The following is a 230,686-nucleotide window of genomic DNA, read 5'->3' as shown; positions in this document are numbered from 1 at the left end:
TTAAGGCTGTCGAAAATGTAAATACAATAATTGCTGAAGAGTTATTAGGATATTCTGTGTTTGATCAAAATTTATTAGATCAGACTATGATCCAGTTAGATGGCACTTCTAACAAATCAAAACTTGGTGCTAATGCAATATTAGGAGTTTCGTTAGCAGCAGCAAAAGCAGCAGCAAACGAACTGGGAATGCCACTATATCGTTATGTTGGAGGAGTAAGTGCTAATACGCTACCAGTGCCAATGATGAATATTATCAATGGAGGTTCGCATAGTGATGCTCCAATAGCATTTCAGGAATTTATGGTTATGCCGGTAAAAGCCAAAAACTTTACACATGCCATGCAAATGGGAACCGAGATCTTTCATAATCTTAAAAAAGTATTACATGACCGAGGCCTGAGTACTGCTGTAGGTGATGAAGGAGGATTTGCTCCAGCATTAGATGGAACAGAAGATGCTTTAGATTCAATTGCCCTTGCAGTAGAGAAAGCTGGATACAAATTTGGAGATGAAATAATGGTTGCACTAGATTGTGCAGCAGCAGAATTTTTTGTTGATGGTAAATATGACTATACAAAATTTGAAGGCGATAAAGGAGTAATACGCACAAGTGAAGAACAAGCAGATTATCTTGCAGAGCTAGCTTCAAAATACCCAATTATTTCTATAGAAGATGGTATGGATGAGAACGATTGGGAAGGATGGAAATATCTTACAGATAAAGTAGGGGATAAAGTTCAATTGGTTGGTGACGATTTGTTTGTTACTAATGTAGAACGACTTTCAAAAGGAATTGAAAATGGTATTGCCAATTCAATACTAATTAAAGTTAATCAAATAGGAACTCTTACTGAAACTATTGCAGCTGTAAACATGGCACATAATGCAGGGTATACTTCTGTTATGTCACACCGTTCTGGTGAAACAGAAGATAATACTATTGCTGATCTGGCTGTTGCTTTAAATACAGGGCAAATCAAAACAGGATCAGCTTCTCGTAGTGATAGAATGGCAAAATATAATCAATTACTTCGTATTGAAGAAGAGTTGGGAACCATTGCTTATTTTCCAAAAGAAAATGCGTTTAAGGTAAAGTAATAGAAATTATAAATAGAATATAAAGCGACTATCTAATTAGGTAGTCGTTTTGTTTTTTATATAATTTTGAAAATGAGTTGTAAGGGTAAAAATGATCTTACGATTAATACTATGTTAACACTATATTTCGTAATTTAGCGAACCTACAATAACAGCAAAATTCTAAAATAATCAAATGTCAAAAATAGCTACGTTAGAAATCGACGGTAATAAATATGAGTTTCCGATAATAGAAGGAACAGAGAAAGAATTAGGAATTAATATTAAAACACTAAGAGGGGTAACCGGAGGGATTACAACCATCGATCCCGGGTATAAAAATACCGGAAGTTGTGAGAGTGGTATTACATTTCTTGATGGAGAAAAAGGAATTTTAAGATACCGAGGATATTCTATAGAAGAATTGGCAGAAAAGGCAGATTTTTTAGAAGTCGCTTATTTATTGATTTTTGGAGAATTACCAACAAAAGTAGAGCTAGAAAAATTTGATAGAGATATAAAAGAAGAATCTCATGTCGACGAAGATATGAAGAAGATCCTTGATGGGTTTCCTAAAAGTGCACACCCAATGGGAGTACTGTCTTCTTTAACCAATGCATTAATTGCTTTTAATCCAGGATCGGTAGATGTGGACTCAGAAGAAGAAATGTATAATGCTATTGTGAAAATACTGGCAAAATTCCCAGTACTTGCAGCTTGGACAATGAGGAAAAGAAAAAGTCTTCCGCTAGATTATGGAGATAACTCTTTGGGATATGTAGAAAATTTACATAAGATGATGTTTGGAAGGCCTAATAAAGCTTATGAACCTAATAAACTTGTATATGATGCATTGGATAAGTTATTGATACTTCATGCAGATCATGAGCAAAACTGTTCTACTTCTACTGTTAGAATTGTTGGATCTTCTCATGCAGGATTGTTTGCGTCATTATCAGCTGGGATATCTGCATTATGGGGCCCACTTCATGGAGGGGCAAATCAGGCAGTTATAGAAATGCTAGAGGCAATTAAAGCAGATGGAGGAGATACCGCTAAGTATATTGCTAAAGCCAAAGATAAAAGTGACCCTTTCCGTTTAATGGGATTTGGTCATAGAGTATATAAAAACTTTGATCCAAGAGCTAAGATTATCAAAAAATCAGCAGAAGAAGTATTAGGTGATTTAGGAATTGAAGATCCAGTTCTTGATATTGCTAAAGGACTAGCTAAAGTAGCCCTTGAAGATGAATACTTTGTACAAAGAAAACTATATCCGAATGTAGATTTTTACTCAGGTATTATTTATAGAGCTTTAGGTATACCAACAGAAATGTTTACTGTGATGTTTGCTTTAGGGAGGTTACCAGGATGGATAGCTCAATGGAAAGAGATGAGACTTCGTAAAGAACCGATTGGAAGACCAAGACAAATATATGTTGGTGAAAACTCCAGACCTTTTGTGGAAGTAGAAAATAGATAAAAGTTTGATATTTTAAAATACAAAGGCCTTACATTATAATTAATAGTAGTAAGGCTTTTTTATTTTATCTTTATACCCCTCTAAAGAGAGATAGATTATTAAAATTAGTTACGAATTCATGACGAATTCAATAAATATATTGGATAAAGATGTTTTAATTGTAGCATATTTCTAAAAGCAATTAAAAACAGTAGCATAAGTAATGAAAGAAATTAAATTAGTTAAAAATAGATCGGATATTGGCGCAGGAACAAGAGGTTCTGATCTGGGAGTTGATGCAATAGAAATTGCAGCTATTAATAAAGATGATGATTATTTTAATCTGTATCCCTATGAAAATGTAGAAACAGAAAATGAAACTATATACAATAAAGTAAACAATTCATTTGCTAAGCGAATAGGGAGTGTGCTTAATGTATGTACCCGACTAAGTAATAGCGTATCAAGAAACCTAAAAGAAGATATATACCCAATTGTATTATCAGGAGATCATTCATCAGCCTTAGGTACAATTAGTGGGATAAAGGCAGCTTTTCCAACCAAAACATTGGGAGTGGTATGGATAGATGCTCATGCCGATGTGCATTCGCCATATACATCACCTTCTGGAAATATTCATGGAATGCCTTTGGCAGCAGCACTTTCTAATGATAATTTGAGTTTTAAGATCAATGAAGTGTCAGAAGAGACAGTTGATTTGTGGAACAAGATGAAAAACATTGGTATCGAAGGGCAAAAGATAGAACACCAAAATGTCGTGTATTTTGGAGTGAGAGATACAGAAGAACCGGAAGAAGGAGTAATCGCAGAAAATGGGATTAAAAATTATATGGTAGAAGAAATGCGCTACCGCGGTTTTGAACAATGTTTAGAAGAAGCAATTCAAAGATTAGAATCCTGTGATATGATATATGTCTCTTTTGATGTTGATAGCATGGATTGTGATTTGATTTCTAAAGGAACAGGAACACCTGTTTCTAGAGGATTTGATATTGATGAAGCGATTCGTATTATTCAAGCATTCGTAAAAACAAAGAAAACTGTTTGTTTTGAGGTAGTAGAGGTGAATCCTACGCTAGATAATAAAGGAAATAAGATGGCAGAAGCTGCTTTTGATGTGTTAAAAGCAACAACAGCAACTATTACAGAAAAAATGATAAATTAAATTTATTTGAAAAAACAAATAACCAATACGATAGTAATGATTCGTCCTGTTCAATTTAGAATGAATGAACAAACGGCTGTAAATAATTACTATCAGGAAACTGCAGGTATAGATACAGAAACTGCTAATATTAAAGCTCAACAAGAGTTTAATCAATTTGTAAAAGTATTAAGAGAGGCTGGGGTACATGTAATTGTAATTGATGATGATCCCCAAAATGATACTCCTGATTCTATTTTTCCTAATAATTGGGTGTCTTTTCATGAAAATGGAGATGTAGGGTTATATCCGATGTTTGCTGTAAATAGAAGAAAAGAACGCAGGCCCGAAGTTTTGGACCAATTAGAAGCATCTGGGTTTGAGATAAGTAATATTATAGATTATACCGACGCTGAAGATGAAGGGTTGTTTCTTGAAGGTACAGGTAGTCTGGTTTTAGATAGGATAAATAGAAAGGCATATTGTGCATTATCTCCTCGAGCAGATGAGGATTTGTTTATAGAGTTTTGCGAAGATTTTGAATATACACCCGTTATCTTTACAGCGTATCAAACGGTTAATAAAAAACGATTGCCAATATATCATACCAATGTAATGATGGGAGTAGGAGAAACATTTACAGTTGTATGTCTGGAATCTATAGATGATAAAAAAGAACGCAAAAACCTTGTTAATCATCTAAAAAATGATGGTAAAGAGATTATTACAATTACTGAAAATCAAGTGAACAACTTTGCGGGTAATATGCTCCAAGTTGTTGGTTTGGGAGATAAGCGTTATATTGTCATGTCATCTGCGGCGTTTAAGAGTCTAACTAAAGATCAAATTACCAGGATAGAAAAGCATTGTGCAATTCTTCATAGCGATCTCAATACAATCGAAACATTAGGCGGAGGGAGTGCACGTTGTATGATGGCAGAAGTTTTTCTTCCGAAAAGTTTGTAGTTCTATAAGCTGTAGTTAAAACTTCAAACTTAACCAGTAACTATAAATTACAAGAAATCAATTAAAGTATGCTTTCGAAAAAAACTAAATATGGCTTAAAGGCACTTACTTATATTGCAAAAAAGAGATGTGATGATCCCGTGTTAATCTCAGAGATTGCATCTAATGAGAATATTTCTCAAAAGTTTTTAGAGAGCATTCTGTTAACACTAAGAAAAACAGGTTTTTTAGGATCTAAAAAAGGAAAAGGAGGAGGGTATTATTTAATTAAAGAGCCAAAAAATATCACAATGGCGTCTGTAATTAGAGTTTTAGAAGGACCTATTGCTATGGTGCCTTGTGTGAGTCTTAATTTTTATGAAAAATGCGACGATTGCCCCGACGAAGATAAATGTGCGGTACATAGTGTTATGATTGAAGTGAGAGATAGTACGTTAAAAGTTTTAGAAAATAAAACATTAGCAGATTTTGTTAAGTAATTACAAAGTGATCTTTACTTACCGGTTCTTTTGTATTTATAAGGTCCTTTGATTTTGCCCCATACTTGTTTTCCGTTGTTGTTATATCCTTTGGTCCATATCGATATCTTATCTTTACTAACCACATAAGTACTCATAATATAATCGATATAATCAATGTTATTGTTGCAAGAACCCTTACCCGTTTTACCAGAATATATTGTCGAAGTTTTTTTCTTAAAATATACTTGACATCCGGTTTTTATTTCCAGACTATCCAAAGTTAACCTATCAAAGAGTTTGGTTGAAGGTCTGCCAGAGAATTCAGGATTATTTAGATCAGCACTATGGTCCTTTACACTAATGATTTTATAACTTGTGCTTTTGATAGTCGAAGAGTCTAATCGTTCATAGTTTAATATCATCTGATTGTATACATGATGATCTCCTTTAGCATCTGATACTTCAGAATATACCCAATATCCAGGCTTATCTTTCCAGATTCTAATATTAATTAAATTAAGATGAGCAAAACTAGAATCATTTTCAGCTTGTTCTTCATTAGAAAATTCACCAATTAATAATGCTACCAAATTGTGTAATTCAATATCTTTTACAGGATTAGAATTGCAGGATAAAAATAATGTTGATAGAAAAATAATTAGTAAAAATTGCCTCATATAGTTGTTTTAATAAATATAAAAAAAATACGAAAAAAAACGCAATTTATCGATAAAACTTAGCGTTTTATCCTAGTAAAATTGATTTAGCTATATAATTTTGCAGAACGAAACCCCAAATACAAAATAATAAATAGATAGTATTGACGTCATAAATAATCAATCTACTTGTGTTGGTGCAAAAGGAAAAACGATTTTGCAATTTGTTTTCTAAATTTAACTCAGGGGATTTTTTGTACGAGTTATTGACTAGTGTTTTTTTATGTACAATATAATGAAATGATGTGAAAACACGTAGTGTCGCTGTGTAATTTCTATTATCTTTGCAGCTTAATTTTTTAAGAAGATGAGTTTACAACAAACCATTTCAGAAAAAGTAAAAGAAGCAATACAACAATTGTATAGTGCTGATCTGGAATCTGTAGAATTACAAGCTACCCGAAAAGAATTTGAGGGAGATGTTACTGTAGTAGTGTTTCCGATGCTTCGTGTGGTTAAAGGAAACCCTGTTCAGATAGGAGAATCCATAGGGAAGTATTTGGTAGAGCATATAAAAGAAATTGATGCCTATAATGTAGTTAAAGGGTTTCTAAATCTAGTGATTTCAGATTCATATTACCTTAATTTTTTTGCAGAAATCAAAAATATCGAGCATTATGGTTTTGTAACCCCTTCAGAAAAAGATAAGGCGATTATGGTAGAGTATTCCTCACCTAATACAAATAAGCCTCTGCATTTAGGACATATTAGAAATAATCTTTTAGGATATGCCGTAGCAGAAATTATCAAAGCTAGCGGTAAAAAAGTATATAAAACCCAAATTATTAATGATAGAGGTATACATATTTGTAAATCTATGTTAGCCTGGCAGAAATATGGAGATGGAAAAACACCAAAATCTACGGGGTTAAAAGGAGATAAATTGGTCGGGAATTATTATGTGAAATTTGATAAAGTCTATAAAGATCAAATTGCTGAGTTAATTTCTACGGGTAAAACAGAAGAGGACGCGAAAAAGGAAGCTCCGATCATAGTAGAAGCCCAGGAAATGCTTCGTAAATGGGAAGCAGGAGATGAAGAAGTGGTGAAGCTTTGGGAAATGATGAACGGTTGGGTGTATGATGGTTTTGATCAAACCTATAAGACTTTAGGAGTAGATTTTGATAGCTACTACTATGAAAGTAATACATATCTTCTTGGTAAGGATAATATCGAAGATGGATTGGCTACAGGTGTGTTTTTCAAAAAAGAAGATGGGTCGGTATGGTGTGATCTAACCGATGAAGGTCTTGACGAAAAAATAGTATTGCGTAGCGATGGTACTGCAGTATATATGACTCAGGATATAGGAACAGCAATACAGCGTGTTAAGGATAACCCTGACATAGGAGGGATGATATATACTGTAGGGAATGAGCAAGATTATCATTTTAAGGTGTTGTTTTTAATTTTGAAAAAATTAGGGTATGACTGGGCACAATATTTACATCATCTAAGTTATGGTATGGTTGATTTGCCTAGTGGTAAAATGAAAAGTAGAGAAGGAACGGTAGTAGATGCTGATGATTTAATTACTCAAATGGCAGCGACTGCTGGTGAAATTTCTAAAGACCTGGGTAAATTAGATGGCTATACAGAAGATGAAAAAGCAGAAATTTACAGTATTATAGGTCTTGGGGCATTAAAATATTTTATTTTGAAAGTAGATCCCAAAAAACGTATTCTTTTTAATCCCGAAGAATCGGTAGATTTTCAAGGAAATACTGGGCCATTTATACAATATACCTACGCACGTATTCAAGCAATTCTGCGAAAAGCAGATTTTAATCATGACACCCCGATAGTTGATATAGCGTTACATGAAAAGGAGAAAGAACTTATTAAACAATTAGAGCTTTATCCAGAAATTATTCAGAATGCCGCGAATGAACTTAGTCCAGCCATAATTAGTAATTATACTTATGACTTGGTAAAGACTTATAATTCGTTTTTTCAAAATGTATCTATATTCGGAGCAGATACAGATAAGGAAAAAATATTTAGAGTTCAAATTTCTAGCCTGGTGGGGAAAACTATTAAATCTGGATTTAAACTTTTAGGGATTAACGTTCCCGAAAGGATGTAGTTTTAGATATAGGCATAAAACCTTTAGAGTCGATATTTTTTGCTTTAAAAAGAGAAGAATATCGATTTTTTATTCCTTTTGTCCAAAGTATAAGATAAAAATCAATAGTAAATACTATATTAAATCATCTGTTTTTTTATTTTAGTAAGATGAAGTGCCAAATATCAAGAGCAACCGACCAGGATTTACCGTTGATGCAACATTTGTTTTATCAAACGGTTATTACGTATGGCTCTATGGTATTTACAAAATCAGAAATTAAAATTTACTCTCGATTGGCCATAAACAAAGCATATTGGCAAAATAAATTTAGTAAAGACTTTATTTATAATGCTAAGCTAAATGGTGAAATTGTAGGTTCTTTTTCTATGGACCCAAAAGGAAATATTGAGTATATATTTGTTCATATGAATTATCATGGGCGAGGTATTGCCAGTGAATTGTATCGTACTATCGAAGAAATAGCAAAAGAAACGAATATCAAAACATTAACTACGCAGGTTAATATGTTAACCCGTTCGTTTTTCCAGAAAAATGGCTTCGAAATTATTAAAAATGCTTCAAAAGTAGTTGGAGGAGAGGAAGTAATAAGTTATAGCGGCGTAAAACATCTCTAAAAACTAATATCTAAAACCGAATCATAGTATGTAAATGATTTTTAGTTTTTAAGGTAAAACAATGTGTGAAATCGTATACTGATCTTGTCTTTGGTGATGCAAAACTACATGTGATACTGTATTGTTTGATTGTGATTCTGTAATTCTATAATTCCATCCTTTATTTATACACTTCAAATCCTTAAATTTGCACCGATCTATCGATGAAGATAGTGTTTTCAAAATACGAGAAAATATATGTTTGATAATTTAAGTGATAAGCTAGATAAAGCTTTACATATTCTAAAAGGTCATGGGCAGATAACAGAAGTAAATGTTGCAGAGACACTTAAGGAGGTGCGAAGAGCATTAGTTGATGCCGATGTAAATTATAAAATTGCTAAAGAATTTACTTCAACAGTAAAAGAAAAAGCATTAGGTCAAAATGTTTTAAAAAGCCTTAAACCAGGGCAGTTGATGGTAAAACTTGTCAAGGATGAATTAACAGAATTGATGGGAGGTGATGTTGTAGAGGTTGATTTATCAGGTAAACCATCTGTTATTTTGATGTCGGGATTACAAGGTTCTGGTAAAACTACTTTTTCGGGAAAACTTGCTAACTTTCTTGCTACTAAAAAAACTAAAAAACCGCTTCTTGTTGCTTGTGATGTATATAGACCTGCGGCGATAGATCAATTGCACGTAGTTGGAGAGCAGATTAACGTAGAGGTTTTTAGTGATAGAGGCAATAATGACCCGGTTGCTATTGCCAAAGCTGGTGTAGCACATGCAGAAGCAAATGGGTTTAATGTGGTTATTATTGATACCGCAGGGCGTTTGGCTGTAGACGAGGTGATGATGACAGAGATAGCAAATATCCATAAAGCAGTTACTCCTAATGAAACCTTATTTGTTGTTGATTCTATGACAGGGCAGGATGCTGTTAATACTGCAAAAGCTTTTAATGATGTACTTAACTTTGATGGAGTAATTCTAACTAAGCTTGATGGTGATACTCGAGGTGGAGCAGCAATATCAATAAAATCGGTTGTTGATAAACCTATTAAATTTATTGGTACCGGGGAGAAAATGGAAGCTATCGATGTATTCTATCCTTCTCGTATGGCAGATCGTATTTTGGGGATGGGAGATGTGGTGTCTCTGGTAGAGCGTGCTCAAGAACAGTTTGATGAAGAAGAAGCTAGAAAACTACAAAAGAAAATTGCCAAAAATCAGTTCGGATTTGATGATTTCTTAAAGCAAATTCAGCAGATTAAGAAAATGGGTAATATGAAGGATTTGATCGGAATGATCCCAGGAGCAGGGAAAATGATGAAAAATATGGATATCGATGATGATGCGTTTAGGCATATTGAGGCGATTATACATTCTATGACACCAGAAGAACGATCAAAGCCACAAATTATAAATTCTAGCAGAAAGAAACGAATTGGTAAAGGTTCGGGGACATCGATACAACAAGTAAATCAATTGTTAAAGCAATTTGATCAGATGAGTAAGATGATGAAAATGATGCAAGGTGGCGGTGGAAAACGAATGATGCAGATGATGGGTAAAATGAAATAATTATAATTTTTTGGGAAATAACAGGTAATTTAGGCACATGGAAATATTAGATGGAAAAAAAGTAAGCAACGATATTAAAGATGAAATAGCTGTTGAAGTTCAGAAAATGAAAGAACGTGGTGAAAAAGTGCCACATCTTGCAGCGGTTTTAGTGGGTAATGACGGTGCTAGTTTAACCTATGTGGGTAGTAAAGTTAGGGCTTGTGAACGAATAGGTTTTGAATCTACTTTAGTAAAAATGCCAGATACTACCAGTGAAATAGAACTGTTAGCTAAGATTAAAGAACTTAATGAAGATGATAATATCGATGGTTTTATAGTGCAATTGCCATTACCTCCTCAGATTGATGAACAAAAGATACTTTTAGCGGTACACCCTGATAAGGATGTAGATGGTTTTCATCCCATGAATTTTGGAAGAATGGCGCTAGAGATGCCAGCCTTTATTTCTGCTACACCGTTTGGTATTTTAGAATTATTAGAACGCTACAATGTAGAGACCAAAGGAAAACATACTGTAGTAATTGGTAGAAGTCATATTGTGGGTAGGCCTATTAGTATCTTAATGGGAAGAAAAGGTTCTCCTGGTAATTCTACAGTAACATTAACCCATAGTCATACTAAAAATATTGAGCAAATTATTGCTCAGGCAGATATTGTTATTTCTGCCTTGGGAGTTCCTAATTTTTTAAAAGCTGAGATGGTGAAAGAAAATGCGGTTGTTATTGATGTTGGAATTACAAGAGTTTCTGATGAATCCAGCCCAAAAGGATATAGGATTGTTGGGGATGTAGATTTTGAAAATGTAAGTAAAAAAGCATCTTTTATTACTCCGGTGCCAGGAGGAGTAGGGCCAATGACAATAGCGATGTTGCTTAAAAACACATTATTAGCAAGAGAAAGACATCAAAATAATAAATAATTTTGATTTGTTTTTTGAACTAAAAAATAGATATCCGGCACGATAATTATAAAGAGTGTTAAGAAGAACTAGATGTTGTGTTAAAAAAGATTGATATCGATGCGATTTTTCTATACTATGTTAGAAATCATCGATTTAGATGTTTCTAATCACTTAAATACTTTGATCTAATAGTATTTACAATTAATAACTAAAAAGCCAGTACATACGATCGTATGTACTGGCTTTTTAGTTATATAAGAATTTCCTTCCGAAAAAATCCTTATCGTATTTATAATATAAACGCCAGAACTCATAAAGTCCTGGCGTTTATTATATATGTTACATTTATATTTTGGTGATTATAAAATGTATGTAATCGTATTCTTAGTTTTCGTTAAATTTATCTGCAGAAATGTTATCATCACTACCAGTACTATATCCACCTCCACTAGGAAGAAGATCTAATGCTAAATTATACGAAGGAACGTTGATACCTTTAGAAGTTTTAACGGTGTTAAAGTCTAAGATTTGCTCACTCTTTTCGTATAGTGCATTCTTAGTAAAAGTTCCATATTTTTTACCATTCTCAGTAGTTTCTTTCCATTCCTTACCGTATGCAATTTTAAGGAAGTATTCTCCCTCTGGAATGTTTCTGATAAACTGAGTAGTATTAGAGTTGATATAGGTTACACGTACTAACTGGTCATCAGCTTTGGTTTTACCCATTTTGTACATCTTAATAACAACTTCTGTATTTTTTCCTACTTTAATTTTCAGGTAATTGTCTAACTTATAATCAAACTTACCTTTAAAGTTAAATGATTTTGGAGTTGCACCAGACTTATATGTCTTTTTCTCCCAGCTAGAGTATTTATCTTCTCTAGATACTTCTATAGAAGCAGCTTTAGGAGAGCTCGTATTCGAGCTAGAACCATAAGATGGTGTTGTAGATTCGATAGGATTAGAGGCTACATTCGAACCTCTTGCGGCTCTTCTGTTAGCTTCTTCTACCGCTTTTCTTGTTTCTTCTGTGTCTGCAAGAGCACGTTGTGCAGCAACATCTTTTGATCGTTTTGCTGCTTCTGCATCTGCAATAGCTTTTGCTGCAGCTGCTTCTGCTTCTCTTTTTAGACGTTCTGCGTCAGCAATTGCTTTTCTTGCTGCTTCTTCTGCAGCTTTTTTGGCAGCTTCTGCCTGTGCAATTGCTCGTGCTGCTGCTTGTTTAGCAGCTTCTCTTTTTGCTGCTGCTTCTTGAGCAGCTCTTTCTGCATCTGCAATTCGGCTATCCTCGGTTAATAGCTTACTAAGTACAAATCCGTTCATTTTCTTGAACTGTATTGCACTCCATTCTCCGTAATTAGAGCTCATTACATACACCTGAGTTCCTTGAGGAACCTCGGCGATGGTATTAAATTGTAGACCTGGACCACTTCGAACTTCTAATTTATTAGAAGACATTAAGTATTGCCCATCCTGAGCATGAGCAGACGAGAAAGTAATCACCAAAAGCAGAATAAATGTAAAAATAGACTTCATATCGCTTGTTTTAAGTAGATTGGGTTATAATTCAAATTTAATATTACTATTTCTTTAATTAAAAATTTATAAAAAAACATAATTTACCGTCAAAAATCGATCTTCAAAAAAGGTGCCAAAAATATTTTAGCTCTAATTTCTTCTTTTAATACAATCTAATAAACATTAAAAGAATTACAATTTTTTAAAGAACAATTTAATCTGTAATGATTTGTTTTTCAATAAGTTAATGTGTTTTTGCTCTAGCAAAACTTCAATACTTTCGATTAAAATACTGAAAAGAAAACCATTAAATCAGACTCAAAAGTAATGTTTTATTATGAAAAACACAACTTGTTTTCATTTTATTTCAATAAAAATAACAATTTATTTCCATCATTTTGTGTTTTTCAACGATTTTTTTTGACAATACAACCGATTTAATTGTGATTTTTAGATAGCACTGTCGGTTTTGTAAGCCATGTGTTGTAGATATATGTAAATGTGAAAAATATTTAATTTGATAAGTAAAAGGTTCTATCTTGTTTTAACATAGGTTTAACAAGGGGTTGTGCGCTTTAATTGGGATATCATACCCTATACTTAAACTCGTGTGTGAACTAATTTTAATGTTTTTCTTTAATAAGGTTAGGGAATTTTGCTTGAAATCTTTTTAACCTGGGAACAGATATATTACGTATGTAGGGGTTGCCTGGATTTCTTTTTTCATAATCCTGATGATAAGCCTCTCCTTTCCAGAATTTTTGAAAAGGTAACACTTCTGCTGCGATTCTTCGGTTTAGTTTTTTACCTAATGCTTCTTTCTTGTCTTCGATTATTTTTTTCTGCTCTTCGTTTTGGTAAAAGATAATCGATCTGTATTGTGAGCCATGATCTGGGCCTTGACCATTAACCTGTGTTGGATTTTGTGATCCAAAATATACATCTACCAAAGTTGAAAAAGAAACCATTTTTGGGTCATAAATGATCTCTACGACTTCGGCATGTCCTGTTCGTCCGGTATTGCTTGATTGGTATGTTGGGTTTTTGGTATGACCTCCTGAGTAGCCAGAGATAGATTCTTTAACACCTTTTACGCTTTCGTAAATAGCTTCGACACACCAAAAACATCCACTGGCAAAATAAGCTCTTTCTATACCGTCGACAGGTTTAACTCTCACTGGTGTGATGTTTTCGTTTTTTGTGACTTCTTTTTTATTATTAACTGATTGACTATTGCTTTGGCAGCTCGAGAATAATAAAACGGCACTCCATATTATATATAGTATATTTTTCATGATATATTAAGTTTTAATACTTGGTCAATTTCTTCTTAGAAAACTTTCAGTTTATGTATTAAAATGATAAAATAATATGATAAAGCAAAGGCGGCTATCAATATTAATTGATAGCCGCCTTTGTTATTTATTATAAATGTATTGTTATCCGTTCATAGAAATAAGGAACTCGTCATTATTTCTTGTTTGCTTAAAACGTTCATTAATAAATTCCATTGCTTCTACTGGATTCATATCTGCAAGATATTTTCGCATTACCCACATTCTTTGGATAGTTGTTTCGTCTAATAGAATGTCATCTCGACGAGTACTAGAAGATGTAAGGTCAATAGCAGGGAAAATTCTACGATTAGAGATTTTACGATCTAATTGTAGTTCCATGTTACCAGTTCCTTTGAATTCTTCAAAGATTACTTCATCCATTTTAGAACCTGTTTCTGTTAATGCTGTTGCGATAATAGTTAATGAACCTCCATTTTCTATATTACGTGCAGCACCAAAGAAACGTTTTGGTTTGTGTAAAGCATTAGCATCTACACCACCACTTAATATTTTTCCACTAGCGGGTTGTACAGTGTTGTATGCTCTGGCTAGTCTTGTGATTGAATCTAATAGAATGACTACGTCATGACCACACTCTACTAATCTTTTTGCTTTTTCCAATACAATGTTAGCTACTTTTACATGCTCGTTAGCTTCTTTGTCAAAGGTAGAAGCAATTACTTCTCCTTTTACATTACGCTGCATATCTGTAACTTCTTCTGGTCTTTCATCTATAAGAAGGATCATTTGGTATACTTCGGGATGATTTGCTGCAATAGCATTAGCAACATCCTTAAGTAACATGGTCTTACCTGTTTTAGGTTGTGATACTATCATACCACGTTGTCCTTTTCCGATAGGAGCAAATAAATCCATTATCCTGGTAGAGATTGTACTTTGTCTTTCTGCAATATTAAATTTTTCTTGCGGAAATAGGGGAGTCAAATGCTCAAAAGAAACTCTATCGCGAACTACTTGTGGATCAAGACCGTTGATTTTATTTACCTTAATAAGGGGGAAATATTTTTCACCTTCTTTAGGAGGTCTTACTTGTCCTAATACAGTATCACCTGTTTTAAGTCCAAAAAGTCTGATTTGCGATTGTGATACATAGATGTCATCTGGAGAAGAAAGATAGTTGTAGTCACTAGATCTTAAAAAGCCATACCCATCTTGCATAATGTCTAATACACCTTCACTTTCGATTATGGCATCAAACTCAAAATCTGGTTCTTTATATCGATTTCTATTGTCTCGATTTCCGTTCTCCTTTTTATTAGCGTTATTAGGATTGTTACTTCGAGATTTATTTTGTTGAGACTTGTCATTACCTCTGTTTCGATTATCCTTTTTATCGTCTCTATTTTGGTGAGGTTTGTTTTTTTTATCGGTGTTTTCTTTCTCTTTAGAAACAGTTTCCTCTGAAGGAAGTGGTTTAGTCACTTCGCTTTTTTGTTCTTTAGGAGCTTTGTTGTCTTTTTTGGCAGGATTTGTAGGTCCGTCTGGTTTGCGAGCACGGGGCCTTCTTTGGCGAGCATTGGGTTTAGGTTTTTCAGAATCTGTTTTTTCTGAAATATCCTCAGCTACGACTTGCTTTACCTTATTAGGATTTGTGGCTTGATAATCTAGTATTTGATATACTAAATCTAATTTTTTTAAGGTACGAAACTTAGGTACATTAAGGTTTTTTGCAATTTCTTGCAATTCAGGAAGCTTTTTTGCTTTTAATTCGGAAATCTCTAACATTTATATTTGTTATATAATTTTACGTTTTAGGTATAAATTTTCTAAAGAAGAAATCTAGGAAAATTTTATTTTCGAAGGTAAGTAACCTTAGTTGAGAAGGTTACAGGTTTTGTGCTGCAAGTATACGACTTTATTTTTAATTTTTTACACATATTTATAAAAAGAAACTCTTATTTTTGCTTTTCTCTAAGGAAAAAAAATAATGTTACAACGAATTCAAACCATATACCTTTTATTGGCTGCTGCAGTTTCTGGAGGGCTTTGTATGTATTTACCTTACGGGATAGATGCTAATGGTGTAGCACTTTATGCTAAAGGAGAATTATTTCTTTTAGGAATGTTTTTGGGATCAGCGATTTTATCTCTGATTTCGATTTTTTTATTTAAAAATAGAAAGCTTCAATTTGTATTGGGGCGTATCAATATCTTATTAAACTTTATTTTACTAGGAGTATTTGTTTATTGGTCACTAACGGTATCTGGAGAAACTCAGGTTTCAGAGAAAGGTATTGGGATGATCATTCCTGTTATTTCTATCGTTTTATTAGTAATGGCCAATAAGGCTATTAAGAAGGATGAGAATCTTGTAAAATCTGTAGACCGATTACGATAAACCTAAAATCTTAGTAGTATTAGTGCGTTAAAACCCGGAGTATGCCAACTCCGGGTTTTATTTTTTTCCTAATTCGATTACTTCCAGATTTTCGATATTACCAGAATCTAGTGTAAACCTGAGCATTGTTCTTACTTTGTGAAACCCATGTTTGCCTGCTGCGCCGGGATTCATATGTAATACCCCGTTTTTTTTATCGGGTATTACTTTTAGAATATGTGAATGACCGCAGATAAATAATTGAGGTGGGTTTGATTTAATCTCATCTCGAGTGTTTATATTGTATTTAGGAGGGTACCCTCCTATGTGAGTGATCCATACAGAGACTCCTTCGCAATTAAATCTTTGGTGTAAAGGATAGGTAGCCCGGGCTTTATCATCATCTATGTTTCCATATACGGCCCTAAGAGGTTTTAAAGCTTCGATAGCATCGGTCACTTTAAGATCACCAATATCTCCAGCATGCCAAATTTCGTCGGCTTCATTAACATAATGCAATATGCGGGAATCAATATAACTATGGGTATCGCTAAGTAGAAGTATTTTTTTCAAAATCGAATAATAAAATTGAGTTATTGTACAATAGAAAAACAGGAACGAAACCATAACCCCTATCTCTGTTTTATAAAGTATATTTGCGCTTAGTTTTTATACAAAAATAGAATATTGTTGAAATAAGCTACAGAATCTAAGTAAAGAAATTGTATTGAAAATAATAGATGCGAGTAGAATGAAATATTTTTTAGAGCTTTCATATAACGGAACTCCATATCATGGATGGCAACGACAACCTAATGCAATTTCTGTGCAGGAAGTTCTTGAGAGTTCGTTATCTACTATTTTACGCGATAAAATTGATGTGGTTGGAGCAGGAAGAACAGATACAGGTGTTCATGCAAAACAAATTATGGCTCATTTTGATTGCAGAGATATACTAGATACAGATCAATTTAAATATAAACTTAATGCAATTTTACCGGCAGAAATTGCAATCCAGAATGTATGTCGTGTGCACCAAAATGCTCATGCCAGGTTTGATGCAGTAAGTAGGTCGTATGAGTATCATGTTACATTAATAAAAGACCCTTTTAGTATTCATAAATCTTATTATTTAAAAAAACCATTGGATGTGGATTTAATGAATGAAGCTGCTAAATTACTGTTAAACTATACTAATTTTAAATGCTTTAGTAAGTCCAAAACCGATGTAAAAACGTATAATTGTACAATCACAAATGCAACCTGGGAAAATCATGGTAATCAATTAGTTTTTAAGATTTCGGCCAATCGTTTTCTTAGAAATATGGTTAGAGCAATTGTGGGGACACTTATCGAGATTGGAGAACATAAATTAAATAATGAGGATTTAATAGCTATTATTAAAAGTGAAGATCGGAGTCAGGCCGGATATTCGGTTCCTGCTCATGGGCTTTACTTAACAGCTGTAGAATACCCTAATAATATATATACAATATAGATGGCAGAAAAGAGTGGTAAAGCTTTTGATTTTAAACTTTTCAGACGGTTGATTACATATACTAATCCTTACCGACTGACTTTTTATTTTGTAGGTTTTTCGGCTATTTTGTTGGCTATCTTGTCTATTGTTAATCCATATTTACTTAGAGAGACAATAGACAGAACTATTATTCCTAAAGATGGCGAGCTATTGGTTTATTTTATTTGCCTAATGCTGGGAGTTTTGTTTCTGGATGTGATCACCCAATTCTTGTTTATCTACTTTGCTAACTGGTTAGGGCAAGAAGTAATTAGGGATATTAGAGTGAAATTGTTTGAGCATATGCTTGGTTTTAAAAAACAATATTATGATCAGTCTGCTGTAGGTAGATTGGTGACTCGGGCTGTAAGTGATATCGAAACTATAGCCAGTATTTTTAGCCAGGGGTTGTTTATGATTATAAGTGATCTGTTAAAAATGCTAGCAATTTTATGTTATATGCTCTACCAGAGTTGGCAACTTGCATTGCTGGTATTTGTTGTGTTGCCTCTGGTTGTCTATGCTACGCGAATTTTTCAGCAAAAGATGAAAGTGGCTTTTGAGGAAGTAAGAACCCAGGTTTCTAATCTTAATTCATTTGTACAGGAACGAATTACAGGAATGAAGATCGTTCAATTGTTTACACGAGAAGAAATTGAATACTCTAATTTTAAAGAAATTAATGAAAAACATAAAAAAGGTTGGATAAAAACTGTTTGGTATAACTCTATATTTTTTCCTATTGCAGAGATGTCCAGCTCTATAACCATAGGGTTGATTGTTTGGTTTGGAGGATTAAAAGCTGCACAAGGAGATGAGGTCACTCTGGGACTGGTTATTGCATTTATCCAGCTCTCTCAAATTTTGTTTAGACCCTTACGGCAGATAGCAGATAAATTTAATACACTACAAATGGGAATGGTAGCTGCTAATCGTGTGTTTGCCATTTTGGATACAGATTCTAAAATTGAGAATAATGGTACGCAGTTATTAGAAAAGATAAAAGGTAAAATTACATTTGATGATGTACGATTTAGCTATATCGAAAATGAAGAAGTATTAAAAGGAATCTCTTTTAATGTTGAAGCAGGAGAAACAGTAGCAATAGTAGGAGCAACAGGAGCGGGAAAATCTACTATTATTAATTTGCTTAGCAGGTTTTATGAAATAGGTGGCGGAGTGATTTCTATCGACGATATCGATATTAAAACTATTGAGTTAAAATCATTGAGAAACCATATTGCAGTGGTGCTTCAGGATGTGTTTTTATTTGCAGATACGATTCTTAATAATATTACTTTAAATAATGGAGATATTTTAGAAGAACAGGTGTATCAAGCTGCAAAAGAGATAGGAATTCATGATTTTATCATGAGTCTTCCAGATGGGTATAACTATAATGTGAAAGAAAGAGGGGCTATGCTTTCTTCGGGACAACGGCAGCTTATTTCTTTTTTAAGAGCTTATGTTACTAATCCAGGTATTTTAGTGCTAGATGAAGCTACATCATCGATAGATTCACATAGTGAACAATTGATTCAGAACGCAACAAACAAAATTACCAAAGGAAGAACTTCTATTGTTATTGCCCATCGATTAGCGACTATTAAAAAAGCAGATAAAATTATTGTAATGGATCAAGGTAAAATTGTAGAACAAGGGAACCATAATGAATTACTCCAAATAGAGAAGGGGTATTACAGAAATTTATACGAAGTGCAATTTGCAGATGTAACCGAGTAAGCAGTTTGTTATGCTTATTTAGTAGGAATTTCTATTGCTCCCGATAGAACCATTAGTAAAAAAATCACCAACCCTATAATAACGTATAGTATTCCGCCGTAGATAAGAAACAGTAGTGTTTTGATCAGGATTTTCTTCAAGTTAATTTGATAAAGCCTCTTTAAAACATAGGCCATATAAAATATGTATATCGGGAACTGTACCAAACCTACAATTATGAAACTATCTACCATGAATGTTAGCGGTAGTAAAACAAATGTCATGATCCCTACAATATGAGAGTAACCATATAGGTAGATTACAAAATGCTCTGTTAAATTATATTTTTTATAATTCAAAAAAACCAGCCGGGATAATAAAGCTAGTAAAGGAATCATTAAAAAATTTAGCATGGATTGGTATTGGGTAGTGGTGTCAAATATTGAACTTTGTATTTCAGCTTGCTGTGCAGTGAAATTATCGTTAAACTGCATAATTTCTTTTAATCTGTCTTTTACTATAAAAGCATAAATTCCAGTAATTGTTATGGTAATAGCAAAATATCCAAAAGCATTTACATATCGTTTTCTAAGCCCGTGAATATAGCCATCGATTACTTCTTCTGGTTTTGTGAATAAATGAGTAAATGTTTTAATAAATGAATTATCCAAATTAAAAAAACGGTCAACAAATTCTGAAATCAGATTTTTAAAAGTAATTCGTTTTGTAATCTTTTTTGCACCACAATCGGGACAAAAATTATGAGTTTCAATTTGTTGTCCGCAATTTTTGCAATTGGTAATACTAATTAAATTATTCATTAAACTAAATCCCTTTTTATTTTTTCTATTAACTCTTCTTCTGTTTTAAATATCACAAATTCCCCATTTTTGATATATGATAATTTACCAGTCTCTTCACTTACTACTAGAGCTAAAGCATCAGTTTTTTCGCTAATACCTACAGCAGCACGATGTCTTAGTCCAAAACGTAAAGGCATATTATTATCATTGGTAACTGGTAAAATGACTCGGGTGGCTACTATGCTATTATCTTCTATAATCATGGCTCCATCATGAAGAGGGCTGTTTTTATAAAAAATACTTTCGATTATAGGAGTATTTACAAGGACATCCATGGTATCTCCCGATGTTTTAACAAAATCCAGAGATGTATTTCTTTTAATAACAATAAGTGCCCCGGTATGAGTTTTTGCCATTTCACTACAAGCAGTTACAATAGCGGTAACATTGGTAACACTATCTTCGGGAGCATCTCTAATAAATTTTAATTGCCTGAGAAATTTACGCCTTCTTCCAAAATTAGTAGAACCAATCATTAAAAGGAATTTTCGTATTTCTTGTTGAAAAACTACAATTAGGGCAAACATTCCAACACCAATAAATTCGCCTAAAACGCTACTCAACATTTCCATGGCAAGGAATTGCGTAAGTTTCCATACCAGATAAATCATAACTATTCCTATAAAAATATTGATAGCTGCAGTACCTTTAACTAACTTATAGATATAGTACAATAACAAGGCAACAAGTACAATATCAAGTATATCTAATATTCTTAGGTTTATTAAGTCCAAATGTCTGGTGTTTTTGTAAAAATAGAAAAATTAGTGAAACCTTGTTTTGAAAAGCTGTATAAAACAGCGTATTCAAAATAATGATGAGTTAGATTCATTTGTAGGTAGTTTCTAATTAGAATATGCACTTACCAGATGAACACACTCTACAGCTTCTTTAACATCATGTACTCTTAAGATAGAGGCCCCGTTAAGTAAGGCAATAGTATTAAGAGATGTAGTGCCATTTAGTGCTTCTTGCGCAGTACTATTTAGTGTTTTGTATATCATTGATTTTCGAGAAACCCCAGCTAATATAGGTAAATTATGTACCTCTAAGAGTTTTAGATTTTTTAAAAGATCGAAATTCTGATGAGTGTCTTTAGCAAAACCAAACCCAGGATCAATAATCATATCATTCACGCCATATTTTTTTGCTTCTGCAATTTTTTCTGCAAAATATATATTCATTTCACGAATTAGATTGTCATATTGATTTAATGTTTTCATAGTTTGTGGGGTTCCTTTCATATGCATCATGATGTATGGAACTCCTAATATACCAACCGTTGAGATCATGTTTTTGTCCAGGTTTCCGGCAGAAATATCATTAATTAATGCGGCTCCGGCTTCAATACATGCTTTTGCAATTTCACTTCTAAATGTATCAATAGATAATAAGATTTCAGGAAATTCATTAAGCAACAATGATACTATAGGCAGGATTCTTTTTTCTTCTTCTTCAATAGAAATATGATCTGCTTCTGGTCTTGAAGAATAGGCACCTAAATCAACAAAAGAAGCACCTTCGATAAGCATTTGTTCTGTTTGTTTTAATATCTCGTTTTCATTTTTATATTTCCCTCCATCATAAAAAGAATCAGGAGTTAGGTTAAGGATACCCATTACTTTTGGAGTAGATAAATCGATTAATGAGCCTTTACAATTGATTGTCATTTTTGAGATTTCATTTGTTTATGATTATTGTTTTAAGGGGCAAGCCTATATTTTGGTTGGAATTTATAAAATTGTGAGGTCACATTTCGTGTTTTTTGCTTTTAAACTTTAAATATGATTTTTTTAATTCCCATATTAAAGCGAAATTTACGCAAAATTCAACAGTTTTATGCAAGATACATCCACACAATATGATACCATAATTAGTAATTGTCGAGATCTATTTAATCAAAAGATGATAGATTATGGCAGTGCGTGGAGAATTCTAAGATTACCATCCTTAACCGATCAGATTTTTATTAAAGCACAACGCATTAGAAGCCTTCAGGAAAATGAAGTACGTAAGGTAAATGAAGGTGAAGTTTCAGAATTTATAGGGATTATTAATTATTGTTTAATGGCTTTGATACAACTAGAGAAAGGAGTTGCAGAACAACCTGATTTGTCTTCAGAAGAAGCAGTTACGTTGTATGATAAGCATATTAGGATTACCAAAGAATTAATGATGAATAAAAATCATGATTATGGAGAAGCCTGGCGTGATTTACGAGTGAGTTCTCTTACAGATCTTATTATTCAGAAATTACTTAGAGTAAAACAGATAGAGGATAATAAAGGAAAAACGTTGGTAAGCGAAGGTATCGATGCAAATTATCAGGATATGATTAATTATGCAGTATTTGCTATGATTCATTTAGGCGAGGCAAATAAATAGATATATAAAATACTGTTAAACTAAAAGGAACAAGAATTAATCATATTATCTTGTGCAAATTATACTAAAATATTATGGTCAACATATAAAGAACAGGTAATCAAAATAGGTGTTACATTGGTTCTATTGGCTTTTTGAAAAAATAAATATATACGTAGATGAAAATATTGGTTTCTTTCTCAAGAATATTTGTAGCAGCACTTTTTCTGTTTTCAGGGTTTATAAAACTTAATGACCCTGTTGGGTTTTCATACAAGCTTCAGGAATATTTTGGTGAAGGTGTACTGAACTTAGAATTTTTAATCCCCTTTGCTTTATTAATAGCGATTTTTTTGGTGATTTTTGAAATCGTATTAGGTATTACATTGTTATTGGGATACTTGCCAAAATTTACAGTATGGTCATTGTTATTAATGATTGCCTTTTTTACGTTTCTTACCTTTTATTCGGCGTATTTTAATAAAGTTACAGATTGTGGATGTTTTGGTGATGCATTACCGTTAACTCCATGGGAATCCTTTACCAAAGATGTAATTTTACTGGTTTTAATATTGATATTGTTCTTTGGAAAAAAGTATATAACACCGCTTAAACCTCTTGCAGCACATAAATGGGTTGTTTTTGCAACTTTTACGGCTTGTTTAGCCTTTGCGTATTATGTTTTAATGCATTTACCAGCTTTTGATTTTAGAGCATATAAAGAAGGAGTTAATATCCAGGAAGGGATGGAAGTGCCAGAAGGAGCTCCAAAAGCAGAGTTTGCTTATCACTGGAAATTTAATGTTAACGGAGAGGAGAAAATTATTACCACAAGTGGAGATTACCCCAAAGTAGACGGTAAATTTATCGAAGTTGAAACCAAAACAGTAGACGAAGGATATGAACCTCCAATTCATGACTTTGCAATAGAAAAAAATGATATAGATTATACAGCAGAATTTCTCGAAAGAGAAAACCTGATATTAATAGTAGCGTATAACTTATCTAAAAGTGAAGCAGAAGGCTTCTATGCAGTTAAAGAAATAACCAATAAAGCTATATCTCAAGGATATGATGTGATAGGTCTTACCGCTTCTACACCAAAAGATATAGCACAGGTACAACAACAATATGGTGTTGATTTTGATTTTTATACTACAGACGAAACAGCCTTAAAAACTATATTGCGATCTAACCCGGGGATTGTAAAACTTAAAAAAGGAACTATAGTAAAAAAGTTACACTGGAATGATGCAGAGAAACTTAACCTGGAAAAAGTAGAGCGTTCAAAACCTAAGATTAATGTACTACTAAAAGCACAGTTAGATAGTATTATGAAGCTGGATCAGGACGGAAGAAGTTCTGGAGAAATTTCCTGGGAAGAACAAAAAATAATAGATAGTACCAATACAATATTTATAGAAGAAGTTTTTAAAAAGTATGGCTATCCTGGTAAAACTTTGGTTGGCGAAGGGACAAATATAGCGGCTTGGTTAGTAATTCAGCATTCAGATAAGATAGGAGCATATTTACCTCTTATAAAAGAAGCTGGAGAAAAAGGAGAGCTGGATATGGCATCGGTAGCAATGATGGAAGATCGACACCTAATGCAGCAAGAATTAGAGCAGATTTATGGTACACAAGGCACAAGATTAAATTCTAACAGCAAAACACCAATTCCTTTGATATGGCCGATTAAAGATCCAGAATCTGTAAATGAAAGAAGAAAAGAAGCTGGTTTTACTGAAACAATAGAAGAATATAGCGAACGCCTCTTAGGTGTTCCTTACAAAATGTATACACTAGAAGAAGTAAAAAAAATAAAAGAAAACTTTAATCAATAATGGCAGGGTATCTCATCAGTAAAATAGGATATGCTTTGCTTACTTTATTGGGAGTGGTGACTGTTATTTTTTTATTATTTACAATTCTTCCCGGTGATCCTGCTCAGATGATGCTCGGGCAAAATGAGACCGAAGAACAGTTGAAAAATGTGAGGAAGAAATATGGTTTTGATAAACCATTATCAAAGCAATATTTATATTATATAAATGATCTTTCTCCTATATCATTTCACAGTACAAACCCTGATGATTTTTCATATTTCGACACTAAAAAATATAATGGGAACCAGTTATTTAAGATAGGTGATGTTGCTACAATACTTAAATTTCCATATTTAAGAGAATCTTTTCAAAAAAGTGGTAAAAAAGTAAGTGAGGTAATTAAGGAAACGTTACCAAATACAGCGGTTTTGGCAATCTCTGCTATATGTATTGCCATCATTATTGGGATTTTATTGGGAATTATAGGTGCCTTGACCAAGGACCAATGGCCGGATAAAATGATTCAGTTGTTAAGTACTTTAGGAATGAGTGTTCCTTCTTTTTTTAGTGCAATTATTTTTGCCTGGTTGTTTGGATATGTGTTACAGGAATTTACCAATTTAAATATGACAGGTAGTTTATATGAAGTCGATGATTTTGGAGAAGGAAGTTATATCCAATGGAAAAACCTAATTCTTCCTGCAATAGTATTGGGGATTCGACCACTTGCTGTTGTTTCTCAACTCATGCGTAATTCATTACTCGAGGTGATGGGGCAGGATTATATTCGTACGGCAAAGGCAAAAGGGCTTTCGATGTTTCAGGTGATAAGAAAACATGCATTAAAAAACTCATTAAACCCAGTTGTTACTGCAATTTCAGGATGGTTTGCATCTATGCTGGCCGGAGCAGTATTTGTAGAATATATATTTGGATGGAACGGATTAGGTAAAGAGATTGTAGATGCTCTAAACACATTGGATCTTCCTATCATAATGGGAGCCGTATTGGTGATTGCTACTATGTTTATACTAATCAATATATTTGTCGATATTATCTATGGATGGCTTGACCCCAGAATTAGGGTTTGAGTTATTAATAACTCCTAATGTAATATATAACCACACTATTAACCAAAAACATAAATTTTAAATTAATGAGAAAAAAAATTGTAGCCGGAAACTGGAAAATGAATAAGAATCTGGCAGAAACCAAGACATTGCTATCTGAGTTAACAACCAAACTTAAGGTATCGTCTGAAACAGAAATTATTGTAGCACCTACATTTACTAATCTGTATAGTGCAACTGAAGTTTTAAAATCCTCAGAAATTACTGTTGCTGCGCAAAATATGCATGAAGCAGAAAATGGTGCGTATACAGGAGAAATTTCTGCAGATATGCTTAAAAGTATTGGAGTAGAGACTGTAATTTTGGGACATAGTGAGCGCAGAGCTTATTTTGGAGAAACAGATCAATTACTAGCTCATAAAGTTAATACAGCATTACAACATGAGATGACTATAATTTTCTGTTTTGGAGAAGAATTGCAAGATCGAAAAAGTGATAATCATTTCTCTGTTGTAGAACAGCAATTAAAAAATGGTCTTTTTCATATTAATAAAGCAAACTGGAAAAATGTAATCCTTGCATACGAACCAGTTTGGGCAATAGGAACAGGAGAAACCGCATCTCCAGAACAAGCTCAGGAAATGCACGCGTTTATAAGAAAAACCATAGCGAATACTTATGATCAGGAAACTGCCGATGAGGTTTCTATTTTATACGGTGGAAGTGTAAAACCTAATAATGCTCAGGAAATTTTTGCAAAAACTGATGTAGATGGAGGATTAATAGGAGGAGCTTCATTAGATGCAGAAAATTTTTCTGCAATAGTAAATGCTATTTAAGAATTAACAGAATGCATAAAAGCACTCCATGGCAAGATGGGGTGCTTTTTTTTAAAACTTACTTTTGATGTCGGCATTAAAGTAAAAGAGTAACTTTGCAAAATAATTAAAGATTAGTATGTCAAATACAAAATACATTGGGTATTATTTTAAGGTCTCACCACTACAACCGGCTACAGAAATATTAATTGCAGAATTGGGATATGTTGGATTCGAAAGCTTTGTAGAGACCGAGAACGGAGTTAATGCTTTTATTCAAAGTATAGATTGGGAAGAGAATATTTTGGAAGGTGTTTATGTCTTAAACTCTGGAGAGTTTGATATAGAATATACCATCGAAGAAATAGAGCAAATAAACTGGAACAAAGAATGGGAAAAGAACTTTAATCCCATTGTTGTAGATGATACTTGTAGTGTAAGAGCGCCTTTTCATGAAAAACCGAATACAAAATATGATATTATTATCGAACCCAAAATGTCTTTTGGTACAGGGCATCATGAGACTACACATATGATGATCCAACATATTTTGAAAACTGACTTAAATGATAAAACAGTATTAGATATGGGATGCGGTACTGGGGTTTTGGCAATTCTTGCTAAAATGAGAGGTGCCGGACCTACAGATGCTATTGATATTGATAATTGGTGTTATTTAAATACTGTAGAAAACGTAGAGCGTAATAATTGCGAAGATATTATTGCATATGAGGGTGATGCCTCACTTTTATCAGGAAAAAGCTATGATGTTATTATTGCTAATATCAATCGCAATATATTACTAAATGATATTCAACAATATGTAAAATCTTTAAACCCCAAGGGTAAGTTGTTTTTGAGCGGGTTTTATAAAGAAGATTTAGATATGATTACAGAAGAATGTACAAAGAATCGTCTTAATTTTATAGAAAATTTTAATAGAAATAATTGGATAGCAGCGTCTTATGAGTTAAAATAATCTTTTAATTAATGCATATAATACTCTAAGTTATTATATTTGCATAAAACAATTACCCCCTTATGAGTACCCAGGAGAAAGTTTTAGAAGAAGTTTTAGAAAAATCTGTTGATCAAAGCAATAGCGAGATTGTTTTGTACAATGATGATGTAAATACATTTGATCATGTTATAGAAACTCTTATTTATACTTGTGAACATACACCAGTACAAGCAGAGCAATGTGCTATGTTAGTGCACTATAAAGGGAAATGTACTGTAAAAACAGGTGTTTATGAAGAATTAGTACCACGGTGTTCTAAATTATTAGATGCAGGTCTTAGTGCAGAGATTGTGTAATCGAATATAGATTAAAATTTTTCGTTTTATAACATTATAAGTCCATATTATGGACTTTTTTTATACCTTAAATTGTGTCACTAAGAATAGGTTTGATATTATAGTTGTTTTATATGAACATGTTTTTTTAATTTTTGTTAAATATTTAAACTATCATTTTTTAAAACTTAAACTTTATGATATGTAGGAAAAAACTTTCTTCATCTCGTGCTTCTAATACTTAATTAAGTTTTCTTTAACATCCCTATTCATCTCTTGTTTTAACACCTTGTTAACATATTAAGAAAGTATAAGAATTGTGCATTTGATCGATTTTTTATGTTATTTAAAAATTGCCTTTTTTGTATTTTTATTAGAAGAATCCTACGGTTTTACCGTATTTGTAATAAATAGTTTAAAAAATTAACTAATTTTTCCAAAAAAATATCATATCTTCAAACCGCAAAAATTTAGAAAAGTTCAAAGCTTTCTACATAATTGTATTTAAAATAGAGCATAACTACTCTATTTTTAGTTTTTAATAACTACACAAATTCAACTTAATTAAAATGAAAAAAATCAAAGTATTAGCGCTTTGCGCTATCGTTGCAGGATTTACAACATCTTGCGAAAAAAAAGAAGTTTCTAACGAGACACAACCAGAAGCTGTTACAGAGCAACTTTCAAAAGCTCATATTCAGGCATTGCATGATGCAGGAGTTAACGATTTTGGAGCAGAATATGTAACGGTAAAACATCCAGATGGGTCAGTAGAAGAAGCTATACAATCTAGCGATCTTATTTTGGCAATTAATAAATTGGCAGAACAAAAACTGGCAGAAATAGAAAATGGGAATAAGCAATACAGAACCAATAACCTTGTGTCTAGTGGTAATAGAAATATTAGTATTATTGGGTATACAGGATCTGGGTATGCTTTAACTAGTAAAATGCGTACAGGACTTCAGTGGGCTGTTAATAATTATAATGCATTAAATAATACACTAAGTTTCAGTCTATCTTTTGCTGCATCTACCAGTGCTGATATGGTAGTATATAATAATGGTTCTTCGGGTGCAGGAGGATCTGCAGGTTTTCCTAGTGGAGGAAGACCATATAAGTGGATTCAAATTAATGCAGGTAGTAACAGTTTAAGTAATAATGCTATGGAGCATTTAATGGGTCATGAAATGGGACACTGTTTAGGATTCAGACATACTGATTATGCTCGAAGAAGATGTGATAATAGTAATGAAGGGTCTGCTGGTATAGGAGCTATTCATATTCCAGGAACTCCTACTGCTAATCAGTGGGGACAAAGTGGTTTAGATACAGATTCTATTATGATCTCTTGTTTCGATGGAAGTGAAGATGGAGAGTTTAGTAACAGAGATAGAACTGCTTTAAACTACCTGTACTAAGAATTAGTTATAGATAAGCTTTGAACTTTTTATAAAAGCCATCCTGTTAACTAGGGATGGCTTTTTCATTTATACGGTTTTTGTTTTTTTAGAAATATTTAGAAATAGAGATTCTAAAAAAACTATCTTCTCTAAAATTCGATAAGATCAATTCACCATCATCAATTTCATTAAAAATACGGGCTTCAATTGCTGCAGTCCAGCTACTACCAAAACGCCTTGAAGCTTCGAGACTAAAAATTGTGGTGCTAGATTCTAGATCGGCAATTCCTCCAATTAATATTGATGTATCCTGAGTGTCATTAAAAGCAATACGACTTCCGAAGAATACATCATTTTGTAATGCATTTAAGGCTAGTTCGTCTCGCTCATCATACAAATACTCACCCAGAACGCCTATATCAAGTCCATTTCCATCGATATTAGAGAATGTATACTCGAGACCGGCTACCATAGCAAAGAACTCCTGAGCATCCGCAGTACGATAAATAGATTCTAGTTTCCATAGAAAAGCATCATGGGTAATCTGCAGATCTAAACCAGTTTGATGTATTACCGGGTAAAAAGCGTTGATATTTCCTGTGGTATCAAATACAAAAAGAGGTTCTCTGCCGGTTCCATAAAAATGAGAGATGCCGATATCAAAAATATCAAAATAATGTTTCCAGCGAAAAGCAACATCCTGTCTCCATTCTTTGGCACTGCTTTCATATCCCAGATCATCTTTATCAATTACTACCGGGAACCGTAATCTTCCTTTTTTGCCAGAGAAAGCACGTTTACGATGATAGGGGAGATAAAAGAAATCAAAAGTTCCAAATTTCTCAGTAATCCATGTAAACTGAGCCATAGGTTGTCCTAATTTCTCCTCACCGTCAAAAGTTTCAACAGCATCGGTTTGATTAATGATATCTACCAAGTGATTACTTTCGGCGACACCCCAATAGACCTTTTTAAGCCCGAGGTTAAATTCCCAGTTTTTTTTAGCTTTTTGATAATATAGTTCACGTATATCCCAATGGGTTCGTTCATCATCAACGTCTAGCCTAAAAAAACCTTTAAAGTTAATACTTTCATATCCGGCATTCCATTCGGCTTTATATTCTGGTCGTATTGCCAGAGAAGGAAAATGATCTTCCTGATCTTCAAAAAGAGCATTATCATAGAAATAGCGATATTCTCCTTCTAATTCTAACTCAAAATCGTGATTTACCTTTTTAGGTTTTTCGTTTTGAGCATATATTGTATTACCAATGCATAGTAGCAGAATTATACAATAGATAAATTTAATCTTCATGTATTCGTTTTTTTATTTCCTGATCTTTAACCAGACCAAGAACTGTGATCAATACTCCAATAAGGATGATAAAAAGTAAAGCAATAAAAAGCGGGTTTTGATATGCGTAATACGATCTGATTAAGCAAAGGCTAAAAAAGATCCGTATTACTATGGTTCATTTGTATATTTTTTGAACCTGATACTTATAAATAAGAATCATCGAAAACTCAAATCCTAAAAAAATCATTCCCAATAAATTTGCAAGTTCAGATGGGTATGTGGTATTACTTTGCATAAGGGAAAACACAAGACCAGGTCGTGATAACAATAAAAATCCAGTAACCAAAAGAATTACTATAGGATATAACAAACTGAGCCTTGTGTATTTCATTTATTTAGATTTATCGCCCTGCCCGTTTTAGAGCAACTTGCGTAAAATCTTCATCGGCAAGTGCTGCCTCAAAATTATAATCACTAAATTTTAATACGGTTTCTTTATTACTTTGGTGATTTACCATATGAAGAGTTAATGCTCTCCAGAATTGCCCTTTATATAATTTATAATCACTATAGTTAAGTGTTTTTAGCAGTGAATTTTTGCGATCATAGAATTCAACCTTTTCTATTCGATATCCTTTATCTTTATTGTAAGTAACAATACGTCTTGTATACCCAGATTTAGGATCAACAGGATCTTGTTCTACGATTAATAAATTTCCTTTTTCTTCCAGAAATTTATAACCGTATTTTTCTACTTCTTGCGAAGAAAGATCCTCATATGCAAATTCGCTACCTACAAAAGGGCCAGATTTATTGTTAGAAGATATTCTTTTTACCCTTTTTATCGAAGGTAAGAATAGCCATTGATCATCTGCCCCAATTTTATGAGTAAAAGTTAATGTCGAGGTTCCTTTCACATCTTTTGGGCTATTAAAAACAATCAACGATTTATCTCCATCTGTTGTTTGTTCTAAAGTTCGGGTAATTAATAACCGTTCACTGGTTTGCCCATTTTTATTTTTTAGTGTCATTTTTAGGTTTACAACAGAACTATTGAAACCTTGATCTGCCTGATCTGCTGCTTTGGCAATTTGCAAACCTCGTTCTTCTGCATTTTGTGCTGTTAAAGTTATAGTACTTAGTACTGCAAGTCCAGCTAAAATTAATGTTCTCATAGTAATAGATTCTTTATTGTTTTTATTTATTATTTATCAAGTTGCATTTGTGGTTCTAATTCTTTTACTGGTGTTTCTGTAGTAATCTTATCTTTTTTACTAATAAGAATTAGTAGAGCAGGCAGTAATATAAAGTCGATGATTAAGGCCGACAGAATAATAATAACCGTAATTCTCGCCATGTAGCTATTTAAAGCGAATGATGAGGTGGATAGTACAGCAAATCCAGCCAGGAGTACCACTGTAGTAGTTACTAATGCTTTTCCGACGGTTTCAAACGCGTAGATAACTGCTTGCCTGGCATCATAGCCTAATTCTCTGCGAGCTCTTAAGAATTTACTCATGAAATGAACAGTATCATCTACTATTATCCCTAGAGTCATCCCGAAAACGATAACCATTCCTGTATTAATTTGAGCTTTGTACATTGCCCAAAATCCAAACCCGATAAAAACCGGAGTAACATTAGGAATGATACTTAGAAGACCAAGTTTAAAATTTCTTAGTGCGAACATTAATACCAGAGAGATCAATATGAGTGCAATTATATTTCCTTTAAGCATGCTATCTGCTTGTCTAAAGCCTAGTTTAGAAAACATAAGTGTTGGGCTTACTCCAATAGTATGCATAGGTTTTGGGGTATTGTTCTGTAACCATTTTTCGGCTCTTTTTGAAAAAGCAATCATCTCGGCACTAGAGATATTCTGCAGTGTTATAGTGACCCGGCTTTCAGATTTATCTACATTAATTTGATTATTAAGATCTAATCCAAATGGTAAAGAAAGCTCATATAGTAATAAATATTGTGCTGCTTCTTCACGACTATTAGGAACCCTATAATAAGATTCATTATCTCCGTGCATTGATCGATTTACTCTTCTGGCAACCTCACTAAATGCGTTTACATGTATCACTTCGGGTTGTTCGTTAAGCCAATCTTCAAAATCATTTAATTTTTTAAGATACTCTGGGTTATTGATCCCTCCGCTTTCTCCACTTCCGACAGAGAATTCAACATTATAAATTCCGGTTAAGTTTTCGCTTATATAATCAGTATCACTTCTAAATTGTACGGTTTCATCAAAATAGTTGATAAACTCATCATTAAATCGATTTTTGGTAGCCAGAAATGTAAAGGCACCGATTACTATTATAGAGATTATTGCAAGTTTTGTAGGTTGTTTTGCTACAAAATGTCCAAGATTAGTATACCAGCTCGACTTTTCTATAAGAATACCTTTCTTTTCTTTAACCTTTACAGGAAGAACTGCCATAAGTGCAGGTAATGCTGTAGTAGAATAGAAAAAGGCCATTGTCATTCCAAAAGCGGTAATATTTCCTAGGTCCCAAAACGGAGGTACATCCCCAAAATTCATAGTTAAGAAACCTATAACCGTAGTTAAACTAGTGATGAAAACCGGCATGAAGTTAAGACGCATAGATTCGACAAGAGCATCCTTTTTTGTATATCCATCTTTACGCATTTTTTGAAGCATAGTAATCAGGATATGAATACTATCTGCCACAGCCAAAGTTAATATCATTGTAGGGAAAACAGAAGATGGCGGAGTGAGCTTAATTCCCATAATTCCTACAAAACCAATTGCACTCATAATAGAAAATAGTACAACAATTAACGTAGCTAGGGTGCTAAAAAAGTTTCTTGTGAGAATGAGTGTAGTTAAGATTACAATAACCAACATAATCAGGGTTAACATCATATCTCTCATTGAAGATTCGAAGAAAGCAGTATTAAGAGGTACTAATCCCGATGAGTGTATCTGAAAATTCGGATATTTTTCTTGAAAATCAGAAATTGATTTTCTAACAAAAGTAGTTACTTCTGGTATCTCCTTGGCACTATCTTTTCCTGGGAGTCGTACGGTTACATTGATTGCAGTAACACTTCCTTTTTCATTGAGCAGACGATTTACCAAAAGAGGTTCTTTTAATGCTTTTTCTTTAATCGCTTTAATTTCTGAATCAGTTTTAGAGGCAGATTCATACGATAGATCGTCTACGTATAAATCATCACCCTGAGCACTTGTATGCTGAAAATTTGTTACTGCATCTACACGAGAAGAGTAGGGAGTGTTCCAGGCTTCGGCCGTAAGTTCTTCAATAGCAATTAGGTTCTCTTTGGTAAATATATCGCCATTAGAAGGAGAGAGTACAATAACAATATTGTCATCTTTGGTGTATTTATCCTGCAAAGCGTCAAAAGCTTCGAGTTCTGGGTTAGATTCACTGAAAAATACGTGATAATCACCATCAAACTCCATATTACCTTGTGAACCAAGCCCCATCGCAATGACTAATGTGGAAATTAATACAGGCCATTTGAATTTGATTACAAATTCTGCCCATTTCTTTGCAAACGCATTGGTAGCGTTACCTGCTTTTTTTAGTGCATTCATATAATTATTAGTTGTTAGTTGACCAGTCGACTTGTAATATATTACAAGATGATATGATACAGATTATTATAAGTTTTTATGTTTAGACGATTTGAGTATTGATATTAGGACATGGTCTTTGATAAAAATTTTAAAATCATTTAAGTTTTATAATTGACCAGTCGACTATTTATGTTGTTTGATTTACTAAATTATGGTTTACATCATACTTTAAGATTATTTAAATGTTAACAATTGACCGGTCGTCTATATATATCAAAAAAAATTATTTTAAAAATAACTGCCTGGTCATATTCATTACATTATCCATTGGATAAGCACTTTGAGTCTCTTTCATACTTGTCATTGCTCCTTTACCAGCATCTTCAATAAAATCTACCATGTTTGCAACATCAATCGAAGCATCTATTTCTCCTTGTTTTTGGGCTTCTATGGCAACTTTAATAATTTCTGTCTTTATTGTATCATGTTTTTCTAAGACAGCCTCTCGTATGTTTTCATTATGTTCGGCCATTTCATTACTTAGATTACAAGCCATACATCCATTTTTGCATTCTAATTCTTTTTTTACTACTTCAATTCTATATTCATAAAAATTAATCAGACGTTGTTTTGCAGAAAATGATTTGTCACGTAAAATCACTAAAGCAGGAGTAACCTGCGTTGTAAAATACTTGTCCAAAGCCTTAATTGCAAAATCTTCTTTACTATCAAAATAGAAGTAAAAAGAACCTTTAGGAACATCAGCTGCCTTAACAATGTCATTTACACTAGTACCATTGTAACCTTTAGACCAAATGATTTCCATCCCTTTTTCTAAAAGGTAATCAGCTTTGATCTCATGTTTTATGGTTTTCGACATTATTTTCATTTTGGGACGACAAAAATATGACCAGTCGTCTAGTAAAGCAAGTTTTTTACTGTTAAAGTTTTCTTTATTTAGTGTAATTTATTGATTATTAATGCGTTGGAATGATTTAATGTAAGGTGTATGTACAAAAATACTTTTACCGCTTATTATATAATCAATATTGCAAATTTATACTGTTTGCTATTACAATCTATGAAATTGTATCGATTTTTATCAAATTTTAATGTATTCATCTCTGGTAAAGGAAAGAAAACAAGTGAAAACATGACCAATCACTTTAAAATTAATGATCTCTAATAGGTAACATATTAGAAGTATCGACAGGAAAACTATCGTATTTGTTATAAAGTTTTAAATATTTTTCTGGATCAATAGTGTCACTGTTAAGCGTTTCATATAATCCTCTAAAAAAACCTTCTCTTTTTTGTGAAGGATTAAAAAGTAGGGTAAGCCGGACTTCTTCGTCGGTGTCATTTTGAAATCCGTGAGGGGTAAATCTAGGAGCATATGCTACGGTACCGGGGGCAATCAGATGTTTACCGCCTTTAGTTCCTGTAAAAAGAGTGAGTATTCCTTTATTTACTATAAAGGTTTCATCCATAAATCTATGATAATGTAACTTGGCACCAATGGCTCGGGGGGCTAAAACTATTTCATATACCCCTAGTTGGTTATTCGATAATTCACTGGTTAGTTTAAAAGTAAAAGAAATGCCATTCATAGTAAATGTTTCTCCTTCATTGGGCAGGATTAGTACTTCTTTATTTTCTAGCGTATCGTTAAAAAAATCTTCTTTCATTGTATATAAATTTGTATTTACCTATATGACAAATCACAATATGAAAACGTGACACTAACGCATCTTTTTTGCAATATTTTTGAGTTTTTCAGGATCAACTACAGAACTAATTTTATAAATTTTTTGATCTTGATTAATTGAAAATACTTGGCAAGATGATAATATATCGTTATCAAAATAGGCTATTGCTGGTTGGTGATTAACTTCAATATATCTGGTGTTTTGTAGCGATTGAAATTCATTAAAAACTTCAAGAATCAGTTTGATACAGCTTTGTTTTCCGCTGGTGAAATTTCTAAGAACGTTAATTTTATTACCACCATCAGCAATCATGGTAATATCATTTGCAAAAAGTTGCTCTAACTTTTTGATATCTCTTTCTCGTATTGCAGTACTGTAATTATTAAGATATTCTTCTGTTTTTTTGTTTGTAAAAGTTAGATTCTTTTGACTGGGTTTTTTTAATTTAATCTTAGCTCGACTCAATAATTTTCTCGAATTCTCGGGAGTGCTAGAAAGAACTTCAGCAATATCATTATGAGAATAATTAAATGCTTCTTTCAGCACAAAAACGGCTCTTTCTTTTACAGTTAATTGATCTAATAAAATCAATAATGAGTACGAAACGATATCTTTTAAGTATAAATCATTATCAGCGGTATCGGTAGCAATAGGTTCTGGAAGGTAGATATTTTCTGAAACAAATTTTTTCTGACGCTTTTTTTTATTGATAGAAGTATTAATAACCGATTTGATCAGGTATGCTTTAGGATTATCTATGTTCTTGTTTTGAAGCAAAATAAAGGCGTTTAAAGTATCCTGAATAGCGTCTTTTGCATCGTCGGTAGATCCAAGAATGTTATAGGCAAATGGAAATAAAAACTCCTGATATGTGTCGAAATCAAACATTGGTTTTTTAATGTATGAATAAATATGTTTCTTTAGTATATAAATGCATTATTATATAATGACAACTAAGAGATCAAAAATGTGACAGAAAAGGATAATATTTTTATTTTTTGACAAAATTTATATACCATCCAGATTTGATAGCTATGATGGTTTACAATGATTAGAATACTATGATTATTAAAAGCGAACTTGCTGATTTATCCTTACAACACTTGATAAAAGAATACTATTACTTTTCAAAAAAGATGGATACAACGGTTAAGTATGTACCGGTGATCGATGATTGTTGTTATGATTTTGTTTTCTTTAAAGAATGTAATAGTGTGCTAACGTATGGAGAGAAACAATCCACTTTTCCTATCCCTTTTAAAGTATTTACTATTCATGATCTTTCCCCTCCTTATACGCTAAAATTTGAAGTATCTCTTACTTTTTTTACAATTAAAGTACAACCGTGGGCAAATGCACATTTTTTTTCATACTTAGATACTTCTGGAATTATTGACCTAAGTATTGAAAAAAAGGGCATATTAGGAGTACGAGAGCAATTATTTAATGATGTGCCAATAAGTGACATGTGTACTATAGCAAGTGATTTTATAAAAGACCAAAACCTTATACTTAGTTCTTCGGCTCTTTTTGTAAAAGAGGTTTGTGAGTATATATACAGTGTAAAAGGAATGACATCGGTAAATCTATTGAGTGAAAAATATAAAAAAACCCGTCAATATTTAAATAGAATCTTTAAGCAAGAAGTACTTTATAGTTTGAAGAAGTTTATCATTACAGTACGAATTATGGATTTGGTTAAATTTAGAATTAAGAACAAACATATTTCTATGACCGAACTGTGTTATACATATGATTATTTTGATCAATCACATTTTAATCGGGATTTTAAGAAAGTATGCGGTGTTACACCTATGCAATTCTTTAATGATCTACCAGAATTTTTATTCCGTCATTAGACAAGGTTCCATTTTTACAATTTTTAATACGTTAATTGTATTTGCTTTGCAATAAAAAAGAAAATGACTCGTATTTTGTTAAAAATGTTAGTGTTAGCCATATTTTTAGTAGCATGTTCTAAAAATAAAGAAACAAAAATTTCAAAAGTTAATCATGAAAACAAGCCCAATGATTCGCTATTTCTAAAAAGTGATACGTATTTAACAAAGCTTACCGAGTTAAAGAAATTTAATGGAGTGGTATTACTTAAGAAGGGTAAGAAAACTGTTTTACGAAAAGCATATAATATCTCTTCGGATACGTTGTCTAAATTATATGTAAATGTAGAAAGCCAATTTGATCTTCGTTCTGTCTCTAAATTATTTGCCAAAGTAAGTGTACTTCGGCTAGAAAACGAAGGTAAAATTAACCGTAGTGATACCATTGGTAAATATTTGCCCGGTTTTCCTAATGGAGAGCGTATAACTATTCAACATCTTATGGACAATAGTTCGGGTTTACCCAGAGAATTTGATACTTCAATATCTAATACATTAGAACTTTCTCCAGACGAAATAGTGACTCTGGCTTCAAAAGAGAAATTAGAGTTTGAGCCAGGTTCTGAGATACGGTATTCTAATATAGGTTTTCAGTTGTTATACTATATTATAGGCAAAACCAATAAAAGCTCGTATTCTTTATTTTTGAAAGAAAATTTCTTCAAGCCGTTAAAAATGAAGCGTTCAGGTGGTAATTTTGATGCAGATCTTAGGCATTTAAAAAGCTATGCCTATGGACATTATGTCGATGATGAAAAAAACATTAAAAGTGTTGATTCTTTTTTACAGGACGAAGTAAGAATGGGTAATTTACATTCGTCTGTTGATGATTTGGCTCAATTTCTTACGATCTTAAACAAAGAAGATCATGCCTCGTTGATTCATGATCATAGTATTTCGCATGCAGGAGGTACAAGAGGCAAACGAGCTTATATTCATAGAAACTTTTCGCAAGATTATAGTATTGTTTTCTTAACAAATTATGATGAAATTCCTTTTGAGCAATTGGTAAGTGATTTAGAAAAGATACTTGAGGGCAGGAAGGTGAAAATGCCAAAAGCAGTACTTCGTAAATCGATCAACCTTTCTCCTCTTGTGCTTAAAAAATATGAAGGAACTTATGATTTTGTAGATGCTGGACATCTTTTAATTACCCTTAAAGTAGAAAAAGATAGTTTGTTTTTGTATCAGAAAGAACAAAATAATGGAGTACTCTATCCAGAAAGCGAAAATGTGTTTTTTGGCGATAAGACTTCTGAAGAATCAATAAAATTTGTAAAAAACGAATCAGGAAATTATTACATTCTGATGGATTTTCAGGGAGTGCAGTGGGAAGGAGTAAAGGTCGATAAATAAACTGTTAACATCCATCCTGGTTCGCTACTACAAATACTTCAAAACCAATAGTGTTTGATATGATATCATCTTTCAGGTTAATAAGGAATTTTTTGGATTTATAGTTGATTTTCCACAATGTTCTATCAATTACAAATTTAGACTTCATCAATACTTGATTATTGATGTTTTCGATAGTAGATTGATACTGTATTATGTGCCTTATATCATTGATAGTTAGATATGCAATTACATCCAGATTTGTAGCATTTATATACCGGGTATTAATAATTTCTAATTTAACAATTGGATGTTTTTTAACGTTAAAAAAATCTTCACTCTTCAAATGGGTGATCAACATTTCGTTATATTGATCACCTATATTGATAATAGAATTCATATCAATTTCAAATTCTCCTCCTGTAATAAGAATTCCCTTTCTACGTATAACACCGTTTTTAAATTTTACCGTTCCATTATGTGTATTCAAATTTAGAAGATCAGAACCTTGCCAATTGATAATACTTTTACCAGTATCTATTCTTAACTCTTGTTGCGCGTAAGCTGTAGGAATTAAAAAAAATATAACCACTACTATAATTATTTTTTTCATAGCTGATGTTTTTTTGTAAAACTAAAACAGATGCCGGGTAACCGGTGAAAAAAAATGTAAAAGAAGTGTCAAAAAATGTAAATTTTTACTCAACATACTTCTTTACATCTTAGCATTGTAATCGCTATGTTTAAAGAATATGTATTTAGCCATAATTTACAATGAAAGGAATATCATAATTGTTATGATATGAATTTGAAAATTGATTTTTTTGATTAGAATAGAGGGTATATTTTCCTTCTTTAGATAACTTATTTTTTGGACAAACGAACATCCATTTTAGATCAAAAAAATGTTGCTGTGTTAAATTTACAGACCCTGAAAATACAGTATAGCAACAACAAGATGTAGATAAGCAGTTTTTCCACTCTATAAAAAAGGATAGATGAATAAAATCTGTCTCTTTTAGTGTAATCGAAGAGAAGTAATGTCTTATTTTTTCTGTACGAAACTCTATTTCTATACAGCCCGAAATCAAATCAGGATCATTGTCATTAATTTTTAAATCTAATGAAACCTTTTCTTTAATATTCATTATGGTTAAGGATGTTTTACGGCCTTTTTATATATCAGAACGAGTATTAATAAATAATCACAAATAGAAAAAAACAAAGAAGCCCTTTCTTTTATTTAATTTATCAAAATCTTCATATGTTGTTTAGGCCAATAAAATTGGGTTGAGGTATATTTTTCTTGTTCTAGAAAGTTATTAATTAATTCATTATAACTAAAGAATAAGTGCTACAAATATAAAATCTGGTATATGTCATGTTTTAGGTTTTAAAAGTTAATTGAAGACTAAAATATAAAGATCAAGATGATTTGTATTGCACTTTTGTGCCATTATTGTTTCACATTTATTGATAACGTAATTATTTTGTGGTTTTATAGCAATGACAACTTAATGACTAATTTGTAAGAAAAAGCTTTAGGTATTTGTAGGTTAAAACGTATGCTGTGTTTGTGGAAATTCTGTACTATTTCATGTTGATCATCTCAAAAGAGATTAGTTTTTAGAGCTGAAGTCAAGATCCTATAGGGATAAATTTGGATATAAGTAATGACGAATATCGAACAATCAATGGCAAATATGGGATAATCTCTAATTCTATTATATCTTTGTTTCATACCGCATATATAAATTTAGAATTTTGAAACAAGAATATTCATAATCTTTATAGATTTCAAAAAATCAAAAGTAATCGTGTTATGTAAAGAGAAACCCGTTGAGGTTTTAAAAACCAGAAATTACTGTTGGTGTAGATTTACTTTTTTACGAATGACTTATAGTTAGTCTGGTATAGTTTAAAAAAGGATGAAAAGGAGAAGGTATAAGCTAACATCACTTTTTAAATAACTCAAAACAAAAAATGAATAAAGAAAGTATTAGAGTTTTAAAAGAATTAGAAGAGTTTATTGTACCATTATCTAAAGAAGAATTTAAACAATTAAAAGAAAATATTCTTTTAGAAGGATGTAAAGAAGCAGTATCGGTTTGGGAAAGAGAAGATGATTTGGTATTAATAGATGGGCATAATCGACATAAAATTTGCCAACAAAACGGGATAGATTATAAGATAAGCAAGTTTTCTTTTTCTTCGATAGAAGAAGTGAAAGCATGGATGATAAACCATCAATTAGGGCGCAGAAACCTTAACCCTGACCAAATGAGTTATTATAGAGGGCTTAAATATCTAAGTGTCAGGAAAAAAAAGGGAGGGTATGCTAATATTCTTTCGAAGGGTCAAATTGAACCTTCAACATCCAAAATACTTGCAGAACAATATAAAGTAAGCGAAAGTACAATCAAAAGAGACTCTAGATTTGCCAAAGCTATTGACCTTATTGGGATGACTAATAATATGCTTAAAAACCAGATATTGTCGGGAGAAATAAAAATTAAGAAATCAGATTTATATACTTTACTTAAGGTAAAAGGAATAGAAGATTGGGTTATTATTAACGAATCTGATTTGAGACATAAAATAAAAGTTTCGCAAGAGGATACCTTGCAAAAAATAGAAAACAAATTAGATGAATTAGATAATAATGAAAAAGGAGATATCGAATTTGTTAAAGGAGTAGATCCTTTATTTTTACCAAAAAATGATAGACTTAAATTGATAAAAGGAAGGATTATATCTGCTATTAATATCGCAATTGATAAAAAGGATATAAATGCTATTCAGGAATTAAAAACTCTTATAGAAAAATTAGAAACCGAAATACTTACAGATGTAGATTAAAATATTTTTGTAAGCTGTTATACTATTATAATAGAAAACGAGTTATATTCTGGTAGCGGTTGCAAAAGCGCCAAGAGAATTTTTTATAGTTAAAAATTAGACTATATTTATATTCGAAATAACAGATAAATACATCATATTAAGTTATAAAATATAGCATATTTGATTAAAAATATATCCGTTTTGTTATCGGATATAAATCACTAATTAATAAAAATCACTAAGTATACTCCTATATAATGATTTTTATAACAATTAGGCACAAAAAAGACGGCCTTGATAAGACGATCTTATAAGATATGCAACGTTTTAATATTTAATAAATATTGATTTAGATATATACTCATACGTTCAATAAAGATGAGTTCAGCACATAAAAATTATAGTAAGTATACTAAAAAATGTATGGTGTTTGGACAATAGCAGAGGCTTCCTGTTATTAGATTAAATAGTTTAGGAACAAGGTTGCTTTTCTTTATGAAGAAGAGACAACATTTTATCGTTTTGATTTAATTCGAATCGTACGGCTAATGTATGAATTGCAGAAAATATAAAACTGCAATCAAGAATTGCATTTTAAAAAATAACATTGGTGATACTAGATAGTATTTGGTAGTACCAGGAAATAGTAAATATTCTTGAAAGTAGCGAAACCACAAAGCTCTATTTACAGGAGAAGAAGTTTTGCTATTGTAAAAGAGATTTAAGAAGAATTTACGCTATTGTTAAAAAATGATTGCAGAAGGAGGGCGTATGGATAAACCTTTGCTGGTTAGGATAGTAATATCCTTTCTGTATAGAGCTTTATATATACCATAATGAACATAGATTAAAATAATTTAAGATGAGAAAAATCGACACGTAAAATAGAAAATTAATTCTTAAAACCTTATTATGAAAATTTTAGATAATGAACTAAGTAAATCTTACACATCATCTAGTCATTCTGACCAAGTTACAGATCAAGCGAGAAATATTTTAACCAAAGTCATGCAATTTCGGCGAATGATGATATCCGAAGATAGCTGTGATTCGCCCGCTTGCCTGAGTTGTCACAAACCACACTTGGATAAAGTTTCTATGGCCATTATGCAAAAAAAGAAAATTAGATTTGTCTTACCGGCATTTCCTGGTAAATCTCCTAATCCGGCAAAAGTTTTAGGATATCTTCCCGACATGGCAGAAAAGCAGGCTCTTACATTTTTAAATGATCTCTGCCAACAAATTCAAAGTATTTACAAACCAGGAGCAGAGTTAGTTATATGTTCTGATGGTAGAGTTTTTAGCGATATTGTAGGAATCTCTGAAAAGCATGTAACTTCTTATCAAATTGAAATTGATCGCCTTATCGAAGAGTTAAATCTTACAGCGCTTTCTACTTTTAACCTTGATGATATAGATATTAAAAGTGATTTTGATCAAGCCCGTTATGAGCTTGTTAAAAAATATGGACAAGACCTGGATAGTTTAAAAGATAAAGTAAAAAATGGAGGGGCGGGATCGAGCAGTGCAGAAGAAAAAGAAGCTAATCGTATGTACCTCGGGCTTACACGTTTTCTTGTTGAAGATTTGATGTTTCCTGGACAAACAAGATCTAAAAGCTCAATCCAAAAAGAATGTAAAGTAAAAGCCTATCAGGCGATTATAAGAAGTAATGCCTGGACCGATTTGATTGCAGAAAAATTTCCCGAAGCAATACGTCTATCGATACACCCTCAGATCTGCGGTTCTAAGAAAATTGGAATTCAACTTCTTGGAAGAGAAACATGGATGACACCCTGGCACGGGGTTGCTGTACAAACTGGTAACGAATTTATACTTATGAAGCACCGGGAAGTTAAAAAGTTAAATGCAAAATTAGTTCAGGACGAAAACGGACACTCTAGCCACTACGAATTGATGCCTCAAAATTAGGGCGTAGAATACTAGTTTAGAATAACAAAGTTAAAAGAGTAAAATATGAATTTTAGAACCACAAAATTGAATCCATTTGGTTTATTAATTGAGCCCATTAACGGAAAGGAAGATATTCGGAATTTAGATATAAACGAACTGAAAAGTGTGCTATCAAATGAACATCTAATTGCTTTGAGAGGGTTTCGGAGTTTTGACAGCGCCGAAGATTTCTCTGACTATTGTGAAAAATTCGGAGAAATTTGTTTGTGGCCTTTCGGAAAAGTTCTGGAACTTGTTGTTCAGGATAATCCCGAAGACCATATTTTCGACAATACGTATATCCCTCTTCATTGGGATGGTATGTATCGTGAACAAGTTCCCGAGACGCAAGTATTTCATTGTGTAAGTTCACCCGGAATTGATAATGGAGGAGGCACAACTTTTACCAATACAAAAATGATTTTAGAAGAAATCTCAGAAAATACTAAAGAATCTTGGAGTAAAGTAAGTTGTGTGTATTCACGAAAAATGGAGTTTTATGATAGCAAAACGATTGCTCCGCTTCTTAATAAACACCAAGAAAAAGAGTACTCTGTAATTCGCTATTGCGAACCTCCAAATCATAGCGATGAATCGTTTGTTAATCATCCTGGCTTTAAAGTCGAGGGGATTCCAGAACAGGAAATCGGAGATTTTCTTCAGAATCTTAATAAAACGCTCTACGCTCCAGAATATCTCTATACACATCGGTGGGAAACTGGAGATATTGTATTTTCTGATAATAGCACTTTATTACATGGTCGCGAACCTTTTACCAAAGGCGCTCCCAGACACCTTAGAAGAGTACAATTACTAGGAGAAACACCAGATAATCCACATCTTATATATACAAAATGATAACAAAAGAAACAGATATTTTTATTGTAGGAGCTGGACCAGTTGGGCTAGCTTGTGCATATCTAGCAGAGCTCTCAGGATTAAAAACTATGATTATAGATAAATCTGAAGGCCCACTAGAAGTAGGAAGAGCAGATGCTCTTAACGCAAGAACACTACAGCTACTTGAGGTTGCTGATTTATTTAAAGAACTCTACCCTCTGGGCTTGCCCTGTAATACAAGTTCGATATGGGAAAAGGGAAAGTTTGTATCACGACAATCGTATTGGTGGGATGAGCTTGAAGGTTGTTTTCACAAACATTTTTTGATGCTGGGACAAGCATTTGTAGAGAAACTCTTAGATGAAAAACTTACATCAATTAATGCACCTGTAGTAAGACAAACAACATTAGAAGATATTCAGGTTACAGAAGAGGGGTGTATCAGTACTCTTTCTAATGGAGATATAATAAAATCAGATTATCTTATAGGGGCAGATGGCTCTCATTCGTTTGTTCGTAACTACTTTAATATACCTTTCGAGATTACACGCCCTCAAATTGTATGGGCAGTAATTGATGCAGTATTCGAAACTGATTTTACAAAAGTACCCGAAATTATAGTTTTCCAATCAGAAACATCAGATGTTGCCTGGATTCCCAGAGAAGGAAATATTGATAGGTTCTATATTAGAATGGATCGCAAAGATTTTGTCATAGAAGATGCTATGGAAAAAATTAACTTCGCCATGGCACCACATACAGTTAAGATAAAAGAGTTGATCTGGTTTTCTCAATTTTCTGTAAAAGAATCTGTTGCAGAAAACTATCTTATTCAAGATCGTGTAATTCTGGCGGGAGATGCTTGTCATATTCACTCTGTGAATGGAGGACAAGGTTTAAATACCGGCCTGGCAGATTCATTTAACTTAATTTGGAAATTGAATATGATAAAAAATCACGGTGCTGATCAAAGTTTGCTCAATTTATATGAAACCGAGAGAAAACCAGTTGCTCTTAGTGTAATTCAGAGTTCTGGAGAACTTGTTCGTTCTACAAAATATTCAAACTCTGGTACCCATGCAAAAGATTATGTTAAGATTGTAGAAAAGAGAGCTGGAAATATTACAGGTATGGGCATTCGCTATAGTGAGAATGGAATGGCGGGAACAAGAGTTTATGATATCGAAGTGAATCAGGGAGAAAAGAAAAGTCAATTGTACTCTCTTCTTGATTATACTAGGTTTACGCTTCTTTATTTTGGAAATCAAAAAATAGATTTAGAATTACCAGGTTTTGTGAAAGTAATACAAATTCATTCCAATGATTCACAACATGGACTCTGGACAGAAAGTAAATACTATAAAGATCAGACTATTTTGGTAAGACCAGATTCTTATATCGAATCTGTCGGTTCACTAGACCAAACAGATTCTTTAATTAAAGACCTTGTTCGTAAATATTCAAAAAATAGTGTCTCATTAGCGATGTAAATAAAAAAAGTGTCAATTCGAGTGGTTTTTCAGAATAGCCTCTCGAATTGACAAATTTTGAATTAAAACATCTCAAATACACAGCGGGTTAATATATCTCATCATTGCTGCAATTTTTAATTTAACCACATACAAAAATGTAGATCAACTTATAAAGAAAAAGTATATGAACAATAAAGAAAAGGCTAAAGCATATCATACTGCAGTTAGCCAGTACAATGAATCAATAATAAAGGAAATGGTTCATGAAAACTATATCCAACACAATCCAAGGGTTCCGTCGGGAAGAGCAGCTTTTATTTCTATGATACCTAAATTAAAAGAGTATGGTAGTAAAATTGAAAATATACGCATGTTAGAAGATGATCAGCACATAATTATGCATCACAAATGGATAAATGCTACTCCTTTTGGGTTTAATGAGGCAGTAGCTTTTCATATCATTCGTTTTGATTACAATGGCTTAATTGCCGAACACTGGAATGTTATGACAGCAATAACTCCCCCAAACTTATCCGGTAGATCTTTATTTGATGGTGAGACCGAAATAAAGGACCTAAAGAAAACAGAAAGTAATAAATCTATAATCACCGAGCTATTTAGTACGTTAACAAACAAAAATGTAGAAACGATAGTAGAAACCATACCTAATTTTTTTCAAACTCATTTTCATCAACATAATGTAGCACTGGCAGATGGAGTTCAGAATCTTATTCAGGCAATTCAAGATGAATCACTTTTTCCTCGTTATAAAAAACAGCATGCCGTTTTTGGAGAAGGGAACTTTGTTCTATCCATTAGTGAAGGAGTTCTTGCCGGAAAAAACTCTGTATTATATGATCTGTTTAGATTAGAAGAAGAAAAGATCGTAGCACATTGGAGTATTCATGAAGATATCCCAACCCAAAACCTTGCTAATAACAATACTATGTTTAACTTTAAGATGGTATCATCCCTAAATGCGTGTAAGTAAAAATACCAAAGGTTCGATTTTTAATGCCAATCTAAAAGCGGGCAGGAAGTATAAAAATAATAGACAAAGTATAGTACAAAAGATAAAATAGAAACTTAATATAAACCGTTTTATTCTAAAACAAAAACCTAAACAATATGCCATACATATCATTTGAATCAACTAAACTCGAAAAAGAAATTAAGCAAAAACTAATTGAACAATTAACCGAAATATCAGCAGATATTACAGGTGTTCCTAAAAAATTATTTTTAGTTTCAATAAAAGAAATCCCGGATGATGACATGGCTGTTGGAGGAAAGACAGTAAGAGAGCTAAAAATAATTAATAAAACCAATAACTAGCAATAGCTCCTAGTATAAGGACCTTTCAGCAAGGTAGAGATTTACGAGTACAAGTTGGACATTTTTTTTGAGACTTACACTATATTTTTAAGTGATAAAATTCTAGTTCGACTTCTATAGTAGTTTTGTGCCCAAAAAGAGCTTTATTTAGCTGTATTGTGCTCTGATACAGCTAAATAAAGCTCTTTTTTTGAGAAGATTTAAAGTTTATTTGATGTATTATCAAGATGAAAGAATATCATATTCCTAAAAAATGTGTTAGGGTTGTTTAAATTTGTTTAGAAAATGGTAGGAATTCTATGAGTTCTTTTGGACTTCTTATCATGTAATTAGGAGATAAGGATACCAGGTTTTTTTCATCTCTAAATCCCCATGTTACAGCAATGCTATCAACGCCTGCATTTTGAGCTGTGATTATATCAACGTCTGTATCACCAACAAATACTAATTGATCCAGAGGGATTTTTAATAATTTCGATAGATCCAAAACCCCACTGGGGTCTGGTTTTTTGTATTTATCAGACTGACCTATAATATGACTGAATTTGATATCTGGAAAAAAATGGCTTGCGCATTTAAGAGTTAAATCATGTAATTTGTTAGATAATAGAGCGAGTGTTATTCCGGCAGATTGTAAATCTATTAGTACATCCATTATGCCAGCATATGTTTCAGAATGTTGGGTGTATAAATCTTCATATTGCAAATGGAATTCATGGAGCAAATGCGCTATCAATTCTTCAGTTCTATGCTCAGAAGGGATGGATAATGTTATAAAATTTTTTGCACCGTTTCCAATAAATTCACGATAGTTTTTCATGGTATGAATCGGAAATTTATTTTTTTCCAAAAGCGCATTCATGATATGGCTATATGTTCCTAATGTATTTAAAAGGGTTCCGTCTAAATCAAAAATAATCCCCTTGTATTGTTTTTTAATTTGCATATTGTGAATGTTGTTTTTTAAGAGTTTTTTTTGGATTTAGTGGTTTGATAATGAGTTGTTTGTGGTCTAAGTTGGATGGTGTTTTGACCTGTTGTGTGTTTAGAAAAATTATGCAAACTACTAAAAGTTGATTAATTGTAATTAACGCATAACTTTAGAGTAAATTATAATAAAATATTAGAAATTTTAAATCATTATCTGCATATATTACTAAAACTTTATTTATTATAAATCAATTAATATATTTCAATCCTACAAATAAAATTAACTCCCTTAATGTATTCTCAAAAAGTATAGATCTAAAATTATGAAGAGCTTTGATAATCCAATTTAAGCGTATTAAAATTTGGCGTAATCAAAACGAAGAATAGACTAAGATAATGGATTCATCATTAGAGTATTTGCAAGATTTCATCGATCGAGTTAATAACATAAAGTTTCTAAAATTTATCGAAGAATGATGCTAAGCCATTAACAATTGAAATCATTTTTTTAACATTTCTTTAAATGCAACATTGTTGCTTCTGAAAAACAGGTTCTCTATATTGCAACACTGTTGCAACAAAGGGCGAGCCGAAAACCTTAAAAAATAGAGTAGGTATAATCTTAATTTATGTAATCATGAAAATTAACAAAGAAGCACTAATCTCTCAGATTCTGGCCGAAAAATCAGCAAATCCAGTTGGAGGTACGCATTGTAGTAACTGTGGACATTGTTCATCTACATTGTAGACATTGTATTGCGGTAGTACGATTTGTCGTACTACCGTTTTAAGGAAACATTTTAACCATGAAAAAATTAGATAAAAAACAACTAGCAAATATTCTTCAGTTTAGAAACGAAGACATTATTTCGAGGTTTAATGATATGTACCAGTTAGAAGTCGAAGAAGTACAGGATATTTTTAATGAAACCCTCAAGTTTCTATTCATAAGTCAGATTCCAGGAGTTTTTATACCAGATGATCTTTTGATTATCGACGAAATGTGGCATAATATGATTCTTTTTACTCCTCAATATCATGAGTTTAGTAAAGAATATTTTAACACAACTTATTTTCATCATGTTCCTGCTTCAAAAAAGGAAAAAGAAGATCGTACAAGAAATATGATGAAAGACCCAGAAAAAGCTAAACAAGAGTATCTAAAAAAGTTAGAGTTTTTACTATCTGTGACCTATGATTATTTAGGCGAAAAAACAGTTGAAAAATGGTTCAGGCAGTATGCAAGCCAATATAGTAAAGAACAGCTTAAAGCATTAAGAAAATAGTCATGAGTATTTTTCCAAAAAGAGCTATCCCTGGTAAGACCGTTACTATTCACTGGAACTTTAATATCTCTGCCTTAAAAAATGTACACGTGTTTCCTTGGGTTAGAATTGGTGTTAAAGACCCTAACGGAAATGTTACTATGCTTTTTGAAGAACATGTTTTAGGATTACCAGATCCTATAAACGAAGTAACACAAGAAGAAGAACGATCACTTAAATATTTAAATAAAAATGTTCCGTTATTGTTATTAGCAGATTATTTGAGCGGAGCTTGTAAAAGAGAACAATTAATACAAATACTCAAGAATATTCAATCCGGAAGACATTATTATTTTACATATACCATCCCTAACAATGCACCTTTAGGGAAATACACACTTATTTCAGAAGTACACAGTTCTGGAGAAATAAGGTATTCTAAAACAGCAGTTGATGATTTCTTTTTTGTTGAAAAAATAACACTGAACAATATTATTGAAGGTGAACAAAAGAAAGCTGTAATTATGAATCATTCACCAGAGAAAACTCCTGTAAAGATTGTTGAATGTTATCAAAATACACAAGAAGAACTAAAAACTAAAGTACGTGTTTTTGAAATCGAACCCCTACAAGAAACAATACTAGAACTTTATTCAGACCAAGAATTTTTATTGTACAATGAAGAAAGAGAAGTGATCTCTCTAACCAATTTATCATCATCTTATCTATTACGAAACCAACAAATACTTGAACTACGTAAAAATAATGGGTTAACCTGTTTGCTAAAAAAGGATAAAGATGAAGCCTATCAATTAACTGCAGAAACAAAACAGTTATGGGATAGATCAAATGGATTACTTCATAAAGATCAAATGTCTGAGAAAGAAAAAGTGATTTTTGAGGAAATGAATTCAGAAGAATTGATTCAGGAAATTACTTTATAACAAATGACATTCTATTCTTAAAAAATCAGAATACATAATTAAATACAATAAATCGTCTACTACTTCTATATGCAATATATCTCATTTCTCATAATTGTTTTTTTACTAATCCCAATCATTTCTATAGGTCAGGAAGGGGTAATTTCTGGTACAATAACCAATGAAAAAGGAAACCCTTTATCTACTGCCCATATATATATTCCAGAAATGAATAAAAGTACCGTATCCGATACTTCGGGAGCCTTTAGAATAGAACATTTAAGATCGGGGGATTACCAAATTGTAATATCACATATAGGATACCAAACACAACAAAAAACGATAACACTACTTAAAAATCAACCCAAAATAAAAGTAACAATTCGCCTTGCTAAACAACTCGATGAATTAGGTGAAGTAACACTATTGAGCACATCAGAAGCAACAAAAATTAGAAATAGTACGACAACAGTATCTGTTATCGAAGCCAGAAAACTTAATAATAGATCTGTTACTACATCTGATCTTTTAGGTACAGTACCTGGAGTACAAATAAGACAGAGTGGGGGAGTTGGAAATGCCACTGAAGTATCTATTCAAGGGTTAAGCGGCAGGCAAGTAAAACTATTTGTGAATGGAGTTCCTATGGATTTTTTACTTCCAGTAGAAGAATTAGGAATAGGCCCCTCTCTGGCTATGCTTCCTGTTAACCTTATTAAACGAATGGAAGTATATAAAGGTGCGGTTCCTGTAAGTATGGGAGCAGATGCATTAGGAGGTGCTATTAATATAGTTACAAGAAAAGAGAAGTATGATTTTTTTGACACATCTGTAGCATATAGTTCATTTAATACATGGCAGGCAACAGTAAATGCGAGAAAAGTAATGCCCTCTGGTTTAACAGCTGGGTTAACAGGGTATTATACGTATTCAGATAATAATTACACACTAAACGATGTAACACTTATTAATGAACAAGGTAATCCGGAATCAATTTCTGCAAAAAAGTTTCATGATGCTTTTAGAAGCTATATGATAAAAGGAGATGTAGGGTTGATAGACCAATCCTGGGCAGATTATATAGCACTCAATTTTTCTTATGCAAATTTATATGATGAGATTCAGCATAATTTTGAAATGAGACAACCTTACGGAGAAGCACTTAACAAAGTATCTGTACATAATAATGCATTACAATATGAAAAAAAAGACCTTATTAAAAACCTAGATGCTAATTTATACATAGGGTACAACAGAATCATTACTAATTTTAATGATACAACACTTAATATATACAATTGGAGAGGAGAAGTTATTGGGCAGAGAACCTCTGGAGGTGAGATCACACCTTCTCAAAATAAATTAAAACTTACCGGAGATAATATTTCGGGAAGAATTAATCTTCAATATAATGTTAATACCACCTCACGAATTCTCTTTAATGGCGTGACTTCCTTTTTTGAACGATCAGGAGAAGATCCCGTTGCAGCTGCATTTTACGGAAATGATTACTATAAAAACCCTGTACATATCAATAAAATTGTTAGTGGGATAGGCCTGGAAAAAGATTTTCTGGATAAAAAAATAGTAAGTCATAGTGCTGTAAAATTATATCACTATACCGCAAAAGGTTTCGAAATTGAAAATAATGAAATCGATGAGGTAGAACAGCAAAATACAGAATTTGGAGGAAGCCAATCTTTTTCCTGGAAAGTGAATCACAATTTTTTAAGTAAACTATCTTATGAGTATGCCACAAGGTTACCAGATAGAATTGAAACTTTAGGAGATTTTAGTGTCGCAGTAGCAGCTAATCCCAATTTAAAACCCGAAAGAAGTCATAATATTAATCTTGGTGGGAGTTTTAAAAAAGAAACATGGAGTGTAGAAGCTAATGGTTTTTTTAGAGAAATAGATAATATTATTATACTTCAAGCAGTTCCTCCTCCTGTTTTGAGTACCTATCAAAATTTATTAAAAACAAGAATTATAGGAGTCGAAGGCGAAATTAGTATGCGGCCATTATCATGGTTAAATATTACACTAAATGGCACTTTTCAGGATTTACGAAACCGATCCAAAAAAGAAGCTTCAGGAGTGTCTAATGATCGCTATTTTGGAGCTCGATTACCAAACAAACCATATCTATTCGGAAACGGAGAAATTCAAATTACCAGAGATAGTTTAATGAAACCTAATGACCAATTACAAGTATGGTGGTCTACCCGTTATGTAGAAGAATTTTTTAGGTATTGGGAGATTGATGGACGAAAAGAAGATAAACTAGTCGTGCCAACTCAATGGCTTCATAATATAGGGATTGCATACACAGGAAAGCATAAGCAATATACCATAACTCTCGAAACTCACAACATATTTGATCAACAAGCCTATGATAATTTTGGAGTTCAAAAACCAGGAAGATCATGGCATCTTAAATTAAAAACCTCACTATTTAAATCATAATACAAAAACTATAGTAATGAACAAGAACACATTAAAAAAAGCAGCACACATACTTTTTGCAGGATTTATTTTTACAACAATAAGTATACTATCAGGATGTAAAAGCGACGATAATTCTATTCCTCCAGAAGAAACGACAGTAAAAATAAACCATGGCCTGGCCATAGTATCGGGTGCAGGAGATGTAAAAACGACATTTTTACAAGGACTTACAGATCTTAATAAACCTTCGATAGATAATACCAATGGTACAGAAGTAGGACAGTTTTCTTCTATATACTCAGACGGGAAATCGATGTTTACAGCAGGTTTTGGTGCTCCCGCAACTATGAAAAAATTTGTGTTTGATAAAACTGGTAAAGCGGTTTTGGATCAAGAAATAATAATTCCGGGATCTAATTCTTTTTCTTCTCTCGAGATTCTTAATGAAACTACAGGTTACGCTACAGTTGGAGGAGGAATATCTAAAGTTATTCAATTTGACCCTACTACGATGAGAATTACAGGAGAAATAAATCTAAAAGATGCTGGGGATGGCCTTTTTTATTCCGATATGATCATAAGAGATACCAATTTATTTATCGCACTTAATGATTTTGGAGGATCAGGTTCTGCTAAGATTGCCGTGGTAGATTTAAATACAAACACCTTAAGTAAAATTATAACAGATGATCGTACAGCCACACTTTTTAATACACTTACTGCCGAAATTATGACTACAGATGCTCAAGGGAATATTTATGTTCAGGCTTCGGGACTATTTAGTGGTAAACCTAGTGGTGTTCTTAAGATCAAAGCAGGAGAAACAGAATTTGACGCAGATTATTTTTTCGACCTGAAAGCTGCTACTGGTAATACGTGTTTTGGATTATATCATTTTAGTAATGGAATGGTATGTACTACCGTTTCAGAAAATGATGATAACTTTTTTGGGACAGATGGAGCTAATCCTTCTTTTAGATATCGAAAAATTGATCTTTCTAAAGCTCAAGATTTAGGGGATTTAGAGGCCTCTCTACCTAATACATTTGCAGCATCCCGAACATCATTTATGAAGCAAGTTTCTGATAATGAAGTTCTTTTTGCCATTGCAGGTACAGAAGAAGATGCTTTGTATAGTTATGAAATTAGTTCGGGTAATGTTTCAAAGAAAATGAAAAGCACCAGTGGTTATATAACAGGGTTAATCACTCTAAAATAATATAAAAATGCTTGAAGCAATTGATTTAACAAAAAAATATGGAGATTTCACCGCTCTAAAATCTTTAAATCTTACGATAAAAGAAGGAGAAATTTTTTGTCTGTTAGGGGCAAATGGAGCAGGGAAATCGACTACTATTAATCTATTTCTAAATTTTATAGATGCAACTCATGGTAAAGCTATGATCAATAATATGGATGTCACCATGCATATTAAGGAAACCAAACAATTGCTATCCTATATTCCCGAAAACCTGATGTTATACAAAAACCTGACCGGGCTAGAAAATCTCCATTTTTTTTGTGGATTGGGCGGAGGAAATCAAAACAAAAGTGAGCTGGAAGAATTATTAATACAATCTGGCTTGCAGAAAGATTTTATACGCAAAAGAGTAAGTAGTTACTCTAAAGGAATGCGCCAAAAAGTGGGTATTGCGCTGGCCCGGGCACGAGGAGCAAAAGTATTACTGCTAGACGAGCCCACATCTGGATTAGATCCCAAAGCCAGTAATGAATTTTCTGAATTATTATTAAATATGAAAGAAAGAGGAGTAACCACATTAATGGCAACACATGATCTTTTTAGAGCAAAAGACACAGGTACACACATTGGTATAATGAAAGAAGGGGTATTGTTAGAAAAGTTTGAATCCAAAGACGTTAGTTTTCAGGATCTTGAAAAAATGTATTTGAAACACATGCACAATTGATAAGATGAATGCAGTACTACTAATTGCCAAAAAAGAAATACAAATCGCATTGCGGAAAAAGCTAATAGCAGCTCTTGCTATAGTAATCATGGGGTTGCTTAGTATTGCCTTATATACAGGATATGTGGCCTATAATCAACAACGAGTTATTATAGAACAGGCTAAGCAAGAAAATAGAACAGAATGGTTAGAGCAAGGTGACAAACACCCCCATATAGCTGCTCATTACGGGACTTTTGTATTTAAACCAAAAACTATATTAAGCTTATTTGATTTTGGATTAGATACCTATACAGGAACTTCTGTATACCTTGAAGCTCACTACCAACACGAATTTATGTTTCGCCCGGCACAAGATCATAGCAGTATGATTCGGTTTGGAGAACTTAGTGCAGCAATGGTATTTCAAATATTAATTCCTTTACTCATTATATTTTTGGCATTTACTGCATTTACCGAAGAAAGAGAAAATGGAACTCTCAAATTGTTAATAAGTCAGGGAGTATCTTATTCTTCTATAATTAAAGGGAAAATAATAGCATATGTAAGTATTCTCTTTGCTATAGTGATTCCGTTTTTTGTAATCGCTTTTATTTTATCTACAGCGATAACAGATTCTGGTAGTATCCCCGATGTTGGATTACGAGTATTATTTCTACTAATAGTGTATGCCATATACTTATCGATTTTTGTTGCTTTTTCGGTATGGGTATCTATGCAATCATCAACAGGAAGAAATGCATTACTTACCCTATTAACCTGTTGGATTCTTTTTACCATTATTATTCCAAAAACAACGGCTAATTTTGGAGAAAGCTTCTATCCTTTACCTTCTATGAAAATGTATAGAGAAGCTATTCAAAAAGATATTAGAAATGGTTTAGATGGAAAAAATCCAAAAATCGCCCGAGAGCAGCAATTAAAAAAAGAATATTTACAGCATTATAAAGTAGATTCAATTCATAAACTACCTCTAAATTTTGAAGGAATGCGAATGCAAGCCGGAGAAGATTATGGCAATAAAGTATATGATATACATTGGGAAAGGTTAATCGATATTTTTAATCATCAGAATCGAATCAGTAGCTTATCCAGTTTTATTACTCCATATTTAGCCGTACGTAATGTATCTATGGGACTTGCTGCTACCGATCTGAATACTTCTATTCATTTTCAAAAAATAACAGAAAATTATCGCAGAGAATTAGTTCGGAAAATGAATCTTGATATGGCGCAAAACTCTAAGTATGGAGAGTTTTATGAATATAAAGCAGGTAAAAATTTATGGAAAACGGTTAAAGGTTTTCACTATAAAACAATGTCTGCGTATGAGATACTACGCCAATATCTAATAGAACTATTATCCTTATGTTGTTGGGGGTTGATTATTTTCTTTCTTCTTAACTATTCATCACATAAAAAGAAACCTGTATTATGAGTAGAGTAACGATAACATTATTGCGATATGAGTGGATTGCTTTTACCAGAAATACTTTTCAAATAGTAATGCTAGGTTGTACTTTTTTACTTGGTCTTTATTCAATTTATTATGGGCAATCAGAGATAAAAGTACAACGGGATACTATCCAGGATGTAATGGAAATTGAAAAAACCGAATTCCATCAATATCAGGCAAGTTTTAAAGAAGAATTAGCTTCTGTAACACAAAAAAAGAAACTAGAAATTGCTTCAGACGCTGCCTATGCATGGCATAGACATGGTTATCATGCGATTTTACATCCTCATGATTACGCAGCCTTGGCAATTGGACAATGCGATTTACATCCTTATTATTACCGTCTTACAGGAATGAGTTTACACTATCAGCTTTTTGAAAACGAGATCGCAAATCCCGTAAAACTATACGTTGGTAATTTTGATTTATCATTTGTACTAATTTACCTCTTCCCTTTATTGATTATAGCATTTTCCTATGGCTTATATTCTGGCGAAAAAGAGAATGGAGTACTACCATTACTACATATACAAACTGTAAACATCAGGAGAATTATTATAGTACGACTCATATTATATTTCTTCCTTATTACAGGATTAGCACTTCTTATTTCTATGATAGGGCTAACCACTTCTGGTAATATTATGAATTCTGAGAATAGCCTGTCAGCTCTTTTTTGGATACTTAGCGTTATTATGTATTGCGCATTTTGGTTTGCAGTACTCTTCTTTATTGTAAGTTTTAAAATGAATTCGTCTTTTACGGCGATTACGGCAGCCGGAGTATGGCTGCTCTTTCTTATCATAATCCCTGCAGTGCTTAACGTATGGGTAACTACCAGGTATCCATTAGACAGTACATCACTAGCAGAAATTACTCGCAGAACCAGTCTTGAAAATGAAGAAGATCAGAACGAAGCCAAAGAAGTTATTCAAGAATTTTTAGCACATAATCCACACCTTCAGGGATCAGATAGTCTTATCCATAATAACACACTTGCAAAAGCATATGCAGCACTAACATCCTTAAAAGATATGCATAGTAAAGAAGATGTAGATCAATATAACAATCAGGTATATCAGAGAAATAAATGGATATCAGATTTTCATTGGGTAAATCCTGCGGTAAATATGCAGAGTATATTTATTCATATTGCAAAAACAGATCTTAATACCTTTCATCAGTTTCATACTTCTATCGAATCATTCCATCGTAATATTTCAAACTTCTATTTTCAGAAATTGTTTTGGGATAAACCTATACGGCGTGAGGACTATTCGCGATTACCATCCTTCAAAATCAAAACAGATGAAGTAAAATGGAGTACTCTTATTTTATTAGGAATAGTAAAAGTTAGTATCGCGACGATCTTATTTTTCGGAATAGGTTTCACAATCATGAAAAAAAAGAAAATATGAGAAATTTACTTTGTGTCATAGTAGTTATTATGCAACATATGATTGGTATTGCACAGCATACAAATCAAAATTTTCCACCCCCTAGTGATCCTCCCCAGGTTTTTGCAAAACGTGCAAAGGGTTCTATAAAAATCGATGGCAAATTAAACGAGTCTGATTGGCAGGAAGCTCCTGTTACCAAAGATTTTTTTCGAATGGAACCCCGACAGGGAGGAGTTTATACGTATAAAACCGAAGTACGTGTCTTATTTGATGAGAAGCAGCTATACATAGGAGTGTTTTGTGAAGACTCATTAGGGAAAAAAGGAGTTCGTGTACAAGATTTAAGAAGGGATTTTAGTGATGGCGAGAATGATATTTTTAGTATTCAATTAGATCCTCAAAATCTCAAACAATACTGTGTCTCGTTTCAAACCACTCCGTATGGTAATCAACGAGACTTACAGAACTTTAATGATAATAGTACTGATAATGATTGGAATGCACTATGGTCTGTACGCACCCATAGAACCGATACAGGATACTATGCAGAGTTTGCCATACCTTTTACATCTATTCGGTACGACAGTCAGAAAAAAGAAGAAGATGTTGCCTGGGGAATTACATTTAGCAGACTGGCAAGAAGAGATTATGAGCGAACCGTTTTTCCTGCCATCCCGCAATCTTTTTCTCCGTATAGAATGACATATGCTGCGCAATTAAAAGGATTAGAACTTCCTAGTTCTGGAGCAAACCTTAGAGTAGAACCTTATTCTTTATATCAATACACTACGACTAATGCAGAAGGAGAAAAAAACTCTGATAGTAAACTAAAATTTGGAGGGGATGCAAAATGGGCTATAAGTCCACGATCGGTCTTAGACGTAACTGTTAATACAGATTTTGCACAGGCAGATGTAGATAGAGCAGTTAACAACCTTGATAGGTTTAATATATTTTTTCCAGAGCGAAGGCAATTTTTCTTAGAAAACTCAGGGATTTGGGCAGGAGCCTCTAACAATTTAGTTCGTCCTTTTTTTAGTAGAAAAATTGGGTTAGAAGGTAAATTTAATGCCGTTCCTGCTCCGATTAATGTTGGAACACGTTTTACCGATAGAAACGATAAAAGAACTCTGGCGGGGTTATATATCCACCAAAGAAATACCGATAATGCGCCCAGTGCGAATTTTGGAATATTTCGTTACCTCCAGAATTTTGGAAAAGAAAACAATGTAGGCGTTATGATCAATCATCGCTTAGATGAAAATAGTAAAGTATTAGATATCGAAGAAAATAATAATACAACAGCAACTATAGATGGTTTAATTCGAATAAAAAATAAATGGACAATTTCTTATTTAATTTCGTCTACATATGATGAACAAACCAATAGGTGGGGAGAAGCAGGAAGTGTTTTTTCTGGATATCGAAGCAATAAGATGTATTGGGGATGGTCTTCAAATTTTGTAAGCAAGAATTATAATCCAGGTACAGGTTTTGTCTTTCAGAATGATGTTATAAAACACAATCCTGGCGGGTATTTTATTGTAAGACCTAAAAAGCTTCCGTGGATTCGTCGTTGGGATCCAGGTTTTTTTGCAAATTACTATCATGATTTTCAAAACCCCGAAAAGTTTCAACAGGCGAGCCTGTATCTTTTTCCTGTATATGTATTTTTTAAAGACAACAGTTTTGTAGAATACTCGGTTACGCCATCATGGCAAAATATAAATTTTGATTTCAAACCTCTGGGATTAGCAATCGAACAAAAAAGGTATTTCTATACCCGACAATTTGTTCGATATAATTCTGATCGATCAAGAAAATTGTCTGCTTCTTTTAAATATGAATGGGGAGGTTTCTATAATGGAAACAGAAATACAATTACAGCTGGTATGCGATACGCTCCTTTACCTCATATTGCTTTAACTGCAGATTACGAATATAATAATCTTAGGAAAATAGGAATACTAAGAGAAAATTTAGAAACCAATTTGTATTCTGCCAGCCTTCGTTTAGCACTCTCTCCCCGAATGCAACTATCCACCTTTTATCAGTATAACTCATTTAATAAACAAGGAAGGTGGAATGCACGGTTTAGTTGGGAATATATGCCTTTGTCTTTTATTTACCTGGTGTTTAACGATACCCAAATAAAATCATCATTAGATCCTATAGACAGGAACCAACAATTTATTAGTAAAATTACTTTTTTGAAACAGTTTTAGTCGTGAAGAAACAACCAGATATACTAAAAGATAATCTCTGGAAATTGATGCTTAAACTTTCTTTACCAGGAATATTAGGGATGATGGTAATTTCTATTAATTCTCTGGTAGATGCTATATATGTAAGTTATTTTATTGGCGCAGAAGCATTCGCCGGGATTTCGTTACTATTTCCGCTTACCCTGGTTATTACCAGCGTAACTGTTTTTATTGCGGCTGGGTCGTCTTCGGTTTTGAGTAGAGCTATTGGTGCCAATGATATAGAAAAACAACAAAAAGTAATTCCTAATATGATCGCGCTTTCTCTTATAAGCTCGATGATATTAATGATTGTAGGTATTCTTTTTACTAGACAATTGGTAGCTTTTATGGGTGCTACGGGAGCTATGCTGGATTATGGGGTTTCTTATTTTGAAATATCTATTCTGGGGGTGTTCTTTACTATCCATGGCCTTTCTGCTAATGGGCTTATTAGATCCGAAGGTAAAATTAGACAAGCAATGACATTTACAATAATGTCTGTTGTAATAAATATTACATTAACCCCTTTATTTATTCATACCTTTTCTATGGATATTGCTGGTGCTGCCTTAAGTAGTATCATATCTATGCTTATATATGCGATTGCAACTTCGCTCTATTTTGTTAAGAAAAAAGCATCGTTTGCAACTGGAAAATTTAGTATTAAGATTGAAAAAGACATCATAAAAGATGTAATTAGTGTAGGTACATCTGCTTTTGTTATGCAATTGTCTAATGTTATAAAACAGTTTTTTTTATTTAGAACTTTAGCATGGTATGGTACTGCTCATGATATTGCTTTTTTTAGTGCTGCATTTAGGTTATTTTCATTTTTGGCAATACCTGTATTAGGTTTATTGCAACCCTTGCAACCTATAATAGGAATCAATTATGGCGCGTCTAATATATCGAGATGTATAGAAGCTATAAAAACATTTAGGATAGGTGGTGTTTTATTTATACTGGTTTTTATGATTCCCGTGTTGATTTTTCCCGAATTTTGTATTCAATTGATGCTTCCGGATATGGTTTTAGACACTCATGAAATCTTTAATCTAAGAAGTATTTTGGCAGTGTTATTTCTATTACCTATTGCCTCGAGTAGTATTATTTTTTTTCAATCGGTAGGAAAAGGAAAACTAGCCAGTATCGTTCCGATAAGCCGACAAATTATTTTGTTTCTCCCTTTAATTTGGTTTTTCCCAAAAATGTTTGGTATTAATGGGATATATTATACGCTTGTTGTAGAAAATATAATCTATGCATTAGTATTATGGGTACTATCTTCTATTGAACTTAAAAAACTGTTAAGTTCGACTTCTAAAAGAGTGGCGTTTCAGAAATAATAAGTGTAAGGCATAAATAGTCTACTTTTTCTGAGCTACGATATGAAATACATGCCAATATTTTTCTTTTCCGGATATGGTTTTACCTTGTTTTTCTATTTCTTTACAATGGATAAGATCAAAATGATTAAACATTGCTTTTATCTGTTTCTCGGTGTGAAAAGTCATTTCAGGATTAGAGCTCCAGGCATCATTGGTGCCGAAAAAATGCCCACTAAAAATCCCTTTTTTTGGTATTGAAGAAGTAATGATATTCCATAATCTGTCAAAATGATCGGGGTGACAAAATGGTAAACTAAAAGTGGCATTAATAAGTTGGCAATCGGGAAGTGTATCTATGTTTTCAAAAGAATTTAAGCGAAGCTGAAGCTGTTGTTTGTATGTATCCGGAGTATTTTCCTTAATTCGCAATAAGGCTTCATTTTGTTTGTCTATGGCAAGGACATTCCATTTATCCTGTAGTAAGGCAAAAGTATCTACACCATTCCCACAACCCAAATCAACAGCTAGCCTGTCTTGTGGGTTAATTTGTAGTTTTTGAGAAAGAGCTAGTGCATTACGTAAAGTAGCTGCTGGAGGATGTTTTTTCTGATCAAAATAATGATAATGAGTGTTCCAGAGATTATCCATTAGTTGTTTTTAAACTAGAAAGGCATGCATTACAAACACCATTAATGGTATAGTTTATTTTTTGTGCCAGGAATTTTTCTAAAACTTTGATTTTTGGAATTTTAATATCTTCGAGGCAATAGGTCTGTGAGCAATTTTCGCAAATAAGATGAACATGCTCATCAGAATGTACTTCTTCTGGGCATTCATGACTACACATTGCATATCGTATGCCATGACTATCTTCAGAAGCTTTATGCAATATCCCATGCTCTTCAAAAGCACCTAATGTTCGATATATAGTTACCCGATCATGACTTACCTTCATATGAGAAATTATTTCTTTTGCAGATAATGCGTAATCATAATTTAGAAATATTTTAAGCATTTCTATTCGTGCCGAAGTTTTTTTTAATGAATGTGACTTAAGAAGATCTTCTATGTATTTTTGTGTATTCATGAATCGCTAAAATTCCAATAGATTTAAAAAAGATAAAGGGTATAATGCCCATTATTTTTTTAGTCGTTTTTTGTTTTTATCCCTATCTCAAAGATACTTATTTTATAAAAAAGTAGTGCACTAAATCTTTGATTATTATAAAATATTTCACTATTGTAATTCTGATCAGAACCTATTTAAATTCAATTTCTTTTTATTCAATTAATAAGAGAAGTTCTTTATTTTCATCATGTCCACCTGTTGCCAAAAAATAAAATGGCGTTGTAATGGGTATTTTTGAAAAGGAATCGCTTTGTATGGTATACTCAATTGCTTCAGCCATTAGTTGAAAGGTTTTAAATAGAAGCATCCATTTCAAATCATCATAAATATCTATTTCCCATAAATCTTCATTATCTTCTAAAGTATCGTATAATGGGTGTAATAATTTTAAATCGAAGCCTCCTGTAGAATCAAATAATTGTCCTTTCTTTTTAATTTCTCCATCATCATATACAAGAGAAGAAAATCCATTCATCCAACAGGTCGAAGGAATAAAAGGAGGAATATCTGAACCAATGCATTGAAATAGAAAAGCATTTGCTTTTTCAGATTTGTCTTGTTCTATTAGTGTATGAGCTACCTTAAAAGTAGTAGTTAATTCTTCTTTTATATAATCTCTTATCTTATCCTCTATTGCATTTTCTGGGATTAATTCTTTGACCAGGTGGTAATCCTCACTTTGTTTTAAACTTTCTAGTTTTTGTTTAAACAATTCATTGAAATATCTGCTGTTAGAATTTATTTTCATGGCATTTTATTAGTTATATAGTAATGTTTAGTGTTTGTTCATATAAATTATTCGTATCGGCATTTGATATTTCTACAAATAGGTTCCCTGGTTTTTTGCAAATAGTGTTAAAAAATAATGTTCTTTTTAATTTAGTAGAAGCTTTCGGGTTTCCTACTCCTGTATCTTTACTGATCAGCATTGATTTTATAACTTTTCATCGTAAAATCTTTGTGCTATATAAGAACATGGGGGCATTATTTAATTGATAAAATATCATGCTTGGCGTTGTATAAAATTCTATCTTTTTTCAATAATAGTTTCTTGAAACTCATATCGATCAAAATCTCTCTCATCCCAGTATTTATTATTTTCGAATAACTCAAGTATACGAATTGTCTTTGGAGTATTAGTATAATTCTTTAAAACAAAACTGAAATAAAAAAAGCAATCACAAGTCGTTACGGGATATCCTCCATCATTTAATTGTGGTTTATCTAATTCAATAAGTAATGTGTCATTTCGTTCAGTAACATTTTTCAAATAAGCTTCTCTCCAAGAACAGTTTACTATGTACCCTTAATCTAACATTTAGATTACCATTTTCAATTTCATTTTTTCGAACTCCTATAGAATCAATTCCACAGCCATTTTGACATTTGGAAACCTTGAATCGTTCAATTTTTTCAATAAGAGGTAATTGTTTTCGTTTTGAACAATTAACAATTAACAATGAAAGAAAAAGTATTATAATCAATATCTTCATTTAATATATTTTCGGAACAAGGCAAGTATTACCTGAACTAATTGATTTATTGGTGTAATTTTATTTTTTTTAAGCTGAAGATATAAATCATCTGTATTGTTATCCATGTTACCAAAACTTCCACCAAGGTTTAGTTTTAGCAGATTCTACTTCTGGTGATGGAAAAATATCAATTATATGATTATATTCATTTGGGTCAACGGCAAATTCAGTAAAACTCTCAACCGTATCATCTAATTGTTTTAACCGCTTACCAAAGTCATAGATAAAAGATTGGTTGTTTTCGTTTGTAATGTAAACATTTTCTGGTGATTGATCCTCACTATTTATATACAACATTAACCAATCACCACTCTTTAATTTTGGATAAGAATTAACATCAGCCGTTCTATAATACCCTCTTACTTTGGATTGAAATTCAAGAACATCCATAGGGTAAACCAAGTAATTGACGAAATAACCGAATTTTTCTAAATCTGGTGATTTTGTAAATCGTATCAAGAAAAGTTCTATCTGACCTTTTTTTCTGTAGAGTTGTATACCTTTTACATATTCTGTATCTCGATATAAATTTGCCAGATCACAAAGTATGTTCTCTAGATCTTGTTGTTGATGGGTTTTGATTAAAATATAGTTCTCTGTCATTTCAAATATGGGTTAACGTCTTAAATAAAAAAACCGTTTTAATATTTTTTATTTAGCTATACATTTTATTATGCTAAGTACAATCTTTTGGGGTATTTATTTTACCCTATTTTCCGTGAGATTTGTTAAGTATAACAAGTGTAGCCAGTCGATAGGCGGTTATGATTTGTGATATAGTAATGTGTAGCGTTTATTCATATGAAAGACTGCCTGTACGTTATGAAATTGCAGTAATCACTTCCTACTAAAGGTTTTAATATTTGATGATGTTAGCTACAGTTTTTTATTGCTATCGGCACAATATTACAATATGGTTCTTGATCGATTTTAAATTCTAATCTATCAAATGCAATTGCAGATTTGCCATTTTCAATTTCAGAATTGACTAAACTTTCTAAAAATTCAATTCCTTTAGCATCTACTCCATAATAATCTAGAATGATACTATCATTTTTATGAAATAGAGCTTTTATAATTAATGCTTTTCTATTGGTAAAACTCAAATGCTCCAATTTGTCTTTTAGGCTAATTCCGATTTCTTCAGCAATTCTTTTTGCATTAGACTCGTCAATCCGCATTTTATTAGTCAGGTATTTGCCAACACTTAAAGGAGTTAATAATTTCATGACTGTATGTTGTCGGTAGTTTTTTGCCCAGGGGAAATCAGTTTTTTGATTCTGAAAACATTTAATGAGTTCAATAGCTAAATCAAAACCTAAAGGTGAGCTTTCGATATCAAAATTTGGAATATAAATTCGTATAAGATTTCCATTTTTCAATTCAAATTCAGGTATAGAAATTCCATTTATTTCAAATTCTTTGTTATGAAAAATACTAGATGTCATAATTATACTTAACGTGTTTGTGTGCGACCTCTTGAGCCGTAATCAAGTTATTTGTTGTTTTAGTTGATTGGTTTACAGTTTGTTATGAGTTTTTGTTTATGGAATCGTAAACTTTTCGTAAACTTTGATTATGAAATTATTACAAATGAAGCGATTAAAAAAATATGCTTTTGCAATACTTATGTAAATTGGTTTCTTGCTTGTTGCTGATCATTACTTTTTAAAAGAGCGGGATTTCCTTAAAGGATTTCTCACTTTATAGTAATTTGGTTTTTCTACAAACTAAAATACGATGAATAAAGGGGACGTAACTCCACAAAAAACTACCTGAAAAATGAATTAAAGTTTGAAGATACTTTTTATAAATTTTCAGGTAGTTATTATCGTAAAAAAACAAGCTTATTAGGTTATTTCTTTATGAATCTTTTGGTTACCGCCAGTCCGTTTTCAACGAATCGTACAAAGTACATTCCTGAAGCAAACTTAGATACATCTATGGATAAAGAATCAATTTCCGGATTAATCTCTTTTACAATTGTACCAGTAGAAGAGAATATGCTGATTCTTTCAAACCTACCTTTTAAAATCTTTATGTTAAGTTGAGCATTTACAGGGTTAGGATGTAATTTAATATTGTTAAGAGAGTTTTCTGTAAACGTTCTTAATAAATTTCCACTATTCTGTTCATTCGAGCGGTTCCCCAGGTTGATCGTATAGTCTTCTACTTCTCCATACGTAAACGCTTCACATGAAGTAGGAATAGCGTTATATTTCATAGACACTCTCATTCTTACTGCAGTTTGAGCAGTTCCACTTGGTACCGTAAATGATCCAGTATTGTTAGTATCGGTCGAAGCTGCTTTGGACCATACCAATTCTCCAGAGTCTGTAAAGACGCCATTGTTGTTATAATCAATCCAAACAGCATACCCTTCAGCGTATGTAGTTCCTGTCCAGGTTGGAGTTACAGTGATATCATAACTTTGTCCTTCTTTTAAGGTTGTAGAAACCGATGTAAAATCAGAATAAAACTGAGCTCCCGAAGAATTATCAATTGTATTAACCTGTACTTTACCAATATATTCATCATTTACATTGGTACTTGCAGAATCACAATAGGTTACCCCTCCTGTGGCCCCCTGTTCCAGGTTGATCGTATAGTCTTCTACTTCTCCATACGTGAAGGTTTCACATGAAGTAGGAATAGCGTTATATTTCATAGACACTCTCATTCTTACTGCAGTTTGAGCCGTTCCACTTGGTACCGTAAATGATCCAGTATTGTTAGTATCGGTCGAAGCTGCTTTGGACCATACCAATTCTCCAGAGTCTGTAAAGTTGCCATTGTTGTTATAATCAATCCAAACGGCATACCCTTCAGCGTATGTAGTTCCTGTCCAGGTTGGCGTTACAGTGATATCATAACTTTGCCCTTCTTTTAAGGTTGTAGAAACCGATGTAAAATCAGAATAAAACTGAGCTCCCGAAGAATTATCAATCGTATTAACCTGTACTTTACCAATATATTCATCATTTACATTGGTACTTGCAGAATCACAATAAGTTACTCCACTTCCTTCTAAGGTAGTGAAAGAAACGGTAGCACTTCCAGAGATATTTCCTGCTGCATCTTGTGCAGTTACTGATGCATTATAATTGGTCAATGGAGATAGACCTGTAACATTAAAAGTAGGACTTGCAGAAGTTCCTACTGAATTACCACCTATAGAAATGTTGTATTGAGTAACACCAACATTATCTGTAGAAGCTGTCCAATTCAGAGTTGCTCCGCTTGAAGTGATATTGCTAGCTGTCAAATTGCTTGGATTCGTTGGCGCTTGCGTATCAGCAGGTCCTGATTGTATTTGGAATTTTCCAACAACTCCTTTTCTACCATTTTTCATGTATTCGGTTATAAACCAAAATGAAGAATTATCAGATGGATCAACATCTATTTTACTATAATCTCCATAGCGTAAACTAGGAATATTACCATTTCCGTTAGAAATTAATTGTTCTGTTCCTGTCATCACACCAGCAGGATCCGAACTTAATCTTCCGGTATAATATGAACTTACCCTAACAGTTGATGAGGTACTCGGACCAGACATAGATGTATATCCCATACCTATATTACCTTGTGCATCCATTGCCATACTAGCGTTCCAGGCGTGTCTTCCATCAGGAGCAGTATAGGTACCTTCCTGGTGTAAAGACCATGGTTGATTATCTCCACTTTGACGGAATTCATACCAGCGTACTCCGGCAAGCTTACCAGATCCACCATCGGTATCTACTACAAAATTGAATATAGCAGAATTATGAGAAGCAAATTTCCTGAATTGTGCCTGATTCATAATCGTTGCTTGTAATGCATCAATAGTATCACCTCCTCCAGGTTGAGCTAAGTTAGAAAAACTTCCTCCATCAAATACACCAATAAAAGAAGTTGTGTTAATCTGCTGTGGATTGGATATAGTAGAATTATTTGAATTGTTCCAATCTACATTAACAGTCCATAATTTGATATGATCGGTAGAAACTCCTGACCAGGCATTATCCTGCATATATACAATGGTAGCACCGCCAGCTGCTGGTAAATTAGCATCAGTTACGTTTAACGCCTGTGGGCTGTAAAAACCGCTAGTAACAATTCCCGGAAGATTGAAACCTACTATTTGTGCATTAGAATCACCTGTTAACATTTTAGATCTCTCTAATGCCCATATTTTGTTATTACTACTAGTATTATCTGTAATATAATATCCATCACTCCATATTGATAATTTTTGGTAGTCACTGATTGATGATATATTGTATATATACCACCCGGCATTTACTGGATCAGGCCCATCAGATATAGCTACCTGTGCTCCGGATCCCAAAAATGACAATACCCACCTATCGGCAGCATTATCATAAGAAACGGTAAGGTCACAGCATCCTCCGGATGGAAAAATTGCAGGGTTAGGAGCTGTCTGTCCCACTAATTGATTACCTGCTTTATCATAAATCATAAACCCTGTGTTGTAAACAACAAACACATGATTTGGCCCAACAGCTAATGATGGATCCGTTGGTTGAGAATTAGATGAATAGGTATCAAATACAAGGCTTGGAGCAGCTAGACTCATACTTGCCGATTTCTGATGCCTGTTTTTCACATAATAATCATTAGTAGTTTGTGGATCTTTACCGGATACAACCATGTTTCCTAATGATCTTTTGTCTTTTGCTTCCTTAAAAGAATTATCAGGTGGTAGAAGATCATGAGGTCTGGAAGACATTGGAGAAACATACTCTACAGAGGATATTTTTCCGTGATAAAAAGCTTTGTTTTCATTTTGTTGCCCATAGGTCATCATAGAGAAGACCAACAGCAAAGTTAGTGTTGCTAAATTAGTTGATTTCATTTGTGTTGATATATTAAAGTTAGTATTCTAAATTAAACAAATTCGATAAATCACTCGTTATTAGATAGTTGGTTTTTTTAACGTTTTTTTGTTAGAATTAGATATGTAAAACATTGATAATCAGTATTATATTTTTAATAAGAATAAAACAGTATTAATTTTGTGGTTATCGCGCATGGTCAAAAACGATAATTTACATATGTATAAGGTGTTAATTATTAGACAATTAAAAGAGAATTGTACTGAAAATGAAATTACTTTTGTTTGTGATATAAGATCATTTGTTTTATATGTTTTAAAAACAATTTTTTGTAAACCTAAAGCATTGATAAAAAATAGAGAACTCTATTGGACCAAGAAATTTTATTACTTCAATAATCATCGCAAAATCAAGACTTTTATCGAAAGGTATTCCGAACATTTTTTTCTCTATCTATCTTCGTAACATATCACGATTAGAAAAAGCAACTTTAGGACTTGCTATTGAAGCTGGAGGAAAGTCTTTTGAGAGGATTGATTATAACCTTTCCTAGCAAAGCTCCGCTTTAAGAATCACAAAAAGAATCACTTGGCTTTGTTTCAAAAAAAAACGAGTTTCATTTCTGAAACTCGCTTTGTAATTCACATTTTTTGTGCTTCATTCGTGACCTCGGCAGGATTCAAACCTGCAACCTCTTGAGCCGTAATCAAGTGCACTATTCAGTTATGCTACGAGGCCTTTTTGCGGGTGCAAATATAGTTGTTTTTTATATTGCTGGCAAAATTTATATAAACTTTTTCGCAGATAGAAAAAAGCTACCCGACAGGTTTTAGATAAACACGATCTAAAAACAGGATTCGAGTAGCTTGATAGTATGTGTGTTAAAGCACAGTTATGCTATATGTAAGTTCATTTATTGACTTTTTCTGGTCATCATTTTTTTGGCAAGATCTGCGCCAATTAATGATTGTAATAAGTTTCCATTAGCATCTTGTTTACCACCATCCTGTATATAGATCTCTGGTAGTTTTAGCTCTTTAAGCTCTCTGGCTATATTTACAGAAGTCTTATATTCCCACTCGGCACGTTCTTGTGGAGTAAGACCAGCACTTACCAGTTTAGCATTTTCATAAGATTGTGCATCTGCCATCGTTTTTTGTGTTTTGGCTTTAAACTGTGCAACTTCATAATTCTTACGCTCCTCGATAAGGTTAAATTCTGCTACTTTGGCTTTTGTTTCGGCTTCGATAGTTTTTTGAATTTGCTCTTTTTCTAGTCGGGCACGTTCTGTTGCTTTCTCAGCTTCACCTTTTGCCGTTTCTTTTTGAGCACGATAGAACTCACGCTCTGCTTGTTGTTTTTCTAGCTGTGTTTGTGCTACCTCTTCTTTTTGTAATTGTAATCGTTTATCAAAGGTAGTTTCCCAATCAATTTCGGTAACAACAGCTTGTACAACGGTAAGGCCATAAGCTTTTAAAGAGTTTCCTTTTTCTCGTACAGGTTCTCCGTTTACGTATTTGATCTTAAAACGTTTCTGTTTAGATTCTTTATTCACTATAGTTCTCACTACACTGCTATCCCCAATTAATTCTCTGTTTTCGTTGGCTATGTACTCTTCTAGTACATACATACCGTTTTCTAACTGATCTTTAAAATATCTGTCAAAATCAGAAGCTTGTCCAGAGATATAATCCTGAGCATCCATTAATTTACATGTATTCTTAATAGACTGATCTATATTAGGAATGATACGTGATCGAATAAGGTTTTTTTCGGTTTTATTACGGTCTGCTACAGATAAGAATTGTGATTCATCTGCAGTATTAATACTAATTACTACCGAAGTTGCAATTCTGGCTTTTACGGCATCGCTAAATGCCCAGTATTTTGCCACATCAACATTAGCATATTTACTTTGTTCTCCAAGCTCACCATTATCTTTATCTGGGATTACATATTTGATAGGGAGTTCGAATTGTATAGGGATCAAACGTCCCCACATTTTGGTATTGATACCTTGATGTACTACAGCTTTTTGGCTACCCCAAGGATATTGTACTGCATAGGCAGTACCAGGTTCTGCATAAAAAAACATACCAGAGATCACACTTAGCACAAAACCGAACCCAATTAATTTAAAATTACGCGATTTGGTGAACCAGTTTAGAACTTTTAAAGTTGAAAAAATGGGTTTGATTATGAGCATTATGATTCCTGTAAGAATCATTACGATTCCTATAAATGTTAGCATATTAAATGGTTTTTAGAAATGATTAATTGATTTAATTTTTAGTCACTGAAGAAAGTAGTTTTGTTTACATGATTTCTAGATTTTTATAGTTAAAATTAATTGTATTTCTATATTGTCTTTTTAATATATCTGAAAGAAAATTATGGGCAAAATATTTTCACTGAAATCTATGAAGATGATTATGGTTTTGTAACTAAAAAAACGATAATTGTTTTAGAGTGTAGTTGTATTTACTTGGTTATGGTTGATAAATGTAGTTAAAAATTGTGTTTATTGTTATAAAATGAAACTTTTGAAGGGTGGTTTTGTGTAGTATTTTCGTTTTGTAGGCGATTTTCATCTTTTTTTAGCCTCTTTTTTTTATTTTCATTATTTTCGGCCAATGAATTTACAAGATTATATCAGAGATATTTCTGACTTTCCCAAACCTGGAATTTTATTTAAAGACATTACTCCTTTATTAGCAAATCACAAAGCTTTGGTAAGTTGCGCAGATCAATTAGTTGGTTTATGCCCAGACGGTATTAAAATTGATAAGGTAATTGGTATAGAAGCCAGAGGGTTTATTATAGGAAGTATGATTGCAGAACGTTTACAAGCAGGATTTATACCTGTTCGGAAAAAAGGAAAGTTGCCCTATGATGTAAAATCAAAGAGTTACGGCTTAGAATATGGAGAAGATACATTAGAAATACATATCGATGCTATCAAAGCCGGAGAACATGTGTTGATTCATGATGATGTACTGGCTACTGGAGGAACCGCTAAAGCTGTATGTGATTTGGTTAAAGAACTGGGTGGAGTAGTAGTACAATGCAATTTTATTATGGAGCTGGAATTTCTTAACGGAAAAGATAAACTCGATGTTCCCAGATCTGCTCTTTTAAAGTATTAATGACAAAAAAAGCCTTCAAGAAGATGAAGGCTTATATTACTTTTTATACGAAATTTATTCTTTGGTAGTGGCTATAATTGCACCATCTTTGGCTTTGTCGCCATAAATACTAATGGCAGTTTCTGGCTTAAGAAAATCTACTTCGGCTAACTTATTTGACTTTGCAAGCGTATCCAGGGTGTTAAAATCAGCTTCCTTTCCGTCAATAATAATAAGTTTTTCGATATCAGGATTGTCTACAAAATTATATCTTTTGGATTTGAAATTTTGAAAATGTGGCATTTGCTGGCCGTTAAAAAAGAAGTTTCCATCTTCGTCTTCTTCAAAAGTAAAAGATTTCATGATTTGATCCTTTAGTTTTTGTGCATCAAAATGACCTTTATAAAATAAAGAATCATTCTCTTCATCAAAATCGAAAACAAAATTATGCTTCTTCATAATGCTGTCCATATCAATTTGTATGTGACTAAAGCCCGACTGATTTTTCCAGGCAGCAATGTCAAACATACCAGAGTTTGAGATATATAAATTACCATCTTTATAGCCTAATTCTATTTTAGAAATAGGAGTCTTAGAAGAGGAAGAATATTGACTTTTCGAATTTCCTTTTTTAAGAACAATACTTAGGCTGGTAATCTCTTTTTTATCATTAAATTCTATTTTTTTGATAAGCAATTCGATACCATTTTCTAAAAAGAATGCTTTTAAATCCTCTAATTCTTTTTCTGAGGTGTCTTTGTTTATTACCGCGGTTATTTCGTTAGGTTTAATGTTATCAATTATCAAATCCTTACCAGAGTTTGTGGTAAATGCGGTTAAGGAGAGCATACCTAGCATGCTGATTCCCATAATGATCCATTTTTTCATACTACATATTTTTGGTTATTTATAGATGATATTACTTCTTCTTTAATTACGAAAAAGAGTTGCTAGTGTTGCAAAAAGAAGTAATTTTTTATGGATTAGGCTATGGTTTTACCCCAAAGCTCTTTTGGTAACATATAATCGCCATCCAAATATGAGAAGTTGTAATTTGGATGCTTTAGCAAGATCCAGGCGTTTTTTGGTAAAACTCGGTAGAATTACTTTATTAAGCTTGGCGATAAACGAAAAGAAATGTTTTTGCATGGTCAAAAATACAAAAAACTCACTTGAAGGAAGTGAGTTTTTAAAGATTTATATCTGGATTGAGTTAGCTCTTTTTGATAATAATTTCGATCACTCCGTTTTTTGCTTTATCACCATATTTTTTTATAGCAGATTTTCCTTTAAGGACATTCATCATTTCTATGGTATCAGAGTTTAATTTTTCCATTTCTTTTTTGGTCGATTTTTTTCCATCAATATATATTAATGGTTCACCGTCTCTATCACCAGTAATGTAAGCAAAGGTTTTGTTGTCATTGGTGTGTATCTCATAAATATCTTTGTGATCTCCATCACTAAAAATGTACTCATTTTTCTTATCTCCAGTATGGATTTTCATTGTTTTTCCTTTTTTAGATTTACTATCCTTGTCAACCACCCATACGTAATTTGAGTTATTTCTGGATTGACCAATTTCGATTTTACCAGTTTCGCTATTGTATATAATGACAAAAGAATTAATTGGTGTGTCATTTGATATGGCATAGTTGGTCGTTCCTTTTTTAGAAGAGATATCTACTTTAATGCTCGTTATTTCATGAGCATCATTTCGTTTAATACCAGAGAACTTAACCTCAAGGCTGTAGTCATTTTTTAAGGTATTTTTGACTTTATTGAGGTCTTCTTTTGAAGAACTTTTGTCGACTATAAATTCAATAATCTTTCCCTCTTTTTCTTGAATGACAATATTTTCTGAAGCGTTTTGATCAATTTTTATATCCTGTTTGACCCTAACAACTTCCCGGGTGTTAAAACTCCATAAAAATAGACTTAACAAGGGAAGAATAACAGTGATTTTCCATAACTTCTTACTTTGAGAACTTTGTTTGTTTAACATAACAATTCGTTTTTTGATTAATGATTGATAAAAATTATTAGTAATGGTAGAGTAATTATTTGATGATACTTTTAATAAAGTTAATTGATACTCTTTTCTGGATGTCATTTGGTTTATAGCTTCTCGATCGGCGATAAATTCTAAGTTCTGCTCCAGGTTTTTTTTGTATAACCAGGCAAATGGGTTTACCCATTGAAATATGAGAAGAAGATTCACTAGTATTAAATCGAGAGTATGAAATTGCTGAACATGTATTTTTTCATGTTTTAGAATCATATCTAATTCTTCTCTGGAGTGTAATACCGGATTGTATACGATCGTATTAAAAAAAGAAAAAGGAGCGATATCCTGAGCAACTTCAATAAAGTTGAAACCGTCTTTTTTCCTGCTTTGATGATGTGCTAGTAATTTCTTTAAGGATAGTAGTTGAAGGCCAAAACGAGATAAAAATATAAGAATTCCCAGGCCATAAAGTATAGATCCGATTAGCCACCAGTTTAAAGTTTCGGGAATTACATTTTCTGAAGCAGATAGAGGTGTTCCTTTTATATAAAAAACTGGATTTTCAATAAACTTAATGGTTGTAAACTCTATGAATGGCAATAGTATAGAAGTGATGATACCAACCAATAGAAAATGCCTGTTTATCGTAAAAAAAGTGTCTTTTCTAAGTAGCAAAAAATAAACTCCATAAAATGTCGAAAGTAAAATACTGGCTTTAAAAAGATAAATTAAGAAGGTTTCCATAGCTTATTTTTCTTTTTCTATTACTTTTAAAATCTCTCTTAACTCATCTGCAGTTATTTTCTCTTCTTTGGCAAAAAAGGAAACCATATTTTTATACGAGTCGTTAAAATATTGTTTCATGGCTTTGCTTACAAAATTGCTACGATATTCTTCTTTTGTAATAATAGGGAAGTACTGATGTGTTTTTCCATAAGCTTGATGGCCTACATACTTTTTATCCTCAAGATTACGTATAATCGTAGATACGGTGTTGTAATGTACAGCATTATGTAGTTCGGCTTGAACCTCTTTTGCGAAAGCTTTTTTTAGCTTCCATAATGCCTGCATGATTTCTTCTTCTTTATTAGTAAGTTTTTCCATAGGAGAGTATTAATAAGGGTCAAAAGTATAACTATAGATTTAGTTTTACAACTATTTTTATAGTTATTTAACTATTTAAGTAGTTATTAAGAAGAAAACAGATAAAATTTTTAGACTAAATAGAGTATAGAAATGCTTTGTTGGAGCGGCTTTTTTGTTTTGTGTAAACTGCTGTATTACAGTAATAAAAATGTGACTTATCATCAATTTGTTGATAAAAAAATTTTTCGTTCTGTAAATGGAATGTTAAATTTATCACAACAAAACACACAAACTTAACTTTTATTTAAAATGAAAAAAATCAAATCTTTAGTGATGGTCACTGCAATGGCTACTACACTAACGTTGCTGTCTTGCGATAAAGATCAGGTTAATATTTCCATAGAAGAGCCCTCTTTAGTAGTTGAAAAAGATGTTTTAAATAAAATCACAGCATTACATTTTAATCCTAATGGCATAGAAAAAGTAATAGTAAATGATATTGACGGTACCCAAAAAGCAATGTACCGTATTGAAGATGACATCATGTTATCAAAATCTCAAATCATGGATATGGGGCTTCATGGGGGGATTCAAAACAAGCAGTATAGAACCAATAATCTGGTAACATCGACTAATGTTATTCGCGTAGTGGGGTACACAGGTAATAATCAATATGGATTAAGTTCTACGGCGCAGACAGGTTTGCAATATGCTGTTAATAATTACAATAATGAAAATCTTAGTATTAGATTCATATTATCTTTTGGAACAAGCTGGCGAGCTAATGATATCCTGGTATATGTAGATAATAGCATAAACCCAGATCCAAACAGATCTGCAGGGATTGCAGGTTTTCCTAGTAATGGATACCCTTTTACAAGAGTTAGAATTAATAACGGAGCAAATTTAACGCAAACAAATCAGCAACTAGAACATTTACTAGCGCACGAAATTGGTCATTGTGTTGGGTTTAGACATACAGATTGGGATACCAGAAAAACGTGTGGAGAAAATAGTAATGAAGGAGTAAGCAATGATGGTCTTGTATATATCCCGGGAACAGCTGGTCCTGGTGGTGATCCAAATTCTATAATGAATGCTTGTTACCCTGCAAATACCGATGGAGAATGGAGTAATCTGGATAGGGTAGCATTAAACTACCTTTACTAATTTAGTAATCGATAGTATATTTAGATATAGATAAAAGACTGCCTTTTGGCAGTCTTTTATTATTTTATAATAAGTACAGTACAATATAAGTAGTAGAAGTATTTTTAGATGCGTTTAAGAAGTTCTCGTTTCTTATCCCTGGAGATAGATAGTGTTTTTCCATCACTCATTACAATATGTCCCCCATCATCATTACTTAATAATTTGAGATAATGTATATTGATAAGATTAGATTTGTGAATCCTGAAAAAATTGGGCTGTATTAACTTTTCCTCAAAAAACTTAAGATTTTTTGATACTACCATCTGTGGTTGATTATTAAGAATTATAGACGTGTAGTTGCCCTCTGCGATACAATACATAATATCTTCAATTTTGATAACATGTAACCCTCTGGCATCTGATAATGTGATTTGTGGAGATTCTCTTAAATTATACAAATTTTTTAAGTTTTCTTCTACACTGCTCCTAGAAGCCGCTTCTTTATTTATATATTGAGTTACCTTGCTAACGGCTTCTTTAAGTTTTATAGGGTCTACAGGCTTTAAAAGGTAATCAATAGCATCATACTTATATCCTTTTAATGCATATTCATCATGCGCAGAGATAAAAATTATTTTGAAATCCATAAGCTCATGACTAGGAATGATATCAAAAATAGTACTGTTTCCTAACTGAATGTCTAAAAACACAATATCTGGATTAAATTCTTTGAAGAGCTTTTTCATTGATGTTTTGTCCCATCCTTCGCCAATCACTTCTACTTCTGGGCAATAGTTTTGTAATAGAACTTTTAAACTGTTTCTAGCCATTTTTTCATCATCTATAATGATGCATTTAAGTGATGTACTCATAAACTATTAATTTATAATTGGTAGATTAACGGTAACTCTGGTGCCTCTTGATTTTTTATTATCATCTAACAAATCTGTAATTTTCATAGACGTTTTTTTATATCCTACTTTTCTAAGAAGCTTTATTCTTTCTGCTGTATTTCCTGATGCAATCGATAAATTGGTCATATTTTTTGATTTTTTATTTAATTTGGCAGATTTTTTTCTGCCAATACCATTATCCTCGATAATGCATTGTATGCTATTTTTCTTTTTTTGAAATGATAGCTTCAGTATTTTTTTGTTTTTAGAACTTAACCCGTGTATAACAGCATTTTCGAGATGCGGTTGAATAATCATAGATGGTATTTTAGGATTAAGCTCTATTAAATTTTTATCAATTGTTAGGTTTAACTCAAATTGATCCTCAAATCGTTTGTTTTCTAAAGTTATATAAGTCTTGATAATCTCTAATTCTTCCTTAAAACTAATGTATAGACTATCTGAGTTAGATAATATTTTTCGAATTAATTGAGAGAGCTCTCTCATATGTTCGCTAGCCTCGAACTTATCTTTTTGAAGAATATAACTCTGTAATGTATTAAATGAGTTAAATAAGAAATGTGGATTCATTATTGATCGTAATGATTTTAATCTAACCAAACTTATTTCTTCATTGAGCTGTGATATTTTTAACCTGCTTTTTTGATAAATAGTTAAAAAAAACAAGATGCATATTATAGTGATAACTCCCGAACTTAAGGCGAGAATTTTACTATTGTAAACTTGTTTATTTGTTTTTTGATTTTTCTTCTCGAGATTAGTAATTAGTTTATTTTTTTCGGTTAGTATCTTATTATACTCTGATCGTGCAATCTCTTTTTTAAGATTATGTTCATTAAACTTTTGAAGATAATTTTCTTTAGCTTTTAAATATTGAATAGCCTTTTTTAATTCTCCTTTGATTTCGTAAATCTCAGCCAGATCATTCAAACTCATTAGATTAGAAGGAGGGTAGGCGTTTTCTGTGTAACGTATAGATTTCTTGTAATAATCAATAGCCTTGTCTAGATGGCCTAGCTTATAATTTAATTCTCCCACTGTGTTAAAGAAAAATGATCCAAACTGGTCTTTTTTATTATCTGGAATCTTATTTAGATCAATATATTTATCAATAATTCTCGAAGCCTCTTTTAGTTTATTTTGTTTAATATAACTATAAGCAACATTATTTGCAGCTATTTCGAGAGAGCTGTTACGATCTGGTTTTTTTTCAAGAATACGTATAGCTTTATTAGAAAAATAAGCCATCGAATCGGGATTTGTTTTTTCGAATGTAGAAGAAATATTTAATAACGAAATAGCCATCCTGTGATCTTGATTTGGTTTAATATATTTAAACGAGGTCTTAAAATTTTCCCTGGCAATCTCTGGTTCTAACAACTCATTGAATAATGTTCCCTGATTAATTAAAATATACCATATAAACTGTTCTTTTTCAGTATCATTAGAAAGACCTATAGCTTTGTTGTAATACTCTAAAGCTTGCGAATATTGATCTTTTTTTTGCATTTGCCAGGCTAGCATGGCGTATACTTCTATGCGACAATTAATATTATCGTTGTCTGTGCAATAATTTAGTAAATCAAATAGCTCATCTGTGTCTGTATTTTTTGATTGATTATAGGTGTAAAACTTTAATAAGTTTAAATCACTTTTAATAATACTATCTTTTTGATTTGATTGTCTGGCCTGTTGTTGTTTTTGTTTAAGATGCATGACTATTGAATCCTGTGCTCTTTTTTTTAGATCAATCACTATTATGTCTTTTGCAGAAATTGATACAATAGAGAACAATTCAAATAGAAAAAACAATACGATAATATACCTGGTTGTTGTCATATCTATGATATATGGTAAGTAAAATTACGAAACTAATAAAGTTATGCAGTATGTATTGCAATTTTGTTGTTTGTGAAAAAATGAACTACAACTTGTGCAAATAAGTATAGCATCGGTGAGCTAAGTTTTAAAGCATTCTATCCTGTTAATATCAGGTAAAACCATACTTGTCAAGATGTTGTTATGTTTTTAACGTTAATAAAATACGGGTTTATTACTGTTTATTGTCAAAAAATAGCAGTTTATGTAAAGAAATCAACGATTCATGTAGTATAGTTAAATTTTAAGAGAATTTAAGAATATATTGTTAAAGTTTTAACACTTAATACAAACTCAATGAAAAATTTTAGAACCCTTGCGGTAGTGTTCGCTGTTGCTACACTATCAGTTTTTACATCATGTGAAAAAGAATCTCCAGAAGTTGCAGCAGATCAGTCTTTACAAGAAATCTCAAAAGATGTTTTAAACAAAATAACAGCATTACATTTTAACCCTAACGGAATAGAAAAAGGAATGGTTAGTGATATTGATGGAAGTCAAAAAATGATGTACACAATAGAAGGTGATATTAAAATGTCTTATGATCAAATCATGAAAATGGATATAGGAGATGGAGTGCAAAGTAAACAGTATAGAAGTACCAACCTTGTAAGCACTCCAAGAACAATTCGTGTTGTTGGATATAATGGAAATAACAGGTTTGGGCTTAGCTCAGTTGCTCAGAGAGGTTTGCAGTATGCAGTAGCAAATTACAATGCTTTAAATATAAATATTCAACTTAATTTAGTTTTTTCTACTAGTTTTAATTCTAGTGATATCGTTGCTTATACCGAAACTACTGCATCAATAATAGCTCAGGATGGAGTTCGCGGAGAAGCTGGTTTTCCTTCGGCGGGGGAACCATTTAAACGTGTAAAAATTAATGGTGGGGCTAATAGAAATAATGACGATCAATTGCTAGAAGGTTTATTTACTCACGAATTAGGTCATTGTGTTGGATTAAGACATACAGATTGGAATACGAGACAGTCTTGTGGTCAAAGTGGAGAACCGGCAGCTCCTACTGGTGCTATACATATTCCAGGAACTCCTGGGGCTAGTCAAGATGCATCATCTATCATGAATGCTTGTTTCCCTTATAATGAAGGAGAATTTGGTCAATATGATAAAGTAGCTTTAGAATACCTTTATTAAAAAGGTGCCGTAAGTAAGAAATATACCCCTATCTTATTTGCTACAGTTAAAGCGAATAGCACCTAGTAATATGGGTGCTATTTTTTTGAGAAAAGTTTTTATATAATAGTATCTTCGCAGACAAAATTAAAATTTATGGTTGCCAGTATACTATACGTTATTATAGGACTAGTACTTCTTGTTGTAGGAGGAGAGTTTTTAGTAAGATCCTCTGTTGCACTTTCGTTCAGACTTAAACTGTCTCGTATGGTTATTGGGTTAACCGTAGTTTCTTTTGCTACCTCTGCTCCAGAATTATTAGTAAGCATTCAGGCGGCATTAGACGGATTATCGGATATATCTTTAGGCAATGTAGTTGGGTCTAATATTGCTAATATTGGTTTGGTATTGGGTATTACTGCTATAATAGGCCCTTTGGCTATCGACAAGGATTTTTACAAATTTAATTGGCCGGTAATGGTATTGCTATCTTTTGTGTTGTATCTCTTTTTAGAAAATGATGCAATTTTAACTCAGATAGAAGGACTTATATTGTTATTATCTTTACTGGTTTATCTGTTTCTTTTGATTCGAAGAGCTAGAAAATCTTCTGATACTGCAGTAGAAGAAGTTGATGATTCTCTTCAGAAAACATCTAATTTTAAAATTATAATTTGGTTACTCATTGGCGGAACTGCATTATATTTTGGTTCAGAATTATTGGTGAGCGGAGCAGAAACCATTGCCAAAACAATGGGAGTTAGTGAAGGTGTAATAGCAGTTACTCTTATTGCAGTAGGGACTAGTGTACCAGAATTGGCTGCTTCTGTTATCGCAGCGCTAAAACAAGAGAAAGCAATTTCGTTAGGAAATCTTATCGGATCCAATATTTTTAATATTGCTTCGGTATTAGGAATAACTTCATTAATTCAACCTATTGCAGTAAAAGATGAAACACTAATGAATGTAAATATTTATTGGATGCTTGGTTTTGCTATGATTTTACTTCCATTGGCTTTTATACCTAAAAAAATGATCCTGGGACGCCCAAAAGGGGTATTGATTTTTGCAGCATATTGCATTTTTATTGCAATGGTTTTTATAGAATAATCCATTAGTTCAGAGAACAATTAGGATTGTAATCTATCTATATAAAGAACAAAAAAAACACCTTTAGAAAATTCCTAAAGGTGTTTTTGGTGTTTAACCAACTTAGTTAGTTACATACAATAAACTGTTATGCCATTATAGCGGCAACATCTGCAGTTTTAACAGTAGTTACAATTCTAGCAGCAATTTTATATGGATCACCGTTAGATGCAGGTCTACGGTCTTCTAACCAACCTTTCCATCCTTTTTCTACGGTAATAATAGGAATTCTTATAGATGCTCCTCTATCTGATACTCCATAAGAGAATTCGTGTATAGACTGTGTTTCGTGTTCACCGGTTAATCGTTGATCATTAAACTCACCATATACAGCAATATGTTCTTTGGTAACAGGTCTAAATGCTTCACAAATAGTTTCATAAACCTCTTTAGAACCACAGGTTCTTAATACTTCGTTAGAAAAGTTTGCATGCATGCCAGAACCATTCCAGTCTCCTTTAATAGGTTTTGGGTGATATTCAATATAATATCCATAATGTTCGGTAAGGCGATCTAATAAATAACGAGCTATCCATATTTCATCTCCGGCTTTTTTAGCTCCTTTGGCAAATAATTGAAACTCCCATTGCCCACTCGCAACTTCTTGGTTAATTCCTTCAAAATTAAGTCCTGCAGCGATACATAGATCAGCATGTTCTTCAACAAAATCTCTTCCATGTGTATTTCTACCTCCTACAGAACAATAATACATACCTTGTGGGCCAGGGTAACCACCAACAGGAAATCCTAATGGTAGCTGTGTTTTAGAATCCATGATAAAGTATTCTTGCTCAAAACCAAACCAAAAATCATTATCATCATCATCGATTGTTGCTCGTGCATTAGACTCGTGAGGAGTTCCATCAGAATTCAAAACTTCTGTCATTACCAGGTATCCATTTTTTCTTGCAGGATCAGGATATATAGCAACAGGTTTTAATAAACAGTCAGAAGAACCACCCTCTGCTTGTCTTGTAGAACTACCATCAAAAGACCACATTGGGCAATCTTCAAGCTTTCCGCTAAAATTTTCTTCAATTTTTGTTTTACTTCTTAAGTTAGCAGTTGGTTTGTAACCATCTAGCCAAATGTATTCTAATTTAGCTTTACTCATAATTAACACTTTATAAATTGAATTGTTATAAGGTTCAAAATTAGTTTTTATTTTGGTATTACCAAAAAAATAGGGGGTCGATAATTTTATTTGTAATAAATTTTATTAATACCCTGTTTTTTTAGGGGGTATTTTAAATAATTATTAATTTTGAAAGAAAATATTTTTTATATTATCAATAGAAACTTCTTTTATCTTTGTATAAAACTCACTTAATTATGTCAACACTCAGATTTCAAGCTCTAAAAGAGACCTTACATCGTAAACCTGTTATAGTTACAGAAACAGAACGTCGATCTGTATTATTTGGTAACAATGTATTTAATCAAACAACAATGCTTCAGTATCTTACCAAAGATGCTTATAGTAGTGTAATGGATGCCATAGAACATGGTTCTAAGATTGATCGCAAGATTGCTGATCAAATTTCATCGGCGATGAAAGAATGGGCACTTTCTAAAGGTGTAACACATTATACCCATTGGTTTCAGCCATTAACAGGAGCAACAGCAGAAAAACATGATGCCTTTTTTGAAACCATAGGCAATGGGCAGGCCATCGAAAAATTTGGAGGAGGACAATTGGTACAACAAGAGCCAGATGCATCTTCTTTTCCTAATGGAGGGATTCGTAATACCTTTGAAGCCAGAGGGTATACTGCATGGGATCCTACTTCTCCTGCTTTTATTTATGGCACTACATTATGTATTCCTACCGTTTTTGTCGCCTATACAGGGGAGGCTCTTGATTATAAAACACCATTATTAAGAGCTTTGCAGGCTGTCGATAACGCAGCAACAGCGGTTGCTAAGTATTTTGACAAGAATGTTAAAAAAGTGAATGCATCTTTGGGTTGGGAACAAGAGTATTTTTTAATTGATAGTGCATTGGCATATTCCAGACCAGATATCGTAATGACCGGTAGAACACTTCTTGGTCATTCTGCAGCAAAAGGACAACAACTAGATGATCACTATTTTGGAAGCATTCCTACGAGAGCTTTGGATTATATGAGGGATTTAGAAACAGAATGTATGCTATTGGGTATTCCGGTAAAAACACGTCATAATGAGGTAGCTCCCAATCAATTTGAGTTGGCTCCTATATTTGAAGAAACAAATCTTGCCGTAGATCACAACTCCTTACTTATGGATGTTATGGATAAAGTAGCGGCAAGACACCACCTAACTGTACTTTTACACGAGAAACCTTTTGCAGGTGTAAATGGATCGGGAAAACACAATAACTGGTCTTTGGCAACAAATACTGGTGTAAATTTATTAGGTCCGGGGAAAACTCCTATGAGTAACCTTCAATTTTTAACATTTTTCATTAATACTATTAAAGCTATTAATGAAAATGAAGAATTAATGAGAGCAGGTATTGCTTCGGCTAGTAATGATCACCGTCTTGGAGCTAATGAAGCGCCTCCTGCTATTATGTCTGTATTTATAGGAGAGCAATTAACAGCTGTACTTAAAGAATTAGAAGGAGTTACTAATGGGAAATTATCTCCACAAGAAAAAACAGATCTTAAATTAAATGTAGTAGGGAAAATACCAGAGATTTTATTAGACAATACAGATCGTAATAGAACTTCTCCTTTTGCTTTTACAGGAAATAAATTTGAATTTAGAGCTGTAGGGTCTAAAGCAAATTGTGCAAACCCAATGACAATTCTTAATACTATCGTAGCAAAACAGCTGATGGATTTTAAGAAAGAAGTTGACGCATTGATTGATAAAAAAGGACTCAAAAAAGATGAGGCAATATTTAATGTGCTAAGAGAATATATAAAGCAGTCCAAAAATATTCTTTTTGAAGGAAATGGATATGGCGAGGAATGGGAAAAAGAAGCTAAGAAGAGAGGGTTAAGTAATAATAAAACTACCCCCGAAGCACTAAAAGCTAAGGTTTCTAAGAAAAATCTGGAGCTTTTTGAGAAAATGGGTGTAATGAATAAGATTGAAGCTGAAGCTCGTTATGAAATTGAAGTAGAAGAATATGTATTAAGAATTCAAATAGAAGGTAGGGTGCTTGGAGATATTGCTCGAAACCATGTGATTCCGACTGCAATACGGTATCAAAATATGTTAATCAATAATGTGTCTGGATTAAAAGAACTATATGGTAAAGATTTTAAAAAATATGCTAAGGAGCAGATGGGAATCATAGAAGAGATTTCGGGGCATATTGGTAAGATCAACACTAAGGTTAATGAAATGACCGAAGCACGTAAAAAAGCAAATAAACTTGAAGATCTAGAGAAAAAAGCTTCGAGTTATTGTGATAAAGTGAAACCTCTGTTTGATGAAATTAGATATAGCTGCGATAAATTAGAATTACTTGTAGACGATGAACTATGGCCGCTAACAAAATATAGAGAGCTGCTTTTTACAAGGTAGGTAAGAATTAACCTACTATTTTTTTTTCAATTAAATTTTAGTGAAAAATTGATATTTGATAAACCCTTTAAAAACCATAGAAATTTATTTTTCTATGGTTTTTTTGCATGTATTTCGTCGAATAGTTGGGGAATTGATAATAATAGCTTTAATATTTTCCTAAATTTGATAATATCAAAATGGTCGTCATACTTTTGATTATACCCCCCAGGTCCCAAAATATATTTGTTTTACTGAATAATAAGTGGAGATTAGATTTTTCTGATCTTTATTGTTCTTGTGCTGTAAAATTTTAAGTAAAGTAACTCAATTTAATCACTTTTAATATATATTACGTATGAAAAAATTAATTTTTAGCTTAGCAGCTTTATTAAGCGCTACGGCAATGATCGCACAGTCAAACAATAGTAATGTTACTCAAACCGGGGACGATAATATCGCTAATATTTCTCAGGTAGGGGCAACTAATTCTTCTTTAACAACTCAAGAAGGAAAGGCTAACAATGCAGAAGCCATCCAAGGTACTACCGCATTTAATTCAAGTAACGGAGTTGTAGAACAATCTCAAACAGGAGATAAGAACTCGGCTTTTGCTCATCATGAGGAAGCAGATAATCAAGTGTATCAAGTACAAGTTGGTAATGGTAATTCTGCTAGAGCTACTCAAAACTTAGCATTTGAAGGAGGGGGTAATGTAGCTAATCAACTTCAGGAAGGAGATAGGAACGAAGCAACAATATCTCAGGAAGGATTAACTAATACTGCTATTCAGGTTCAATTTGGAGATGGTAACTCTGGATCTTCAAACCAAGAAGGGATAGATAACTTTAGTGAACTTAATCAAGAAGGAAACTTTAACGCAGCATCTATTACGCAAGTAGGGCAGAACAATCTTTCTTCACAATCACAAATAGGTGATGCTAATATGGCTACTGCAGGACAGTGGGGAAATAATAATTCTGTGAGCCAAGACCAAGAAGGTGGAGGTAACACTGCAAATTCTGTACAAGGTAGTACTCTTTTTGATTCTAGAGGAGGAAGAGTAGAGCAAGTACAAGCAGGTGATGAAAATAATGCATTTGCAAATCATGAAGAAGATAATAATACAATTCTTCAAAGCCAGACAGGAGACTCTAATGATGCAAGTGCAGAGCAAAACTTAGGATCTTTTGGAGGAGATAACCTAGCTACTCAAGTACAAGAAGGTAATAGTAACGCAGCTACAGCATCTCAAAACGGAAGTACTAATATTTCTGATCAATCACAATCTGGTGATGAAAATGTTGCTTCTACAACACAATCAGGAACAAATAATACAGCTATCCAAAGTCAGACAGGAGTTGGTAACAATGCGACTTCTGTACAAGGAGGGGCGTTCTTTACTTCTAGAGGCGGTCTTGTAGATCAATTTCAGTCTGGTAACGGTAACGAAGCTTTTGCAAGACACGAAGAAGATAATAATGTTGTAGTACAAACTCAGTTAGGAGATAGAAACAATGCTTCTGCTACTCAGAACCTTATAAATTTTGGAGGAGAAAACACTGCAAGACAACTTCAACTAGGTAACGGTAACGTTGCTGAAGCTTCTCAAGAAGGAAGTTCAGATTTCAATTTAGCTGGAGAAAATAACCTTGTTAGCCAAATTCAGTTTGGTGATGAAAATAGAGCTGCTTCAACTCAAAATGGAGCAAGCAATACAAGTGATATTCTCCAATTTGGAAATATGAATGTCGCTACAGATACTCAGGTAGGAACAGGTAACAATACTTTTGTAACTCAGATAGGAGATATGAACACTAGTGTGATTCTTCAAACGGGAGTAAACAATGGTGCTACTGTAACTCAAAATGGTTCGAATTAATTAGATTCGAATAAACTTTAATTTCTTTATAAGAGTTATGCTCAATTTGAGCATAACTCTTATCTTGATTTTTTAAATTCTGAAAAAGATGAACAAAACCATTCTTATACAGGCATTGGTGTTTTTTATTTTCTTTACTTTTTCTAATGGGTATACTCAAAATTTAAAAGGTGAAAGCGAGCTTTCTGTTACTGATCAAGATAAGTTTATTACCCTGTCTCAGGTTAATAATGTATTATCTGTTGGAGCAGAATCGTCACCTCTTTCTAATGGAGTAAATGCAGTTTTTATTCAGCAAATAGGAACGAGTAATGCTGTGCTTTCTACTATTATTGCAGAATCTTCAGATATTAAAATACTTCAGAAAGGGGACCAAAATCTAGTAGAGATAAATGAATCTGCCAGAGAAATAGAGAAATCAATTATACAAACAGGAAATAATAATTCTGTGACTGATTTTTCTTTTAATCCTGATATATCAACTAATTTAGAACTTATACAAGAAGGTAATAACCTGATTTTTGAACGATTTGGTAGTAATGAACTGTCAAAGAATTTAAAATTTAAAATGTCTGGCGATGCCAGAACTATAATTGTTAGAAGTTTTTAATAACAGACATATAAGAGTATGAAGTGTAAACTTGTCATACTTGCAACTTTGTGTTTTCAGGTTTCAATTGCACAGTTCACAAATACCGATGTAGTTGCAAAAGTTAAAACAGTAACTATAGGCGATATGATTTCTGTGGTTGCTACTGCTACTAATACTACAGAAGTATACAAAAGTTTGCAATATACTATTACTGTTTTTCGAACAGATGCAAATAATAATGTATCTAAAAATAATCAGGAAGGAAGATTTACGCTAGAAGCAAACGAAAGTAAAGAACTCTCAAGAGGGGCAATTAGTGCAGATGAGAGTGATAAAATAGTATTACTTTTATTGATCTATGAAGAAGATAAGATTATAGGTAAAGATAGGCTTGCTTTTAACGAAGAAGCTAATCAGAAACCTAATTCAACAAAAGATGATATCTCCTCTGATGATGGAATTGAATTAAAAGGAATAGTAATAGAAGAAACTAAGACTAAACCAGGAAGAGATTTCTATGAGTTTTTCTATGCCTCCTATACATTAAACCAAATAAATGGTAATAAAGTAGTTGGGGTGTATGAAAAACTAAGCTTTGGTCGTAGCACTATTATTCAAGTGAAAATAGAGGATAATGTCATTCATGAGTTTATAGGAAAACCAGATTTGGAATATTTAGAACAAATGTCGAAAATTGCAATTCGAAAAGTGTACAAATATTTTAAGGATCTAAAAAAACAGAAGAACGATATTTTTCAGTATTAAAACAGTTAAGATGAAATCAATTTTAATAACGCTTTTTCTTATTTTCTCGATATGTAACTTTTCTTTTGGGCAAGATTTGGTGTATAAGCCTGTAAATCCTGCTTTTGGAGGAGATACATTTAATTATCAATGGCTCCTTAGCTCTGCCGAAGCTCAGAATAAATTTACAGATCCTACAGATTCAAGAGATCAAAGGTCTGATGTAGAAAGATTTACAGAGAATCTGAATAACCAGTTATTAAGTCAGATATCAAGAACACTATTTACCGAACAATTTGGAGAAGGAGGTCTTACCGAAGGAACATATAATTTTGGATCATTATTCATAGAAATCTTCCCTTCTGGAGAAGGGTTGGTAATCAATATATTAGATACAAGCACCGGAGACCAGTCCCAAGTAATAATTCCTAATTAATTTTTAATGTATCATAAGTTTTATAAAGTAATCGCGGTAATTTCTTGCGTATTTTTATTACACGGATGTGGGACGTATTTTAATCAACCTATAACTATCGAAAATGCCAGAATAGGAGAAGATACAGAAGTTACAAAAACATTAAGGGATTTTCCGTCACCGGTAGAACCTGTTGTTGTTGGGGTGTATAAATTTAGAGATCAAACAGGGCAATATAAACCTACAGAGAATGGAAGTACTTTTAGTACAGCTGTTACTCAGGGAGCAACAACAATTTTGATCAAAGCACTCGAAGACTCTAAGTGGTTTGTGCCTATCGAAAGAGAAAATCTAAGCAATTTGCTTAATGAACGTAATATTATACGTTCTACAAGAAAAGAATATAGAAAAACCAAAAACACCAACGAGCCACAATTACCACCATTACTATATGCAGGGATTATCCTCGAAGGAGGGATTGTATCTTATGATTCTAATATCATCACAGGTGGATTGGGAGCAAGGTATTTTGGTGTAGGAGCTTCTACTCAATATAGACAAGACAGAATTACAATTTATTTAAGAGCTGTTTCTACTTCGAGTGGTAAAATCTTAAAAACAGTGTATGTGTCTAAAACTATTTTGTCACAAGCACTAGATGCAAATTTCTTTAGATATATAAAATTTAAAAGATTGCTCGAGGCTGAAACTGGTTTTACTAAGAATGAACCTGCTCAAATGGCAGTATCAGAAGCAATAGGGAAAGCCGTAGAATCTCTAATTGTAGAAGGAATCGAAGATAAGTTATGGGCTGTTAAAGCAGAACCAGAAGTTGTAAATACATTGATAGAAAATTACAAAGCAGAAAAATATGAAGCACAAAATACGGCATTGTACGATCGGTATTTTAAAGAAAGAAGAACTAAACTTTCTGCATTTTTAAAAGGAGGGACTGCTTTAGTGAGTGGAGATTATAATAATCCAGAGCTTACCTATTCTGCAAAGATTGGTGCGAGATGGTATTTTAACCCATATCTTAATGTTAATGGAAGTATTAATAAATTTGAACTCACTAATCAAAACGCATTCTCTAAAGGATTTAACGCTTTTGATCTTAATACAGAGTTAAGCCTTTTGCCCTTTGATAGGTTGTCACCCTTTTTATTTGGAGGAGTAGGAATTGTGAATGATGATGATTTTGATACTACATTGTTTAAGTTTCAATATGGAGGTGGTGTAGAATATTTAATTTCTGATAAAATAGGTATTTCTGTTGGAGCTACTCATAATCTGGTTCTTAGCGACGAATTGGATGGTGTAGTTCAAGGAAAACGAGATGATCAATATTTTAATTTTTCTTTTGGACTTAATTGGTATTTTGGAAAACCTGCAAAGACAAGTAAAAAATCAAGATTACAGAAACAAGAGAAAAATGTAGAATTACGTGAGCTAAGAAAAAGAAATAGAAAAATTAGAAAAGAAGGTATAATCCGAGAGGATAAAAACGAATAGGTTGTGAGAAAAATTATCATAAGAATAATAAGTGTTTTTGTAATTTTGGCTACAGCTTCTTGTAGTGAGGATACTATTGATTCTGAGGGTTTAGGATCTGTTAAAGGAAAAGTAGTTAAAAAAGGAACTAACGAACCTTTAGAAAATGTAAAAATATCAACAAATCCTACCTCGAGTACTGTTTTTACAGATAAAGAAGGTGTTTATCATTTAAAAAATGTGCCCTCGGGAGATTATTCTCTTTCGGGTCAGCGAGATGGGCTACTGGCAGTTTTCGAAGCAATTACAGTATTAGCAGATAAAGAACTTGAAATAGTTCTTGAAATGGATATAGCAACAGCTACCAACCGCCCACCAGAAGCTGCAATTTTAGTAACACCAGTAGATAATGCTGTCGATCAGCCATTAGAAGTTAAATTGGTGTGGAGTGCCAAGGATCCTGATAATGATAAACTTACTTACAAGGTGAGTCTAAGGAACGAAGAAAATTCTAATGTAGAAGTTTTTGAAAATATTGCAGATACAACATATACCGTGTCTGGACTTTCCTTTGCTACCAAATATTTTTGGCAGGTAAGCTCTAGTGATGATATCAATGATCCGGTTAATAGTACAACCTTTGCTTTTACGACTGCGGGACCACCAAACAATAGAATTGTGTATACAAAACTAGTTGGCGGCAACAGTGTTATTTATTCTGCAGATGAGAGTGGGGGAACAGAAATAGCGCTTACTTCGGTATCAAAAAATAGTTTTAGACCCAGAAGAAATGCTACAACCAAAAAAATTGCTTTTTTACAATCGGTTGGTTCACAAACTCATTTATTTACAATGAACCAGGATGGTTCACAAATAAAACAAATTACCTCTACAGTTGGAGTTTCTGGATTTAACCTTGAAGAAGTAGATTTTTCGTGGGATGCCAATGGAGCAAAACTGTTATTCCCTAATCAGAATAAACTATATTCTATTAATATAGATGGAAGCGGCTTGAGTTTAATATATCAAACCACTGGTGATTTGATTACCGAAGTAGATAAAAATGAGAACACAGGTATAACTGCTATAAAAACGAATAATTTAGATGGATACGGAGTACAAATTTTTACAATTGATGGAGCTGGAGTGGTCCAAAATACAGTTCTTACAGGTCAAAATGGTGCTGCAGGTAGTATCAATTTGTCTGTAGATGGCACTAAGTTATTATACAGCCGAGATATGTCTGGAGCAGAAAATCCAAATTATCGTCAATTAGATTCTCGTGTGTTTGTCTATGATTTAGGTACTATGGTAAGTACAGATCTATCTACAGATAAAACAGCAGGGACTAATGACCTGGATGCCAGATTTTCACCAAACGAAGCCAGTATAATTTTTGTAAACACTTCGAATGATGGGATTTCTGAAAAAAATATCTTAACTGTGCCCATTGCTGATTTAGATGGAAGAATTACAATATTGCAACAGGCAGCAATGCCCGATTGGGAATAACTTATTTATAATTTTTGACTTGCGAATTATGATGCTTGTATGATGTTAAGTATAGTAATTTAGACTTTATAATTCGTACATCGTAATTCGCAATTCGTAATTAATTAAATTATCTTTGCGCTTTAATTTTCAATATAATGAGTCAAGAAGTAAGTAAACGTTATGCGCAACGTGGTGTTTCTGCGTCTAAAGAAGATGTACATAGTGCGATTAAAAACATTGATAAAGGGCTTTTTCCAAAAGCATTTTGCAAAATTGTACCAGATCATTTAACAGGTGATCAAGAGTATTGTTTGATCATGCATGCCGATGGAGCAGGAACCAAATCTTCTCTGGCATATATGTATTGGAAAGAAACAGGTGATGTTTCTGTATGGAAAGGAATTGCTCAGGATGCATTAATCATGAATATCGATGATTTATTATGTGTGGGAGCAACCGATAATATAATGTTGTCTTCTACTATCGGAAGAAATAAAAACCTGATCCCGGGTGAAGTGATATCTGCAATCATTAACGGAACAGAAGAGTTGCTTAAAGAACTTAAGGATTTTGGAGTTGAAATTCATTCTACAGGTGGAGAAACTGCTGATGTTGGAGATTTGGTACGAACAATTATTGTAGACTCTACAGTAACTGCTCGTATGAAACGTAAAGATGTAATTGATAATGCAAATATAAAAGCAGGTGATGTAATTGTAGGATTGGCTTCTTTTGGACAAGCAAGCTATGAAAAAGAATATAATGGTGGTATGGGAAGCAATGGTTTAACATCTGCCCGTCATGATGTGTTTAGTAAGACGCTTGCAGAAAAATATCCAGAAAGCTTTGATCCTTCTGTACCTTCAGATTTAGTATACTCGGGTAAGACAAGTTTAACCGATGCTGTGAAAGATGCACCTATCGATGCTGGTAAATTAGTATTATCACCTACCAGAACATATGCTCCGATTATCAAAAAAATCTTAGCAAACTTTGATAAAGAAACGATTCATGGAATGGTGCATTGCAGTGGTGGTGCTCAAACTAAGATTCTGCATTTTATAGATAATTTACATATCGTAAAAGATAACCTATTCGATGTACCTCCATTATTTAAATTGATTCAGGAAAACTCTGGAACAGATTGGAAAGAAATGTATCAGGTATTTAATATGGGACATCGTATGGAGTTATATGTTGCTCCAGAAGTGGCAGAAGAAATCATATCAATTTCAAAAAGTTTTAACGTAGATGCCCAAATAGTTGGTCGTGTCGAGGCTTCTGAAGAGAAGAAACTTACAATAAAAAGTGAGTTTGGAACTTATGTTTACTAAGTTACTGGTAACAATTTGGCTAATCAGGGAAGTGAATAAAAATTTATTTAAATCTTAAATAAAATGAAATTAGCAGAATCACTTGCTAATCGTTTGAAAGAAGTTCTCATTGAAGGAAAATGGGTAACGGGAACTAATTTTAAGGAACAAATTTTTGACTTAGACTGGAAAGAAGCAATTCAAAAAGTAGATTCTTTAAATTCTATTGCAGATTTGACATTTCATGTTTGTTATTATATTGCTGGCGTAGCAAAAGTACTTGAAGGTGGTTCTCTTGATATCAAAGACAAATATAGTTTTGACTACCCACCTGTTAGGTCCAATGAAGATTGGAAAAACTTAATAAATAAGTTTTGTTCTGACTCAGAAAAGTTTATTTATCTTGTAGCAAAGATGACCGACAAAGAATTATTTAAAAATTTTGTTGATGAAAAATATGGAGATTACCACAGAAATATAGATGTAATCATTGAGCATACCTATTATCATCTAGGGCAAGTTTTGCTAATAAAAAAACTGATAAAAAACAGGCAGAAAAATATATAAAAAAACTACCAGAAATAAACATCTCCATTAGATTAAGTGCTCGTTTAAGCTATAATAATACTGTGTTACCTATGATAGATATTTCAAAAATTGAAGAAAAAGAGATAATGGAAGGCTTTAAAGGTAGATTTATTCATACCGAATATTCAACCCTTGCCTTTTGGGAAATAAAAAAAGGATCGCTGTTACCATTACACTCTCATATTCATGAACAAACAACACAGGTTTTAGAAGGTAAATTAGAGCTAACAATCGGTGAGGAAACAAATATCTATGAAAAAGGATTTGTTGCTGTAATCCCTCCAAATGTACCCCATAGCGGAATTGCATTGACCAATTGTAGAGTTTTGGATACTTTTAGTCCGGTAAGAGAAGATTATAAAAATTTTGGTGAGGAATAAATTTCTACTACACACTATTTTCGATTAATTCTATGTTGTACGTAGTCGAAATACTCCAGATGACATTTTACAGATAGTATTCTAAATACATAGATCAACTATTATTATAAAAATTAAATCATTACCTTTTACTGAACAATTAATCTGGATGTCAAATGAAAAAAATAAATTGGCAGTATACTTTAGGAGAAATTCTAATCGTTATTGTTGGTATCACTATTGCCTTTAACCTTAATCAATGTGCAGAGGAGAAAAAAGATAAAAATCTTAGAGACACGTATCTAGAAAATTTAAAGATAGATATCCTTGCCGATAAAGAAGAATTAACAAAGAATCTAAAGACATTAGTAAAGTATAAAAAAGAAGCCGAAACTATTGCAAAAGTGCTTAATGATACTACTATAGAAAATTATACAATTACTAAGAAAGTGTTTGCTATTTCTCCGTTGATAGAGTTTACTCCCCAAGACATCACTTATAAAACCTTAGTCAATTCTGGGGATTTCACTCTTTTTAATGACATATCTTTAAAGTCGGCTATTCAGAAACATTATTCTTCAGATTTACAGAGGGTAACTAAAGCTTATGAACGGCAGGAAATCATTCACCGCGAGTATTTGGGAAAGTATTATATATATAACTCAGATTTTGATAAAATGAAAAAAAGGGAGTTCCCTTTTGAAGATGTTCGTTTATTAAAAAGGATTGTTCAAAGTCTTGGAGGAGCATATACTATTCAGATCAGTGCTACCAAAATGGCTATTACACACTGTGATAGTATTTTAAAACTAACAAACCCATAAAACAGAGCGTATATAAATGTTTGAGGAGGGATTGAAATCTTAAAGATGATTTCATAATAACCGCATATTTCTAATCAGTAATACTATATTATTTGATTGTCACATCAAAAGATGAATAGTCTTGTTTTAAATCGAATATGTAATTACCTTTATCGTTCAGATAATCAGATATGTCAGATATTACTAAGTTTTATAGCCTGGCACACATATGTATCGCTTTGATAGGAGGGATATTGTTATTGGCTATATGGTATAATATAAGGAAACGTTTCAGACAGTTTTTAGAAGAAGATGATTCTCAAAAAAGAATAGATAAAGGCTTGTTGTATTTAAGTCTGGCCCTTTTTGTATGGGTGTTTTCTGGAGGTTGGATTTATATGGGTAACCTCTTCTTATTTACAGATACGATTATCTACGACATAGGATATAGCCTTTTTTCGGTGCTGAATACTCTGGTTTTAATAATGGCATTGTTTTACTTTGATTTTGCACCTCAGTTTTTATCAAAAAATAAGAGAAATACTCTTATTCTTATAGGTATAGCAGTAGTGGTGTCTATTGTAACTTTTGCTCTGATTCAAAAGTTTAAAGATACTCCTGTAGTAAATGGAATACGAATTAGTAGTGTGCCAGATTTGATATTTTCTTGCCTACTCACCTGGTTGCTTATTGTTTCATTCTATAGAACATTTATGAATCGAGGGTTAAAGCTGGTAGCGGTAATTTCGGTAGTGGCCTTTTTTCTAATGCTAGTATCGCAAATGCCAGATGTCTTTGTGGTAATGAGCAATGAATTATATGGCCATTTAATAAAGATTATTGCTAAAACAACATTTATTTCCGTTTTTCTGGTATTAGCCACAAGCTGGGTTATTCAATTAGCATTAACACCAAAACCTAGCGAAATGACGATTAAATTTATGGATTGGTCATTGGTCAAAATAACAATCCCATCTAAAGAGATTTATGATAAAACCATAGATTTTGGTTCTAAAACTACACAATACAAAAACTTATTAAGGTTTGCTATAAAACGAAAATATGAAACAGGAGAAGGGCAATATTTAGTAGTGAATTCTGGAGGAGAAATAAAGAGTCAGACCTACTTGAGCAGAATTATAGAAAATATCAATACAATACTTCAATTAGAGCCTATATTACAACTAGAAAGAAAAGATTTGTTCACATTTATGGGACAGGGAAAATACAGACTTCGGGTTATTCCAGAAAATATTAGTATTGATCAAACACTATTAGAAGAGTTTAATAAAACTTCATAAATAGTATCGATCAGATAACTAAATCATAGGTTGTGATTATTTGTAACTACTTGTAAGAGAATAACAATTTAATATAAATTACTATTTTTTAGAACTTTCCTTTTAGTTGTTCATAAACTATTGATGCTTTGTGTTTAAAATAATTTTAAACACATAACATGAGCTCAGATCAAACTGAAGTAAATAGGCAGGAAGTATTCGGACACCCCAAAGGATTATTATATCTATTTTTTGCAGAATTATGGGAACGATTTTCTTTTTATGGTATGAAAGCACTTTTGGTGTTGTACATGACCAAACATCTTCTATATTCTGATGACAAATCGTTTGGAGTAATGGCAGCATATATGTCGCTAGTATATGTTACTCCTATGATTGGTGGTATTATAGCAGATAAATATATTGGATATAGAAAATCAATCATACTTGGAGGAGTTTTGATGGCAGCAGGCCATTTTTTTCTAACGATTGAGACCCCTGTTTTTTTCTATGGATCACTGGCTTTAATAATCGTTGGTAACGGTTTTTTTAAACCCAATATTTCAACAATGGTAGGTACATTGTATAAAGAAGGGGATAGAAGAAGAGATTCTGGATTTACAATTTTTTACCTTGGGATTAATCTGGGAGGAGCTATAGCCCCTTTAATGTGTGCCTGGCTAGCCGAGCTATACGGGTGGCATTATGGATTTCTATTAGCAGGAATAGGAATGTTGGTTGGGCTTATAGTTTTTAAACGAGGAACACAACTAGCTGTTTTCGGAGATAAAGGACTAGTGCCCGATATCAAGAATTATGAAAAGAAAATATATGGACTTAACAAAGGAGATCGAGTATGGTTCTTGGCGTGGTTATCGGTTCCTGTATTTGCGTTAATCGTTAGATTTAATGAGTTTGAGCATTACCTGGTTTGGATTGCAACTTTCTTTTTGATAGGATATATATCCTATATTTTAACAAAAGTATCAATCAAAGAACGAAAAAGATTATTGGTTGCAGTATATTTTACAAGTCTGTATGCTTTGTTTGCAGCAGTATTTGAACAAGCCGGTAGCTCACTTACATTATTTGCAGATAGAAATGTAAATCTTGTTGGTATTAATGCGGCACAAACTAATAGTATTAACTCTACCTGGATAGTAGTATTGGCAATCCCTTTTGCGTTACTATGGACATTTTTGAGTAAGAAAAAAGCAAACCCTAATTCAGCTATCAAATTTGGCTTAGGTATGTTGTTCCTGGGATTGGGGTTTCTAATTTTTGGGATGTCTGCTCAAGAAGTTGATGAATATGCTAGAACACCAATGTTTTATTTGATTTTTGGATACCTTGTTCTAACCGTTGGAGAATTGTTCTTATCCCCTATAGGACTTTCTAAAATAACCGAACTATCACCCGTAAAATATGTTACCTTCATCATGGGAGTTTGGTTTTCGGCAAATTTCTATGGCCATTTTTTTGCAGGAAAAATAGCAAAACTTACCACTGTAAAAGAAGGAGAAGCCAGTATTTTTTCAGAAGGTCTCTCGGGAACTATTAGTGAGGCGATCACGGGATTATCTAATACGCTGGTAGAGGGTAATAATACAGAAGCTTTTCAGCAATTATATTCTTACGTATCTGTATATGCCAATTTTGGAGTCATTACTATGATAATAGGAATAGTTGCTATTCTAATTTCACCAATTATTAAAAAATTAATGACAGGGATACATTAGTAGTTCTAAGTTAAGTTTTGTTTTTAAATTCGCAGAAGTTGTTGCGTTAGAAATATGAAGACCTTCAGGATCATGATCCCGAAGGTCTATTTCGTTATAGAAACATAAGTCATTATGATTTAAAATTAGTAGTAACTTTTGTTTCTGCTTCTGTGTCATCTTCTTTTACATCTACATGTTCAATGATAAGATCATCATCAAACTTTCCATCTTTTTTCTGAAAGAATATAGGAACAGGGAGTAAAGAAGCCATTATAATGAATATGATAAAGGCTAAGCGCCTTAGTATCTTTTTAAATTTTTTCATTTCAGGGAATTAATAATACCCGTTCATTTCTATTGGTAAGAAATAAATAAGTTGTTAATAGATTATTTATAAGCGAATAGGTGGATAAGGTTTTATCCTATAAAATTGAAATGAAAAGCATCTTCTTTACCATTATAAGAAGAATTGTACGAAATATTTATTATTTTATGTTTGTTATACAAACTAATAAAAATGGATTGATCATTTTTGAAAATCCTACTAAGCTTAGTGTGATTTAATGATAGTAAAACCAGATACTTATGGTCGATGTATGAAAAATCCTTACTTTTTTCTGGATCAATTACATCACTAAAAAGAATACTATTTTGAGATGAAGAGAATTCTTCGGGTGAAACCAGTAATTCAATAGTTTCTTTAAAATCAACAGGCTGTGTGTAATTAGAATATCCTCCAACAGAGATTAAAAGAATAAGTATACCTAACCATTTAGGAATAGGAAAACTAAAATATGTACCTGTACGATCTTGCATATCAATACAAATTTACGATTTTTTAATTAGGGTAAGATAATACGATATTACAATGATGATTATGTATAATTGTCAATATAGGACAATACCATAACTTGCTATATTTCATAAATTTGCAATGTGAATAAAAAGGATGTTTATATAAAAAGAATGCAAAGTACAGCTTTGTATTTGCGAAATAATTTCAATACAACTTTTGAGATTAAGAAGCTTGAAGAAGTCTCTAATTTCTCATATCGAAACTTACAACGCATCTTTAAAGGATATTATAAAGAAACCATTGGAGCTTATATTACCAGGCTTAAGGTAGAAAGCGGAGCAAAAATGCTTTTGTATCAAAACCAGACGATATCACAAATAGCAATAAAAGTTGGGTATTCTGATTTACAAGCGTTTAGTAAGGCTTTTAAAAAACATTTTGGAATTTCTCCTCAGGAGTATAAAAGTAAAAAAGAAGACATCTTAACGTCGATAGTAAAGAATACGAAAATAGCAATGAGTTTTTATGAAGAAAAAATAATCAACCTGCCAGAACAAAAGGTTTTTTATAAAACGATTATGGCAGATTATTATAGTGATAAGATTGAAGAAGTTTGGGATGAATTATATGAAGAAGCTGTAAGATTAGAGGTGAATGTATCTACATCAGAAAGTATAGGGATTATTTGGGATGAACCATTAATATCTGAGGCAATTCGATGTAACTATGATGCCTGTTTTACACTATCTCAAAATTGTGATTTTAAAAATAAATTCAGCATAAAAATTTTGCCAGAACAAACATATGCAGTTTTTACGCATTATGGAGCTTACAGTTTATTACAACACACCTACGATAAGATTTTTGGGAATTGGATATTAAATACACAGCATGAGGTATCTGAGTCTCCTTTTTTAGAATTATATAAAGTAAATAGTGTGCATAGTGACGACCCCAAAGAGTATGTAACAGAAATATATATCCCCATAAAATGATAGTATCAAATATTAAAAACAATCAAATGAAACTTATAGCCTTTATTATAACATTAATGGTAAGTGCAAATTCTTGTAATAAAGATGATAATACTATATCTGATCAAGAGCAAGAAGTTAAAGCCTATATCAACGGTACTATTTTTACTGTAAACCCCAAACAGGCATGGGCAGAGGCTATAATTGTTGAAGGAAATAAGATAATCTATGTGGGAAATACAGATAAAGCGCTGGCACAGATAGGTAAAGATACAGAAGTAATAGATCTTAAAGGAGCTACTGTAATACCAGGGATACATGATGTACATATGCACCCATTAGAAGCTTCATCAGAAAATTTTAAGTTTATTTTAAAAGAAGACAATGATCCCGAAAATTATGCACCCACAATTCGTAAAGCTTTACGTGATTTTCCTAATGAAGAATGGCTTTTGGGCTGGGGCGTAGATTTATATACACTTCTTGAAGCAAAACGTTCTCCTATAGATATTTTAGATGATATTAGTAGTACTAAGCCTATTGCAATTATGGAACGTACTTCTCATTCGATTTGGGTAAATTCTAAAGCGCTAGAAATAGCAGGGATAGATAGTAATTCTAAAGACCCATCGGGAGGAATTTATATGAAGGATGAAAACGGTAGCTTTAATGGAATTCTGATAGATAATGCAGGAAATCTTATTTTAGATTTGGCATTAACACCAACTAGTCAAACTAAAGCAAATGATTATAATGGTTTAGTAAATTTTGCATTACCAGAACTGGCTAAAAATGGAATAACCTCTATTTGTGATGCGCGAACCTATTGGAAAAGAGATCATCATACCACATGGAAACAATTAGAAAAAGAAGGAAAACTTACTGCCCGGGTTAATTTAGGATTATGGGCATATCCTATGCAGAATGATGAGTCACAAATATCATTGCTAAAATCATTATATGAAAATGATGGTAATAGTCTTTTAAAAATAAATCAAATCAAGCTATATAGTGATGGGATAGTACATAATACAACAGCAGCAATGCAAGAAGAATATCTAATAGATCTTTTTCAGAAACCAAATAATAACGGGTTGAATTATTTTACCCAAAATCGAATAACAAGTTATATTAAACAATTAGAAAATGTAGGATTTGATTTCCATATTCATGCTATTGGAAATAGAGGAATCAAAGAGTCTTTAAATGCAATAGAAACGGCAAGCAATGGCTCTGGAAGGCATAGAATTACACATGTCGAAATAGTAACCCCATCAGATTTATCACGTTTTTCTCAATTAAATGTTACAGCAGATTGCCAGGTATCAGGTGATTTTACACAACCAAATCATTGGGGTGAGAATGCAGAGCTTATAGGAAAGGAGAATTCGCAAAACCTGGTTCCTATAAAGAGTTTAAAAGAGGCTAATGCCAGAATTACATTAAGTAGTGATTGGGATGTAAGCAGTATCAACCCATTTGTAGGAATGCAAAATGCGGTAACACGTTTTCCGCAAAATATATCCATAGAAGAGGCCGTAAAAGCTTATACACTTAACGGAGCATATGTTATGAGACAGGAGACAGAAGTAGGATCTCTTGAAATAGGGAAGAAAGCAGATTTTGTAGTGCTAAATCAGAATATTTTTTCTATAGATCCTAATAAAATTGCCAATACCAAAGTAGATATGACTGTATTTGATGGAGAGATAATTTTTGAAAGAAAATGAAAACCAAAAACAATAGATATTATGAGGTCAAATCACCTCAAATCAGATACGTGAATAAAATTGATCTGTATTCTTGCTATGCTGTATGAGCTTATGACAAAAAAGCTTACTTTTGTATATTCTACAGATTAGGAAGAATACACTATGATTGATAAATTAAATATTGTAAAGCAACGGTTTGAAGAAGTGACTGATTTAATCATTCAGCCGGATATCATTGCAGATCAAAAAAAGTACATACAGCTTAATAAAGAATACAAAGATCTTAAAGCACTTATGGATGTGAGAGATTCTTATATTGAACTCACTAATAATCTAAAAGAGGCAGAAGAAATTATTGCTGATGGTAGTGATGCAGAGATGGTAGAAATGGCCAAAATGCAGCTAGAAGAGGCTAAAGAAGAATTACCTGGTTTGGAAGAAAAAATTCGCTTTATGCTTGTGCCAAAAGACCCCGAAGATGCTAAGAACTGTGTGGTAGAAATTCGTGCAGGAACAGGAGGGGACGAAGCGAGTATTTTTGCAGGAGATTTATTTAGAATGTATACTAAATATTGCGAAGGTAGAGGATGGGGTACTAGTGTTGTAGATCTTAATGAAGGAACCAGTGGTGGTTATAAAGAAATTATTTTCGAAGTTAATGGTGAAGATGTTTATGGGACATTAAAGTTTGAAGCAGGAGTACATCGTGTACAGCGAGTTCCTCAGACCGAAACACAAGGTCGAGTACATACCAGTGCTGCCACCGTAATGGTTTTACCTGAAGCAGAAGAATTTGATATCGAACTCGATATGCAAGAAGTGCGTATAGAACGTACTACTTCTACAGGACCAGGAGGGCAGTCTGTAAATACTACATATTCGGCAATTAAGTTACATCATGAGCCAACAGGAATGATTGTAAGTTGCCAGGATCAGAAATCATCACATAAGAACCTCGAAAAAGCATTAAAAGTATTGCGATCTCGATTGTATGATATGGAATTGGAGAAGAAACAAGCAGCAGATTCTGAGAAACGTAAAAGTATGGTTTCATCCGGAGATCGTTCTGCAAAAATTAGAACCTATAACTATCCGCAAGGTAGGGTAACGGATCACCGTATTGGTTTAACTCTATATGACTTAGGTAATATTATAGATGGAGATATTCAGAAAATTATAGATGAACTTCAATTGGTAGCAAATACAGAAAAACTAAAAGAATCTAACGAGATTTTTTAAAAATAAAACTGAACGCATAAAAAAAGCCGATGTATTTTACATCGGCTTTTTTTATGCTATTTTCTATTTAATTAACTTCTGTTTTCTTTCGGGATCGTATTACAAAATACAAGCCAATAATAATAAAAGGGATACTAAGCCATTGACCTGTTGATAGTAAACCTAAGGCACTTTCAAAACCTCCCTGGCTTGATTTAACATATTCTACAATAAAGCGTACTGTAAATATTAGAATTAAATACATTCCGAAAAGAAATCCACTGTTTTTTCGTTTATCAGTTTTCCAATAGATTAACCATAGGATAATAGATACAAATATATATCCAAAAGCTTCATATAATTGAGCTGGATGACGATACGGAATAGCTTCTAGTAAGTTGGAGAATTTAGGATTTTCTACGATTGCAGAATACGCTTTATTAACGCTATCCATTCCGGTTTCTTTTAAAGCCTCTCTTTTACTTATACCATCACGTATAAACTTTACTCCAAAAAAAGAATCTCCAGATTCTTTTCCAATAATCTCAGAGTTAAAGAAATTACCTAATCGAACAAAAATACCTCCAAATGCTGCAGGAATAGTAACTCTATCTAAAACCCAAAGCGGATGTTTGTGTAAGACTTTTTTAGAGTAATAATACATTGCAATTATAAAAGCAATAGCAGCTCCATGACTCGCTAATCCTTGAAAACCTATAAATTCGAATGCTGGTTTAAACCTGAAAGGCAAAAGAATTTCTAAAAGATTGTTTTTGTAATAATCCCAGTCATAAAAAAATACATGTCCTAACCTGGCGCCTAATAATGTACCGATAACAGCATATATAAATACAGAATCTAGTTTTTCCATAGAGACATTCTCTCGGATATAGATTTTTTTCATTAGGTACCATCCTAGTGTAAAGGCAATTACAAACATTAAGCTATAAAAACGAATAACAAAAAAGCCGAGATCTATTCCCTCAACTGGATTCCAGGTAATTTTTGTAAATATCATGCGTGAGTTTTATTTTTCAAAAGTAAATATAGGTATTTATATGAGAAACGTATTACATATTCATATATTGAAAAAATGACCATACGTTTTATAAATACAATTATTATGAAAGGATCTTTATTGTTCACTTTTCACAGATTCATTCTCAACATCAGGAACCGGATCATAGCCACTACCTCCCCAGGGGTGACAACTAAAAATACGCTTAATTGAAAGCATTCCTCCTTTAAAAAGCCCATGTTTTTGTAACGCTTCAAGAGTATAATGCGAACAAGTAGGCTGATAACGGCAGGTAGCAGGAGTTAATGGTGATATTAGGTTTTGATACAGCTTAACCAATACCACAAATGGAAATATTAAAATTTGTTTTATGGTCGTCTTAAAAGCCAAAATAGTTAATTTAATGAAAAGCTAGTGCCATCCCTGCCATCCTTAAGTTGAATGCCAATTTCTATAAGTTCATCTCTAATTTTATCACTAGTGGCAAAATCTTTATTAGCTCTTGCTTCTGCTCTTAAGTTAATCAATAATTCTACCGCTCCAGAAAGCTTATCACTTATATCCGAAGCAGTTTCATTTATATTCACTAATCCAAGAACATCAAATACAAAACCATGTATGGTTTTACGTAATAATTCAAGATCTATAGCAGAAATTGTAGCCTTTTGTTCTTTAATTGTATTAATAAACTTAACAGCATCAAATAATTTAGCAATTAGGATAGGGCTGTTAAAATCATCGTTCATTGCATCATAGCATTCTTGCCTCCAGTTTTGCACATTAAACCCTTCGGTGGTCGAGCTAGTGGATAGCGTATCGATAGTTTGTATTGCATCTATTAATCTGTAAAATCCCTTTTCTGAAGCTTCTAACGCATCGTTAGAAAAATCCAAGATACTTCTGTAATGTGCCTGAAGCATAAAAAATCGAACAATGGTAGGGTCAAATGGCTTATTTAAAAAGTCATTATTGCCCGAAAATAATTCTCCCGGAGATATAGTATTTCCAGTTGATTTAGACATTTTTTTACCATTAAGAGTAAGCATATTAGCATGCATCCAATAATTTACAGGAGTTTGACCACAAGCGGCTTCTCCCTGTGCAATTTCACATTCGTGATGAGGAAATTTTAAATCCATTCCTCCTCCATGAATATCGAATCGCTCGCCTAAGTATTTGGTGCTCATCACAGTACACTCCAGGTGCCAACCAGGGAAACCATCACTCCATGGAGATGGCCAGCGCATAATGTGTTGAGGTTCTGCTTTTTTCCAAAGCGCAAAATCCTGGGGGTTCTTTTTGTCACTTTGAGCAGATAATTCCCGGGTATTTGCAATCATATCCTCGAGGTTACGCCCGCTTAACTTTCCGTAATCGTTAGTTTCATTAAATTTCTGAACATCAAAATAAATAGAACCATTTGATTCGTATGCAAAACCATTATCGATAATCGTTTTGATAATTTCAATTTGTTCTACGATATGTCCAGTAGCCGTGGGTTCTATACTTGGCGGTATTGCATTGAATTTGGACATAACATGATGAAAATCTAAAGTATATCGCTGTACGATTTCCATAGGTTCTAATTCCTCTAATCGCGCCTTTTTGGCCACTTTATCCTCGCCTTCGTCTGCATCGTTTTCAAGATGACCGGCATCGGTAATATTTCTAACATAGCGAACTTTATACTCCAGATGTCTTAGGTACCTAAATACCAGGTCAAAAGAAATAAATGTACGACAGTTTCCTAAGTGTACATTGCTATAAACTGTAGGTCCACACACATACATTCCTATATTACCCTCTGTAATAGATTTAAATGTTTCTTTTTGACCTGAAATAGAATTATAAATTTTTAATTCCTGAGTTTTATACAACGAAGTTGCTGCCATGATGTAGAGTGATGCTTATGATTTTGTTGAAAATAAAATTAAAAGGTAGTATCTAATTTGATGTAATCTAAAAATTCTCTTTTTACAGATTGCTCTTTAAATTTACCACCGAACTCACTAGTAACGGTACTGCTTTCTATGTCTCTGATTCCTCGAGAATTTACACATAAATGCTTTGCGTCGATAACACAAGCCACATCCTTTGTTCCCAGAACTACTTGTAAATCTTGAACGATTTGCATGGTTAGGCGTTCCTGTACTTGCGGACGTTTTGCATAATAATCAACAATACGATTCATTTTGGATAATCCAACTACGGTGCCATTAGAAATATATGCCACATGAGCCCGACCAACAATTGGAAGTAAATGATGCTCGCAAGTAGAATATACAGTAATATTTTTCTCTACCAGCATCTCTCCGTATTTATAATGATTGTCAAATGTAGAGGCATCTGGTTTTCTTTGAGGATGAAGGCCTGAAAAAATCTCATTTACAAACATTTTTGCTACACGTTGAGGAGTACCTTTAAGACTGTCATCTGTTAGATCTAGTCCCAAAGTTTCCATAATATGTTTTACATCTTCTTTAATCAAAGCAATTTTTTCGGCATCACTAAGTTTAAAGGCATCTTCTCTAAGAGGAGTGGTAGCGCTAGTAGCTACATGATTATCACCTAGCGCTTCAATAGCTTCGAGGGCCTTGTCAATTTTCACACTTCAAAATTTTATAATTTATCAAAATTCTCACTTTTTTGTTTTTTTGTAACATAAATAGAATCGTATTAACGAATACCTTCTATATTATGGTGTGCAAAGATACGATTTTGTTGTTTTACTTAGTAAAAGCTATGTTAAACAATTGTAGATATTAGTTTTCTTGGAGAAGTTCTGTATATTTAAGTCCCAAATTGAACTGTAACACACGAAAAATAAAGTTTTAACGTTATATGAAAATGGCAAAAGGATTACCTCAAATTTTGTTGCTTTTTAGCATTCTTGTTTTTAAAAGTACACTTTTTTATGCTCAGGACTTTGATGTAGCTTGTAGAGCTGCTCAGCCTTTTTGTTCTGATGCTTCTTTAGAATTGACTTTCCCTAATGTAACTGGTGATATGGATGGCCTTGGTGAAGTAGGTTGTTTAAATACTACTCCTAACCCGGCATGGTACTTTATTCGTATTGATCAACCAGGAGAATTGATTTTTGATATTCAACAGTGGGTCGATAGCAATGATAATAGTAATTTAGACAGAGGAGAAAGGCAGCTTGATGTAGATTTTATTGCCTGGGGACCTTTTCCTACTTCATTTGTGAATTGTGATATTCTTTCTCAGGGATGTGATAATAATGGGGATGGAGATAATATACGTCCTGCAGAATGTGTAAATAATGTCGATGATCCTGATTATTATGTTAATAATATGGATAATACTAATATCATTGACTGTAGTTATGCAAGAACGCCGGATGATGATATTTATATAGAAACACTAACAATACCTAATGCTCAATCTGGCGAGTACTACATTATTCTAATTACTAATTTTGCAGATGAGGCAGGGGTTATTCAACTTCAGCAAACCAATCTTAACGAAGATAATGCAGGAACTACAGATTGCAGTATTTTAGAACCCGGTGTAGGGCCTGATATTGCTACATGTGGTGAATTTCCGATTACTATAGAAGGAAGGTTTCCCAGAGCTGTAACGTATCAATGGGCAAGAGCAGATGTAGGAACTACTAATTTTGTAAATGTTCCGGGGCCTCCTGGGGTAATACCATTTTTAGAAGTTACTACAGAAGGAGTGTATCAATTAAGAGGTTTTGATGAAACGGGAGCAGAGGTTCCTGATTCTCCTGATGATTTAGTGGTTCTGGATGTTTCTGATGCTGTTGTTTCTGTGGGATATTCTATTGCAGAAGAATCTTTTGCAGGGGGGTATACTATTACGGCAGAAGTAGTTGCTGCTCCTGATGTAGAAGCTGCAGGGTTTGATGATTTTGAGTATAGACTCGACCGGGATATAGGAAATGGCTTTTTAGAATATAGACCTTTTCAGTCTTCGCCAATATTTACTAATGTTCCACCAGGAGATTATTTTATCACAGCCAGATATGCGAACTGCCCCGCTAGTGAAGAAATATCTGATGTTATTATGATTTTAGGATACCCTAAATATTTTACACCAAATGGAGATGGTTTTCATGATACCTGGAGCCTGATTAATATCGAAGGCCAACCTGCAGCTCTAATCTATATATTTGATAGATATGGTAAGTTGTTAAAACAACTAAGAGCAGGTGGGCCAGGATGGGATGGTACCTATAACGGAAAAAATATGCCTTCTTCAGATTATTGGTTTAGAGTAGAATTTAATGAGCCCAGAGATCCGAATATGCGACGGAGAGTTTTTGCAGGTAATTTTTCATTAATACGATAAAATACTTTTATACAAAAAAACCGAGATCATAACATCTCGGTTTTTTTGTATGATAAACACTATATACTATTCTAGAAATTCATGCCAAAAGTAAATGTAAGATTTCGCATGTGACTATCTACAAGAGCTGCATTATTAAAACCAGAATTAGGATAAAATTGCTCGGTACGTTCTTGTTCACTGTAATCATAAGCAATGTCAATTTTAAATTTTCCAAAAGAATACCCCGTTCCAAGAGAATACCCTATTTTTTCTCCAAGGATCAAATCATTTTTATAAGGGCTTTCTTCAAAACGATATCCACCTCTAATGCTCCAGTTTTCAACTCTCCATTCGGTACCAATTCTTATACTAGAGGCACCTTGTAAATTGTCGTTAATTTCTCTGTTTAGATTAGAGAAGCTAATGTTTTCGTCAGAGCTTAGTTTTGTTGTAGAATAATCTTTGTAAGAGTAATCAAGACTGATTAATCCATGTTGTTTGAATAATACAGCAATACTACCTGTGGCTTTTGCGGGTGTGCGTAATTTATATTCTGGGAAAACATTAATAACATCGGGATCAACAATGGATCTTCCATCTATATCACTAAATGTTTCCAGGCGCTGAGTGGTCTCTTCTTCAATATAGTACCAGGTAGGAGATTCAAAAGAAGCTCCTAAGCGGATCATTTCAGATACCTTTGCAATACCTCCAACTTGAGCAGAAAACCCTCCACCGGTGGTAGATAGTTTATTGGTAAATGTTACTTCATTAACATTGCTGCCTGCATTGTTATTTCCTTCAAAAAACTCAGTAACTCTGTCGTAATTAATAAAATGAGAGTTGATATTAAATCCTACATAAAAAACTTGATTAATTTGTGCACCTCCATTTAAAGTGAATTTTCCATTTAAACCTGTACTTTCATAATAGTATTCCTGATCAAAAACACCAGATGCAATATTCGAAAAATAAGAAGTGTTATTGGGATTATCAACATCGGTTGCTTCTATAACAAAAGCTTCGCGACCTAGGAATGCTTGCTGAGCAGCATACCCTTCAGATTCTCCAAGAAAACTATAAAGCTGGTCTATAGATTCTCCCGATCTTCTCGAAATCAAATCCAGAGGCAGTCCTTGTGCTTCGGCAAGAAAAAAGTTGTCGATAGAATTAGAACTTCTCCCAAAAACAGTAAATTCATTAGCATTATTTGCAGTCTGATCATACGCTAACCCTAATGAAAGTTTATTAATGATTGCATCATCACTGTAATGATCGAAAATAAAAACGGCTCCTACTTGATTAAAATTTAAATTTCTAGAATCACGATTGGTTAAACGATCGGAGTAGTTTACATCGTTATCAATATGACTTGTAGAAAGGGTAACCGATCCATGAGAATTTAAAAAAACGGCTGACCCGGCTGGGTTAATTTGCAGTGCAGATAAATCTCCTCCCAAGGCGCCAAAAGCACCACTCATGGCTCTGTAGCGTGCAGTACCAAGAATATCTTGTTGTGAATAACGTAATGCATCAGTAATATCTTGAGCACTCAAAAAAGACATAGATAGTATACCTATGAATAAGAATAGCTTTTTCATCAATTTTTTAAATTTTGAATTACAGAATACCTCAAAAATAAGTAAGATATTCGGGAAAGTTATCTAACAATTGTTTATATGGTTTGAATTAAGTTTTTTAATTTCTTCCGCGACTTCTGGATCTGCTGCCACTACGACTTCCGCTACTTCTGGATCTGCTGCTGCTTCCTGATCGTGAATACCCACTACTACGAGGCGCACTACTTCTTGAATACCCAGAACTTCTGCTTCTTGAAGAATTATTCGACGGAGGAGTGTATCCTCTACTTCTGGTTGAAGAATTACTTCTGGATCTTGTCGTTGTCGCTGGTCTAGTGTATCTTGTTGAATTACTTCTGCCTACCGAAGAGGATCGTGAACGAGAATATGTATTATTTGAAGATCTGGATCTGTTATAATAGTTGTCTGTTGAAGATCGTGTTCTTCTTGCGGCATCAACTCTTCTATTGCTGTATCCTTGTCTGCTTCTGCTGCTGTAAGTTGAAGATCTTCGTGACCTTGTGTTGTATTTTGAATTATTATATGCTCTGCGACTTCTGGTAGAATAAGCATACGAGTTTCTTGCACTCCTGTTGTATGCTCTATAACGAGATCTTCCATAGTATGGATATCTATTGTAATAAGGGCGGTAATATCCTCTGTAATATCCGGCATAACCTCCATAATAGTAAGGAGGACAGTAATAACCACCATACCAGTAAGGGTTACCCCAGCCAAATCCCCATCCAGGACTATTCCATCCCCATCCGGCGTTCCATCCCCATCCATTGCCGTACCATCCATTCCATCCATTCCATCCATTATTCCATCCCCATCCAGAGCCCCAGTTATTCCAACCGGTATTGTAAAGATTAACGCTGATTTCTGTAGGATTGCTGCCCCATGCTGGTTGTCCAACTTCATAATTTAATGCAGTAGCAGTGGTATCTGCAGCATCATAACCTTCGCTAGAATAAGAATCAATATCGGTAAAAATTGCATCTTCCTCAATTGCAGTATCGATTTGTGCAGATTTTTCAGAAAAATAACTAGAATAATAATTAGATTTTTTATCTGTATTATTAGGTTGGGTCTCAATGTTTTTTTGGCTTCCTGCGTCACTATAAATACCATCTCTGTAAGGAGTATATTCATATGAGCCACAAGATGTCAACATAAGGATGGCAGCCAATAGTAAAAAACCTAAAGCTCCACTTTTCTGAAAATAATTTTTAAGTCGCATATCTTCTTATTTTATTGTTGAACATTACAAATTTAGTTAGTTTTGCGCTAACTAAATTATATTTAACAGAGCCACAACATTTGTGCCAAATAGGAGTTTATGAGTAAGAATTTAACAAAGCGTAGCGAAGATTATTCAAAATGGTATAACGAATTGGTCGTTAAGGCCGATCTAGCCGAGAATTCGGCAGTAAGAGGATGTATGGTGATCAAACCATATGGATATGCTATTTGGGAAAAAATGCAGGCAGAATTAGATAAAAAATTTAAAGAAACAGGGCATCAAAACGCGTATTTTCCATTATTTGTGCCTAAAAGTTTATTCGAAGCAGAAGAAAAAAATGCCGAAGGATTTGCAAAAGAGTGTGCAGTAGTTACTCATTATAGATTAAAAACTGACCCAGAAGATAGTTCTAAACTAATTGTGGATCCTAAAGCTAAGTTAGAAGAAGAGTTGATTGTACGCCCAACTTCTGAAGCTATTATTTGGAATACATATAAAGGATGGATACAATCATATAGAGATTTACCTTTGTTAGTAAATCAATGGGCTAATGTAGTGCGATGGGAAATGCGTACCAGGCTATTTCTTCGAACTGCAGAGTTTTTATGGCAAGAAGGGCATACGGCCCATGCTACAAGACAAGAAGCAATTGCTGAGACAGAGCAAATGAATAATGTATATGCGGATTTTGCAGAGCAATTTATGGCTATTCCTGTAATAAGAGGAAGAAAAACAGAGAGTGAGCGTTTTGCTGGAGCAGAAGATACATATTGTATTGAAGCGCTAATGCAAGATGGAAAAGCTTTGCAGGCTGGTACTTCGCATTTCCTGGGGCAGAATTTTGCAAAAGCATTTGATGTAAAATTTACGTCAAAAGAAGGTAAATTAGACTACGTATGGGCTACTTCATGGGGAGTTTCGACTCGTTTGATGGGTGCTTTAATTATGACTCATAGCGATGATAATGGTTTGGTACTACCACCTAATTTGGCTCCTGTTCAAGTAGTAATTGTTCCTATATATAAAGGAGAAGAGCAATTAAATCAAATTTCTAAAGTTGCTAATGAGTTGGTTGCTGATTTAAGATCTAAAGGAATTTCTGTTAAATTTGATAATAGAGATACACATAGGCCTGGAGCTAAATTTGCTCAGTATGAACTACAGGGAGTTCCTCTTAGAATTGCAATTGGACCTAAGGATTTAGAAAAAGGAACTGTAGAACTTGCTCGCCGTGATACACTAACAAAACAATTTGTTGCTAAAGATGAGGTTGTTGTAACAATAGAGTCATTACTTGTAGAGATTCAGGAAAGTTTGCATCAAAAAGCAACTCAATATAGGGATGAACATATCACAGAAGTAAATTCTTTTGATGAGTTTAAAGATGTTTTAGAGAATAAAGGAGGGTTTATTTCGGCACATTGGGATGGTTCTGCAGAGACAGAGCAAAAGATAAAGGAGCTTACTAAAGCTACAATACGATGTATTCCTTTTGACGCAAAAGAAGAGGAGGGGAGCTGTGTTTATAGTGATAATCCATCAAAAATGAGAGTGTTATTTGCTAAGGCTTATTAAGGGTTTTAGAAAAAAATAAAATAACACTTGCAGCATTAAAAAATAGTTGTATTTTTGCATCCGCAATTAGACAACATGGCCCGTTCGTCTATCGGCTAGGACGCCAGGTTTTCATCCTGGTAAGAGGGGTTCGATTCCCCTACGGGCTACAATAATGAAATTAATTGCAAATTTAAAGTGAAAGCTATAAATTTGCAATCCTTGAAAAGGGAAAATGGCCCGTTCGTCTATCGGCTAGGACGCCAGGTTTTCATCCTGGTAAGAGGGGTTCGATTCCCCTACGGGCTACAAATTTTATAGTAAGAAATTTAATAGAAGAGAGATGGCAAATCATAAGTCAGCATTAAAAAGAATCAGAAGTAACGAGGCAAAACGTCTTAGAAACAGGTATCAGCATAAAACTACACGTAATGCTATAAAAAAATTACGTGAGTCTGATAAGAAAGAAGCAGAGACTTTGTTTCCTACAGTTGTTTCTATGCTTGATAAGTTAGCTAAGAATAATGTTATTCATAAGAATAAAGCTGCTAACTTGAAATCACAATTAGCAAAACACGTAGCTGCACTTTAAGTAGCAGTACTTTTATTATAATATTAAAATCAGGAGTGATACGTCATGGTATAACTCCTGATTTTTTATTTTAGAATTATTGTTTTTAGAAGTTTAGAGAATAATTACAATAACAAGCCCATTAGAACAGACAATAATGATGATTATTGTTACTCTTCTGCCTTCATGTGTAACTCCTTCAAAAATAGTTACAGGTTCGTTTTTATATTCGTGATGTACCTGAATTACTTCTCCGTTTATTCGATGTTCGGCTAGTCCAATTCCAGAAAATTGTCTTTCGGTGATTCTGTAATCAGCAAAATCATCTTTTTTGAGATTAGCTTTTTCTAAAAATGTTTCTAAGCTAATTTCTGTACCTCTACGCTCCATAGGGTATTCATCTGCTCGTATAACACCATATTTTTCGTGATAATCGAGTTTAATATCATCAGGTATTTCGGATCTCTTGATTCCGGTGATATCTTCCTGGGTAATTGCTTCCTGAGTTTCGATTGTAGTGCTAACTTCTTTTTCACAAGAGGAGAATAGTAGTAACATAAAACTCGTCAAGATGGTTAGTGTGAATTTTTTCATAAGGTTTTAAGATTTGTACTAGTTTCGATCGAATCTATATAGTAATAGAAACCAGTACTAGTTGTTCGTACTCTATTAAAGGATTTTCTGATTCCTCCTAAAATTAATTTTGTTGGTAAAGTAAAATTAGAGATATTTTTATTCTAATAAAAGGGGGATTTCCCCTATTTTTAAATTTTATCAATTGATTTGCAGTGGGTTATGTAAGTGAAGTTATTTTGTAATGCGAGCTCACTAGGCTTTGTTTTTTTCTTCTATCCATCTAGACATGAATTCGGTGCTTCGTAGCGTATGATGCTGTAGTATGCTACCGATAAAGTTTTTGGTACGATGTTTATTAAGGTTTTTTTGAAGTTTAGAAACCCGATCGAGAAATGGGATGCAGAACTTTTCTTTTTGAAATCGTGTATTTATAATCTCTATTCCGTTTTGTTGTGATTGTTGCCAGAGGCTTTCGTTATTATATAATCTTATGGCTGCTTTGGCAAATTTTGAAGGGTCATCGATAACAAAACCGTTCCAATCGGCTTCTTCATCGAGCATTCCTTCCGCTCCGATAGAGGTGGTTACGCTTGGTGTGCCACAAAGCATGGCCTCTGTGAGTTTTCCTTTAATTCCCGCTCCAAATCGTAAAGGGGCAAGGCAAACACGAGCTTTCGACATTATTTCTGTTGCACTTTTTGCCCATCCTTTAATATAAAATCCTTCTTCTGGATTGTGTAGCTGTGTTGCTTTAGGAGGGGGGTATGATCCGTAGATGTGCAATTCTGTTTCTGGAAGCTCTTTTCTGATTAATGGCCAAATGACTTCTTTAAGGTATAACACGCTATTCCAATTTGGTTCATGGCGAAAATTTCCTATAGTAACAAAGTGTTTTCTGTTTTTGTACTCTGGCCATGTTTTTTTTATCTCTGCAGTAATGGGGTCAAGTAGAAAAGGTAAATAGAATAATAAGTCTTCATTTATTTTAAAGATCTCCTTAAGAAGTTTTATTTCAAAATCAGAAATAATTAGGGATAGGTCGCATCGATATATACTTGAAATCTCTCGTTTTGTAATGTCGCCACATAAAAGAGCGTCATTGTTAAAAGTTGTATTGCTTTTAAATGATTCTTGCCGGGTTTTTCTAAGACTATGTAGGTCTTCTGTGTTTAATATTTTTAAAGCATTAGGGCAATATTTTGTGACTCTCCATCCGAACTGTTCTTCAGTCATAAATCGATCAAACATCACTATGTCTGGTTGTAGTTTTTTGATAAAATCATCAAAACTAGAATTGTTAAGCTCTATTGTTGCTTTAGTGATATTTGTGTTTTCGAGATCTACCATGTGCTCTGTTTCTACTGCAGGGCTGGCAAAGGTGATCCCCCAGTTTTGAGCCTCGAATAGTGCTATAAGCTGCATCATTCTGCTTCCTGCTGCCGAAGAATTGGGTTCTGGCCAAACAAAGCCTATGATGAGGATGTGATTCATTGTTTGTGCAATCAAAAAAGCCTCAGTAAAACTGAGGCTATATGTTGTTTAACTATTATTTATTATAGTTTTGCAAAAAGTGCATTCATTTTTTCTTTTTCTTCTTTTGCAAGTTCTTGGTCGACTAAAATTCGACCACTGTGTTCATCTGTGATGATTTTCTTGCGAGAAGCAATTTCCATCTGTACTTGCGGCGGAATGGTAAAGAATGACCCTCCAGAAGCGCCACGTTCAATTGGTACAACAGCAAGCCCGTTTTTTACATTGCTACGTATTCTTTTGTAAGCATTGATTAAACGTTCTTCGATCTCTTTTTGGTAATCTTCAGACTTAGAAATTAAAGCTTGCTCTTCTTTTTCAGTTTCAGCTAAAATAGCATCAAGTTCTCCTTTTTTGTGAGAAAGGTGAGAGTTACGCTCTCCAAGTTTTGTTTTGGTCTGATCGATGATCTCATTTTTTTGAATAATCTGAGCTTTGTGTTCCTTGATATGTTTTTCTGCTAATTGAATTTCTAATTCCTGAAATTCAACTTCTTTACTAAGTGAATTGTATTCGCGATTATTACGAACATTTTTTTGTTGCTCTCCGTATTTTTTGATTAGTGCTTTAGCTTCTTCAATTAGGTTTTTCTTGTTACTAATACCTTCGGCGATAGTTTCAAGATCATTGTTTAGCTTTTCTAATCTTTTGTTTAATCCGGCTACTTCATCTTCAAGATCTTCAACCTCTAAAGGTAATTCTCCGCGTACGTTTCTGATCTCATCAACTCTAGAGTCTATTAATTGCAAGTCATATAGTGCTCTTAATTTTTGCTCAACAGTAACTTCTTTCTTTGCCATATTTTATATGTATTGAATAGGATTGGTGTTTTTATCCGATAAAATGATTGCAAAATTACTGATTTTTTTTCTAAGATAACTAACAATTAGGTTTTTTGTGTATTGTTCGCTCTCATAGTGACCAATATCGGCTAATATTAACCTTCCTTCGGCTTCATAAAATTGATGATATTTTAGGTCTGAAGTGATAAAAATATCTGCACCTGCTCGATGTGCATTAGCAATAGCGAAACTACCGCTACCACCAAGAACAGCTACTTTTTTGATAGGTTTGTTTAGTAATGCCGAGTGTCGTACACATCCAGTTTTGAAAATATTTTTGATGTGTTTTAAAAAATCAAGCTCTTCTACCGGGTTTGACAGCTCCCCAATCATACCCATCCCAATATTTTGATTTTTATTTTCAAGAGTGGTAATTTCATAGGCTACTTCTTCATAAGAATGATTCTCAAAAAGAGTTTTAAGGACTTTACCTTCACAATGTTTGGGGTATGTAACTTGAATCTGAGTTTCTTTTTCGTGATGTGTTTTTCCGATTTCACCAATTGATGGGTTTGCAGTATCAGAGGCTCTAAATGTTCCTGTTCCTTCAGAAGAAAAACTACAATTGTCGTAATTACCAATGCTTCCTGCTCCGGCTTCGAATAGTTTGTTGCGTAATACTTCAGCTTCAGCAGTAGGAGCGAAGGTGACTAATTTCTTTATATTTCCGCTTTGCGGGATAAGAATTTTGCGATTCAGAAGTCCTAACTGCTCGCATATCATATTATTTACCCCGTGTATTGCATTGTCTAGAGCTGTATGAATAGCAAAAATGGCAATATCATTTTTAATAGCTTTCATTACTACTCGCTCTACATAGTTACTGCCATTAAATTTTTTGAGTCCCTTAAATACGATGGGGTGAAAACTTATAATGAGATTACAGTTGTTTTCTATTGCTTCATCTACTATGTTTTCGAGAGTATCCAGGGTTACCAGAACCCCCGTTACTACGGTTTCACGGCTACCAACCAATAAACCAACATTATCAAAATCCTCTGCATATGCGATTGGAGCTAAAGTTTCAAGATGCTGTATAACCTCTTTTATTTGCATTATAATATGTTTTTGAATAAAAATTGAATGTAAAAAAACTTTTATCAATAATCAAAGTTTCGTTTTATACTTTTGTTGTACTGATATATTGAAAATTTTAAACGTGTGAATTTACTGCGAAAAATACTTTTACCTTTTGTTCCTTTTTATTATTTGATTACCTGGTTGAGAAATAAATTGTATGATCTGGGTATTAAAAAATCTACGACATATACCTTTCCGATAATAGCAGTAGGGAATCTTAGTGTAGGAGGAACCGGTAAATCACCAATGGTAGAATATTTAATGACTTTGCTTAAAGATAAGGTGTCATTAGCAACACTTAGTCGAGGATATAAAAGAGAAACCAAAGGATTTAAGCTGGTTGCTACTTCTTCTACAGCAAAACAAGTAGGAGATGAACCACTTCAGTTTAAAAGAAAATTCACAAATGTTGTTGTAGCGGTAGATGCGGATCGGCGTAGTGGAATTTCTAATTTAAGATCATTAACACCCAAACCAGAAGTGATTTTATTAGATGATGCTTATCAACATCGTAAGGTAAAAGCAGGATTCTATATTTTGCTTACTGCATATTATGATCTTTACTGTAATGATATTGTTTTGCCTACAGGAAATTTAAGAGAACCCAAAAAAGGGGCTGATCGGGCTGATATTATTGTAGTTACAAAATGTCCTAATCCATTGCCTTTTGAAGAAAGAAAAAGAATTACAGATAAACTTGCGATAAAATCCAATCAGGATTTGTTTTTTACCACTATCAATTATGGAAATGATATAGCAAATGTTTCTGGAACAAAACCGATCAGTTCCTTACAAAATATTCATTTTACTTTGGTGACTGGTATTGCTAATCCTACTCCTTTATTAGATTATTATACGTCTTTGGGGTTAACATTTGATCATATTAGTTTTCCTGATCATCATAATTTTACTGATACCGAATTACATAATTTAAATGATCTTGAATTTATTATTACGACAGAAAAAGATTATGTAAGATTAGCTTCGGATATTTCTGAAGAGAAATTATGGTACCAGCCGATAGAAGTAAGGTTTGTAGAAGGAGCTTCTTCTTTTGATGATAAAATATTGAAGTTTATTGAAAAAAACTAAGATCCTATAGTAGGATCTTAATTTTTTAATTCTGGCTAACTCAAATAAGTTTATGTATATAAACTCGGTTAACCTTTACTTCTCAAAAGCTGTGCCAAACCACTAAGCAGTGGCTTGCTTTTTTACCAATGCTTTGTGGAGTTTTGTGAAAAACTCTTCAGTTTTATATGGTTTTGGTATGATGTCATTAAATCCATTATCGTAGAACTCATCCAGATTATCATCAAGAGTAACAGCTGTTAATGCTATAATTGGAATTTCTTTATTGAATTTTCTAATTTGTTTGGTGGCTTCAATGCCACTGATTCCTGGCATATGGATATCCATAAGAATAAGATCAAAGGTGTTTTCTTTTGTTTTGTTTACTGCAATATCACCATTATCGGCAACATCACATCTTATCTCGTTCTTTTCTAAGATTTTTCTGGTAATTAGTTGATTGATTTTATTGTCTTCGACCACCAGTATATGTTTGTCGATCATTATACTGTAATCAATTTTTTTAGCTTCTTCGGTGTAATTAGTGCTTTTGTCTTCAAAAACTTCGAATGTAAGGTCAAATAAAAATTTTGATCCTTTGCCTAATTCACTTTCTAGTTTGATCTCACTATCCATTAAGGACAATAAATTCTTTACTATTGATAGCCCTAAACCTGTACCACCAAATTTTCTATTAATTTGTACAGAGCCTTGAGTAAAGTTTTCAAAAATACTAAGTTGCTTTTTTTCTGATATTCCTACTCCGTTATCTTCAATTTCAAAACTAAGCGAGACTTTATTGTCAATTTGATTAATAGGTTTTACTCGTATCCAAATATCTCCGTTTTGTGTGAATTTTATAGAGTTTCCGATAAGATTAATTAAGACTTGAGAAACTTTAAGCGGGTCTCCTTTAAGTTTAGCCGGGATAGACTCATCAAATTCGTAATGTAAATTATTATTTCTGTCTTTAGCAGATTTACCCAGCGCTATTAATACATCATTTATTCGTTTTTTTAAATTGAATGATGTGTTTTCCAGTTCTACTTTGTTAGCCTCAAGTTTATTGAGATCCAGAATATTATTAATTAGTGACAAAAGATATTCTCCAGAGAATTTGAGAGAATTAAGATGCTCTTTTTGATTAGGTGTAGGGCTTTCTTCGAGTAACAAATGTGTTAATCCTGTAACAGCATATAATGGTGTTCTTAACTCGTGTGTTATTGTAGAAAGGAATTGAACTTTGGCCTCACTAGCTCTTTCTGCATTCTCTTTTGCCAGTATAAGTTCTGTGTTTTTATTTTGTAATAATTCGTTTGCTCTGGCTCTTAGGTTGTTATTTTTATAAAGAGAAAGCGTTAAAAGAGATAATATTGTTATCAAAGCAATACTTAGTATGGTTGTAAGTCGCCCTAATTTTAAAGATCTTTGTTGTTGTATATTTTCCTCTGTTAGCTCTTCTATTAGAACATTATTTTCATTTAGATTTAGTTTTGCGCCTGCTTCCTGAGCTATAATTTCTTTATTGGTATTAAAAAGAGCATCTTTTATTTTTTCGTGTGCTCTAAGGTTTTTAAGAGAGGCGGGATAATCTTCTTTTCGTTCATATATCTGGCTAAACAGTTCGAAACATTCTGATTGTATTTCTGCATATCCCATATCTTCACCAATTTGCATAGCCAAATCATTGGTTTTCATGGCTTCATCAGGTTGGTTTATTGATAATTGTGCTCTGGCTTTATTTGTATAGAGTTTTGCTTTGAAGTAATACTGATCAAATGAATTTATGATAGGAAGCCCGCTATTAAAGTGTTGTATAGCTAATTTGGGTTTTTCTTGAGCGAGAGCTAAAAGTCCAAGATTTAATTTTATAGGTCCTTCCTGATTTTTGTAATCATTTTTTTTGGCTATTGCTAATGCGTTTTGAAGGGATTTTAATGCGGTTTTAAATTTTCCAAGCTTTGTAGCAATTGATCCATATATTGTATATGAAGAAACAAGCATAAATTCGTCATTGGTTTCATTCTGAAAAGCAATAGCATCTAGGATTTGCTCTTCAGCTTTTTTGAGATCTCCCAATTCGCGGTATAGTTTAGCAAGTACCATATTGGTCTTTGCTATATAAGTTTTGTTTTGTTGTTGTAAAGCAAGCTCTTTTGCGTTGATAATATTAGAAAGCGCAAGTTCTAATCTAGTTTGGTCAATAGATTGTGAAGCATTCATCAAATAGCTCTCAATAGAGTCTTTCATTTGATTGTTTTCTGAAAGCTCAGTCGTTTGTGCAGAACCAAAAAAACAACAAATAAGTAAAAATTGCGCTATAAAATATTTGATTTGGGTTGGCATTTTCCTCTGAAATATCTCAACTAAGATAGTTATTTCTTACAAATGTTAATAATTAAATCAATTATTCTATTACTATATCCTATTTCATTGTCATACCAACCTATGATTTTTACCATTTTTCCTATCACAGAAGTCATTAAAGAATCAAACGTACAAGAGTACGGATTGCCAAGTATATCAACAGATACGATAGGATCTTCTGTATAAGACAAAATACTTTTTAGACTAGTTTGGGAAGCTTTTTTAAATTCGTTGTTAATTTCTTGGATAGAAGTTTGTCTTTTAACATTAAAGGTAATATCTGTGAGTGATCCATTCGGGACAGGGACTCTGATACCACATCCTCCTATTACATCACTTAGTTCGGGAAATATTTTTGTTAGTGCTTTTGCTGCACCAGTTGTCGTAGGTACTATGGATTGACTTGCGGCTCGTGCCCGTCTTAAATCCCTATGTGGTTGGTCATGTAAACTTTGATCAGTAGTATAGCTGTGTACAGTGGTGATGTAAGCTTGTTCAATTCCGCATAAATCATTAATTACCTTGATCATTGGTGCTGCATTGTTTGTAGTGCAAGAAGCATTAGATAAGATAGTTTCTGACCCATCAAGGATATGATCATTTACACCTACGACGATAGTTTTTATACTATCTTCTATAGAAGGAGCAGATAGGATAACTCTTTTTGCTCCAGCCTTAAGGTGTTTTTCTGCATCAGGTCTGGTTTTAAATTTTCCAGTTGATTCGATAACAATATCTACATCATATTTTTTCCAGTTACACTGTTCGGGATCTTTTTCATTAAGTAAAGGTATTGATGCATCTTGTACTATAATATGATCTTTGGTATGCGATACCTCAAAAGATAAAATACCATGTATGCTATCATATTTAAGAAGGTGACTTAAAGTTTTTGAGTCGGCGAGGTCGTTTATTGCTACAACTTGTATGCTAGGATGATTAATTAATAATCTAAACAAGTTACGGCCTATTCTTCCAAAACCGTTGATGGCAATTCTAATAGGTATATTCATTAAATCCTTACTACTGTTTTTGGATTAAGTTAAATGCTTTTGAGCTTTATATGAAGATCTTACCAAGGCACTACTTTCTACATGCCTAAATCCCATTTCTAAACCTATTTCTTCATATTTTTTAAACTGATCCGGAGTTATAAATTGTTTTACAGGAAGATGTTTTTTGCTTGGTTGTAGGTATTGCCCTATAGTAACAATGTCTAAACCTACTGTTCTAAGGTCGCTTAGTGTTTGTATAACTTCATCTTCTTTTTCTCCAAGCCCCAGCATGATTCCGCTTTTTGTACGTTCAATACCATTTTCTTTAAGATATTTTAATACTTGTAAGCTTTGTTCATATTTGGCCTGGATGCGAACCTCTCGAGTTAGTCTCTTTACAGTTTCCATATTATGAGAAACCACTTCTGGTTTTACTGTAATAATTCTATCTATATTTTTTGTTTTTCCTTGAAAATCCGGAATTAATGTTTCTAATGTAGTTTCTGGATTCATTCTGCGAATAGCTTGAATAGTTTCTGCCCAGATAATTGATCCACCATCTAACAAATCATCTCTATCTACAGATGTAATGACAGCATGTTTTATCTTCATCAATTTTATAGATCGAGCTACTTTTTCGGGTTCTTCCCACTCTACAGTTTCTGGTCTTCCGGTTTTAACGCCACAAAAACCACAGGAACGGGTGCATATATTACCTAATATCATAAAAGTAGCAGTCCCTTCACTCCAGCATTCCCCCATGTTAGGACAGCTTCCTGAGGTGCAAATGGTATGTAAGTTATATTTATCTACTAATCCCCGAAGCTCTGTGTATTTCTTTCCCGTGGGAAGTTTAACACGTAACCATTTTGGTTTTCCTTTAGGAGGTGCTACGCTAGCAACATTGTTATTCATACAAGCAACATTTTTAGCAAAAATACAAAGAAAGCTTAGATTAAGATGAAGTTTTGAATAAAGTTAATACATCGCTATAAGAGGTATCTTGATTTTGAAAAAGAAGTACATTGTTAAACTACTTGATATTAAAGGAAAACAAGAGCTATAGTTTCTGTAGATTTCTCCTTACAGTAAAACCATATCTATACAAAGTCTTAACATCAGGTTAAAATTAAGTTAACGTAAAATTTTTTTTGAATTTGACAGTTATCTCATGTGATAAAGAGAAAAAATCATGCCCGAAGAATTGATAAGTCTTAAAAAAACAAAAAACAATCGAAAGCGTGTAGAAAAATGGTTGCTTAATAACCAGAAGTATATTAATATCACAGCTATAGAAAAAGAGATTTCTGCGCCAAAAGGATTGATACAAAAGTTTGTGAAATACGATAAAAAGATCAACGACAAATGGATTGATCCATTGTATAGCGTTATCAAAAGGTTTACTTCTTTTACCTTGCGATAGTTTTTCGTTTATAAATTAGTGTTTTGCATTAGTAATTATTTCAGAAAGTAGTTTTCTGGCCCTCAATAACTTTACTTTAACATTATTTATAGGTTCATTGAGATGATCAGCAATTTCTTTATAACTTAATTCCTGAAAATATCTTAGGTTAATTACTTTTTGGTAATTAGGTTTTAGTTGTTTAATGTAGAGCAGTAATTGAGCTAAATTTTGCTCGGTAATTAGTTTATCTTCTGGGGTTGGATTATGATCGATGATTTTATATACAGCATCATCTACTTGTGTTGTGGTTTTGGACTGTATTGATGCATTTTTTTTTCGCAATAGATCTATATGTATGTTTTTTGAGATCTGAATCAACCATGTTTTAAAGTTGTATTCTTCTTTAAACGTGTTAATTTTGTCAAATGCTCGAGAAAAACTTTGTATAGTAATATCCTCAGCTTCGTACTCATCCTGAGTTTTTTTCAACTGAAAATTGTACACATCATTCCAAAAAGTATCAAGAAGATAATTAAAAGATATTTGTTTCCCTTCTTTAGCTTTTTTGATATGATCTTCTAAAAGGATAGAGTCTTCTTTTTTCAATACATTGTTTTTGAGTGAAATAGATAATCGATAAGAAACTATTTAGTGTGTTTTTCTTCGTTACAGCTTGAGTACTGATCCGGAGTTTTGCCACAAAGAGAACATGATTCACCTTCTTTATTTAAAAATGGACTTTGACTTGCGCAAGTACCAGCAAATTTACCATCTTTTTTCGCCCATAGTTTAATTGCAATACCACCAAATGCTAATAGTAATAAAACAATTGTAAGTAATAAAAGCTTCATAATAATATAAAAAATCAAAATTGATTACAAAGATACAAAGAATGTATGGCTAAGAAGCTATTAAACAAAAAATTAAGAATAATGTGTCAATTCTTGATTAATATTAGCCTTTTTTGATTAGATATATTTATAAATGTCTCAATATTGTATTATATAATATTGACTTCAGTTTCCAGAAGAATATCAAATTTTTCTTTTATGTGGGTTAAAATTCTTTTGGATACATTCAAAATTTCATTTCCAGAGGCATTATCGTAGTTTACCAAGACCAAAGCTTGCTTTTCATGCACTCCTGCATCACCCCAACGTTTTCCCTTAAAACCAGATTGTTCGATCAGCCAGCCTGCAGGAATTTTAATATGTTCTTCATCTATTTTATAGAAAGGAATGTTAGGATATGCCTTTTGAAGCTTGGTAAAATGTTTAACATCAACAACGGGATTTTTAAAAAAACTACCACTGTTTCCTATTTGTGAGGGATCGGGAAGTTTGCTTTTTCGTATAGCAATCACTGCTTCAGAAACATCTTTAATTGTGGGTTGGGTAATTTCCCTATTTACCAAAGCATTTTCTATTGCACCATAGCTTGTATTAAGAGTGTGTTCTTTTTTAGTTAATCTAAAAGTGACCTTGGTGATTATGTATTCACCTTTTACATCGTTTTTAAAAATAGAGTTGCGATATCCGAATTTGCAATCTTTTTTTGAAAAGATACGTTTCTTTCGGGTATTGATATTGATTGCTTCGCAACTTGTCATTGTATCTTTAAGTTCTACACCATAAGCGCCAATATTTTGAATAGGGGCACTACCTACATATCCGGGAATTAGAGATAAATTTTCTAAGCCTCCATAATTATTTTTGATACAGTATTGTACAAAATCATGCCAGTTTTCTCCTGCATTTGCAGATACAGATACATATTTGTCTGATTCTTCTATAGCTGTAATTCCTTTTATAGCAATATGCAACACTAACATGTCCAGATTTTTTGTCAATAGCATATTGCTTCCGCCGCTCAAAATAAAAAGTGGATTTTTATTGTTTTTTAAGAGCATTGTATCGAGTTCGGATTCTGATGTAATAGCCGCAAATTCTGCTGCGACGACGTCAATCCCAAAAGTATTGTATTTTTTTAAAGATTTATTATATTCAATTTTCACACGTTTAAATTTTAGTAATTATTTGATGATAAATTAATTATAAAATTGAGAACATGTGTAATCACTACGTTCTCTCATTAAAAATCTAAAACATTTCCTTTTGGGAAAATAGGTTTAATTTTTTAATGTTCGCCTCATTGATTATTGTATTTTTCAAGAGCTATTTTTAATATTTCAATTGCCTTTTTAAGATCTCTTCGATTTAAAACATATGCTATTCTTACTTGATTTTTCCCCTTGTTTGGTCCCGAATAAAATCCAGAAGCTGGTGCTACCATAATAGTTTGCTTATCTAAATCAAATTCATCTAGAAGCCATTGTGCAAAATGATCAGCATCTTCGATTGGTAATTCGGCAATACAATAAAAAGCACCTTTAGGAACTCCTACTTTTACTCCTGGAATTTCTCTAAGTCCGGCAACCAAGGTATCTCTCCTTAATTTGTATTTTTCAACCGTTTCTGTATAATAAGATTCTGGCGCTTCTAAAGCCGCTTCACTAGCAATTTGCGCAAGAGTAGGAGGGCTTAGTCGTGCTTGTGCAAATTTCATAGCAGTTTCCATTACACTTTTGTTTTTACTTATCATACATCCAATACGGGCTCCACACATGCTGTATCGTTTAGAGACAGAATCTACAATAATGGCATATTCATCAAGGCCTTTTTCTTGTAAAATAGAGTAATGCTCTGAGTCGTCATACACAAATTCTCGATACACTTCATCAGAAATCAGAAATAAATCATACTTGATAGCAAGTTCTGCTAATTGTTTTATTTCTTCTTTGCTATAAAGGTAACCTGTTGGATTACCGGGGTTACAGATCAGTATGGCTTTGGTTTTTTTTGTAATCAATTTTTCGAACTCTGCAATCGATGGTAATGCGAATCCGTTTTCTATCTTAGATATAACAGGAACTACCTTGACAGTAGATTGTGTAGAAAAACTATAATAATTTGCATAAAAAGGTTCGGGAACTATAATCTCATCACCAGGATCTGTAATACTACCCATGGTAAAAATTAATGCTTCACTACCTCCGGTAGTGACCAAAATTTCATCAGAAGATACCGTAATATTATGTTTTGCATAATAGTCGGCTAATTTATTTCTAAAACTTTCAAATCCGGCAGAGTGGCTATACGCTAAAATGTCTAATTTGTGGTTTCGTATAGCATCCATCGCTTCAATCGGTGTTTTTATATCTGGTTGACCGATATTTAAATGGTAAATATGCTTACCTTCTTTTGCAGCTTTTTCTGCAAAAGGCACCAATTTTCGAATTGGTGATTCGGGCATAGCTTTGCCTTTATGCGATATTATTGGCATCTGATCTGATTTAAAAAAATAAAATAGCGGTAAATTTCTTAAATATTTTAGGAATAGGGGGTGTAGTTGGGGTGTTTTTTTAACTATTTTTTTATATTTAATGCGATCAAGCTTCTATGACTTAATTTTGTTGTTTTATGAAAGGTAGGCTTTTAATGATATTTTTACTTTTCAATTTTGTTCTTCATGCTCAAAATGATTTCAGATTGCCTTTTAAACAAAATAGCACTAAGATTAAATTTCAATTAATCAATAATCTAATTGTTATTCCTGTCGTTGTAAACGATACCAAGCTTTCTTTTATTCTGGATACTGGTATTGGGTAAAATGTTAGGAGCAGAGGTAAAGTGCAAATTCTATCTAAAAAAGGTTATCTAACAAAAGAATGATGTATTTGAATTTGTAAATCCCTATTTAGTTTGTAGGTTTTTCAACTATATTTTTTATATTTAGAGTAATGAAGATTTTATCACTAGATTTTTGTCATTTTTTTAAAAGTAAGATTTTAGTACTATTTATAATCTTTAGTACAGCTCTTTTTGCCCAAGAAAACTTCCGGTTACCTATTGGGGAAAAAAGTGATAAGATTAGATTTGAATTAGCAAATAACCTTATTGTTATTCCTGTTGTTGTAAATGGTGTCGAACTTTCCTTTATTTTAGATACCGGTGTGGGATCCACAATTATCTTTAGTGTAGACAATAAAAGCTCCTTAGAACTTAAGAATGCATCAAAAATTTACCTTAGAGGGTTAGGTGAAAATGAACCCGTAGAGGCTATAAAATCAATTAATAACGAAGTTAGGATAGGTGATGCTGTTAGTACTAATCACAAGATTTACCTGGTTTTGGATGAGTCAATTAATTTTTCTCCCAGAATGGGATTTCCTGTACATGGGATTATAGGTCATGATTTTATTAAAAACTTTGTTTTGGATATTAATTATGCAAAGCAGTACATAAAAATGTATAAACCAGAGTCGTATACTTACAAAAAGTGTAAAAAGTGCTATCAAACCAAAATTGATTTTAGGGAAAAAAAGAAAAGACCTTTTATTACAGCTCAATATAAATCTGCTAATGGGTTGATCGATATCAATCTTTTGTTAGATTCGGGTTCTGGTTCTTCTTTATGGTTATTTGAGAATAAAGAAAAAGGGATATATGCAGGTGAGAATTCCTTTAGAGATTTTTTGGGTAAAGGTTTTAGCGGAGATATTTATGGTGAAAAAACTAAAATAAGGGAACTCAATATTGGTGAATTTAAAATGAAGGAGGTAACAGCCTCATTTCCGGATTCTATCTACATACAAGGAATATCTTTAAATAACAGGCAAGGGTCATTAGGAGGAAATATCCTAAGGAGGTTTAATCTTATTTTGGATTATACCCGTCAGAAAATATCTTTTAAAAAGAATAGTTTTTTTAATAAGCCTTTTCATTATAATATGAGTGGGCTTACCATTCAGCATACAGGTTTCACAGCAGTAAGAAATTATAAAGAAGAAGATAGAGTGTATTTGGGGTTAAATAAATTAGTAAACCAAAAAACGATTGAGTTGACAAACAACTTTATTCTTCAGCCTAAGTACGAAATTTTGGATGTTAGACCTAATTCGCCAGCTGATCTTGCGGGTTTAAAAAAAGGAGATGTTATTTTACAAGTAAATGGTAAAAGTGCATATAGGTATAAGCTTTCTGATCTAAATGATATGTTTTATTTTGAAGAAGGAAGAAGAATTAAGATGAAAATAGAACGATTAGGAATAGAAATAAGCTACAATTTTTCACTTAAAAAAGTAATCTAAAAATAAAAAAGGACACTCTAGAGTATCCTTTTTTGTTACGATTAATTATACGAGTTCTAGTTTTTCTTTTCTAAAACACTTTTATCAAGGACAGTTCCTTTAATTTTTATAGCCATTGTAGGAGTATCTCCTGCATTAGATGTTACTGTAATAGTTTTACGAATTGGTCCCACTCTTTTGGTGTCGTATTTAACTTCGATAACACCAGATTCTCCTGGAGCAATTGGTTGCTCTGGTTTTTTTGGAATGGTACATCCGCAGCTTGAATATACTCTGGAGATAACTAAAGGAGCATTTCCTGTATTTGTAAATTCAAATTTGCGTACACCGTCGCTGCCTTTGGCGATTTCGCCATAATCAACAACTTCGGATTTAAATTTTATTTGCGCTTTATTAGTGTCTTGTGCATTTAAGGTTGCGCCAAGAACACCAATAAATAAAATTATCATTATTTTTTTCATGATGTAGGTTTTTGTTAAACGTAAAAGTACTTACTTTTTATTCAACTGCAAAATGATACCTAAAAGTAAGAGGTCAAAAGCTAGAGGTGTGAGGTTAGAAATTTTCATATAGCACATGATATAAACTATTATATTTTTATAGCTACATTGTTTAATTTCATTACTCAGGTTTTTTTTAAATTTTCATATTTCTAACTTCGTACTTCATACTTTAATAAGTACTTTTGCACTTCTTAATTCAAAAATCAGACCAAAGTATGTCTTTAGCAGGAAAATACGATGCAAAATCGATAGAAGAAAAGTGGTATGCCTACTGGATGGAAAATAATTATTTTCACTCAGAGGTTGATGAAAGAGAAGCATATACTATTGTTATTCCACCACCAAATGTTACTGGTGTTTTGCATATGGGGCATATGCTTAACAATACAATTCAGGATGTATTAATCCGTAGAGCCCGTCTAAAAGGGTATAATGCGTGTTGGGTACCTGGAACAGACCATGCCTCGATAGCAACAGAGGCTAAAGTTGTTGCTAAGCTAAAAGATGAAGGGGTTGATAAAAACGATCTTACCAGAGAAGAGTTTTTAGAACACGCCTGGGAATGGACTCATAAGCACGGAGGAATTATCCTGGAACAGTTAAAAAAATTAGGAGCTTCTTGTGATTGGGAACGTACTGCTTTTACAATGGATGACAACTTGTCGGCATCTGTAATTAAGGTTTTTGTAGATCTGTATAATAAAGGATTAATTTATCGTGGGTATAGAATGGTAAATTGGGACCCTCAAGCTAAGACCACCTTGTCTGATGAAGAAGTGATTTATGAAGAAAAACAAGGGAATTTATATTACCTAAACTATAAAATAGAAGGAACAGAAGATACACTAACTATTGCAACAACTCGCCCAGAGACAATTATGGGAGATACCGCAATATGTATTAATCCAAATGATAATCGATTTACACATCTTAAGGGTAAAAAAGCTATTGTGCCTATTGCTAATCGCAGTATACCTATAATCGAGGATGAATATGTAGATATGGAATTTGGTACTGGATGTCTTAAAGTAACACCTGCTCATGATCCTAATGATAAGACTTTGGGAGATAAGCATAATCTAGAGGTTATAGATATCTTTAATGATGATGCTACATTAAACTCTTTTGGATTGCAGTATGAAGGAAAAGATCGTTTTGTAGTTCGTAAAGAGATTGTAAAGGAACTTGAACGTATTGGAGTACTTGCAAAAACCGAAACACATCTTAATAAAGTAGGAACTAGTGAGCGTACCAAAGCTGTGATCGAACCAAAATTAAGTGATCAGTGGTTTTTAAAAATGAAAGATCTGGCCAAACCAGCATTAGATGCTGTTTTAGATAAAGAGGTAAATCTGGTTCCCGAAAAATTTATAAATACCTATCGCTACTGGATGGAAAATGTTAGAGATTGGAACATTTCACGCCAGTTATGGTGGGGACATCAAATTCCAGCATATTTCTATGGAGATGGTAAAGAAGATTTTGTAGTCGCAGAAAGTAGAGAAGAGGCTTTGGTTTTGGCTAAAGAAAAAACAGGAAATACCGAGTTGACTATTGCAGGTCTTACTCAGGACCCTGATGCTTTGGATACCTGGTTTTCTTCCTGGTTGTGGCCTATGAGTGTTTTTAACGGTATTTTAGAGCCAGATAATAAAGAGATTAATTACTATTATCCAACTAATGACTTGGTTACTGCACCAGAAATCTTATTCTTTTGGGTAGCACGTATGATTATTGCTGGATACGAATATCGAGGAGAAAAACCTTTTACTAATGTATACCTTACCGGTATTGTAAGAGATAAGCAACGCCGTAAGATGTCTAAATCTTTAGGTAATTCTCCAAATCCGTTGGATTTAATTGACCAATATGGAGCAGATGGTATTAGGGTAGGAATGTTGCTAAGTTCTCCTGCAGGAAATGATTTAATGTTTGATGAAGACTTGTGTAAACAAGGTAGTGCTTTTGTTAATAAAATATTTAATGCCTCTAAACTTATTCTTGGCTGGGAAATTGATAATACTATAGAGCAACCAGAAGCTTCTGCTATGGCGATAGCGTGGTATACTTCAAAATTTCAGAAAGCACTGTTAGAGCTTGAAGATAGTTATGCAAAATATCGTATCAGTGATGCTTTAATGACAACATATAAGTTGATATGGGATGATTTCTGTAGCTGGTTATTAGAGATGGTGAAACCTTCTTATGGTAGCCCTATTGATGGTAAAACGTATCAGGAGGTGATCAAAATTTTAGAAGACAACTTAAAGGTTTTACATCCTTTTGTTCCTTTTATTTCTGAAGAGATATGGCAACAGATCACAGATAGAACACCAGAAGAAGCATTAATTATTGGCAGTTGGCCAGAACCACAAGTAGTTAATGAAACTTTGATTGCAGAATTCGAAATTGCGGCACATGTAGTTTCTGGAATTAGAACTATACGAAAGGAGAAAAATATAGCGTTTAAGGAAATTATCGAATTATTTGTATTAAATAGTGAAAATAATAGCGCCTCTTTTGATGCAGTGATTAGTAAACTCGGAAACCTGTCGACATTAAGTTATGTAGATGCCAAGGTTGAAGGAGCACTTTCTTTTAGAGTAAAATCTAATGAATATTTTATTCCAATTTCTGGAGCGATCAATGTAGAGGAAGAAATTAAAAAATTGACCGATGAGTTATCGTATACAGAAGGTTTTTTGAAATCTGTTCAGAAAAAATTACAAAATGAACGCTTTGTAAATAATGCGCCAGACCAGGTTATTGCTAACGAAAAGAAGAAACAAGCCGATGCCGAAGCTAAAATCGCTACTATAAAATCAAGCCTGAAGAGCTTGCATAATTAGATGTAATTGGTATATAATAATTTAAAAAAGGCCTTGATTTATATAAATCAAGGCCTTTTTTAAATTAATCAGTTATATATTTATTTACCAATTCGATATATTTTTTTTTGGCTTCTTTTGGGGTGAGGTTTTTTGCTTGAAAAAATGCGTTTAGTTTAAATGCATTTCTAAGCTCACTGTCTCCTGAAGGGGTAAAAAAACCTTCTGTATGTGTTGCTCTTTTGTAATATGCATAAAAATGAAGCATAACATCGGGAGGCAATTGTATTTTAGTATTGCAGGCGCGCTCATATGCGTCATCGAAGGCGATATTTAATTCTTCTTCGGTCATGATTATAGATTAGCAATAACACTTTCTCCTCCTTTTACTTTTTGATTTAAAGTAACACTTACATCGGTTCCTATAGGTAAATATACATCTACCCTTGATCCAAACTTAATAAAACCACTATCAGAGCCTTGAACCACCTTTTCTCCTTCTTTAGCATAATTTACAATTCTTTTTGCAAGGGCTCCTGCTATTTGTCGATAAAGTACTTCTATACTATTGTTTTTTACAACAACGGTAGTTCTTTCATTTTCTTCAGAAGCTTTAGGATGCCAGGCTACAAGGTATTTACCAGGGTGATATTTGCTAAAAATAACTTCACCGTTTATTGGATGGCGTGTTACATGAACATTTACCGGGGACATAAAAATTGAAACCTGTAAACGATTATCTTTAAAATGCTCTTTTTCGAATACTTCTTCGATAACTACTACTTTTCCATCAACAGGTGCAACTACAGTACTATCATTTACTGTTGTATGTCTTTTAGGATTTCTGAAAAACTGCAAAATTAAAATCAGAAATACTAATGTAACCAAAAATATAGCGATTTGCCATTCATCGATCTGAATCGCTACGTATGAGGCCAAATTAATGCCTAGAAATAATACAAGTGCTACCGATATTATTTTATATCCTTCTTTATGAAACATGCTTTAATATTTGTAAAAATGCATATAAAAATGGGCTGGCAAATATAACACTATCTAATCTGTCATATATGCCGCCATGACCTGGCATTATAGTGCCGCTGTCTTTAACTCCAGCCTGTCTTTTGAACTTAGATTGGATTAAGTCTCCCAGAGTCCCAAAAATACTCATAATTATGCTTATAATCAACCAAATTCCTATTGATAAAGTATTGGTAAATATGGCGATTAAATATCCTGCTAATAATGAGAAAATAAACCCTCCGACAAACCCTTCTATAGTCTTTTTTGGAGATATTCGTTCTAATAATTTATGTTTTCCAAAATTTTTACCAACCAAATAAGCAAAAGTGTCATTGACCCAAGTGATTAAAAATGCTCCCGCAATAATGAAAGGTTGATACTCTCCTGTATAATAAGGTACAAGAGTTAGAAATACAATAGATGTGATTAGATAAAAAATACTGGTATGATATTTTCGTTTCTCGAACATTGGGATAATACGAATTGTAACTAAATCTTTTACCAAAAACAATTCTGTAATAATGGTAAGGGTCAAAACAGGGAGAATAAGATAAAAATAGAGCTTATCCTGAAATATGTTTAACACTGCCAAGAGGGTAATAAATATTACATACAATCTTTTATTTCTAAGATAAATTAATTTTTGAAATTCATATATAGCAATTACTCCAAAAACCAAAAAGATCCCAATAAAGGTATATCTATTGATGCATATAGATAGTAGTAAAATAGAGACATATAAAAGCCCCGATAAAGATCTTGTAAGCAGTTCCTTCATATTATAAATCTTCCAGCAGCAGCAAATATAAATTTTTTGAACTATTTCCATAGCTTAAGAAATCCTTTTCTTTTTGCGGTTCAAAATCTTTGATTGTAGTAATGTTTGAAGGAATAGAATTTTTATTTTTATTTTTTATACCTTTTAATCCTTCGCCAATACTCTTAACTAGCTGACTGGTAGCTGCTAAGATTACAAAATTATCAGGAAGCTCGGTAAGTTTTTTCTCTCTAAGTTGGTTTGAAGACACTAATATAGATCCGTTATCTGCAATTAAATATTCACAAGTAGCAAAAAAGAAAGAGGCAGAAAAGCTTTTAACATAATTTAGATTGAAACCAGAGAATTTATGTTCTAAAGCAATATCAAAACAGCATACATCTTTCTCATACCAATCATTTTCCAAAAGAATCTTATCAAAAGAATCAGAGACTTCATTTTCATCATCACAATAAAGAAACTTACCACCGTTTCTTTTAAAATTTATCATAAAGCTTTCATCAATCGGTAGATCGATTTCTGGCATATATTTACTGCGATCATCTAAGTGACGTTCTTTACTCTTTTGGTCTGATTTAGATTTTGAGGAAAATATTCTTCTAAATAGACTCATTTTTTGAATTGGGATTGGGAAATTACGGTTTTACATTACCTCCAAAGATAAAAAAAATCTTAACCTAATATTCCGTTAGGTTAAGATTTTTCAATTTACAAGTAAAAATAATATGTTTAAGAGGGTTCTTTAATGATTTCTTCTTCTTTTTTACCGAATGGTCTTTCGCCAAAAATTTTCTCTAAGTTATCTTTAAAAATCACTTCTTTTTCTAATAAGACCTCTGCTAATTCTGTTAGCTTGTCCTTATTTTTTTCTAATAATTTAATTGCGCGTTGATACTGCTCTTCAATTATATTCGAAATTTCTTTATCAATAAGCTCACTTGTTTGTTCGCTATATGGTTTTGTAAAATTATATTCACTTTGTCCCGAAGAATCATAGTAGGTAAGATTTCCTACTTTATCATTTAATCCATATACGGTAACCATAGCTCTTGCTTGCTTAGTTACTTTTTCTAAGTCACTTAGAGCGCCTGTAGAGATTTCATTAAATATAACTTTTTCTGCAGCACGACCTCCTAATGCAGCACACATTTCATCAAGCATTTGATTTGGTCGTACAATTAGCCTCTCTTCTGGTAAATACCAAGCAGCACCTAGAGATTGTCCTCTGGGTACAATAGTAACTTTTACTAGTGGAGCAGCATGTTCTAACATCCAGCTTACAGTTGCGTGACCTGCTTCATGAAAAGCAATAGCTCGTTTTTCATCAGGGGTAATGATTTTATTCTTTTTCTCTAATCCTCCAACAATTCTATCTACAGCGTCAAGAAAATCTTGTTTTCCAACTGCTTTATTACCTTTTCTTGCAGCAATCAAAGCAGCTTCGTTACATACATTTGCAATATCAGCACCAGAGAATCCCGGAGTTTGTTTTGCCATAAATTCGGTGTCGAGTTCATTTTCAACTTTCTTTAATGGCTTTAAATGAACATCAAATATTTCTTTACGCTCACGAATATCCGGAAGATCTACATATATCTGGCGATCAAAACGACCGGCACGTAATAATGCTTTATCAAGTACATCTGCACGGTTGGTAGCTGCTATAACAATTACATTGGTATTTGTACCAAAACCATCCATTTCTGTTAGTAGCTGGTTTAATGTATTTTCTCTTTCATCATTAGATCCCGAAAAATTACTTTTACCTCTGGCTCTACCCACAGCATCAATTTCATCAATAAAAATAATAGCAGGGGATTTCTCTTTTGCTTGTTTAAACAAATCCCGAACACGAGAAGCTCCAACACCAACAAACATTTCTACAAAATCTGATCCTGATAGAGAAAAGAATGGCACTTTTGCCTCACCAGCTACAGCTTTTGCTAATAACGTTTTACCAGTTCCCGGAGGCCCTACTAGTAAAGCTCCTTTAGGGATTTTACCTCCTAAAGAGGTGTATTTTTCTGGGTTTTTAAGAAAATCTACAATTTCTTGTACTTCTTCTTTGGCACCTTCTAATCCAGCTACATTTTCAAAAGAAACTTTAACTTCGGTATTTTGATCAAAAAGCTTAGCTTTAGATTTACCAATATTAAATATTTGTCCTCCGGCACCACCACCAGAACCACCACTCATTCTTCGCATGATGAATATCCATACTCCGATTATAAGTGCAAATGGTAAGAGGGTAATAAAAATTTCTCCCCATACATTACTTTCGGTATCATAATTTACCTGGGTTGATAATCCGTTCTCTTTTTTTATTGTGGCAATTTTATTTTCAAAATTCTGTAAGTCACCAAATTCAAATTGATAATCAGGATCATTTGGACTTGCTGGTAATAGAGATTTGTTCTTATTTTTTTGATGCTTATCTAATGATTTAGCTTCACCAGTAAGAAAGACCTTAGCATTTCGGCGATTTACAATCACTACTTTTTCTACTTCTCCGTTACTTAAAAACTCCTGGAATTCAGAAGGAGAAGTAGTGGGAGCAGATCCTAGTCCACTTCCACCCATAAAATTCAATATTAAAAAACCAACAATAATAATTGCATAAATCCAATATGCACTAAACTTTGGTTTTTTATTTGGTTCTGTTTTTTTATTTTCTTTCGCCATTTACGGTTTTCTTTTAATAATTCGTTTCGATAACTGTAGTTTTTGCATCTCCCCAAAGTCCTTCTATATCATAGAATTCTCTGATGTGTTTTTGAAAAACGTGCACAACAACATTAACATAATCAATTAATACCCATTCTGCATTTTCACTACCTTCGATATGCCAAGGTTTGTCTTTAAGTTCTTTACTTACCGTTTTTTGGATAGAGCTTACAATTGCATTTACTTGCGTATTAGAAGTTCCGTTGCAGATTACAAAGTAGTTACATACTGTATTTTCGATATCTCTGAGATCTAAAATATTGATATCCTTACCTTTTACTTCTTCAATACCTTTTAATATTTGAGTAATTAATTGATCGTTACCGATTTCTTTTTTAGTCATGCATTTTTTTAATTTGTGTAAAGTTATTACTTTTTATGATTTTAATGTCTGTATTAGTCGGACATTTGTAAAACTTTTACACCTTATACATGCATATAATCAAAGTTGATGCCATTGACTCTACAAATACTTTTCTAAGAGACTTGAATCGTGAAAAGCATTTTACCGCTCCAGTTTGCGTAATAGCAAGAAAGCAACTGTCGGGTAAGGGACAGATGGGTACGATTTGGCAAAGTAACCCAGGCGAAAACCTTACATGTAGTGTGTTCATGCCTATTGAGGGATTACCGTTAACAGATCAGTTTTATGTTTCTATAGCTACATCATTAGCTGTTTATGATACTTTAAATCGTCTTATAGTACCTAAATTATCTATAAAATGGCCTAACGACATTCTGTCAGATAAGCAGAAATTGTGTGGTATTTTGATAGAAAATGTGGTAAAGAATGGCAGTATGATCGGAGCTATTATTGGGATTGGAATTAATATTAATCAAATAGAATTCGATAACTTACCTCAAGCAGGATCCTTAAAACAAGTTTTGGGCCAGAATTTAAATATTGAAGAAGTCTTACAATCTTTATTAGTCCAGTTAGAAAAACGATTTTCTGCGTTGTGTATTTCTAATTTTATACACCTTAAAAAAGAATACGAGGCGGTACTTTTTAGAAAAAACAAACCCTCTACGTTTTTAGATGTAGAAGGCGAATCTTTTGTTGGAATTATCAAAACTATCACCAACGAAGGTAAGCTTCAAGTCTTAATAGAGGATGAAATCATCTCGGATTTTGACCTCAAAGAGATTAAATTATTGTACTAATTATAGTTTACCTATATTTTCTATTAGGGTATTGATAAAATTCTGGATGGGATTTTTAATCATCATCGACATCATAGCATTAAACTGCCCATCAAAAGTAAGTTTTGCTGTGCTTTTTCCATCTCCAGAATCAACAATATCTGCAGTTAATGTAAAAGGAAGCTTGTCACTAGCAGCTCCAAGAACAACCTGACTTGGGCTCGTACTTTCTTTTTGATCTAATACTAATTCTGGCATTCCTTTTAATTGGAAAAGAAACCTGGAATCACTTATTTTTTCAAATTTTTGCTTACTTTCTGGCATAAGTTGCTCAAAGTTTTCAACTTTAGTCAAAAATTCGAATACATCTTCTGCTGTTTTATTTACAGTAACAGTAGGGCTTTCTAAGTTCATAATGTTATTAAATTGTTATATGTTCCACTCGGCAGGATTTGTTTTCCAGCTTTGTAATGTTTGTTGTTGTTCTTTTGTAATGTATTCAGTATCAACTGCCTGTTCCAAAAGATTCTCATAGTTACTTAATGTATGCAAAGACAATGCCGCTTCTTTAAAATTCTGCACTGCAATATCAAAACCATAATTAAATATAGCTACCATTCCTTTTACGTTAGCATCGGCCTCTTTTAACGCTTTTACAGCGTTAAGACTACTTTTTCCTGTGCTAATTAAATCTTCGACAACCACAACATTTTTGTGAGTTGGAACGATACCTTCTATTTGGTTTTTTCTACCGTGCTTCTTTGCTTCAGGGCGTACATAAATAAAAGGAAGATCTAATTGTTCTGCAACCAGAATTCCTATACCAATAGCGCCTGTAGCAACTCCCGCAATTACATCGGGTTTACCATATTCTTTTTCTATAAACTCAGCAAGATGCTTACTCAGGAAATTCCGAATTTCTGGATAAGAAAGTGTAATTCGATTATCACAATAGATAGGAGATTTCCATCCAGATGCCCAAGTAAATGGTTCTTGTGGTTTTAATTTAATTGCATTAATTTGCAGTAGTAGTTCAGCAGTTTTTTTTGCTGTATCTTTATCAAAAATCATAGTTGCAAATGTATAAAGTTTTTGTGAATAATACCCCTATTATTCTGTCTACAAAAAAGTCGATCGAGGATTATGAAATGATCCCGATAAAAGAAGCTAGCTTTCCAACAATTATAAGAGATATTCTAAGTAAGGAAGCAATACATGAAGAAGCAAAATACCATCTCTATCATAAAAAAGAAGATAAACTAATAGAACATTTATATTCGAAATTACCAGTAGTGGTAGCCGGAGGAGGAAAGGTATATAATGAGAATAAAGAAATCTTGTTTATTCGCCGTAATGGAAAATGGGATCTGCCAAAGGGTAAAGTTGAAAAAAAGGAAGATATGGAAACCGCTGCGATGAGAGAAGTAGAGGAAGAAACGGGGGTTTCGGGATTAGAGATTACCAAATTCTTATATCGAAGCTATCATATCTTTAAAAGAAATGGAGAGTTTCGGTTAAAGGTTACGTATTGGTTTGAGATGAAAACCAACTATGAAGGAGAGTTAGTGCCACAAAAAAACGAAGGGATTACCAAGGTAAGATGGAAGAATACTAAAAAAGCTAAAAAAGCTTTGCAGGATTCTTATTCGAATATTAAGCTATTGTTTTCGCATGATTATTTGTCATAATGTTGTTTTTTAATTTTATTAAAAATATTTTTACTTTATAATCAATTACTAACTAAAACAAAACATTATGGGTTTATTTTCATTTATTAAAGGAGCAGGAAAAAAGCTATTCGGTATTAAAGATGAGGCAGTTAAAGAAGAAGTGGTAACGCCAAAAAGTAAGACCGATTTACTAAAAGCCGAAATTGATCGGTTAGGTATACCTGTTTCTGGTCTTGATGTATCTGTTTCTGAAATGATAACCGTATCAGGACAAACAGAAACTAATGCAGATAGAGAAAAGATTATTCTGGCAATGGGTAATATTGATTGTGTCGGTTGTGTAGAGGATAATATTACTGTTACTAATCCAGAACCTGAGGCTAAATTTCATGTGGTTAAGAGTGGAGATACACTTTCAAAAATATCTAAGGAAGTTTATGGAGACCCTATGAAATACAATGTTATTTTTGAAGCAAACAGACCAATGCTCGAACACCCTGATAAAATTTATCCAGGGCAAACATTACGAATTCCTGTAATGAGTTAACATAACAACTAGATATAATATAGAATAAAAAAGGGAGGTATGTTATCTCCCTTTTTTATATGATAAGGAGTAATTAGTTCTAAAATTTAATACTCGATAATAAAATGAAGATTAACGTATTTACACTACTTTTTCTAATTCTTTTTTTAAGTGTTGCCTGTAATACTAAAGAGAGTAAAGAAAAAAACATATCTAGTGATCCGGATTCTACGAACACATATATAGGTCCCAATCATTCACATTATACACAATTTTCTGACTATAATTTTACAACAGAACAACAATGGGACAGTCTTAATAATATCACTCATCATTTTAAGCCTGCGTCTGGGTATAATATTCATAAAGAATATAAAACTTTTGGCTGGCATATTTTTTCTAAGGGATCTGCTTATAAGAGTTATAATTTTTCATTGTTATGGGGTGTTTCCTATTTTTCGTATATGGTTAATGCCGAGACAGGAAGTTATGATGATATTCATCAATGGAAAACTACCGCTATGGTGGATAGTGCAAAAGTGAATAATTGTAAGGTATTTCTCACTGTGTCTAATTTTGGTGAAAAAAGAAATGCACAGTTTCTAAAGAATCCAAAAGCTCAGAAAACTCTTGCAGATAGTTTAAGTGTATTGTTGGATCATAGAAAAGCAAATGGTATAAACATAGATTTTGAAGGAGTCTCATCAAAAGATAAAAAAGAATTTAATCAGTTTATTGTTACATTATCAGATCGATTACATAAGATAAATCCTGATTATATGGTTTCGGTGGCATTATATGCAGTTGATTATCATAAAATATTCGATATAAAAACAATTGATTCTTCTATCGATTTTTATACACTAATGGGGTATGATTATTATGGAGGATTTAGTAAACACGCAGGACCAGTTTCTCCATTAAAAAGCAGTAAACGATGGGGGGTACACAGTGTTGAATCTTCTGTAGATTATTATATGAATGAAGGTGTTAAGCCAGACAAGCTAATAGTAGGGTTGCCCTATTATGGAGATAAGTGGAAAACCCAAAATACTCCTATACCAAGCAAAGCCGAAAAATTTATTTCTCACGATATGTATAGCACAACTCGAGAATTGCTTGATACAAAAAAATATAAGATTAGTTTTGATACCATAAGTTCTACTCAGTATGGTATATATGAAGAAAAAGGAGTAACAAAACAACTTTGGTTTGATGATAGTCTTTCGTTATCCTACAAATATGATTGGATTAAATATAAAAAACTAGCCGGAGTAGGAATATGGGCTTTAGGTTATGATCATGGTTATACCGAATTATGGGAACTCATGGCTAACAAGTTTGGGCAAAAACAATAGGTAGAGCCCTTATTTGCTTTGTCTTAGTTTATTTCAAAATTCGATATATAGGATATCTCATATGTGCTTTTTCATAATTATTAGATTGTTTATGTATCCAATCTAGTTGCGCATACCAATTATTAGCAAAAGCTGTATCTTTTTTCTTGTCCTGAAACTGCACTCTTAGCTCGTTATTGTTTCTTAATAATTCTGCGGCTTTATCCTCCCATACATAAGGAGAAAACCCTTCTTTCTGTTGTAGAATAGTGTCAAAAAAATTCCAATTAAAGAAAGAATCCGGAGCTTCTGGCTCTAAAGTTTCTATAAGATATCTAAAAGCTTTTTGATCTGTTTTAACAATGAAATCTCCTTTTTTTAAAGTGACTTTCTCAATATTTTTTTTAATCGAAACCCGGTAATGTAGATAATGCCCTTCATAAGGCGATGTTCTGGTCTTATAATCTTTAATATGATATACTTCGGTAGTAATTGTAGAATCTTTTTCTAGAGGCTTAAACTCTACTTGATTGAGTGTTAATAACTCGATTACCCTCCATCTGCCCTGGGGAATAACATACGCTTGTGGGATACTTATCTCGGTGGTGGGAGTAAAGTAGTTTTTATAGGTTACTTCTTTTGTATAAGGTTTGTTCTGGTGATATTTTAATCGTTTTGCCCCTGTGATCTCGCTATCAATAAATTCTCCTTCATATCCTTTAAAATCAAAACTAGTAACCTTGGTAGTATCTACTCTCCAGTGTGTTGGATATGTTTTTTGTTTAGCTTGTTTGGCAAAGATTTTTTCTCGTAATGAACGAATTTTGGTACCATCTTTTTCTGTGATTTCAATCATAGATTTCATAAGTTCATAAGTGCCTTCAACTCTTGGTTTGTAAGGTTTTAACATGTGTGTCTCTACCATCATTCCCAAAGTATTCCAAAGAGTTGTATATCCCGTAGAATATCGGGGAGAGTCCATAAACTGAGTCCAGCCTTTTTCGGGAGTAGTTCCCCATACATTTACATAGGGGGTGATATCCCATTTTTTCGCCTCGAGTGATGCTTCTAGTTGTGGATGCATTTCTTTATGCAAATAACTTCCTAATTCACCACCTAATTTATTGTGCTGAGTAAATAAATGTGTAAGCGTATATTGGTAATCTGCGCCGTTACTTACATGATTATCGATAAAAACATCAGGTTTTGTTAAATGAAATACTTTAGCAAAAGTCTGTGCGTTTTTGGTGTCATTTTTTATAAAATCCCGATTCAAATCATAATTACGTGCATTACCTCTAAAGCCATATGACTTAGGACCATTCTGGTTGGTTCTTGTTCCTGAATTTCGGTTTAAGGCTCCACCAATATTATATATGGGAATGGTAGCTAAAACTGTAGCTAAAGGAGCATTAATTTTGCCCTGGGCAATATCTCTAAACAACAACATTGTAGCATCAATACCATCACTCTCACCAGGGTGAATCCCATTATTAATTAAAAGTACACGTTTTGTTTCTCTAATTTTTTCAAAATCAAAAACAGCGTCAGGATTTAGTGTCACGATATGTAAGGGATTACCACTATCGGTCATTCCGATTTCCTGTATATGAATTGAAGAATAAGTTTCTGCCAAATTTTTATAATATGCAATAACTTCTGAGTATGTTGGAGTTTCGGTTCCATTACTTTTTTCGAAAATAGTAGTGAAATCAAAATCTTGTGAATTTTGCTTTTCAGAGGTATTACAAGAAATAATGCTTAGAAAGCTAACAATGAGAGTAATTTTTCGCATCTGTATTGTATATAAGAAGGCTAAATATACTAAAGATTTCAAGGTTTAAAATTCTATGTAAGGATTTAATATAATTTTATGAGATATATGATTATGAACCTTGTTTTACTTGTAGGGCTATAAAATAACTGTATTTTTGCAGCCTCAAAATATCACAACTATGACTGAGTTTGTAAGAAAAAGAGTAGCGAATGCTAAAAATGATATTTTATCCGGGTTAACGGTAGCGTTAGCTCTGGTTCCCGAAGCGGTTGCCTTTGCCTTTGTAGCTGGGGTGGATCCATTAGTTGGATTATATGCTGCGTTTATGATTGGATTGATCACTTCTGTTTTTGGAGGTCGCCCAGGTATGATCTCTGGTGCCACAGGAGCATTAGCCGTTGTTATGGTTAGTCTTGTCGCAGAAGGAAATGAAATGGGAGCCCCCGGAGAAGAGTTAGGATTATATTACCTTTTTGCCACTGTTATCCTTATGGGGATTATACAAATGTTTGCAGGAGCTTTTAAGCTGGGTAAATTTGTGCGTTTGATTCCGCATCCTGTAATGATGGGGTTTGTAAATGGTTTGGCAATTGTGATCTTCCTTTCACAATTAGGAATGTTTAAAGAAGCTGAGAAAGATGTATTTAATAATAATAAATACGTTACAGAATCTCTTGAGGAAAAATTTGAAATTAGAGCAGATAACATTGTATATGATATAGCAACAAATAAAGCTCTGTTTAGTTTTGAAAACAACAGGTTGTCTGATATCGATTCTAAGGAAGGAAAATATATAATGTATGAAGGACAGGTTTTTGACTTGGATACCAAAGAAGTAGTTTTTAATTATGAAGATAATGTGATTTATAGCATTGTCAAAAAAGGAAAAGCAAAATCCTGGCTACCTACAAATCAATTATTATTAATGCTAGGACTGGTATTACTTACGATATTAATCATGTGGGGATTACCCAAATTAACAAATAAACTTCCAGAAGCATTATTGGCTATTATTGTAGTTTCTGCTATAGTGATTATAGGAAAGTTGGATGTGGCTACCGTGGGTAGTTTTATTAGAGATGGAGGAGGAGAAGGCCTTAAAGGAGGCTTACCACAGTTTCAGATCGATATTTTTAAGAAAATTCCGTTTACCTGGGAGACATTTCGCTTTATAGCGCCGTATTCGGTAATTCTTGCTGCAATTGGATTGATAGAGTCGTTAATGACTTTAAATCTAATTGATGAACTAACCGAAACCAGGGGTAATTCGAACAGAGAATGTATGGCTCAGGGAGGCGCCAATATCATTACAGGACTTTTTGGCGGAATGGGAGGTTGTGCAATGATCGGCCAATCAATTATTAATATTAAAGGTGGTGGACGAACCCGACTTTCTGGTATTGTTGCTGCAGTAACGTTATTGCTATTTATTTTATTCGCTTCAGGGTTAATTGAGCAAGTTCCTATTGCGGCATTGGTTGGGGTAATGTTTATGGTAGTCATAGGAACCTTTGCTTGGTCTAGTTTTAGAATCCTTAATAAAATTCCTTTGGCAGATGCTATTGTATTGATTGCAGTGTCTTCATTAACGGTATTCTTTGATTTGGCAATAGCAGTAATCGCAGGTGTTATCATGTCTGCCTTGGTATTTGCCTGGGAAAATGCAAGACGTATTCGTGCAAGAAAACATATCCTCGAAGATGGTACCAAAGTTTATGAAATATGGGGACCACTTTTCTTCGGAAGTATCCAGGCATTCAATAATAAATTTGATGTAGCAAATGATCCCGAAAATGTAGAGATCGATTTTATAGAATCTCGTGTTAGTGATCACTCGGCATTAGAAGCTATTTTTAATCTTGTAGGAAAATATGAAGATGCAGGAAAGAAAGTAAAAATTAAACACCTTAGTGAAGAGTGCCAGGCTCTTATGATTAAAGCTTCTCCTAGATTAGCCAGTGTTATAGAGCATGATATCGATGATCCAAGGTATCATGTAATGGCAGAAGCAATGGAGTAAAATGTTGGTTTCTTACTAACAGAGAAAAAAGATAAATTAGTAAATGAAAACAGGAGTATGATTTTTAAATCATACTCCTGTTTTTTTATTTATATACAAGTTAGTGTCTTTGTAGACACAACGATCTGTTTTTTTAATTACTTGGAGTAATTTCTGCTTTGCTATCTAACCAGATGTTTGCTCCTGTAAGCTTATCAATTTCAAAACTATATGAAGTAGTAGCAGTATCGAATTGTTGAGAATAATTATTTGGAGTGTTAAACTTGGTAGTACCATAGTTAAAACTTAATCCACACATTTCATAGCCAGTACTTAGTTGGTATTCTATTTTTAATTTAGTCTCACTTATTGAAGAGATGTTTATATGACCTACTTCTTCACTATTAGTAATATCACATCCATTAGGGTTAATAATTAATTCTATATCAACTCCTGCTTCACCTCTACTATCTAAGAAAGTATAGGCAAAGAAAGTATTAAAAATGTCATTTTCACATTTTCCACACTCTTCATGGTACCCATATGCTTGAACACACTCAGGCTTACACTCTTGTTTACAATATCCAAAAGATCTTACCCAATCACCATAGTAAACACAACTCCACCATCCGTAGTAACTATATTGTTGATCTAAAGTTTTGTCATAAGCAAAAGATGTATAATAACAATGACTATCTTTGTTATATACTTTAGAATACGCTACGATTTCAAAACAATCAAGATCTATTGATGATAATGGAATAACATAAGTAGCTTTTTTCATTCCTCCGTAGTAATAAGGAAAAGCTTTGTAATTAAATTTACGAAGATTAGGAAACCCATTAGAGTAAAAAGGTATATTTTCTTTTGCTCCAATATAGATGTATACCTTTTTCATAAGGTTACGATCGTTGGCCTCAAAATTTAAGTATAAATTTTCACCATCATTAGATACAGTAACGCTACCAACTTCTAGTTTTCTAGATCCAACTAATAGTGGCATAGTTGTAGTTTCACCACAAGCTTCAACATCAACATCTGATGGTGTAAGTAATGTGTAGTTACAATGTCTGTAGCTTTTTGAATTAGTGTCTGTTGTAAGGATAGGTTCTTCTTCTTCTAATTGTAATTCATCTTCTATTCCTTCAGAACCATCATTTTTAATAAAATCTGGCTCAATAGTAGTTTTTTCAGATTCAACAATAACTTCATTTTCATCTTTGCTACAAGAAGAGAAAATTAAAAATAAAGCAATGAACCAATACCCCAATGTGTAATTTGTTTTCATATAAAGTGTTTTTAATTAATTAGTGCGGCAAAACTAACAAAAAAGTGTATTTCTGGTACTAAAAAAACTAAATAAATTAATAGAATTTTTATTGTATATTACTGGAAATTAAATAAATAGGTTTATTCTTACAAGTAGCCTTGTAGATTTTGATGAAGTGCAAAATTAATCGTTAGAAGTATGTGTTTTAGGGGAGATTTCTCCTAAATATTTTTATTACATGCGAAGAATTTATCGCTTAGAATAGATTTTAATTATTCGAATTCTATAAATAAACTTATATTTCGGATATAAAATCGAATTAAATACTACATGGATATCCCTTTTGAACCTATTGTCTTTGGCTATAAAGTGAATATCCATTTGATTTTAGAATACACGGCTTTCTTTATTGGATTTCGATATTATGTATATCTTAAAAAACGCACTCAGGATCCTATTTCATCATCAAACAGGTTATCTATAATTATTGGGGCGGTATTTGGAGCGTTTTTTGGATCTCGTTTTTTTGGTTTTTTAGAACATCCGACTTTTTCTTTTGATCTAGAATATGTGGTTCGGCTATTAAGTATAAAGACTATAATGGGAGGTCTTTTTGGTGGTTTGCTAGGAGTAGAGTTGGCTAAAAAGATAATCGGCGAGAAACATTCTTCGGGTGATTTATTTACGTTTCCCATTATATTAGGAATTATCATAGGAAGAATAGGCTGTTTTTTGGCTGGAGTTAAAGAATTTACCTATGGCAGGCAAACCACTTCATTTTTAGGAATGGATTTAGGGGATGGTCTTTATAGATACCCGATAGCATTATTTGAGGTTATTTTTCTTTTGATTTTATGGAGAATTCTGAAACGCTTTCAAACAAAATCCAAAATAGAAAGTGGATTGCTGTTTAAGTATTTCATGATTTCTTATTTTCTATTTAGATTTTGTATTGAATTTCTGAAACCTAATACTTTTTTTGTACTCGGCCTTAGTAGTATTCAGTATTTATGTATCTTATGCATGATTTATTATCAAAAAACGTTACGACAAATAGTTTTCAAATGAGCAAAATCAGGATAATCATAATTATATGGTTTTTAACCTGCCTAAATGTTATAAATCTATCTGCTCAGGATATATCTGATGCTTTGCGATTAAAAGAACTATCATATATGAAATATGCTAAAAGAGCAGATTGTAATAGTACTATGGGAACCACTCTTGAGGACAGAATTTGTTTGAACCTAAAGTTTCAACAGACTGATTCTATTATGAATATGAAACTCAAAAAAATGTTGCGTACTATTGCTAATGACACGATCAAAACCACCATCAAAACCTATCAAAATGCTTGGGTACATCATAGAAGAATGAAAAGTGAAATTGTTTCAGAAGGATACAGAGGTCACATGCTTGGGATTATATACCTGGGGTGTATGGTAGAAACAACAATGCAGCGTATTAAAGAAATAGAGGAGTTATCGAGTAAAATGATTGATTATGATACAGGTAATTAAAATAATGCTTCAATATCCATTTGTTTCGGTATATGAATTTCAAAAAAAACAGATAAATGCCCACTAGAAATTATACGTATTACGATTTTACACTAAGTTTATGTCCTACTTGTCTAAAAAGGATTGAAGCCAAAATTGTTTTTGAAGAAGATAAGGTATTTATGCTCAAACGATGCCCAGAGCATGGTAGATCTAAAGTTTTGATTGCAGATGATATAGCCTATTATAAGAATATTAGAAATTATAACAAACCGTCTGAGTTTCCTTATAAATTTAATACTGCTACAGATTACGGATGTCCTTATGATTGTGGATTATGCCCGGATCATGAGCAGCATTCGTGTTTGTCGATTATCGAGGTAACAGATCGCTGTAATTTAACTTGTCCTACCTGTTATGCTTCTTCATCTCCGCATTACGGCAGACATCGATCATTAGATGAAATAAAGAAGATGCTGGATACAATAGTTAAAAATGAAAAAGAACCAGATGTAGTACAAATAAGTGGGGGAGAACCTACAATACACCCTCAGTTTTTTGAAATTCTGGACTATGCCAAACAATTACCGATCCGACATCTAATGGTAAATACGAATGGAATACGTATTGCTAAGGATATTAAATTTACCCAACAGTTAGCAAGCTATATGCCGGATTTTGAAATCTACCTACAGTTTGATGCATTGGATGCCGAAGTATTGCAAAAATTGAGAGGAGAGGATCTTACCAAAATTAGAAAACAAGCGATTGAGAACTTAAATAGTGTAAATTTATCGACTACCCTGGTCGTGACTTTAGAAAAAGGATTAAATGATACTCTAATTGGCGATATACTAACATTTGCTACGCAACAAAAATGTGTGAGAGGTGTTACATTTCAACCTACTCAAATAGCAGGGCGATTAGAAGATTTTGATACACAAACCGATAGAATCACATTGACCGAGGTGCGAAGAAAAATTTTAGAGCAATTTCCGGTTTTTGAATCCGATGATCTTATCCCTGTGCCTTGCAATCCTGATGCTTTGGTTATGGGATACGCTTTAAAAAATGAAGATGGAATCCTACCGCTTACCCGATATATTAATCCGGCAGATCTGTTGGATAATGGTAAAAATACAATTGTATATGAGCAGGACGAAGCCTTACATGGTAAAGTCCTGGAGCTATTCAGTACTGGAAATTCTGTAGAAACAGCTTCAGAAAACCTAAAATCTATAATGTGCTGTTTACCAGAAATCGATGCTCCGGATTTAGGGTATGATAATCTGTTTAGAATTATAATTATGCAATTTATTGATGCTTATAATTTTGATGTACGAGCGATTAAAAAGTCTTGTGTACATATTGTAAATAAGGATTACAAAATTATTCCTTTTGAAACGATGAATTTATTTTATAGGGATGATAAGCAGGAGTATTTAGAACAATTAAGAAAAGAAACGATATGATTGCAAATACCATTTTTTTGGAAGTAGGTAACCTCGATGGATTAGTGTATTTAATTCTTTTAATCCTCTTAGGGCCTCCGATATTTCTCTCGATTATTGGCCTAATCTTATTCAAAACTAAAAACCGAAAAGCAGGGAAAATTTTCTTTATCCTTGCCGGGATATACCTTGTTGTTGGATTAGGAATCTGCGGAGCTCTTATGGTTGGGTTTTAAGATCAAACCATTACAAGTAATTGTATTGTAAAACAATCTATAGTAAGTCAAGCCTTATGTCTGGTTATAAAAACGATTTCTTAAAGTATATTAAATCACTTCGTTTATAGAAACACTATATCATATATGGTAAAGAATTAAGAGATTTGTTTTTACATTAGTTTACTAATTTTTATTAATGTTTTTATCTTATCATTACAATGATAAAATAGAAATCATACTAAAAACGACTTCTTCTTTTTCCAAAATAGCCTCCTTTTATTTTTTCGGTATATGTTTTTGTAGATTGAGCGGCGTCTGTAGAATTGTTAGTACCCGATTTTTTTTTCTTTTTAGAGGAAATTTCTGCCTCCTTTTTAGTTAATCGTTCTATTACTTCAGAAATATCCTCGGTAGAAACATCTTCGGTTTTTTTAGAAACTTGTTTTTTTCCAACTCTGTAGGAATTAAACTTTTCTTTTCGAGTTTTTAAAATTGCCTTTAATTCAGGATTTGGTAGATTAATTAGCGTCATAGTTTAGACCTCATTTTATATTGTTAGGTTTTCTTTTAAATCAATTTAATAATTTGTAGGAATTTTTTTACAAAAAATATTTAGTACAAGATACAAATAATCGTTTAAAAGTGAAAAAAAACGATGAAAGAATTTTTTTAAAAGATTAATGTTTCTATATTTACCAAACAAAGAACAAAAACATCCTAATTTTAGACCCATGATTGATCTGAAAAAGATTAAAGAAGATACCGAAGTTGATAGCATCGTTATTGCCGATAAAAGTGGTAATGTAATAGATGCATTAGGTACAAAACATGATACTAATATTGCCTTGATGACAGAAACAGCGTTTTCGATGTGTGATGATATGGTCAAGGATTTACTTAAAGGAGACCTTGATCAATTGATGGCTAAATCTCCAAAAGGTTTTCTTATTGCAAATAGGATTAAATCTGATTCAATCATATTAGTGGTATCAAAAAACATGTCGAAACTTGGACTACTCCTTAAGTATATGAGCTCTTTAGAAAAATAATTTTATAGAAAATATTATTAATAATTAAATTAAATTATACTATGTCAAATTTTTTAGAACAATTCATCGAAGATATTAAATCTAATGTGCCGGGCTATATTGCAGTTACCGTTACAGAAGTAAGTACAGGTGTATGTTACGCGTCTAATTCTGATAAAAAAGATTTTGATCCAGAAACTGCTTCTGCTTATAATTTGGAAGTTGTAAAAGCTAAGAAAAATGCTATCGAGGCGTTAGGTTTGAAATCTAAAGTTCAGGATATTATAATTACTCTTGATGGTCAAATTCATATGATCGATGTTTCTGAAAACGGTGAATATTTTATTTATTTGGCTGTTGATTCTACAAAAGCAAATCTCGGAATGACACGTGCACTCTTGAAAAAATACAAGAAAGATGTGGTGTCACAACTATAATTAAAGAACTTTTTTATGTGAAAATATTACTTTAAAAGACTTCACAATGTTAACATTGTGAAGTCTTTTTTTATGATAATTTATTCAATTGCTACAAAAATATCTACTTCGGCATCTGTAGGGTTTACGGCGTCTTCTCCGTATACTTCAAAATCGGTGGTATATGTTCTATCCAAATCTATTTCCCATATGTCTGTCCATTTATCATAAATGACACCTTTGGTAATGTCTCCTTTGGCAGTAAATCGGGAGTAGATACTTCTTTCGACTTTTACACTGGTCATTCCCGGTGGGATAGTGTCTAAGTTTGCAACCTTACATCCTATGATAGTCGTATATGCTTCGGTGTGATCACTTTCGTAATCTGTGTATACGGCATAGATAGAATCTTCAAGTTTATTTGGGATTTTATGCATTGTACCTTCAGACATAAAGGTATTCCATAAATTAGGAATGTCTTCTGCAAATTGTTCATTTTTTTTAGTTGTACGTACCGAAATCCCAACGATCCAGAAAGGTTCGATTTTTGTTTTTATCATAATTATTTGATGTTAGAAATTAATAGTACGACAAAACTAAATGCAGATAGTGACAAAGGTATGTCAGGAAGGATTTTTAATTTGCATTATTTTAACTCAAGCAAGTCCCATTTGGTACCATATAAGTCTTCAAAAACAACAACGGTTCCGTAGGGTTCTTCTCGTGGTTGCTCCAGAAATAATACTCCTTTAGATTTCATGGCGTTGTAATCTCTCCAAAAATCATCGGTATGAAGAAATAGAAAAACCCGACCACCGGTTTGATTTCCAATTGCTTTTTCCTGTTCGGGAGTAGCTGCCCGAGCTAAAAGAATAGTAGTTTCCGTTTGATTGTTAGGAGCAATAAGAACCCATCGTTTTTTGTCATCAAGTCTGGTATCTTCTATAAGTTTAAAGTTGAGCTTTTCTGTGTAAAACCGAATCGCTTCGTCATAATCCTTTACAACCAGAGCAATAGCTCCTATTTTTCTTTCCATAGTAGCGTGTAGCGTGTTATTTTACACGAACTGTATCTGGGACTAATTCAGAAACGTCTCCACCATTACGAATTACATCACGAACAATAGAAGAGGAGATATAACTTTTACCAGAAGAGGTTAATAAAAATACCGTTTCGATATCCGACATTTTTCTGTTGGTGTGTGCGATGGCTTTTTCAAACTCAAAATCACCTGGATTACGAAGGCCTCTTAATATAAATTCGGCATTTTGTTGTTTGCAAAAATCAATGGTTAGCCCTTTGTAAGTCATTACTTTAATTTTTGGCTCATCCTTAAAAGCTTCTTCAATAAATTGTTTTCGCTCTTCAAGAGAAAACATGTATTTTTTCTCAGAATTTACGCCTATGGCAAGGATAACTTCATCAAATAGGGTAAGGCCTCTTTCGATAATGTCATAATGTCCTAATGTAATGGGGTCAAATGATCCGGGAAAAACAGCTCTTCTCATTGGTGATTATTAATTATTGCATTTACAAAGATACTCCAAATTATAAATTTATAGATGGCACTTCTGTTTTTGTAAACGTATACTGGATTCTATGGCATTAGAAAATAATTCTTTTAAGCTAATTCCAGCTTTTTCTGCTTGTTGCGGTAAGATACTGGCTTCACTTAATCCGGGATTAGTGTTCATTTCTACAAAATAAGGTTCTCCGTGATGAAAAATATATTCACTTCTTGAAAATCCTTTCATTTTTAAAACCTGATATACTTTTAAGGCCAAATCTTTAACTTTTTGAGTATCCTCATCAGATAAACGGGCAGGAGTGATTTCTTCAGACTTACCCATGTATTTGGCTTCGTAGTCAAAAAACTCATTTTCAGATACAATTTCAGTTATTGGTAATACTGTATCTTTTTCATTATGTTGGATAACTCCTACAGAAACTTCGGTTCCGCTTAAAAAAGATTCTATAATAATCTCATCATCTTCTTTATAAGCCACTTCTATTGCGGGTAGAAGATCTTCTATAGTTTTAACTTTAGAAACACCATAACTACTACCAGCTTTATTCGCTTTTACAAAGCAGGGTAATCCTACAGTATCTATAATTGCTTTACTATCTATGGTATCACCTTTATTTAAAAAATAGTTAGTGGCAGTAGGTATTCCATAAGGTTTTAAAGCACTAATACAATCTCGTTTGTTAAAAGTAAGCGCTGCAGGGTAAAAATCACAAGCTGTCTGCGGAATCTCAATTAATTCAAAATATGCCTGTAGTAAACCATCTTCACCAGGAGTACCATGCACAGTGTTAAAAGCAGCATCAAAAGTAATTTTAGAGCCTTCTAGGGTTAGTGAAAAATCGTTTTTATCAATGCTAAACTTCTGATTGTGGTCATCTACATAATACCAACCATCTTTAGTTATATGAACACGAAACGGAACATATAAATCTCTATCCAGATACTTATATACCACATTTCCACTTTGAATCGAGATTTCAAACTCGCTAGAATACCCGCCCATTAAAACGGCAATATTTTTCTTCATAAAGTGACTTTTGAAAACAAAAATATCATTTATCTTATAAGAAAAGCTTAAAACTTTCCGTTTTTATATATTTGTCCAAATTATCAAATAAGCCATTACAATAAAGTTAATGCTAATAATTAGAGTGATTATTGGTAAATTTTGTTTCCATAATCAGGAAGATTGTGTTTGACTATAACAATAACAGGTATATAACAGATGAGTGCATTTATAAATTTCTTCAGAGGTCTATTCAAATTTATTTACAGTAAAATATTTTTGATACAATTGGTTATAGCGGTAGCAATGCTTGCTATCTTATCTTATGTTGCACTAGAGTGGCTAGAAAGTACAACAAATCATCATCAACGTATTGTAGTACCCAGCTTAAGTAAAAAGACATTAGATGAGGTAGGGAAGATACTAGAAGAAAAAGAGTTGAGATACGAAGTTCAGGATTCTGCCAACTTTAATCCTGATTATCCAAGATATTCTGTATTAGAACAGAACCCTGTTGCAGGTAGCGAGGTAAAAGAAAATCGTAAAATATATGTTACCTTAAATCCGTCGGGTTACCGTAAGATCGAAGTTCCTAATGTAGTACAAAGAACCAGAAGACAGGCAGAACCAAAACTGGTTGCTCTTGGCTTTAAAATAGGTTCTGTTACCTATCAACCTAATATTGCGAGAGATATGGTATTAGAATTAAGACATAATGGTAAACGGTTAAAACCAGGAACGAAATTAATGAAAACCTCTGTTATAGATTTGGTTCTAGGGAATGGAGAAGGAGGAACTATAAATCTATCTAATTAATTTTGAAAGAAAACGAAGATACAAGAGATTTTGATGCTAACGAGGATGACCTCTATGAGCATCATCGGTTTGTGGCTGGAGCAGGGCAGGTACCGTTAAGGGTGGATAAGTTTTTAATGAATTTTGTAGAGAACGCAACCCGTAACAAAATACAACAGGCTGCAAAAAATGGAAGTGTTTTTGTAAATGATATTCCGGTAAAATCAAATCATAAGGTAAAACCAAATGATATTGTACGGGTATTATTCTCTCATCCTCCTTATGAGAATTTACTAACTCCAGAGAACATTTCTTTAGATATTGTATACGAAGACGATGTGTTATTGGTTGTTAACAAACCAGCAGGAATGGTGGTACATCCCGGTCATGGTAACTATTCGGGAACCTTAATTAATGCGCTGATTTATCATTTTGATAACCTTCCTAATAATAGTAGTGATCGACCAGGGTTAGTACATCGCATTGATAAGGATACCAGCGGACTGTTAGTAATTGCCAAAACCGAAGAAGCTATGACTCACCTGGCGAAACAGTTTTTTGATAAAACCAGTCAACGCGAATATGTAGCGATTGTTTGGGGCAATGTAACAGAGGATGAAGGTACAATAGAAGGTAATATAGGACGACATCCTAAAAATAGATTGCAAAATACTGTTTTTGAAGGTGATGAAGCCGATAAAGGAAAACCAGCAATCACACATTATAAAGTTATAGAACGATTAGGATATGTTACATTAGTTTCTTGCAGATTAGAAACAGGAAGAACGCATCAGATTCGGGTACATATGAAATATATAGGTCATACTTTATTTAATGATGAACGTTATGGCGGAGAGAAAATATTAAAAGGAACTACGTTTACCAAATACAAGCAATTTGTAGAAAACTGTTTTAAGATTTTACCCCGACAAGCTTTACATGCCAGAACTCTTGGTTTTGAGCACCCGGTAACTAATGAGCATATGCATTTTGAAACTCAAATCCCAGAAGATATACAACAATGTATAGAACGTTGGAGGAAATATGCTAAAAATCAATTGTCAGAAGAATAAAGGTGTAATACCTACATTTGAGATATTCAAATAAAAATTTAGCTTTTAAAATATCCAGATAATGGAAATTTCTTTTTTAGAAATCTTTATTCTTATAGGAGTTATTCATGGTTTTGTCCTGGGGGTAATAATCCTGTTTTCGAGGTTTTTTAAAAATGAAGACAACGCATATTTAGCATATACTCTAATTATATTATCTATTATAGGATTAAATAATTGGTTTTGGGATTTAGGAAAAAACCCAGTGCTGATTTCAATATTGGATCTGTTTTTATGGCAATTCTTGTATCCAGTTACTTTATTGGTGTTTTTTATAAGAAAAATAAAGCACCCTTTGGCAAAAAGCAATACAATTTTTTTTCTCTACATTCCTTTTTTCATCTTAAGCCTACTTAATGGTATTATATCTCTAGATACGATTTTTGGTCTTTATGAAATCATGATACCTAATAAAAAAGAAACCATCTTTTTCTTTTATAAAACAGTAAGTATAGTATCCGTTGTTTTTCCAATCATTTTTATGGCAATATCATTTAGATATTTGTTCTATTCAAACACAGCATTTAGTATAAAATGGATAAAGAGGATCTGGATTTTTATTTCTCTTTTAGAAATTTATGGAGTTATTTTAGAAGTGTATAGGTTTATGTATGATTATAAGATGCCATTGACATATTTGTGGGTAGGGGTTTCTGTTTTTATGTATTGGCTTATCTATAAAGGACTTTATCAGTTTAAACTATCTAATGACCAGTATGAAATTAGAAATCAACTACAACGGTCTAAAATCAACAAAAAAGCACATAAAAATGAAGTTAATTCCTATATGCAACAATTGTTGGTATTGATAGAGCGCGAAAATATTCATCATAACCCAGACATTAGCCGGGATAGTATTGCTCAAAAGCTTGGGATAAGTAGTGGGTATCTTTCAGAACAAATCAAAAAATCAAGTAATAAAAATTTTTCAGAATTTATAAATAGTTACCGGGTAAAAGATATACAACAAATGATTCTGGATCCTGAGTTCGATAAATATAGTATTCTCGCCATTGGTCTTGAAGCAGGATTTAATTCTAAAACTACTTTTTATACGGCTTTTAAAAAGGAGACAGGACTATCCCCCAACGAGTTTAAAAAACAAAATCAATAGGTTCGAATTTCTCATATTCTGACAATATGGAACGATAAAAATATACCATCTAGATAGGTTTGCAGCATATAAATTAAAACAAATAAGTATGTGTAAATCAAATAATCATAGGATATTTTTTCTAATGTGTTGCCTTTTCTTTGCTGTTGTAGGCAAAGCTCAAACCGAAACGATCTCTTTTGAAAATGTAAATGTAATCCCAATGCATAAAGAAGTGGTATTACTTAATCAAAGAGTGATTATTACAGATGGGAAAATAATTACAATCGAACCCGTTTCTCAAAAATCTTCAGAAAATATCAATATAACTATTAATGCTAAAGGCAAATATTTGATTCCTGGTTTAGCAGAAATGCACTTTCACCTGGAAAACAATGCGAAAAATGAGTTTAAACTTTTAATAGCCAATGGTGTTACAACTGCTCGAAATATGGCAGAATATGAAAGACAGGATCAAATTGAAGTTCGTAAACAAGCTAATAGTAATAAAATTTTGGCACCACATTATACGACTACAGGCCCTTATCTAAAAGCTCATCATTTAAAAACTGTCGATGATGTCATTAGTATAGTAAAAAAACATCATGAAAGAGGATATGATTATTTAAAAATAGCTGATAATCTTCCGAAAGAAATATATCTGAAATTGATGGAAGAGACTCATAAATACAATATTCCGGTTATTGGTCACGGTCAAAGAAAACTTCCATTAGAATATTCTCTTAGAATGAAATCTATAGCTCATATAGAAGAGTTTATGAATATATTCAACACCTCGCAAAAAGCAGATACGGCCTATCTAAGACAAGCAGCCATACAGATCAAAACAAGCGGAGTATATGTGTCCCCAACTTTGGGAGTTTTTGAAATGATTAGTCGATATGCAGATGATAAAAAATTCGAAATACTTAAAAAAAGCGAAGAGTTAAAATACCTTCCCGAGGCATATGCAGCATATTGTACCTCAGATAGTATTCATTATCGTACCAATACCTGGTTTACGGCTCCAGAATCTCTTATTCGCCTGGATAAAGAACTACAATGGCAAAAGAAATTCACAAAAATATTAAATGATGAAGAAGTATTTTTACTAGCCGGAAGTGATACTTACGGTCTTTTTTTGCCAGGATTTTCATTACATCGAGAATTAGAATTAATCTGTAGTGCCGGGCTTTCACCTTACGAAACCTTAAAAACAGCCACGGTGAACCCTGCTCGGTATTTAAATCGAATAACTGTAAGTGGTACAATCACCGAAGGTAAAAAAGCAGATTTGGTGTTACTTAATAAAAACCCTTTAGAAGATATTCGAAATACAAGAACTATTGAAGGCGTGATGATTAAAGGGAAATGGTTGGCAAGAAATAAGTTAAATACCCTATTGAAAGAAGTAGAAGATGAGTATAGTTCTAAAAAGAAAAAAGAAAAATAGTCTCTTGTATTTTAATTAAAAAATGATGTATAATGTAGTTATTTGGTTCATTATCATGATATTTAGAGAACATTAAATAAAGGTTACTAAAAACTTTATTTTGAAATAAATAAGGATTACTGATCAAATAATACTACCTTTGCGTTTTAATAAATTATAATGAACAAAGGAACAGTAAAATTTTTTAATGACTCCAAAGGATTTGGATTCATAACAGAAGAAGGATCAAACAAAGATCATTTTGTACACATTTCAGGTTTAATCGACGAAGTGCGTGAAGGTGATGAAGTAGAATTTGATCTACAAGAAGGTAAAAAAGGATTGAACGCGGTAAACGTGAAAGTATTATAATATACATTTGACTTTTTTAAAACACAAGCCTGTCGATTAGACAGGCTTTTTCCATTTTAGAACGTACCGATCGTTAATAAAATCGCTTAACAGCTTTTAAAATCTTATCGGCACGTTGTAGTCGTAGTTTTTTTATGTATTTATAAGATCGATTCAAAACCTTCTGTACGAACGCATTTTGTTTATATTTTTTTCTGATATGATACAGATCCAGAGCTACCTGTAGATCATTGGGAGAAAAAGAAACCCCTGTGTATTGTTGTAAGAGTTGTAAGTAAGTAAAACCAAACTCTTGTGTAGGTTCTATCATAGTACCTTCGCCAAAATCATTCCAGGTGATGATTTGAATAAAGTCTGAAAGTTCGTGATGCGTATAATTAAGAGTTTCTGCAAAAGTGTGGCCAGAATTAAGATCAATAGTCCAATCATTACTGCCATCAGACCATCCTCCTTCTGTATAAAAACTCCTAAAACCGGGATAAGAAGATCCCACAGTTATTGCATTAGATGCTTGATAAGTGTCATAATAATTTTGATGAGCAAGTAAATGGTCTTTATCTACCCATAAAAACTCTCCAGAAGCATTCACTCCAACACGATCACTTGCTGCCCATAATGTTAAAAAGTCTGGGCGATTTTCTGTGGGGAGTACGTCAAATACCTGATTCCATTCGGTTTCTGTGGTTATATGATGAGGACCAAATACGAATAACATATTTTTACCATTATATTGCATGTATTTGGGGCTAGAGAAATAGGTGTCGTTAATGTATGTAAAATCTTCTTGCGCAGCTTCTATGATATCTGTAGTAAGAGATTGTTCTGCCGCTTGAGCAGCAACACGATCCTCATACATAATCGAAAATTCAAGACCTAAATCTTCCAGGGTATTAATAAAGGTCTCTGTTGATTTTTTTATCAATCCATAATCGTGTACATCTCTACTACCGTACCAGTCAAAAATTACTCCATCAACCCCAGAGAGTTTCATCATTAAAAAATGATATTCATGTAAATCGGGATCACTAGAAGAGTATGGGCCGATAAGAGGATAATAATACGAAGCGATTTGCGAATTACCATTTTCATCTTTGATTTCGGGATCTTGATTACTCATTGTCCAGTGTTGCCCCCAATATCCATCAAAATCTTTATTTTGAAACCAGGGCAAATAATGTACATATACTTTTTTTGGATTTTCTTTAACGACATCCATACCAGAAATATCAACAATATATCCTTCTTTCTCAAGTTCTAAAAATTCTATTTCTTCCTCCAGAACTTTTAGTAATTCGGCATCAGTATATGTAGTGTCCTGAACAACTTCTGCTGCAGATTGTTCTTCAATCTGTTGTCGCTCAATTAAAGTAATATCTTCTTTTTCACAAGAATAAAAGAAAATAATAAAAAGAAAAATGAAAAAACTAAAGGTACTCGAAGATCGTAACATATCACAAATATTAAATTAAACGTTAAACAAAATGTCTAAAGAGTTTTTAGGTTTAGAAGAAAATTTGTGAATAGTTAGACAATGTGTTCTAATGTTTAATACATCAGAGTTCATGCTTTTGTGACGAAAGTGAGGGTTTCCCCTCTTTGTAATACGTTATTTGCATTAAAATTAGTTAAATTCTTTTTTTTTTAAAAGAAATATGACGTTTTTTTATTTTTTATTGGCTGAAAATCAGTTATTTATATTTGTTTCAAATAAGATCTAGTAACTACTAGTGATACTTCACCTCAGTGATGATAACCTATAGATAGAGATCATCAATAATTCAATAGATAAGAAATACTATGATTGATTTAATGAAAATTAAAAGAACCGGGATTATTTTATATGTTAAAAAATATGAGGAATCTATTGTGTTTTATGAAACTATTTTGGAGTTGCCTATTTTATTTCAAAATAATGAATTAACATGTTTTGATTTGTATGGGACCTATTTAATGGTTGAAAAAGAAGACAGAGAAGATTATCTGAAAATGACTGAAATGAATGCAAAGACATTTAGCTGCATACGAATGAATGTAGATAATGTACAAAGAGTAGCAAACCATTTAAAGAGAAAAGGAGTAGCCGTTGATTATCAGGAACACCATTGGGGAAAAGTAGCAAAATTCTACGATCCCGATAGAAATCTGATTGCATTTAAAGATGAAGAAACGTTCATTAAACAGATAGAAGAATATATTCTGAAATCAAAATAACTTTTGCAAATACCTAAATAGAGAATAAATACAGGTATAGATTTTAATTGTCCATAGACAATTGTATTTTTGAAAAACAAAAAAGTCACCTACATGAAAATTGTAATATCTCCCGCTAAATCATTAGATTTTGAAACCACATTACCAACTCAGCAGTATACGACTCCGGCTTTTCTTACAGAAATAGAAAAGTTAAATGGTGTATTAAAGAAAAAAACACCTAAAAAATTGTCTGACCTAATGAGTATAAGTGATAAGTTGGCACAACTTAATTGGCAACGTAATCAGGAGTTTCACCTCCCATTTACAAAGGAAAATGCAAGACCTGCAGTATATTCGTTTAATGGAGATGTGTATATAGGATTAGATGCGTATACTATTCCCGAAAAAAAATTAGACACATTACAGGATCAATTAAGAATACTTTCTGGATTATACGGAGTTCTAAAACCTTTAGATCTAATGCAGCCCTACCGTCTTGAGATGGGGACTAAATTAAAAGTGGGGCGAAAAAATAATTTATACGAGTTTTGGAAAAAAACAATCACCCAGTATTTCAATGATGAATTACAGGATGATGAATTATTTATTAACCTGGCAAGTAATGAATATTTTAGCGTAATAGATAAAAAAGCATTAAAAGTACCTGTGATTACTCCACAATTTAAAGATTGGAAAGGAGACAAACTTAAAATGATAAGCTTCTTTGCCAAAAAAGCCAGAGGTATGATGGTTCGGTACATTATAGACACTGGTGCAGAAACTATTGAAGATTTAAAAGGGTTTAATTATGAAGGGTATGGGTTTAGTGAAGAATATACGACTAAACCTAATGAATTGGTTTTTGTACGGTAACTTAATATGATAATTTTAATACATATGTGAGTTTCGAAAATCTTCGATACGTTATTTAACAATGAACTCATCCTGAGTAGTGGTTTTAAGCCGAAAAGTTTGGCTTTTGTGCTATAATGAAGTTATTTTTTTTCAGCATAGCCTTAGCTACGTTGAAAAAAAATAACAAAATTAGAGTGCAAAATGTGGATTTTGTAGGCAAAAGCATTATTCAGGATGAGTTCAATTACTTACTTCCGTTTTCAAATGCATCTAATTTTAGTATCTTCAACCCAGATATTAGTAACACAAATCATTAGATGCAAAAAATTATCAATTTTCTCGACAGAGTTGGTGAGAAAATAGGAGTACTGGTTAGTTGGGTAGCAGCGTTACTGGCAATAGTCATTGGTCTTGATGTAATTATTCGCTATATCTTCAAATTTACGTATGTATGGATGATCGAAATAGAAATTTATCTCTTCGGGATGCTATTTCTTCTAGCGTCTGGGTATACTTTTAAATACGAGAAACATGTACGGGTAGATGTTTTTTATACCAAACTTTCTAGAAAAGGAAAAGCGTGGGTAGATCTTTTAGGGGGAGCTCTTTTGCTTATTCCCTGGTGTTATGTGGTTATTGTTTCTTCCTGGTATTATGGGTTATCTTCTTTTATGATAGGAGAGAGTTCTCCTCAACCAGGAGGCTTACCGGCCCTATACATACTTAAATTTTGTATTACTCTGGGTTTTATTTTTCTGTTACTTCAAGGAATATCCCATATGTTGAAATCAATTCAAATTATTTTTAATAAGAATTAGAAATGGAATACCTGGCAATACTACTATTTGTAATTATCTTCATTCTAATTCTAAGAGGATATCCAGTTGCTTTTACATTAGGAGGGATTTCGGTAGCCTTTGCCTTTGGGGTATCTATTTTTGCCCCAGAAGTGTTTCAAATGTCTACATTTTATTTGCTTCCGGCAAGAATTATGGGCGTAGTTAATAACTATGTACTAATGGCGGTTCCTCTGTTTATTTTTATGGGGATAATGTTAGAAAAATCGGGTCTTGCAGAGAGCTTGTTAGAAACTATGGCAATGATGTTTGGGCGTGTACGTGGTGGTTTGGCAATTTCTGTAGTGATTGTTGGTGCTTTACTTGCTGCATCTACCGGGATTGTGGGAGCAACAGTTGTGACAATGGGATTAATAAGTCTGCCTACAATGCTTAAAAGAGGATACAAAACAGAACTTGCAACGGGAGTGATAGCATCGTCGGGAACATTAGGACAAATCATTCCACCATCGATTGTATTGGTATTATTAGCAGACACAATCAATAGCTCATCAAGAGGATCGGCCTCTGTAGATGTAGGAGCGTTATTTTCTGCAGCACTACTACCAGGCTTGATATTGGTAGGATTATATATTATATACATTTTAATAAAGTCTTTTATTCACAAAGAAGATGCACCCAGTATTCCTGCAGAAGAGATTGCGGCATTTAGAGGAGCTAATTTTACTTCAAAAATTCTAAAAGTACTCTTCTTGCCAATACTTTTAATTGTACTGGTGTTGGGGTCTATTTTTACGGGTATAGCTTCTCCTACAGAAGCCTCTGCTATCGGAGCTATTGGTGCAACCTTATTAACTGTAATTCAAAAAAAGTTTTCGTTTAAAATTCTAAAAGAAGTAGCTCAGGAAACTACAAAACTAACATCGATGGTGTTTTTTATTCTTTTAGGAGCAACTACATTTACCTTAGTGTTCAGAACACTGGGAGGGGATGCATATCTACAAGAATTGATTATGTCATCTAATTTAACACCTCTTATGTTTTTGCTATTGGTGATGGTAGTGATTTTTATTGCAGGCTTTTTTATTGACTTTATTGAAATCGTTTTTATTATAGTGCCGGTAGTAACTCCTATTTTTAATGCTTTTGATATGGATATGTTGTGGGTCGGGATTTTAATAGCACTAAATCTGCAAACGTCGTTTTTAACACCACCATTTGGCTTTGCTTTGTTTTATCTTAAAGGTGTGGCACCAGATCATGTAAAAACCAGTCAGATTTATAAAGGAATTATACCTTTTATCATTATTCAATTAATTATTGTTGGTGTAGTTGTATTTTTTCCTGAAATTATTTTTATATCAAAATAGAATACTAAAATGTATCCTTTAGAAACGATAAAAGAATACCCTTTTTCTATTTCTAAAGATGTTTAATAATATAGTACTAAGTCTTATGAAGTTTGTTATCATCCAAAAACATAAAATTTTAAGGTATTTAACCTTAGTAGCCACAGTAGTGTTATTTCTTTCTTGTTTGGGGGATCCGCCGGCGAGTATGCGTACTACTTCGTATGATGTAACTAAACCAGACAAAGTGTTTTATTGGAAAATGACGACTACCTGGCCACCAAACTTTCCGGTAGTAGGTGAAGTTGCAGAGAAATACTCAGAATGGGTAGACGAATTGTCTAATGGGCAGATAAAAATAAAAGTATATGGCGGAGGAGAATTAGTACCCCCATTAGAAGCTTTTGATGTAGTATCCCAGGGAACTATTGAGATGGGATGTGGAGCAGCATATTATTGGGCAGGAAAAACCCCGGCAGCACAGTTTTTTGCAGCCGTACCATTTGGGATGAATAGCCAACAGATTACCTCCTGGCTAGAAACAGGAGGAGGATATGAATTATGGAAAAAGACATACGCCAAATTTAATCTCGTACCCTTTATGGGAGGAAATACAGGTGTACAGATGGGAGGATGGTTTAACCGGGAAATCAATTCTGTAGAAGATTTTAAAGGATTAAAAATGCGCTTACCGGGTATTGGAGGAAAAGTATTAGAAAAAGCCGGTGGAGCAGCAGTTTTGGTTGCAGGTAGCGAGGTGTATACAAGCTTAGAAAGAGGAGTTATCGATGCTACCGAATGGATTGGCCCGTATCACGATTATAAAATGGGGTTTCATAAAATTGCAAAATACTATTATACACCAGGATGGCATGAGACTGGTTCACAACTTGAGTTTTTTATTAATAAGAACCTATATGATGGTTTGCCTCCACATCTACAAGCCGTTTTAGAAGCGGCTTCTAAACGGGCACAAGTATGGGTTTTGGCAGAGTTTGATAGACAAAATGGGATTTATCTCGATAAATTAATACATGAAGAAGGTGTAGAGATTCGTGAATTTTCTAAAGAAACCCTAGATGCTCTGCGAGGATTTACCGATGAAGCCATCCAGGAAATGATAGGAGATGATCCACTTTCTAAAGAAGTATATGAAAGCTATTCAAGCTTTCAAGAGAAGATCTCCAAATGGTCCGAAGTAACAGAAAAAGCGTATTATAATAAGATACAGAAGTAATCAAAAAACCGTTTCAAAAAGTCTTTTTGAAACGGTTTTTTTTACTTATTACAGGGTGTTTGTTATAATTCTATTGTGGTTTCATTACCATCTGCATCGGTTTGAGTTGCGATATTGTCACATTCTCCATCACCATAGTTCAACGTAATAACCGCACTATTTTCTGTAGTTACTATAACGCCACTCACAGTATATTGGCATGAACTTTCGTTACGTAGAGGAGTTGTAATCTCTACAGCAAATCGATCACCATTACTAAACTGAGTGAGGCTACTACCAGTAGTTAAGCTATAAAAAATTAGATTAGGAGGTGTATCTGGATTACTATTTCCTGGGAAAGATTCTGTCGCAAAATTTGTTTTACTAGTTGCCGAAAGTCCATCTGCCCATGCAAATGTAAAGTCAGAATTTGTAGTAAATTTGGTGTTTCCTGTGTCACTGTTAAAAGAAAATATAGTAGTTGCAGTCCCACTCACAGTAATATCTTTATAGACGATCTTATCCAGGGTATAACTAATTTCTATTTTACTCTCTGCATCGAGTTTAAGGCTAAAACTCATCTGAATTCTACCAGAAATTACTTCACCATTAGGTAATTCACAATTATCTCCAAAATCAATAGTGACTGTTTTCTTTTCATCTGTTACTTCAGAAGTAATTGTTGCACACTCAGGTGTTTTTATATTAGAAAAAGATTTGTTACCAATATTAGTTTCGGTATTAAAAACATTTTCTACTACAGAATTGATTTCTTCATTGGCAGATGTGATGTCTTTATATTGTTTAGAAGTTGTAACCGCAGTAGTTGGTATTTGTGTTGCGTCATCGTCATTACTACAGCTTAGCAAGAAGCTACAGCTTATAAATAACAGGCCTGCATAGGCAAAAACTCTTTTTTTCATTGTTAAAGGCTTTAATTAATAAATTGAAAATTTGTTTTGGGACGTATGATCAGTAAACGACTATAACCTACAGAATCTTATAAAGAGTGTAGTTAATTTGTGTTAAGGTTATGTTATAAGATGTTATTGTTATAGAATCAATTAAGATTGAAATATTGTTAAGGATATCACAGATTGGTTTTATTTATATCAATTTTAACATTACTGTTGCACAGCATTTTTGTTATGAATATCTTCGTAGCGAATGTTCGCTAAAAATGGTTTTAACTCATAATTTATATCATGCAAATCAAAAAAGTTTTAGTAGCTAATCGGGGGGAAATTGCAATCCGTATTTTTAGAGCTTGTACAGAAATTGGATTAGAAACAGTAGGAGTGTATACCTACGAAGATCGATATTCTTTACACAGGTACAAGGCGGATGAAGCATATCAGATTGGCGAAAATAATGAACCATTAAAGCCTTATTTAAATGTAGAGGCCATTATAAAGGTTGCCAAAAGCAATAATGTAGATGCAATTCATCCTGGGTATGGATTTCTTTCTGAGAATGCAGAATTTGCACAACAATGTTTAGAAAATGATATCATTTTTATTGGACCTAAAGTATCGGTTTTACGTTCTCTGGGAGATAAGATTACTGCTAAAAAAGTGGCAATCGAGAATGATATTCCTATCATAGAGAGTAATAAAGAGGATCTTACAGATGTAAAAATTGCTTTAAAAGAAGCGAAGCGTATTGGTTACCCTGTAATGCTTAAAGCTGCTTCTGGAGGTGGTGGCCGAGGGATGCGAGTGATTCGAAATGATGAAGAACTCGAAAAAGCATATCCAGAATCCCGAAGAGAAGCCTTAAATGCTTTTGGAGATGATACCGTATTTTTAGAGAAGTTTGTAGAGAACCCAAAACATATCGAAATACAAATCGTAGCAGATCATCACGGTAATATGGTACACCTTTTTGAACGTGATTGTTCGGTACAACGACGCTATCAAAAGGTCATCGAGTATGCCCCTTCTTTTGGAGTATCCGAATCTATAAAACAGGATTTGTATACGTATGCTCTTGCAATATGTAAAGCAGTAGATTATAATAATATCGGTACTGTAGAATTTTTGGTAGATGAAGATCAAAGTATTTATTTTATTGAAGTAAATCCTCGTGTACAAGTAGAACACACAGTGACAGAGATTGTAACAGGAATAGACCTGATCAAAGCTCAGGTATTTATTGCAGGAGGATATAAATTATCTGATAAACAAATTAAAATTGAAAGTCAGGAGAGCATAAAAACAACAGGGTTTGCATTACAATGTAGGATTACAACAGAAGATCCCGAGAATGATTTTAAACCCGATTACGGGACTATTACAACTTATCGTAGTGCTTCTGGATTTGGGATTCGGTTAGATGCTGGTAGTGTGTATCAGGGAGTAACTATTTCGCCATTCTTTGACTCGATGTTGGTTAAAGTTTCGGCAAATAGCAGAACTCTTGATGGTGCATGCAGAAAAATGTTAAGAGCGCTGTCTGAGTTTAGAATACGTGGTGTAAAAACCAATATGCCATTTTTGGCTAATATCCTAAGGCACGATACGTTCAGAAAAGGAGAGGTAACCGTTAATTTTATTCAGAATACCAAATCATTATTCACTATTAAAGAACCTCGTAATCGAGCAACCAAATTGGCCAATTTCTTAGGAGATATTATCGTTAATGGTAATTCTGATGTTAAAAAGATTGACCATGCAAAAACTTTTGTAGTACCTACAGTTCCAAAATTTGAAGAAACCTCGGGATATACAAAAGGAACCAAAGATTTACTTACCGAATTAGGACCAGAGAAGTTTGCAGCATGGCTCAAGAATGAAAAGAAAATTCATTTTACAGATACTACAATGCGTGATGCGCATCAAAGTTTATTGGCAACCAGAATGCGTACCTATGATATGATTAAAGTAGCAGAAGGATTTGCTAAAAATCATCCCGAAATCTTTAGTATGGAAGTTTGGGGAGGAGCTACTTTTGATGTCTGCCTTCGTTTCCTTAAAGAAAATCCGTGGGAAAGACTTCGTTCGCTACGAAAAGCAATGCCCAATCTGTTGCTTCAAATGTTGATTCGTGGCTCTAATGGCGTAGGATATACAGCATATCCTGATAATTTGATAGGGAAATTTGTAGAACAATCCTGGGAGAATGGAGTAGATGTATTTCGAATTTTTGATTCCTTAAACTGGATGAAATCCATAGCTCCCTGTATCGAACATGTACGTACCAGAACACAGGGCCTTGCCGAAGGTTCCTTATGTTATACAGGAGATATTTTAGATCCAAATCGAACGAAGTATACTCTCGATTATTATATTCAGCTAGCCAAAGATATCGAAAATGCAGGAGCACATATCCTGGGAATCAAAGATATGGCAGGGTTATTAAAACCATATGCCGCTTATGAATTGGTTTCGGCATTAAAATCTGAAATTAATATTCCTATACATCTACATACGCATGATACTTCTTCGGTACAATCAGCAACATATCTCAAAGCAATTGAAGCAGGTGTAGATGTTGTAGATGTTGCTTTAGGTGGGTTATCAGGGTTAACAGCACAACCTAATTTTAATGCGATAACAGAAATGATGAGATTTCATGAGCGTGAGAATGTTATGGATATCTCTAAATTAAATGAGTATTCTAATTACTGGGAGGCTGTACGAGAATATTATTATGTTTTCGAGTCTGGACTAAAAGCAGGAACAGGAGAAGTATATCAACACGAAATCCCAGGAGGACAATATTCTAACTTAAAACCACAGGCACAGGGATTAGGGTTAGCAGATCGCTTTCATGAAATTACTAAAATGTACGGAGAAGTAAATGAGCTTTTTGGAGATATTGTGAAGGTAACACCAAGCTCTAAAGTAGTAGGGGATATGGCGCAATATCTGGTAAGTAATAATCTAACCATAGAAGATGTAAAAGAGCGAGGAGACACCATTTCATATCCACAATCGGTGGTTAGTTTGTTTAAAGGAGAATTAGGGCAGCCCGTTGGCGAATTCCCAAAAGACCTTCAGAAATCAATACTAAAAGATCAAAAACCATTTACAAACAGACCCAATGCACATCTGGAACCTGTTGATTTTGAAACCGAATTTACAGAGTTTGTCAAAATATTCAAAAAAGGTATGGGAAGAGAACTGGATATTACAGATTTCCTTTCCTATAAGCTGTATCCAAAAGTTTTTACAGGAGCCTACAATCATCACTTAAAGTATGGTAACGTGATGACCATCCCAACCAAAAACTTTTTTTACGGAATGGTACCCGGAGAAGAAATTATTATAAAACTTGATAAAGGAAAAATACTGTTAATAGAATTAATATCGGTAGGAGAGCCTCATGATGATGGTAAAGTAACTGTATTCTTTAAAGTAAATGGTCAAACCAGAAATGTAGAGATACAAGATCATTCGATTAAGGTAGATAAAGTAATACATGCCAAAATTGATAAGGCCGATGCTAAACAGATAGGTGCCCCTTTACAAGGATCATTATCTTCTGTATTAGTCAAAACTGGTCAGGACGTAAAGAAGAATGATCCACTATTTATCATCGAAGCCATGAAAATGGAAACCACCATCACGGCCAATGAAGATGCAGTGATTAAGAAAATTGTTCTTAAATCAGGTACGATGGTAAATGCAGATGATTTGGTGGTCATGCTTAAATAGTTTTGTCTATTTTTACATCATGCCATATTTTTTAATTATTGCCTTACAAGGCTTTTGTATTTACCATGCCGTCAAGAATAAAAACAATTACTACTGGTTTTTTGTAATTATATTTTTGCCGGTGCTAGGGAGTGTTATCTATCTTTTGACACAGGTATTTAGTAAAAAAGATCTGGATGTGGTTCAGGATGAGATTGTGAACGTGATTAATCCTACCAAGAAGATTGATGATTTACAAAAACAATTAGATTTTGCTGAAACATTTCAGAATCGGGTAAATTTGGCAGATGCTTTATTAGAAATAAAAGATTATCCTAATGCTATAAACGAATACGAAGTGGCACTTAGTACCAATTATGATGAAGATACAGGTGTCATCAAAAAATTGATCGAAGGGTACTATCAAACCAAAAACTATGATAAAGTTATCTTTTGTGCCGAGAAGATAATGGCTAAATCTGATTTTAAAGGATCCCGAAGTCAGTTTTTATATGGTTTGGCATTAGAAGAAATAGGGCAGTCAGAAAAAGCAGAAGAGCAACTAAAACAAATTGATCAACGATATTCTAATTACCAGGAACGATATACACTTGCTCAATTTTTGGTAGAAAAAGGAAAAATTGAAGATGCTAAAGAAATTCTATCCGAAATCCTGATAGAATCTCAACATATGTCAAAACCCAATCGAAGCAAATATCAGGGAGTAGTAAATGATGTAAAGAAATTAATTTCTTCTCTTTAGACATACTTTGGATTGTACTATAAAAATATATAACCTCACAGATTTTCAAAATCTGTGAGGTTATAAAGTTTAATAGGCTGGTGTGTTATGAGTTACTTTTTGAAGGCTCTCTTAAAATTTTCTTTTGAAGAAAAAAATGAATTATTGCGAGTCGATAATCTCAAAAGTCTGAACCAACTCTTCGGTTTTATTGATTGTTATACCTTTGTCCTGTAGGTAAGTTTGAATTTCTTTTAAAGGATCTGTAGATTCTTCAATAACTTTCAAATCTATGTCATAGGAATAAATCAATACGTTTTTTAGTGATGTGTCGATAACAAAGAATTCATTAGAGGTATCCTCAAACTGAGAGGCAAGTTCCTCAATTGGAGTGTAAAGTTTCGTAGCTCCGTCTTCTATTTTATCCTTTGTGGTGATATATTGGCTTGGAGAAGCAAGTTTAAGTTTGTTCACGAGTTGTTTGCTTTCAATAGTTTTAAATTCTATTGATAATGAGTTCATAAGTTCGTTTTGTATTTCATCCATAGCTTTTTCTCTACTATTTCCCTTTTGTTTTTTAGAATACACAATATCATAAAGGTCGGTATTTTTAGATTTATTTTTTATTCTAAAAGCATTAACTGTACCTGTACCTAGTTTTATAAATTTATAAATATCACTAAGGTTTTGTCCTACGATCGTTGCCCCTACATAGCCCTTTTTCGTATCAGATTGAGACCCATAAGTTCCTTTTGTATATGGTGATTTACGAATCACCAGGCTGCTTAGGTTTGCTTTGGGTGTTGTTTCTTTTTTTAGGATTTGCCTAACAAAATCAATGTAGAGAGGATCTTCACCAGGGGAAAACCCAGATGTAAAAGCTATTTCATTTAATTTGGTGTTGTTTTCTGTTATAGGTTCTGTCTTTTTTTCCGAGATGATCGTATTGGTTTCCAGTACTTCTTGTATAAGTTCTTCTGTAATACGCAAACCTTCAAATACAATATCACCATCGGTATTGATAATCTTTATACTAGGCAAGAATCTAATCTTATAATCTTTTGATGTTTGGTTACCTATTCTTCCGATCCAGAAATCCAAGGAAACATTTTTTAAGAAATTTTCCACTTTTTCCTTAGGGTCATCAGTAACAGCTATAAAATGCACTCCCTTATCTTTGTATTTGTTATATAAAGCATTGTTTTTTGGGAATTCTTCAATACAAGGAGCACACCAGGTTGCCCAAAAGTCCAGAATTACAATTTTTCCTTTAAGAGATGTAAGGGTAGGGAGGATATTATCTGGTTTGTTGTAAATTTCCTTTAGTTCAATTTCCGGGGCTTTTATTTTGGTGGTGGTATCACTTGTATTAGTGGTTTTGCTATTAGCAATAGCAGAGTTTTGATTATGTGTTTCTTTTTTATTACAACTACTTGTTACTATTGTAATGATTAGACAGGACAGTACAATTAGGGTTGCTTTTTTCATTATATTGCTTTTTAAGCAAAAGTATAACTGAAAAAAACTATAAAATGCCTAGAGTAGGTTGAAAAAAGAACTAGTACCTATATAAAAAAGACCTAGTACTTATATAAGAAAACTATATTTTATGTTTTTCTTTGTTGATTAGTTTTTTAGGATGACTTCTGTTTTTGACTTGAAATTTTGTATATATATTGGATAGATGAGATTTGATTATTGAAACCTCCAGATGTAATTGAACTAAATTTTCTTCTATTTAGTCATCATAGTAATATAGAGTACATTCTTTTTTTTGAAGTAATTGCACTTACAACTATTACCTTCTTCAAAATATAACATATGCTTAATATGTTTATATGGCTGAATTTCTTACTTTTAGGAGTATTGTTTGATATACCTACCCTTCGATAATAAATACATTGTACCGAATTTTTCAGATGTTGTTTTTTTATTAAACTTAAATTTTACAATTACTCTTTATTAATGAATAGACATAAACCTTGGTGTCGTTAAATGTTCAAGGATCTTTTAATTTTAATTCATGTATTATGTTTAAAAAACTCTTAAACCTTAAAGGAACCACAGAAATTAGTAAGAAAGCACAAAAATCCATCTCTGGTGGTGGATCAAGAGGAAATTGCTATCCGTTTTTTCACTTAGGCCCTTGCAGACTTGATTGTAATTGTCCTGGTACAACTGCCAGTCAACCTTCTGGAGCTAGTCATTTTTGCCTTTTAAACTACCCAGCGATAATACACAATGCAAGACAATGTGGTGGCTCAGGAGGTGGAATCGAGATTGATGCTTAGTCAAAAATAGTTTATCATTTTATTTATAATCAATGATATAAAGAGTCATATTCAACAATATGACTCTTTTTTTATCCTTTTATATATGATGATGATATCGTATACCAATGAAACTCCTTTGTAGTTTAGAAAATCTTTCTATTTTTACAATACAATAACATTTCCGGGAAACATTGAGAGTCAGGCCTATTCAAATATCATTATTTATCCTATTCATATTAGGAGTATTATTTGGACTCATGTTTTTAAGTCAAAAAGGAGGCGTTCAAAAAGCTCAAACACAGGATGATGGATTCTCATATGAAGGGATTTCGGTTAAATACCCCACGCATACTACATTTTTGGGATTAGAAAAAGATTCATCACTTACAAGACAAGATATTCTAGAGGTTACTCAGATTGTAACTCCTCTGGATATCGAAACCGATGAAAGTAAAAAAGATATTGCCTTAACAGAAGAAATTAAAAAGCTTCCTGACTTCTCAAAAATTGATACGACTCGTATTGTTAGGATCAAATACCCCGAGAGTAATCCCGATTTTGCAGATGAGTTGAGAGAAAAACTATCTTCCAGGTCATGTAGAATTATACATTATGGTGATTCTCAGATCGAAGGAGATCGTATTACAGGATATCTTCGTAACAGACTTCAGGGGATGTATGGTGGTAGTGGCCCTGGATTTCTTCCTGTATTACCTGTGTATAACCAAATAAGTGCTATTATAGAACCAAGCGAAAATTGGCAACGTTATGCACTTTTTGATCCAACCCAAAAAAAGTTTTCAGATCGAAAATATGGAGCATATCTTTCTGCTTCTCGTTTTACAGCATATCAAAAAGAACTTCCGGATAGTACTATGGTTGATTCTTTACCAATCATCAAAGCTTCTGTAAAAATAGGGAAGTCTAAGAAAGCATATGCAAAATTCAGGTATTTTACCAATATTGGTTTGCATTATGGTAATTGTAACTTTCCGATCAAAATATCGGTATATAATGGTGGAGTTTTAATTCAGCAAGATGATTTGATTGCAGATGGCAAATACCATCAATATAAAATAAGAACAGCGACTGCACCTACAGATCTCAAAATTGAACTGGAAGGTAAGGTAAGCGCCGATTTTTATGGATTAACGTTGGATGGAGGATCTAGAGTGCAAATCGATAATGTAGCGATGCGTGGTGCTTCGGGAACCGTTTTTACAAGCTCTAATGCGACTATCTATAGCCAAATGATGAGGCAATTAAGACCCAAAATTGTTGTTATGCAATATGGCGGTAATACAATGCCATATCTTAAAGATTCTACCGATGTAACCAAGTATACTAAACGAATTGCCAGACAGATAGATTGGATTAGAAGACGAGCAAAAAATACCAACGTTTTATTTATAGGACCTACAGATATGTGTCTTCCGGTAAACGGTAAAATGGAAACCTACCCATTATTGCCGTATCTTAATGCTGAATTAATGAAAACTTGCCTGGAAAATAATGTAGCGTATTGGAGTATGTATGATGCTATGGGCGGAAAAGGAGCAATGAAGTTATGGGTAGACGAAAAATTAACCGCCAAAGATTATATGCATTTTACCTGGAAAGGAACCAAAATAATTTCAGAACTATTTTTTACAGCCCTATACCTTGACCTCAAAGAACCTAATAACCATGATGATACGTAACAAATTATTCTTTTATGTATGGCTTTTAACATTGCCTTTGATGGCACAAACCTATGTTATAGATACCATACAAAATAAATACCCTTTTGTGAATTGGAAAGCCAATACTATAAAAATGGCAGAAAATTCACCGGCATTTAAAACACTTTTTCGCAAATTAGACACCATTGCAAAAGGTGGAAAAGAAGATTTGCACGTTTTTCATATTGGAGGATCTCATATACAAGCAGATATTTATTCGAATCGATTACGATCTTACCTCCAGATGATGAGTCCTAGTGCAAAAGGGCAACGAGGATTTATTTATCCGTTTAGTATTGCCAAGACTAATAATCCTGGTAATTATAGAGTAAAATATGATGGCGAATGGAAAGGATATCGATGTTCGGTTCGAAAAGACAGCGTTGCCTGGGGATTATCGGGAGTAACAGCAGTTTTTAAAGACAGTATATCGAATGTGAAAATCATAGCAAATGGAAATAATTATCATGAAAAGATGTACGATTTTAATAAAATCAGGATTTTTTATGATAACTGGAGTGATGACTATGAAATATCTTTCAAACAAGATTCGCTGGTATCCGCAATTAAAGAAAATAAAGAAGCACATTTTATAGAATATACATTGCATAAAAGTGTTGAAGAAATTGAGTTTTGTATTCGCAAAATTAAAGATGAAGAAAAAGCCGAGTTTTTGATGATGGGTATCGAATTAATGAACGATAATAATGGGATTCAATATACTTCTATTGGGGTAAATGGGGGGAGTTTTTCGTATTATAAAAGATGTCGCTTTTTTGATGACCAGTTATTGCTCTACAAACCAGATTTATTTATAGTATCTATTGGTACCAATGATGCATATCACCCCGATTTTAATCCGGATGAATATAAAGCATACTATACAGATTTAATTAAATTAATACAAAAGGCAAATCCTAATTGTGCTGTATTGCTTACCGTACCTAATGATTCGTATTATAAAAAGAAATTTCCGAACCCAAGAACCAGGATTGCTCAAAAGATTATCTATGAAGTGGCAAAAGAGCAAGAAATGGCGGTTTGGGATTTTTATGAAATCATGGGAGGTTTTAATTCTTCAAAAGATTGGTATGCAAATAAACTAATGCCCAGAGATCGTATTCATTTTACGGTTATGGGATATCGTATAAAAGCAGATCTTTTGTTACAGGCACTGGCGCATTCATGGGAAAACGAATTGCAATTAGAGCCAAACTCTATTTTGAATCAGGTAATTAATGAATAGACTTATTGACATATTTTCTTTTTCAGAAGATTTTCCGTTGATCTTTACACAAGCGAACTTCTGGATTTTCTTTGCAGTAATATATTTTATTTATGCTATAGTATATAGCAAAAAAAATCTACGAAGTGCTTATCTCTTTGCTATAAGTCTACTTTTTTATTATAAAACCAGTGGTCTTTTTATAGGTATTTTACTATTTAGTACGGTCAATGATTTCTTTTTAGGTAGAGCTATTTATAATAGTAGATCGGTGCTGGTTCAAAAAACATTGGTTGCTATAAGTGTGATTATTAACCTGGGAACACTCTGTTATTTTAAATATGCTTATTTCTTTACAGATTCATATAATTTCCTTTTTCAGACCGATTACGAAGTTATTAATTACCTGGCGCATTGGACTAATACCTGGAGTGGGGTGGATTACTTTACGGTAGATAAAATTATTCTTCCTGTGGGGATTTCTTTTTACACATTTCAAACGATTAGTTACAGTGTAGATATTTATAGAAAACAAATCAAACCTTTAACATCTATTATTGATTTTGGATTTTTTGTTAGTTTTTTCCCGCAGTTGGTTGCTGGACCCATAGTAAGAGCTGCTGATTTTGTGCCTCAGATCAGAAAAGAAATTACGATTACCAAAAAAGAATTTGGTCAGGCAACTTTTATGATCCTAAAGGGCTTGATCAAAAAAATGTTATTTGCCGATTATATTGCAGCCAATTTTATGGATCGGGTATTTGATGTTCCCGAGATGTTTTCTGGTTTTACGAATATCATGGCGATGTTTGGGTATTCACTACAAATCTATGGTGATTTTTCTGGGTATACCGATATTGCTATTGGGTTGGCACTGCTTATGGGCTATAAACTACCGGTTAATTTTAATTCGCCATATAAGGCGATTCACTGTGGCGATTTTTGGAGGCGTTGGCATATTTCGCTATCCAGCTGGCTTAAAGATTATTTATATATACCTATTGGAGGTAATCGTAATGGCTCTATTTTTTCCTATACATTTATACTGATTTTTACATTTTTAGGAGTTTTTGCAATATCTGATTATGCGATAGCACTATTGGCAGCTTCGGGAATTGGTGCTATGCTTATTATTACATTGTTCTCACCCAGATTGGCCTGGCATTTTAATAGAAATGTAAATATTATGATTACTATGTTGGTCGGTGGATTATGGCATGGCGCCTCGTGGAAATTTGTAATCTGGGGCGGACTTAATGGTATCGGAATTGTAGCATACAAATATTGGCGTAAGATAAGCCCGTATGAAGAATCTAAAGCCTGGTATGTCTTGCTATGGAGAATTGCACTAACTTTTGTGTTTATCACCTTTACCCGTATCTATTTTAGAGGGAACAGTATGGATCATATTGATCGCTTTTATCAGCAAATAGTCACTAATATGGATTGGCAGAATGCCCTGGCTGTATTGTGGGAGTATCGTATTGTATTTATTGTTATGCTTTTGGGGTATATTACTCACTGGTTACCGTATCGTACCAAAGGTTGGATAGAAAACGCATTTATTAAAAGCAATATGGTTATTAAAGCTGTAGTGGTGATAGCGGTAGCAATTGTCTGTTACCAAACCTATGCAGCCGATTTTCAACCTTTTATTTATTTCCAGTTTTAGGCAGTAAAGCGTTAGAGTAGGGGGAGGATTTGAGTTTTTATTCCTATATTCTTTGAACTATTACTCATAGCCAGCACAGAAATATTTCTGTGCTATCATATTTGAGGGATCAGATTGTTTTTTTTCTCAGATCAATTTAGTGGTTGATGTAAAGCAATTCTATTTCCTTCGCTATCTTCAAATTCTGCGACAAAACCCAGGTCTCCATTTGATGTTTTTGGATACAACATTTGTCCACCATTTTCAATTGCAATTTTTAAGGTCTTATCAATATTTTCTGTATTGAAGTAAATTACAACTCCGTTATGTGTTGGTTTGTAGATTTCTCCCTTTGCCAATGCTCCCGAAATTCCGGTGTTTTCTTCTTCAAAAGGAAACAAAGCCATTTCATTTTTATCAATAATTTCTTTTTCAAAAGTGAAGTTAAATACAGATTTGTAAAATTTAATGGCCCTATCAATATCTGTAACTGGGATTTCAAAATAAACAACTGGATTACATTTCTTTGTCATCTCATTATTTTATAATTGGTTAACGATATTTTTTGATTTATCGTAACAAGAGGTTATTATTAGTACAAAAGTAATATATAGAATAGTGCTATCTGGTCTTTTTTATATAATATATACTTAGATCTTAAACCTCTAATTTTTTGATATTTTGTATTACAAAATATCAAAAAATCCACAACACTAATGCTGTGGATTTAGTATAATTTATTTCTTACTCATATCGCTCACTCATCATCGCCACTAGCCAGAGGCATAGCGGTAGCGATCAATTACACGCTAGGAGCAGCAGGGGGAATCTCAAAATAAACAACTGGATTACATTTCTTCGTCATCTCATTATTTTATAATTGGTTGGCGATATCTTTTGATTTATCAGAATAAGAAGTTATCGTTAGCACAAAAATAATACATAGAATAGTGTTATCTGGTTTTTTATATGATATACTTATATCAAAAAAAACCAGCTACATCGCTGTAACTGGTTCTTAGTATTTATAAACCTTTCTTTGATCTTTCCGCTAAGTCAGGAGACTTTGCGCAACTAGGGGGATTTCTAATTTTTATTGCATTCTTCTATCTAATTCATCAATATGTTCATCTATATTATTTGAAAAATGAATTGATGTTTCTTTCTGTAAAAGAGTATCAACTTTTGCATAAACCCATATAGTATCTTTTCTATGAACATAATACCACCCATATACTTTGTATCCTGGGTCTGCTTTAAAATTCTCAACCCTATTTTTAATAATTGGCCCTTTAAAAGACAATCTGTCCATACCCCTATCAAAAGTTATATTTTCAAAATTAAATCTTGCTTCATCTAGTAAATCCTGTTCTTTAGGAGGTTGACAAGATGTTAAAATAACACATAATAATAGTAGACCTAAAGCTTTTTTAATTTGATATATTTCCTTTGCCATAAAAATTTATTTTAAACTCTTTATTGTGTAAATTAAAAGGACTTCTATCTGCAAGCTTTGACGCCACTAGCGAGAGCGGGGGAATTCTATTTACCAAAATTACTAATAGGTTCTATAGGAATCTTAGGTAATTCAAATATTTCTTTTTTTACGTCTAATTCTTCTATTTTAATAGCTATACTGGTTGATTTAAATTCAGGTGTATCCATTACCATTTTTAATGGAATAGATTTAGATTCTTTCACATAAGTATACCAATTTCCAAAAAGGTGTTTCTTAAAATAATCTGGATCTATAGAGTATTTAGAATTATAATAATATACATATGTACCTTTTGAAGTCTTCATAGTAAGTTCATCACATTTCAACCCTAAAATATTTTCTTTATCCTTTATGATTTTAAAATCAATAACCTTTTCGCCCTCAATAGCCCCATCACTCCAATATAACACATTATTTGTAGAAAACTTATTATATAACTTATTCTCTTTATTTCTATATAATTGATATTGGCTTAATTGACCATTAAAAGAAGTTTTGTAATTCCCTTTTTTAATTATATACTCTTGAACAGTACCCATTAACAAGTTAAGTTGTTCATTAGTCAAATTAGGAGTTTTACTTTCGTAATTATTTTGATATATTACCTTGCCTTCAAAATTTTGACCTAAGGCAAACATGCTAGACAAAACTAGTACTACAAAAAGTTTATTCATTTATTATTCTTTCTTTAAAAATTAATTGACTGTTTTCTGGCTCATCCTGTGAATATTGGACTTTATACTTATCTCCTATTTTAACTTTTTGTTCATCTGTCATCACTTTACAACTTCTATTATATTCTTTTAAATCTACTATATAAGTGTAGTGAACATAATAACCTTTACTTTTAACATAATATTTATCGGTTATTTTTGCAATAGTATATTGTGAGTTTTCATTCAATGAGTTGTTTTTTTCAACTGTTTGATAAATTTTAAATGTTACTAAACTAAAAACAAGCACAACAAAAATCAAATACCTTTTATTCTTAATGTTAGTTTTGTTCATCTTCAGATTTTATTGTTTTTTGTGCTTTTTCAGCCAAATTTGAGGAAGCTGATCCTTCTACTGTACCCGTACCAACTCTAATACTATTAAGATTACTATTAACTCCATTTGCTATATCTTGCGATTGCTTTGCTGCACTAAAACCTTTGAAAGCTTCATTGGAAGATTTTCCTTTAAAATTTCTTGCACTTTTAGTCCCATTTCTAGTTACATTATTAGCTTTATCTAAATTTTTAGAAGTTGCAGTTACAATAGATTTAGTAGATTTAACTGCTGCATTACTAGAATTCTTAATAACATTATCAATTTTATTAGAACCTTCTGCTCCAGCAATTCCGATTGCTGTGTCAATCGCAATTCCTTTTGCAGTCTTTTGGCTTTCTCCAGTAACAGTAAGCCCTTTACCCTGCCCAACTACAGCAATATCAAAATTACCATTTCCATTATAATCGACAGCAGCTTTTACTACTTCAGCTCCTGCAGTTATAGCAACTCTTCTGACTGCACTTGCTCCACTAGTCAATGCACCCTCTCCTGCTGCTACTAAAACATCCACCCCATCAATGTTATTCCAAAGCGCATCACCAAGGTTCTGACCTTTAGCTAAATTAATTGTGGCTTGAACTGCATATTCAGTAACAGCACCTACCAGTGCCCCTATACACCAAGGACAATTTCCATCAGGATCATTTAAACTAATGGGAGAATTCCAACTATATGCATAAGGAGATTTATCAATTTGCATTTCATCATCAGCAAGATTATCGTTTACAAACCATCTCCCAATTGCAGGGTCGTAACGCCTAGCACCATAATCATACCAATTAAGTCCTAAATTTTCTTCAAACTCCTTACCATTATATTTATATTGATGCTTCCTACCATTCACGGCAAAGTTGTACCCTTTGTGTTGCAGCCCAAATGGATAATAGTTTTTCTCCTGTACGATCTCGTTTTGTGTAATCGTCCCGTCTTTATCAGCATCTTTGTAGGATAGTCTGATGTTCCCTAAATGGTCTTTAAACTGATATATATATTTATACCCGTCAGCTTCTTTCTCTACTATACCTTCTGGATGGTTGAAAAATTCTAAAATGCCATTCTTATACACATAATTACCGGCATATTCTGTTGTTGATGAACTTCCCTCTGTGGTAATCTTTTTTAATTTTACCCCAGTGGCGTCGTAAATATAGCTAATATTTCACTTGTTTAGTTAGCAAATATAACCAAGCACCAATTTGACCCACGTAGCAATATAAAACCCTTATTTAATAGGTTCTAAGCAATTTTAGATAGTGTAAACAACATAAACAAGCCTCTTTAATTGAGGCTTGTCTGTTTTGTAAGTTATTGATAATTAATACCGTGAATACGCTTTTTCTCAAAAGCACCAGTTTGATCCATTACTAAACTAGATTAGCTTATAAATAAAAAAATCTACAACATTAATGCTGTGGATTTAGTATAATTTATTTATTACTCGTAACCCTCGCTCAAAACGCCACTAGCCAAGAGGCATAGCGGTAGCGATCAATTACACGCTAGGAGCAGCGGGGGAGTAGCTGATCTGTATCTCAGCAATGTTGTTTGTTCGCATAGATTTAAGTTTTGATAGGGTTGTATTTTTCTTTTCCTCCTTTCTGGCAGGCTAGAGAACTGTTTTCTTAGCTCACTTTAGAGCATAAAAAAAGAGTCGTATTTCTACAACTCTTTTTTACTTATATCATTTATTTGATAATCAAACTTTATAGTACTCTTTTCAAAAGCACCAGTTTGACCCATTACCCAGCGGGGGAATCATATTTTCCAAAACGCATACTTAAAACAAGTCTATTATGAACAATATCAGCAGGGTACAAAGAATCTATTTCATATAAAAATTCCTCTCCATTTTTTAGGTAATATTTAAAAACTCTTGTTTCTCCTTCAGCTATTTGACCACTTTTAGAAAAATACTTCTTATCATTTTTAGAAAAGTCAGAATACTGCATTTCATATCTAATATTATTATAAATACTAAATAATGAATTTGTCGTGGCTAAAATATAATTGTCATTATCTAATTGACACTCTAAAACAGGTAATTCTTTAGATGCCAGCTTAAACTCATGATTATTTCTAAATAACTTTATATCTGTATAGACTCTTGTATGCAAATTTTTATTATTAGTCTTTAGATTTTCTAAAGTTCCATAAAGCTCCTCTAATTTCTTAATAATTAGTTTATATCTATATAAATGATCCATTACTTTTTAAGTGTTTTTGTTCTTGTTAATAGAGTCGATCCATTAACAGTTTTTGTACTTATACTATATCCCGCTTTAACATATTCACCTGCTGCTTTAACCGCTGCTGCATCATTAACTACAAGCCCTACAACAGTAATACTCGACATTCCATTTTCAGCAGCAATAGATTCGGCAGCAGTAATCAAACTGGCGTTTGATGTAGCACCTTCTGCAATTTTTTCTATCATATCAATTTCAACTGTCATAGCTCCACCTTCTCCAGAAATAGTTCCCGAAAATTGGGTACCTTCTACCAAAGATGTAGAATCATCAAAAGTTTTCGTAGCAAATGGTTTACTAGTTTTTACTTTACCTACATTTTTAAGTGCTTTAACAGAACTTTGTAATCCTTTACCTACTAACTCACCTGTAGCTATTGCAGCAGCTTCAACCGTCACATTAGCTGCTCTTTCTCCTATTTTACTACCCAATGTTGTAGCTGAATCTTCAGATAAAGCCGTTTCTACTACATCATGTGCTATATCTGACATTCCTGCTGTTGCTGTTGATGCAGCATCTTTTGCTAAGCTTACTAACCCCTGTGGACTGCTTAATTTGCTAAAGTGATTACTTGCAGCCTTCTTAACTGTCTGTATTGGACTACTAACAAGTTGTTTTGCACCTTCATAAGTATTAGAAAGAGTTCTTTTATATGCGTTCACAGCACTTTTTAAAACTGTTTTACAGAACTCACAATTACCATCGGGATCAGATAAAAGTATAGGATTATTCATGCTATACTTATATGGTGTCCAATCATAAAACAATTCAGCTTTCTGATCCACGTTCATCCAACGTCCAAGTTCTGGATTATAATTACGTGCATCTATATCTATCCAGCCAAGACTTAACTCATCCTGTTCTTCTTTATTACCAAATCCATAATTATGATTTCTTCCTCGCAGTGTACTATTATATCCAGAATGAGTCATACCGAAAGGATAGTAATTCTTCTCCTGTACGATCTCACTTTGAGTAATAGAACCATCCTTATCAGCATCTTTGTACGATAATCGTATATTCCCTAAATGGTCTTTAAACTGATAAACATACTTATATCCATCGGCTTCATGTTCTACAATCCCTTCTGCATGGTTAAAGAATTCTAGTGACCCATTCTTATACACATAATTACCAGCATACTCTGTTGTTAATGAACTTCCTTCTGTGGTAATCTTTTTTAATTTTACCCCAGTGGCATCGTAAATATAGGTAATATTTCCATTATGAGAAGCATTATTTACAGTTACTGTTTTAGGGAGATTTAAATGATTATAAGTAATGCTGGTAATCCCCTTGTTTTGATCCATGATCATATTACCATTAGCATCATAGGTGTAATCATCATTGGTATTAGTGCCATCTTCAAACCCACTGGCTCCATCGATTTGTTCTTCTACAGTTAAGAGTTTATTCCCGGTATCATAGGTATAGGATAGGTAATCTAAAGCTACACTTTGATTAAGGCTTCCTTTTTTATGTCTTTTTAATGATTTTAGGTTACCGTTCTTATCATAGGTAATCCCAAAAACCCTAAACCAATCCTGCTCACTATTATCCTGACTATTATAATTTGCATCGGTAATTCGATTTAAAGCATCATAACTGTATTTGTAATGTCGCTCTACATTATCATTGGCAGTTTTCCATTTTGTCTCTGCAATATTTCCATTATATAAAGCAGTAGTCCCATGTTGTGGAGTATTATAATTTATACCAAAAGCAAAAAGCTTGTTCCCAAGAGCTATATCGGGATCATTGATCTTGGTCAACCAACCCCGTACATTATAAGAATAATCAACTTCTTGTAATCCTCCCCCTGTTTTCTTGCTTTCTAACTGCCCTAGGGCATCATAGGTATTTTCTACAATCGTTTCTTCCTGATTTCCTATAGTTTGAGTTTGTTTTGTTAATCTACCCATATGATCGTATTCAAAACGATCTATAGTAACAATTTCAGCATTATTGTCTTTCTTATGTCTAGTAGTAGTTTCTTCTACCTTACCTACAAAATCCAACTTGGTTTCTATAACATCTGTAGTGTTAAGATACTCATTCTTACTGGCTATATATATAGGTCTTGCTTTTTTATCATAATAGGTAACCGTGGTAATCCAATCATTAGTATCTAACACCCGTACTTTGCTTCCGGTAGGTAGTGTTTTGGTTCGATTGGTAATAGCTTCGTTATATACCATTCCCGGGTTGGTCAATCCTGCGATATCAAAAGTATAGTCGTCATAATAATTGATCGTATATACTTTATACAGCCCTCTATCTGGATAGGCATCCAGACTATAATATGTTGGTGTTCCTGCAATACTACTAGAGGTAGTGCTTTTGGTTTCATACTGTGGATCAGTCGAAGCATTAGCTCTTCCCTGTAACACCTTTCTGGTACTTCCGTTGATTATTGATCCTGTATATACTACTCTGCCAAACGCATCATATTTGGTAAATAACCACTGATCCCAAGGTTTACCAGAATTCTCTTCTCTTAAGCTGGCATCCTGAGTAAGAATAGGTTGGTCTAATTTATTATACACAATATACTCCCAATCCTTACCAGGGATTTTCTTTTCGATAAGCCTATTGCGATTATCATATTTGTATTGGTAGCACAACTCGGCAAGCTCGGTATCACTTACACCATCTGCTACAATTACTTTGGGAGGAATCACATAAGTAAGATTCCCGAAATCATCATATACATAATACGTATCATGTGCCTCGACTACGCTCGGCGCCCCTGTTGCTGAGCCTGTCGAAGCAAAGGTTCTTTTTAAGACAATTCTACCTTGTTTATCCTTGTACTCTTTGGTAGTGTGAAGATTCCCATCTGCTGGAGTCCAGTTTTCGTCTTTGGTACTGGTGATATACAACTTATTGGGAGTATAAAAACCATCCTGTACCAGATTAGGGTCTTCTGTATTTCCTGGATTTGCGAAGTTTACTCTAAAATACACTACTTCATCAGCCACATTGGTACCCCAATCAAATTTGATCGTATGGTCATTATCACTATTAGAATTTGCTTTCCAGGCTTTTCCCGGCGCTCCTTGTTCTAGCACCCGATTAAGAGGTGACTTCTCAAAAATACTTTGTGAATACGCATTAAAATCATTATGATTAGCATCTATTCCCACAAAATCATCTGCATAGGTAGTTTTATAATACGAGTTGATATCAGCATTTATATTTACATCTTTATAACTCCCCACCGTAGTATTAGCTTCAAAAGGCAGGTATTGTTTGTCTTGTCGACCATAATCATCATATGCTACATGAGTTACAATATCGTTTTCACCTGGTGATGCTGCAATAGAACGTTGCTGTAAGGGCCTTCCTAATCCATCAAAATAGGTAACACTCTCGATAACCTCTTTATTATATTTGATTTGGCTGGGTGATGACATTTCTTCTTGATATACCCTGGTAAATACATAATTTTCATCAGATAAGGTTAACAGGTGAGGAGTTATTATACATCCCAGTCGTTCTCCATAAATTTCGGGGCATCTATCCTGATTATTTAAGATATACCCCGAAGGTTGCACACTGTAATACACTCCATCATTGGGGTCGCCAAATCCATCATTATCGGCATCATTATAAAAATACTGTGGCTGAATATTGGTTATATTTACGGTAGTATCATCATAATCATCGTCATTGGTTACAAACCCAGATGGTTGTGTACATTGTTGTTTGGTTACGTTTTTATCCCCCCAGGTATCTCCATCACTATCAGCATACCAAACCGTATTGGGGTGAATTGAAGCGTTATTATCATTGCAATCGCCTAAAGGTAGCACTATTAAACTATATCCACTTCCTGGGTTCGTACATTGTGTCTTAGTTGTACTGGCAAAACCATCTCCATCACTATTCTTATACCAGACGGTATTAGGATGTATTGAAGCATTATTATCATTGCAATCTCCTAATGGTTTTACCGTTAAACTATATCCACTTCCGGGGTTCGTACATTGGATTTTTTTATCGCTAGCAAAACCATCTCCATCGCTATTCTTATACCAAACGGTATTAGGATGTATCGCTGCATTCCCGTCATTACAATCTCCTCCTTGCAGGATGTATTCGGCGTATTTAGGTTCATTAGGTCTTGAACAACCGACATAATAGATGTCATTACCTCCCCAGCCATCTCCATCGCCATCATATGACCATCTTGTATTAGGATGTAGGCTTCCATTAGTATCATTACAATCATCAGGATTATTGGCATACCCTTGAGGTGGATTACTTACAGAGCCACAACTGGTAATAACTCCACTACTCACTCCATACCCATCACCATCATTATCAGGATAAAAGGTTCTTGGTCGTATTGAAGCATTACTGTCGTTACAATCTCCACTTTTATCTACATAATTGCCTGAAGGCTTATAGCATTGTCTTTTAGCGACTGAGTTACTACCCCAGCCATCCCCGTCATTGTCTATATACCACGCTTTATTGGGATTAATAAGTGGATCGCTGTCATTACAGTCATCCCCATTGGTTACATAGCCAGGATGGTTGCCTCCATCATCAAAAATTGTAAGGTTTGGATTCCCATAACCATCGGCATCGGCATCACGGAACAATAATCCATCTCCACCTCCGAATTGTGCGAAGCCTATAAACCCTATAAACATTGCTATTGTACATATATATATCTGTTTTGTGGTCATCATCCTTAGTTTTTGTAGTTATACTTATTTTCAGAAACTAGATTTCCTTCTGCGTCCTTTATAAATTCTAATCGGTTAAAAACATCATAATGATACGTCATCAGATATCCTTTAGGATCAGTAATACTGGTAATACCAATCAACGGGTCATAGGTATAAGACGCTACCTGTGCAGCTTTGAAATAGGGATGTTCCCTTAGTTGATCAAACAATTCCCTGATTGTATTTTCAGCAGCTATAGAATTTTCAGTAGTACTAGCCGTTTTGATCTGGTTGATAAGATCAACAATAGCTGTCGGCATATTAGTATAGGTCGCATTTTCGATCTTAGCTATAGGGTAGGTATCATTATATCCCCAGATATAGATGATGTGAGTACCATTTGCTTGCGATACTTCTAACGGATTTCCTTTATCATCATATTTGTAGTATACAATCCGATTCTCAGAATCATTATTATTTTTTTTACTTTGTACATATTCAGGAAGCACCAAGCCGGGCCACTTGTTGTCATTATAAAGGGTATGAATCACTGTTTTTGAACTACCTTTTGTGGTTTCTACACGAATACGTTCTGTTAATCGATGTTGATCGATGAGTTTTTGTTCTGCTTGTGTTGGGTTTGTAATATCTAGAGGATATACTGTTTTTTGTACCACTTTATTGTTATCACTACCTTCTGTCTCTACACGGGTTAGCTGTAAGTGATTTATGTTATCATAATAATAGCGATCACGTTGTGTATAGTTAGCTGGGGAAAAATAGTTTTTTGTAGTCGTAATTGGTTTTACCCAGGAACTTGTAATATGATATGTAGACCAACTAAATTGGGTATTGGGGCCATTAGGGGGAGATCCGGGGATTCTTCCTCCTATAATAGATAACCCGCTAATTACACTATCAAATCGATAACTCTCTGATGAATTATTGATAAAACTATAGTCAAAGTCGTACTCCTTAATTTCTTCATATACTTTAGTATTTGTATGGTCATACATTGTAGTGTTAAGTAACAATCCTCGTTTCCAGTCGAAGGAAGTAATAGGAGTAGGGGTTTGTAGTTCTGAGCTTATAATATCACTATCATTGGTAAATGTATATACCGTTTTACCGTTCTCATTGTTATTATGCTTACTCGTGGTTACTGTGGTATACCCTACAGAATTTCCTGAGGCGGTGGCTATAGGATAGATAGAAGAATAATGTATGGATAGATAAGTACAAGCTCCCAAAGTTGCATCGGGATTAGGTTCTGTAATCACATAAGAAAATATAGGTTTCCCCTGGATAATACCACTGGATCGAGTGGTGTTTTCCTGAGTATATGTATATTGTGTTTCTTCTGTTTTAATACCATCATGATTTTTTAGCTTTTTAATACGAAGTCCACCAGCCAGGACGTTTGTATTTGCCCCTACAATCTCATTTTCTACCCAACTCATAGTTGCTTTACAATTACAGGTATCTCCCAAATACTCAAATCTTATAGTATAACTACCGGGATCCAATCCAAAATTGTATTCTCCAGCCTCTCTTATAAAAGAAACTTGTTCATTATTACTGTTAAACACTTTAAAGGAACAAGCATCATCGAATACAGTTTCTGTAGTATCGCATGTATTGTCTACCTTAAGTTTGATTCCTTCATACTTTTCCAGAATGGTAAAAGGAAAATTCTGACTTGAATTATAATTAGAACCATTCGCCGAAGCAATTAGAGTACTACCTATGTTATATTCATTTTTTCCTGTGGATGAAAAATATTGATTGGATTCATATTCAAATTCAGAATACCCTCCCGTAGGATATACAATACGTCGTAGTGTGCCAGCTTTTGCATATTCAGGATAGACCTCACGATCACCTCCTAGCAGAAGTTGTCCTCCAAAAAATGTAGTAGGGTATAAAGGTTGACTACCTTGTCCATTATAATATCCCCAATAATCTTGTGAATTACTAAAACGTCTGGGTAGTTTTATACTCTCATTATATAAAAACTGATGTTTTTTATCTGCATTTATTTCTTCGAACGCTATGAGTTTTAGACGGTAATCATCTGCATTAGTAGAGCTATCTTGTGCTTTAAAATAATCATATTGTAATTCAAAACTTTTTGTCTCATTTCCTAAAAAATCTTTTATGATTATTTTACGTAAAGCATGATTCCCTGGAAGATCTTTTCTTATGTTACTTCCGGCAATAGGGTAATTGGTATCATCTGAGTATATAAAATCTACGGTTCCATCACTAAAAGAAATTTTTTCTAATACAGCTTCTGTATGATGTATTGTTTTCTGACAGCCTTTATCTGCTTTGTTGGGGCATCCAAATTGATTTATATCTTTTATATATTTGATGAACTCCCTGGAATACATATACTGGTACTGAAATGTTCGATATGTAAAATTGATTTCTTCACCATCAGTAGTTCGTATTTTACGTAATTTCCAACTAGAGTTAAATTGATTTTCAATAGCACCTAGAGATGCAGGACAAGTAGAAGTAATATAAGACTGATCTATTTGATCAAAAGTAAAAACAGTACCACTCTCATCTGTAATTTGAAACGTATTTATACTTTCATTAGGAGTAATCTTTATGGCCTTCTGAGGAATTAAATGAAGGTTTTTGTCTTTATCAAAAACAAACTTACCCGATGTGTTTAAAAAGGTATAGGAGTAGATATCGGGTTGACTGTCAGATTCGCCTTTTATAACAGAATTAGCATACAGGTAATCATTATAATTGTTAGCCGAGTCATTAGGATTAAATGTATTTAGATTAGGTTTGGTAAAGGTTCCTGTAAAATCAAGTAATCCACTTACGGTTCTAGAAATCATTCCTTCTGCTTGTAAACTCCACCCTAAACCAGTTCTGGAAGCTTTTTCATCTACTTTGATTCCTCCCGCATGATACTTTAAGCTAATAGGAACAGATACTCCCGTTCTGGTAGTGATTTCATACAAAGGTATATTGATCTGTGGAATGCCGGTATAGTACCCTACCGGAATGCCCCCATATTTCTGAAAATTATGAACATCGGGAGCCGCAGGCACGATATTCGGCAAACTATAAGGTGTTTCTTCTAAATTAGTTTGCGCTTTGGCACATAAACCAATAAAAAAAACAATTAAAAAAATAAAAATGTTTTTCATAAAAATAATTTTGTAGTGACTGATTTTGTTTTTAATTGTATTCCCAATGCAATATTAAAGCGCGCCAGTTTCATTTTTCGGGACTGAGAAAAAAATAATAGCTTTTTTTAAAGTCGATAGTCGAGAGGTTATAGGTATTTGAATATCGGGATCAATTTCCTCTTTTACTTTTTTAAATAATACTATTACCTTCGTGATTCATTAACTCATAATTCGTAATTCATTTGTTTCTACATACGCATCCATACGAACCGTTTTTCCCTAAAGGCGCTACCAAACTAATTGTAGGAACATTACCACCACCAAGGTTTACAATGGGGGAATTAAAAAAAGGAGATGTTAATTTTTGTTATGGTAGTATAAGTGGTTTGCTATGGCCTGTTTTGGATAACATATTTGATTTGGATTTAAAGTTTGAGACCACCCAAAAAGCAATAGATCAAAGAAAAGATTTCTTAACCTCTAGAGGAATAGGAGTTTGCGATATTGTACATAGTTGTGAGCGAGAAAAGATCGATGCATCAGATTTAGGAATGCAAAATAGTACGCTTAGGGATATCATATCATATTTAAAACAATACCCGCAAATAGATACGCTGCTTTTTACAGGAGGCAATAGTAAAAATGGCCCGGAATACTTTTTTAGAAAACACCTAAAAGGATATGATCTTAAGTTAGAATTGGTATCAAACGATATCCCAAGAATCCATCGATTTAGTTTAGAAGGTAGAATCATCAATACAGTATCTCTTACCGCACCGTCTGGAGCTGCCAATCGATCTATAGGAAGTTTACAGGAATATAAGGCATTAAAAAAAGCAAACCCCAAATTCAATACTATTGATTTTAGGGTGATGCAATATCAAAAATATTTTTAATCTCGGTTTAAAACTTATTCAGATTCCTCGTCGGTTTTCTTCTTTGTAGTCTTCTTTGCTGCTGGTTTGGCCTTTGGTTTTGACTCAGCTTTTGGTGTTGCCTCAGTTTTTGGCGTGGGTTCGATTTTAGCTGCTGTTTTAGGTTTTGTAGTTGCTGTTATAGCAGTTGATTTTTTACGACGTCTTAATCTTCCATACGTTCCCATAATGATTTTACCACGACGTGTTTTTTTATCTCCTTTACCCATATATTAGATTTTATATTAAATAATTGATTAGGTGTGAATTACTAATGTAAGGATTTAGAAATGAAAAATGAAAAATAATATTTTTTTGAGTGCTGTTTTGCATCTGATGTAAGTAAGTTTAGTGTTGTTTTTGATTGAAGGGGTTTAACCCAGATTATCAATGACGTTAAGTTAAGGATAAAGTTTAAAAATTTATGCCACATTGAGCCCTTCGATAGACTCAGGACAGGCCTTTGTCGAAATGCTTTTCAAATGTCTTCGACAGGCTACCATTGACGTATTTCATAATGATTTGTTTTTCACAAACTTATATACTCTTGAATTTCATCTAATTCCTTTGATTAGGCTTTCTGTTCATTTTCTTTGCTCGCCCAAAGAAAACGAACCAAAAGAAAAGGCGCTTTTTTCAAGGTATTTTTCAATTTCATTGAAAACCAGATTTATTGTGCTAAAATCTTTCCAAGGCTTCAAGATTTTTTAACGCAAAACAAATCTTATACTGGTGAAAAAAGATTTCAAAGCTCTGCTTTGGAACGTCAGCTTAAACACTGGATAAAATTTATTGGATGTCTCAGACTGACAATAATAAGCCTAACTAAACGATATTACCCGGATTATGTATTAGAAAATCTATTGCATCTTGAAACTACTTCAATAAAAAAAACTATTTTCGAGCGAATCAAAAAAGTAGCGAAATATGGGTGAATTTCAGTCATTTTTTAGGAAATAGAAAAAGTTGAGATGAGTTCAATAGTAAAACACAGGTATCGTATTTCGAAAAGAAAGTTTCTTCTTGTTCTTTACGGCATACTTATTTTTATTCATTTCATTCTTAGGGATATTATATACCCCATCAATATTATATATTATGCATTCCCTGTACTATTTCTACTGATCGGAAATTTAGTGCTATGTGTATTGTTTTTTAAAGAGAAAAAAATATTGTACTCTTTAATCGGGTGTTTTTTATGTATATCGTTGTATTGGTTTACGGGCTATTATAAGATACAATCACCACCAGAACCTCTTGATAACAATAAGAGTATATTGTTTTGGAATATTGCAAGAAAAGGAGAGCGATCGATGGATATTATCATCAAAAAAACAAAGCAACAAAAACCATCTTTTATAGGATTAGTAGAGGCCGAAGAGTTGACCGATAAGGATGTAATGCGATTTAAGAATACATTTCCATCATATAGTATACAAAAACTGAAAGGTGGGATGGTACTGGCAGTAAAAGGAGAGATAGATGATATCCAATATCACTTCAAAGATGAGAGTTTTAAGTTTAATTATATTACCGTTACTCTTGCGAATCAAAAAACATCAATACTGATTGCAGATGTTAATGCTGTACCTTTTACGAATAGAAAATCGGCATTACATACGATCTATGAATTTACTATACAAAATAATCCGTCTTTTATTGTAGGGGATTTTAATACACCTTATGAAAGTGTACATTTTGGCGATTTTAAAGATAACCTGAATAGTTTTCATAAGATGTCGAAAGGATTCACAGCAACCTGGCCATACGGTATTCCCTTATTCGAAATAGATCAAATATGGAGTGCCAAAGCGATTAGACCGGTTTTTCTGAAAAAAGAATATTATAGCATATCAGATCATGCCCTTTTAATTGGAGTGTATGAGTGAACACGATAGATTAATGTAATGATTTAGATATGAAAAAAGAAGCGTATGCTTTTTATGTATTATATCGTTATCTAATTTAACTGTAGAGAAGTTTGAAACCTAACATTGCTTCATTTTTTATTCTTCTTATTTGTTTATATAGATTGGATTCATAAATTAACATCTCTAATATTTTTATCATAACTAAATCTTGATTTTTTTTAGTAGATTTATGCCTGTTAATTCTGAAATCTATGAACGAATTTTTTGAAGGTATGTCAACCTTCGAGCAAGCATATTGGATTATTGCAATATTAGGTTCTATTATATTCCTAATTATTTTTGCTTTGACCTTTATTGGAGCTAGTGATGTGGATATGGAAGCAGATATTTCTGATATTGATGCAGATGATGGAGGTGTAGGTTTTCAATTTTTCACATTTAAAAATGTAATTGCTTTTTTTACCATTTTTGGTTGGACAGGTATTTTATGTATTGATAACGAATTATCTACTATTGTTACAATCGTTATTTCTTCTTTTGCTGGATTACTAATGATGATATTAACCTCTCTCTTGTTTTTCTGGATGCATAAAATGGCTGAATCTGGTACATTGAAAATTAAAAATGCTATTGGAGCAATTGGCGAAGTATATTTACCAATTGGAGCAAATCGATCGAGTATAGGAAAAATTCAAATTAAAGTACAAGGTAGTTTACGAGAATTAGAAGCAGTAACAGATTCTGAAGAAATTTTGAAGACTTCTACTATAGTAAAAGTTGTTGAAATTATAGGCTCAGAATTACTATTGGTCGAAAAATTATCTAACTAAAAATTTTAAATAAAATACGAATGAATATATTTTCATTATTTGCTGGAACTGGAGTTACTGGCATATATTTAGTGGCCGCAGTTATATTAATTTTTGTTGTTTTTATGTTCTCTATGTTCAGAAGGTACAAGCGTTGTCCTTCTGATAAAGTGTTGGTGGTTTATGGAAAAACTGGTGGGGAAAGTTCTTCTAAATGTATTCATGGAGGAGCGGCATTTATATGGCCTATAATTCAGGATTATTCGTTCCTGGATTTAACTCCGATTTCGATAGAAGTAAATCTGATTAATGCATTGAGTAAACAAAATATCCGTGTAAATGTACCTTCTAGATTTACTATTGGTATTTCTACAGAACCAACTATAATGCAGAATGCGGCAGAACGTTTATTGGGACTAAGCTTAGATGCTGTTCAAGAATTAGCACAAGAAATTATTTTTGGTCAGCTACGATTGGTTGTTGCATCCATGGATATTGAAGAAATTAATACAGATAGAGATAAGTTCTTATCACATATTACGCATAGTGTTGAAGCAGAATTAAAGAAAGTAGGTTTAAAACTGATTAATGTAAATATTACAGATATACATGACGAGTCTGGATATATCGAAGCCTTAGGAAAAGAAGCTGCAGCAAAAGCTATTAATGATGCTATTATTTCTGTAGCTCAAAAAGATAGAGATGGGGCAATAGGACAAGCAGAAGCTGTTCAAGACCAAAGAGTTCAAGTTGCTGCGGCAAATGCAAAAGCGGTTGAAGGTGAAAATACAGCAAAGATTCAGGTTGCTAATTCTGATGCAGATAGGAGAGCTCGTGAAGCAGAGGCAGAGAGAATAGCTAATGCTTCAGAAAAAGTACAATCGGCAAGAGCATTAGAAGAAGCCTATGCAGCTGAGAAAATAGCTGAAGATGCTAGAGCAAAACGTAAAGAAGCAGAGCAAGGCGCAGATATCATTGTCCCTGCACAAATTGATAAGAAAAAAATTGAAATTGATGCAGAGGCAGAGGCAGAACAAATTAGACGAATTGCAAAAGGAGAGGCGGATGCAATTTTTATGAAAAAAGAAGCTGAAGCAAAAGGGATGTATGAAATTTTAACTAAACAAGCAGAAGGGTTAGATCGTATTGTGAAAGCTGCAGGAAATGATCCTAAAGAAGCAGTGTTATTATTGATAGCGGATAAATTACCCGAGCTAGTTAAAACACAAGCAGAAGCAATTAAAAATATTAAAATAGATAAAATTACCGTTTGGGAAAATGGTAATGGAGAAGACGGCAAAACTTCGACATCCAACTTTATTTCAGGGATGTATAAGGCAGTACCACCTTTACAAGAAATGTTTAATATGGCAGGGATGCAATTGCCAAACTACTTGAAAGGAGAAGAGAAAAAAGACCTAGATTCTGAAATAAAAGAAGATACTAATACCAAGGAATAAAGATGCTTCATTTCTCATACTGATAGTGACCAATAATCTTATAATCAAATAGACAATCTGCTAATACTTGTCCGCCACCAATATTATGAACGATTAAATAACGCTGTTGGTCGTTAGATTTTTTGTTTACTACCAAACCAATATGTGTTAGTCCTCCTCCCAGACTCCAACATACAATATCACCGGGAGCATAATCTTTTGGGTTATTAGTTATCGGTTTTGTTTTTCCAAATCTTGAAAAAAACTTCATCAGGTTAGGGACCCTTCTGTGATCAATATTTTTATCGGTCCTAGACAATCCCCAGTTTTTGGGATATAGTCCAAAATTGGTGTACATATCTTCATGTACTTCTTTCTGTAAATCAATATCTAGTGTTCTGTAGGCTCTGATTACTACATCTGTACATACTCCTTTGTCACCAGGGACATCGCCATTTGGGTAGCCGATAGAGAAATAAGAAGGGTCGTATGTTATTTTGTTTTTGGTTAATGCTAAGGCAGCATTAGATAATTGATCTTTAAAATCGGTTTGCCCAAAATTAAATTGAACAAAAAGCATGAAAAGACATAAAAAAAGTATACGATATTTTGTAATCATAAATTAGCTCTTATAAGTTGTATATCATATATAGTGATGTAAATAGTTCTAATTTAACGGCACTTAATATTTAGATGTACTTCTGTGAATTGATCCCAAATCTGATGATTCTTTTCTTGGGGAGATAAATAAAACCAAATTAAATAGTTCTCTTTTACTGGACAGTATTCACTTTTAATTTTAGCATTCAGAACAATTATTCCTTTTTTTAAAAACTCATCATACAATTCTACTGAACCTTCAAATGTATTTTTATCAGTCTGATGAAAGGAAGATTGAGTTTTAGGAATTTTTTTGAAGAAATTAAAATTAGTGATTGCTCCAGTATTCATAAGCCCATCAAAATATATATTCATTATATTTTCTAAATCTGAAGCGTTTAAATTCGGGTCTTCATTAATCATCCATAAAAAAACATATGAAAAATAATCCTCACTATCTTTTTCACCCCACCCCGGTGCAAATCGAATATGTTCTTCACCTTCATATTCTATATCTCCAGCAAATATTAATGGAAACTCCAGAACTTCACTACGCCAATTGTTTTGTGCTTGAAGAACATTCTCTATAGTATTATGTAAACGAAAATAAAGGTACCCTCCTCCAATTGCAATAATGACTATTAATGCAAGTAATATTTTAAATAATCGTTTTAACATCTAATATCTATCGGTTTACTTGATTATTTACAACACAGAGTGCTATGTTTACACTCAGAGTTTTAATCTTTTGATTAGAAAGATACAAAATCATCGAATGCTTTTTACAAAATCACTAATGTTATCTGTTCCATTATGAGTTAAATGTTTTATGAAAGCAGAGCCAATGATAGCACCTTTAGCTGTTTTGGTTGCTTGCTTAAATGTTTCATTATTACTGATTCCAAAACCAACGATTTGAGGGTTTTTTAGATCCAGAGATTCAATACGTTCAAAATACTGCTGTTGTGTATCACCAAATGTACTTTTGGCTCCGGTGGTACTGGCAGAACTTACCATATAGATAAATCCATTAGATACATCATCTATAAATCGAATACGCTCATCTGAAGTTTGCGGAGTAATTAGAAACACATTGATCAAGCCATATTTCTTAAAAGTTTCCTGGTAGTGTTCGTGATATTCATTAACCGGTAGATCGGGGATAATTAATCCGTCGATACCAATCTTCTGGCACTTAGCACAAAAAGCTTCTATGCCATACTGCATCATAGGATTAAAATATCCCATAATGATTAAGGGAATGCTAACCGATTTACGAATGTCTTTTAACTGCTCAAATAGAAGTTGAGTAGTCATACCATTTTTAAGAGCTGCGGTCGAACTCTCTTGTATCGTTGGCCCATCTGCCAAAGGATCACTAAAAGGTAATCCGATTTCGATCATATCTACTCCATGGTGTTCTAGGTCTTGTATGATTTTTGTGGTATCATTTAGTGATGGATATCCAGCTGTAAAATATATAGATAGTAATTTTTTATCTTGCTCTAATGCTGTGTTTATTCTGTTCATTTTTTAGTATTTAGTATTGAGTATTTAGTATTGAGTAGCGAATAATTAGTGCCCATTACAATATACTTACTACTGAATTGTTATAATTTAAAATAGTCTATGTAGGTGTCAAGGTCTTTGTCACCACGGCCAGAAAGGCTTATGACAACAATATCTTCGGGTCTAAATTTTTTATCATTAAAAATGGCCAGGGCATGTGAGGATTCTATTGCAGGAATAATTCCTTCTAACTGCGATAGCTCTAATCCGGCAGCCATGGCATCATCATCGGTTACAGAATAAAACTCTCCGCGTGCGGTTTTATATAGATGAGAATGTAATGGTCCAACACCAGGATAATCCAGCCCTGCAGAAATAGAATAAGGCTCTGTAATTTGCCCATCTGGGGTTTGCATTAGTAAGGTTTTGCACCCGTGAATAATTCCTTCTTTTCCTAATTGGGAGGTAGCTGCACTTTCGCCACTATGTACTCCTTTTCCGGCAGCTTCTACTGCAATAATTCCAACACTGGGTTCTTCTAAAAAATGATAATATGTCCCTGCAGCATTACTACCACCACCAATACATGCTACTACATAATCAGGATGCTCTCTACCTTCTTTTTCCTTTAGCTGCCACTTGATTTCTTCTGAAATTATAGATTGAAATCGTGTTACCATATCTGGGTAAGGATGAGGTCCTATGGCAGAACCAATAATATAATGTGTGTCGACAGGGTTATTGATCCAATCTCGTATCGCTTCGTTGGTAGCATCTTTAAGAGTTTTACTTCCTGATTTGGCAGGTCTTACCTCTGCACCAAGCATTTTCATTCGCGCAACATTGGGTGCTTGTCGCTTAATATCAATCTCACCCATATAGACAATACATTTAATCCCCATAAGAGCACATACCGTTGCTGTAGCTACCCCGTGTTGTCCTGCCCCTGTTTCTGCAATGATTCTGTTTTTACCTAATCGTTTTGCTACAAGAATTTGCCCAATCGTATTATTTACTTTATGCGCACCGGTATGGTTTAGATCTTCGCGTTTAAGATATACTTTGGTATTGTGTTTTTCTGAAAGGCGTTTAGCAAAATACAAAGGAGAAGGTCTCCCCACGTAGTCTCTTAATAATTGATCAAACTCTTTTTTGAAAGAAGGTTCGTTCATAATATCGAGATAGGTAGTTCGTAATTCTTCGACATTAGGATAAAGCATTTCGGGGATATATGCTCCTCCAAAATCTCCGTAATATCCTTTTTCGTTTACTTGATAATTCATTTTTTATTGTTTTTGGTTGTCATTACGTTTATGCCGAAATAACAAGCTTTATAAATTTTTCGAGATTTTCTGTTTTTTTAACTCCGGGTTTACTTTCAAATTTGCTATTTACATCGATAGCATGTAAATATTTAGATTCGGGGCGCTTCTGAAAAGATAAAATAGCTTTTGTTTCATCAAGTCCGATACCACCACTTAGAATGAATGGCGTTGAAGAGGGGTAGCCTTTTAAGACACTCCAATCAAAAGTATATCCATTACCTCCTTTTTCTTTTCCTTTGGTATCAAAGAGAAAATAATCTACAATACCTTCATAGGGTTGTAAACGGTCAAAATCAAACTCATCTTTGATGGAGAATACTTTCCACACTTCGACAGGCTCAGTGTGGCCAGTCAATAATGATTTTAAGTTTTGACAATATGTTGCAGGTTCTTTTCCGTGCAATTGAATAGCTTTGAAGTCATATTGTTTTACTTTCTCGACAATAAAATCTATAGAAGCGTCTACAAATACCCCTACTTTTTTAATTGTCGAGGGTAGTTTTGAAATTTCTCCTTCAAAATTTCTGGGAGAGTTTTCATAGAAAATAAAACCAAGATAGTCTGGTTTCAGGGCTGCTACAGCTTTTATATTTTCATGATATTTCATCCCGCAGACTTTTAGTTTCATTTCTTTAGATTTTTTATGAATTCTACAGCGCTGGCTCCGGGGTTTTCGGTTTTCATAAAGTTTTCACCGATAAGAAAACCTTTATATCCATATTGCTTTAGGTCTTTTATAGCTTCAATAGTACTAATGCCACTTTCTGAAACTTTTACAAAATCATCTGGGATTTGAGTACTTAGTGTTTTACTAATATCTGTACTTACCTCGAATGTTTTTAGATTTCGATTATTTACGCCCAGCATATCCAAAGATGGCATGATTGATTTTTGTAATTCGTCCTGGTTATGAACTTCTAATAATACATCGAGAAATAAGCTTTTGGCAAACTGGGATAAAGATTTAATCTCATCCCGTGATAAAACGGCTGCAATTAATAAGATTACATCGGCTCCGTGAGCTTTAGCTTCTACTAATTGATATTCGTCGATGATAAATTCTTTACGTAACAAGGGCATTTGTACTGTGGCTCTGGCGAGTAAAAGATCTTCCAGCGATCCTCCGAAATACTTACCGTCGGATAGTACCGACATCCCACAAGCTCCGGCATTTTGATATCCATCGGCTACATCTTGTACACTTACTTTTTGATTGATTACAGATTTAGAGGGAGATCTGCGTTTATGTTCTGCTATGATGCCTGTATTGCTGTTTTGTAAAGCCTTGGCCAATGAGTTTGTTTCGCGATCAAATAATACAGAGTTCTCTAATTGTTTGATGGGAATTATACTTTTTTTAAGCTCAACTTCTTTATGCTTATCGGCTATTATTTTGTCTAGGATATTCATTTATTGTTGATAGTGATTTGTTGATAGTTGTTTGTTAATGATATTATTTTGTTGTTAGTGTTTTATAGTAATTAATAAACCCATTCAACAATTTTTTACAACCTATAATTTGTTCAATTAACTGTTTATGCTCTTTTGCTTCTATATAATTTTGATCTAATGCTAAATATAACTGGATTTCTAATTCATATAATGAACCTCTGGAAATATGGAAAAAGTGTATGCTATCGGAAGAAGTTCTTCTACCACAATCTTCAGCTATATTTGAAGGAATAGAAATAGCAGATCTTCTCATTTGGCTTGTTAATCCATAAACTTCGTCTTTAGGGAACTTTTTGGTTATATCATAAAGACTATTAACCAATTTCCTAGTTTCTTTCCAAACTTTTAATTCTGTATACTCCATACGATCAATGATCAACGAATAACGATCAACTAATTCTTACTTAGTTCCTGAACTTTTTTTAGTGCTATTAATCCTTTTCCAGAGTGTAGTGATTCTTTTGCTTTTTCGAATCCTTGTTTTGGTTCGAGACCTTCTACTGTGGCGATAGCCATTCCTGCATTGGCACAGACTACATTATTTTGCGCTTCGGTTCCTTTACCACTTAAGATGTTCATAAATATAGCAGCAGATGCTTCGATAGAATCTCCTCCGTAAATATCTTCTTGTTTCAATAGTGGTACTCCAAAATCTAATGGTGAAAGCATTCCTTCGGTTGTATTAGAAATTGTTTTTGTGTTTCCGGTTAGTGAAATCTCGTCGTATCCATCCAGTGCATGGATAATGGTAAATTTTTTGTCTGTATTTTGATACAAATATCCATACATCCTTGCTAATTCCAGATTAAAAACTCCTACGATTTGATTTTTTGGAAATGCTGGATTTACCATTGGTCCAAGCATATTAAAAAACGTTTTTACTCCTAATTCTCTACGTATCGGAGCAACATTTTTCATTGCGGGATGAAATAATGGAGCATGTAATACACAAATCCCTGCTTCATCGATACTACGTTTTAAAAAATCTTTATCATTACTAAACTTAATCCCCAAATGCTCCATCACATTAGAGCTACCACATGTTGAGGAAACTCCGTAGTTACCGTGTTTGGTGACTTTAATTCCTGCTCCTGCCGAGACAAAAGAAGAAAGTGTTGAAATATTAAAGGTATCTTTACCATCACCACCGGTACCACAAAGATCTACGGGATTATACTCGCTAAGGTCTATTGCGATACAAAGCTCTAGTAAGGCATCTCTAAACCCTTCTAATTCTTCGATAGTAATGCTACGCATCATATATACGGTAAGAAATGAAGCAATCTGACTTTGATTATATTCTCCTTTAGAGATGTTAACCAAAACACTTTTGGCTTCTTCTTTAGAGATGGTTTCGTGATTGATTAATCGATTGAGTAAGTTTTTCATAAGCCTTTTACTCTGGCATTTGCTTTCTAAACAGGAAAACAAGCTCGTATAGAGTAGTATTTAAGTTAGTATATTTTATCTTTACGTGTTAATTATTAACCCAGTTTTCTAATATCTTTTTTCCATCGGGAGTTAATACAGATTCTGGATGAAATTGCACCCCTCGAACGTCTAATTCTTTATGACGCAGGGACATGATTTGTCCGTTTTCATCATATGAAGTCACTTGCAGGCAATTGGGTAAGTCTTTATCTGCTACTACCCAGGAGTGATATCTCCCTACATCAAAATTGGTGTCTAGTCCTTCGAAAAGAGGCTCATCTGTAACCGATAATGTTACATTGGTTGCCACACCGTGATAGACCTCATTGAGGTTGGTGATGCTACCACCAAAAACTTCTCCTATCGCTTGTTGTCCCAGGCAAACTCCAAAAATACTTTTGGTATCTGCATATTTACGGATAATATCTTTTAGTAATCCCGCTTCATCTGGGATTCCCGGACCGGGAGACAATAAGATTTTTTGAAATGCATCTACATCTTCTAATCGTAATTGATCATTACGTTTTACGACCACTTCACAACCAAGATCTTCTAGATAATGAACCAGATTGTATACGAATGAGTCGTAATTGTCTATTACTAATATTTTTGTATTCATTGTTTTTTTTTCAGAGTTTTTACACTTTGTTACTTTATTTCTTTTTTGTGTTAGGGATAGCAGCTGGCTACCTTGTAGCGCGAATAGCCCGACCCCAAGTAATTGGGGAAACACCCTTATATTTCTTCTGCAAGTTTTAATGCTTTTGTTAATGCGCCTAGTTTATTATATACTTCTTGTAATTCGTTTTCTTCATTTGATTCGTTAACCAATCCGGCTCCTGCTTGCCAGTGTAATTTGTGATTTTTACTTAGAAATGTACGGATCATGATGGCATGATTAAAGTTTCCTGAAAAATCCATAAAACCAATTGCTCCCCCATAGAAATCGCGATTTACGTTTTCATATTTTTCGATAAGCTGCATGGCCATGTGTTTTGGTGCGCCACTTAGTGTGCCTGCCGGGAACGTATCTCCTACTATTTGCATAGTAGTGGTGTTCTTGTGTTTTTTACTGGTAACCTTACTAACCAAATGGATCACATGAGAATAAAATTGAACTTCTCTATAGGTCTCTACGGTAACATGATTTCCGTTTCTACTTAGGTCGTTACGTGCCAGGTCTACTAACATCACATGCTCTGCATTTTCTTTTTCATCTACAGATAGTTTTTTTGCTAATTCTGCATCTTGCTCATCATTACCTGTACGTTTAAAAGTTCCTGCAATGGGGTGAATCTCTGCAGTATCATCTTTTACAACTAGTTGTGCCTCGGGAGAACTACCAAATATTTTAAAATCACCATAGTCAAAGTAAAACAGGTAGGGCGAAGGATTAACACTACGTAATGCTCTGTAGACATTAAATTCGTCTCCTTTAAATTTTTGTGAAAAACGCTTGGATAGTACTAATTGGAATACATCTCCACGATGACAATGTTTTTTGGCAAGGGAAACATGTTCTTTATATTGTTCGTCGTTAAGATTAGAGGTTGTATCACCAACTGTAGTGAAATTATAGGAGGCAAAATTTTTGACTTTAAGTAGAGATTCTATTTCGGCAATATTACTTTCTGATTCATAGCAGTGCGCAAAAATATAGGCTTCATTAGTAAAATTACTAATAGCAATAATGTTTTGATATACCGTGTATTGTATGTCGGGTATATGTAAACTATCTTCTTTTTTAGAAATAGAGATATCCTCAAAATATCGAACCGCATCATAAGAGATATAGCCAAAAAGGCCATTGTTAATGAACTTGAACTCGCTTTTTGAGGTTATAAATTTTTTACCGAATTGCTCAACAACTTCAGCAATATTAGTAGAATCGGTAATAGGTGTTTCGTCGATACTCTTATCGGGAAAGGACTGGTAAATAGTTTCGTTTTTTACTTTGATATTAGCGATTGGGTTACAGCAGATGTAAGAAAAGCTATTTTCACTACCTCTATAATCGTTGTTTTCTAATAATAAGCTATTAGGAAAACGATCTCTAATTTTTAGATAAACACTTACTGGAGTAAAGGTGTCTGCCAGGATTTGTTTGAAATGTGTGGTTAATTTATAAGTCATTTTGCGTTTTTAATTTTTAAATACAATCTCTGTTTAGGGAACAAAAAAAAGGCTTGTCGTGATTCGACAAGCCTTTGATATGTTTACTTAACACAATGATAGGAGCTATCTCACGACGTTTTCGTTTTGAGATGACCACCACCAATTATTTGTTAAGATTGTTTTCATTTTTTATTTATTGGGTCAAATATATAAATTAATTATAATTCAGAACAATAAAAAATTACATTTTTAAACTTACAGCTAATTCGAATTCATCGCTGATCGCTTTATCACCTAAATTATCAAAGAAACTTCCTGATCCATATTTGATGTCATACTTTGTTCTGTCGACTTTAAGTGTCGTTGATGCAGTACCTCCATTTACGGCTAGAATAAATTTGATTGGATTTGTTTTTCCTTTAATGGTAAGATCTCCGGCTACTATATGACCTTTATCTGTTTTTTTGGTTTTTGTAACCACTAATTTTGCATTTTTATGATTTGCTATTCCAAAGAAATCATCAGAACTTAAGTGTCCTTCGAGTTTTTCTTTTCCTTTTCCAGCTTCAAGATCAGTAACGGCAAGTGAGGTCATATCTACTACAAATTCACCTCCTGTAATGTTATCGCCATCAAATACTAAAAAACCTTCTGATAGATTTAGTGTTCCTGTATGAGATCCTGTAACTTTTTTACCTGTCCAGTTAATTGTACTTTCTGAAGTTTTGATTTCCTTTTTTTGAGCAAAAGTAGATGTTGTTGCAACTACTGCAATGGCTAAGAATAATAATTTAAGTCTAGTTTTCATGATTGTTTAAAAATTAATAGTTATTGTTATTTATGAGTTAGAATATCGAAGTTTATTTAATAATTCATTTAATTGGATCAAATCTTCTTTAGAAAAATTTGAAGTAACACTGTTTTCAAATTCATCCATTATAGGACTTACTTTATCCAAAAATTTTTTTCCCTGCTCTGTAATGGTGATTTCAACTTTTCTTCGATTAGATTCGCAGATTGCACGTTTTACATAGCCTTTGTTAATAAGCTTATCTACCAATCGAGTTGTATTACTCATTTTGGTAACCATTCTTTTCTGTATGGTAGAGAGGTTAGCAGGTTTTTCTTTTTGTCCTTTTAAGATTCGTAGTACATTAAATTGTTGAAGAGAAATATCAAACGCTTTTAATTCGATATTGATTTTGTCCATTATCCAGTTTTCCGTATATAATAAATTTATTACGACTTTTTTAGGTAGCGGAAGTTCAATTTCTGTTTTTATGATCTTTTCTATATTCAATTGTATCTACAATATTTGTCTATACAAATGTATGCTAATTTTTATTTCAAAAATTGTAAAATGTTATTAATTCTTTGTTAAAATCAAGTTTTGAGATCAGGTTTAATAGTATTATTGTGATTCGGAAAAGTATCGTTATTGAGTTAAACAATTGTGAAAAATTCTGAAAATATTTAGATAAAATATAGAAACCTTGTTAATTTTCTTTTACGTAATTAATGGTTTTGATACATTAGTATGATGTCGAGATTAATTTTATATACCGTATTTATTGTACTTTTTGCTAACTGCAAAGGAGAGCAACAGACTGTGGCTCTTGATGCAACAGACGTTTTCGAAAGTAAAGGTGTAGAAATACCTGTATATGATTTTGAAAGCTTTAAGCCATTATTAAATATTAATGACGGAAAAGTAAGAGTGATTAATTTTTGGGCTACCTGGTGTAAACCATGTGTGGCCGAGTTGCCTTATTTTGAGTTAATCAACAGTAGGTATCCTAAAGATAAAGTTGAGGTGATTTTGGTAAGTCTGGATTTACCCAGTCAAGTAGAAGGTAAGTTAATTCCATTTGTTAAAAAACAAAAAATAGGAAGTAAGGTCATATTACTAGATGATCCAGATGCAAATAGTTGGATTCCGGAAGTTAATACTGAATGGTCGGGTTCTATTCCGGCGACAGTAATATATAAAGATGGAAATAGTAATTTTTATGAAAGATCTTTTACCTATAATGAATTAGAAAAAGAGCTTAAAAAAATGCTTTAAGCATCTATATGAACCAAAGAGTAATAAAAAAAATAAACCGATGAAAACTTTAAAGATTCTGGTTGGAGTAGCTTTTGTAATAGCAATAAGTGCATTTGCATTAGATAAAGTATCTGGTGCTAAAATTGATAAAGGATATTCGATTGGAGATGTTGCTACAGATTTTAAACTTAAAAATGTAGATAACTCATTAGTGTCCTTAGAAGACTATAAAGACGCCAAAGGATTTATTGTGGTTTTTACATGTAATCATTGTCCGTACTCGGTGGCTTACGAAGATAGAATTATAGTACTAGACGCTACTTTTAAAACAAAGGGATATCCCGTTGTAGCTATAAACCCTAATAACCCAAAAGCCTATCCAGATGATAGTTTTGATAATATGCAAATAAGAGCAAAAGATAAAGGATTTACTTTCCCGTATTTGTTTGATGATGGACAAAAAATATACCCTCAGTATGGAGCTACAAAAACTCCGCATGTTTATGTTCTGGAGAAAACACCCCAAGGTAATATTGTTCGGTATATAGGGGCTATTGATAATAATTATAAAGATGCATCGGCAGCCGATCAGAAATATGTCGAAGATGCTGTAAATGCCTTATTAAAAGGAGAAAAAGTTCCTGTAGAAGTTACAAAAGCTATAGGTTGTAGCATTAAAGCATAATATTTTTCTAATTTTTAATAAATTGAAGGTATAGTTTTACTACAATTAATGAACTACTCTTTATATTTGTAAGGAGTAAAAAAACAAAAGTCCAATTTTAGTAGAACACATTTTATAATGGCAGAAGATATCACTCAAGAAGAATGGCAAGAACAAATTGCTAATGACAATAATGCAGTAATTTTAGATGTAAGAACAGAAGAAGAAGTAGAGGATGGTTACATACCTAATATGCTTAATGTAGATATTCGTCAGGGGCAAGGTTTTCTTGATGAAATAGGAAAACTGGATAAAACCAAAAATTATTATGTATACTGCCGTTCTGGTGCACGTAGTGCTCAAGCATGTATGTTAATGAATCAAATGGGATTCGAGACTACATATAATTTGGTAGGTGGTTTTATGAATTGGGAAGGCGAAATCGTAGAAGAGTAGTATACAACTTTATGAAGATCAAATCATTTTTAGTAGTCATTTTTATTGCTTCAGTATTGCTTAATTGTAAACAGGCTGAAGAAGATTCTGTAGTAGAAGTAATTACTGTTGAAGAAATGGATGAACTATTAGAGATGGGTAAAGTACAACTTATTGATGTAAGAACACCAGGAGAGTATGCCCAGGGATATATTGAAGGAGCCGTAAATATTGATTTTAGAGATGAAAATTTTGAAGATCTAATTTCTAAAATTGATAAAACAAAACCTGTAATTGTATATTGCGCTCGTGGAGGAAGAAGCAATAAATGTTCTAACTATATGAAAAAGGCTGGATTTACTAAAATCTACGATCTCGATGGTGGTATTACCGAATGGAAGTTTAAAAAGAAAAAAGTAATCAAATAAAATCCATTTTTTTATACTCATCTAAAAGTTTAGATTAGAGATGTTGTATTAAAAAGCGAGCCCTTTATAGAAAGTGTCATTAACCAATCTTGCACTACCTAGTAATATTGCTTTTTCCTGAAGTTCGCTTTTGTGTATTTTTACAAGACAATCTTGAGCATTTATTTTTTTCTCTAGCTCATTAGCAAAAAAGGGCCATGCTTTAGCAATGTTGCCCCCGATAACTATAGCTTCTGCATTGTAAGATTTTAACCAGGGACTTAAAAATTCAGCTAGATTTTCTGAAAACTCATTAAAAACTTGTTGTACTGCAACATCATTTTCTAAGGAAGCTTCTGTAAGTTCTTTAACATTATTAATTGTAATATCTGTAATCTCTTTATATCTTTTAATAAACCATCGAGTAGAAAAATAATCATCTGCAATCCCGTCTTTATATGAGATGTGATACAGCTCTCCATCTTTAGGAATTCCATCTCCAGAAAGGATAGGAAGTCCATGAAACAAAAAAGAAGCCCCAAAACCAGCCCCCAATATTATCCCTAATCCTCTTCGGATTGATTTAAGCTTACCTTTCCATACCTCACCAATACCAAAACAAGCAGCATCATTGTAAAATCGTATTGGGATATCATCAGATAATTGCAATTTTTTCTTCAATATTTCTTTAATATTTGTGCAAAAAAGAGATGCATATTTTTGTTTCATTTTGAAAGCAAAAATTCCATTATAATAATCGAATGGCCCGGGTATAGCAATACCAATTCCTTCTAGAGGGTCATCTGCAAGAGTATCTATAACTTTCTGTATTGCAAATAACCATCGCTCTAATATTTCATCAGCTTCAGCGGTATTATCTACAGTAATAGAAACTAGATTAGCTTCTGATAATTTGTTTGTTTTGGTGTCTATTCCGGCTACAGTAATATAATTACCTCCAATATCTACTCCTAATATCATTTGTTATATATAGTCTATTTAAGTAATACTAACTAAAAAATAGTTAGTCGTTAAAATTACAATTTAAAATAGTTTTTGCTTTGATTATTATTAATTATTCTTCTTTCTGTAAATTGTATCGCATAGCAAACCCCAAGTCAAAGCCTTGGGGTCTCTTTTATTTTTTTACTAAGGTATAGTATCCACCTTGCCTTTTTAATTCTTATATAAAATTTGACAAAATACGGTATACATTATATAGATATTTAATACTATATAAAAAACTTATAATACATGTTATTCTATAGTCTTTGGAGTGCTTTGCATTTCAAAAATAATCTCTCCACCATTTATAATATCATTATGCGAAAGAGTAGTGTTATTGATTACTCTACCATTTACCGTAACCTGATTTACATAGATGTTATCTTTACTTTGGTTTTTTGCTATGATTGTTAGATCCTTTCCGTTTTCCAGATGTAGTACAGCCTCTTTAACCAGTGGACTCCCTATTGCATAATTGGGGGATCCTGGTGTAACGGGGTAAAATCCTAAACTACTAAATATATACCATGCACTCATTTGCCCTGCATCATCATTACCACACAACCCATCTACTGTAGGGCCATACATAGTATTCATGATCATACGAACACGTTCCTGGGTTTTGTGTGGTTTCTCTGTCCAGTTATATAAATAAGGGATATGATGACCTGGTTCATTACCATGTACATAATTACCTATAATTCCGTCTCGAGTTATGTCTTCGTGCTTTTCTATATACTTGTCTTCTAATTTCATGGTAAACAAAGAATCCAGATGTTGACTAAATCGTTCGTTTCCTCCCATCATTTTTACCATTTTTTCTAGTTGATGAGGTACATATAAACCATAATTCCATGCATTTCCTTCAATAAACCCTTGCCCGTGCGTATCTAAAGGGTCAAATTCTTCCCTGAATTTACCATTAGATAATTTAGGACGCATGTATCCAATTTTTGGATCATATACATTGTTATAATACTCTGATCTATTTAGAAATTGATCTGTAGTTTTCTTATCTCCTGTACTATTTGCAATCTGTGCAATACACCAATCATTATAAGCTAATTCTAATGTTTTAGAAACCGAAGAGTGACTTTTGTCATCGGGAACATATTGATATTTGATATACTCTCCTAAGCCATCAAAATATGGTACGTTGGCAGTGCTTACTGATGCAGAAAGAGCTTTGTTTTTGTCAAAATCTCCAACGTTTTTGACGATAGCATCTGCTATTACAGAAGTTGCGTGGTAGCCTATCATACACCAGTTTTCATTAGCATAATGACTCCAGATCGGTAACATTTGATGTACACTTTGTTCTTGATGAGCAAGCATTGATTTGATCATGTCATTATTACGACTGGGTTGTGTAATATTAAACAAAGGATGTAAGGCTCTATACGTATCCCACAGTGAGAAAATCGAGTAGTTTGTAAAATTTTCGGAAGTATGTATGTTTTGATCCAATCCAAGATAACTACCATCTACATCTTCATAAATAATTGGACTAAGCATAGTGTGATATAAGGCGCTATAAAAAGTGGTTTTGTCTGCTTCGGTAATTGTTTTTACTTCTATTTTTGATAATTCATTATTCCATTTATTCTCAGTTTTCTGTTTCGTTTTCTCAAAATCCCAACCTGGCAATTCAGACTGCAGATTTTTTAATGCTCCGTTAGTGCTAACAGAGGATAATGCAAATTTAATATTGATTTTTTCGTTGGTTTTGGTGTCAAAATTAAAATATGCTCGAATGTCTTTCCCTGCCATTTCAGGAAAATTTTCCTGCTGTTCAAAACGACGATAGAATCCATCGTATTTTACAATATCATATTTTTTGTGCCCATAACTACTAAAAGGCTTAGAGAACTGCATAGCAAAAAACACTTTTTTGGTTCTTGCCCAACCTTTGGTTTGACGATACCCGGTTACTAAAGAATCATTTTCTACTCGTAAGAATGTCCATACGTTTTTATCATCATGATGATAAACATTATAAACTAAATCCAAAATAATATGTGCATCTTTTGTTTCTGGGAACGTATATTGATGAAACCCTACACGTTCTGTAGCGGTAAGTTCTGCCATAATATTATAATCCTTTAGTTCTACTCTATAATACCCTGGCGAAGCATATTCTTGATCATGAGAGAACGTAGAATAAAATCCTTTAGAGCCATCGGTTGTTTTTATGGGGTCGAGTACTAAATTTCCTGTTGTTGGCATTACCAAAAAATCTCCTAGATCAGAGTGCCCAGTACCACTTAAATTGGTGTGAGAAAAACCTAGTATGGTAGAGTCTCTATGTTGATATCCAGCACAATATTCATAAGTTTCTCTGTTATAACTACCATCTTCATTAAACATTACTTCAAAATTCGTTTGAGGACTTAGCTGTACCATTCCGAATGGTGCTGTTGCTCCCGGATAAGTATGCCCCATTTTGCTAGTACCAATAAATGGATTGACATATTTTGTAAAACCTGTCTTTTTGATAGTTTTTGGTACAGAATCCTCGACTACAGGACTTGTAGAGTCTTTCTTGCATGAAGAAAAGCAAAGTATCGCTGCTATTATAATTGATAGATATTTCATTACGATATGATTTTTATGTTCACTTTTAATAAAAGTTTTAGCTTTTAAAATTTTAGTATAGAGTGATGAGAGTTTATTTTTTACGTGTTAAACATTAGCTTTTCTTCTACCATAAAGGACTATATAAATATAGCAGATTAAAACAAGGATCAGTGCGGTCTTAAACCCTGTTTGATCAGAAAGTAATCCAAATAGGGGAGGGATTATTGCGCCACCAACGATCATAGTACATAAAACACCAGATGCTTGTGGTTTTAGGTCATCTAATCCTTCTATAGATAAAGAAAATATAGTTGGGAACATAATAGAGTTAAATAATCCTACTGCCAGAATACTCCACATCGCTATAAAACCTGCTGTTGACATAGATATTAGAATCAGTAGAATGGCTCCAATGGCAAAGAAACTTAAAACCTTTGCAGGTTTTATAATTTTGGTTAGATGTGCTCCTATAAACCGACCAATCATAGCGCCACTCCAATAAAAAGTAACAAAAGCACCTACTATTGCTTTATTATCTAGTGTTTGGCTATCTGATCCCAAAATCCCTTCAGAAATACTCCTCATAAATGTGCTCTCCTTGATTAGAGAAGCAAGGTTCATATCCAAAAAATAATTGATTAGATAACTACCTATCGCAACTTCGGCACCAACATATACAAATATTCCAATAGCTCCCATCACCAAAGATTTATTTTGTAAAACTTTTATATATCCACCTTTTGGGCTGCTTTTTATTAACTTAGGAAGTTTGATAAATATAAATATAAAGGCCAGGATGGCTACAAATATGGCGATTCCTATGAAAGGAGATTGGACCGCAGCGGCCTCAGAAATATAATAGTTTTCTTCATCTAAGGTATTTAAAGCAGCAATTTCCTGAGGGTTTTTAACTTTGTCGCTTAAAATAAACATAGCTCCAATAGCAGGAGCAATAGTAGTACCTAAAGAATTAAAGGCCTGAGACAAGTTAAGTCTGCTCGAAGCACCTTCTTCAGAGCCTAATACAGCTACATATGGATTAGCAGCGACTTGTAGAATGGTAATCCCACTTGCCACAACAAAGTATGCTAACATAAAAATACTAAATTCGCGATACGATGCAGCAGGATAAAATAATAAACATCCTGTTGCCAAGGTTAACAGGCCTAATATAATCCCTTTTTTATATCCAATTTTAGACAGAATAAACCCAGAAGGGATTGATAGTAAAAAATAGGCTCCAAAAAACGCAAATTGAACTAATCCAGCTTGAAAGTAATTTAAAGTAAAAACTTCCCGAAGTCTCGGGATTAGGGAATCGACGAGTACTGTTATAAACCCCCATAAAAAGAATAAGGAAGTTAAAAATATAAAAGCACTTTTATATGTTGTACTGTTTTTCAAAATAGTGTTTTTTTAGATTATAATTTGTTTTGTCTTTTAATATTGTTGGTTACTATAATTTAATTTTTTGCCAATATGCTCGGTTTATACAACTCTAAAAACAGAGACTCTCATAAAATATATTGTTAACCAGACGTGCCCCACCTAGTAAAATAGCCTTTTCTTTTAATTCACTTTGGTATATTTTGGTGGTACATCCCTGATTTTTTAGTTCTGTATTTAGGTGCTCTGCAAAAGAATTCCAAGCTTTAGATATGTTTCCTCCAATTACAACTGCTTCTGCATTATATTCTTTTAACCATGGAGACAGGAAGGTGGCTAAATTTCTAGAAAATTCATTAAATATTTGATCTGTATACGGATTGGAGTTAGCATCAGTAATTAGATCTTTTACTCCACGTATCGTAATCCCTGTTGCTTCCTTATATTTTTTGATAAACCATCGGGTAGAGAAATACTCATCTGCTATTCCGTTTTTAAAAGGAATATTGTATAGTTCACCATTTTCGGGAACACCATCTCCAGAAAGTATAGGGAGCCCATGTAATAAAAAGGTAGCTCCGAAACCGGTACCTAAAGTTATGGCTAGTGCTTTTTCTGTAGACTTAAGTTTTCCTTTCCAGAATTCTCCTATACCAAAACAGGCTGCGTCATTATAAAATCGTAGTGGCATAGTGTCTGATAGTGCTAATCGTTTACTAATTATTTCTTTAATATTTATACCAAAAAGAGAAGTGAATTTATTCTTCATTTTATAGGCAAAAACTCCTTGATGATAGTCAAAAGGGCCTGGTAATGCAATGCATATTCCCTTAAGAGGCTCATTATCAAGAGCGTCTATGCTCTTTTGTAAAGCATAAATCCATTGATCAATAATTTCACTTGCTTGGGCGGTGCTGTCTACTTTTATTGAAATTAAATTAGAATCTGGTATTTTATGGTTTTTGGTATCAATGCGGGCTACAGTAATATGGCTACCTCCTATATCTACTCCTAATATCATTTTTTATTCTATGTTTTTGTTTGTTAGTTGTTACTTATGCTGCCAACGGTTAAGTTTGTTTTTGCTGTTTTTTCTAAAGTCATGGATTAGATTTCTTTTTATTGTGATCCGTCATATGATAAAGATAAGAAGTGTCAATTTCTGTTTTCTCAAAATCAGGACCACTCCATAATGTTTTTAGTCCGATATTATCTGAACATTGAAAATACCGTATCGTAAATTTATGTAGTCCCTTAGATAAAATGATATCGTTTTTTTGAATAAAACTAAATGATTTTCTTCCATCACTTTCAAACAATTCTTTGCCGTCAATTAGTAGTTGGGCACCATCATTTGCTGCAATTTCAAAATTGTATACACCATTTTTAGGAATATTGATAAACCCATCAAATTCGAAACCTATCCATTCGTCTCGCAAACGAGATGCTATATTAATAGTTTGAACTTCTCCTTCTTGTATGGGGTCTTCTTGTAGAAAATCGTAAACAGATCGAAAAATACCTTCATAATATTTATATGAAAGCCCGTTTTTAAGTTTGGTCTTTAATTTCTTTGGATCTATACTCTCTAGTTTCTCTAAAAATAATGTTGTTGTATAACTAGATATTAAATCATTTTTGAAAGCTTTGACTTTTAGTTCAGTAGATTTTTTTACCTCGAAAGGAGAGTTGTAGGGTATACTATTTTCTGTGGGTTCGCTACCGTCAACTGTATAATATATATTAGCATTTTCTGTATCACAACCTAAAACGATTGTTTTGGTGTCTAAAAATGTGGTGTGATCAGATTTTAGATAGGGTATATGTACTGTTTTTTTTGTATCTGATAGTGGTCTGTTTGATGGATCAATACCCCAATCTTTATTGGGAATATCTGTCATTTCAAAAACTAATTCCCCTCCTTTTAGAATATCTTCGTGTTTTAGATATGTGTTAGGATATTCTTTACCATTAAGTTTCAAGGATGAAAAATGGATATTTTTTTCACTGGCATTATGAGCCAGTATTGTAAAAGTTTTTCCGTTATCGAGATGAATTTCGGCCTTTTCAAAAGATGGACTTCCAATAACATATTCTGAAGCCCCCGGTGTAACAGAGTAAAACCCTAAACTACTTAATACATACCATGCAGACATTTGTCCGCAATCATCATTTCCGCAGAGCCCATCAGGTTCAGAAGTATACATTTCGTTTAATATTTTGTGAATAGTTTGCTGTGATTTCCAGGGCTTACCGGCATAGTTATATAAGTAAGCGAGGTGATGGCTGGGTTCGTTTCCATGAGAATATTGACCTAGCAATCCAGAAACATCAGAATCTTCGCTAATTTCTTCATCAAAATTTTTAGAGAAAAGGTTGTCTAGCCATTGATTAAAATTAGTGTCACCACCAACTAAATCAATTACGCTTGCTATATCATGAGGAACAAACAGGCTGTATTGATATGAGTTTCCTTCGGTGAAATTAAAATTATACGTTTTTTCGACAGATGTAGGATTAAAATCTTCATACCACTTTCTATTAGAATATCGAGGTCTCATAAACCCTGTTTGCTGATCATATAGATTAACAAAAAATTGAGCTCTTCGAGAGTATTCATCATAGATATCTGTTTTGTTTAACGCTTTGGCCATTTGTGCAATACACCAATCATCATACGCATATTCTAACGTTTTAGAAACGGATTGACTGCTTTTGTTTGAGGGTACAAAACCTAATTCGGTATAGTAGTTAATGCCTCTTTTTTTTACATTAGAACTTTCTATCATAGCGGTTAATACTTTTTCGGCATTCACATCTGTTATTCCTTTCAAGTATGCATCTGCCATAACCGAAACTCCGTGATATCCTATCATACACCTTGTATCATTTGCTGCTAATTCCCACATGGGGATTTCACCGTATTGTTCGTGTTTTTTTTGTAAGGTAACAACAATATCCCGGGTTACCTCTGGCTCTATAATTGTTAATAATGGGTGCAGGCCTCTAAATGTATCCCAAAGAGAGAAAACTGTATAATTGTTAAACCCTTTTGCGGTATGTATGTTGTCATCCATTCCCCGGTATTGACCATCAATGTCATTATATAAATTAGGGGTCAAAAGACTGTGGTATAAAGCGGTGTAAAATATTTCTTTTTTATCTTCGTTGCTATCGGATATTGCTATTTTGCTTAATGAAGTATTCCAGGTTTTTTTTGCTTCTTTTCTAATCTTATCAAAGTTCCAATGTGGTAATTCTTTTTTTAGGTTTTTCCTGGCACCATCAATACTTACCGCAGATAATGCTACTTTCGCAATAACCTGATCTCCAGAACTGTCAAAATTAAGAGCTGCTATTATTTTCTTGTTGCTAAATTTGATGCCGGTAGTTACTGTTTTTTCTCCAGTAAGAATTTGATAGGACGCGATAGGTTTTGAAAATTGCGCAACAAAGTACTGGCGTTGGTTACCCGCCCATGCCTTTGATCTTCGATATCCAGCAATTTCTGTTTTGCTTATGATTTCGAATGTTGCTTCTATTACCGGATCACGATGTTCTAGATCGACAATGATACTGGTTTTTTCTGCTTCTGGATATGTGTATCGATGTACTCCGACCCGTTTTGTGGTTGTTAATTCTGTCTTTATATTATAATCATCCAGCACAACTGAATAATACCCAGGTTCGGCAAACTCATTTTTGTGAGTATATCTAGAACGATATCCGGTATCTGGATTTTCTGGAGTTCCTGCCCGAAATTGTACTTCTCCTGTTGTGGGGATGAGTAAAATATCACCTAAATCGGGAACTCCTGTTCCTGATAAGTGCGTATGGGTAAACCCTATAATAGAAGTATCTGTATAATCATATCCTGCACAGGCAGGCCAACTAGTGTGATCATTTCTGGTATCAGGGCTTAACTGTACCATCCCGAAAGGAAGCATAGGACCAGGAAATGTATGTCCGGGTGATTTTGTTCCGATAAAAACATCTACATAATCTACCGGATTTTTTACTTCTTCTTTATTTGTGCAATGGATACCTAATCCTGCAATCATAAGGGTTAGGAGTATTCTTCTAAGTATAAACAATTTCATAGTTCATTTATTTTGAAATTTGTGGTTGAATTACATTGGGTGTTAAAAATGTATGATGAATTAACATGTGAAAGACAGAATCTGTATGAATGATTCTGTCTTTACAATCTAAAACAAAAAATAACTAATGAAACAAATCTATTAGTAGAACTTGATTTATAATTAATATCCGGAATTTTGTTTTAAAGCTCCTCCAGAAGAGTTTATTGCATCGAGGGGAATAGGGTAGTATTCGCTTTTTCCCTGGGTAAAACTTGCTCCATTAAGGTAAACACGTTTTGAAGATTCTTCACTAATGTATTTGTTTAATACCTGCGGAGCTACCCCCCAACGTACCAGGTCAAAAAATCGATGTCCTTCTGAGGCTAATTCTAATCTTCTTTCAAAACGAACCGCTTTAATGGCGTATTCCTGATCAGGAAACGATGTATATTCATTAATTACATAGTTTGCAGCCGGTGTTCCATCGGGGTTTTTAACAAATCCATCTGGATTTGCAGCTCTAGCTCTTATTCTGTTTACAAGATTCATGGCTTCAGTTAATTGACCATCCTGGGCATATACTTCTGCTCTCCATAATAATACATCAGAATATCTTATTAACGGTGTGTTAATCGCATTGTATTGTGGCAATCCAGCAGCAGACATTGAGCCCTCCTGGGATTTTAATATTTCATGTTTCTTACCAACATACGGCCCTCCGTTAGATTGATCACGTGTCCATCTCGATCCGGGCATAATTCCCCAACCTAAATATTCTATACCTCTTCTACCTACTGTCCAGTCTAATCTTGGATCTAGATTACCGGTATATGGTGTAAAAGGTTGATCAGATGTGATTCCTTGATCATTGGTGATATCAGAATCATTAAAAGAATCTAATAACGGTAGTCCATTAGCATCGGTTTTAAATGCATTTACCAGGTTTTGGCTAGGTTGAAAAAAACCACAGCACCCTCCACCAGGAGCATCAGGAGCATATGGGTGGTTTAATCTATTACCTCTATTACCATTAATAAATCCATCTCCTCCATCATTTACAGAGTTTTGAACAGCAAATACAGATTCTGAATTATTATCTTTTTCAGCATTAAAATTATCATGATAATTAGGAACCAATTGAAATGGACCTTCATTAATGATATTATCTAAAATTGGCCTGGCTGCCACATAATCATTTTGAAACATATGTGCTTTTGCCAGGTATGCTTTAGCAATCCACGAGGTGGCTCTTCCGGCATCATCCTGGCTTTCAGGAAGGTTGTTGATTGCATATGTTAAATCTTCTTCTATTAGTGGCCAGATATCGGTATCATTAGATGGAGTAGTGGTTAGTCCTTCTTTCATAAAAGGTATATTGCTCCATATTTTTTTTGCATCCATATGATAATGTGCTCTTAGGAAACGTGCTTCTGCACCCAGAACGGTTAAATCTTTTTCAGGAGTACCTTTTTCTATGGCTTTAGCAATTGATTCTATCGTTTGATTTGCTCTGGAAATACCTTCAAATAAAGATTCCCATTTTCTAGATATATAAATATTTGTAGTTCCCGAAGAAAAACGTTCAACATCATTTAGTTGAGGTTGGTCATCGATAGACGAACCTTTATGAAAGTCATCAGAGGCTACATCTCCAAGAGCCCAGTTAGATGCAGGTGCCCAGAAATAACCAGGGTTTCCATCCAAAATAGCATAGGCGCTGATAAGTTGTTGGTCGACCCATTCTTTGTTAAATTCTATTACTCCTTCAACAAGAGATCCTTGTGGTTCGATGTCTAGTTCTTTCTCGCAAGAAATCACTAGTAACGTAACGAATACAAATAAGATTATTTTTTTCATCTGTTTATATTTGATTTTTTGATTATTGTGTAGAATGAGCAATAGGATCATCATTGGTTTCATCTTCATTTGTTTGTCTGTGCTCAATTTTACCTCGTTTTTTATTTATAAAGAAAGATTAACACCTAGTATAAAGGTTCTTGCTACGGGATATGCACCTCTATCAATACCGATATCCAGGTTTACAGAATCGCCACCATATTGTTGTAAGTTGATTTCAGGATCTAATCCAGAGTATTTGGTCCAGGTATATAGGTTTTTGGCTTGTAGAAAAAACCTTAATTTCGAAATCTTTAGTTTAGATGTTAATCGTTCTGGTAAGCTATATCCTAATTGAACATTTTTAAGGCGAAGGTATGACCCATCCTCTATATAATAATTACTAGCACTAGAATAGTGTTCTGCAGGGTTATTAGAAAGTCTAGGTAAAGTAGCACCTGTATTAGAGGGGCTCCAGGAATTTAGATAATTTCTACTTTTTGCTCCAGGAAAACTGTTGTAATCTGTAAAGAATTTAGTGAAATTATAAATATCGTTTCCTTGGCTTCCCTGAAAGAATATTCCAAAGTCAATATTTTTGTATTCTGCCCCCAAATTAAAACTATAAGTAAAATCAGGATGAGGATTTCCTATAAAATCTCTATCGTCGTCATTAATCACTCCGTCATTATTAACATCTCTATACTTAAATGTTCCTATCTCTTTTCCTAAGTAATCACCGGTTGCAGCAAGTTCTGCGTCGTTCTGGATAATACCATCAATAATAAAACCATGAAATGAGGCAATTGGATGGCCTGCTTGTGTTCTAGAAGGTCTGGTTTCTCGTGCTAAATTTCCTTCTAAGAAATAATTTGGATTGTTTCCTAATTCTTTTACTGTGTTTTTATAAGTAGAAACATTTATTGAAGCATGGTACTTTAGATTTTCATTAATTTGGTCGTTATACCCCAAAGAAAAATCAAACCCTTTGTTTTCTACCGACCCTGCATTAATATATTTAGCCTGAGCAAGACCTATAAGAGTTACATTGGCTTGATCCTGAACTAATAATTTTTTTGTTAATGCATTGTAGTATTCAAAGCTGAATGTTAATTTTCGATCAAATAAAGCGCCATCAATTCCGATATTCTTTGTTGTCGTTGTTTCCCACTCCAAATCCGGGTTTCCAAATATGAATAAACTATATCCGGGTGTAACATTAGAATTGTTTCCCCCTATATCATAATTACTGTTGTCATTATTAACATATTGGCTAAATATTCTACCTTGAGGAATACTTTCGTTTCCTAGTTCTCCGTATCCAGCTTTTATTTTAAGATCATTTATAAACGATAGGTTTTTCATAAAATTTTCACTAGATATTCTCCATGCAGCACTATATGAAGGGAAATAATCTGATCTTTTGTTTTGAGCAAATTTTGAAGTAGCATCTCTTCGTAGAGAAAATGATAATAAATACTTATCGTTGTAGCTGTAATCTACTTTCCCGAAGCTAGAGAAATATCCACTTTTAATTCCGCTACCATTATTATCTCTAGAACCGGTTCCTCTATCCAAATATCTGTAATCTAGCTCATCGGTAAAGAAATCGGTTCTTGAAGCACTTAGGAATTTTCTTTGTGTTTTGTTAGATTCTGTTCCTAACATGGCGTTAATAGAATGGTTTCCTATATTTTTAGAATAACTAAGGGTATTATACCATGTAGAAGAGATAGTATAGTCGTTACTTTCTATCAATCGATTAACAGAATTTGGTTCTGCAACTTCTGGGTTAAGAAAAACATAAAAAGAGCTATTGTTATTATTGTAGTCTAGTCCTATGTTAGTTTTAAAAGTAAAATCGTTTAAAAAGTCTAGCTCTGCATATGCATTACCAATTGTTCTGTAGCTTCTTTGCAGGTTGTTTTTGTTTCGGGTTGCACTGGCTACTGGGTTAATACCATTACCTAATCCCGGGCTTTGAGGACCTGCATAATTACCTGCAATATCATATACAGGAATAATAGGCTGGGCTCTATATAAGAAAGAAATATCCCCTCCGGTAGATTGATTTCCAACAGAGCCAACTCGGTCAGAATAAGAAAGGTTAAACGATTCTCCTATTCTGAAATTATCAGTTATTTTAAATTCTGAATTAGCTCTTAATACATATCTGTTGTAGAAAGTATGTAAGGCTACACCTTCTTGTTTTAGTGCACCCATTCCGACATGAAATTTTGCGTTTTCAGACCCTCCGGATAATCCCAGATTATAATTTTGAACAAAAGCATCATTAAAATATTCATCAAACCAATCTGTACCTTGTTTATTTGCTCTGGTAATCTTATTAGTTTGAGCGTCATATGTGGATAGATCTGCAGAATCTGCTCCAGCAGGGGTTAGATAATTTGGTAATACAGGGGTACTTCCGTTACCATATTGAGGGTGAGAAGGAGCAAAGCCATCGTTATTAAAACGGGTCCAAATAACATTTGCAGTCTCCTGAGGAGATAATAAATCTGGAAAAGCAGATTTTACAACGTTGTCAATTCCTAGACTTGTGTTAAATGTAAACTTAGTTTTGCTATTATACTTACCTCCTTTGGTGGTGATAAGAATTACCCCATTAGCAGCTCTAAATCCATAAATAGCAGAAGAGGATGCATCTTTTAGTATCTGCATAGATTCAATATCTGCTGGATTTAACTGGTTAATTCCGGTAGTTGTTGGTGTACCATCAATTACATAAAGAGGGTCATTGTTATTGATTGTTCCAAACCCTCGTATTCTTACCATTGCAGATCCTCCGGGGCCTCCTTCAGAGCCTACTGTTACTCCAGATGCTAATCCTTGTAAAGATTGCTCAATATCGATGGGAGTAGTGGCGGCGAGATCTTCTGCTTTGATTACAGTAACAGATCCGGTTATATTTCTTACCGATTGTTTTGAATACCCGGTAACTACAATTTCTTCTAGTTGATTAGAACTCTCTTGCATAGAAATGTTGTGTACTCCCGAATCTGATACTATAATACTTTGAGTTTCCATTCCCAGATAACTAAATAACAATGTATCTCCTGATGAGGTTGTTAATGAATAGTTTCCGTCAAAATCGGTTTGTGTTCCTGTAGAAGAGTCTTTTATAATAATGTTTACCCCTGGTAATAACATTCCCGTATTATCTGTTACTTTTCCAGTAATTGTAATTTCCTGGGCGGTAACCATATTGGCAAATGACATGAAGGTAAGCACAAAAAATAGATATCCTAATTTATTCTTCATATTAAAATTGGTTTAGTTAATAATTTGACTGCTGATTTCTCTAATAAACTCTTAATCAATTGGTGTTTCTAAAAGATTAACAATGCGTTATGTTTAAGAGGATTATTGTTTTCAAATTTATAATATGAAGACTAATATTTGTATTTTGATATAAATATTAGTGATTTTTATGGTAAAAATTGATTTATAAAGTTTTTTTGTCTTTTTATGATATGTATTATTGTGGTATTAAGTTTTTTTTCGTGTTAAAATTCTACTTCTATTTTAATAAAAATGAATGTATATGTGTATTTATACAGATTTAATGTATTATAAATGTTAATTTGGTATAAAATTCACTTCTAAATAGGTTTATGATTTGTTTCTTAAATATGAATATGTTTGGTTAAATAGATTGAATAAATGTATAATTGTAATAAAAAAAGCTTTAATATTATAAAATAAAAGTATTTTTATCTGAATAGTGTAATTGAATAAGTAATATGGAAATGTTAGACAACACAGACAAAACTATTTTGCGTATCCTTCAAAGAGATTCTAAAAAAACTGCGAAGGAAATAGCGAATCTTTTAAACTTAACTGTTTCTCCTATATATGAGAGGATAAAACGTTTAGAAAGTAAAGGGTATATAGAAAAATATGTTGCAATTGTGAATAAGAAGATGGTTGGTCTGCCCATTACAGCATTTTGCCAGGTGTCTCTACAATCTCATGGAGAATCATTTATTGATAAGTTTGAAAATCAAATAAAAAATTTGAAAGAAGTTCAAGAGTGCTTTCATATGGCAGGGCAGGTAGATTTTTTACTAAAAATAAATATGCCAAGCTTAGAAGAATATCATGAATTTATGCGTTCTAAGTTATCAAAAATTGATAATATCGGAGTCCTGAATACTACTTTTTCTTTAAAGGTGATTAAGCATACTTCAGAATATTATTTATAAAAAACACCTGCACAATATGGACAGGTGTTTATACAATTCTAATTAACTATGGTATAGTATAAACCGGTGTTATCGCTTTATAAATCTATTTCTATATATGGTTTTTCCATATTGTTTTACAATTATAAAATACATTTTACTTTCTAAATGATCTAGGCTTAATTCACTTCCCGAAGTTTTTTCTGTAAAAATTAGAGCGCCTTGGGTATCATAAATTTCAAAAAGTAAAGAGGTGTTTTTTAGGTTTTGTGGTTTTACAAAAAGCAATTTATCTTTTACTGGATTAGGATATGACTTTAAATTGAATGTGTCTTCAGGATTTTTGTTTTCTACTGTTTGAAGATTGCTTCGATTGCTACCTCCGCAATCCAGGTTCCATGGATAATCACCGTCGTAATCAAGAGTATTACCATTATTGATATAGTTTTTGTATTCATTCCATACCGTTTCTACACCTTTTCCAAGGATATCTTTAAAAGCATTATCAAAAGACCACGAGTTTCCTAAATCTTTTGCAGCTTTATTAAATTTATAGATAAAATTCTTGTCATATTTTAGAGTAACATATTGCAGGAAAAAACCTGTTGTAGTATATCCACCCAACCATTTTCTGGAATCATTTACATCTGGAGTTCTGGTTTGATGAAATCCTGCATATATCCTTACCCCATCTGCTATACCTTCTGTATATGCCCAAAAAGGAGAAGATCCGTCATATGTTCCTCCTGTAGTAGGGGAGTAATTATAGCCATGAGTTACTTCGTGAAATAGTATCCCATCGATTTCATCTTTTATAACCTGGGAATTGTTACCCGAATCTCTATAGATTTTTGCCAGATGTTGTGTGCTCACTTCTATGGTCATTTGATCACCATCTCCAAATTTATGAGCTACAAAATCTTCATTTTTCAAGTTGAATTTTAGCAACCTAAATTTAGGAGCATCGGCAGAATTACGATACAAGATTTTAGCTACATCCAGACAGCGTTGTTTCATATAGTTTTCTGCATTAGGGATCACCTGGTTAAATACTTGTGATCCAACAGTTGATCCATCAAAATCTCTAAATTCTACTCTTGGAGTAAGAAAATCATTCCCCCATGAGCAAGAACCTCCATCAGTAGAACTTGCTTTTCCAAACAATTCGAGTTCAGATGCTTGTAGAATAGTTCCGCTATTGTTTCTCATTGATAATCGATAATAGTTGTAAGAAGAAGTAGTGCTTACCTGAAAACTTCTTTTCTGATTTCTATTCGGGAAATTCTGATTAGATCTTTGATCAATATTTTGCCAGGAACTTCCGTTTGTAGATCCTTGCAAAGTCCAGCTCTTAGGGTCTCTTTCTGGCGCATCGTTTCCGGAAGTTATTGTGTATGAAGATAACGTGTAACTTTTGGTTGCTTTATATTGTACCCATGCAGAAGCATTAAAAGTCAAAAACTTAGAATTTGGATTATTATCAATAAGTTTTGTTATATCCTCAAAAGATGGAGAATCATTATGTTGATCAGAAATGTTTCCCCCGTCATTAGTGATGTCAATAATTTCTCCTCCACCTCCATTTGAAGAAACTTTAATAAATGAAATTTTAGTTTCGGTATCAGATCCATCCCCGTTTGTTGCTTTAAGAGTTACCGAATAGGTTCCTTCTCTATTATACTTCACTACAGGGTTAGTTTGTGTACTACTAGATGGGTTACCTCCATCAAATGTCCAATTATATGAAGTAGCATCGGTTGAAGAATTAGTAAAAGATACACTTTCTCCTTCTTTAATAGAAGTGGTACTTGCGCTAAAACTTGCTACCGGTAGTTGTTGTGTGTTTTTTTCTTTTCCAAATAATTCGAGTTCAGATAATTGTAGAATAGTCCCACTGTTATTACTCATCGATAATCGATAATATTTGTAAGCAGTAGAAGAGCTAACAGTAAAGCTTCTTTTTTGATTTCTATTTGGGAAATCTTGATTAGATCTTTGATCAATATTTTGCCAGGAACTTCCATTTGTTGACCCTTGTAAAGTCCAGTTTTTCGGATCTCTCTCTGGAGCATCATTTGCAGAGGATAAAGTGTAAGAAGATAAAATATAGGATGTACTGGCTTTATACTGTACCCATGCAGATGCATTAAAGGTTAGATACTTCGAATTGATAGTATTGTCGATTAGTTTTGATATACCTTCGTTAGATGGGGAATCATTATATTGACTAGAAACTGTTCCACCGTCATTAGTAATGTCGGTTAAATCTCCATTGCTACCTCCGCAATCCAGGTTCCATGGATAATCACCGTCGTAATCAAGAGTGTTACCATTATTGATATAGTTTTTGTATTCATTCCATACCGTTTCTACACCTTTTCCAAGGATATCTTTAAAAGCATTATCAAAAGACCACGAGTTTCCTAAATCTTTTGCAGCTTTATTAAATTTATAGATAAAATTCTTGTCATATTTTAGAGTAACATATTGCAGGAAAAAACCTGTTGTAGTATATCCACCCAACCATTTTCTGGAATCATTTACATCTGGAGTTCTGGTTTGATGAAATCCTGCATATATCCTTACCCCATCTGCTATACCTTCTGTATATGCCCAAAAAGGAGAAGATCCGTCATATGTTCCTCCTGTAGTAGGGGAGTAATTATAGCCATGAGTTACTTCGTGAAATAGTATCCCATCGATTTCATCTTTTATAACCTGGGAATTGTTACCCGAATCTCTATAGATTTTTGCCAGATGTTGTGTGCTCACTTCTATGGTCATTTGATCACCATCTCCAAATTTATGAGCCACAAAATCTTCATTTTTCAAGTTGAATTTTAGCAACCTAAATTTAGGAGCATCGGCAGAATTACGATACAAGATTTTAGCGACATCCAGACAGCGTTGTTTCATATAGTTTTCTGCATTAGGGATCACCTGGTTAAATACTTGTGATCCAACAGTTGATCCATCAAAATCTCTAAATTCTACTCTTGGAGTAAGAAAATCATTCCCCCAAATACAGGCTTGCTTACTTTGAGAAGAAAAGGTATTATTTTCATTATTTGTAGTTTGATGTAGAGGTTGTGCATTCATTTTGAATACAAATACCATTGTTGATAACATGCTTATCCAAAGCATGTGTTTTTTGTAATTTTTCATTGTGAAGTTTGTGTTTTTTATTAGTGTTTTTTGTATAAAAACTAATAAATGTTAGTTGCAATAAAATTACAGTATTGGGGTATGTTTTCATTTTTTACGCTTAATTTCAGTGATTTTTATTCTTTTTTAGTTTTTTTTAGTCTTTTTTCTTTTTAAAAGAAGATATGTTCATTTTATAAAGTGTTTTTTATGTCAAAAAAATAACATCTCTATAGGATAAGTATAGAATATAAGATTGCTTTCTTAGGATTATCGATACATAGAGCTTTTGAATTGGTGTTTTTTTAGACGGTTTTAGCCAATCTAAAAATTGCATCATGCTACTTTATGCAAGAAGTAAATCGGGATTGTTTTTTAACAAAATAGAGGGTAAATACTTGATTATACTATGCGTATATATGCTATGATATGGTATCTCTTATCTCCTAAATATGGAAGAATATTCTTCAGAAACGTATTTGTTTATTTTATTTAGAACAGTATTTTCTTCTTTTACTATACATAAGAATCTGCATCTAATTTTAGAGTTTTTAGTAATTGTATAATCTTTATTGGTTTGTTGAAATCAAAGAAAAATATGTAAAGATTAGTACTAAAATATCCATATATAATACTTTATTAATCCAAATGATGGTAATACCATAACTCTAAGATATATTTCGCTTCGAAATAATCAATCTTAAAATAATATGGAAAAAAAAGTAGACACAAATCAGTTCTCAAAGCTTTTTTCGATAAGAGCTTGGAAACTAAACTTTACAAAAATCGTAAACAAAACTAAAATCCCATACCCTTCTTTCTAAGACATTATAAAAGGAGGTTGCTAAGAAAAGGCAGATAGAAATAACACGTTAAAAGCTAATTATAGTTGTATTTCTAGACCTTAAATCTTTCTACAAAATTATGGATCAGGTACTTGGGAAAACACCAGAAGATCCGTCAAGTAATTTTAAAATTTAATAAAACAAACTAATGAACACAAAAATTAATCTTTCGGTTATACTCATGCTGATTTTTTGTACAATAAGTTTTGCACAAGAAAAAACAGTATCCGGTAAAATAACAGAGGATTCTGGGATTCCTCTTCCTGGAGTAAATATTCTAGTCAAAGGAACATCAACTGGCGCATTGTCTGATTTTGATGGTAATTACTCTTTGCAGGTAGAAGCAGGTCAAACACTTGTTTTTTCTTATCTGGGTTTTAAAACAGAAGAAAAACTAGTAGGTGATGAGACAACATTCGATATGATAATGTATCAAGATGCTACTTCACTAGATGAAATTGTAGTAACAGCTCTTGGTATAAGTAGGTCTAAAAAATCTTTGGGATATGCAACTCAACAAATAGAATCAGAAGATATTAGCAAAGCTAAAGGTGTAAACTTTGTGAATTCATTGTCTGGTAAACTTGCTGGAGTTACTGTTTCTAGAAATAATAACTTCGGGGGGTCAACAAATGTAATTATCAGGGGATATTCTTCTTTAACTGGTAATAACCAACCTTTATTTGTGATTGATGGTACTCCGATTAGTAATCGAATTAACAATTCGAGAAACTCTACAGCGGGTAGAGGAGGATATGATTATGGTAATGCAGCGTCAGATATTAATCCAGATGATATAGAAACTATAAACGTTTTAAAAGGAGCTGCTGCTTCTGCATTATATGGATCTAGAGCAGGAAACGGAGTAATTATAATCACAACAAAAAAAGGAGCTAAAAATAAAGGGTTAGGGATAACAATTAATTCAAATACTACATTTAGTAAATTTGATCCTAAGACATTTGCGAGATACCAAAAAGAATACGGGGGAGGTTATGGAGCTTCTTTTGTACAGGAAGATGTAGATGGAGATGGTATTTTAGATAATGTTGTAGATACAGGGGGCGATGCTTCTTGGGGACCAAGATTTGACCCTAATCTCTCAGTATACCAATGGGGAGCGTTTTTTCCAGAAAATCCTAATTATCGTACTCCTACACCTTGGGTAGCAGCAAAAAATGATCCTACTTCTATTTTTCAGACAGGTTTGTTGCAATCAACCAGTATTAGTGTTGATGGTGCTACAGACAAAGGAGATTTTAGATTAGGATTTACCAATGTAGAACAAACAGGTATTTTACCCAACAGTTTAATTAAAAGGCAAACGGTAGATTTTGGAGGGAGTTATAAGTTAACAGATAAAGTCACAGCAAGAGCAAAGGTTACGTATACCAAAAATAGTGGGCGAGGTAGATTTGCAACAGGATATGACGAAAATAGTGTTTTGCCTGGATTGCGACAATGGTATCAAACAAATGTTGACTTAAGAGAGCAGAGAGATGCGTATTTTAGATTAAGAAGAAATGCTACCTGGAATATACGATCATCGGCACGTACAGGTGACGATCCTTATGCGCCAAGACCACAATATTGGGATAATCCATATTGGACATTATATGAAAATTATCAAACAGACGGTAGAGATCGTGTCTTTGGAAATGTAGCTTTAACATATAAAGTGAATGATTGGTTTGATGTTTTGGGAAGAGTGACTATGGATAGGTTTGATGAAATAAGAGAAGAAAGAGTAAACGTTTCTAGTTTCAATCCATCTAATTATAATAGATTTAATGGGTTTTTTAGAGAAATGAACTACGACATGATAGGGAACTTTAATTTTGATATTACTGAAAAACTTAATTTTAAAGGACTTCTGGGGATGAACCTTACCAGAACAAATAGAAGTTCTATTTTTGCACAAACAAATGGAGGACTTAATACTTTTGGATTTTACTCTTTATCCAATTCGGTAAATCCAATAGCACCACCTATAGAAAGAAAGTCTAGTATGGGGGTTAACGGGTATTATGCCAGTGCATCATTTGGTTATGATGATATATTATTCTTAGATGCAACCTACCGGATAGATCGATCATCAACTTTACCAGATGGTAAAAGACAATTTAATTATCCATCAATTTCGACTAGTTTTCTTTTTTCTAACCTCTTTACAAGTGATTGGTTAAATTTTGGGAAATTGAGGTTGAACTATGCCGAAGTAGGTAATAGTGCTGGTGTACTTCTTGTAGACGACGTATATACTTTTGTTAATGGTTTTGCAGGACAATCTCTTTTCTCATTGCCAAATAATAAAAACAATCCTACACTTAAGAATGAAACCGTTATAAGTTATGAGGCAGGATTAGAAATGAAGCTTTTTAAGAATAGATTTGGGTTTGATATAACAGCATATCAAACAAATAGTAAAGATCAAATTCTTCCATTAGATATATCTACTTCTACAGGATTTAATTCAAAAATTGTAAATGCTGGTGAAATAGAAAATAAAGGATATGAAGTTAGTCTTTTTGGAACTCCAATTAAAACCCAAAACTTTGAATGGAATATCAATGTAAACTGGAGTACCTACAAAAGTGAAGTAGTTTCACTATTGGATGGAATTGATAATTTAAGTTTATCAGGAACATTACAAGAAGACGTTTCTATTAATGCCACTGTAGGAGAACCTTATGGTACGATTAGAGGATCTAGTTTTAAATATCTTAATGGCCAGCGAGTTGTTGATGAAAACGGATACTACGTGACTAACGAAGAAAATGGAGTGATTGGTAACATAATTCCAGATTGGAATGGAGGAATCAACAATACTTTTAGATATAAAAATGCTTCGCTTAGTTTCTTAATTGATATGCAAAAAGGAGGAGATATCTATTCTCTTGATCATACCTATGGATATGCTACGGGAATATTTCCTGAAACCGCAGGGCTTAATGATTTAGGTAATCCTATCAGAGATGCTGTTGCCGATGGAGGAGGAATAATTGCTCCTGGTGTTAGAGAAGATGGGACTCCTAATACAGTGAGAACCCCGGTAAATAGTTTTGATAGCCCATTTATTTATTACAGATCAACAGATGAACAAAATGTTTATGATGCTTCTTTTGTAAAATTAAGAGAAGTGATATTCTCTTATTCACTACCAACAAAATTATTAGATAACCTACCTATTAATGATGTAGTGGTTTCTGTAATTGGTAGAAACTTATGGATTATTGACAAAAACATCCCATATTCTGATCCAGAAGCAGGATTAAGTGCAGGTAACTTACAAGGATTTCAATCTTCTGCATATCCCACATCTAAAGAATATGGTTTTAACCTAAAAGTAAAATTCTAAAAAAATGAAAAATAGTAAAATTTTAACCATACTATTCTGCTTGTTTATGATCTTTTCCTGCAAGGTAGATGATCTTAATGTGAGCGATAAACAGATTTCTGACGTTCCTTCGTCAACATTATTTACTAATGGACAACGAAATTTGGTTGACCAAATGGTTACTCAAAGTATTTTTGATAATCATTTGAAATTTTATGCGCAATATTGGGCGGGTACAGGTTTTATAGGTCCAGAAACTAATTTTCAAGACCTTAAGAGTTTTCCACAAAATTATTGGAATACACTTTATAGAGATGTTCTAAGTGACCTTAATGAAGCAGCTCGATTAATTCCCGAAGAAGAAATATTCGGTTTTACTGAAATAGATAAACAAAATAGATTAGCGATTATCGAAATTTTGAAAGTATATACCTTTCATGTCTTGGTAGATCTTTTTGGAGATGTTCCTTACTCAGAAGCTCTGTCTTTAGATGAAAATATCTTAAACCCGATATATGATAATGATCAGAATATTTATACTAATATTATAAATCAGCTAAATACTGCTATTAGTAACCTTAATGCTTCCGGACAATCATTTGGTGATTCAGATTTGATGTATCAAGGAGATGTCTCTAAATGGGCAAAATTTGCAAATTCCTTAAAATTGCGATTAGCACTTAGGATTGCTGATGTAGATGCTAATCAAGCAGGAACATTAGCAACAGAGGCAGTTAATTCTGGAGTGTTTACATCTAATAGTGATAATGCTTCATTAAGCTACGAATCAACAACACCAAATACAAATCCAATATGGGAAACTCTTGTAAATAGCGGTAGAGAAGATTATGTTGTTGCAGAAGCAATAGTAGATATTATGCAACCGATTAATGACCCAAGACAATCTGCTTATTTTGATAATAACCTAACTCCTTATGTAGGAGGAATACTAGGAAACCTTAATATATTTGATAATTTTACCCATATTGGTACTGCTTTTCATCAACCTGATTTAGAAGGGATGTTACTTGATTATGCAGAAGTAGAATTTTTATTGGCAGAAGCTGCAGAACGTTCTTTGGTAGGATCTCCGGCAGATGCAGAAAATCATTATAATAACGCCATTACCGCATCTATTACGTACTGGGGAGGTTCATCTGGTGATGCAACAACCTATCTAGGGCAAGCAGATGTAGCTTACACAACTGCAACTGGAAACTATAGACAAAAGATAGGAACTCAACAGTGGATCGCTTTTTATAATAGAGGTTTCGAAGGATGGTCGAGTTATAGAAGATTAGGTTTCCCTAATTTAAATGATAGCTCAGAAGGTAACCCTATCCCGAGAAGAATAAAATATCCTATTAGAGAATATAACACTAATGGTACAAATGTAACAAACGCTGCTTCAAATATTGGAGGAGATGAATTAAGTACCAAAATATTCTGGGATGTGAATTAGAGATATAGAACTCATTTTAATTTGTGATAGTCCTTTCCCTCTTAATAGACAAGTTAGCCTGTCAATTGAGAGGGAATTTCATTTATAAAGCAATATTAAAAACACCGTTTCATTTTTTTATAATCTGAATGAATATTAATCAAAAAATCAATATTCAACGTTATGTAGGTTAATTTAGTACCATACATGGATAATTTCTAGGTACTTTACACCTTAAATTCATGGTATATTTGACCCGAAATATTAAACCACAATTATGGCTATAAATTGGAAAGGCGTAATGCCAGCAGTAACAACTAAATTTACTAATGAGGATACTTTAGACCTAGATATGTTTGAAGTTAATATTAATGCTCAACTAGAAGCTGGAGTTCACGGAATTATTCTGGGAGGAACGCTGGGAGAAGCTAGTACCTTAAGTGATACAGAAAAAAGAACTTTGGTAAAAAAGACGGTTAACATTGTTAATGGCAGAGTTCCTGTAATCATGAACATTGCAGAGCAAACGACCAAAAATGCAATCGATGCAGCCGCAAAAGCTAAAGAAGATGGAGCCCAGGGATTAATGATGCTACCTCCAATGCGTTACAAAGCTGGAGATCGCGAAACAGTAGTGTATTTTAAAGAAGTAGCTAAAAGTACAGAGCTACAAATTATGGTGTATAATAACCCTGTAGATTATAAAATTGAAGTAACTCTGGATATGTTCGAAGAGTTATTAGAAATGGATAATATACAAGCTGTAAAAGAGTCTACAAGAGATATATCTAATATTACAAGAATCAAAAATAAATTCGGAAATCGTCTAAAAATCCTTTCTGGTGTTGATACTCTAGCCTTAGAGAGCCTTTTAATGGGAGCAGATGGTTGGGTTGCTGGACTTGTAGATGCATTTCCTGCAGAAACCGTTGCTATTTACGAATTACAAAAAGCAGGACGAATTAAAGAAGCACTCGAGATATATAGATGGTTTTTGCCTTTGCTAGAGTTAGACATCAATGCAAAACTAGTACAAAATATTAAGCTTGCAGAAGTAGCTACAGGAATCGGTACCGAAAATGTACGTGCACCAAGATTGCCACTTGTTGGTGAAGAACGTAAAAGTGTCCTTAGCATTATTGAAAATGGATTAAAAACAAGACCTGCCTTACCAGAGTATAAAGAACTAAATGCTGTAGTGAGTTAGATTTTTTTGCCCCAAATACCTTGTTTTTACTTTAATCAATTTTATTATTAATTCATTTTACACTAAAACCATTAACCAATATATATGATAACCGGAAAAAATTATATAGGAAATAGATTATCGGCAACAGGATCCGTTTCTCGTAAAACATTCAATCCAAAACTAAATATTGAGAACGAATACGAATTTTATGAGGCTACTTTAGAAGAAGTAGATGAAGCTACAGAACTAGCACATCAGGCTTTTAAAGAATATAGAAATGTTACAGGAGCTAAAAGAGCAGAATTCTTACATGCTATTGCAGATGAGATTTTGGCTTTAGATGATGAATTGATTCAGGCATATACCTCAGAAACAGGGTTGCCAGAAGGAAGAGCAA

Annotated in this window: 204 protein-coding genes and 3 tRNA genes (2 of these 207 only partly in view); 106 read left to right on the top strand and 101 right to left on the bottom strand. The window is 33.2% G+C overall.

Annotated features, from left to right (window positions below; genetic code table 11):
• The 5 genes from eno to DK441_RS05905 form a co-directional block, all read left to right on the top strand.
• Positions 1-1,100, top strand: the 3' portion of a protein-coding gene (gene eno, locus DK441_RS05925; protein ID WP_025666468.1) for a phosphopyruvate hydratase. The gene continues 190 nt to the left of window position 1, outside the view; only the last 1,100 of its 1,290 coding nucleotides appear in the window; its start codon lies off the left edge, out of view; its stop codon occupies positions 1,098-1,100.
• Positions 1,101-1,275: 175 nt separating this feature from the next.
• On the top strand, positions 1,276-2,562 hold the full coding sequence (locus DK441_RS05920; protein WP_109097915.1) for a citrate synthase: 1,287 nt from the start codon (positions 1,276-1,278) through the stop codon (positions 2,560-2,562).
• A gap of 202 nt (positions 2,563-2,764) precedes the next feature.
• Positions 2,765-3,727, top strand: coding sequence for an arginase (locus tag DK441_RS05915; RefSeq protein WP_109097914.1), 963 nt, complete (start codon positions 2,765-2,767; stop codon positions 3,725-3,727).
• 36 nt (positions 3,728-3,763) lie between these two features.
• Positions 3,764-4,672, top strand: a complete 909-nt coding sequence (ctlX, locus tag DK441_RS05910) for a citrulline utilization hydrolase CtlX (protein ID WP_109097913.1) — start codon at positions 3,764-3,766, stop codon at positions 4,670-4,672.
• A gap of 68 nt (positions 4,673-4,740) precedes the next feature.
• Positions 4,741-5,151, top strand: a complete 411-nt coding sequence (locus DK441_RS05905) for an Rrf2 family transcriptional regulator (protein ID WP_025666472.1) — start codon at positions 4,741-4,743, stop codon at positions 5,149-5,151.
• Between the two features lie 14 nt (positions 5,152-5,165).
• On the opposite strand, the gene DK441_RS05900 is transcribed toward DK441_RS05905, so the two are convergent.
• Positions 5,166-5,810, bottom strand: coding sequence for a chromophore lyase CpcT/CpeT (locus DK441_RS05900; RefSeq protein ID WP_109097912.1), 645 nt, complete (start codon positions 5,808-5,810; stop codon positions 5,166-5,168).
• Between the two features lie 346 nt (positions 5,811-6,156).
• On the opposite strand from DK441_RS05900, the gene argS reads away from it, so the two are divergent.
• The 4 genes from argS to DK441_RS05880 all read left to right on the top strand — a co-directional run bounded on the left by argS (position 6,157) and on the right by DK441_RS05880 (position 11,040).
• Complete coding sequence (argS, locus tag DK441_RS05895; RefSeq protein ID WP_109097911.1) at positions 6,157-7,935, top strand: arginine--tRNA ligase; 1,779 nt, start codon at positions 6,157-6,159, stop codon at positions 7,933-7,935.
• A gap of 149 nt (positions 7,936-8,084) precedes the next feature.
• Positions 8,085-8,552 carry a GNAT family N-acetyltransferase gene (locus DK441_RS05890; protein ID WP_025666475.1) on the top strand — a complete coding sequence of 156 codons (468 nt, stop codon included), beginning with the start codon at positions 8,085-8,087 and terminating at the stop codon, positions 8,550-8,552.
• A 237-nt stretch (positions 8,553-8,789) separates the two neighbouring features.
• On the top strand, positions 8,790-10,118 hold the full coding sequence (gene ffh, locus DK441_RS05885) for a signal recognition particle protein (protein WP_074408983.1): 1,329 nt from the start codon (positions 8,790-8,792) through the stop codon (positions 10,116-10,118).
• Between the two features lie 37 nt (positions 10,119-10,155).
• Complete coding sequence (locus DK441_RS05880; RefSeq protein WP_109097910.1) at positions 10,156-11,040, top strand: bifunctional 5,10-methylenetetrahydrofolate dehydrogenase/5,10-methenyltetrahydrofolate cyclohydrolase; 885 nt, start codon at positions 10,156-10,158, stop codon at positions 11,038-11,040.
• A 366-nt stretch (positions 11,041-11,406) separates the two neighbouring features.
• Here the strand turns inward: DK441_RS05880 and DK441_RS05875 are convergent, their stop codons facing one another.
• From DK441_RS05875 to rho, 3 genes are all read right to left on the bottom strand, one after another.
• The gene (locus DK441_RS05875) at positions 11,407-12,558 is read right to left on the bottom strand and encodes an SH3 domain-containing protein (protein ID WP_025666478.1); all 1,152 of its coding nucleotides are present in this window, start codon (positions 12,556-12,558) and stop codon (positions 11,407-11,409) included.
• 605 nt (positions 12,559-13,163) lie between these two features.
• On the bottom strand, positions 13,164-13,835 hold the full coding sequence (gene msrA, locus DK441_RS05870) for a peptide-methionine (S)-S-oxide reductase MsrA (protein WP_109097909.1): 672 nt from the start codon (positions 13,833-13,835) through the stop codon (positions 13,164-13,166).
• Positions 13,836-13,979: 144 nt separating this feature from the next.
• Positions 13,980-15,623 carry a transcription termination factor Rho gene (rho, locus tag DK441_RS05865; protein WP_025666480.1) on the bottom strand — a complete coding sequence of 548 codons (1,644 nt, stop codon included), beginning with the start codon at positions 15,621-15,623 and terminating at the stop codon, positions 13,980-13,982.
• 202 nt (positions 15,624-15,825) lie between these two features.
• Between rho and DK441_RS05860 the strand changes: the two genes are divergently transcribed.
• Positions 15,826-16,236: a DUF4293 domain-containing protein gene (locus DK441_RS05860; RefSeq protein ID WP_034243903.1), complete on the top strand. Its 411-nt coding sequence runs from the start codon at positions 15,826-15,828 to the stop codon at positions 16,234-16,236.
• A 57-nt stretch (positions 16,237-16,293) separates the two neighbouring features.
• Here DK441_RS05860 and DK441_RS05855 read toward each other — a convergent pair whose 3' ends face one another.
• Complete coding sequence (locus DK441_RS05855) at positions 16,294-16,788, bottom strand: metallophosphoesterase (RefSeq protein WP_034243905.1); 495 nt, start codon at positions 16,786-16,788, stop codon at positions 16,294-16,296.
• 178 nt (positions 16,789-16,966) lie between these two features.
• Here DK441_RS05855 and truA point away from each other — a divergent pair, with 178 nt between their 5' ends.
• Positions 16,967-17,713 carry a tRNA pseudouridine(38-40) synthase TruA gene (truA, locus tag DK441_RS05850; RefSeq protein ID WP_109097908.1) on the top strand — a complete coding sequence of 249 codons (747 nt, stop codon included), beginning with the start codon at positions 16,967-16,969 and terminating at the stop codon, positions 17,711-17,713.
• Positions 17,714-19,477, top strand: a complete 1,764-nt coding sequence (locus tag DK441_RS05845) for an ABC transporter ATP-binding protein (RefSeq protein ID WP_109097907.1) — start codon at positions 17,714-17,716, stop codon at positions 19,475-19,477. It begins immediately after the preceding gene.
• Positions 19,478-19,491: 14 nt separating this feature from the next.
• Here DK441_RS05845 and DK441_RS05840 read toward each other — a convergent pair whose 3' ends face one another.
• The 3 genes from DK441_RS05840 to folP all read right to left on the bottom strand — a co-directional run bounded on the left by DK441_RS05840 (position 19,492) and on the right by folP (position 21,989).
• Positions 19,492-20,277 (bottom strand): DUF3667 domain-containing protein, encoded by a 786-nt coding sequence (locus DK441_RS05840; protein WP_109097906.1) that lies wholly within the window; start codon positions 20,275-20,277, stop codon positions 19,492-19,494.
• Entirely contained in the window at positions 20,277-21,053 is a 777-nt protein-coding gene (locus DK441_RS05835) for a diadenylate cyclase (protein WP_109097905.1), read from the bottom strand. The genes DK441_RS05840 and DK441_RS05835 overlap by 1 nt, the downstream gene beginning before the upstream one ends.
• Positions 21,054-21,164: 111 nt before the next feature.
• Positions 21,165-21,989 carry a dihydropteroate synthase gene (gene folP / locus DK441_RS05830; protein ID WP_109097904.1) on the bottom strand — a complete coding sequence of 275 codons (825 nt, stop codon included), beginning with the start codon at positions 21,987-21,989 and terminating at the stop codon, positions 21,165-21,167.
• Positions 21,990-22,158: 169 nt separating this feature from the next.
• On the opposite strand from folP, the gene DK441_RS05825 reads away from it, so the two are divergent.
• From DK441_RS05825 to DK441_RS05795, 7 genes are all read left to right on the top strand, one after another.
• A complete protein-coding gene (locus DK441_RS05825) occupies positions 22,159-22,704 on the top strand; it encodes a DUF1599 domain-containing protein (RefSeq protein WP_025666488.1) in 546 nt (181 codons plus the stop codon).
• A gap of 158 nt (positions 22,705-22,862) precedes the next feature.
• A complete protein-coding gene (locus tag DK441_RS05820) occupies positions 22,863-24,527 on the top strand; it encodes a BT_3928 family protein (RefSeq protein ID WP_109097903.1) in 1,665 nt (554 codons plus the stop codon).
• The gene (locus DK441_RS05815; protein WP_109097902.1) at positions 24,527-25,600 is read left to right on the top strand and encodes an ABC transporter permease; all 1,074 of its coding nucleotides are present in this window, start codon (positions 24,527-24,529) and stop codon (positions 25,598-25,600) included. Before DK441_RS05820 ends, DK441_RS05815 begins: the two co-directional genes overlap by 1 nt.
• Positions 25,601-25,665: 65 nt before the next feature.
• Positions 25,666-26,418: a triose-phosphate isomerase gene (gene tpiA / locus DK441_RS05810; RefSeq protein ID WP_109097901.1), complete on the top strand. Its 753-nt coding sequence runs from the start codon at positions 25,666-25,668 to the stop codon at positions 26,416-26,418.
• 118 nt (positions 26,419-26,536) lie between these two features.
• Positions 26,537-27,376, top strand: a complete 840-nt coding sequence (prmA, locus tag DK441_RS05805; protein ID WP_109097900.1) for a 50S ribosomal protein L11 methyltransferase — start codon at positions 26,537-26,539, stop codon at positions 27,374-27,376.
• Between the two features lie 62 nt (positions 27,377-27,438).
• Complete coding sequence (locus DK441_RS05800) at positions 27,439-27,714, top strand: ATP-dependent Clp protease adaptor ClpS (RefSeq protein ID WP_024770828.1); 276 nt, start codon at positions 27,439-27,441, stop codon at positions 27,712-27,714.
• Positions 27,715-28,262: 548 nt separating this feature from the next.
• The gene (locus DK441_RS05795) at positions 28,263-29,114 is read left to right on the top strand and encodes a M57 family metalloprotease (protein ID WP_109097899.1); all 852 of its coding nucleotides are present in this window, start codon (positions 28,263-28,265) and stop codon (positions 29,112-29,114) included.
• An 88-nt stretch (positions 29,115-29,202) separates the two neighbouring features.
• Here DK441_RS05795 and DK441_RS05790 read toward each other — a convergent pair whose 3' ends face one another.
• The 6 genes from DK441_RS05790 to DK441_RS05765 all read right to left on the bottom strand — a co-directional run bounded on the left by DK441_RS05790 (position 29,203) and on the right by DK441_RS05765 (position 36,564).
• On the bottom strand, positions 29,203-30,411 hold the full coding sequence (locus DK441_RS05790; RefSeq protein WP_109097898.1) for a hypothetical protein: 1,209 nt from the start codon (positions 30,409-30,411) through the stop codon (positions 29,203-29,205).
• 383 nt (positions 30,412-30,794) lie between these two features.
• Positions 30,795-31,568, bottom strand: coding sequence for an outer membrane lipoprotein-sorting protein (locus DK441_RS05785; protein ID WP_109097897.1), 774 nt, complete (start codon positions 31,566-31,568; stop codon positions 30,795-30,797).
• Between the two features lie 29 nt (positions 31,569-31,597).
• A complete protein-coding gene (locus DK441_RS05780) occupies positions 31,598-33,985 on the bottom strand; it encodes an RND family transporter (protein ID WP_109097896.1) in 2,388 nt (795 codons plus the stop codon).
• A gap of 265 nt (positions 33,986-34,250) precedes the next feature.
• On the bottom strand, positions 34,251-34,847 hold the full coding sequence (locus tag DK441_RS05775) for a TetR/AcrR family transcriptional regulator (RefSeq protein WP_159099200.1): 597 nt from the start codon (positions 34,845-34,847) through the stop codon (positions 34,251-34,253).
• 292 nt (positions 34,848-35,139) lie between these two features.
• Entirely contained in the window at positions 35,140-35,655 is a 516-nt protein-coding gene (locus DK441_RS05770; protein ID WP_109097894.1) for a cupin domain-containing protein, read from the bottom strand.
• A 54-nt stretch (positions 35,656-35,709) separates the two neighbouring features.
• The gene (locus DK441_RS05765) at positions 35,710-36,564 is read right to left on the bottom strand and encodes a sigma-70 family RNA polymerase sigma factor (protein ID WP_109097893.1); all 855 of its coding nucleotides are present in this window, start codon (positions 36,562-36,564) and stop codon (positions 35,710-35,712) included.
• Between the two features lie 248 nt (positions 36,565-36,812).
• On the opposite strand from DK441_RS05765, the gene DK441_RS05760 reads away from it, so the two are divergent.
• Together DK441_RS05760 and DK441_RS05755 are read left to right on the top strand one after the other, a co-directional pair.
• The gene (locus tag DK441_RS05760) at positions 36,813-37,535 is read left to right on the top strand and encodes an AraC family transcriptional regulator (protein WP_160111966.1); all 723 of its coding nucleotides are present in this window, start codon (positions 36,813-36,815) and stop codon (positions 37,533-37,535) included.
• 63 nt (positions 37,536-37,598) lie between these two features.
• Positions 37,599-38,930 (top strand): serine hydrolase, encoded by a 1,332-nt coding sequence (locus DK441_RS05755; protein ID WP_109097891.1) that lies wholly within the window; start codon positions 37,599-37,601, stop codon positions 38,928-38,930.
• Between the two features lie 4 nt (positions 38,931-38,934).
• Here the strand turns inward: DK441_RS05755 and DK441_RS05750 are convergent, their stop codons facing one another.
• Together DK441_RS05750 and DK441_RS05745 are read right to left on the bottom strand one after the other, a co-directional pair.
• On the bottom strand, positions 38,935-39,522 hold the full coding sequence (locus DK441_RS05750; protein WP_109097890.1) for a YceI family protein: 588 nt from the start codon (positions 39,520-39,522) through the stop codon (positions 38,935-38,937).
• A 145-nt stretch (positions 39,523-39,667) separates the two neighbouring features.
• Positions 39,668-40,057: a hypothetical protein gene (locus DK441_RS05745; protein WP_109097889.1), complete on the bottom strand. Its 390-nt coding sequence runs from the start codon at positions 40,055-40,057 to the stop codon at positions 39,668-39,670.
• An 835-nt stretch (positions 40,058-40,892) separates the two neighbouring features.
• On the opposite strand from DK441_RS05745, the gene DK441_RS05740 reads away from it, so the two are divergent.
• From DK441_RS05740 to DK441_RS05715, 6 genes are all read left to right on the top strand, one after another.
• On the top strand, positions 40,893-41,768 hold the full coding sequence (locus DK441_RS05740; protein ID WP_109097888.1) for a hypothetical protein: 876 nt from the start codon (positions 40,893-40,895) through the stop codon (positions 41,766-41,768).
• 894 nt (positions 41,769-42,662) lie between these two features.
• A complete protein-coding gene (locus DK441_RS05735; protein ID WP_109097887.1) occupies positions 42,663-43,682 on the top strand; it encodes an L-tyrosine/L-tryptophan isonitrile synthase family protein in 1,020 nt (339 codons plus the stop codon).
• 45 nt (positions 43,683-43,727) lie between these two features.
• The gene (locus DK441_RS05730; protein WP_109097886.1) at positions 43,728-44,561 is read left to right on the top strand and encodes a TauD/TfdA family dioxygenase; all 834 of its coding nucleotides are present in this window, start codon (positions 43,728-43,730) and stop codon (positions 44,559-44,561) included.
• Positions 44,558-46,033 carry an FAD-binding protein gene (locus tag DK441_RS05725; protein ID WP_109097885.1) on the top strand — a complete coding sequence of 492 codons (1,476 nt, stop codon included), beginning with the start codon at positions 44,558-44,560 and terminating at the stop codon, positions 46,031-46,033. Before DK441_RS05730 ends, DK441_RS05725 begins: the two co-directional genes overlap by 4 nt.
• A 166-nt stretch (positions 46,034-46,199) precedes the next feature.
• Positions 46,200-47,006 (top strand): hypothetical protein, encoded by an 807-nt coding sequence (locus tag DK441_RS05720; protein WP_109097884.1) that lies wholly within the window; start codon positions 46,200-46,202, stop codon positions 47,004-47,006.
• A 137-nt stretch (positions 47,007-47,143) separates the two neighbouring features.
• Positions 47,144-47,350: a tautomerase family protein gene (locus DK441_RS05715; protein ID WP_025666511.1), complete on the top strand. Its 207-nt coding sequence runs from the start codon at positions 47,144-47,146 to the stop codon at positions 47,348-47,350.
• 268 nt (positions 47,351-47,618) lie between these two features.
• On the opposite strand, the gene DK441_RS05710 is transcribed toward DK441_RS05715, so the two are convergent.
• On the bottom strand, positions 47,619-48,296 hold the full coding sequence (locus DK441_RS05710) for an HAD family hydrolase (protein WP_109097883.1): 678 nt from the start codon (positions 48,294-48,296) through the stop codon (positions 47,619-47,621).
• A 790-nt stretch (positions 48,297-49,086) separates the two neighbouring features.
• Here DK441_RS05710 and DK441_RS05705 point away from each other — a divergent pair.
• The 9 genes from DK441_RS05705 (at position 49,087) to DK441_RS05665 (ending at position 61,292) form a co-directional block, all read left to right on the top strand.
• Positions 49,087-49,566: a hypothetical protein gene (locus DK441_RS05705; RefSeq protein WP_109097882.1), complete on the top strand. Its 480-nt coding sequence runs from the start codon at positions 49,087-49,089 to the stop codon at positions 49,564-49,566.
• Between the two features lie 2 nt (positions 49,567-49,568).
• Complete coding sequence (locus tag DK441_RS05700; protein WP_109097881.1) at positions 49,569-50,489, top strand: hypothetical protein; 921 nt, start codon at positions 49,569-49,571, stop codon at positions 50,487-50,489.
• A 69-nt stretch (positions 50,490-50,558) separates the two neighbouring features.
• On the top strand, positions 50,559-52,934 hold the full coding sequence (locus DK441_RS05695) for a TonB-dependent receptor (RefSeq protein WP_109097880.1): 2,376 nt from the start codon (positions 50,559-50,561) through the stop codon (positions 52,932-52,934).
• Between the two features lie 16 nt (positions 52,935-52,950).
• The gene (locus DK441_RS05690) at positions 52,951-54,135 is read left to right on the top strand and encodes a hypothetical protein (RefSeq protein ID WP_109097879.1); all 1,185 of its coding nucleotides are present in this window, start codon (positions 52,951-52,953) and stop codon (positions 54,133-54,135) included.
• 7 nt (positions 54,136-54,142) lie between these two features.
• On the top strand, positions 54,143-54,844 hold the full coding sequence (locus DK441_RS05685; RefSeq protein ID WP_109097878.1) for an ABC transporter ATP-binding protein: 702 nt from the start codon (positions 54,143-54,145) through the stop codon (positions 54,842-54,844).
• Between the two features lie 4 nt (positions 54,845-54,848).
• Positions 54,849-56,282, top strand: a complete 1,434-nt coding sequence (locus DK441_RS05680; RefSeq protein WP_109097877.1) for a DUF3526 domain-containing protein — start codon at positions 54,849-54,851, stop codon at positions 56,280-56,282.
• Positions 56,279-57,718 carry a DUF3526 domain-containing protein gene (locus tag DK441_RS05675; protein ID WP_109097876.1) on the top strand — a complete coding sequence of 480 codons (1,440 nt, stop codon included), beginning with the start codon at positions 56,279-56,281 and terminating at the stop codon, positions 57,716-57,718. The genes DK441_RS05680 and DK441_RS05675 overlap by 4 nt, the downstream gene beginning before the upstream one ends.
• Positions 57,715-59,925, top strand: coding sequence for a DUF5916 domain-containing protein (locus tag DK441_RS05670; protein WP_109097875.1), 2,211 nt, complete (start codon positions 57,715-57,717; stop codon positions 59,923-59,925). The genes DK441_RS05675 and DK441_RS05670 overlap by 4 nt, the downstream gene beginning before the upstream one ends.
• Positions 59,926-59,927: 2 nt before the next feature.
• The gene (locus DK441_RS05665) at positions 59,928-61,292 is read left to right on the top strand and encodes an MATE family efflux transporter (RefSeq protein WP_109097874.1); all 1,365 of its coding nucleotides are present in this window, start codon (positions 59,928-59,930) and stop codon (positions 61,290-61,292) included.
• A 21-nt stretch (positions 61,293-61,313) separates the two neighbouring features.
• Here DK441_RS05665 and DK441_RS05660 read toward each other — a convergent pair whose 3' ends face one another.
• The 10 genes from DK441_RS05660 to DK441_RS05615 form a co-directional block, all read right to left on the bottom strand.
• Positions 61,314-61,922 (bottom strand): class I SAM-dependent methyltransferase, encoded by a 609-nt coding sequence (locus DK441_RS05660; protein WP_109097873.1) that lies wholly within the window; start codon positions 61,920-61,922, stop codon positions 61,314-61,316.
• Positions 61,915-62,361: a Fur family transcriptional regulator gene (locus DK441_RS05655; protein ID WP_109097872.1), complete on the bottom strand. Its 447-nt coding sequence runs from the start codon at positions 62,359-62,361 to the stop codon at positions 61,915-61,917. Before DK441_RS05655 ends, DK441_RS05660 begins: the two co-directional genes overlap by 8 nt.
• Positions 62,362-62,554: 193 nt before the next feature.
• The gene (locus tag DK441_RS05650) at positions 62,555-63,151 is read right to left on the bottom strand and encodes a hypothetical protein (RefSeq protein WP_109097871.1); all 597 of its coding nucleotides are present in this window, start codon (positions 63,149-63,151) and stop codon (positions 62,555-62,557) included.
• 13 nt (positions 63,152-63,164) lie between these two features.
• Complete coding sequence (locus DK441_RS26455; protein ID WP_160111965.1) at positions 63,165-63,332, bottom strand: hypothetical protein; 168 nt, start codon at positions 63,330-63,332, stop codon at positions 63,165-63,167.
• Between the two features lie 98 nt (positions 63,333-63,430).
• Positions 63,431-63,673 carry a hypothetical protein gene (locus DK441_RS05645; protein WP_109097870.1) on the bottom strand — a complete coding sequence of 81 codons (243 nt, stop codon included), beginning with the start codon at positions 63,671-63,673 and terminating at the stop codon, positions 63,431-63,433.
• A 331-nt stretch (positions 63,674-64,004) separates the two neighbouring features.
• Positions 64,005-64,541 (bottom strand): hypothetical protein, encoded by a 537-nt coding sequence (locus DK441_RS05635; RefSeq protein WP_109097868.1) that lies wholly within the window; start codon positions 64,539-64,541, stop codon positions 64,005-64,007.
• Positions 64,542-64,810: 269 nt separating this feature from the next.
• Positions 64,811-65,386 (bottom strand): hypothetical protein, encoded by a 576-nt coding sequence (locus DK441_RS05630; protein WP_109097867.1) that lies wholly within the window; start codon positions 65,384-65,386, stop codon positions 64,811-64,813.
• 407 nt (positions 65,387-65,793) lie between these two features.
• Positions 65,794-68,799 carry a GEVED domain-containing protein gene (locus tag DK441_RS05625; protein ID WP_109097866.1) on the bottom strand — a complete coding sequence of 1,002 codons (3,006 nt, stop codon included), beginning with the start codon at positions 68,797-68,799 and terminating at the stop codon, positions 65,794-65,796.
• A 644-nt stretch (positions 68,800-69,443) separates the two neighbouring features.
• Positions 69,444-69,517, bottom strand: a tRNA-Arg gene (locus tag DK441_RS05620).
• 175 nt (positions 69,518-69,692) lie between these two features.
• Entirely contained in the window at positions 69,693-71,030 is a 1,338-nt protein-coding gene (locus DK441_RS05615; protein ID WP_109097865.1) for an SPFH domain-containing protein, read from the bottom strand.
• Positions 71,031-71,412: 382 nt separating this feature from the next.
• Here DK441_RS05615 and DK441_RS05610 point away from each other — a divergent pair, with 382 nt between their 5' ends.
• Entirely contained in the window at positions 71,413-71,925 is a 513-nt protein-coding gene (locus tag DK441_RS05610; RefSeq protein WP_025666655.1) for an adenine phosphoribosyltransferase, read from the top strand.
• A 54-nt stretch (positions 71,926-71,979) separates the two neighbouring features.
• On the opposite strand, the gene DK441_RS05605 is transcribed toward DK441_RS05610, so the two are convergent.
• The 4 genes from DK441_RS05605 to DK441_RS05590 all read right to left on the bottom strand — a co-directional run bounded on the left by DK441_RS05605 (position 71,980) and on the right by DK441_RS05590 (position 75,016).
• Positions 71,980-72,792: a hypothetical protein gene (locus DK441_RS05605; protein ID WP_074408931.1), complete on the bottom strand. Its 813-nt coding sequence runs from the start codon at positions 72,790-72,792 to the stop codon at positions 71,980-71,982.
• A 108-nt stretch (positions 72,793-72,900) separates the two neighbouring features.
• Positions 72,901-73,053 carry a hypothetical protein gene (locus DK441_RS05600; RefSeq protein WP_025666657.1) on the bottom strand — a complete coding sequence of 51 codons (153 nt, stop codon included), beginning with the start codon at positions 73,051-73,053 and terminating at the stop codon, positions 72,901-72,903.
• Between the two features lie 64 nt (positions 73,054-73,117).
• On the bottom strand, positions 73,118-74,656 hold the full coding sequence (locus DK441_RS05595) for a M56 family metallopeptidase (protein WP_109097864.1): 1,539 nt from the start codon (positions 74,654-74,656) through the stop codon (positions 73,118-73,120).
• A 3-nt stretch (positions 74,657-74,659) separates the two neighbouring features.
• Entirely contained in the window at positions 74,660-75,016 is a 357-nt protein-coding gene (locus DK441_RS05590) for a BlaI/MecI/CopY family transcriptional regulator (protein ID WP_109097863.1), read from the bottom strand.
• Positions 75,017-75,307: 291 nt separating this feature from the next.
• On the opposite strand from DK441_RS05590, the gene DK441_RS05585 reads away from it, so the two are divergent.
• On the top strand, positions 75,308-76,168 hold the full coding sequence (locus DK441_RS05585; protein ID WP_109097862.1) for a M57 family metalloprotease: 861 nt from the start codon (positions 75,308-75,310) through the stop codon (positions 76,166-76,168).
• 104 nt (positions 76,169-76,272) lie between these two features.
• On the opposite strand, the gene DK441_RS05580 is transcribed toward DK441_RS05585, so the two are convergent.
• A complete protein-coding gene (locus DK441_RS05580; RefSeq protein ID WP_109097861.1) occupies positions 76,273-77,022 on the bottom strand; it encodes a LytTR family DNA-binding domain-containing protein in 750 nt (249 codons plus the stop codon).
• 6 nt (positions 77,023-77,028) lie between these two features.
• A complete protein-coding gene (locus tag DK441_RS05575) occupies positions 77,029-78,903 on the bottom strand; it encodes a histidine kinase (RefSeq protein WP_109097860.1) in 1,875 nt (624 codons plus the stop codon).
• Between the two features lie 336 nt (positions 78,904-79,239).
• Here DK441_RS05575 and DK441_RS05570 point away from each other — a divergent pair, with 336 nt between their 5' ends.
• Both DK441_RS05570 and DK441_RS05565 read left to right on the top strand, forming a co-directional pair.
• Positions 79,240-80,097 carry a M57 family metalloprotease gene (locus tag DK441_RS05570; RefSeq protein WP_109097859.1) on the top strand — a complete coding sequence of 286 codons (858 nt, stop codon included), beginning with the start codon at positions 79,240-79,242 and terminating at the stop codon, positions 80,095-80,097.
• Positions 80,098-80,232: 135 nt separating this feature from the next.
• Positions 80,233-81,186 (top strand): calcium/sodium antiporter, encoded by a 954-nt coding sequence (locus DK441_RS05565; protein WP_109097858.1) that lies wholly within the window; start codon positions 80,233-80,235, stop codon positions 81,184-81,186.
• Positions 81,187-81,313: 127 nt separating this feature from the next.
• Here DK441_RS05565 and DK441_RS05560 read toward each other — a convergent pair whose 3' ends face one another.
• On the bottom strand, positions 81,314-82,339 hold the full coding sequence (locus DK441_RS05560; protein ID WP_109097857.1) for a glutamine synthetase beta-grasp domain-containing protein: 1,026 nt from the start codon (positions 82,337-82,339) through the stop codon (positions 81,314-81,316).
• A gap of 218 nt (positions 82,340-82,557) precedes the next feature.
• Here DK441_RS05560 and DK441_RS05555 point away from each other — a divergent pair, with 218 nt between their 5' ends.
• The 13 genes from DK441_RS05555 to DK441_RS05495 all read left to right on the top strand — a co-directional run bounded on the left by DK441_RS05555 (position 82,558) and on the right by DK441_RS05495 (position 97,423).
• Positions 82,558-84,744 carry a glutamine synthetase III gene (locus tag DK441_RS05555; protein ID WP_109097856.1) on the top strand — a complete coding sequence of 729 codons (2,187 nt, stop codon included), beginning with the start codon at positions 82,558-82,560 and terminating at the stop codon, positions 84,742-84,744.
• A gap of 337 nt (positions 84,745-85,081) precedes the next feature.
• Positions 85,082-86,605: a hypothetical protein gene (locus DK441_RS05550; protein WP_109097855.1), complete on the top strand. Its 1,524-nt coding sequence runs from the start codon at positions 85,082-85,084 to the stop codon at positions 86,603-86,605.
• 88 nt (positions 86,606-86,693) lie between these two features.
• Entirely contained in the window at positions 86,694-87,215 is a 522-nt protein-coding gene (locus DK441_RS05545) for a hypothetical protein (protein WP_109097854.1), read from the top strand.
• Between the two features lie 18 nt (positions 87,216-87,233).
• Positions 87,234-87,962 carry a CsgE family curli-type amyloid fiber assembly protein gene (locus DK441_RS05540; protein WP_109097853.1) on the top strand — a complete coding sequence of 243 codons (729 nt, stop codon included), beginning with the start codon at positions 87,234-87,236 and terminating at the stop codon, positions 87,960-87,962.
• Between the two features lie 10 nt (positions 87,963-87,972).
• Positions 87,973-88,377 (top strand): curli production assembly/transport component CsgF, encoded by a 405-nt coding sequence (locus DK441_RS05535; protein ID WP_109097852.1) that lies wholly within the window; start codon positions 87,973-87,975, stop codon positions 88,375-88,377.
• A gap of 6 nt (positions 88,378-88,383) precedes the next feature.
• Entirely contained in the window at positions 88,384-89,868 is a 1,485-nt protein-coding gene (locus DK441_RS05530) for a CsgG/HfaB family protein (RefSeq protein ID WP_109097851.1), read from the top strand.
• 3 nt (positions 89,869-89,871) lie between these two features.
• Positions 89,872-91,359 (top strand): carboxypeptidase regulatory-like domain-containing protein, encoded by a 1,488-nt coding sequence (locus DK441_RS05525; protein WP_235015714.1) that lies wholly within the window; start codon positions 89,872-89,874, stop codon positions 91,357-91,359.
• 137 nt (positions 91,360-91,496) lie between these two features.
• The gene (locus tag DK441_RS05520; RefSeq protein WP_109097850.1) at positions 91,497-92,675 is read left to right on the top strand and encodes an AIR synthase related protein; all 1,179 of its coding nucleotides are present in this window, start codon (positions 91,497-91,499) and stop codon (positions 92,673-92,675) included.
• A gap of 63 nt (positions 92,676-92,738) precedes the next feature.
• Positions 92,739-93,221 carry a DUF1572 domain-containing protein gene (locus DK441_RS05515; RefSeq protein ID WP_109097849.1) on the top strand — a complete coding sequence of 161 codons (483 nt, stop codon included), beginning with the start codon at positions 92,739-92,741 and terminating at the stop codon, positions 93,219-93,221.
• Between the two features lie 71 nt (positions 93,222-93,292).
• On the top strand, positions 93,293-93,622 hold the full coding sequence (locus tag DK441_RS05510; protein ID WP_109097848.1) for a cupin domain-containing protein: 330 nt from the start codon (positions 93,293-93,295) through the stop codon (positions 93,620-93,622).
• Between the two features lie 155 nt (positions 93,623-93,777).
• Positions 93,778-94,425, top strand: a complete 648-nt coding sequence (locus tag DK441_RS05505) for a DUF6090 family protein (RefSeq protein ID WP_109097847.1) — start codon at positions 93,778-93,780, stop codon at positions 94,423-94,425.
• Between the two features lie 170 nt (positions 94,426-94,595).
• Positions 94,596-95,705, top strand: a complete 1,110-nt coding sequence (locus DK441_RS05500) for a hypothetical protein (protein WP_074408916.1) — start codon at positions 94,596-94,598, stop codon at positions 95,703-95,705.
• A gap of 158 nt (positions 95,706-95,863) precedes the next feature.
• Complete coding sequence (locus DK441_RS05495; protein ID WP_109097846.1) at positions 95,864-97,423, top strand: peptide MFS transporter; 1,560 nt, start codon at positions 95,864-95,866, stop codon at positions 97,421-97,423.
• 112 nt (positions 97,424-97,535) lie between these two features.
• On the opposite strand, the gene DK441_RS26450 is transcribed toward DK441_RS05495, so the two are convergent.
• Positions 97,536-97,730 carry a hypothetical protein gene (locus DK441_RS26450; RefSeq protein WP_160111964.1) on the bottom strand — a complete coding sequence of 65 codons (195 nt, stop codon included), beginning with the start codon at positions 97,728-97,730 and terminating at the stop codon, positions 97,536-97,538.
• Positions 97,731-97,822: 92 nt separating this feature from the next.
• A complete protein-coding gene (locus tag DK441_RS05490) occupies positions 97,823-98,221 on the bottom strand; it encodes a hypothetical protein (RefSeq protein WP_109097845.1) in 399 nt (132 codons plus the stop codon).
• Positions 98,222-98,371: 150 nt separating this feature from the next.
• Between DK441_RS05490 and DK441_RS05485 the strand changes: the two genes are divergently transcribed.
• From DK441_RS05485 to prfA, 3 genes are all read left to right on the top strand, one after another.
• Positions 98,372-99,196, top strand: a complete 825-nt coding sequence (locus DK441_RS05485; RefSeq protein ID WP_109097844.1) for a GyrI-like domain-containing protein — start codon at positions 98,372-98,374, stop codon at positions 99,194-99,196.
• Positions 99,197-99,222: 26 nt separating this feature from the next.
• Positions 99,223-100,905 (top strand): amidohydrolase, encoded by a 1,683-nt coding sequence (locus tag DK441_RS05480; protein ID WP_200822828.1) that lies wholly within the window; start codon positions 99,223-99,225, stop codon positions 100,903-100,905.
• A gap of 144 nt (positions 100,906-101,049) precedes the next feature.
• Positions 101,050-102,126 (top strand): peptide chain release factor 1, encoded by a 1,077-nt coding sequence (gene prfA, locus DK441_RS05475; RefSeq protein WP_109097843.1) that lies wholly within the window; start codon positions 101,050-101,052, stop codon positions 102,124-102,126.
• A 67-nt stretch (positions 102,127-102,193) separates the two neighbouring features.
• On the opposite strand, the gene lgt is transcribed toward prfA, so the two are convergent.
• The 4 genes from lgt to folE form a co-directional block, all read right to left on the bottom strand.
• Positions 102,194-103,123: a prolipoprotein diacylglyceryl transferase gene (gene lgt, locus DK441_RS05470; protein ID WP_109097842.1), complete on the bottom strand. Its 930-nt coding sequence runs from the start codon at positions 103,121-103,123 to the stop codon at positions 102,194-102,196.
• A gap of 117 nt (positions 103,124-103,240) precedes the next feature.
• The gene (yidD, locus tag DK441_RS05465) at positions 103,241-103,495 is read right to left on the bottom strand and encodes a membrane protein insertion efficiency factor YidD (RefSeq protein WP_025666688.1); all 255 of its coding nucleotides are present in this window, start codon (positions 103,493-103,495) and stop codon (positions 103,241-103,243) included.
• A gap of 23 nt (positions 103,496-103,518) precedes the next feature.
• Positions 103,519-105,015, bottom strand: a complete 1,497-nt coding sequence (gene cysS / locus DK441_RS05460) for a cysteine--tRNA ligase (protein ID WP_109097841.1) — start codon at positions 105,013-105,015, stop codon at positions 103,519-103,521.
• A 38-nt stretch (positions 105,016-105,053) separates the two neighbouring features.
• Entirely contained in the window at positions 105,054-105,731 is a 678-nt protein-coding gene (gene folE / locus DK441_RS05455; protein WP_025666690.1) for a GTP cyclohydrolase I FolE, read from the bottom strand.
• Positions 105,732-105,970: 239 nt separating this feature from the next.
• Between folE and DK441_RS05450 the strand changes: the two genes are divergently transcribed.
• Positions 105,971-107,458 carry a T9SS type B sorting domain-containing protein gene (locus DK441_RS05450; RefSeq protein ID WP_160111963.1) on the top strand — a complete coding sequence of 496 codons (1,488 nt, stop codon included), beginning with the start codon at positions 105,971-105,973 and terminating at the stop codon, positions 107,456-107,458.
• Positions 107,459-107,529: 71 nt separating this feature from the next.
• Here the strand turns inward: DK441_RS05450 and DK441_RS05445 are convergent, their stop codons facing one another.
• Positions 107,530-109,041, bottom strand: coding sequence for an OmpP1/FadL family transporter (locus DK441_RS05445; RefSeq protein ID WP_109097839.1), 1,512 nt, complete (start codon positions 109,039-109,041; stop codon positions 107,530-107,532).
• A gap of 97 nt (positions 109,042-109,138) precedes the next feature.
• Complete coding sequence (locus DK441_RS26445; protein WP_160111962.1) at positions 109,139-110,263, bottom strand: hypothetical protein; 1,125 nt, start codon at positions 110,261-110,263, stop codon at positions 109,139-109,141.
• A 99-nt stretch (positions 110,264-110,362) separates the two neighbouring features.
• Between DK441_RS26445 and proS the strand changes: the two genes are divergently transcribed.
• From proS to rpsT, 4 genes are all read left to right on the top strand, one after another.
• Positions 110,363-111,841, top strand: coding sequence for a proline--tRNA ligase (gene proS / locus DK441_RS05430; protein WP_109097836.1), 1,479 nt, complete (start codon positions 110,363-110,365; stop codon positions 111,839-111,841).
• 77 nt (positions 111,842-111,918) lie between these two features.
• A tRNA-Glu gene (locus DK441_RS05425) sits at positions 111,919-111,990 on the top strand.
• Positions 111,991-112,057: 67 nt separating this feature from the next.
• Positions 112,058-112,129, top strand: a tRNA-Glu gene (locus tag DK441_RS05420).
• 34 nt (positions 112,130-112,163) lie between these two features.
• Positions 112,164-112,412, top strand: a complete 249-nt coding sequence (gene rpsT / locus DK441_RS05415; RefSeq protein WP_074408904.1) for a 30S ribosomal protein S20 — start codon at positions 112,164-112,166, stop codon at positions 112,410-112,412.
• A gap of 93 nt (positions 112,413-112,505) precedes the next feature.
• Here the strand turns inward: rpsT and DK441_RS05410 are convergent, their stop codons facing one another.
• From DK441_RS05410 to DK441_RS05395, 4 genes are all read right to left on the bottom strand, one after another.
• Positions 112,506-112,985 carry a hypothetical protein gene (locus DK441_RS05410; RefSeq protein ID WP_160111961.1) on the bottom strand — a complete coding sequence of 160 codons (480 nt, stop codon included), beginning with the start codon at positions 112,983-112,985 and terminating at the stop codon, positions 112,506-112,508.
• 234 nt (positions 112,986-113,219) lie between these two features.
• Entirely contained in the window at positions 113,220-114,458 is a 1,239-nt protein-coding gene (locus tag DK441_RS05405; protein ID WP_109097834.1) for a glycosyltransferase, read from the bottom strand.
• A gap of 62 nt (positions 114,459-114,520) precedes the next feature.
• Complete coding sequence (locus DK441_RS05400; protein ID WP_109097833.1) at positions 114,521-115,297, bottom strand: zinc ribbon domain-containing protein; 777 nt, start codon at positions 115,295-115,297, stop codon at positions 114,521-114,523.
• 3 nt (positions 115,298-115,300) lie between these two features.
• Positions 115,301-116,395: a Nif3-like dinuclear metal center hexameric protein gene (locus DK441_RS05395; protein ID WP_109097832.1), complete on the bottom strand. Its 1,095-nt coding sequence runs from the start codon at positions 116,393-116,395 to the stop codon at positions 115,301-115,303.
• Between the two features lie 105 nt (positions 116,396-116,500).
• Here DK441_RS05395 and lpxK point away from each other — a divergent pair, with 105 nt between their 5' ends.
• Positions 116,501-117,511, top strand: coding sequence for a tetraacyldisaccharide 4'-kinase (lpxK, locus tag DK441_RS05390; RefSeq protein WP_109097831.1), 1,011 nt, complete (start codon positions 116,501-116,503; stop codon positions 117,509-117,511).
• Positions 117,512-117,613: 102 nt separating this feature from the next.
• On the opposite strand, the gene DK441_RS05385 is transcribed toward lpxK, so the two are convergent.
• The 3 genes from DK441_RS05385 to lipA all read right to left on the bottom strand — a co-directional run bounded on the left by DK441_RS05385 (position 117,614) and on the right by lipA (position 121,767).
• On the bottom strand, positions 117,614-119,740 hold the full coding sequence (locus DK441_RS05385) for a response regulator (RefSeq protein ID WP_109098021.1): 2,127 nt from the start codon (positions 119,738-119,740) through the stop codon (positions 117,614-117,616).
• 125 nt (positions 119,741-119,865) lie between these two features.
• A complete protein-coding gene (gene gap / locus DK441_RS05380; protein WP_109097830.1) occupies positions 119,866-120,870 on the bottom strand; it encodes a type I glyceraldehyde-3-phosphate dehydrogenase in 1,005 nt (334 codons plus the stop codon).
• Positions 120,871-120,894: 24 nt separating this feature from the next.
• Positions 120,895-121,767 (bottom strand): lipoyl synthase, encoded by an 873-nt coding sequence (gene lipA / locus DK441_RS05375; protein WP_109097829.1) that lies wholly within the window; start codon positions 121,765-121,767, stop codon positions 120,895-120,897.
• Positions 121,768-122,044: 277 nt separating this feature from the next.
• On the opposite strand from lipA, the gene DK441_RS05370 reads away from it, so the two are divergent.
• The gene (locus DK441_RS05370; RefSeq protein WP_025666704.1) at positions 122,045-122,275 is read left to right on the top strand and encodes a hypothetical protein; all 231 of its coding nucleotides are present in this window, start codon (positions 122,045-122,047) and stop codon (positions 122,273-122,275) included.
• A 15-nt stretch (positions 122,276-122,290) separates the two neighbouring features.
• On the opposite strand, the gene DK441_RS05365 is transcribed toward DK441_RS05370, so the two are convergent.
• The 4 genes from DK441_RS05365 to DK441_RS05350 all read right to left on the bottom strand — a co-directional run bounded on the left by DK441_RS05365 (position 122,291) and on the right by DK441_RS05350 (position 125,599).
• Positions 122,291-122,863 carry an RNA polymerase sigma factor gene (locus tag DK441_RS05365; protein WP_025666705.1) on the bottom strand — a complete coding sequence of 191 codons (573 nt, stop codon included), beginning with the start codon at positions 122,861-122,863 and terminating at the stop codon, positions 122,291-122,293.
• Positions 122,864-122,901: 38 nt separating this feature from the next.
• On the bottom strand, positions 122,902-123,108 hold the full coding sequence (locus tag DK441_RS05360; protein WP_074408896.1) for a membrane or secreted protein: 207 nt from the start codon (positions 123,106-123,108) through the stop codon (positions 122,902-122,904).
• A 149-nt stretch (positions 123,109-123,257) separates the two neighbouring features.
• Positions 123,258-124,271: a UDP-N-acetylmuramate dehydrogenase gene (murB, locus tag DK441_RS05355; RefSeq protein WP_109097828.1), complete on the bottom strand. Its 1,014-nt coding sequence runs from the start codon at positions 124,269-124,271 to the stop codon at positions 123,258-123,260.
• A gap of 134 nt (positions 124,272-124,405) precedes the next feature.
• The gene (locus DK441_RS05350) at positions 124,406-125,599 is read right to left on the bottom strand and encodes a pyridoxal phosphate-dependent aminotransferase (RefSeq protein WP_025666708.1); all 1,194 of its coding nucleotides are present in this window, start codon (positions 125,597-125,599) and stop codon (positions 124,406-124,408) included.
• Between the two features lie 137 nt (positions 125,600-125,736).
• Between DK441_RS05350 and DK441_RS05345 the strand changes: the two genes are divergently transcribed.
• Together DK441_RS05345 and DK441_RS05340 are read left to right on the top strand one after the other, a co-directional pair.
• Complete coding sequence (locus DK441_RS05345; protein WP_109097827.1) at positions 125,737-125,925, top strand: hypothetical protein; 189 nt, start codon at positions 125,737-125,739, stop codon at positions 125,923-125,925.
• A 131-nt stretch (positions 125,926-126,056) separates the two neighbouring features.
• Positions 126,057-127,406: an aspartyl protease family protein gene (locus DK441_RS05340; protein WP_109097826.1), complete on the top strand. Its 1,350-nt coding sequence runs from the start codon at positions 126,057-126,059 to the stop codon at positions 127,404-127,406.
• A gap of 56 nt (positions 127,407-127,462) precedes the next feature.
• Here DK441_RS05340 and DK441_RS05335 read toward each other — a convergent pair whose 3' ends face one another.
• Positions 127,463-127,867, bottom strand: a complete 405-nt coding sequence (locus DK441_RS05335; RefSeq protein WP_074408891.1) for a DUF1573 domain-containing protein — start codon at positions 127,865-127,867, stop codon at positions 127,463-127,465.
• A gap of 257 nt (positions 127,868-128,124) precedes the next feature.
• On the opposite strand from DK441_RS05335, the gene DK441_RS05330 reads away from it, so the two are divergent.
• Entirely contained in the window at positions 128,125-130,758 is a 2,634-nt protein-coding gene (locus tag DK441_RS05330; RefSeq protein ID WP_109097825.1) for a valine--tRNA ligase, read from the top strand.
• Between the two features lie 64 nt (positions 130,759-130,822).
• On the opposite strand, the gene DK441_RS05325 is transcribed toward DK441_RS05330, so the two are convergent.
• The 6 genes from DK441_RS05325 to rsfS all read right to left on the bottom strand — a co-directional run bounded on the left by DK441_RS05325 (position 130,823) and on the right by rsfS (position 135,605).
• Positions 130,823-131,089 carry an acyl-CoA-binding protein gene (locus DK441_RS05325; protein WP_109097824.1) on the bottom strand — a complete coding sequence of 89 codons (267 nt, stop codon included), beginning with the start codon at positions 131,087-131,089 and terminating at the stop codon, positions 130,823-130,825.
• Positions 131,090-131,091: 2 nt separating this feature from the next.
• Entirely contained in the window at positions 131,092-131,739 is a 648-nt protein-coding gene (locus DK441_RS05320; RefSeq protein ID WP_109097823.1) for a phosphatidylserine decarboxylase family protein, read from the bottom strand.
• The gene (locus tag DK441_RS05315; protein WP_109097822.1) at positions 131,729-132,538 is read right to left on the bottom strand and encodes a phosphatidate cytidylyltransferase; all 810 of its coding nucleotides are present in this window, start codon (positions 132,536-132,538) and stop codon (positions 131,729-131,731) included. Before DK441_RS05315 ends, DK441_RS05320 begins: the two co-directional genes overlap by 11 nt.
• Position 132,539: 1 nt before the next feature.
• Entirely contained in the window at positions 132,540-133,151 is a 612-nt protein-coding gene (locus DK441_RS05310; protein WP_025666716.1) for an LUD domain-containing protein, read from the bottom strand.
• A gap of 116 nt (positions 133,152-133,267) precedes the next feature.
• Positions 133,268-135,220: an ATP-dependent zinc metalloprotease FtsH gene (gene ftsH, locus DK441_RS05305; protein ID WP_109097821.1), complete on the bottom strand. Its 1,953-nt coding sequence runs from the start codon at positions 135,218-135,220 to the stop codon at positions 133,268-133,270.
• A 13-nt stretch (positions 135,221-135,233) separates the two neighbouring features.
• On the bottom strand, positions 135,234-135,605 hold the full coding sequence (gene rsfS / locus DK441_RS05300; protein WP_024770761.1) for a ribosome silencing factor: 372 nt from the start codon (positions 135,603-135,605) through the stop codon (positions 135,234-135,236).
• Between the two features lie 89 nt (positions 135,606-135,694).
• On the opposite strand from rsfS, the gene DK441_RS05295 reads away from it, so the two are divergent.
• Entirely contained in the window at positions 135,695-136,426 is a 732-nt protein-coding gene (locus DK441_RS05295) for a biotin--[acetyl-CoA-carboxylase] ligase (protein ID WP_109097820.1), read from the top strand.
• Here DK441_RS05295 and DK441_RS05290 read toward each other — a convergent pair whose 3' ends face one another.
• Complete coding sequence (locus tag DK441_RS05290; RefSeq protein ID WP_074408884.1) at positions 136,427-136,819, bottom strand: orotate phosphoribosyltransferase; 393 nt, start codon at positions 136,817-136,819, stop codon at positions 136,427-136,429.
• Between the two features lie 15 nt (positions 136,820-136,834).
• Entirely contained in the window at positions 136,835-137,476 is a 642-nt protein-coding gene (gene pyrE, locus DK441_RS05285) for an orotate phosphoribosyltransferase (RefSeq protein WP_025666720.1), read from the bottom strand.
• Positions 137,477-137,484: 8 nt separating this feature from the next.
• Here pyrE and DK441_RS05280 point away from each other — a divergent pair, with 8 nt between their 5' ends.
• The 3 genes from DK441_RS05280 to DK441_RS05270 all read left to right on the top strand — a co-directional run bounded on the left by DK441_RS05280 (position 137,485) and on the right by DK441_RS05270 (position 139,959).
• The gene (locus tag DK441_RS05280; protein WP_109097819.1) at positions 137,485-138,093 is read left to right on the top strand and encodes an NUDIX hydrolase; all 609 of its coding nucleotides are present in this window, start codon (positions 137,485-137,487) and stop codon (positions 138,091-138,093) included.
• A 67-nt stretch (positions 138,094-138,160) separates the two neighbouring features.
• Entirely contained in the window at positions 138,161-138,622 is a 462-nt protein-coding gene (gene lysM, locus DK441_RS05275; protein ID WP_109097818.1) for a peptidoglycan-binding protein LysM, read from the top strand.
• Between the two features lie 104 nt (positions 138,623-138,726).
• Positions 138,727-139,959 carry a glycosyl hydrolase family 18 protein gene (locus DK441_RS05270; RefSeq protein WP_109097817.1) on the top strand — a complete coding sequence of 411 codons (1,233 nt, stop codon included), beginning with the start codon at positions 138,727-138,729 and terminating at the stop codon, positions 139,957-139,959.
• Positions 139,960-139,987: 28 nt separating this feature from the next.
• Here the strand turns inward: DK441_RS05270 and DK441_RS05265 are convergent, their stop codons facing one another.
• Positions 139,988-141,733, bottom strand: a complete 1,746-nt coding sequence (locus DK441_RS05265; protein ID WP_109097816.1) for a M14 family metallopeptidase — start codon at positions 141,731-141,733, stop codon at positions 139,988-139,990.
• Between the two features lie 160 nt (positions 141,734-141,893).
• On the opposite strand from DK441_RS05265, the gene DK441_RS05260 reads away from it, so the two are divergent.
• Positions 141,894-143,735, top strand: coding sequence for a SulP family inorganic anion transporter (locus DK441_RS05260; protein ID WP_109097815.1), 1,842 nt, complete (start codon positions 141,894-141,896; stop codon positions 143,733-143,735).
• 133 nt (positions 143,736-143,868) lie between these two features.
• On the opposite strand, the gene DK441_RS05255 is transcribed toward DK441_RS05260, so the two are convergent.
• The gene (locus tag DK441_RS05255; RefSeq protein ID WP_109097814.1) at positions 143,869-145,002 is read right to left on the bottom strand and encodes a hypothetical protein; all 1,134 of its coding nucleotides are present in this window, start codon (positions 145,000-145,002) and stop codon (positions 143,869-143,871) included.
• Between the two features lie 312 nt (positions 145,003-145,314).
• Between DK441_RS05255 and DK441_RS05250 the strand changes: the two genes are divergently transcribed.
• The 4 genes from DK441_RS05250 to DK441_RS05235 are packed head-to-tail and all read left to right on the top strand — an operon-like array spanning position 145,315 to position 148,170.
• Positions 145,315-146,052, top strand: a complete 738-nt coding sequence (locus DK441_RS05250; RefSeq protein ID WP_109097813.1) for a prolipoprotein diacylglyceryl transferase family protein — start codon at positions 145,315-145,317, stop codon at positions 146,050-146,052.
• The gene (locus DK441_RS05245) at positions 146,049-146,504 is read left to right on the top strand and encodes a lysozyme inhibitor LprI family protein (RefSeq protein WP_160111960.1); all 456 of its coding nucleotides are present in this window, start codon (positions 146,049-146,051) and stop codon (positions 146,502-146,504) included. Before DK441_RS05250 ends, DK441_RS05245 begins: the two co-directional genes overlap by 4 nt.
• A gap of 56 nt (positions 146,505-146,560) precedes the next feature.
• Positions 146,561-147,955 carry a radical SAM protein gene (locus tag DK441_RS05240; RefSeq protein ID WP_109097811.1) on the top strand — a complete coding sequence of 465 codons (1,395 nt, stop codon included), beginning with the start codon at positions 146,561-146,563 and terminating at the stop codon, positions 147,953-147,955.
• Positions 147,952-148,170, top strand: coding sequence for a hypothetical protein (locus DK441_RS05235; protein WP_074408876.1), 219 nt, complete (start codon positions 147,952-147,954; stop codon positions 148,168-148,170). The genes DK441_RS05240 and DK441_RS05235 overlap by 4 nt, the downstream gene beginning before the upstream one ends.
• A gap of 220 nt (positions 148,171-148,390) precedes the next feature.
• Here DK441_RS05235 and DK441_RS05230 read toward each other — a convergent pair whose 3' ends face one another.
• On the bottom strand, positions 148,391-148,684 hold the full coding sequence (locus DK441_RS05230) for a hypothetical protein (RefSeq protein WP_109097810.1): 294 nt from the start codon (positions 148,682-148,684) through the stop codon (positions 148,391-148,393).
• Between the two features lie 148 nt (positions 148,685-148,832).
• On the opposite strand from DK441_RS05230, the gene DK441_RS05225 reads away from it, so the two are divergent.
• Complete coding sequence (locus tag DK441_RS05225; RefSeq protein ID WP_109097809.1) at positions 148,833-149,201, top strand: roadblock/LC7 domain-containing protein; 369 nt, start codon at positions 148,833-148,835, stop codon at positions 149,199-149,201.
• Between the two features lie 41 nt (positions 149,202-149,242).
• Positions 149,243-149,617, top strand: coding sequence for a hypothetical protein (locus DK441_RS05220; protein WP_074408873.1), 375 nt, complete (start codon positions 149,243-149,245; stop codon positions 149,615-149,617).
• Between the two features lie 80 nt (positions 149,618-149,697).
• On the opposite strand, the gene DK441_RS05215 is transcribed toward DK441_RS05220, so the two are convergent.
• From DK441_RS05215 to DK441_RS05200, 4 genes are all read right to left on the bottom strand, one after another.
• Positions 149,698-150,156, bottom strand: a complete 459-nt coding sequence (locus DK441_RS05215) for a GyrI-like domain-containing protein (protein WP_109097808.1) — start codon at positions 150,154-150,156, stop codon at positions 149,698-149,700.
• A gap of 86 nt (positions 150,157-150,242) precedes the next feature.
• On the bottom strand, positions 150,243-150,632 hold the full coding sequence (locus DK441_RS05210; RefSeq protein WP_109097807.1) for a VOC family protein: 390 nt from the start codon (positions 150,630-150,632) through the stop codon (positions 150,243-150,245).
• A 16-nt stretch (positions 150,633-150,648) separates the two neighbouring features.
• Entirely contained in the window at positions 150,649-151,104 is a 456-nt protein-coding gene (gene coaD, locus DK441_RS05205; RefSeq protein ID WP_025666736.1) for a pantetheine-phosphate adenylyltransferase, read from the bottom strand.
• A 48-nt stretch (positions 151,105-151,152) separates the two neighbouring features.
• Positions 151,153-152,151, bottom strand: a complete 999-nt coding sequence (locus tag DK441_RS05200; RefSeq protein WP_109097806.1) for a D-alanine--D-alanine ligase — start codon at positions 152,149-152,151, stop codon at positions 151,153-151,155.
• Positions 152,152-152,349: 198 nt separating this feature from the next.
• On the opposite strand from DK441_RS05200, the gene DK441_RS05195 reads away from it, so the two are divergent.
• The 5 genes from DK441_RS05195 (at position 152,350) to DK441_RS05175 (ending at position 156,934) form a co-directional block, all read left to right on the top strand.
• On the top strand, positions 152,350-152,946 hold the full coding sequence (locus DK441_RS05195) for a PASTA domain-containing protein (protein ID WP_025666738.1): 597 nt from the start codon (positions 152,350-152,352) through the stop codon (positions 152,944-152,946).
• Positions 152,947-152,948: 2 nt separating this feature from the next.
• Positions 152,949-153,998 carry an RluA family pseudouridine synthase gene (locus DK441_RS05190; RefSeq protein WP_109097805.1) on the top strand — a complete coding sequence of 350 codons (1,050 nt, stop codon included), beginning with the start codon at positions 152,949-152,951 and terminating at the stop codon, positions 153,996-153,998.
• Positions 153,999-154,059: 61 nt separating this feature from the next.
• Positions 154,060-155,151: an AraC family transcriptional regulator gene (locus DK441_RS05185; RefSeq protein ID WP_109097804.1), complete on the top strand. Its 1,092-nt coding sequence runs from the start codon at positions 154,060-154,062 to the stop codon at positions 155,149-155,151.
• An 88-nt stretch (positions 155,152-155,239) separates the two neighbouring features.
• On the top strand, positions 155,240-156,583 hold the full coding sequence (locus DK441_RS05180; RefSeq protein ID WP_235015713.1) for an amidohydrolase family protein: 1,344 nt from the start codon (positions 155,240-155,242) through the stop codon (positions 156,581-156,583).
• Between the two features lie 159 nt (positions 156,584-156,742).
• Positions 156,743-156,934: a cold-shock protein gene (locus DK441_RS05175; RefSeq protein WP_024770737.1), complete on the top strand. Its 192-nt coding sequence runs from the start codon at positions 156,743-156,745 to the stop codon at positions 156,932-156,934.
• Positions 156,935-157,007: 73 nt separating this feature from the next.
• On the opposite strand, the gene DK441_RS05170 is transcribed toward DK441_RS05175, so the two are convergent.
• Complete coding sequence (locus tag DK441_RS05170; RefSeq protein ID WP_109097802.1) at positions 157,008-158,384, bottom strand: glycoside hydrolase family 71/99-like protein; 1,377 nt, start codon at positions 158,382-158,384, stop codon at positions 157,008-157,010.
• A gap of 359 nt (positions 158,385-158,743) precedes the next feature.
• Here DK441_RS05170 and DK441_RS05165 point away from each other — a divergent pair, with 359 nt between their 5' ends.
• From DK441_RS05165 to DK441_RS05140, 5 genes are all read left to right on the top strand, one after another.
• Positions 158,744-159,145, top strand: coding sequence for a VOC family protein (locus tag DK441_RS05165; RefSeq protein ID WP_109097801.1), 402 nt, complete (start codon positions 158,744-158,746; stop codon positions 159,143-159,145).
• Between the two features lie 93 nt (positions 159,146-159,238).
• Entirely contained in the window at positions 159,239-160,000 is a 762-nt protein-coding gene (yaaA, locus tag DK441_RS05160) for a peroxide stress protein YaaA (protein ID WP_109097800.1), read from the top strand.
• A 299-nt stretch (positions 160,001-160,299) separates the two neighbouring features.
• A complete protein-coding gene (locus tag DK441_RS05150) occupies positions 160,300-160,800 on the top strand; it encodes a TRAP transporter small permease subunit (protein ID WP_109097798.1) in 501 nt (166 codons plus the stop codon).
• 2 nt (positions 160,801-160,802) lie between these two features.
• Complete coding sequence (locus tag DK441_RS05145; protein WP_109097797.1) at positions 160,803-162,149, top strand: TRAP transporter large permease subunit; 1,347 nt, start codon at positions 160,803-160,805, stop codon at positions 162,147-162,149.
• 85 nt (positions 162,150-162,234) lie between these two features.
• Positions 162,235-163,365 (top strand): TRAP transporter substrate-binding protein, encoded by a 1,131-nt coding sequence (locus DK441_RS05140; RefSeq protein ID WP_235015712.1) that lies wholly within the window; start codon positions 162,235-162,237, stop codon positions 163,363-163,365.
• Between the two features lie 62 nt (positions 163,366-163,427).
• Here the strand turns inward: DK441_RS05140 and DK441_RS05135 are convergent, their stop codons facing one another.
• Positions 163,428-164,267, bottom strand: coding sequence for a hypothetical protein (locus DK441_RS05135; protein WP_109097796.1), 840 nt, complete (start codon positions 164,265-164,267; stop codon positions 163,428-163,430).
• A gap of 282 nt (positions 164,268-164,549) precedes the next feature.
• Here DK441_RS05135 and DK441_RS05130 point away from each other — a divergent pair, with 282 nt between their 5' ends.
• Positions 164,550-168,002, top strand: coding sequence for a pyruvate carboxylase (locus tag DK441_RS05130; protein ID WP_109097795.1), 3,453 nt, complete (start codon positions 164,550-164,552; stop codon positions 168,000-168,002).
• A gap of 19 nt (positions 168,003-168,021) precedes the next feature.
• Positions 168,022-168,744 carry a CDC27 family protein gene (locus tag DK441_RS05125; RefSeq protein WP_160111959.1) on the top strand — a complete coding sequence of 241 codons (723 nt, stop codon included), beginning with the start codon at positions 168,022-168,024 and terminating at the stop codon, positions 168,742-168,744.
• Positions 168,745-168,885: 141 nt separating this feature from the next.
• On the opposite strand, the gene DK441_RS05120 is transcribed toward DK441_RS05125, so the two are convergent.
• Positions 168,886-170,211 (bottom strand): TlpA disulfide reductase family protein, encoded by a 1,326-nt coding sequence (locus tag DK441_RS05120; RefSeq protein ID WP_109097793.1) that lies wholly within the window; start codon positions 170,209-170,211, stop codon positions 168,886-168,888.
• A gap of 542 nt (positions 170,212-170,753) precedes the next feature.
• Between DK441_RS05120 and DK441_RS05115 the strand changes: the two genes are divergently transcribed.
• From DK441_RS05115 to DK441_RS05100, 4 genes are all read left to right on the top strand, one after another.
• Positions 170,754-171,014 carry a hypothetical protein gene (locus DK441_RS05115; protein WP_109097792.1) on the top strand — a complete coding sequence of 87 codons (261 nt, stop codon included), beginning with the start codon at positions 170,754-170,756 and terminating at the stop codon, positions 171,012-171,014.
• A gap of 239 nt (positions 171,015-171,253) precedes the next feature.
• Positions 171,254-172,696 (top strand): GDSL-type esterase/lipase family protein, encoded by a 1,443-nt coding sequence (locus DK441_RS05110; protein ID WP_109097791.1) that lies wholly within the window; start codon positions 171,254-171,256, stop codon positions 172,694-172,696.
• Positions 172,683-173,963, top strand: a complete 1,281-nt coding sequence (locus DK441_RS05105) for a GDSL-type esterase/lipase family protein (protein WP_109097790.1) — start codon at positions 172,683-172,685, stop codon at positions 173,961-173,963. Before DK441_RS05110 ends, DK441_RS05105 begins: the two co-directional genes overlap by 14 nt.
• Positions 173,956-175,614, top strand: coding sequence for an MBOAT family protein (locus DK441_RS05100; RefSeq protein ID WP_109097789.1), 1,659 nt, complete (start codon positions 173,956-173,958; stop codon positions 175,612-175,614). The genes DK441_RS05105 and DK441_RS05100 overlap by 8 nt, the downstream gene beginning before the upstream one ends.
• Positions 175,615-175,745: 131 nt before the next feature.
• Here DK441_RS05100 and DK441_RS05095 read toward each other — a convergent pair whose 3' ends face one another.
• From DK441_RS05095 to DK441_RS05060, 8 genes are all read right to left on the bottom strand, one after another.
• Positions 175,746-176,126, bottom strand: coding sequence for a VOC family protein (locus tag DK441_RS05095; RefSeq protein WP_109097788.1), 381 nt, complete (start codon positions 176,124-176,126; stop codon positions 175,746-175,748).
• Positions 176,127-176,686: 560 nt separating this feature from the next.
• Positions 176,687-177,049: a hypothetical protein gene (locus tag DK441_RS05090; protein ID WP_109097787.1), complete on the bottom strand. Its 363-nt coding sequence runs from the start codon at positions 177,047-177,049 to the stop codon at positions 176,687-176,689.
• A gap of 86 nt (positions 177,050-177,135) precedes the next feature.
• The gene (locus DK441_RS05085; RefSeq protein WP_109097786.1) at positions 177,136-177,765 is read right to left on the bottom strand and encodes a hypothetical protein; all 630 of its coding nucleotides are present in this window, start codon (positions 177,763-177,765) and stop codon (positions 177,136-177,138) included.
• Entirely contained in the window at positions 177,758-178,099 is a 342-nt protein-coding gene (locus DK441_RS05080) for a hypothetical protein (protein WP_109097785.1), read from the bottom strand. Before DK441_RS05080 ends, DK441_RS05085 begins: the two co-directional genes overlap by 8 nt.
• Positions 178,086-179,210: an RHS repeat domain-containing protein gene (locus DK441_RS05075; RefSeq protein WP_160111958.1), complete on the bottom strand. Its 1,125-nt coding sequence runs from the start codon at positions 179,208-179,210 to the stop codon at positions 178,086-178,088. The genes DK441_RS05080 and DK441_RS05075 overlap by 14 nt, the downstream gene beginning before the upstream one ends.
• Positions 179,211-179,883: 673 nt before the next feature.
• Positions 179,884-180,348: a hypothetical protein gene (locus DK441_RS05070; RefSeq protein ID WP_109097783.1), complete on the bottom strand. Its 465-nt coding sequence runs from the start codon at positions 180,346-180,348 to the stop codon at positions 179,884-179,886.
• Positions 180,348-185,087, bottom strand: coding sequence for a DUF6443 domain-containing protein (locus DK441_RS05065; protein ID WP_160111957.1), 4,740 nt, complete (start codon positions 185,085-185,087; stop codon positions 180,348-180,350). Before DK441_RS05065 ends, DK441_RS05070 begins: the two co-directional genes overlap by 1 nt.
• 5 nt (positions 185,088-185,092) lie before the next feature.
• Complete coding sequence (locus DK441_RS05060; protein WP_109097781.1) at positions 185,093-188,242, bottom strand: hypothetical protein; 3,150 nt, start codon at positions 188,240-188,242, stop codon at positions 185,093-185,095.
• A gap of 224 nt (positions 188,243-188,466) precedes the next feature.
• Here DK441_RS05060 and DK441_RS05055 point away from each other — a divergent pair, with 224 nt between their 5' ends.
• On the top strand, positions 188,467-189,120 hold the full coding sequence (locus DK441_RS05055; protein ID WP_109097780.1) for a uracil-DNA glycosylase family protein: 654 nt from the start codon (positions 188,467-188,469) through the stop codon (positions 189,118-189,120).
• Positions 189,121-189,134: 14 nt separating this feature from the next.
• Here the strand turns inward: DK441_RS05055 and DK441_RS27250 are convergent, their stop codons facing one another.
• Positions 189,135-189,368, bottom strand: coding sequence for a 30S ribosomal protein THX (locus DK441_RS27250; protein WP_109097779.1), 234 nt, complete (start codon positions 189,366-189,368; stop codon positions 189,135-189,137).
• A 741-nt stretch (positions 189,369-190,109) separates the two neighbouring features.
• On the opposite strand from DK441_RS27250, the gene DK441_RS05040 reads away from it, so the two are divergent.
• The 3 genes from DK441_RS05040 (at position 190,110) to DK441_RS05030 (ending at position 193,278) form a co-directional block, all read left to right on the top strand.
• A complete protein-coding gene (locus tag DK441_RS05040) occupies positions 190,110-191,027 on the top strand; it encodes an endonuclease/exonuclease/phosphatase family protein (protein ID WP_160111956.1) in 918 nt (305 codons plus the stop codon).
• A gap of 233 nt (positions 191,028-191,260) precedes the next feature.
• On the top strand, positions 191,261-191,839 hold the full coding sequence (locus DK441_RS05035) for a hypothetical protein (protein WP_109097776.1): 579 nt from the start codon (positions 191,261-191,263) through the stop codon (positions 191,837-191,839).
• 20 nt (positions 191,840-191,859) lie between these two features.
• A complete protein-coding gene (locus DK441_RS05030) occupies positions 191,860-193,278 on the top strand; it encodes a flotillin family protein (protein ID WP_109097775.1) in 1,419 nt (472 codons plus the stop codon).
• A 7-nt stretch (positions 193,279-193,285) separates the two neighbouring features.
• Here DK441_RS05030 and DK441_RS05025 read toward each other — a convergent pair whose 3' ends face one another.
• From DK441_RS05025 to DK441_RS04970, 12 genes are all read right to left on the bottom strand, one after another.
• Positions 193,286-193,876, bottom strand: coding sequence for a DUF1287 domain-containing protein (locus DK441_RS05025; protein ID WP_370444302.1), 591 nt, complete (start codon positions 193,874-193,876; stop codon positions 193,286-193,288).
• Between the two features lie 53 nt (positions 193,877-193,929).
• Positions 193,930-194,535 (bottom strand): hypothetical protein, encoded by a 606-nt coding sequence (locus DK441_RS05020; RefSeq protein WP_109097773.1) that lies wholly within the window; start codon positions 194,533-194,535, stop codon positions 193,930-193,932.
• A 90-nt stretch (positions 194,536-194,625) separates the two neighbouring features.
• Positions 194,626-195,387: a tryptophan synthase subunit alpha gene (gene trpA / locus DK441_RS05015; protein WP_109097772.1), complete on the bottom strand. Its 762-nt coding sequence runs from the start codon at positions 195,385-195,387 to the stop codon at positions 194,626-194,628.
• Between the two features lie 80 nt (positions 195,388-195,467).
• The gene (trpB, locus tag DK441_RS05010; protein ID WP_109097771.1) at positions 195,468-196,649 is read right to left on the bottom strand and encodes a tryptophan synthase subunit beta; all 1,182 of its coding nucleotides are present in this window, start codon (positions 196,647-196,649) and stop codon (positions 195,468-195,470) included.
• Positions 196,650-196,677: 28 nt separating this feature from the next.
• Positions 196,678-197,319: a phosphoribosylanthranilate isomerase gene (locus DK441_RS05005; protein ID WP_235015711.1), complete on the bottom strand. Its 642-nt coding sequence runs from the start codon at positions 197,317-197,319 to the stop codon at positions 196,678-196,680.
• The gene (trpC, locus tag DK441_RS05000; RefSeq protein WP_109097770.1) at positions 197,316-198,101 is read right to left on the bottom strand and encodes an indole-3-glycerol phosphate synthase TrpC; all 786 of its coding nucleotides are present in this window, start codon (positions 198,099-198,101) and stop codon (positions 197,316-197,318) included. Before trpC ends, DK441_RS05005 begins: the two co-directional genes overlap by 4 nt.
• Positions 198,102-198,144: 43 nt before the next feature.
• On the bottom strand, positions 198,145-198,507 hold the full coding sequence (locus DK441_RS04995) for a four helix bundle protein (RefSeq protein WP_109097769.1): 363 nt from the start codon (positions 198,505-198,507) through the stop codon (positions 198,145-198,147).
• Between the two features lie 29 nt (positions 198,508-198,536).
• Entirely contained in the window at positions 198,537-199,532 is a 996-nt protein-coding gene (trpD, locus tag DK441_RS04990; protein ID WP_109097768.1) for an anthranilate phosphoribosyltransferase, read from the bottom strand.
• A gap of 88 nt (positions 199,533-199,620) precedes the next feature.
• On the bottom strand, positions 199,621-200,193 hold the full coding sequence (locus tag DK441_RS04985) for an aminodeoxychorismate/anthranilate synthase component II (RefSeq protein ID WP_109098018.1): 573 nt from the start codon (positions 200,191-200,193) through the stop codon (positions 199,621-199,623).
• A gap of 116 nt (positions 200,194-200,309) precedes the next feature.
• Entirely contained in the window at positions 200,310-201,707 is a 1,398-nt protein-coding gene (locus DK441_RS04980) for an anthranilate synthase component I family protein (RefSeq protein ID WP_109097767.1), read from the bottom strand.
• A 223-nt stretch (positions 201,708-201,930) separates the two neighbouring features.
• Positions 201,931-202,497 (bottom strand): YceI family protein, encoded by a 567-nt coding sequence (locus DK441_RS04975; RefSeq protein ID WP_109097766.1) that lies wholly within the window; start codon positions 202,495-202,497, stop codon positions 201,931-201,933.
• Positions 202,498-202,527: 30 nt separating this feature from the next.
• Complete coding sequence (locus DK441_RS04970; protein ID WP_328515239.1) at positions 202,528-202,899, bottom strand: MarR family transcriptional regulator; 372 nt, start codon at positions 202,897-202,899, stop codon at positions 202,528-202,530.
• A gap of 327 nt (positions 202,900-203,226) precedes the next feature.
• On the opposite strand from DK441_RS04970, the gene DK441_RS04965 reads away from it, so the two are divergent.
• The 4 genes from DK441_RS04965 to DK441_RS04950 all read left to right on the top strand — a co-directional run bounded on the left by DK441_RS04965 (position 203,227) and on the right by DK441_RS04950 (position 205,263).
• A complete protein-coding gene (locus tag DK441_RS04965; RefSeq protein ID WP_235015710.1) occupies positions 203,227-203,754 on the top strand; it encodes a TlpA disulfide reductase family protein in 528 nt (175 codons plus the stop codon).
• A 40-nt stretch (positions 203,755-203,794) separates the two neighbouring features.
• Complete coding sequence (locus DK441_RS04960; RefSeq protein WP_074408828.1) at positions 203,795-204,421, top strand: thioredoxin family protein; 627 nt, start codon at positions 203,795-203,797, stop codon at positions 204,419-204,421.
• 117 nt (positions 204,422-204,538) lie between these two features.
• Positions 204,539-204,856: a rhodanese-like domain-containing protein gene (locus DK441_RS04955; protein ID WP_034244224.1), complete on the top strand. Its 318-nt coding sequence runs from the start codon at positions 204,539-204,541 to the stop codon at positions 204,854-204,856.
• Between the two features lie 11 nt (positions 204,857-204,867).
• Positions 204,868-205,263, top strand: a complete 396-nt coding sequence (locus DK441_RS04950; RefSeq protein WP_109097763.1) for a rhodanese-like domain-containing protein — start codon at positions 204,868-204,870, stop codon at positions 205,261-205,263.
• 48 nt (positions 205,264-205,311) lie between these two features.
• On the opposite strand, the gene DK441_RS04945 is transcribed toward DK441_RS04950, so the two are convergent.
• The 7 genes from DK441_RS04945 to DK441_RS04915 form a co-directional block, all read right to left on the bottom strand.
• Positions 205,312-206,223 carry an ROK family protein gene (locus tag DK441_RS04945; RefSeq protein WP_109097762.1) on the bottom strand — a complete coding sequence of 304 codons (912 nt, stop codon included), beginning with the start codon at positions 206,221-206,223 and terminating at the stop codon, positions 205,312-205,314.
• Positions 206,224-206,499: 276 nt separating this feature from the next.
• Entirely contained in the window at positions 206,500-208,842 is a 2,343-nt protein-coding gene (locus tag DK441_RS04940) for a GH92 family glycosyl hydrolase (RefSeq protein ID WP_109097761.1), read from the bottom strand.
• Between the two features lie 87 nt (positions 208,843-208,929).
• Entirely contained in the window at positions 208,930-210,228 is a 1,299-nt protein-coding gene (locus tag DK441_RS04935; protein WP_109097760.1) for a sugar MFS transporter, read from the bottom strand.
• A 94-nt stretch (positions 210,229-210,322) separates the two neighbouring features.
• Positions 210,323-211,231, bottom strand: coding sequence for an ROK family protein (locus tag DK441_RS04930; protein ID WP_109097759.1), 909 nt, complete (start codon positions 211,229-211,231; stop codon positions 210,323-210,325).
• Between the two features lie 79 nt (positions 211,232-211,310).
• Positions 211,311-214,310, bottom strand: coding sequence for a GH92 family glycosyl hydrolase (locus DK441_RS04925; RefSeq protein ID WP_109097758.1), 3,000 nt, complete (start codon positions 214,308-214,310; stop codon positions 211,311-211,313).
• Between the two features lie 162 nt (positions 214,311-214,472).
• A complete protein-coding gene (locus DK441_RS04920) occupies positions 214,473-216,149 on the bottom strand; it encodes a RagB/SusD family nutrient uptake outer membrane protein (protein WP_109098017.1) in 1,677 nt (558 codons plus the stop codon).
• A 105-nt stretch (positions 216,150-216,254) separates the two neighbouring features.
• Positions 216,255-219,410 carry a TonB-dependent receptor gene (locus DK441_RS04915; RefSeq protein ID WP_109097757.1) on the bottom strand — a complete coding sequence of 1,052 codons (3,156 nt, stop codon included), beginning with the start codon at positions 219,408-219,410 and terminating at the stop codon, positions 216,255-216,257.
• Between the two features lie 482 nt (positions 219,411-219,892).
• Between DK441_RS04915 and DK441_RS04910 the strand changes: the two genes are divergently transcribed.
• Positions 219,893-220,354, top strand: coding sequence for an Lrp/AsnC family transcriptional regulator (locus DK441_RS04910; RefSeq protein ID WP_074408818.1), 462 nt, complete (start codon positions 219,893-219,895; stop codon positions 220,352-220,354).
• 69 nt (positions 220,355-220,423) lie between these two features.
• On the opposite strand, the gene DK441_RS04905 is transcribed toward DK441_RS04910, so the two are convergent.
• Positions 220,424-223,498, bottom strand: coding sequence for a basic secretory protein-like protein (locus tag DK441_RS04905; protein ID WP_109097756.1), 3,075 nt, complete (start codon positions 223,496-223,498; stop codon positions 220,424-220,426).
• 972 nt (positions 223,499-224,470) lie between these two features.
• Between DK441_RS04905 and DK441_RS04900 the strand changes: the two genes are divergently transcribed.
• The 4 genes from DK441_RS04900 to DK441_RS04885 all read left to right on the top strand — a co-directional run.
• Positions 224,471-227,680 carry a SusC/RagA family TonB-linked outer membrane protein gene (locus DK441_RS04900; RefSeq protein ID WP_109097755.1) on the top strand — a complete coding sequence of 1,070 codons (3,210 nt, stop codon included), beginning with the start codon at positions 224,471-224,473 and terminating at the stop codon, positions 227,678-227,680.
• A 4-nt stretch (positions 227,681-227,684) separates the two neighbouring features.
• Positions 227,685-229,121, top strand: coding sequence for a SusD/RagB family nutrient-binding outer membrane lipoprotein (locus DK441_RS04895; protein WP_109097754.1), 1,437 nt, complete (start codon positions 227,685-227,687; stop codon positions 229,119-229,121).
• Positions 229,122-229,377: 256 nt separating this feature from the next.
• A complete protein-coding gene (locus tag DK441_RS04890; RefSeq protein WP_109097753.1) occupies positions 229,378-230,307 on the top strand; it encodes a dihydrodipicolinate synthase family protein in 930 nt (309 codons plus the stop codon).
• An 84-nt stretch (positions 230,308-230,391) separates the two neighbouring features.
• Positions 230,392-230,686: the 5' end (the start) of an aldehyde dehydrogenase (NADP(+)) gene (locus tag DK441_RS04885; protein WP_109097752.1), read on the top strand. Its footprint extends 1,289 nt past the window's final position; only the first 295 of its 1,584 coding nucleotides appear in the window; its start codon is at positions 230,392-230,394; its stop codon lies off the right edge, out of view.

This window comes from Aquimarina sp. AU58, assembly GCF_900312745.1.
Classification (GTDB): Bacteria; Bacteroidota; Bacteroidia; order Flavobacteriales; family Flavobacteriaceae; genus Aquimarina; species Aquimarina spinulae.
Note: the sequence above shows the minus strand (reverse complement) of the source record. Positions and strands in the feature narration are given on the sequence as shown.

Coding starts and splice junctions, on each gene's coding strand:
- DK441_RS05920 (WP_109097915.1), top strand. CDS start 1,276: ATGTCAAAAATAGCTACGTTAGAAATCGACGGTAATAAATATGAGTTT.
- DK441_RS05110 (WP_109097791.1), top strand. CDS start 171,254: ATGTTTTTAAGTCAAAAAGGAGGCGTTCAAAAAGCTCAAACACAGGAT.
- DK441_RS05860 (WP_034243903.1), top strand. CDS start 15,826: ATGTTACAACGAATTCAAACCATATACCTTTTATTGGCTGCTGCAGTT.
- DK441_RS05410 (WP_160111961.1), bottom strand. CDS start 112,985: ATGAAAAAATTCACACTAACCATCTTGACGAGTTTTATGTTACTACTA.
- DK441_RS05220 (WP_074408873.1), top strand. CDS start 149,243: ATGTCAAATTTTTTAGAACAATTCATCGAAGATATTAAATCTAATGTG.
- DK441_RS05545 (WP_109097854.1), top strand. CDS start 86,694: ATGAACAAAACCATTCTTATACAGGCATTGGTGTTTTTTATTTTCTTT.
- DK441_RS05795 (WP_109097899.1), top strand. CDS start 28,263: ATGAAAAAAATCAAAGTATTAGCGCTTTGCGCTATCGTTGCAGGATTT.
- DK441_RS05840 (WP_109097906.1), bottom strand. CDS start 20,277: ATGAATAATTTAATTAGTATTACCAATTGCAAAAATTGCGGACAACAA.
- DK441_RS05710 (WP_109097883.1), bottom strand. CDS start 48,296: ATGCAAATTAAAAAACAATACAAGGGGATTATTTTTGATTTAGACGGA.
- DK441_RS05070 (WP_109097783.1), bottom strand. CDS start 180,348: ATGGATCATTTATATAGATATAAACTAATTATTAAGAAATTAGAGGAG.
- DK441_RS05105 (WP_109097790.1), top strand. CDS start 172,683: ATGATGATACGTAACAAATTATTCTTTTATGTATGGCTTTTAACATTG.
- DK441_RS04930 (WP_109097759.1), bottom strand. CDS start 211,231: ATGATATTAGGAGTAGATATAGGAGGTAGCCATATTACTGTAGCCCGC.
- DK441_RS05315 (WP_109097822.1), bottom strand. CDS start 132,538: ATGAAGGAACTGCTTACAAGATCTTTATCGGGGCTTTTATATGTCTCT.
- DK441_RS05500 (WP_074408916.1), top strand. CDS start 94,596: ATGTCAGATATTACTAAGTTTTATAGCCTGGCACACATATGTATCGCT.
- DK441_RS05680 (WP_109097877.1), top strand. CDS start 54,849: ATGAATGCAGTACTACTAATTGCCAAAAAAGAAATACAAATCGCATTG.
- DK441_RS05765 (WP_109097893.1), bottom strand. CDS start 36,564: ATGTTTGATTTCGACACATATCAGGAGTTTTTATTTCCATTTGCCTAT.
- DK441_RS05040 (WP_160111956.1), top strand. CDS start 190,110: ATGAGTTCAATAGTAAAACACAGGTATCGTATTTCGAAAAGAAAGTTT.
- DK441_RS05725 (WP_109097885.1), top strand. CDS start 44,558: ATGATAACAAAAGAAACAGATATTTTTATTGTAGGAGCTGGACCAGTT.
- gap (WP_109097830.1), bottom strand. CDS start 120,870: ATGAATATACCTATTAGAATTGCCATCAACGGTTTTGGAAGAATAGGC.
- DK441_RS05260 (WP_109097815.1), top strand. CDS start 141,894: ATGACTGAGTTTGTAAGAAAAAGAGTAGCGAATGCTAAAAATGATATT.
- DK441_RS05890 (WP_025666475.1), top strand. CDS start 8,085: ATGAAGTGCCAAATATCAAGAGCAACCGACCAGGATTTACCGTTGATG.
- DK441_RS05480 (WP_200822828.1), top strand. CDS start 99,223: ATGAAACTTATAGCCTTTATTATAACATTAATGGTAAGTGCAAATTCT.
- DK441_RS05575 (WP_109097860.1), bottom strand. CDS start 78,903: ATGACAACAACCAGGTATATTATCGTATTGTTTTTTCTATTTGAATTG.
- DK441_RS05495 (WP_109097846.1), top strand. CDS start 95,864: ATGAGCTCAGATCAAACTGAAGTAAATAGGCAGGAAGTATTCGGACAC.
- DK441_RS05485 (WP_109097844.1), top strand. CDS start 98,372: ATGCAAAGTACAGCTTTGTATTTGCGAAATAATTTCAATACAACTTTT.
- DK441_RS05295 (WP_109097820.1), top strand. CDS start 135,695: ATGCATATAATCAAAGTTGATGCCATTGACTCTACAAATACTTTTCTA.
- DK441_RS26455 (WP_160111965.1), bottom strand. CDS start 63,332: ATGCTGATCAGTAAAGATACAGGAGTAGGAAACCCGAAAGCTTCTACT.
- DK441_RS05240 (WP_109097811.1), top strand. CDS start 146,561: ATGCCCACTAGAAATTATACGTATTACGATTTTACACTAAGTTTATGT.
- DK441_RS05590 (WP_109097863.1), bottom strand. CDS start 75,016: ATGGAAAAACTTACTAATAAAGAAGAAGAAATCATGCAGGCATTATGG.
- DK441_RS05755 (WP_109097891.1), top strand. CDS start 37,599: ATGACTCGTATTTTGTTAAAAATGTTAGTGTTAGCCATATTTTTAGTA.
- DK441_RS05360 (WP_074408896.1), bottom strand. CDS start 123,108: ATGAAGCTTTTATTACTTACAATTGTTTTATTACTATTAGCATTTGGT.
- DK441_RS05800 (WP_024770828.1), top strand. CDS start 27,439: ATGAGTACCCAGGAGAAAGTTTTAGAAGAAGTTTTAGAAAAATCTGTT.
- DK441_RS05145 (WP_109097797.1), top strand. CDS start 160,803: ATGGAATACCTGGCAATACTACTATTTGTAATTATCTTCATTCTAATT.
- DK441_RS05210 (WP_109097807.1), bottom strand. CDS start 150,632: ATGGAAAGAAAAATAGGAGCTATTGCTCTGGTTGTAAAGGATTATGAC.
- truA (WP_109097908.1), top strand. CDS start 16,967: ATGAAATATTTTTTAGAGCTTTCATATAACGGAACTCCATATCATGGA.
- lgt (WP_109097842.1), bottom strand. CDS start 103,123: ATGATATTTACAAAAATTACCTGGAATCCAGTTGAGGGAATAGATCTC.
- DK441_RS05230 (WP_109097810.1), bottom strand. CDS start 148,684: ATGACGCTAATTAATCTACCAAATCCTGAATTAAAGGCAATTTTAAAA.
- DK441_RS05600 (WP_025666657.1), bottom strand. CDS start 73,053: ATGCAAAAACATTTCTTTTCGTTTATCGCCAAGCTTAATAAAGTAATT.
- DK441_RS04905 (WP_109097756.1), bottom strand. CDS start 223,498: ATGAAAAATTACAAAAAACACATGCTTTGGATAAGCATGTTATCAACA.
- DK441_RS05510 (WP_109097848.1), top strand. CDS start 93,293: ATGATAGATATTTCAAAAATTGAAGAAAAAGAGATAATGGAAGGCTTT.
- DK441_RS04985 (WP_109098018.1), bottom strand. CDS start 200,193: ATGAATACAAAAATATTAGTAATAGACAATTACGACTCATTCGTATAC.
- DK441_RS05625 (WP_109097866.1), bottom strand. CDS start 68,799: ATGAAATCAACTAATTTAGCAACACTAACTTTGCTGTTGGTCTTCTCT.
- DK441_RS05655 (WP_109097872.1), bottom strand. CDS start 62,361: ATGAATACACAAAAATACATAGAAGATCTTCTTAAGTCACATTCATTA.
- DK441_RS05720 (WP_109097884.1), top strand. CDS start 46,200: ATGAACAATAAAGAAAAGGCTAAAGCATATCATACTGCAGTTAGCCAG.
- trpC (WP_109097770.1), bottom strand. CDS start 198,101: ATGAATATCCTAGACAAAATAATAGCCGATAAGCATAAAGAAGTTGAG.
- DK441_RS05530 (WP_109097851.1), top strand. CDS start 88,384: ATGTATCATAAGTTTTATAAAGTAATCGCGGTAATTTCTTGCGTATTT.
- DK441_RS05570 (WP_109097859.1), top strand. CDS start 79,240: ATGAAAAATTTTAGAACCCTTGCGGTAGTGTTCGCTGTTGCTACACTA.
- coaD (WP_025666736.1), bottom strand. CDS start 151,104: ATGAGAAGAGCTGTTTTTCCCGGATCATTTGACCCCATTACATTAGGA.
- prmA (WP_109097900.1), top strand. CDS start 26,537: ATGTCAAATACAAAATACATTGGGTATTATTTTAAGGTCTCACCACTA.
- DK441_RS04915 (WP_109097757.1), bottom strand. CDS start 219,410: ATGAAGAATAAATTAGGATATCTATTTTTTGTGCTTACCTTCATGTCA.
- DK441_RS05650 (WP_109097871.1), bottom strand. CDS start 63,151: ATGAAAATAAATTCTAACAGCAGATATTTCAATGAATTGTTTAAACAA.
- DK441_RS05790 (WP_109097898.1), bottom strand. CDS start 30,411: ATGAAGATTAAATTTATCTATTGTATAATTCTGCTACTATGCATTGGT.
- DK441_RS05745 (WP_109097889.1), bottom strand. CDS start 40,057: ATGAATATTAAAGAAAAGGTTTCATTAGATTTAAAAATTAATGACAAT.
- DK441_RS05540 (WP_109097853.1), top strand. CDS start 87,234: ATGAAGTGTAAACTTGTCATACTTGCAACTTTGTGTTTTCAGGTTTCA.
- DK441_RS05350 (WP_025666708.1), bottom strand. CDS start 125,599: ATGCCAATAATATCGCATAAAGGCAAAGCTATGCCCGAATCACCAATT.
- DK441_RS05150 (WP_109097798.1), top strand. CDS start 160,300: ATGCAAAAAATTATCAATTTTCTCGACAGAGTTGGTGAGAAAATAGGA.
- DK441_RS05280 (WP_109097819.1), top strand. CDS start 137,485: ATGTATAAAGTTTTTGTGAATAATACCCCTATTATTCTGTCTACAAAA.
- DK441_RS05490 (WP_109097845.1), bottom strand. CDS start 98,221: ATGCAAGATCGTACAGGTACATATTTTAGTTTTCCTATTCCTAAATGG.
- DK441_RS04995 (WP_109097769.1), bottom strand. CDS start 198,507: ATGGAGTATACAGAATTAAAAGTTTGGAAAGAAACTAGGAAATTGGTT.
- DK441_RS04965 (WP_235015710.1), top strand. CDS start 203,227: ATGATGTCGAGATTAATTTTATATACCGTATTTATTGTACTTTTTGCT.
- DK441_RS05130 (WP_109097795.1), top strand. CDS start 164,550: ATGCAAATCAAAAAAGTTTTAGTAGCTAATCGGGGGGAAATTGCAATC.
- DK441_RS05815 (WP_109097902.1), top strand. CDS start 24,527: ATGGCAGGGTATCTCATCAGTAAAATAGGATATGCTTTGCTTACTTTA.
- DK441_RS05215 (WP_109097808.1), bottom strand. CDS start 150,156: ATGATAAAAACAAAAATCGAACCTTTCTGGATCGTTGGGATTTCGGTA.
- DK441_RS05585 (WP_109097862.1), top strand. CDS start 75,308: ATGAAAAAAATCAAATCTTTAGTGATGGTCACTGCAATGGCTACTACA.
- DK441_RS05325 (WP_109097824.1), bottom strand. CDS start 131,089: ATGACCGAAGAAGAATTAAATATCGCCTTCGATGACGCATATGAGCGC.
- DK441_RS05195 (WP_025666738.1), top strand. CDS start 152,350: ATGAGTGCATTTATAAATTTCTTCAGAGGTCTATTCAAATTTATTTAC.
- DK441_RS05080 (WP_109097785.1), bottom strand. CDS start 178,099: ATGAACAAAACTAACATTAAGAATAAAAGGTATTTGATTTTTGTTGTG.
- DK441_RS05515 (WP_109097849.1), top strand. CDS start 92,739: ATGAAATTAGCAGAATCACTTGCTAATCGTTTGAAAGAAGTTCTCATT.
- DK441_RS05520 (WP_109097850.1), top strand. CDS start 91,497: ATGAGTCAAGAAGTAAGTAAACGTTATGCGCAACGTGGTGTTTCTGCG.
- DK441_RS04960 (WP_074408828.1), top strand. CDS start 203,795: ATGAAAACTTTAAAGATTCTGGTTGGAGTAGCTTTTGTAATAGCAATA.
- DK441_RS05290 (WP_074408884.1), bottom strand. CDS start 136,819: ATGAACTTAGAAAGCCCTACTGTTACTGTAAATAAAACAGCAGAAGAT.
- DK441_RS04940 (WP_109097761.1), bottom strand. CDS start 208,842: ATGAAATATCTATCAATTATAATAGCAGCGATACTTTGCTTTTCTTCA.
- DK441_RS05270 (WP_109097817.1), top strand. CDS start 138,727: ATGAAGATTAACGTATTTACACTACTTTTTCTAATTCTTTTTTTAAGT.
- ctlX (WP_109097913.1), top strand. CDS start 3,764: ATGATTCGTCCTGTTCAATTTAGAATGAATGAACAAACGGCTGTAAAT.
- DK441_RS05140 (WP_235015712.1), top strand. CDS start 162,235: ATGAAGTTTGTTATCATCCAAAAACATAAAATTTTAAGGTATTTAACC.
- DK441_RS05085 (WP_109097786.1), bottom strand. CDS start 177,765: ATGAATAAACTTTTTGTAGTACTAGTTTTGTCTAGCATGTTTGCCTTA.
- DK441_RS05705 (WP_109097882.1), top strand. CDS start 49,087: ATGAAAAAATTAGATAAAAAACAACTAGCAAATATTCTTCAGTTTAGA.
- DK441_RS05760 (WP_160111966.1), top strand. CDS start 36,813: ATGGATACAACGGTTAAGTATGTACCGGTGATCGATGATTGTTGTTAT.
- DK441_RS27250 (WP_109097779.1), bottom strand. CDS start 189,368: ATGGGTAAAGGAGATAAAAAAACACGTCGTGGTAAAATCATTATGGGA.
- DK441_RS05770 (WP_109097894.1), bottom strand. CDS start 35,655: ATGAAAGAAGATTTTTTTAACGATACGCTAGAAAATAAAGAAGTACTA.
- DK441_RS04910 (WP_074408818.1), top strand. CDS start 219,893: ATGGAAATGTTAGACAACACAGACAAAACTATTTTGCGTATCCTTCAA.
- DK441_RS05780 (WP_109097896.1), bottom strand. CDS start 33,985: ATGAATGCACTAAAAAAAGCAGGTAACGCTACCAATGCGTTTGCAAAG.
- proS (WP_109097836.1), top strand. CDS start 110,363: ATGAGTAAGAATTTAACAAAGCGTAGCGAAGATTATTCAAAATGGTAT.
- DK441_RS05235 (WP_074408876.1), top strand. CDS start 147,952: ATGATTGCAAATACCATTTTTTTGGAAGTAGGTAACCTCGATGGATTA.
- lysM (WP_109097818.1), top strand. CDS start 138,161: ATGGGTTTATTTTCATTTATTAAAGGAGCAGGAAAAAAGCTATTCGGT.
- DK441_RS05345 (WP_109097827.1), top strand. CDS start 125,737: ATGAAAGGTAGGCTTTTAATGATATTTTTACTTTTCAATTTTGTTCTT.
- DK441_RS05395 (WP_109097832.1), bottom strand. CDS start 116,395: ATGCAAATAAAAGAGGTTATACAGCATCTTGAAACTTTAGCTCCAATC.
- DK441_RS04895 (WP_109097754.1), top strand. CDS start 227,685: ATGAAAAATAGTAAAATTTTAACCATACTATTCTGCTTGTTTATGATC.
- cysS (WP_109097841.1), bottom strand. CDS start 105,015: ATGGCAGCAACTTCGTTGTATAAAACTCAGGAATTAAAAATTTATAAT.
- DK441_RS05340 (WP_109097826.1), top strand. CDS start 126,057: ATGAAGATTTTATCACTAGATTTTTGTCATTTTTTTAAAAGTAAGATT.
- DK441_RS26445 (WP_160111962.1), bottom strand. CDS start 110,263: ATGCGACTTAAAAATTATTTTCAGAAAAGTGGAGCTTTAGGTTTTTTA.
- DK441_RS05915 (WP_109097914.1), top strand. CDS start 2,765: ATGAAAGAAATTAAATTAGTTAAAAATAGATCGGATATTGGCGCAGGA.
- DK441_RS05685 (WP_109097878.1), top strand. CDS start 54,143: ATGCTTGAAGCAATTGATTTAACAAAAAAATATGGAGATTTCACCGCT.
- trpD (WP_109097768.1), bottom strand. CDS start 199,532: ATGAAAAACTTACTCAATCGATTAATCAATCACGAAACCATCTCTAAA.
- DK441_RS04980 (WP_109097767.1), bottom strand. CDS start 201,707: ATGACTTATAAATTAACCACACATTTCAAACAAATCCTGGCAGACACC.
- DK441_RS05775 (WP_159099200.1), bottom strand. CDS start 34,847: ATGTCGAAAACCATAAAACATGAGATCAAAGCTGATTACCTTTTAGAA.
- DK441_RS05635 (WP_109097868.1), bottom strand. CDS start 64,541: ATGACAGAGAACTATATTTTAATCAAAACCCATCAACAACAAGATCTA.
- DK441_RS05560 (WP_109097857.1), bottom strand. CDS start 82,339: ATGAGTAAAGCTAAATTAGAATACATTTGGCTAGATGGTTACAAACCA.
- DK441_RS05245 (WP_160111960.1), top strand. CDS start 146,049: ATGAGCAAAATCAGGATAATCATAATTATATGGTTTTTAACCTGCCTA.
- DK441_RS05820 (WP_109097903.1), top strand. CDS start 22,863: ATGAAAATATTGGTTTCTTTCTCAAGAATATTTGTAGCAGCACTTTTT.
- DK441_RS05030 (WP_109097775.1), top strand. CDS start 191,860: ATGAATATATTTTCATTATTTGCTGGAACTGGAGTTACTGGCATATAT.
- DK441_RS04955 (WP_034244224.1), top strand. CDS start 204,539: ATGGCAGAAGATATCACTCAAGAAGAATGGCAAGAACAAATTGCTAAT.
- DK441_RS05630 (WP_109097867.1), bottom strand. CDS start 65,386: ATGACATCTAGTATTTTTCATAACAAAGAATTTGAAATAAATGGAATT.
- DK441_RS04975 (WP_109097766.1), bottom strand. CDS start 202,497: ATGAAAACTAGACTTAAATTATTATTCTTAGCCATTGCAGTAGTTGCA.
- DK441_RS05170 (WP_109097802.1), bottom strand. CDS start 158,384: ATGTTACGATCTTCGAGTACCTTTAGTTTTTTCATTTTTCTTTTTATT.
- DK441_RS04925 (WP_109097758.1), bottom strand. CDS start 214,310: ATGAAATTGTTTATACTTAGAAGAATACTCCTAACCCTTATGATTGCA.
- DK441_RS05825 (WP_025666488.1), top strand. CDS start 22,159: ATGCAAGATACATCCACACAATATGATACCATAATTAGTAATTGTCGA.
- DK441_RS05670 (WP_109097875.1), top strand. CDS start 57,715: ATGAGAAATTTACTTTGTGTCATAGTAGTTATTATGCAACATATGATT.
- rsfS (WP_024770761.1), bottom strand. CDS start 135,605: ATGACTAAAAAAGAAATCGGTAACGATCAATTAATTACTCAAATATTA.
- DK441_RS05175 (WP_024770737.1), top strand. CDS start 156,743: ATGAACAAAGGAACAGTAAAATTTTTTAATGACTCCAAAGGATTTGGA.
- DK441_RS05100 (WP_109097789.1), top strand. CDS start 173,956: ATGAATAGACTTATTGACATATTTTCTTTTTCAGAAGATTTTCCGTTG.
- ftsH (WP_109097821.1), bottom strand. CDS start 135,220: ATGGCGAAAGAAAATAAAAAAACAGAACCAAATAAAAAACCAAAGTTT.
- DK441_RS05550 (WP_109097855.1), top strand. CDS start 85,082: ATGAAAAAATTAATTTTTAGCTTAGCAGCTTTATTAAGCGCTACGGCA.
- DK441_RS05095 (WP_109097788.1), bottom strand. CDS start 176,126: ATGACAAAGAAATGTAATCCAGTTGTTTATTTTGAAATCCCAGTTACA.
- DK441_RS05750 (WP_109097890.1), bottom strand. CDS start 39,522: ATGAAAAAAATAATTATAGTAGTGGTTATATTTTTTTTAATTCCTACA.
- trpA (WP_109097772.1), bottom strand. CDS start 195,387: ATGAACAGAATAAACACAGCATTAGAGCAAGATAAAAAATTACTATCT.
- argS (WP_109097911.1), top strand. CDS start 6,157: ATGAGTTTACAACAAACCATTTCAGAAAAAGTAAAAGAAGCAATACAA.
- DK441_RS05740 (WP_109097888.1), top strand. CDS start 40,893: ATGAATAAAGAAAGTATTAGAGTTTTAAAAGAATTAGAAGAGTTTATT.
- DK441_RS04945 (WP_109097762.1), bottom strand. CDS start 206,223: ATGATATTAGGAGTAGATATTGGAGGTAATTATATTACTGTAGCCGGA.
- DK441_RS05370 (WP_025666704.1), top strand. CDS start 122,045: ATGCCCGAAGAATTGATAAGTCTTAAAAAAACAAAAAACAATCGAAAG.
- DK441_RS05125 (WP_160111959.1), top strand. CDS start 168,022: ATGCCATATTTTTTAATTATTGCCTTACAAGGCTTTTGTATTTACCAT.
- DK441_RS05005 (WP_235015711.1), bottom strand. CDS start 197,319: ATGAAACTAAAAGTCTGCGGGATGAAATATCATGAAAATATAAAAGCT.
- folP (WP_109097904.1), bottom strand. CDS start 21,989: ATGACAATCAATTGTAAAGGCTCATTAATCGATTTATCTACTCCAAAA.
- msrA (WP_109097909.1), bottom strand. CDS start 13,835: ATGAAAAATATACTATATATAATATGGAGTGCCGTTTTATTATTCTCG.
- DK441_RS05880 (WP_109097910.1), top strand. CDS start 10,156: ATGGAAATATTAGATGGAAAAAAAGTAAGCAACGATATTAAAGATGAA.
- DK441_RS05595 (WP_109097864.1), bottom strand. CDS start 74,656: ATGGAAACCTTCTTAATTTATCTTTTTAAAGCCAGTATTTTACTTTCG.
- tpiA (WP_109097901.1), top strand. CDS start 25,666: ATGAGAAAAAAAATTGTAGCCGGAAACTGGAAAATGAATAAGAATCTG.
- DK441_RS05025 (WP_370444302.1), bottom strand. CDS start 193,876: ATGATTACAAAATATCGTATACTTTTTTTATGTCTTTTCATGCTTTTT.
- DK441_RS05690 (WP_109097879.1), top strand. CDS start 52,951: ATGAACAAGAACACATTAAAAAAAGCAGCACACATACTTTTTGCAGGA.
- DK441_RS05225 (WP_109097809.1), top strand. CDS start 148,833: ATGTTTCTATATTTACCAAACAAAGAACAAAAACATCCTAATTTTAGA.
- DK441_RS05565 (WP_109097858.1), top strand. CDS start 80,233: ATGGTTGCCAGTATACTATACGTTATTATAGGACTAGTACTTCTTGTT.
- DK441_RS05580 (WP_109097861.1), bottom strand. CDS start 77,022: ATGAGTACATCACTTAAATGCATCATTATAGATGATGAAAAAATGGCT.
- rpsT (WP_074408904.1), top strand. CDS start 112,164: ATGGCAAATCATAAGTCAGCATTAAAAAGAATCAGAAGTAACGAGGCA.
- DK441_RS05845 (WP_109097907.1), top strand. CDS start 17,714: ATGGCAGAAAAGAGTGGTAAAGCTTTTGATTTTAAACTTTTCAGACGG.
- rho (WP_025666480.1), bottom strand. CDS start 15,623: ATGTTAGAGATTTCCGAATTAAAAGCAAAAAAGCTTCCTGAATTGCAA.
- DK441_RS04920 (WP_109098017.1), bottom strand. CDS start 216,149: ATGAAAAAAATAATCTTATTTGTATTCGTTACGTTACTAGTGATTTCT.
- DK441_RS05310 (WP_025666716.1), bottom strand. CDS start 133,151: ATGAGTCTATTTAGAAGAATATTTTCCTCAAAATCTAAATCAGACCAA.
- DK441_RS05715 (WP_025666511.1), top strand. CDS start 47,144: ATGCCATACATATCATTTGAATCAACTAAACTCGAAAAAGAAATTAAG.
- DK441_RS05730 (WP_109097886.1), top strand. CDS start 43,728: ATGAATTTTAGAACCACAAAATTGAATCCATTTGGTTTATTAATTGAG.
- DK441_RS05785 (WP_109097897.1), bottom strand. CDS start 31,568: ATGAGAACATTAATTTTAGCTGGACTTGCAGTACTAAGTACTATAACT.
- DK441_RS05200 (WP_109097806.1), bottom strand. CDS start 152,151: ATGAAGAAAAATATTGCCGTTTTAATGGGCGGGTATTCTAGCGAGTTT.
- DK441_RS26450 (WP_160111964.1), bottom strand. CDS start 97,730: ATGAAAAAATTTAAAAAGATACTAAGGCGCTTAGCCTTTATCATATTC.
- DK441_RS05165 (WP_109097801.1), top strand. CDS start 158,744: ATGAAAATTAAAAGAACCGGGATTATTTTATATGTTAAAAAATATGAG.
- DK441_RS05605 (WP_074408931.1), bottom strand. CDS start 72,792: ATGAAAAAATGGATCATTATGGGAATCAGCATGCTAGGTATGCTCTCC.
- DK441_RS05405 (WP_109097834.1), bottom strand. CDS start 114,458: ATGAATCACATCCTCATCATAGGCTTTGTTTGGCCAGAACCCAATTCT.
- yaaA (WP_109097800.1), top strand. CDS start 159,239: ATGAAAATTGTAATATCTCCCGCTAAATCATTAGATTTTGAAACCACA.
- DK441_RS04890 (WP_109097753.1), top strand. CDS start 229,378: ATGGCTATAAATTGGAAAGGCGTAATGCCAGCAGTAACAACTAAATTT.
- DK441_RS05735 (WP_109097887.1), top strand. CDS start 42,663: ATGAAAATTTTAGATAATGAACTAAGTAAATCTTACACATCATCTAGT.
- DK441_RS05700 (WP_109097881.1), top strand. CDS start 49,569: ATGAGTATTTTTCCAAAAAGAGCTATCCCTGGTAAGACCGTTACTATT.
- DK441_RS05335 (WP_074408891.1), bottom strand. CDS start 127,867: ATGAAAAAAATAATGATAATTTTATTTATTGGTGTTCTTGGCGCAACC.
- DK441_RS05555 (WP_109097856.1), top strand. CDS start 82,558: ATGTCAACACTCAGATTTCAAGCTCTAAAAGAGACCTTACATCGTAAA.
- DK441_RS05400 (WP_109097833.1), bottom strand. CDS start 115,297: ATGGCAAAGAAAGAAGTTACTGTTGAGCAAAAATTAAGAGCACTATAT.
- DK441_RS05060 (WP_109097781.1), bottom strand. CDS start 188,242: ATGAAAAACATTTTTATTTTTTTAATTGTTTTTTTTATTGGTTTATGT.
- trpB (WP_109097771.1), bottom strand. CDS start 196,649: ATGAATTATCAAGTAAACGAAAAAGGATATTACGGAGATTTTGGAGGA.
- DK441_RS05900 (WP_109097912.1), bottom strand. CDS start 5,810: ATGAGGCAATTTTTACTAATTATTTTTCTATCAACATTATTTTTATCC.
- DK441_RS05660 (WP_109097873.1), bottom strand. CDS start 61,922: ATGGATAATCTCTGGAACACTCATTATCATTATTTTGATCAGAAAAAA.
- DK441_RS05905 (WP_025666472.1), top strand. CDS start 4,741: ATGCTTTCGAAAAAAACTAAATATGGCTTAAAGGCACTTACTTATATT.
- DK441_RS05090 (WP_109097787.1), bottom strand. CDS start 177,049: ATGGCAAAGGAAATATATCAAATTAAAAAAGCTTTAGGTCTACTATTA.
- DK441_RS05185 (WP_109097804.1), top strand. CDS start 154,060: ATGGAAATTTCTTTTTTAGAAATCTTTATTCTTATAGGAGTTATTCAT.
- DK441_RS05265 (WP_109097816.1), bottom strand. CDS start 141,733: ATGCGAAAAATTACTCTCATTGTTAGCTTTCTAAGCATTATTTCTTGT.
- pyrE (WP_025666720.1), bottom strand. CDS start 137,476: ATGATTTTTGATAAAGATACAGCAAAAAAAACTGCTGAACTACTACTG.
- DK441_RS05135 (WP_109097796.1), bottom strand. CDS start 164,267: ATGAAAAAAAGAGTTTTTGCCTATGCAGGCCTGTTATTTATAAGCTGT.
- DK441_RS05615 (WP_109097865.1), bottom strand. CDS start 71,030: ATGCTAACATTTATAGGAATCGTAATGATTCTTACAGGAATCATAATG.
- DK441_RS05115 (WP_109097792.1), top strand. CDS start 170,754: ATGTTTAAAAAACTCTTAAACCTTAAAGGAACCACAGAAATTAGTAAG.
- DK441_RS05505 (WP_109097847.1), top strand. CDS start 93,778: ATGAAAAAAATAAATTGGCAGTATACTTTAGGAGAAATTCTAATCGTT.
- DK441_RS05610 (WP_025666655.1), top strand. CDS start 71,413: ATGAATTTACAAGATTATATCAGAGATATTTCTGACTTTCCCAAACCT.
- lipA (WP_109097829.1), bottom strand. CDS start 121,767: ATGAATAACAATGTTGCTAGCGTAGCACCTCCTAAAGGAAAACCAAAA.
- DK441_RS05250 (WP_109097813.1), top strand. CDS start 145,315: ATGGATATCCCTTTTGAACCTATTGTCTTTGGCTATAAAGTGAATATC.
- ffh (WP_074408983.1), top strand. CDS start 8,790: ATGTTTGATAATTTAAGTGATAAGCTAGATAAAGCTTTACATATTCTA.
- DK441_RS04970 (WP_328515239.1), bottom strand. CDS start 202,899: ATGGACAAAATCAATATCGAATTAAAAGCGTTTGATATTTCTCTTCAA.
- DK441_RS05320 (WP_109097823.1), bottom strand. CDS start 131,739: ATGTTTCATAAAGAAGGATATAAAATAATATCGGTAGCACTTGTATTA.
- DK441_RS05330 (WP_109097825.1), top strand. CDS start 128,125: ATGTCTTTAGCAGGAAAATACGATGCAAAATCGATAGAAGAAAAGTGG.
- DK441_RS05065 (WP_160111957.1), bottom strand. CDS start 185,087: ATGACCACAAAACAGATATATATATGTACAATAGCAATGTTTATAGGG.
- DK441_RS05535 (WP_109097852.1), top strand. CDS start 87,973: ATGAAATCAATTTTAATAACGCTTTTTCTTATTTTCTCGATATGTAAC.
- DK441_RS05035 (WP_109097776.1), top strand. CDS start 191,261: ATGAACGAATTTTTTGAAGGTATGTCAACCTTCGAGCAAGCATATTGG.
- DK441_RS05675 (WP_109097876.1), top strand. CDS start 56,279: ATGAGTAGAGTAACGATAACATTATTGCGATATGAGTGGATTGCTTTT.
- DK441_RS05180 (WP_235015713.1), top strand. CDS start 155,240: ATGTGTAAATCAAATAATCATAGGATATTTTTTCTAATGTGTTGCCTT.
- prfA (WP_109097843.1), top strand. CDS start 101,050: ATGATTGATAAATTAAATATTGTAAAGCAACGGTTTGAAGAAGTGACT.
- DK441_RS05385 (WP_109098021.1), bottom strand. CDS start 119,740: ATGAAAGACTCTATTGAGAGCTATTTGATGAATGCTTCACAATCTATT.
- DK441_RS05875 (WP_025666478.1), bottom strand. CDS start 12,558: ATGAAGTCTATTTTTACATTTATTCTGCTTTTGGTGATTACTTTCTCG.
- DK441_RS05020 (WP_109097773.1), bottom strand. CDS start 194,535: ATGTTAAAACGATTATTTAAAATATTACTTGCATTAATAGTCATTATT.
- DK441_RS05695 (WP_109097880.1), top strand. CDS start 50,559: ATGCAATATATCTCATTTCTCATAATTGTTTTTTTACTAATCCCAATC.
- DK441_RS05120 (WP_109097793.1), bottom strand. CDS start 170,211: ATGAAAAAAGCAACCCTAATTGTACTGTCCTGTCTAATCATTACAATA.
- DK441_RS04950 (WP_109097763.1), top strand. CDS start 204,868: ATGAAGATCAAATCATTTTTAGTAGTCATTTTTATTGCTTCAGTATTG.
- DK441_RS05450 (WP_160111963.1), top strand. CDS start 105,971: ATGGCAAAAGGATTACCTCAAATTTTGTTGCTTTTTAGCATTCTTGTT.
- DK441_RS05255 (WP_109097814.1), bottom strand. CDS start 145,002: ATGAAAACAAATTACACATTGGGGTATTGGTTCATTGCTTTATTTTTA.
- DK441_RS05445 (WP_109097839.1), bottom strand. CDS start 109,041: ATGAAAAAGCTATTCTTATTCATAGGTATACTATCTATGTCTTTTTTG.
- DK441_RS04900 (WP_109097755.1), top strand. CDS start 224,471: ATGAACACAAAAATTAATCTTTCGGTTATACTCATGCTGATTTTTTGT.